Genomic DNA, 225,221 nt, shown 5'->3' with positions numbered 1-225,221 from the left:
TCCCGGACCGTCAACACCGTTTTGCAATTTTATGTCGTTTTTCTCCAACCGACCCCGCAAAGCCGCAGAAATCCGCCATTTTCTAGCGTGCAAAATCCCGACAATGATGACCGATTGATGACCCTGCAGCCCGAATCACCGGCGAATCATGGGTCGAATCGTCACTGAATAGGGATTCGAGGGGCGAATTCAGCACGATCGATCCGCCGCTGGCCGATAATCGTGCACTGGCGGCGCCTCCGAGTCAGCGCAGCGCCGGTGCCTGCCGCTCGGGATGCGTCACACCGCCTGTATATAAGCGCGCATCGCCTCGGCCTCGGACTCGATCCGGTCGATCCGGTATTTGACGAGATCGCCGATCGAGACGAAGCCGATACAGGCCTCGCCATCGATCACCGGCAAGTGGCGGATGCGCCGCCGCGTCATCAGCGCGAGCGCGCCGAGCACGGTCTCTTCTGGGGTGACGGTGATCGCCGGCGCCGTCATCACCGCAGAAACCGGCTTGTCGAGCGCGGCGGCACCTTCGCGGGCGGCGCAATAGATGACGTCGCGTTCCGAAAAAATGCCCGCGACCTGGCCTCGATCGAGCACCGGGGCGGCGCCGATGCGCCGTTCGGCAAGCAATGCGATCGCTTGCGCGACGCTCTTGTCGGCGGCGATCGACACGACGTCGTGCCCCTTGCCCTGCAGGATTGCGGCGATGGTCATCGCGTCCTCTCCTTGGCTATTGTGCTTTTAGACGTTGTTTGTCCCATGATTCGCCCCCAATTGCAAAGCATGGCGCAACGACCCGGCCTCGACGATCCCGCTTATGCCGCCTTTGCCTGGCGGCGCTTTCGGCGGGTGCTAGCCTGGATGGCAGTGGTGGCGGTGCTTGCCGCGCTTGCCGCTGAGTATTGGCTCTATGCGACGATGGGCGAACTCCACATCGTCACCGCGATCGCCACGTTTCTGGGCGTGTTCCTGACGATCATGATGGCCGCGGCGCTGATGGGGCTGATGTTCCTCAGCTCGGGGAGCGGCCATGACGACGAGGTGGAAGACCCGCTGAAGGGCGAGGTCGAGATCGACTGAGGCTCAGCGATCGGTCGAGAGCGTCAGGTCGAGCGTCGCCGTGCCGTTGGCGGGGACGGTGACGGTCCAGGTCGGCAGGCCCTTGCGCTCGGGCAGTTTCGCGCTGGCCTTGGCGACGCGATAGCGGATCGGCAGTTCGAATCGAACCGGGCGGTCATGGGCGTTGCGGACCTCGATCCGGAACGCCGTGCGGCGGCGCGATCCCGGCAGCGCGGTGACGGTGTAGTGGACGTCGCTGGCGGTGCTGGGGAAGAACTCGACCTCCTCGCCGATCGCGCGATCGGCCAGGTTGCTCTCGCCGAGCAGCAGCGACTGGCCGCCCCGCGGCGCGAACAGCGCGACCTTGCCGGCCGGAAGCGGCAGGCCGAGGCCCTGCGCCGCCTTGTTCTCGGCGCGCAGCACGATCGCGGCGGCGCGCGGCATATCGTTCGCGAAGGGGGTGAAATCGCCGCGATAGAGATGCGCGACCTTCACCCGCTCGCGATGGAGCATCGCCACCTGCTTGGTGGAAAGCGCGGCGACCGTCACCGGTTCGGGGACGCGATAGAGCTTGAGGTCGCCCAGATCCTCCTGCTCGGCCATCATCACCGGTTCCGCCTTTCGAGCCCGTGCGCCGGTGACGACGATCTCCATCGCGGGCGCGGGCGGCGGGGCGGGCATCGACATCGCGGGGAGCGCGTCGACGACATATTGGGGCATGTCGCTCGTCGTGCCCATCGGCCAGCATTGCAGCGACAGATCAGGCACCACGCCCTGCGGCAGGCGCGCCGCGCGTTCCTTGTTCGGCGCACCGGCGACCGCGGCGGTGCGGGCATCGGCAAAGCCCTGCGACCCGGCATTGCGCACCGTGAGCCAGGCGAACAGATCGAGCGTCGCGCCGTCGGGCGCGAGTTCGGCGACATAGCTGGCCTGCCAGTCGAAGCCCTGCGCCAGATAGGAAAGCTGCACCGTCACCGTCTGCGCGACGGCGCTGACAGTCGTCACCGACAAGGTGGGCTTGGCGGCGAGGTCGGCGGGGACGCCGGAATAGCGGATCGCCTCGGGCAGGCCCGAACAGCCGAGCGCCTCCACCCCGGCCGCTGTCGTCAGCACCACGCCGTTCGCCGGGCCGGACTGGATCACGCCCTCGCCCTCGGTCACCCGGCCGGTGGCGGGGTCGGTGCGGCGCACCGTCACGCGGCGCTTGAGATAGGCATCGACCAGCGAAGCCGGCGACAGCAGCCGCGCATCGCGATTCTTCTCGCCCGCCCCCTGCGGCAGGCCGGAGACGATCGCGGTTTCGGGCATCATCCCTTCGGACACGCCGACGAAGCGGATCACCGACGAACCGGCGGGGAGCGTGATCGTCCGCGTCTCGGTAACCAGCGCATAGCCGCCGGGCCAGTAGCGCGACATCGGCCCGTCGCCGCGATTCGGATCGCGATAGAGCGTCACCGCCACGCTGTCGGGCGTTTCCGAGACGACCAGCGCCTGCGCGACCGCCGGCGCAGCGGCGAGCAGCGCGATAAGGGCAAGAGCGATGCGCGCGAGCATCGGATCAGTAGCGCGTATCGAACACCACGGTGACCGACGCCTTGCCATTGGCGGGCACCGGCACCTTCCACTCCATGCGATCGGCGGAGACGCGCTCGCCCGTCAGGCTCTGTTCGACGAGGCGGACATCGCCCCACAGCCCGTCCTGCGCCAGATCGACCGTCACCGCTTCGGGCCTGGCATTGGTGAAATCATAGCGCATCGTCGTGCGCCAGCGCCGGCTCGATTCGCGCTTGCGCTCGACCACCGTCGCGCTGCCCTTCACGTCGAAGGCATCGCCGGTGCGGATCGACATCGCCGACCCCATCGGCGCGGCATCGACGCGGCTTTCGCCGATGAACTGCGGATCACCGCGCTTGTCGCGCATATAGACGCGGATCGTGCCCGAGGGCAGCTGATCGCCGAGCCCGCCCTGCCGCGAGGTGGAGAATTTGAGCACGCTCGATGCGCTGCGCGGATCGCCATTGGTCATCAGCCAGCCATTGACCCATTCATAGGCCTTGCGCGCCGGCGCGCCCTTCACGTCGAGGAAACTGACCTGCTTCTGCTGGGCGTTGGCGATCGTGGTGCGATGCCCGAGCGGATAGAGATAATAGTCGCCCAGCCGTTCGCGGTCGCCACTTTCCGTGCCGGCCTCGTCGATCGTCGAATCGCCGCGCTGGCCGAATTGCACCACCTCGCGCCGGCCGCCATTGTTGGGCTTGCCCGCCACCAGCAGCACATCGGCGTTACGATAGCTGGTCCCGGTTTCGTTGGTGAGCGTGATCCAGCCCTGCATGTCGATCGCGCCGCGCCCCTCGTCGAACAGCATCACATAGTCGCTGGTCCAGCCGAGGCCGGGCGTGAGATAGCTGAGGGATGTCGGCACGCGGCCGCCCTTCGCCACTTGGAGCGTCACCGACAGCGTCGGGCGGGCGCGGAGATTTTCGGGCACCTTGTCGAAGATCACGCGCACCGGCAGGCCATCGTCACGCAGCACCTCGATCCGGTTGCCGATCTGGAGCACCACGCCGCCATTGGCCGCGAGCACCCGTGCCTGTTCGCGCGTTTCGGCGCCGGTCGCCGGATTGACCCGGATGATGGTGACGACCGAGCCGACCGCCTTTTCCATCAGCTTGGAGGGCGTGAGAAGATCATAGTCGAAATTCTGTTCGACGATGCCGATGCCAGGGCCGGCGAGCGTGACCGTTTCCGGCCGGATCTGGGCCGAGACATCGGGAAATTCCTGTCGCGTGCGGCCGGCCGCCAGATCGAGCGTCCGCACATCCTGCACCAGCGACTGGCCGTTCTGATAGATGGTGATCGAAAGATCGCCCTGCGCGGTCTGGTCCGGGGCGGGAATCTGCTGTGCCTGCGCAGCCAGCGGCCATGCCGCCAGCAAGCCGATCATCCGACGCATCCCGATCTCCCCCCCGCTTGTTGCGGCGATGCTAGCAGCCGGGCGTGCGAACGCCAGCGCGAAATCCCTGCCGGCGATGGCGAAGCGGCGCATGCAACGAAAAAAGGGCCCGCCTCCCGATGGAAGCGAGCCCCTTTTCAGACGATGGCGTCTGCCTCAGGCGGCGGAAACCTCGGCCTCGTCGCTCTTCGTGGTGCGACGGCGGCGCGGCTTTTTCGGTGCCTCTTCCTCGGCACCCGACTCTGCGCCGATCGCCGGGGGAAGGATCGCGGCGTCGATGCCCTGCGCGGTATCCGCCTCCGCAGCCGGTTCGCGGCGCGGACGGCCGCGACGGCGGGGCGCGGCTTCGGCCGCGTCGGCGGCCGGCTCGGCAGCCGGAGGCGCGGACGAGGCAACCGCCTCGCGCGCCGGCTCACGACCATGATCCTCGGTCACCGGCGCGGCGGCACCATTGCTACGGCCGTTGCGGCGATCCTCACGAGCCTCGCGGCCTTCGCGACCGTCACGCGGCTCACGGCCCTCGCGCTCGAAGCGGGGCTCGCGCTCGCGACGCTGCTGGCGCGGCGCTTCCTGCTCGTCCTCGCGACCGGGCTCGCCCTCGAGCTCGAACTCGTCCTCGTCGCTCTCGTCGCGCTGGCGGCGCTGCTGGTTCTGCTCCTCGAAGCGCGAACGGCTCTCGTTCAGAACGCGGAAGTAATGATCCGCGAACTGCAGATAATATTCCGCGTTGACGCGATCGCCCTGCATCTGCGCGTCACGCGCCAGATTCTTGTATTTTTCGAGCAGCTGGGCGGCATTACCGCGGGCACGGTTGTCAATACGATTGCCGTTGCCCTGATTGCCGGGGCCTCCGCCCTGGCGTTGTTGCTGCCCGCCCCGACCGCGACGGCGGCCGGCCTGACGATTGTTCATCAAGGTCTGTGTATCCTGTCTTTACAAAGCCGTCCGTCGATCCATCGAGGTTCCGGATGCAGGGTTACCTTCGCAGGGAGCGCCGGATCGCCGGTGCCTCCCGCCTGCCACGGCCGCCGGGCTGCGGCGGCGCACATGACCGTGGAGTCGGGCCTCAGCCCTTATATTCAACAACTTGGTTGAAGGTGCCTCGCCCCGACGTCCTTCTAGCCGCTGGCACACCAATCTCCAAGCACAAATATGTGACGTTTTCTTGCGAATTCAAGTCAGCCGAACCGCTCGTGGACGCCCACCCAGATCATTATAGACGCGCGGCGCCAATCCGTGTTCCCGTGCGATTGCGGAGACGGGATCGGCCTGCGTCCAGCCGATCTCGACCAGCGCGGCGCCGCCGGGCGCGAGCAGGCGCGGGAGTTCGGGAAGGATCCGTCGATAATCGTCGAGCCCGTCGGCACCGGCGAACAGCGCCGCCGCCGGCTCATGGTCGCGCACCTGGCGCGGCAGCGGCTCCCCTGTCCCGATATAGGGCGGATTGGCGAGGATGAGATCGAATTGGGCATCGATGCCCATCGCCCAGTCGCCGAGGCGGAAGTCGGCGCGCGCGGCCATGCCGAGCGCTTCGGCGTTGCGGCGGGCATAGCCGAGCGCGGCCTCCGACGCATCGACGCCCAGCCCCTGCGCCGTCGGCCATTCGGCGAGCGCGGCGAGCAGCAGCGTGCCCGGGCCGGTGCCGAGATCGAGGATGCGCGCCGGCGCACGGCCGGCGAACCATTGGACCGCCGCCTCGATCAGCGTTTCGCTGTCGGGCCGGGGGATCAGCACGCCGGGGCCGACCGCGAGGTCGATCGTCCAGAAGGCGCGGGTGCCGGTGATATAGGCGACCGGCTCATGGGTGAGGCGGCGGGCGACGAGCGCGGCGAAGGCTTCGGGCGCGGGATCGTTCAGGCGGGCGAGCAGCAGTGCATCACGGTTGATGCCCAGCGCGTGCGCCATCAGCAGCTCGGCATCGAGCCGGGGGGTGTCCGATACGGCTTCGAGCCGGCGGGTGGCGTCGGCGAGCGCGATGCGGATGGTCATCGCCATTCCTCCCCGGCGCGGAGAGGGGGACCAAGGCGCGCAGCGGCTTGGTGGAGGGGGGCTTCCACAAGGGCATCCCTCGCTGCGATCCCCCTCCACCATGTGCTGGCGCACATGGTCCCCCTCCCCATTCCGGGGAGGATCTTAGGTGTCGAGCTGGGCAAGCCGGTCGGCCTCGTCCTGCGAGACGAGCGCGCCGATCAGCTCGTCCATCTCGCCCTCCAGGATCTCGGGCAGGCGGTGCAGCGTCAGATTGATGCGGTGATCGGTCACGCGGCCCTGCGGGAAGTTGTACGTGCGGATCCGCTCCGAACGGTCGCCCGAACCCACCATCGAACGGCGCGCGCCGACGCGCTCGGCCGCCAGCCGTTCACGCTCGGCCTCGTACAGGCGGGTGCGGAGCACCTTCATCGCCTTGGCCTTGTTCTTGTGCTGCGAGCGCTCGTCCTGTTGGATGACGACGATGCCGGTGGGCAAGTGCGTGATCCGCACCGCGCTGTCGGTGGTGTTGACGCCCTGGCCGCCGGGGCCGGAGGCGCGGTAGATGTCGATGCGCAGATCCTTGTCGTCGATCTGCACGTCGGCCTCTTCGGCCTCGGGCAGCACGGCGACGGTGGCGGCGGAGGTGTGGATGCGGCCGCCCGCCTCGGTGGCGGGGACGCGCTGGACGCGGTGGACGCCGCTCTCGAACTTGAGCTTGGCGAACACGCCGGTGCCGGTGATGCCGACCACGACTTCCTTGTAGCCGCCCGCTTCCGAGCTGCTGGCCGAGATCAGCTCGGTCCGCCAGCCGAGCCGATCGGCATAGCGCTGGTACATGCGCAGCAGGTCGCCCGCGAACAGCGCGGCCTCGTCGCCGCCCACGCCGGCGCGGATTTCGAGCAGCGCCGGGCGCTCGTCGGCCGAGTCCCTGGGGAGCAGCGCCAGCGCCAGCTTGCGTTCGGCCTCGGCGAGCGTGCCTTCATTGGCGCGGAGTTCCTCCACGGCCATGGCGCGCAGCTCGTCATCGGCCTCCTGCGTCATCTGCTGGAGCGATTCGCCCTCGGCACGCAGCCGCCGCACGTCGCCCGCCGCGACCGCGACCGGCTCGATCTCGGCATATTCCTTCGAGACCTGGACGAAGCGATCGCCGGCGAGTTCGCCCGACGCCATCAGCGCCTGCAACTCGTCGCGCCGCGCCTCGATCGCCGCGATGCGGTCCGGCGGGATGCGGGTCATGCTTCAGGCAAGTCCCACACCAACGGATCAATCAAATCCCGGATTCGTTGAACATCGAGATTATCGCCCCGAACAATCTGGTGGCCAACGCCATTCGTGCCACCTCGTTTGTCCATTGTGATTATGTACGCCGGATCCAAGCGACGCATTTTATCGAATCGCTTTTTTGGATTGCCGGTGACGAACAGCTCAGTCCGGAAACCGGCGCGTCGCAGAACTGCTCCAAATGATGCCGCCGAGTTATCAAGCGCACGATTTTCCGAAACTATAGCCACCAAGTCGTCAGCGACCTTCGGCTCCTCGATCAGCATCGCCAGCCGCTCGACGCCCGCCGCCCAGCCCACGCCCGCCGTCTCCGGGCCGCCGAGTGAGCCGATCAGCCCGTCATAGCGGCCGCCGGCCAGCACCGTGCCCTGCGCGCCGAGCCGGTCGGTGACGAACTCGAACGCGGTGTGGCGGTAGTAATCGAGACCACGCACCAGCCGCGCATTGCGCGTCCACGCGACACCGGCCGCGTCAAGCCCGTCGGTCACCGCCTTGAAGAAGGCGGCGGCCTCGTCGGTCAGATAGGCGTCGATGTCCGGCGCGCTGTCGGCGATCGGGCGATCGCGCGGGTCCTTCGAGTCGAGGATGCGCAGCGGGTTCTTTTCCAGGCGCGCCAGGCTGTCCTCGGAAAGCTCGGCCTTGTGCGCCTCGAAATGCGCGACCAGCGCGGTGCGCCAGGCGTCGCGCGTCGCCGCATCGCCCAGCGTGTTGAGCTGCAGCGTCACGCCCTCGGCGATGTCCAGCTCCTTGAGCAGTTGGTCGGCCAGCACCAGCAGCTCGACATCGGCGGCGGGCTCGGGCGCGCCGATGATCTCGGCGTCGATCTGGTGGAACTGGCGATAGCGGCCCTTTTGCGGGCGCTCGTAGCGAAACACCGGGCCGGAGGTCGCGACCTTGAGCGGAGCGAACTGCTGCCAGCCCTCGGTGATGTACGCGCGGGCGATGCCGGCGGTGAATTCGGGGCGCAGCGTGATCGAATCGCCGCCGCGATCCTCGAAGGTGTACATCTCTTTGGAGACGACGTCCGAGGTCTCGCCCATCGAGCGGGCGAACACGCCGGTCGCCTCGAAGATCGGGATCTCGAGCCGCTGGAAGCAATAGAGCTTGCGCACCCGATCGAACGTTTCGAGCACCGCAGCGAACCGCCGCTGGTCTTCGCCGAAAATGTCCTGGGTGCCCCGGATGCGCTGGGGGGTCTGGATACGTGCCATTTGGGCGCGGCTATTAGGCCGGTTTGAGGCGGGGAGCAATGTGCGCCAATTCCTCCCCGTGCCGGGGAGGAATTTGGGGTTACAGCGCCGCGATGAAGGCGCGGGCGTTGGCGCCGACTTGCGCCGCGCTCAGCCCCGCCTTGTACAGCGCCGAGCCGAGGCCGAAGCCCGGAGCGCCGGCCGCCTGCCACGGGGCCATGTTGTCGGACGCGATGCCGCCGACCGGCAGGACGCGCGTTTCTTTGGGCAGCACCGCACGCATTGCCTTGAGTACCGTGGGGCTCGCCGCCTCGGCGGGAAACAGCTTGAGCGCGGTGGCACCGGCCTCGAGCGCGGCGAAGGCTTCGCTTGGCGTCATGATGCCCGGGAGCGAGACAAGGCCCGCCGCCGCGCTCGCGCGGATCACGTCGAGATTGGCGTTGGGCGAGATGATCATCGTGCCGCCGGCATCGGCCACCTGCTGCACCTGCGCCACCTGCAGCACGGTGCCCGCGCCGATCACCGCGCGGCCGGCAAAGCGCTTGGCGAGGCGGGCAATGCTGTCGAGCGGATCGGGCGAGTTCATCGGCACTTCGATCAGGGTGAAGCCGGCGGCGACCAGTTCGTCGCCGATCGCCTCGACCTCGTCGGGCGTCACCCCGCGCAGGATCGCGATCAGCGGGCATTTGGCGAAGGCGGCGTCGAATTCGGCGATGTGGCTCATGCAATCTGCTCCGCAAGGGCGAGGATTCCGGCGACGAAGGCGTCATGGCTGCTGGCGATCACCGCCTGCCGCCCATGCGCGCCGATCGCCGCCGCATAGAGGCCGCCCAGCATCGGGTCGGCCAGGATGTGAACGGTGTCGTGGCCGCTCGTCGCCAGCCGCGCGGCGACGTCGCTGCCGATCAGCAGCCCGCTGGCATAGGCGGCGGCGTCGGCATCGTCGCGCAGGCCGAGCATCTTGGCGGCGCGGATGCCGAACAGCGAGGCGGCGAGGTCGCGCGTGCGCCCCTCCTCCACGCCGTCGAGAAAGGCCGGGCCGACCGTCACGTCACCGCCGAGCTGCGCCGCGAGCAGGCCGTGCTTGCGGAGCAGCGCGAACAGCTCGCCGGTCATCGCGGTGGTGAAATCGGCGACGCGGCCGTCCGCCATCTCGACCCATTTGCAATGCGTGCCCGGCTGGACGAGCAGCGCGTCGGCCGGGGCCAGCCCGGCGCGGACGGCGCCCAGCAGCTGCACTTCCTCGCCGCGCATCACGTCCGGCCGGCCGGTGACCATGGTCGAGACGCCCGGCACGATCGCGCTGCGCGCCTCGACCCAGAGCAGCCCGGCGGCCAGTTCGGCGACGCCGGCGGGCGCGGCGACATAGGGCGCCGGCGCCCAGCCGATATTGGCGCCGACCATGCCCGCCATCAGCAGCGGCAGGTCGCCGTGTCGCGCGCGGATGCCGGCGGCTTCGGCGGCAAAGTCGGTGACCGAGGTCACGCCCTTGTCGTCGCGCTCGGTATGCGTGACGCGGCCGTCCTCGATCAGGAAGACGCGGCGGTTGGTCGTGCCCCAGTCGACCGCCAGGAAGGCGCCGGAAAAGCTTACCACCATGTCGCGTACAGCCCGACCAGGATGACGATGATCACCGCAGCCGCGACATTGAAGCCGGTGGTGGTGCGGAAGGAAACGCCCTGCATCGTGATCAGGCTGCTGCGCGTCGGCGTGCCCGCCAGCGACACGATCACCGCCAGCGCCAGCGAGGCAAGGAACACCACGCCCATCCGGTTCATGAACGGGAAGGCGGGCAGCAGCCACCACATCAGGCAGGACAGCACCACCGATGCGATCGCGCCGACCAGCGCCCCCGCCTCGGTCGCGCGCGGCCAGAACAGGCCGAGCAGGAAGATGACGGTGATGCCCGGCGTCACGAAGCCCGAGAATTCCTGGATATACTGGAACGCCTGGTCGAGGCTGCCGAGCAGCGGTCGCGCGGTGAACATCGCGAGCACGATCGAAACGGCGGCGGCGATCCGGCCGACCAGCACCAGCTGGCGCTCATGCCCCGCCTTGTCGGCGCCCTCTTCTGCGCGACTCTGCACGCCCTTGAACTTGGCATAGATGTCGAGCGTGAAGATCGTCGCGATCGAATTGATCTTGGACGCGGTCGACGCGATGATCGCCGCGATCAGTGCCGCGAAGACGAGGCCGAGCAGCCCGGTCGGCAGCAGCGCCATCATCGTGGGGTACGCCTGGTCCGGCTTGGCGAGGTTGGGCGCCAGCACCACCGCGGCGATGCCGGGCAGCACGATGACGACGGGCATCAGCAGCTTGAGGAAACCTGCGAACACCACGCCGCGCTGCGCCTCGGCCAGGCTCTTCGCCGCAAGCGCGCGCTGGATGATATACTGGTTGAAGCCCCAATAGCTGAGATTGGCGATCCACATGCCGCCGACCAGCACGGCAATGCCGGGCAGATCCTTGTAGTGCGGATTGTCGGGCGAGAGGATCATGTCGAAATGATCGGGCGCGCGGCGGGTCAACTCGTGGAAGCCGGCGAGCACGCCGCCGTCGCCGCCGATCTTGCTGAGCGTCAGGTACGCAACGACGAGACCGCCCAGCACCAGCAGCGTCACCTGGACGATGTCGGTCAGCGCCACTGCCTTCAGGCCGCCGCGCAGCTGGTAGAGCAACGCGAAGGCGCCGAGCCCGATCAGCGCCACGTCCTGGTTGACGCCCGCCACCTGGGTGACCGCGATCGAGCCCAGCCAGATGATCGAGGTGAGGTTCACGAAGATGTAGAGGATCAGCCAGAATACCGCCATCACGGTGCGGATGGTCGGCCCGAAGCGCTGCTCGAGGAACTGCGGCATCGTGTAGATTTCGTTGCGCAGGAAGATCGGCAGGAAGAACTTGCCGACGATCAGCAGCGTCAGCGCCGCCATCCACTCATAGGAGGCGATCGCCAGGCCGATGGCATAGCCCGAACCCGACATGCCGACGATCTGTTCGGCCGAGATGTTCGCCGCGATCAGCGACGCGCCGATCGCCCACCAGGGCAGATTCTTGGACGCAAGGAAATAGTCGCTCGAATCCTTCGACTGACCCGCCTTGTCGCGGCTAACCCATTGCGCAAGGCCGAAAATGCCGATCGCATAGACGATCACCACGACCAGATCGATTGTCGAGAGACTCATGCCCACTCCTGTTGCCCGGCGTCGGCACCTGCCCGTCGCGTCTTGGCCAAGGCCGCAACGCTGCGGCCCGCCGTTCATTTATATTATATATCGGGGTTGTCCAGCGACGCGGCTGGAGTACGATGCGGCAAACATATCGGCTGTACGCCGCGGGCAATATCAGGAAAGTCATCGCAAGAATGTCCACCCTCTCCGCTGAGCATATCGAGACGGTCCGATCCGGATTGGGGCGCAACCTGACCTATGGGATGCTCGACGCGCTCGGCCGGGCGATCGTCACCGGGCGATATGAAACCGAACCCTTCCCCACGGAGGCCGAGCTGGCGAAACAGCATGGCGTCAGCCGTTCGGTGACGCGCGAAGCGGTGAAGATGCTCACCGCCAAGGGTCTGCTGAGCGCCCGCCCGCGCCAGGGCACGGTGATCCAGCCGGCATCGTCGTGGAACCTGTTCGACACCGATGTGCTACGCTGGCTGCTCGAACGGCAATTCTCGGTCGATCTGCTGCGCCAGTTCAGCCAGTTGCGTATCGCGATCGAGCCCGAGGCAGCGGCGCTGGCGGCGCAGTTCGCAAGCCCCGCCGACCTGCACGAGATTTCCGCCGGCCTCGCCCGGATGGAGGCCGCCGAGCGCGGGCTCGACGATACGCTGGACGCCGATATCGCCTTTCACGTCGCCGTGCTGCGCGCCGCGAACAACCCCTTTTACGCCCAGTTCCGCGACATGGTGGCCACCGCGCTGCGCACCTCGATCCGCTTCACCAACCGGATCAAGGGCCGCACCGCCAGCGTGAGCGATCATGCCGCGGTGCGCGACGCGATCGCCGCCCGCGATCCGGGCGCGGCGCGCGACGCGATGCGCAGGCTGATCGGCGATGTGGTGGACCTGATCGAGACAGTGGAGGGCGCTGCCGCCGCGTAAGCGGGCATCCGCACCGCGAGCGCCGCCGGTCCTTCATGTCGGCGTAATTTGCCTCACCCGGCGGCACTTGCCGGTTTGCGATGCCCCGCCTGTCGGGACAGATTTCCGCCGCGAGGCATCATTAACGAGCTGAAGAACATGCCTTGATCCGGGTCGTCCGGCTCAATAGCAGGCAGCGAAGATCGGATAAATGGAGGGTGCAAATGTCGGAGCGAATTCGTCTGGGCCTGGTCGGGATCGGCAAGATCGCGCGCGACCAGCATCTGCCGGCGCTGGCGGGCGACGATCGCTTCGAGTTGGTGGCGACGGCCAGCCGGCATGCGACGGTGGACGGCGTTCCCGCGCACAAGGACGTCGAATCGATGATCGCGGGCGGCCATGGGCTGACCGCCATCTCGCTCTGCACCCCGCCCGATGGCCGCTATGATCAGGCGCGGATCGCGATCGAGGCCGGGCTGAACGTCATGCTCGAAAAGCCGCCGGCGGCGACGCTGACCGAAATCTTCGACCTGGCCGAGCGAGCGCGGGCGAAGGGCGTGACGCTGTTCACCACCTGGCATTCGCGCGAGGCAGCGGGCGTCGCGCCGACGCGGGCGTGGCTGGCGGGCAAGACGATCCGCGCGGTGCGCATTGCCTGGCGCGAGGATATTCGCCGCTGGCATCCGGGGCAGGAATGGATCCTGGCGGCCGGCGGGTTCGGCGTGTTCGATCCCGGCATCAACGCGCTGTCGATCGTCACGGCGATCCTGCCCGACGGGCTGCTGCTCGATCGTGCCGCGATGGAAGTGCCCGAGGGCCGCGCCTCGCCGCTGCGCGCGACGATGCACATGCGCAGCGGCGGCGCGAGCGTGACGGCCGAATTCGATTTCCTGCAGACCGGGCCGCAGACCTGGGACATCGAGATCGACACCGATGCCGGGACGATGCGGCTCGGCATGGGCGGCAGCATCCTGCAACTGCCGGGCGAGGCCGAGCAGAAGGCGCCGGACCGCGAATATCCGCGGCTCTATGCGCGGTTCGCCGAGCTGCTGGAGGCCGGCGAAAGCGATGTCGACGTGCGCCCGCTCCAGCTCGTCGCCGACGCCTTTCTGGTCGGCGACCGGACGGTGGGCGCGCCATTCGCCTTCTGACGCGCGGCGCCGCCCTGCCCCAATGGACACATTTTGCGACAGTTCTTTTGTGGCAGTGCGGAACAACGGCCTTTAGGTGACATTTTCGCAAGCACCGCATCGTCGCCCCGGCGGCGGTGCCCCAGCCAGCGGGTTTCGTATTTTGAACGTACCGACCAGCCTTTGCCGATCGGGCGCGATGCTCTTTGCGTCTGCGCTCGCACTCGCCGCCTGCAGCAGCGGCGATAGCGCCGGCGACAAGCGGCGCGGCCAGGCGGGCCCGCCCCAGGTCGGCTTCGTGGTGGTGCAACCGACCAACGTGCCGGTGACCGCCGAACTCAACGGCCGCGTCACCGCGTACCAGACATCCGAAGTGCGCCCGCAGGTGGCCGGGATCGTCCAGAAGCGGCTGTTCAAGGAAGGCACCGTCGTCCGTCAGGGCGAGACGCTGTACCAGATCGACCCCAGCCTGTACCGCGCGGCCGTGTCGCAGGCCGAGGCGAACCTTGCCAATGCGCAGGCGACGGCGGAGGCCGCGAAGATCCGTGCCGAACGCTACAAGCCGCTGGCGGACATGGAGGCGGTGAGCCGCCAGGACTATACCGATGCGGCGGCAACCGCGCGACAGGCGGCAGCCAGCGTCGCCCAGACCCGCGCCGCGCTGGAAACCGCGCGGATCAACCTGCGTTTCACGCGCGTCCCCGCCCCGATCACCGGACGGATCGGCCGCAGCCTCGTCACCGAAGGCGCGCTCGTCACCGCCAACCAGGCCGATCCGATGGCGGTGATCCAGCGGCTCGACCCGATCTTCGTCGACATCCAGGAATCGAGCAGCGACCTGCTCGCGCTGCGCCGCGCGCTGGCCACCAACGGCGTGCAGCCGGCCAGCGCCACGGTGCGGCTGAAGCTGGAGGACGGCGTCGGTTATGGCCGCACCGGCGTGGTCGAATTTTCCGAGGTGATGGTCGACCAGAGCACCGGCACCGTCACGCTGCGCGCGCGCTTCCCCAATCCGGACGGCGTGCTGCTGCCCGGCATGTTCGTCCGCGCGGTGTTCGCACAGGCGATCGATACGCGCGCCTTCCTCGTGCCCCAGGCGGCGGTTTCGCGCGACCCGAAGGGCAATGCGACCGTCTATGTCGTCGGTGCCGGCAACAAGGCGGTGGCGCGCACGGTTGTCACCGATCGCACGCAGGGGGCATATTGGGTGGTGACGCAGGGGCTGGCCGCGGGCGACAAGGTGATCGTCGAGGGCACCGCCAATCTGCGCCCGGACATGGACATCCGCCCAGTGCCGGCGACGACGCCGCAGAAGATCGCGCCGCCATCGCCGGGCGCCAAGGGCGGCGCCGAGGCCAAGGGCGGCTGATCGCCCATGTCCCGGATTTTTATCGACCGCCCGATCTTTGCCTGGGTCATCGCGATCATCGTGATGCTGATGGGCGCAGGCGCGATCTACTCGCTGCCGATCGCGCAATATCCCGACATCGCCCCGCCCCAGGTGAACATCAGCGCCAGCTATCCCGGCGCGTCGGCCGAGACGGTGCAGAACAACGTCACCCAGGTGATCGAGCAGCAGCTGACCGGCATCGACGGGCTGCTCTATTTCAGCTCGACCTCCAGCTCGCGCGGGCAGGTGACGATCAGCGCGACCTTCGAAAAGGGCACCGATCCCGATATCGCGCAGGTGCAGGTGCAGAACCAGGTGCAGCAGGCGCTGTCCCGCCTGCCCCAGCAGGTGCAGCAACAGGGGCTGCGCGTCACCAAGTCGAACCCCGATTTCCTGCTGATCGTCGGCGTCTATGATTCGACCGACAAGGACGACAATCGCGACGTTTCGGACTGGCTGTCGTCGAACATCCAGGACCCGCTAGGCCGCGTCGAGGGGGTGGGCGACACCAATGTGTTCGGCGCGCCCTATGCGATGCGGATCTGGCTCAATCCGGCCAAGCTCGCCAGCTTCGGGCTGATGCCGAGCGACGTCATCACCGCGATCCAGAACCAGAATACCGAAGTCGCCGCTGGCGAGATCGGCGGCCAGCCCCAGCCCGACAAGCAGATGCTGAACGCGACCGTCACCGCCCAGTCGCGGCTGCAGACGCCGGCCGAATTCGCGCAGATCATCCTCAAGACGCAGACCAACGGTGCCACCGTGCTGCTGAAAGATGTCGCGCGGGTGGAGCTGGGCGCCGAGAACTATAATTCGGTGAGCCGCGTCAACGGCCATCCCGGCGCCGGCATCGCGATCTCGCTCGCGCCGGGCGCCGACGCGCTCAAGACCGCCGAGCTGGTGAAGGCCAAGGTCGCCGAGTTCGCCCGCAACTTCCCGCCCGGCTACAAATACGCCTATGCGTTCGACACGACGGCGTTCATCAGCCTGTCGATCGAGGAGGTCGTCAAGACGCTGTTCGAGGCGATCATCCTCGTCGTGATCGTGATGTTCGTGTTCCTCCAGAGCTGGCGCGCGACGCTGATCCCGGCGATCGCGGTGCCGGTGGTGCTGCTGGGCACCTTCGGCGTCTTCTATCTGCTCGGCTTCTCGATCAACACGCTCACGCTGTTCGGGCTGGTGCTCGCGATCGGCCTGCTCGTCGACGATGCGATCGTCGTGGTCGAGAATGTCGAGCGGCTGCTCGACGAAAATCCGGGCATGAGCGCGCGCGACGCGACGATCGAATCGATGCAACAGATCCAGGTTGCGCTCGTCGCGATCGCGCTGGTGCTATCGGCGGTGTTCCTGCCAATGGCGTTCTTCGGCGGATCGACCGGCGTGATCTATCGCCAGTTCTCGGTGACGATCGTGTCCGCGATGGTGCTGTCCGTGCTCGTCGCGCTAATCCTCAGCCCGGCGCTCACCGCCGCGCTGCTCAAGCCGCGGCGCGAGGCGGGCGATGTCCGCCGCAGCTGGCTGGCCCGCCGCGCGCCGCGCGCCGCCGATGCCGTGGCGCGCGCGCGCGACGGCTTCAACAATCGGTTCGATCGCATGATCGAGTCCTATTCGCGCTCGGTCTCCTTCGTCGTCGATCGCAAATGGCTGTTCCTGCTGATCTATGCGGGCACCGTCGCGCTGCTGATCGTGCTGTTCACCCGCCTGCCGACCGGCTTCCTGCCGACCGAGGACCAGGGATCGGCGCTGGTCCAGTTCCGCCTGCCCGCCGGCGCCACCCAGTCGCGCACCCAGGCCGTGCAGTTCGCGGTCGAAGATTATTTCCTCAATCAGGAAGGCAAGAACGTCTCGACGATGTTCTCGGTCGCCGGCGGCGGCCGCGGCGCGAGCGGCCAGAACACCGGCCAAGCCTATATCAGCCTGGCCGACTGGTCGAAGCGAACGGGCCAGGAAAACAATGCCGATGCGATCATCGAACGCGCATCGGCCGCGTTCCGGAATTTCCGCGATGCGCAGGTGTTCGCGCTGGTGCCGCCGGCGATCCGCGGGCTCGGCCAGTCGAACGGCTTCACGATGGAGCTGCAGAATTCGAGCGGCATGTCGCGCGAGGACTTCGTCGCGGCGCGCGACAAGCTGCTCGCCGCGGCCAATGCCGATCCGGTGCTCGCGCAGGTGCGCCTGAGCGACCTGCCCGAAGTCGCGCAGCTCAAGATCGACATCGACCAGCGCAAGGTGGCCGCGCTCGGCATCAGCCAGTCCGACGTCAACAGCACGCTGTCGACCGCCTGGGGCGGCCGCTATGTCAACGACTTCATCGATCGCGGCCGCGTCAAGCGCGTCTATGTGCAGGGTGATGCGCCCTATCGCGCCGCGCCCGGCGACCTGTACGATTGGTTCGTGCGCAGCGACAGCGGCCAGATGGCGCCCTTCTCGTCCTTCGCATCGATCGACTGGGCGACCGCGCCCACCTCGGTCTCGCGCTTCCAGGGCATTCCCGCGTTTGAGTTCCAGGGCCAGCCGGCGCCGGGCCATAGCACCGGCGAGGCGATGGACCGGATGGAGGCGCTCGCCGCGCAGATCCCTGGCACCAGCGTCGCCTGGGCGGGCCTTTCCTATCAGGAACGGCTGTCCTCGGGCCAGGCGCCGTTCCTCTATGCGGTGTCGCTGCTCGTCGTGTTCCTGTGCCTCGCCGCGCTCTATGAAAGCTGGTCGATCCCGGTGGCGGTGTTGCTGGTGATCCCGCTCGGGCTGGTCGGCGCGGTGTTCGCGGTGACGCTGCGCGGGCTCCAGAACGACGTCTATCTCCAGATCGGCCTCCTCACCACGATGGGCCTTGCCGCGAAGAACGCGATCCTGATGATCGAATTCGCCGAGCAGGCGGAAAAGCAGGGCAAGCGCGTGATCGACGCTGCGATCGAGGCGGCACGCATCCGCCTGCGCCCGATCCTGATGACCAGCCTGGCCTTCATCTTCGGCGTTCTGCCGCTGGCGCTTTCGACCGGCGCCGGCGCCAACAGCCGCGTCGCGATCGGCACGTCGGTGATCGGCGGCATGCTCACCGCGACGATCCTGGCAATCTTCTACATCCCGCTGTTCTTCGTGCTCGTGCGCCGCGGCGTGCGCGACGGGCTGAAGGCGGTACGCGAACGGCTTGGCCGCAACCGGGAGGCCGAGGCATGAAGCTGCTGGTTCCGATCCTCGCCACCGCCGCGCTCGCCGGCTGCTCGATGGCGCCGCGCGACGTTCGCCCTGAGGCGCCGGTGCCCGTCACCTGGCCGGCGGGCGACGCCTATCTCCGCCAGAGCGAGGCGGCGCTGCCCTCGGTCGACTGGCGCACCCAGTTCCGTGATGCGCGCCTCCAGAAACTGATCGAGTTGGCGCTCGCGAACAATCGCGACCTGCGCATCGCCGCCGCCAATATCGCGGCGGCGCGCGCGCAGTATCGCGTCCAGCGTGCCGCGCGCTTTCCGCAACTCGACGCCACGCTGGGCGCAACCGAGCTTCAGGGCCAGCGGACCGGCACGGCCGGCAACGGCCTGCGATCGTCTTTTTCGGCCCAGGCCGGCGTCACCGGGTTCGAGCTCGACCTGTTCGGCCGGGTCGCCTCGCTCACCCGCGCCGAGCAGAATCGCTATTTCGCGAGTGAGGCCGGGGCGCGCGCGACGCGGCTGACGCTGATCGGCGACATCGCCAATGCCTGGCTCGCCTATGCCGCCGATGCCAGCCTGCTGCGCATCGCCGAGGAGACGGTGGCCAGCGCTGAGCAGAGCGTGCGGCTGACCCGGGCCCGGCTGCAAGGCGGGGTCGCGCCGCGCAGCGACCTGCGCCAGGCGCAACAGATCCTTGCCAGCGCGCAGGCCGATGTCGCCAGCCAGACCACCGCGCTCGCGCAGGACGTCAACGCACTGCGCCTGCTGGTCGGCGCCGAGATCGATCCCGCAATGCTGCCCGCCTCGATCGACCAGGCCGCGCCGACGATCGCCGAAGTGCCCGCCGGGCTCGATTCGTCGATCCTGCTGCGCCGGCCGGACGTGGTGCAGGCGGAATATACGCTGCGTGCGGCCAATGCCCAGATCGGCGCCGCCCGCGCCGCGCTGTTCCCGCAGATTTCGCTGACCGGCCTGCTCGGCTTCGCCAGCGATGCGCTGTCCAGCCTGTTCGCCGGCGGCGCGTTCAACTGGCAGGCGGGCAGCACGGCAAGCTATCCGATCTTCCGCGCCGGCGCCGGCCGCGCCAATGTCGCGCTGAGCGAGGCGCAACAGCAGGCGGCGCTCGCCAGCTATGAGCAGGCGATCCAGACCGCGTTTCGCGACGTCGCCGACGCGCTCGCCCGACGCGGCACGATCGCCGAGGAAACGCGCGCGACCAGGGCGCAGCTGGACGCGACCGCCGACAATTACCGGCTCGCCCAGGCGCGCTATCGCGGCGGCATCGACACGTTCCTCACCAGCCTCGACGCGCAACGCTCGCTTTACACCGCGCAGCGCCAGTTCGTCGCGATCCAACTGACCGCCGCGACCAACCTGGTCGACCTCTATCGCGCGCTCGGCGGCGATTCACAGCTCGACGCCACCCCGCAAGGCCCACGCCCCGCAAATGGCGCGTCGGCAAGCGACGACGGCACAGGCAGTTGACCGCACGCCCCCGATTGTGGCAGGCGGACTTCGCTGCGGGCGGGTATAGCACAATGGTAGTGCAGCAGCCTTCCAAGCTGAATACACGGGTTCGATTCCCGTTACCCGCTCCATTCCTTCCCGACTGATCCCGACATGGCGGCGCGGAAGCGCGCCCGCATGGTGTCCGTCAGTTCATCGTATCGCGGTCGCCAATCAATCTGCTCCGGTGCGGATTCGTTACGCAGCATCGACCCGAATAGACCATATACCTTCACAATATAGCATCTTTTCACAACACGTTCTGTTCGCGTAACGAAACCTTATAGCTTCACCTATTTTGACGGTTACCTAACATCATCGACATGACAAGATCGTTGCAGATCATGATGTCTTGGGCCAATCTTTCTGGACAGGCCGAGGCGTGGCGGAATGATTCGAGAAACGTTCAACAACAGCGACGAACGACTGGCGGAGGTGCGGCGGCAGACCCGGGTGCTGACCAGCGGCGTGCTCGGCATGCGCGGCGATGCCGAGCTGTCCGAAATCGTGACCGAGGCCGCGACGGCGATGCGTTTTCCGTTCGCTGCCGTCTCGATCGTCGATCATTCGCAGCTGTGGCTGGCCGCCACCTATGGCTTTGACCCGCGCGAATTCGCCCGGCCGGACAGCTTCTGCGATGCCGCCATCCAGGTTCCGGGCTTCAAGCCGCTCTGTGTCGCCGATGCATGGGGTGAGCCGCGCTTCAAATTCGCGCCCGCCGTGGTGGAGATGAACGTCCGCGCCTATTATGCCGCCCCGCTGGTGACCAGTGACGGCTTTGCGCTCGGCACCTTGTGCCTGCTCGACCAGACGCCGCGAACGATGGATGCGGCGGGGCTACGGCGGCTGGTAGCGCTCGCCAGCAACGCCACTGCGGTGATCGACCGCGAACCCAATGCCGTCGCCTATGCGCAACTCGCGATCGCCGAGCTTTGCAGCCGGATCAGCTTCGCGATCGCCGACAAGGACGATGCCAAGGTCGCGCTGCTCGACGGCGAGCTCCGCCGGCTCGAAGCGAAGCTCAAGGGCGAGTGGCAATCGGGAGCGCCGGCCGGCGAGGCGCAGGCCTGACCCACCGTCGTTGACGGGTGGGCGGCGCGCCCGCCGGCTTGAATGCGCGTACCGGCTCGTCTACCGGCTGCGGCACCGCCCATGACCGCCGATTCCACCCCGCTCGCACTGTATGTGCATTGGCCGTTCTGCGTGTCCAAATGCCCTTATTGCGATTTCAACAGCCATGTCCGCGAGCGCGTCGACCAGGCCGCCTGGCGCAATGCGCTGCTCGCCGATCTCGCGCATGAGGCGACGCAATTGCCGGGGCGGCGGCTGGGTTCGATCTTCTTCGGCGGCGGCACGCCTTCGCTGATGCCGCCCGAAACGGTGGCGGCGGTGATCGCGGCGGCGGCGCGGCACTGGCCGTTCGCCGACGATATCGAAATCACGCTCGAGGCCAATCCCTCCTCGGTCGAGGCGGCGCGCTTTGCCGACCTCGCCCGCGCCGGGGTCAACCGTGCGTCGCTGGGGCTACAGGCGCTCGACGACGATGCGCTGCGCTTTCTGGGCCGCGCGCACGGCGTTGACGAGGGGCTGGCGGCGCTCGAGACCGCACAGCGCGCGTTCAGCCGGGTGAGCTTCGACCTGATCTATGCCCGGCCCGGCCAGTCGCTCGGCGAGTGGGAGGCCGAACTGGCGCGCGCGATCGGCTTCGGCACCGAGCATCTGTCGCTCTATCAACTGACGATCGAGGCCGGCACGCGCTTTGCGACGCTGGCGGCGCGCGGCGAGCTGACGATCCCCGATGGCGACAGCGCCGCCGACCTGTTCGAGGCGACGCGCGCGATCACCGCCGCCGCCGGGCTGCCCGCCTATGAAGTGTCGAACCATGCGCGGCCCGGCGCCGAGAGCCGCCACAATCTGACGTACTGGCGCTATGGGGACTATGCCGGGGTTGGGCCCGGGGCGCATGGCCGGCGTGGCGGGCTGGCGACGGTGCGCCACAAGAAGCCCGAGAATTTCATGAGCGCGGTCGCCCGCAACGGCCACGGCATGGCGAGCGAGGACGCGCTCATGCCGCACGACCGCGCGGTCGAGGCGCTGCTGATGGGCCTGAGGCTGGGCGAGGGCATCGATCTCGCCCGCATCGCCACGCTGGCGGGCGGCGAGCCGCCGCTCGATGGCCAGGCGCTCGACCGGATCGTCGCGCAGGGGCTGGCGGTGCGCGAGGGGCGCCGGCTCCGTGTCAGCGAAGCCGGCATGCCCGTGCTTGAGGCGATCCTGCGCACGATCGTGCGCTGAACGCCCGCTCAGTTGACCGAGGCCGGTGCCTCGGACACGGTGACGATCGCGCCGTCGCGCACCTCCTGCACCTCCAGCGCGCGCTGGGCGATGCCGTCGCGGCCGAAGCGGAACGCGCCGTCGACGCCGCCAAAATCGCGATTGACGAGCAGCGCGGCCGGGAAATCGAGCCCCTGGCGCCAGTCGCGCGCGATCCGCACGGTGAGCAGCACCGCATCATAGCCGAGCGCGGACAGGCGATAGGGCGCGGCGCCGAAGCGGGCGCGGTATTTCGTCGCATATTGGCGATAGACGCCGTCGGGCACGCTGGCGAACCAGGCGCCGTTGAGCGCCGGACGGCTGGCGACCGCGGTTTCGGCGTTCCACAATTCGGTGCCGAGCACGCGCGCGGCGCGGCCATTGGGCGCCCGGCGGATCACCGGCACCGCCGTCACCGCCGTGCCGGCGCTGCCCGCGATCAGCACCGCCTGATAGGGTGTGCCGCCGAGCTTCGCGATCGCCGCGTTCATCGAGCCGGGCCGGCCGTCATAGGTTTCCATCGCCAGCACCTTGCCCCCGGCATCCTCCACCGCGCGCAGGAACGCGGTCGACGCACGCTGGCCATAAAGGCCGGCGGGGATCAGCCCGGCGAAATCGGTGATGCCGTTCGACTTGGCATAGCCGACGACGCGCTCGATCGACTGGACCGGCGAATAGCCGAGCAGGAACACGCCGCCCCCCGCCGCGCTGACATCGTTCGAGAAGCTGAGCACGGGCACATGCGCCTTGCGCGCGGCCGGGGCGACCGCGCGTGCATCCTCGCCCAGCAGCGGGCCCAGGATCAGCTTGTTGCCATCGGCGATGGCCCGCTCGGCGGCGGCGGCGGCGCCGCCCGGCATCGTCGTGTCATAGCTGGTGATGCGGATCGCATCGGTGCCGGTGTCGAGGATCGCCAGCTGCGTCGCGTTCTGGAGCGAGCGGCCGAGGCCCGAATTGCTGCCGGTCAGCGGCACGAGCAGCGCGACGCGGTGCCGTGCCTCGTCCTGCGGCAGGCCGGGCTGGATCGGCGCGGGACGCTCGACCGGCTTTTCCACCGGCGCGGGCTTTTCCGGCGCCGGAATCACGCGCGGTCCGCCCGCGCAACCCGCGGCAAAGAGCGCCACCCCCATCACCGCCCAGCGGAACCGGGCGAAAAGCCCCGGTTGCGATCTGCTGTTGCCCTCTGCCATGACTCTCCCCGATGGAACCTGTACTCGCGCCCGGCCTCTATATCGTCGCCACCCCGATCGGCAATCTCGGTGACCTGTCGCCGCGCGCCAGTATGATACTCACGCAAGCCGATGTGGTTGCAGTGGAAGACAGCCGTGTGACAGCGGGGCTGCTCCGCCATATCGGCGTGAAGCGACCGATGCTGCCCTATCACGATCACAATGCCGATGCGGTGCGCCCGGGGCTGATCGCGCGGATGGCCAGCGAGGCAGTGGCGCTCGTCTCCGATGCGGGCACGCCGCTGATCTCCGATCCCGGCTACAAGCTGGTGCGCGACGCGCGCGCCGCCGGCCATGCGGTGGTGACGATCCCCGGCCCCTGCGCCGCGATCGCCGCGCTGACGCTGGCGGGGCTGCCGACCGACCGCTTCTTCTTTCTCGGCTTCCTGCCGGCCAAGGCGCATGCGCGGTCGGAGGCGATCGCCGAGGTGGCGGGGATCAAGGCGACACTGATCCTCTACGAATCGGGGCCGCGCCTTGCCGCGTGCCTCACCGCGCTGGCCGAGGGGCTGGGCGATCGCGAAGCGGGCGTCGCGCGCGAGATCACCAAGAAGTTCGAGGAATGCGTGACCGGCACGCTCTCCACCCTCGCCGCGCGCTATGCCGAGGCACCGCCCAAGGGCGAGATCGTCATCATCGTCGGCCCGCCCGGCGAGGCGCCGCCGGCCACGGCCGAGGATGCCGACGCCGCGCTCGCCGAAGCGCTGACCCGCCTGCCCGCCTCCAAGGCGGCGGGGGAGGTGGCGAAGCGACTGGGGCTCGACCGCAAGGCGCTCTACGCCCGGGCGATGGAGATGAAGGGGTGACGCCACGTCACGCCCACTCGGTCGTCATCCCCGCGCAGGCGGGGATCCATTGGGGGCGCCGGCTCGGTTCCTTCCCCCAGCGTCACGGCGAATGGATTCCCGCCTCCGCGGGAATGACGACTGGTTGTGCGGCGATGGACGAGACCAGGTGAAAAGCCCGAAGCGCCAGGCCGCCGAGGCACGCGGGCGCGACGGTGAGCGCCGCGCCGCCTGGTGGCTGTGGCTGCGCGGGTGGCGCATTCTTGACCAGCGGGTGCGCACCCCGGCCGGCGAAGTCGACATCGTGGCCAGGCGCGGCAATCTGGTCGCCTTTGTCGAGGTGAAGACGCGCAAGTCCCCCGCCGAACTGGACTTCGCGATCGACGAGCGCCGCCTCGCCCGCGTCGCCGCCGCGGCCGAGCTGCTGATGCCGGTCTATGCCGGGCCGGGCGACGATATCCGCGTCGACGTGATCCTCATTGCCCCACGCACCCTGCCTCGCCATATCGAGAATGCCTGGATGGGGTGACTTACTCGAATAAGTCACCTATAGCAGACCCCAATAGGAGGCCGAATGTCGCTCACTGTCGCCGTGCAGATGGACCCGCTCGATTCGATCAACATCGCCGGGGATTCGAGTTTCGCGCTGATGCTCTCGGCGCAGGCGCGCGGCCATCGGCTGTTCCACTATGCGCCCGAAGACCTCAGCTATCGCGAGGGGCGGGTGTGGACGCGGGCGCACCCGGTGACGGTGCAGCGCGTCGAGGGCAATCATTTCAGCTTCGGCGATCCGGTGAACCTCGATCTCGGCGAGGAGGCCGATGTCGTGCTGATGCGGCAGGATCCGCCGTTCGACCTGGGCTATATCACCGCGACGCACCTGCTCGAGCGGATCGCGCACCGCACGCTGGTGGTCAACGACCCCGCCAATGTCCGCAACGCGCCCGAAAAGATCTTCGTGCTCGATTATCCGCAGTTCATGCCGCCGACGCTGGTGACCCGATCGCTCGACGAGGCGCGCGCCTTCCTGGCCGAGCATGGCGAGATCGTCGTCAAGCCGCTGCACGGCAATGGCGGCAAGGCGATCTTCAAGATCGGCCAGGACGGCGCCAACCTGTCCTCGCTGATCGAGGTGTTCAACACCGCCTATCGCGAGCCGCACATGGTGCAGGCGTTCCTCCCCTCGATCGCGCAGGGCGACAAGCGCATCGTGCTGGTCGATGGCGAGGTGGCGGGCGCGATCAACCGGCTGCCCGGCGAAGGCGAGATCCGTTCAAACCTTGCGGTGGGCGGATCGGCGGCGAAGACCGAGCTGACCGACAAGGAGCGCGAAATCTGCGCCGTGCTGGGGCCGGAACTCAAGAAGCGCGGGCTCCTTTTCGTCGGTATCGACGTTATCGGAGGGCAATGGCTCACCGAAATCAACGTCACCTCGCCGACGGGCATCGTCGCGATCGACCGGTTCAACGGCACCGACACGGCGGCGCTGATCTGGGATGCGATCGAACGGCGCGTCGCCGCGATGCCCGGCTGAGCTGACGCGCGATGTGGATGCTCGCCTGGGGCTATTGGGGCATTTTCCTGCTGATGGTGCTGGAAAACGTCATCCCCCCCGTGCCGTCGGAGGCGGTGATGGGCGTGGCGGGCATCGGCGCGGCGCGCGGGCAGTTCAACCTCGTCGCACTGGTGCTGGTCGGCACCGCCGGCTGCATCGTCGGCAACCTCTTCTGGTGGGAGATCGGCCGCCGGATGGGCTATGAGCGGCTCAAGCCGTTCATCGCGCGCTGGGGCCGCTGGCTGACAGTCGAATGGGCCGATGTCGAGCGGCTCAAGGCCTATTTCGATCGCTGGGGCGGGCCGACCGTGTTCCTCTTTCGCTTCATGCCGTTCGGCCGCACGATCATCTCGCTGCCGGCCGGGCTGATGCACATGCCGTTCTGGCGCTTCGTCGCCTATACCGCCGCCGGCAGCGCGATCTGGAACGCGATCCTGATCGGGGTCGGTTATGCGCTCGGCACCACCTTCGACGAGATCGAACGATGGGCGACGCCGGCAATAATCGGCGTGCTGGTGCTGATGCTGATCGGCTATGTCTGGCGCGTCTTCACCTGGAAGCCGCGCGAACAGGCCTGAACCGGATCAGGCGCGCGGATGCGCCGCGCGATAGACGTCGAGCAGGTGCGCGGCATCCACCCCGGTATAGACCTGCGTCGAGCTGAGGCTGGCATGGCCGAGCAGTTCCTGGAGCGCGCGCAGATCGGCGCCGCGCCCGAGCAGATGCGTGGCGAAGCTGTGGCGCAGCGCATGCGGCGTCACGCGATCGGACATGCCAAGCTGTGCGCGCGCCGTACGAACCGCGTGACGGATCGCGCCGGGCGGCAGCGGCCCGCCCTTGGCACCGCGAAACAGCGGCCCGTCGCGAGCGATTCCCCAAGGACAGGCGACAACATAAGCCTCGATCGCCTGACGAACCTGCGGCAGCAGCGGCACGATCCGCGTCTTGGCGCGCTTGCCAACAACGCGCAGCGTATCGCCGAGCGGCAGCACCGCGCCGGTGAGCGCCACCGCCTCGCCGATGCGGAGGCCGGCGCCGTAAAGCAGCAGCAGCACCGCCCAGTCGCGCGCGGCGATCCACGGTTCGCGCGCCTGATCCGATGCCCAGTCGGCGAGCGCGACCGCCTCGGCCGGGGCGATCGGGCGCGGCAGCCCCTTCTTCACCTTCGGCCCGCTCAAGCGCGGCAGCGCCGCCTTCTCGCCGCCGGCGAATTTCAGAAAGGCGCGGATCGCCGAAAGCTCGCGCGCGGCCGAGGCGTTGGAAAGCCCGTCATTCCGACGATATGCAAGAAAGGCGCGCAGATCGGCATTGGTGGTGTGCGCCAGCGCCGCCCGGTCGACCGCCCCGCCCCAATGACCCTGAAGAAACGAAATCAGCCGCACCGCCGTCGCCTCATAGGCGCGCACGGTGTGCGCCGAGCGCCGCCGGTCGCGCGCCAGATGCTCGGCGAACAGACGGGGGAGCGGACGATCGATCATCACACCCCAGCCCTATACCCGACACGCTCTGCGCGCCATCGCCGATCGGCAATGGCGCGCGGCGTGCGCGATCAGGCGATCGTCTGGCCGGTCTTGGCCCAGTCGGCCATGAACGCCTCGATCCCCTTGTCGGTCAGCGGGTGCTTGACCAGCTGCTTGATGACGGCGGGCGGGGCGGTCATCACATCGGCGCCGATCTTTGCGGCCTGGAGCACGTGCACCGGGTGACGGACGCTGGCGACCAGGATCTCGGTGCCGAAATCATAATTGTCATAGATGGTGCGGATGTCCTCGATCAGGTCCATCCCGTCGAAGCCGATATCGTCATGCCGGCCGACGAACGGCGAGATGAAGGTCGCGCCCGCCTTGGCCGCGAGCAGCGCCTGGTTGGCCGAGAAGCACAGCGTGACGTTGACCATCGTGCCGTCGCTCGACAGCGCCTTGCACGCCTTCAGCCCCTCGAGCGTCAGCGGCAGCTTCACCGCGACATTGTCGGCGATCTTCCGAACGATCTCGGCCTCGCGCATCATGCCGTCATAATCGAGCGCGACGACCTCGGCCGACACCGGGCCGTCGACGATGCCGCAGATCTCGGCGACGACTTCGAGGAAGTTGCGGCCCGACTTGTGGATCAGCGACGGATTGGTGGTGACGCCGTCGAGCAGGCCGGCATCGGCCAGTTCGCGAATGTCGTCGATGATCGCGGTATCGGCAAAGAACTTCATGGGGATCGCCTTTCGGATTGCGTTTGCGCGGCCCCTAGCCCAGCCGGGCGGTACCCGCAAATGCTTGCGTGTCAGCGGCCGGCCAGGGCACCGATCGATTGCAGGAACTGATGGTGCGGCACCGCGAGTGCGCTCGCCCGCGCAATCGCCTCGCGCATCCGGCCGAACGCACCCGCCAGTTCGTCATCGGTGAAATGATCGGCGAGCGGATCGTAGCGATCGGGCATCAGATCGAACCCGGCATACATTGAAAGCCAGCTGGGATCGCGGAACGATTCCCACTCATAGCGGGCAAAGACACCACGGCTGCGGAACAGCCGCAGCTTGTGATCGAGCACCTCGGGCAGACTCGCTGCACGACACGCATCCCACATCGGCTCCCCCACCCGGCCGTTCGCCCAATAATGCAGCAGCAGGAAATCGCGGATTCGCGCATATTCGAGCGTGGTGATGCGATTGAATTCGCCGGCAAGTTCGGGCGCGAAGCCGCGATCGGGCAACAGATTGCCCAGCCGTTCTATGCCCGACTGGACGAGCGTGAGGCTGGTCGATTCGAGCGGTTCGAGGAATCCCGCGGCGAGGCCGAGTGCGACGCAGTTTTTTTCCCAGAAGCGTTCGCGGTGTCCGGTGACGAAGCGGATGAATCTCGGCTCGCCCAGCGCTTGTCCCTCCAGCCGCGCGCGCAGGACCGCCTGCGCCTCATCGTCGGAAAGGTGTGCGCTCGCATAGACATAGCCGTTGCCGACGCGGTGCTGGAGCGGAATGCGCCACTGCCAGCCGGCGGCAAGCGCGGTGCTGCGGGTATAAGGCGTCAGCCCCTCCCCGCCGATCGCGCACGGCATTGCCACCGCGCGGTCGCACGGCAGCTGATCGCGCCAGTCGACATAAGGCACGCCGAGCGCGTCGCCGAGCAGCAGGCTGCGAAATCCGGTGCAGTCGATGAACAGATCGGCCTCGATCGTGCGGCCGTCGGCCAGCGTCACTCCGGTCAGAAGCCCGCTGTCGCCGTCGCGCGAAACACGCGCCACCGTGCCCTCGACATGGCCGACGCCGCGCTGACGGGCGATGCGGGACAGCAGGCCGGCAAACAGGCCGGCATCGAAATGGACCGCCCAGTCGAACACGCCTAGATCGTTGAGCGGCGTCTCCGCAGGCGGCATCATCAGCCCGCGCATCGCCATTTCGGTCGCCAGGCAAAAGGCGTCGATCGGGGTGGGATCGCCGGCACGGCGCCGCTTGAGCCAGTAGTGGTGGAACCCGACCCCGCGCGATGCGATGCCGTACAGGCCGAAAGGGTGGAAGAAATCATGACCGGGCCGCGCCCAGTCGCGAAACTGGATGCCCAGCTTGGCGGTGCCCATCGCCTCGCGCAGCACCGTCGCCTCGTCGACGCCGATCGCGCGGAAATAGTCACGGATCGCCGGCACCGTGGCTTCGCCGACGCCAACCGTGCCGATCTCCGGACTTTCGAGAAGGGTGATCGTGACCGGCTGGCGTTCGAGCAGCCGCTCGAGCAACGCCGCCGCCATCCAGCCGGCGGTGCCGCCGCCGACGATCAGGATCGAACGGATCGCTCCCTGGGTATCGCGCATGGCACCCTCCTAAAACGAAGCGCCGCGCCGCGATAGCGCACTATGCGCTGGCGTGCCGGACAAAGAGACGCGCCCCAGCCGGGAAGGCCGGGGCGCGTAAGGGGACAGGGATCAGAACTTGGCGCGGACGCCCGCCATGAACCGGCGTTCGTAGATATTGTTGTACGCGCGCTGGTCCGGATAGACGATGTAGTAACGCTCATACTCACCGGTCAGGTTGGAGGCCTGGCCATAGATGGTGAAGTTGCGGGTCAGGTCATAGCTGATCGATGCATCGACATAGTTGGTCGGCGCCTGATAGAGTTCCGAACCTTCGAGCCCGCCGACGAAGTTCGACTGCACCGCGCGCTTCGAGCGATAGTTCCACGCGACGCGCGCCTGGAGGCCATGACCCTGATAATAGAGCGCGGCATTCGCCTGATACTTCGAGTTGTCCTGGAACGGAATGTCCTCGCCAGCCAGATCCTTGTCGCCGGTGGTCGACGGCGAATAGGTGAAGTTGGTGTCGATGCCGAAGTCGCTGAGGAACGTCGGCATGAAGCCGAGATCGCCGAACGACTGCTTCCACGACGCCTCGATTCCCTTCAGCGTGCCACCCGCGCCCTGGACGAGCGTGTTGATCGGCACGGTCCGGTTGCGCACCACGCCGTCATTGTCGGGCAGATCGGAACGGTAGATGATGCCGTTCTGGATGAAGCTCTGAACGTCGATATAGAACGCGGCCACGCTCACCATCGACGCGCGGCCGATATAGAATTCGAGCGAGGCATCGAGATTGTCGGCACGCCACGGATCGAGATCGGGATTGCCGGCCTGGCTGCCGCCGGTCACGCGGAACAGACCGGTGGAGGTATCGATCGCGTAGTTCGGCGTCAGACCACCACCCCATTGATCGAGGTTGAGCAGCGTCATCGTCCGCGAATAGGCGAGGCGCAGGCGCAGCTTCGGGTTGAAATCGAATGCGAGGTTGAACGCCGGCAAGATGTCCGTGAAGTCGCGGCGCGTGACCAGATCGCCCGCATCCTCATTCGACAGGCCATAGGGCAGCGGACCGCCGACGATGTTCTGGCGGATATCGAGCTTGGTGTTGATCACCCGCGCGCCGCCATTGCCGCGAACGGTGATGCCGCCGAGCTGCAACTCCTTGAAGTTCAGCTGGAAATAGCCCGACCACTGCTTGATGCCGACATTGTACGACGCGCCCGGATTAAGATGCTCGACCTCGCCCGGATAGAAGCTGTTCTGGAACGACAGCGCATCGTCCATCGCATGCGGATCGAGCACATAGATCGCCGGCAGGCCGGCGCCCGGCAGGCTATATTGCTTGACCTGGCCGTTGAAGGCCGCGTCGGTCGCCTTGCGGGTCAGGCCGGCGGTGTAGAAGCCATTTGCATCCCCCGCCGAACAGGTCGAGTCGTTGACCGAGACGTCGAACGCCTTCCACTTGACGAGGCAGCCCGCGGCGTTGCTGGCGCCCTGGCCGGCATAGACCGGCGCAACGCGCTCGAACTGGTAATTGTCGGCGGAACGCTCGGTGTAGCGTACGCCTGCCGCAATCGTGAACAGATCGCTGGCATCATATTCGGCGTCGAAGCGGCCGACCTTCAGGTCGGAACGGCGACGATAATTGTCTTCCGACGACATCGTCTTGAGTGCGTAGTTGCTCGGATCGGCGAGCAGGGCGGTGAGCTGCGTCGGCAGCGTGAACACCGGCTGGTCGCCGCTATAGTCGACGGTCGCCTGGAGCGAATTCAGGCCGGCGCGGGTGTTGACCAGATAGCCGTTCGGATTGAACGCGCGATCGCCGCCGAGCGAATCCGGATAATGGCCGATGCCGCCCGGCTGCCACTGGGTGCCGTCGGTCAGGCTGAACTGCAGGTAGCTCTGGTCCTGATACTGGTGGGCCTTGCCATAAAGGCCACGCAGCGTTGCGCGGAAGCGGCCGCCATTGTCGTAATGCAGCTCGACATTGTAGTTCTGCGACTGCGACTTCCAGCGATAGGTTTCCGAATAGGAATCGAAATTGCCGAGATCGTACTGATAGACCTGCGTCGTGTTGACGTTGTAGCCGCCCGAGGTCGCACCAGTGTCGCGCGACTGGGTGGGGATGAACTCCGCCGCCTGCCAGTTGACGTCCTGCATCTGGATGCCGGCGGTGCGGTTATACTGCGTCTGATGCGTGAAGAAGCCGTCCGCGGTCAGCGTCAGCGCCTCGCCCAGCTTCGCTTGGAACGAACCGTTGATGCCGAGCCGCTGGCGCTGGGTGATCCGCTCCCAGGCGGTGAAGCCCTGCGGCACGATGAACGTATCATTGGCATCGCCGTCACCGTTGACATCGATGCCGCCGTCTACCGCAGTACCGCGCGGACGCGTGGTGGTGGTGCAGCCCGGCGCCTGCGGTGAGAAACCGCCGCAGCTGGTGGCATCGGCGAGGCTTTCGTTATGGAGCGTGGCGCCATAGCCTTCCTGAATGCCGTTGTGCGAGTTCGACAGGTTGAGGTCCGAATAGGCCGCCGAGACGAGGAAGCCGACGCGATCGTTCTTCCAGCCGATCAGGCCGTTGACATTCGGATCCCAGCTCTTGGTCTTGTCACCATAGGAACCTTCCGCCGTGCCGGCGAGCGTGAGGCCGTTCGTCAGATCGAACGGCCGGCGCGTGCGCAGGTTGACCGTGCCGGTGATGCCGGCGTTGAGCAGATCAGCCGTGGTCGACTTGATGACGTCCGCGCCCGAGAAAAGCTGCGAAGGGATGTCGTTGAAGTTCGGCTGGACGCTGGTGATCGAATTGGCGCCCAGATACGCTTCGCCGTTGAGCAGCGTCGTGACCTGCGGCAGGCCGCGGATGTTGATCGCGGCGCCTTCGCCTGCATCGCGGCGGATCTGCACGCCGGTGATGCGCTGAAGCGAGTCCGAAATCGTCACGTCGGGCAGCTTGCCGATATCCTCGGCGGAGATCGCATCGACAACCGAAGCGGCATCGCGCTTCACCTCGATGGCGCGCGCCTGCGATGCCCGGATGCCGGTGACGACGATCTCATCACCCATCTGCGCCTCCTGGCCGGCAAGCGGATCAGCCGAGGTGGTGGCGTCCTGCGCCCAGGCGGCAGTGCCCTGGACGAGGCAGAGAACAGAGGCCGCGCACAGCAGGCGGCCGCGAATGCGGTGGAAAGGCTGCACCATGTGAATACTCCCAAGCAACATGGGAAAGGCGCAGCAGCGGACGCGAATTCGGGCGCCCCCCTATCCTCTCCCATCAGGAACTGCGGCTTTTCGCCGTCTGTCCTCGCCTTCTAACGGCAAAAGCCAGGGAACCGTCAACTTAAATATTTCAAATTTTCTATTTATTGATCGAGGTGTTGCATGCGTGCAAAACAGGCGGGGTTCAGGCGAGGTCCAGTTTGCGAAGAAGGGGCAGCAAAACGCTCTCCATCCTCAAATATCCTGGCTCGGTGGGATGCACGCCATCGGACGCGAGGCCCGGTTGCATCGCCCCCTGCGGCGTAGCGAGCACCGGATGATAGTCGACATAATGGGCGCCGGTTTGCGCGGCATAGTCGCGAATCCAGTCGTTGAGCGCGCGGATCGGCGTGACCGTATCGAGCCCCGGCCGCCATCCGAACGCGCCGGCGGGGGGCACCGATGCCAGCAGCACCTCAATCCCGTGCGCGCCGGCCAGCTCGCGCATCGCCGCGATCATGTCATGGCTCATGCGTGGCGACATCGGCCCCGTGTTGCCGGCGATATCGTTGGTGCCGCCCATGATATGCACCGCGCGCGGGCGCAGCGCGATCACATCGGCCATCATGCGAACCAGCATCTGCGGCGTCGTCTGCCCTCCAATCCCCCTGCCGAAGCGGCCGTCGACGAAGAAGCCCGGCCGCTTGTCGCGCCAACCCTGGGTGATCGAATCGCCCATGAACACGACGCGGACCGGCGCGCCCGAGGCGATCAACGCCGCGTTATCGCGCGCATAGCGGCCGAGATCGGGCCAGTCGAACAACTGCTGGCGGGTTCTTTCGTCCGGAACACAAGCTGCCGCGGCGCGGGTAGCAATCGGCGTTGCAAGCGCACCGGCGAGCAGCGAACGGCGGGGAAACGGCATCACAGGGTCTCCAGCAGCGAGCAGATCGGCTGGCGCAGATGAGAGCGGACATGCACGCCGCGCGCATTGATCGCGACGTAGCGCGCCGATGCCGCATCGAAATGCGGCCAGGCCGGCTGGCCGCGCGCGCCATTCGGATCGCCGGTGGCAGCGAAGTCGAGCCAGTAGCGCTGAAGCGAAATGCCGCCCGCGAACGACAACCCGTCGAACAGATAGGGCAGTTCCGACCCGTGGCTGCTCAGCCCGCCATCCTTCGCCAGATCGAACTCGTAGCGCCATACCGGCCAGCCCTGCTTCGCCAGCAACGTCGACAGCGTGCCGGTGGGACACCGGAAGATGAGGTCGGTCGAAAGTTCGAGCGCGGGGTGACCCAGTCGGGGATCGGCGGCGCGCGCAGGTTCGTCGAAACGGTATAGCGACCTGGCAGTCCCTGCCTTGTCGCCAAAGCCGAACGCGATTGCAGCGGCGAGATCGATCGAGCCCTTGGCCGGTCCGAACTCGGCGCGGCTGGAGCCGATGAGGACCGGCCGTGGCGGCGCCTTGGCAAGCAGCGCGCGCGGTGATTCGGGCAGCACCGCGCCGTCGATCTGGGTGCGCAACCACGTCATGGTGTTCCACACCGATGCAGGATCGGTGATCACCGGGTCGCGCAACTTGAGGTCTGCGGCGAGCAGGGCGGCAACCGGGGCCTGCCGCATGCGGGCGATCGATCCCCCGGCACCGAGCAACTGATCCGCCTGGTCGCCGAGGGCCAGCGCCTCGCGCAGCGGCCGGAACGGCATGCCGAAGCCGGGCGTCCCGCTCTGCATCGCCGCACGGGCGAAAAGGCCCCGGGCAGCGGGCGCCGCGAGCAGCAGCGACACATCCTCGGCGCCGGCGCTCTCGCCAAAGATCGTCACATTGGCCGGATCACCGCCGAAGCGGGCAATGTTGCGCTTCACCCACCGCAGCGCCGCGATCTGATCCATCAGGCCGTAATTGCCCGCATGGCCCTTCGCATCGGCAGCGCCCCGATGTGCCAGAAAGCCGAGAATCCCCAGCCGATACTGGATTGCGACCAGCACCACGCCACCGTCGGTGATGCGGGACTCGACCGTCCCGCGTGCCGACCCGGCAAGGTTCGAACCGCCGTGGATCCACAGCATCACGGGCCGCTTGCCGGTCATCGATGGTGTGCGGACGTCGAGCGTCAGGCAATCCTCGCTGGCATGCGCGGCATCACCCGCATTCCAGCCATAGTCGTTCTGCGGACAGGCCGGGGCAGCATGACGCGCGTCGCGCGTGCCCGACCAGCGGCGCACCGGTTGCGGTGGCGCCCAACGCAACCGCCCCAGCGGCGGTGCGGCATAGGGGATGCCGCGAAACACCAAGGCGTCCCCAGCCCGAACGCCTTCGACCCATCCTCCGGTCACAAACGCTCTTTGCGCGGCCGCAGTGACCGGCGCCGCCGTCGCCGGGGTGGCAGGAACTGGCAGCGATGCCCAGCCCAGCGCGACCGCGACAAGCGCGACGTGATTCACCGGCCGCCCGCCACGGCCTTGGCCGACGCGACGTTCCAGCCCCGCAGCGTGAGATGCGGCGGCGCGGTTTCGTCCGATGCGGGATAGCGCACGGTCACCGTCCGTCGCTCGCCGGGCAGCAGTGAGACGTAATTGTCGCTATAATAGGCTGGAAGGATGCGCTTGCCCTCGCCGTCAACCAGCGTGAGTTTGGCGTTGAGCGCGGGTACCGTGCTGCGGTTCACCAGCGTCACCGCGACCGCCCGATCCTCACCGTCGAGACGCGGCGCGCTCGCCGTCATCTCCAGCGGCACCGTCGCCAGCCCGTCGAGCGCGCGATAGGCGGCGGTGTCGCGCCCGCGCCAATAGAAGTTGCGCGAGATCACCGCACCCTTTGCGTCGCTCAGCGTCAGTTCGACCAGCAGCATCGGGCTGGCGATATACAGCTTGTCGAGCGGCACCGGATCGAGCGCGGTGACCCGGTTCGCCCGCGCATCGACCTTGTCGGTCCGTGCGAACAGCTGGAGATTGTCGAGGCTGACGACGCGCGTCTTGGCGATCAGCCCCTTGGCATCGTCGCGCGTGGTGTTGAGCACGACGAGCCTGTTGTCGGGCAGGTTGAGCTGGACATGCAGCGGCTCGGCCGCGGTCTTGGCGCCGTAGTAAGAGGCCTGGGTGTCGTAATCCCAGCTGTAGATCTGCCACATGTTCGACGGCCAGGCCGGGTGCGTCATCCACAGCAGGCGGCCGCTGTTCTTGGTCCACAAATGGCCGAGGAACCCCTCGAACATCGCCTTGTGCGTCTCGAGGTTCATCATCTGCGCCTTGCGCTCGAAATCCTCGAAGCTGGTGGCGGCGCCGAACATCGTGTCGAGCGTGGCCATGAACGTCTTGGTGTCGCCGTTCCCGCCGAAATGCCAGTCGTGATAGGCCATCGTGTCGGACAGCGGCCAGCGATCCTTGGCCGGCACCGCCGCCGCGACCGATTCGAGCGTCGACAGTGACGCCGTGCCCGTTTCGACCGAGAAGCCGGTCGCGAGATCGGTGAAATAGCCCACCGGCGGGCGATAATTGTACGGCCCCGAACCTTGCAGGTTCACCATGTTCGAGCTGCCGGTGTACCAGCGCGTGCCATCGAGTTCGCGGACGACACGCTCCAGCCCTTCGTTCAGCGTCGGATAGGGCACGCCTTCGTTGCGGCCGAACCAGACGATGATCGACGGATGGTTGCGGTATCGCGCCACGGTGTCACGGGCGTTGTCGAGGAACAGGGCGGCGTCGTCGGGCTCCACCTGGAAATTCTGCGTCGACTGCCAGAAATCGTTGAGCACCATCATGCCGTTCTCGTCGGCCAGCTCGAAGAATTCCTCTTCGTCGTTGTTGCCCATCCAGTTGCGGATGATGTTCATGTGCGCCTCGCGCTGGAGGCGGAAATAGGGCGCCAGCCGTTCGCGGCTGACCTGCTTCATCGCATCGTCCATGCCCCAATTGCCGCCGCGCGCGGCGATCTTCACACCGTTGACGCGGATCGCTAGATGCGGCTCGGGCAACGTCTCGTCGGGGATCGGCGTCACCGCCTTCGATGTTTCGCCCGCGGGGGTCAGCGATTCGGCCCAGCCGGTCGGGCTCTGCTTGATCGCTTCATGGCGGACGTCGATCAATTGCTGCCCTGCGAGCGCGCCGTCGGTCATCTGAACGTTCACGCGGCGCAGCTGCCCGGCATGATCGAACAGCGACAGATCGTAGCTCACCTCGCGGATGCCGAAGCGCAGCCGACGCGTGTCGCTGGACTGGCCATTAGCGGCAAGGTCGATCGACAGGTCGTGCAGCGCGGGGTCGCCATAGCCGTTGGGCCACCACAATTTGGGATCGCGCACGGTCAGCTGGCGGAATTCGGACGGCGCAAGCCGCACCTCGCTTTTGCCCGGTGCGGCGTTGACCGTCTTGACCACGCTGACATCGTCGAACGCCGCGCTGACCGTGACGGGCGTCGCCGCGGTGCCGTGATTGTCGATCGGCACGGTGATGTAGACATCGGCGCTGTCGGTGCGCGGCAGCGGCAGATCGGTCACGACGTGCGGATCGCCGATCGTCACCGGGCCGGTCGCCACCAGCTCCACCGGGCGCCAGATGCCGGTGTTGCGATCGCGGATGCCGGGGATCCAGTCCCAGCCCTCGGTCGCGATGAAGGTCGGGCCGTCGATCGCCAGCTGCCCGCCATTTTCGCCGACGCCGCCCTTGATCGACTGTTCATGCGGGATACCCGGATGCGGCGGCGGCGAGACCCGCACCGCGATCACATTCTCACCGGCGACCGGCGTGATCGCAAACTGGCCGCGGATGAACGCACCGCGCGTGCCGCCCACGCGCGCGCCGTTCACCCACACCTCGGACGCATAGTTGATGCCGCCGAACACCAGGGTCAGCCGCTTGCCCGCCGCCTCGGGCGGCAGGGTGAAGCTGGTGCGATACCAGTAATCCTGCCGCGCCAGGCTCTCCGGAATCTTGAGGTTGTTGAGCCCGTAATAGGGATCGGGATAGACGCCGCGATCGACCAGCGTGGTCAGCACCGTGCCCGGCACCGTGGCGGCATACCAGTCGCCCTTGGGGTTGCCGGGGCGGGACAGCGCCGCGCCATCGCCGTCGACGCCCGGCGCGGCGGCCAGCTGCCAGCCATGCACCTGCCAGCGCCCGGCGGCCTCCGGGGTGAGCGCGGGCACCACTGGCACTGGCTTGGCGACGGGCTTGCTATAGGCATCGTCGCTGTGCGGGAGCGTCCAGGGGTCCTGCTGACGGGTCAGGCCGATATTGGCGCTCTTCTGGAACTCCCAGCCGACACCGACCTTCCACATCTGCACCAGATCGAAATCGGGCGCCCGCGCCGCTTCGGCGGCAAGCGCATCGGCGCTCAGCGCGGAGTCGCGAACCTGCGCCTCGATCAGCGACCCGCCGAAATGCGGCTGATCCGCAACCGCCGGTGCAATCGCGATTTTCGGCGCGACCGATGCATTGCCGGCCGATCCCTCGGCCACCTGCCGGCCATTGGCATAAAGGCGCACGCGGCCATCGTCGATCACCACCGCGACATGGGTCCAGCGCCCCGCGGCGATCTTCACCGACGATCGCACCTGGGTGTCGCCCGCGCGATAGACCAGCGCGCCATCCTGCATCACCAGGCACCGGCAGGCGCCCGCCGGATCGCCCAGCGCGATCAGCGTCACGCGCCCGCGCGGCGTCGCATCGGGATTGACCCAGGCAGAGATCGTCGCACGGGCATCCGCCGCGACCAGCGCCTCGCCGCCGGTGAGTGGCCGCTCGATGCCGACGCCACCGGCGAGGAACGATGCATTGTACGGCCCGGCATTGTCCGGCGCTGCGGCCCGCGCGGTCACCGTGAACATCGCCGCCCCCGCCATCAGAGCCATGGTAACATGACGCATGCTTCTCTCCCCAAGTGCGGGCGGCGCAAGCAAGTCCGGCTGCCGGTCCGCGATTATCGATCGTCGTCAACCTGTTGGGCGAGCGGCGATACCGCTGTCCAGATTTTATTCATCAAATTTACGAATTCAACGCCGACAGCGTTGCCGCGCTCTTGTCTTGACCGCCGAATTCGCTGTTATTGCAATAGTCATGAGCAGCCGTCCCCCGATCCGCCTGTCCGGCACCAATCTCGAGCGAGCGGCCGATCACAATCAGCGCGTGACGCTCCACGCGATCCGCGTCAACGGTTCGCTTACGCGCGTAGACCTCGCCGCCATCACCGGGCTAACCCCGGCGGCGATCGCCAACATCACCAAACGGTTGCTCGCCGATGGGCTCATTCTCGAGGCGGGGCGGCGGTTCGGGAGTCGCGGACAGCCTCCGACGAACCTGGTCATCAATCCGGCCGCCTGCCATTCGCTCGGGCTGAATGTCGATCGCGACCATGTCACGCTGGTGCTGGTCGACTTCCTCGGACAGACGATCGCGCGTGCCAGCCGCGAGGTCGAGTTCGCACTGCCCGAGGCCGTTGCCGACTTTTACCGCGAGGCGGCGCCGACGATGATCGCCGATGCGGGCATTGATCCGGCCCGGATCGTCGGCCTGGGCGTTGCCAGCCCCGACGATCTCGGGCTGATCGATCTGCCGGGCAAGCCCGATGCCTATCGCCGCTGGGAGGCAGTCGATTTCGCCGATCTGCTGGCAACGCCGCTCGACATTCCGGTCTTCGTCGAGAACGATGCCGCTGCTGCCGCGATGGGCGAACTGCAGCTTGGCCTCGGACTTCGCCATTCGAGCTTTTTCTACATCCTGATCTCGTCGGCGCTTGGCGGCGGCCTCGTCATCGACAGCAACTATTTTCGCGGTGCCAACGGGCGCAGCGGCGAACTCGGCTTTCTGACCCACCGGGACCCGGATGGCGTTACCCGCCAGATCCAGAGTCATGTTTCACTTTCGGGTATGGCAGCACCGCTCGAAGACGCCGGCTTTTCGTTGAGCGACCTGCTCGCCGCCACGGGCGACGATCCTTCGCTGGAAGCCGTCATCGAGGCCTGGATCGAGGAAGCCGCCGAACTACTCACCGACCCGCTGATCGCGGTAAACTGCCTGATCAACCCGGAGGCGGTGCTGATCGGCGGACGGCTTCCCGGCCGCTATGTCGACCGGCTGGCCGAACGGATCGCCGCCCGGCTCGCGCGCGAGGGCGGCAATGCGCCGGCCATTTCGCCGATCATGCGGGCGAGCCTCGCCGAGGATGCGCCGGCAGTCGGCGCTGCGATCCTGCCGTTCAGCTATTTCCTGCTGCCCAAGAGCAACGTGCTGTGGAAAGCCGCCGAACCGCGTGCCGCCGATAGTCTGTCTGCCTGAACCCAAGCCTGTAAGGCACAACGCATGAACGATACCCGTGCCACCACGAAGAGCCGCATCGCCATCGCCGCCGCGCTCGCCGGTCTGCTGTTCGGATTCGACACCGCCGTCATCTCTGGGGTCACGGCGCCGATCACCACGGCCTTTGGCCTAAGTCCTGCGGGCACGGGCGTTGCGGTCTCGGCGGCGCTCATCGGCACGCTGATTGCCGCGCTTGGCGCCGGTATCCCCGGGGATCGGTTCGGCGCGCGTGCGGTACTACGCTGGGTGGGTGTGGGGTTCATTCTGTCCGCGCTTGGCTGCGCGCTTGCGTGGGATCTGGCGAGTTTCGTCGCATTCCGCTTCATCGGCGGCCTCGCGATCGGCGGCTCGTCAGTCCTCGCGCCGGTTTTCATCGCCGAAATCAGCCCCGCTCATCGCCGTGGTGCCCTTGTCGGGCTGTTCCAGGTTTCGATCGTGACCGGCATTCTGGCGGCCTATTGCAGCAACGCGGTGCTTGCCGCGCTGATCGCCGAGGACCAGGGGTGGCGTTGGAAGCTGGCGGCGATGGTGGTGCCCGGCATCGTCTTTCTCGCCGCCATGTTCACGATTCCGCAGAGCCCGCGCTGGCTCGCCGCACGTGGACGAGAGCGCGAGGCGCTCGAAGTAGCGGCGCGGATCGGCCTGAGCGATTGGACGCTCGCCCCGCCCGAGCGCGGTGGCGAGGCCAGGCTGGCCTGGGCGCGGCACCGGAAACCGATCCTGCTGGCGCTCGCCGTCGCCAGCTTCAACCAGCTGAGCGGGATCAACGCGATCCTCTATTACCTCAACGACATCTTCGCGACCGCAGGCTTCAGCCAGATCTCGGCCGACGTGCAGGCCGTGACGATCGGCGCCGCCAACCTCGCCGCCACGCTGTTCGCGATGACGGTGATCGATCGCATTGGGCGCCGCACCTTGCTGCTGGTGGGCGCGGCCGGCACCGCTGCCGCACTGTTCGGGGTCGCCGGCGTCTATTCGGTCAGCGGCTACGAGGCGCTTCTGCTGCCCCTGTTGATTGTCTTCATCGTGTTCTTCGCCGTCTCGCAAGGTGCGGTGATCTGGGTCTATCTGTCCGAAATCTTCCCGACCGCCGTTCGGGCGCGCGGCCAGGCGCTGGGCAGCGCGACGCATTGGATATGGGCGGCGGTGTTGAGCTTTGGCTTTCCGGTCATCGCCGAGATTTTCAGTCGCGCGCTGCCGTTCTGGCTGTTCGGCGCGGCAATGGTCGTCCAGTTCGTCGTCGTCCTGCGCTTTTTCCCGGAGACGAAGGGCATCGCGCTCGAGGCGATGGAGGAGGCACTCGACACGCCCGCCTGGCAGTCGCGCCACTGAGCCACTAGAGCGCCAGATCGATCGCGTGGATCGCCACGCCGACGAGGCCGCCGACCAGCGTGCCGTTGATGCGGATATATTGCAGGTCGCGCCCCACCGCATTTTCGAGCCGCACCGTCACCGTCTCCGCGTCCCAGCCGCGGATCGTGTCCGACACCAGCCGGACGATGCCATCGCCATAGTCCGATGCCGCGCCCACCGCCGCTCGGCGGACGAAGCGGTTGATCGTCCGCGCCAGCTTCGCGTCGGTCTGGAGCGTGGCGCCCAGCTGGCGCAGCGCCTCGCCCATGCGGCCGCCCAGCGCCCGTTCGGGATCGCGCGCGAGCCGCAGCATCGCCGCCCGGCTCTGCTCCCACAGCCCGTCGATCCAGCGCTGGAACGCCTGGTTCTCCAGCATCTCCGCCTTGAACGTCTCGACGCGTTCGCGCAGCTCGGGATCGTCCTGAAGCCGCTCGGCGAGCCGCTCGAGCCCCTCCTCGGCCTTGAGCCGCAGCGGGTGCGCGGGATCCTCGGCCATCTCGTCGAGCAGCTTCTGCAATCCTTCGATGATCTTGGTCGCCAGCGTTTCGTCGAGCCCGGTCCAGCGCATCACCGAACCGGCGCGGGCATGCACCATCTCGCGGATCAGATGGTCGTTCGCCTCGAGCATCCGCGCCGCCCAGCGGACCATCGAATCGAGCAGCGGCAGATGGCGCTGGTTCGCGATCGCCGCGGCCAGCGCCTGGCCGGCGAGCGGCGCCACGTCGATCCCACGCAGCCGCGTCGCGATCGCCGTCTTCACCATGCCGCCCAGCCGCTCCTGATCGAGCGATTCGAGCAGATAGGCCGCCAGCCGCGAGGCGCCCGCGCCGATCCGGCCGTTGCCATGCGCCGGCGCCGCCAGCCAGCGCCCGGCGGCGCCCGCCATGTCGAGCCGCTGCATCCGCCGCGCCACCACGCGCGGGATCAGGAAATTGTCGCGCAGGAACTGGCCCAGCGTATCAGCGATCCGATCCTTGTTGCGCGGCACGATCGCAGTGTGCGGGATCGGCAGGTGCAGCGGATGGCGGAACAGCGCAGTGACCGCGAACCAGTCGGCGAGCCCGCCGACCATCGCCGCTTCGGCAAAGGCGCGGACGAAGCCGATCGCGGGATGCACGCCGTCGAAGTGGCGCGCGGCGAGGAAGATCGCCGCCATGAACAGCAGCAGCCCCGTCGCGACGAGGCGCATGCGCCGGAGCCCCCGCGGTGCGGGCTCGCGTAGCGACGAACGGACAAGCATCATCGCCATTCAACGTCGCAATGGTGCCGTGCGCTCCGTTGCGGGATCGATTTGCGAAACGAACGGCGGTTTCGGGAGCCTCATCGCACGATCATGCGCCGCGTGCTTGCCCACGGCAAGAACCGGGAGGCGAAATGCCGCCCCCCGGCCCGGCTCATTCGGCCGGCTGGCTGGAATCGTCGCCGGGCTTGTGATCGATCGCGCCCGGAGCGTCGACCGGCCCGATTACCCGGCTGCCATCGTCGCCGGGGCGATAGGTGAGCAGCCGGCGCGACAGCTTCGGGCCGAGCCACTGTTCCAGCCCGACCGCGAGGCTGAACAGCGCGGGCACGATCACCAGCGTCAGCACCGTCGAGAGGATCAGGCCGCCGATCACCACCACACCCATCGGCGCGCGCCACGAGGAGTCGCCGTTGAGCGACAGCGCGGTCGGCACCATGCCCGCCACCATCGCGATCGTCGTCATGACGATCGGCTGGGCGCGCTTGTGCCCGGCATCGACGATCGCGGTCATTTTCGGCACGCCCTTGTACATCTCCTCCAGCGCGAAATCGATCAGCAGGATCGAGTTCTTGGCGACGATGCCGAACAGCATCAGGATGCCGATAAACACCGGCAGCGACAGCGGCATGTCGAGCAGCATCAGCATGATCAGCCCGCCCAGCGGGGCGTTGAGCAGCGAGCCCATGTTGACCAGCGGCGACATGAAGCGGCGATAGAGCAGCACCAGCACCGCGAAGACGAGGAACACGCCCGCCGCCAGCGCGATCATGAAGTTGCTGATCATCTCGCTCTGCCACTTGGCCTGGCCGACGGTCATCTCGTTCACGCCCAGCGGCAGCTTCTTCATCACCGGCAGTTCGTGGATCTGCTTCATCACGTCGCTCGACACGAACGGCTTGCCGGTCGCCGGATTGATCGCGAGGTCCGCGCCCACCACCAGACGGCGCTGCAGGTTCAGCCGCTCGATCTTGGTCGGGCCGGCACCGAAACGGATGTCCGCCACCACCGACAGCGGCACCGATTGGCCGCTCTGGGTCGGCACGCGCATGTCGCGCAGCGTCGACAACCGGGCGCGCGCGTCCTCGTTGATCGCCACGCGGATCGGAATCTGGCGATCGGACAGCGAGAATTTGGCGCTGTTCTGCTCGATATCGCCCAGCGTCGCGACGCGGATCGCGTTCGACAGCGCAGCGGTGGTCACGCCCAGATCGGCCGCGAGGTCGAGCCGCGGGGTAATCACGATCTCGGGCCGCTGCAGGTCGCCCGAAATGCGCGGCGCGACCACGCTGTTCAACCCCTCCATCTGCTTGACCAGCTTGAGCGCGGTTTCGTTGAGCAGCGCGGGATCCTCGCCGCCGAGCGTGATCGTGATGTCGCGACCCGACGATCCCCAGCCGAACTGCGAGCGGAAGTTCACCCGCGCATCGGGGATCGCCATCAGCTGCGGGGCGACGCGCTTCTCGAACTCGGTGCTCGTTTCGGGGCGATCTTCCTTCAGATGGGCGGTCACGCGGCCATTGCCGACAAAGGTGCGCGCATAGGTGTGCGTCACCAGCGGCTCGGCACGCAGGATCTGGGCGACGCGCTGCACGACGCGATCGGTCTGCTCGAGCGTGGTGCCCGGCACCATCTCGATCGTCGCGGTGACGCTTTCCTGGTCCTCTGCCGGCTGGAAGGTCTGCGGCATCGTGACGAACAGCGCGACGGTCGCGCCGAGCGACAGCGCATAGCCGGCGACCGCCGCCCAGCGGTGCATCAGCGTCCACTGGAGCAAGCGGACATAGAGGTCCATAACCCGGCCGCCGCCATGTTCGGCATGGCCGTGCGCCTTCAGGAAATAGGCCGCGATCATCGGCGTCAGCAGACGCGCGACCGCCAGCGACATCAGCACCGCGGCAACGACGGTGAGGCCGAAATTCTTGAAGAACTGGCCCGAAATGCCGGGCATCAGGCCCACCGGCAGGAACACCGCGACGATCGACATGGTGGTAGCGAGCACCGCGACGCCGATTTCGTCCGCCGCGTCGATCGCCGCCTGATAGGCGGATTTGCCCATCCGCATATGGCGCACGATATTCTCGATCTCGACGATCGCGTCGTCGACGAGCACGCCCGCTACCAGGCTGAGCGCCAGCAGCGTCATCTGGTTGAGCGTGAAGCCCAGCATGTCCATGAACCAGAAGCTGGGGATCGCCGAGAGCGGGATGGCGAGGGCCGAGATCAGCGTCGCGCGCCAGTCGCGCAGGAAGATGAACACGACGATGACGGCGAGCACCGCCCCCTCGATCATCGCCTCCATCGCCGTGTTATACTGTTCCTCGGCATATTTGCTGGCATTGTCGAGCAGCTCGAACTTGACCTTGGGATTGGTCTTTTCCAGCTCGCGCAACTTCGCCTCAGCGTCGTGGAAGATCGTCACGTCCGACGCGCCCTTGGCGCGCTGGATGTCGAACGAGATCACCGGATGCCCGTCATAGCGCGCTAGGCTGCGCTGTTCGGCATAGCCGTTCTTGACGTTGGCGATATCGGCCAGCCGCACCGTGCGGCCGCCACCGGTGGAGATCTGGGTCTGGCCCAGCGTATAGGCGTCCTTGGCGTTGCCGATCACGCGCACCGACTGTTCGAAGCCGGAGATTTCGGCGCGACCGCCCGCCGCGTTGAGATTGACCAGCCGCAGCTGCTGGTTGACGTCGTTCGCGGTCAGCCCGAAGCTGGCGAGCTTGGCGGGATCGAGCACCACGCTGATCTCGCGGTTGACGCCGCCGTTGCGGTTGACCGCGGACATGCCGGAAACCGACAGCAGCTCCTTCGACACGGTATTGTCGATATACCAGGACAGGTCCTCGACGGTCATGTCGGTCGCGACCGCGGTGAAGCTGGCAACCTCGTTGCCGCTGGCGGTGTCGACACGGCCGACCTGTGGCTCGAGAATGCCGTCGGGCAGGTTGCCGCGGATCTGCTGGATCGCGCTGCGCACATCTTCGACCGCACGGTCGATCGGCGTGCCGATGTCCAACTGCACGACGGTCTGGCTGTTGCCTTCGGAGACCGTCGAGTTGATCTCGTCGATCCCCTGGAGACTGCGGACGGCCGCCTCCACCTGCTGCGTCACCTGCGTTTCGAGCTCGCTCGGCGCGGCGCCGGGCTGGCTGATCGAGATCCAGACGATCGGGAAGTCGATATCCGGATCGTTGTTGACGTCCATGCGCGAGAAGCTGACCAGCCCCGCCACGGTCAGGAACAGGAACAGGACGATGGGCGGAACCGGGTTGCGGATCGCCCAGGCGGAAATGTTGCGGAAGCCCATCGCCCGGTCCCCTTACTTCTTCAGCCGCTGCGGAATGACCTTCTGGCCGGGGTTCAGGAACGCACCCGCCGTCATCACCACGCGTTCGTTCCCGGTGAGCCCCGATCGGATCGCAATGCCGTCCTCGGAGACCTCGCCCGTGGTGACGTTGCGCCGCACCGCTTCGTTCTTGTCGTTGAGGATATAGACGAAATTGCCCTCGGGGTCACTCTGCACCGCCGATTGCGGCAGCGTCACCGCCGACACCTGGCCGGCGACGATGCGCGCGGCAGCAAAACCGCCCGGGCGGAGCGCAGGATCATAGGGCAGCGCGATGCGGGCGATGCCCTGGCGCGTCGTCGGATCGATCACCGGGGAAATCTGCCACACCTCGCCCTTGAACGTATCGCGCGTGCCCACCGGCGTCACCTCGGCCGGCGCGCCGACATGAAGCTTCTGGATGTCGCCCTCGGCCAGCTGGGTGCGCAGCTCCATCTGGCCGTTCATCGCCATGCGGAACAGCACACCCGATCCGCCGCTGACGATCTGACCCGGTTCCACCTGACGCGCGAGCACCAGCCCGGCCTCGGGCGCGCGGATGTCGAGCCGGCGGTTGCGCGCCTGCGTCTCGGCCAGCTGCGCCTTGGCGACGCGAACGCGCGCGAGCGCCTGGTCGCGGGTCGCCGTGCGCTGATCGATATCGGCCTGCGAGATGAAGCCGTTCGAGACCAACTTCTGCGCGCGTTCGAGATTGGCCTGGGCGAGCTTGGCATCGGCCTCTGCCACGCGGATCTGGGCCGCCAGCGATTCGGCGGTTTCCGCCTGTACCGAACGGTCGACGGTCGCGAGCACTTCGCCCTTCTTCACCCAGCTGCCCGCATCGACGAGCACGCGCGTCACCACGCCGCCTTCGCCGACGACGCCAACCGGCATCTCGCGCCGGGCGGCAAGGCTGCCGGTGCCGGTGACGATCGTCGCCGCGCTCACCTTGCCAGGCACGTCGAAGGTGACCGTCGGCAACTGGCTGTTGCGTTCGCCCGCCCCCTTGGCGGCCGCCGCCTGCTTCTCGCCACCCGAGCCCATCATCACGGCAGCGGCGATCAGCAGCAGGACCAGTACGGCCGCGGCGATCCACAGCACGCGCCGCTTGCGCCGCACGGGCTCGCCCTCGTAACCGAGCCGCTCCTGCCGTCCCAACATCCGTCCCTCGTAATTCATGTGCCCACCCCGCCGCGGACGCACCGGCGTCCATAGGTCACACTGTATTATATGAATATATCACCGCCGGCAAGGGCCGTGTTTCGCGACTGCGCGTCAATGCCCGTTCGTCGCCTGCCACGCAAGTCAAACGCGCCGGGAATGCGGCGATTGCAAGTTCATGCAAATCATGGTTCACGGGCGATCAAGTCGCCGGAACGGCCGTGGCAGACGCCGTTGCCGCGAATCCCCCGCCCGTTCAGCCTGCGTTCGTCCGCGATCGGCGATGGCGGCATGCGATAACAATGGGAGCAACCACCTATGATCCGTATTCTCTCGCTCGCCGCGCTGGCGTCGCTGGCCGCTGCTCCCGGCGCGGTCGCGCAGGTCGCGCCGCCACCGGCGATGGTGCCCGAAGGAACGATCCTCGACGTCGTGGCCGAGGGCGCGAGCGTGCAGACGCCCGACCTCGCCACGATCCAGGCGGGGGTCGTCACCAACGCGCCGACCGCCGCCGATGCGATGCGCCAGAACGCGGCGAAGATGGCCGACATCCTGGCCGCGCTGCGCAAGGCCGGCGTCGCCGAGCGCGACCTGCAAACCGCCTCGATCAACCTCAACCCGCAATATCGATACAAGGAGAACGAGCCGCCGGCGGTGACCGGCTACCAGGCGTCGAACCAGGTGACGGTGCGTTTCCGCGATATCGCGAAAAGCGGGGCGATCCTCGATGCGCTGGTGGCGCAGGGGGCGAACAGCATTTCAGGGCCGAGCCTTTCGGTCGACAAGTCCGATGCCGCGCTCGATGCGGCTCGCCGCGACGCGATTGCCCGCGCGCGTGCACGGGCCGATCTCTATGCGAGCGCGGCGGGGATGCGTGTCGATCGCATCCTGATGATTTCGGAAGGCGATGCACCGGCGGCGCCGCGCCCCGGGCCGATCGCGATGGAAATGACCCGGTCGGTCGCCCCGCAGACCGAGGTGGTGCCGGGCGAACAGCGTATCACGGCGACGCTGTCGGTACGGTTCCTGCTCAAGTAAGCGGGCATTGAAAAAGGGGCCGCCTCGCGAGAGGCAGCCCCTTTTTTCCATTGTACCTGCCAGCGTTAGCGAACGGCACCGCGACGAACGAGGTTGACGATCGCGAGCAGGATCACCGCACCGAGCAGCGACACCAGGAACGTGGTCGGCGTGATCACGCCGCTGTTGATGTTGCCGCCGAACAGCAGACCGCCGATAAAGGCGCCGACAATACCGACGATGATGTTCAGGAAGATGCCCTGCTGTGCATCGGTCCGCATGATAATGCTCGCAAGCCAACCGACGACGCCGCCGATGACGAGCCAAATGATGAAACCTACCATCTGTCCCTCCTTTACTTGCCCAGCGTGCCGGGCGACGAAAGGAAAAATCCACGAGCATTCGCTTTGTTCCGGCAGCGGCGCCCCGCCGTAGCAACAATGCCCCGAAACGGGCACGGCCCGCGTGCCGATAAGGCGCGCGGGCCGTTGTTCGGGCCGGATGGGTAACCTCAGGCTCAGTATTTCTGCTGGCGCTCGTACAGCGATCGATAATGCTGGATCCGCGTCACGCGCAGCCCGGGCATGCCCGACCGGTCGATCGCCCGCTGCCAACCGGCGAATTCCTCGACGGTGAGGCCATAGCGTTCGCAGACTTCGTCCACAGTCAGAAGCCCGCCATTGACGGCGGCGACAACCTCGGCCTTGCGGCGCACGACCCAGCGGGTCGTATCGGGCGGAGGCAGCGTCTCGAGCGTCAGCGGTTCACCAAGCGGGCCGATGACCTTTGCGGGACGGATCTTCTGATTCTCAATCATTTATCGACCTCGATCGGGGCGAACCCCTGTTACTCAACGCTGAAGCGATCGATACCCAAACGCCTTGAACAACGATTAAAATGGCAAGGTAAACGCACGCTTCACACTGGCTGCCACCGGCTGAGCGCCGCCGCCGCCATCCGATGGAACGCGCCATCGGCGGGAGCGAGCAGCGAGGCCGCAGTGGCCGGCATCGAAAGACGGGTCTGGGCACGCGCCGTCGGGCTGGCCGCCTGCCGGCTGGCGATCCCGACCAGCAAAATCGCCAGCCCGATCGGCATCGCGGTCACCGCGACGTTGCGATCCTGCCGGGCAAAACTTAAGTCCACGAACGCGATTCCTGTTCCGTCTCTCTATAATGCCGTTTACGCCAAGAGTGCTGAAGGCCGCGTAAAGGCGATGAAAACCCTCGCTTAACCTCGGTTCCCGATTGCTTTCACCGCCGCCCGGGTGGCGCACGGAGGCAGATCGCCCTATCTGCGCGACGATGACGACAGGTGACTTCCAGCTGGCCGAGCCGCTTTCCGCACGACGAATCGTCGTGGCGATGTCCGGCGGCGTCGATTCGTCGGTGGTGGCCGCGCTCGCCGCACGCACCGGCGCGGAGACGATCGGCGTCACGCTCCAGCTCTACGATCATGGCGAGGCGGTGGGCCGAGCCGGCAGCTGCTGCGCCGGCCGCGACATTCGCGACGCCCGCGCGGTGTGCGACAAGCTGGGCATCGCACATTATGTGTTCGATCATGCGAGCAGCTTCCGCGAGCAGGTGATCGATGATTTCGCCGACGAATATCTCGCCGGCCGCACGCCGATCCCGTGCGTGAAATGCAACATGGGGCCGAAATTCACCGATCTGTTCGCGCTCGCCCGCGATCTCGGCGCCGATTGCCTCGCCACCGGCCATTATGTCCGCCGCGTCCCCGGCGCGGGCGGCGCCGAGCTGCACCGCGCGATCGATCCCGCGCGTGACCAGAGCTACTTCCTGTTCGCCACCACCCAGGCCCAGCTCGACTATCTGCGCTTTCCGCTCGGCGGCCTGCCCAAGGCACGCGTGCGCGATCTCGCCGCCGAGCTCGGGCTCGGCGTCGCCGCCAAGCCCGACAGCCAGGACATCTGCTTCGTCCCCGATCGCGACTATGCCTCGCTCGTTCGCAAGCTGCGGCCCGAGGCCGAAGCGGTGGGCGACATCGTCGATGAATCGGGCCGCAAGCTGGGCGAGCATCGCGGGCTGATCCACTTCACCGTCGGCCAGCGGCGCGGGCTGGAGATCGGCGGGGCGCCCGAACCCTATTATGTCCTCCGGCTCAATGCGGCGACGCAGCAGGTGGTGGTCGGTCCGCGCCGCGCACTCGGCGTCGCTGCCGCGCGGATCGAACGCACCAACTGGATCGGCGGCGATCATGCCGGTCCGCTCACCGCGAAGGTCCGCAGCCTCGCCAAGCCGGTTCCGGCCCGGCTCGACGGCGACCGGGTGGTGTTCGACGCGCCTGAATATGGCGTCGCCCCGGGCCAGGCGGCGGTGCTCTATGCGGGCGAGCGGGTGCTCGGCGGCGGCTGGATCGCCGAAACCGAACGCGCGGAACAGTTCGCCGCCTGATTCACCAGTTGAAAACTTGGTCGGACGCCCGGGGGCAGAAGCGAAGCTGCCGCCGAAAGCATCCGGTCGCGTTTCCGGCAGGTCGTGTCGCCCGCAATATAATGAACTGTTGCGCTCGGCCGGCGTTGGCGGCACTGGGCCTCTCAGTTTGAGTGAGAGTTTTGAATGGCTTCACTGTTGGCGTCCCCGCTCTGGATCGCGCAGCTCGCCACCGGCGCGAAGTCGTTTCGTGACAATCCGCTGATCGGATCGCGACGGCTCAACGAATGGGGGCTGCACACCACGCGCACGCGGATCGCGCATGATCTCGCCTGGCGACGGCGCGCGCGACTGGCGGGCGCGCTCGATCCTGCGCATCGTGCGGCATTCGATTCCGACGGCTTCGTCATCATTCCCGACTTCCTGCCGCAGTCGACCTTCGCTGCGCTTCGCGACGGCGTGCTCGCCGGCCGCTTTCCCACGCGCGAGATGCGCCAGGGCGACACGATCACCCGGCGCGTCGCGATCGGCCCGGCGTTTCTGCGCGACGTGCCGGCAATGGCCGCGCTGCTGCGCGAGCCGCGCTTTCGTGCGCTGTCGCACTATGTCGCGAGCTTTCGCAGCGAGCCGCTCCACTACATCCAGACGATCCTCACCCACTGCGACCCGCGCGACCCCGATCCGCAGACGCGGCTGCACGCCGACACTTTCCACCCGACGTTGAAGGCATGGTTCTTCCTGAACGACGTCGAGCCGGAGGACGGGCCCTTCTGCTATGTTCCCGGTTCGCACCGACTTACGCCCACGCGGCTTACCTGGGAGCGCGAGCGCAGCCTGGAAGTGGCAGCGGGCGCGGATTTCCTATCGGCGCGCGGTTCGTTCCGCGTAGAGGACGATGCGCTGGCGGCGATGGGGCTGCCGGCCGCACAGCGCTTCCCGGTGCCGGCCAACACGCTGGTGATTGCCGATACCTGCGGGTTCCACGCGCGCGTGGCGGCGACACGACCCAGCCGCCGGCTTGAATTCTGGTCCTATTCGCGGCGCAATCCGTTTCTGCCCTGGTCGGGGCTCGATCCGCTCAGCGTGCGAGGTATTGCCGAGCGCCGGATCGATGCCATGTGGAAACTGCGCGACACATTTCAGAAACAACTAGGCCAGCCTTGGCAGCCCGCCGGTATCAAGCATGTACTCGACGACTAACGTGGAGACTATTGACTTGCACCTGCGCGATGTCGATGCGACACGAATGAGATGATGTCGGCGGTTTGACTTGGGCGCAGCCCGGTCAAAGGGGTGCTGGTCGGCGAGTAACGAAGTCAGGGGCCTGTCATGTCGCGCGTGAACCTTGGGGGCGATGGTCGAAGGCGTTCGGCCGCGGCGGCTGTGCAAGCCATCGCTGCGCCGCTGCCGTTCCTGCGCGTACCGCCCTTCCCGCGCGCCGATCCGGTCGCGCTGGCCTGGCCGGGCGAAGCAGCGGCGACGGACGATGCGGCGGCGGTGGCCGATGCATTGCGCGCTGCGCGGGTGGGCGGCCAGTTCTGGGGTGCGCAGCCGGCGCTGCCGTCGGTCAGTGGCGGCCTGGTGGTCCTGGCTCCCGGATCGGCCGCACAGGCGCGGGCGATGCTTTCGGCTCTCACCGAAACCGGTGACGATGCGGTGGCGGCCGGCCAGGCAGTGCTGGCCGGACGGGCGCAGCATGGTTTGCCGCCGATGCCGAACGTCGACGGTGCCGATCCCTGGTGGCTGGTCGCGCAGGCAAGGCTGGTGCTGGCCGATGCCGATGCAGAGATCGCGCTGGCTGCCGCGCTGGCCGGCTGTTCGGTGCGGACGTTCGGAACCGGGCGCTTTGCGGACGTCGGCGACGGCGGCTCGGCGCTTGCCGCCGCGATCGATCGCGAGCTTCTTTCGGGCGTCAGCTACCGCAATCCCTTCACCGGTGATGCAACCACCGCCATCGCGACGATCGTCCAGCTGACCGAATGGCGCACGATGATCGATTCGAACCGGATCATCGCACAGGTGCTCGGCGTGGCCGGCTGGAAACTTGCCACTGTCGAGGCGCTGGTCTGGGACGGCGCGAGCGGGCGACGGCACAAGCGGCCAGCCGCCGATGGGACCGCGCTGCTGTGGCGGTCGCACGTGCCCCCGCGCGTTCAGCAGCAGGTCGAGGCGTCGGCTGCGTCGATCGCCGAAATCGAGGACGGGTTCATCCGTTCGGTCGGGCTGGGCGCCAACTGCGTTCCGCCGCTATCGATCGTCATCGACCATCGTGGCGTCCATTTCGACCCTTCGCGACCCAGCGATCTCGAGCAGCTTCTGGAGGGCCATCGCTTCGACGCTGCGCTGGTCGATCGCGCCGCTGCGCTGGCGTGTCGCATCGTCGAATCCGGCGTGAGCAAATATGGCCGCGGAAACGAGCAACTCGCGCGACCGGGGGGCGCGCGTCGCCACGTCCTCGTCGCCGGGCAGGTGGAAGATGACCGGTCGGTAACGCTGGGCGGCGGTGGCAAGCGCAACCTCGACCTGCTGCAGGCCGCGCGCGACGCGGAACCCGATGCCTATCTCATCTACAAACCCCATCCGGACGTGGAAGCCGGCCATCGCAAGGGTGCAATCGATGACACCGTGGCGCTGCGGCTTGCCGACGCCATCGAGCGGGAAGCGACCATCTCCGCATTGCTCGACATGGTCGATGCAGTTCACGTGCTGACGTCGCTCGCCGGCTTCGAGGCTTTGTTGCGTGGGAAGCAAGTGTTCACCCACGGCACCCCTTTCTATGCGGGCTGGGGCCTCACCACGGATCTGGGCGCGATACCGACCCGGCGAACCGCGCGGCGGACGCTCGAAGAACTCGTTGCCGCAACGCTGATCCTCTACCCTCGCTATCTGGATCCGGTCACGCGGCTGCCCTGCCCGGTGGAAGTCCTGCTCGATCGCATGATTGCGGGGACCGCCGCGACGCCTGCGCCACTCGCGCGATTGCGTACAGTGCAAGGCAGCGTTAGACGCGCGTTTATGCGTATTGGATCGGCGCTATGAAGTATGTTCGCCCAATCAAGCGGTCGTTCCTGTTCCTCCAGGGGCCACCGGGGCCCTTTTTCTGGGAGTTAAGCGCGCGCATCGCCGAACGCGGCTATGGCGTTTATCGTATCAATCTTAATGGTGGCGATTGTCGCGACTGGCCCGAAGGGGGCGTCGACTATCGCGGCCGTGCCAGCGAATGGCCGATCTTCTTCGATCGCTTCATTCGCGAACACCAGATCACCGATCTGATCCTCTATGGCGATTGCCGGCCGATGCACCTGGCCGCACATCGGCTCGCCAAGCTTCGCGGGGTGGCAATCCACGTCTTCGAGGAAGGCTATATCCGTCCCGACTGGATGACCCTCGAACCCGATGGGGTGAACGGCCATTCGACGCTGACCCGCGACCCGGAAGCGATCCGCGCGCGCGCGAAGTCGCTGCCGCCGCTACCCGAATTGCCGCCGATCACCGCGAGCTTCGGCCGCCGGGCGCGCGACTCATACTGGTACTATCACCGCGTCGTCACAGGCCGCTTCCGATTCCCCTTCTACCGCTCCCATCGCAAGGGTGTGATCATCGTCGAAGGGCTCGGCTGGGCACGCAAGTTCGTCATGGCGAAGCATCGCGCCAAACTCGCCGTAGAAATACTCGCTACGATAGCGGACAAGCGCTTCTTCCTGTTCCCGCTGCAGCTGACGGGCGATTATCAGATCCGCGAACATTCGCCGTTCGGCACGATGCGGACCGCCGCCGACTATGTACTCGATAGCTTCGCAAACAATGCGCCAGCCGATGCACATCTCGTCGTCAAGGAACACCCGCTTTACTGCGGTTTCCACAACTGGCGGACGTTCATCCGGCGCCGTGCCGCGGCGCTCGGCATCGCCGACCGGGTCCATCATCTCGATGGCGGCGACCTCACCACGCTGGCCCAACGCTCGCAAGGCATGGTCTGCGTCAACAGCACGTCAGGTACGCTTGCGCTCGCTGCCGGCAAGCCGGTGATCGTGCTGGGCGATGCGATCTACGACGTGCCCGGCATCACCCATCAGGGCCATCTCGATCGTTTCTGGGATGCTCCGATGGCCCCCGACATGACGCTCTACGATGCCTTTCGCCGCGTCCTGCACGACCACTGCCTCGTGCGTGGCGGGCTGGCCAGCCAGTCGGCGACGGAAACGCTGATCGAGAACAGCCTGGCGCGGCTGATCGGTCAGGGCATGGTCGATGTCGATATTTTCGCCGAGCCTCAGGCGGTCGGCTCAAGCCCAGCATCGTCGAAATAACCGCGGCGACGGGCGGCATCGAAGATCCGGTTGACCAGCGGGTTGGACCAGCCGCAATTCGTCGCAAAGTCGCGGCGGAGCGTATCGTGGTGGATCTGGTGGGCCGCCGGTTGCATCAGCAGCCCCGCCCGCCGCATCACGCGCACGATCCAGGGATTGTCCGCGCGGTGAAGCGACCCGTGAAAATATTGCGCGAACGCGCCGCCGACGATCAGCGCCGCGCCGCCCGCCGCGATCCAGCCTGGAAAGCCAAGCCACAGCACCGCAAGGTTTAGAACAAGCGAGAACGGCAACGCCGCAAGGATCACCGTGCTGCCGATCAGGCGCCAGAGGTCGCGACGGCCGAGCGCATCGGGGCGCGGATGATGATTTTTGAAATCATAGACGAGCCGATCGAGCGGGCTCACCCCCGACATGCGTTCGCGAAACAAGGCCCGGTAATGATCCGATTCGCGCGATCCGGGATAGAAATAGAGCTGATCGAGACCCTTGCCGGGCGGGCAGGGCCGATAATCCATGTACATATGGACCAGGCCCGAGGCGAGATCGGCGAGGTACCAGCCGACCAGAAGTGCCGGCAGCACCAGCCAGCTGGGATCCAGCAAGGCAGCCGCCAGATTTCCCGCCAGCGACAGGAGAAAAAGCGGCATCAGGATGTTACGCGCCATGCCGTTCCGTCAATCCATTCGCAGATTCCTGGAGTATGAAACGCGTCTAGTCGCCATGTCTGCGGGCCGCAACGGCTTGATTTGCGAGCCGTGGGCGCGCAAGTCGCGGCAAACGTCGTGAAACATCAGAGACCTTCATCCTTTGCGCCCATATCGCGCTTGAACCGCCGGTGCTGGGTCGCACGACCCCGCCATTGGCGACGGCGCTGATCGCCGTGAAACGCGACCTGCTTCTGGACGTCAGCCGCCTGATCTGGCGCACCTGGGCGGGCCGGCTGCCGACCGGGATCGACCGGGTTTGCCTGGCCTATCTCGAACGGTTCGCCGGCCGCTCGCAGGCGGTGGTGCAGCGCGGCAACCTTCGCCGGATCGCCACCCCCGCGCTTTCCGACGCGTTGTTCGGGCTGTTGCTGGAAGGGGGCGCGCGGTTTCGCTCACGCGTCACGCGACTGGCGATGCGCGCGCTCGTCGAATCGCGCACCGGCGAGGGGGGCGGAGATCGGCTGTATCTCAACGTCGGCCATACCGGGCTGAACGCCCCGGGCCTCGTCGACTGGACCTCGCGCGCCAAGGTTCGGCCGGTCTATCTGATCCACGATCTCATCCCGATCACCCATCCCGAATTCTGCCGGGCTGGCGAGGAGGCGCGCCATCGCCTGCGGATGGAAAACGCCCTTGCCAGCGCGCGCGGCATCATCGGCAATTCGCAGGCGACGCTAGCGGATCTGGCGGCATTCGGCGCCGCGATGGGCCTGCCGTCGCCGCCGGCGCTGGCGGCCTGGCTGGGCGCGCCGCCGCTCCATGCCGGCGCCGCCCCGATCCGGCGCGAGCGACCCTATTTCGTCGTCCTCGGCACGATCGAGGGGCGCAAGAACCACGCCCTGCTGCTGCAGCTGTGGCGGCGGATGATCGAACGGGATGCGAGCACCTGCCCCGATCTGGTCATCATCGGCCAGCGCGGCTGGGAAGCCCAGGCGGCACTGGCGATGCTCGATCGGCTGCCGCTGATCGCGAACCACGTCCAGGTGATCGAGGACTGCACCGATGGTACGCTCGCCGGCTATCTGCGCGGATGCCGCGCCTTGCTGATGCCGTCGTTCGCCGAAGGCTATGGCCTGCCGGTGATCGAGGCGCTGGGCCTGGGCGCCCCCGTCATTGCCAGCGACCTGCCGGTGTTCCGCGAACTCGCCGGCGAACGGATCCACTATTGCGACCCGCTCGATGGACCGGGCTGGCTCGACGCGATCGGCACGTTTTTATCGGAACCGGATGCGGCCGAGGCTGCCGCCCAGCCGTTCCACATGCCGAGCTGGGACGATCATTTCGCCCGCGTCGAACCCTGGATGGCCACGCTCTGATCGATCTGGAGATGGGAAGGTCCAGGGGGTTCTGTTGCCCGGCCCCCCTGGCGGCCGCTGGAGTCCACTTCTGTTGCCCGGTGTGGCCCAACCGCGCATTTTAGAATAACCTTGGGCCGTTAAGCCGTGAGGTTACGCCGCAATAGCGAGTGCTTCGTTATCGTTGGCACTTGTGTAATGGGCCGTTGCGGTGGTCCCATTCCGAGCGAAGACAGCGCTTTTCAATACACGTCGATCCTGGTTCGGCCCCGTCAGAAACGGTGTCCAGATACACCACCGGTTATGGTGGAGCCGCCGGGTACTGCCCCCGGGTCCGCTGCATCTATTGCACGCCATTGTTTATCGCCATAGCCGGGCGAACCCGGCAGGACTCCATATAGGGCATCTGCGCTTAATGAAAAGGTCAGGTTGAATCGGATAATGGCCTTCACACCGCCGCATTCGATTGGCATGGAGAATGCATCATGTTGACGCAGCGTTCCCGTTACGCCCTCCGCGCGATGCTCTTCCTGGCCGAACAGCCCCTGGCAGGCGCGCCGGTGCCGATGAACCGGATCGCCGCCGAGGCCAATGTGCCGCGCAAGTTTCTCGAACTCATTCTCGCCGATCTGCGCGAAGCCGGCTTCCTGTTTTCCACGCGCGGCAAGATGGGCGGTTATCGCCTGTCGCGCGCGTCGCACCTGATCTCGCTGGGCGAGATCATCCGCGTGATCGAAGGGCCGCTGGCGCTGGTGCCCTGCGTCAGCCGCACCGCCTACCGCCCGTGCAAGGACTGCAAGGACGAGGCGAGCTGCGCAATCCGCCAGGCGATGGCCCGCGTTCGCGACGAGACCGCCCGCATCCTCGATGGCACCAGCCTGGCCGATGCCATCGCCGAGGATCTCGCCGCCGCCTGAGCTCAGGCTGCGCCGTTCCGCTTCTTCAGTTCGTCGCGGATTTCGCGCAGCAGCACCACATCGGCCGGATCGGCGGCGGGCGGCGCCTCGCCCTTCACCTTTTCCTGCTCCACCGAGGCAAGCAGGCGGTTCACGCTGCGCACCAGCAGGAACACGATGAACGCCAGGATCACGAAGTTGATCACCACGGTGATGAACTCGCCATAGCCGAGCAGCGGCACCCCCGCCGCCTTGAGCGCCGCATAATTGGTCGCCGAACCGCTATAGCCTTCGGGAATCGCGCCCAGGCGGATGAAATAGCTCGAAAAATCGAACCCGCCGAAGATCCAGCCGACCACCGGCATGATGATGTCGTCGGTCAGCGATTTGGTGATCGTGCCGAACGCCGCGCCGATGATGACGCCGACGGCGAGATCGAGGACGTTGCCGCGCGCGATGAACGTCTTGAATTCCTTGAACATTCGCCGTGTCTCCCATTGTCTGGCGTGGCCATGATGGCGGAAGCTGCGACGGATCGCCAACCCCGATCGTCCGATTTCCCTTCCGCTGTCGGGTGTCGCTACCATATAAGACACTTCGTTCGATGGGATTTGGAGGAACCTTGCCCATGAAGTTTCGTGCCGCACTGGTGCCGGTGGCAGCGCTGACGCTCTCGGCCTGCGGGCTCAACAGCGTCCCCACCGCAGAGGAAAATGCCAAGGCCAAATGGGCGGACGTGCAGGCGCAGTATCAGCGCCGCGCCGATCTCGTGCCCAATCTGGTCGCGACGGTGAAGGGCGCCGCTGCGTCGGAAGGCAAGATCCTGACCGACGTGATGGACGCCCGCGCCAAGGCGACCGCGGTACAGGTCAATGCCACCGACCTGACCGATCCGGCTAAGGTCCAGCAGTTCCAGCAGGCACAGCAACAGCTGGGCGGCTCGCTCTCGCGCCTGCTGGCGACGGTGGAATCCTATCCCGACCTCAAGAGCCAGGCCAATTTCACCACGCTGATGAGCCAGCTCGAAGGCACCGAGAACCGCATCACCATCGCGATCCGCGATTATAACCAGGCGGTGCAGGACTATAACACCCGCATCCGCACCTTCCCCGACGCGGTGGGCGCCAAGGTGTTCTACGGCGCCAAGCCGATGACGCCGTTCCAGGCCAAGGCGGGCGCAGACGTCGCCCCGACGGTGAATTTCGGGAACAGCAACTGATCCACACCGTCCCCGGAGCGTCGATGATGCGCCTGTTGCGCTTGTTCCTGCTGCTCGTCGCCCTGCTTGCAGGCGCGACGAGCGCAGCGGCCGATCCGAGCTTCCCCAAGCTCACCGGCCGGGTGGTCGACGATGCCCATCTGCTCTCGCCCGAGCAGGTAGCGCAGCTCACCCAGCTGTCGGCCGAGGTCGAGCAGGCGTCCAGCCGCCAGTTCGTGGTCGCGACGATCCCGGACCTGCAGGGCTATGACATCGCCGATTACGGCTATCAGCTGCTTCGGGCCTGGGGCATTGGCCAGAAGGATGCCAATAACGGCATCATCCTGATCGTCGCCCCAAACGAGCGGAAGGTTCGGATCGAAGTCGGCTATGGCCTCGAACCGATCATGACCGATGCCTTGTCGAGCCAGATCATCAACCAGGTGATCCTGCCGAAGTTCAAGGCGGGCGACATGGCGGGCGGGATCGTCGCGGGCGCGCAGGCGATCGGCGAGCAGATGAAACAGCCGCTCGAAGCCGCAGAGCAAAAGGCCAAGGCAGCGCAGGACGCCGCCGCCGCTGGACCGCGCCGGAAAGCGGGCGGTGGCAGCGCGCTGCCGATCGGGCTGTTGTTCTGGTTCATCCTTCTCGTCGTGATCCTGGTCCCGATGCTTTCCCGGTTCGGCGGCAAGCGGCGGCCGGGACCGTGGGGCGCGCGTCGCTATCGCAGTCATGACGACGGCGCGCTGCCGATCATCCTGTGGACGATCGCAAGCGAGATCGGCCGTGCGGCGTCGCGTCGCGATGACGATGATTGGGGCGGTGGTGGCGGCTGGGGCGGCGGTGGCGGCGGCTGGGGCGGCGGCGGCGGTGGCTTTTCCGGCGGCGGTGGATCTGGCGGTGGCGGTGGCGCCTCGGGGAGCTGGTGAGAATGCGATTGACCGATCAGGACCGCGCGAAGGTAGCCGCGGCCGTCACCCAGGCGGAGGCGAACACCAGCGGCGAGATCGTTACCGTGCTCGCCCGCCGGTCGGACGATTACGCCGATGTCGCGCTCAACTGGGCCGTGCTGGCGATGCTGCTGGTACTGGCCCTGCTCGCCTGGCAGCCCTGGCCGATCGAATGGCTGCATACCCGGCTGATCGATCCCTGGGCGCAGAGCGTGCCGGCGCATTGGTATCTCACTGCCGCGCTGGTGGTGATCGCGATCACCTTCCTTGTCGTGCGGGTGGCGCTGGCGAAGGACGCGCTTCGGATCGCGCTCGCGCCCGGATCGATGAAGACGCGGCGGGTGCATGCGCGGGCGCTGTCGCTGTTCCGAACGGCGGCGGAAAAGCGCACGCAGGGATCGACCGGCGTGCTGCTCTATCTCAGCCTTGCCGAGCATCGCGCCGAGATCATCGCCGATTCGGCGATTCATTCGAAGGTGACGCCCGATGTGTGGGGCGCGGCGATGGCGGCGCTGCTGGCGGAGGTGAAGCAGGGGCGGCCCGCCGAGGGCATGGCCGCCGCCGTCGAGCAGATCGGCCTCGTCCTCGCGCCGCATTTCCCGCGCGCCGAGGATGACGTGAACGAGCTTCCCGATCGGCTGATCGAACTCTAAGGCCTCCCCATGACCGACGAACCGATCGAAACCGCCTGGGCGGGCAAGTGGCTTACCGTGCGGCGCCAGGGCAAATGGGAATATGTCGCGCGTGCGCGTGGCATCCGCGCGGTGGTGATCGTCGCGATTGACGATGACGGCCATGTGCTGCTGGTCGATCAGTATCGCGTACCAATGGGGCGGCGCTGCATCGAGCTGCCCGCCGGGCTCGTCGGCGACGAGGACGAAGGCGACACGATCGAGGCAGCGGCCCGGCGCGAACTGGCCGAGGAAACCGGCCATGCGTGCGATCGGGTGGAGGTGCTGGGCGACTTTTATTCGTCGCCGGGCATGGTCAGCGAGAGCTTCACGCTGGTCCGCACGCACGGCTTGGCGCGCATCGGCGAAGGCGGCGGCGTGGATGGCGAGGACATCATCGTCCGCCGCGTGCCGCTGGCCGACCTGCCCGCATTCGTCGCCGATTGCCGCGCACAGGGCATGGGCGTCGACGTGAAGATGCTGCTGCTGCTCAGCGGCGCGCTGCTCGGGCAGGGCTGAGACTCGCTTCTACGGACCAGCCCTATGCTCGTCATCCCCGCGGAGGCGGGGATCCATTTGCCAGGACGGTTGGCATAGAACCGCGACGATTCCACCAATGGATCCCCGCCTCCGCGGGGATGACGATTGGTTTGGCTCAACGCTCAGCGCGCCACACTTCGGGAGAAGCGCCCGCGATCAGCGGAAATTGTCGGCGTAGGCCTGAAGCTTGAGCTTGCGCGTCGGTGCGGGCACGACGTGATAGGCATAGCCTTCGCGCTCGGCATAGTCCTTCGCCGCTTCCAGCGTCGGGAAGGAAATGCGGACCTGGTTGGCGGTTTCGCCGCCGCCGGCCCAGCCGGTCAGCGGATCGGGCCGCTGCGGCGTGTGCGGCTCGAATTCCAGAACCCAGTTGTCGGTCCGGGCGCGGCCGGACTGCATCGCGTTCTTGACGCGCTGATAGATGCGAGCGGACTTCATGGGGGCGTTCCTTAGCGCGGACTCGCGCCCCTTGCATCAGCCTTTTTGGTACGCAGTGTCGCGGAGGCCGCGGCCGGATCGTCGGGCCAGGGATGCTTGGGATAACGGCCGCGCATTTCCTTGGCGACCGCGATCCAGCTGCCCTTCCAGAAACCGGGCAGGTCGCGCGTCGTCTGGATCGGCCGCCCGGCGGGCGAGGTGAGGCTGAGGACCAGCGGCACGCCCGCGCCGATCATCGGATGCTCGGCCAGTCCGAACAGCGCCTGCACCCGCACCTCCACCGTCGGCCCGGCCTCGGCCGCATAGTCGATCGCGTGGGACGAACCCGCCGGCGTCTCGAACCGCGCAGGCGCGAGCCGGTCGAGTGTCTTCTGCCCGTCCCAGCCGAGCAGGTTCTGCAGCGCCTGGGTGAGCGATTCGGAGCTCACGGCATCGAGCCGGCGTCGGCCCTCCAGCGCGGGCGGCAACCAGTCGTTCAGGCTGGCGAGCAGTGTTTCGTCGGTCAGCGCGTCGAGCCCGGCATAGGTGGCGCGGGTACGCAACGCCCGGGCGGTTTCCGACCAGGGCAGCAGGTGCAGGCCGTGGGCGCGCACACCTTCCAGCAACGCTGATTCGATCTCGGCGGGCGTGGCGCTCGAATCGCTGCCGGCGGACAGGCGCACCGCCCCGAGCCGGCGTTCGCGCAGTGCCTCGATCCGGCCGGTCGCGGGATCGAAGGTAACGGCGCGGCGCGCCTCGATCCGCTCTGCGAACAGCGATTCGACCGTGGCGGCATCGATCGGCGCGGCGGAGAGAATGCGTGCGCCCGCCGCCATGCCCTGCGTTTCCGCCACCGCCAGCCATTCGGCGCGGGCGAGCGGCGAGGTTGCATCGAGCCTGAACCCGCGCCCGCCCACCGACGCCCAGCTTTCGCCGGAGGCGTCCCGCCGCTTCGCCACCCGGTCCGGGAAGGCCAGGGCGACGCAGAGCGCAGCCGCCTCGTCGCCGCCGCGTTCTTCCATGCCGTGGCCGACGAGCTTGCTCCACCGCCCCGCCAGCCGCCGCGCATTTTCCGCACGCTGGCCGCGTTCGCCCTTCCACCTGCACAGGCGCAGTTCGAGGTCCGCATCATTGCCCCCCAGTCCGCGCTCGCCGAGCAGCACCGCCACCGCCGCTGCGGTGTGTGCCATGCCCCGCTCGGCCGCGCGCACCAGCATATGGCCCAGTCGCGGCGGGAGCGGCAGGCGGGCGATCGCCTTGCCATGCTCGGTCGGGCGGCCGTCGGCGTCGATCGCCTCGAGCGCCTCCAGCCGCGCCCGCGCCTCGGCGATCGCGGCCTCGGGCGGCGGGTCGAGCCAGGCGAGCTGGCGGGGATCGGTGACGCCCCACACGGCGCAGTCGAGCATCAGCGCCGACAGGTCGGCTTCCAGTATCTCCGGCGGGTCGAAGCGCGGCAGGCCGGGCGTCGCCGCCTCTTCCCACAGCCGATAGGCGGTCCCCGGCCCCTGCCGTGCCGCACGGCCCGCACGCTGCGTCACGGCCGCCTGGCTGGCCCGCTCGGTCACCAGCCGCGTCATCCCCGCCGCGCGATCGTAACGCGGGCGCCGTGCGAGCCCCGAATCGACCACCACGCGGATGCCGTCGAGCGTCAGCGAGGTCTCGGCGATCGAGGTTGCCAGCACGATCTTGCGTTGTCCCGCCGGATCGGGCGCGATCGCGGCGCGCTGCGCGGCGGGCTCCAGGCTGCCGTGCAGCCGGTGCAGCACCGCGCCGCCGATGTCGCCCAGCCGCTCGGCGGTCCGCTCGATCTCCGCCACGCCGGGCAGGAAGGCGAGGATGCCCCCCTGCTCCTCGCGCAGCGCCTGCCGCACCGCCGCCGCCACGCTGTCCTCGATCCGCGCCTCCGCCGCGCGACCGAGATGACGCAGCGCCAGCGGGAAACTCCGCCCTTCGCTCTCCACGACGGGTGCATCGCCCATCAGCCCGGAGAAGCGGCTGCCGTCGAGCGTCGCCGACATGGCTACCAGCCGCAGGTCGGGCCGCAGCGCGCCCTGCGCGTCGAGCGCGAGTGCCAGGCCGAAATCGCTGTCGAGGCTGCGCTCATGCACTTCGTCGAACAGCACCGCCGACACGCCCGCCAGCTCCGGGTCGGCCTGGATACGATTGACGAAGATCCCCTCGGTAACCACCGTCACCCGCGTCGCCGCCGAGCGCTTGCTGTCCATCCGCGTGGCATAGCCATAGGTCTTGCCGACGCTCTCGCCCGCCAGCGCCGCCATCCGCTCCGCCGCCGCCCGCGCAGCAAGCCGGCGGGGGGAGAGCAGCAGGATTTCGCCGGTGCACCACGCCTCGCCCAGCAGCGCCGGCGCCACCGCCGTCGTCTTGCCCGCGCCGGGCGGCGCGACCAGCACGGCGTTGCTGCGATCGCGCAGCGCGTCGAGCAGCATCGGCAACACGTCGTGGATGGGCAAGGAGGACGTCATCGAGGTGCAACCATTCGGGACAAGCGTGGTTAGGCGGACTCACCGGCAAAGGAGCGCGACATGGCACGGATTCTGTCTCAATTCACCATCACGCCCGACGGCAGCGGCGATTACACGCTGCATCTGGAGGACGAGGACGGCGAAACGATCGAAATGACCGCAAGCTACGAGCAGCTCGACCTGATCGTCGAAGCGATCGAGGACGTGCTCGACATGGACGAGGAGGATGCGCTCGAAGTCGACGAGGACGACGAGGAAAAAGCGACCGACGACTGACCCGTCAGCCGGTGGCGTGCGTCAATAGGCGCGCGCCACCGCAAACTCGACGGCCTCGACCATCGCGTCCTTCGCCTCGCAGGCGCGGAAGCCGCCCAGCGCGTCGATCGCGCGCTGGCCATAATGGCGGGCACGGGCGAGCGTATCGTCGACCGCCCGGCTCGCACGGACGAGGCGGATCGCCTCGGCGAAATCCTCGTCGGAGGTGCGCCGGCCGGAAACGGCTTCCTTCCAGAACGCACGTTCGGCATCGCCACCGCGCGCATAAGCGAGAATCACCGGCAGCGTCATCTTGCCTTCGCGGAAATCGTCGCCCGCATCCTTGCCCATCGTCGATGCGTCCGAGATGTAATCGATCGCGTCGTCGACCAGCTGGAAGGCGATGCCGAGATTGCGGCCATAGGCGTCGAGCGCCAGTTCCTCCGCTTCGGGCCGCTCGGCCACCACGCCCGCCACGCGACAGGCGGCAGCGAACAGCGCGGCGGTCTTGGCGCCGATGATGTCGAGATAGCGATCCTCGGACAGGTCGATCCGGCGCACGGCGGTGAGCTGGTTGACCTCGCCCTCGGCGATCACCGCGCTGGCGTTCGACAGGATGTGCAGCGCCTTGAGGCTCTCGGCCTCGACCATCAGCTCGAACGAGCGGCTGAACAGGAAGTCGCCAACGAGCACGCTTGCCGGATTGCCCCAGATGATGTTGGCGGTGCGGCGGCCGCGCCGCAGGTCCGAGCTGTCGACCACGTCGTCATGGAGCAGCGTCGCGGTGTGGATGAACTCCACGGCGGCGGCGAGCTTGTGGTGGCGCGTGCCGGCATAGCCGAGCAGCCGCGCACTTGCGAGCGTGAGCATCGGCCGCATCCGCTTGCCGCCGCCCGCGATCAGATGGCCGGCAAGCTCCGGGATCAGCGGAATTTCGGACTGCATGCGATCGAGGATCACCGTATTGACCAGGTTCATGTCCTGGGCGACCAGCGCCATGATCGGATCGAGCGAGGGCTGGGTTCGCGACCCGAGGCGGTGGACGGTAGCGCTCATATATCCGTGCCTCTGGCCTTTGTGCATCGCAAACGCAAGAGCGGCTTGCGCGGCCGCGCCGTAAAGGCAAAAGGGAATCCCATGACCGACGCGACGCTGATCCGCTATCGCCAGAGCATCGACAATATCGATGCGGCGCTCGTCTTCATGCTCGCCGAGCGGTTCAAGGTGACCCAGGCGGTCGGGCGCTACAAGGCCGAGGCCGGGCTGCCACCCGCCGATCCCGGCCGCGAGGAAGCGCAGATCGCCCGGCTGCGCGCGCTGGCACAGGACGCCGATCTCGACCCCGAATTTTCCGAGAAATTCCTGCGCTTCATCATCGACGAGGTGATCCGGCATCATCGCCAGGCCCAGGAAGCCGGAACCGCCGGAGCCTGACGCCGTTGCTGGCGTGGACCGAGGGGAAAACGCTTGAGCGACGATTATCTGATCTTCCGGCCCGACGATGTCGACCTCACCCGCTCGCCGCTGCGCGCGGGGGTGGACGAGGCGACCTATGTGCTCGGCGCGTTCAACCCCGGTTTCGCGCGGCTGCCGAACGGCAACCTGCTGCTGATGGTGCGCGTGGCGGAGGCGCTGCGCGATCCGGTGGTGGACGGGCATGCGCGGGCGATCCGCTGGACGCCCTCGGGCTGTGTGCTCGACGCGCATCCTGTGGCGGGGCTCGACATGGCCGATCCGCGCCAGTTCGCGCTCAAGGACCGCAAACCCCGGCTGCTCGGGCTCACCTCGCTGTCCTGGCTGCTGCCAGTGGAGCTCGATGCCGATGCCCGCACGGTGGTGGCGGTACACTACGACAAGGCGATCGCGCCCAGCGCCTCCTACATGGATTACGGCGTCGAGGATGCGCGGATCACGTTGATCGACGGCACTTATTGGATGACGGTGTGCGGCGTCTCCGCCGAGCGGCACTGCACCGCCATGTATCGATCGGCCGACGGGCTTGACTGGGAATTGCTGGGCGTGGTGCTCGATCACCAGAACAAGGACATGATCCTGTTCGAGGGGCGGATCGGCGGCTTCTTCCACGCGCTGACCCGGCCGCTCGGCGAGGTCTATTTCGCCTATCCGGACGATTCCCCCTGGCTGGGCGGCCCCTCGATCAACCTCGCCCGCTCGCCCGACGGGCTGCACTGGAAGCCGCTCGACCAGCCGGGCATCCGCGCGCGCAAGGGCTCGACGTCGAACCAGCGGATCGGCGGCGGCAGCCAGCCGCTGCTGACCGATGCGGGCTGGCTGCTGATCTACCACGGCGTCGAGAAGCGCGACGCGGTGGGCATCTATCGCAGCTTCTGGGCGCTGCTCGACCGCGATAATCCCAGCGTGATCCTGCGGCAGGAAGACACCGTTCCGCTGATCGAGGCCAATCCGGCGCTGACAGCTGACATCGCCCACCAGCTCTATTTGCCGACCCCGGTGGTATTCACCACCGGGCTGGTCGATGCCGGCGAGCGCTACATCGTGGCCAGCGGTGAGGCGGACCTGGCCTGCCGCATCACCCACATCCCAAAGGCGCGATTCCGGTGAAGTGCGCCCTAGATCCTCCCCGGCACGGGGAGGGGGACCATGCGCAGCATGGTGGAGGGGGGCCCTCGCACCGGACTCCCTCGCCGCCCTCCCCCTCCACCACGTGGCTGCGCCGCGCGGTCCCCCTCCCCGTTCCGGGGAGGATCGAAAGGCGCTTCCGATGACCGACCCGCTCTGGTGGCAGAAAGGCGTGATCTATCAGGTCTACCCCCGCTCCTTCGCCGACTCGAACGGCGATGGGGTGGGCGACCTTGCGGGCATTACCGCGCGGCTCGACTATCTGGTCGATCTCGGCGTCGATGCCGTGTGGCTGTCGCCGATCTTCCCCTCGCCCATGGCCGATTTCGGCTATGACGTGGCGGATTATTGCGGGATCGATCCGCGCTTCGGCACCCTCGCCGATTTCGACGCGCTGCGCGATGCCGCCCATGCCCGCGGCCTCAAGCTGCTGCTCGACTTCGTTCCGAACCACAGCTCCAGTGAACACCCGTGGTTCCTCGAAAGCCGCTCCTCGCACACCAGCCCCAAGCGCGAATGGTACATCTGGCGCGATCCCGCTCCCGATGGCGGCCCGCCCAACAATTGGCAGAGCTATTTCGGCGGCAGCGCCTGGGCATGGGATGAAGCCACCGGCCAATATTATCTCCACCAGTTCCTGAAGGAGCAGCCCGAGCTCAACTGGCGCAACCCGGACCTGCGCGCGGCAATGCTCGATGCGATGCGTTTCTGGTTCGATCGCGACGTCGACGGCTTCCGCATCGACGTGCTGTGGCTCGCGATCAAGCACCCGGACTTCCCCGACAACCCCGCCAATCCGGACTGGCGCGAAGGCATGCAGGACATCGAGCGGCTGCTGCCGGTCCACTCCGCCGACCAGCCCGAGATGATGGAGATCATCGCCGCGATGCGCACCGTGGCGGAAGCCTATCCCGAGCGCGTGCTGATCGGGGAGATCTACCTGCCGATCCCGCGCCTGGTCGCCTATTATGGCGAAGGCGGGAACGGCGTGCACCTGCCCTTCAACTTCCACTTGCTCGATGCGCGCTGGGATGCCGCGGCGCTGGCCCGGCTGATCACCGACTATGAGGGCGCGCTGCCGGCCGATGGCTGGCCCAACTGGGTTCTCGGCAATCACGACAAGCCGCGCGTCGCCTCGCGCGTCGGGCCGGAACAGGCGGCGGTGGCGATGATGCTGCTGCTCACGCTGCGCGGCACGCCGACGCTCTATCAGGGCGACGAGCTCGGCATCGCCAATGTACCGATCCCGCCCGATCGTGTGCGCGATCCGCAGGCGCTGCGCGAGCCCGACACCGCCTTCAACCGCGACGAGGTACGAACACCGATGCCGTGGGACGCGAGCGACCATGCCGGGTTCAGCACGGTCGAGCCCTGGCTGCCGCTCAATCCCGACTGGGCGACGCGCAACGTGATGGCGCAGCGCGACGACCCAGGCTCGATGCTGGCCTTCACCCGCGCGCTGCTCCAGCTGCGGCGGGCGCATCCGGCGCTATCGATAGGCAGCTGGCATGCCGTGTCGAGCGAGGGCGCGGTACTGGCGTACGAACGGCGGCATGGAAACGCGCGCGTGCTGGTGGCGCTGAACCTGTCGAATGCACCCCAAACGCTGGCGTTGCCGGAATGGGCCGCCGCGCTGGCGCCGGCACTCACTACACTCCCCACCCGTCGTCCCCGCGGAGGCGGGGATCCATTTGCCAGTGCCACCGGAGATGGCGCCGAGACGTTCCCACCAATGGATCCCCGCCTTCGCGGGGATGATGGCGGGATTGTGGCGGGCTCCACCCTCCCCCTCGCCCCCAACCAAGGCATCCTGCTCGCATGAAGATCGCGATGCTCGCGCCGATCGCCTGGCGCACCCCGCCGCGGCATTATGGCCCGTGGGAGCTGGTGACGAGCCTGCTCACCGAGGCGCTGGTCGCCAAGGGCGTCGACGTCACCCTGTTCGCCACGCAGGATTCGGTCACCACGGCGCGCCTCGCCGGGGTGGTGCCGCGCGGCTACGAGGAAGATCCCGCGATCGATGCGAAGGTGTGGGAATATGCCCACCAGTCGCACCTCTTCGCCCGCGCCGCCGAGTTCGACCTGATCCACAACCAGGCCGATTTCCCCGCCCACGCCTATGCGCCGCTGATCGAAACGCCGATGGTGACGACGATCCACGGCTTTTCGTCCGAACGCATCCTGCCGATGTACAAGCCGTTCGAGCATCGCGTGCACTATGTCGCGATCTCGGATGCGGACCGGCACCCGGCGTTACGCTATGCTGCGACGATCCACCACGGAATCCCGCTCGGCGCCTTCCCCTTCGACGCGGATGGGAGCGACGACCTGCTGTTCTTCGGGCGGATGCATCCCGACAAGGGCGCGGCCGAGGCGATCGCCGTCGCGCAGGCCACCGGCCGCCGCCTCAACCTGTACGGCATCGTGCAGGATCAGGGCTATTTCGAACGCGAGGTGCAGCCGCACCTGAGCGACCGCATCGTCTATCACGGCCCGGTGGGCGGCGATGCGCGGATCAGGGCACTCGGCAGCGCCCGCGCGCTCCTCCACCTGATCAATTTCGACGAGCCGTTCGGCCTTTCGGTAATCGAGGCAATGGCGTGCGGCACGCCCGTGATCGCGGTCCGGCGTGGATCGATGCCGGAACTGATCGACGATGGCCTCACCGGCCTGCTCGTCCGCTCGGCCGATGAGGCCGTGGCGGCGGTGGATCGCATCGACGAAATCGATCGCGCCGCCTGCCGCCGCGCGGTCGAAGCCCGCTTCTCGGTCGAGACGATGGCGGACCAGTATATCGCGCTCTACCGCCGGATCGCGGCGCAGCGCTGATCATCAGCCGGCGCGCCAGTCGAGCATGGTCCAGCCGCGCTCGGCCGCCATCCGCGCGAGCGGCCCGTGCGCGTTCACGGCAAAGCCCTGATCCGCCCAGCCGAGCAGCGGGGCATCCGAAACATGGTCCGAATAGGCGCGGATATGCAGATTGGCGCGGTTGAGCCGCTTCGCCAGGAGCCAATTTTCGATCATGCGGAGCTTTACGGGCCCGTAACAGTTCTCGCCTTCAAGATCGGAGAGAACATGGCCGAGCGCATCGCGTTTCGCATTGGTGGCGATCACGTCGTCGAAGCCCAGCCGCTTCGCGATCGCCGCTGCATAATAATGGTGCGAGGCGGTGGCCATCACCAGGCGATAGCCGGCCGCCCGATCCGCCTCGATCTGCCTGCGGGCACCCTGGAGCACGCCGGTCTGAAGCTCGACATCGGCAAAGGCCTCCGCCACCCGCGTCATTTGCTCGACAGGCAGCGAGCGGCCGAGGATCAGCCGCTGCGACAGCCGCTTCAGTCCGGCGCGATCGAGCCGCCCGAAAAGATAGGCGATCCCGGCAATGCCGACCGCCGGCATCAGCGCAAGCCGCCACGGGCTCAGCACCCGGGCGGCGTGCACCAGAAAGCGCGTCCAGGTGGGCCGCGCGGTGATCGTCTTGTCCATGTCGTAGATTGCGAGATGCTCCATTGCGGTATCTAGGCCCGGTATCGCTTGCCGTTCCAGCCGGAATCGCGGAAAGGGGGAGACAATGACGTCTTCCGCCACCTTCGAACGAATCGAAACCGATGGCGTGGCGACGCTGCGCTTTTCGGGCAACCTGACGCTCGCCTGTCTCGGCGACCTGCCCGATCGCATCCGTCAGGTCGATGGCGCGGTGGGCCGGCTGGAACTGCAGGACATCGGCCGTCTCGACACGGTGGGCGCATGGGTGCTGCATCGGTTCGCCACCGAACATGACGCGGCGATCGAAGGGCTGAGCGAGGATCAGCGCAACCTGCTCGATCAGGTGATCGCCGCCGAACATCCGATCCAGCTGCCGCCGCCGCCGCCCGGCAGCTTCACCCGCGCGCTCGACGAGATCGGCAAGGCGGTGATCAATTCGGGCCGCACGCTCTATGGCCTGCTCGACTTCATGGGTGCGACGGCGATCGCGTTCTGGAACGTCGCGATTCATCCGCGTCGCTTCCGCTTTCACGCAACCGTCCAGCGGTTCGAGGTCGTCGGCGTCGGCGCGCTCGGCATCATCGGCCTGATGAGTTTCCTGATCGGCATCGTCATCGCGCAGCAGGGTTCGGTCCAGCTGCGCCAGTTCGGCGCGGAAATCTACACGATCAACCTGCTGGGGCGGCTGACGCTGCGCGAACTCGGCATTCTGATGACGGCGATCATGATCGCCGGCCGCTCGGGATCGGCATTCGCCGCGCAGATCGGCACGATGAAGCTGACCGAAGAGATCGACGCGATGCGCACGATCGGCGTCTCGCCGATGGAGGCGCTGGTGCTGCCACGCACGCTGGCGGTGGTGCTGATGCTGCCGCTGCTCGGCTTCTACTCGTCGGTCATCTCGATCATCGGCGGCGGGCTGCTCTGCTGGGTCAGCCTCGATATTCCGCTGGTCACCTTCATCTCGCGGATTCGCGAAGTGGTGCCGATCACCGACCTTTGGATCGGGCTGATCAAGGCGCCGGTGTTCGGCGCAATCATCGCCATCGCCGGTTGCTTCCACGGCATGCAGGTGGAAGGCGACGCCGAACAGGTCGGCCAGCGCACGACCACGGCGGTGGTGCAGGCGATCTTCCTCGTGATCGTGCTCGACGCCTTCTTCGCGGTCTTCTTCAGCGGAATCGGCTGGACATGAGCGACGATCAGGACAACCGCGAAATCGTCATCCGCGTGCGCGGGCTGCGCAGCGGCTTCGGTGAGCAAATCGTTCATGACGATCTCGATCTCGACGTGCGTCGCGGCGAGATTCTGGGCGTGGTCGGCGGATCGGGCACAGGCAAGTCGGTGCTGATGCGCACGATCATCGGGCTGCAGCCGCCGCTCGACGGCGCGGTCGAAGTGTTCGGCGAAAACTCAATCGGCCGCGAGGAAACCGAGGCGGTCGAGATCCGCAAGCGCTGGGGCGTGCTGTTCCAGGGCGGTGCGCTGTTCTCGACGCTCACCGTCTCCGAAAACGTCCAGGTGCCGCTCAAGGAATTCTATCCCGGGCTCAGCCAGTCGCTGCTCGAAGAAATCGCCGCGTACAAGGTGGTGATGACCGGGCTGCCGCCCGATGCCTCGCCCAAATATCCGGCAGAGCTTTCCGGTGGCATGAAGAAGCGCGCCGGGCTGGCGCGGGCGCTGGCGCTCGATCCCGAACTGCTGTTCCTCGACGAGCCGACCGCCGGGCTCGATCCGATCGGCGCCGCCGCGTTCGACGAACTGACCGCGTCGCTGCAAAAGACGCTGGGCCTCACCGTGTTCCTGATCACGCACGATCTCGACACGCTCTACGCGATCTGCGACCGCGTCGCGGTGCTGGCCGACAAGCGCGTGATCGCGGTTGGCACCATCGATGAGCTGCTGGCGTTGGATCATCCGTGGATCCAGGAATATTTCAACGGACCGCGCGGTCGCGCCGCGGTCGCGGGGCCGAACCGGCGCGTGCATGAGGATAAGAGGGGCTGATGGAAACGCGTTCCAATCATGTGCTGGTCGGCGCCGTCGTGCTGATCCTGCTCGCGGTGCTGGCGCTGTTCATCGTCTGGCTGGCACGGCTCAGCGGCGGCGACGAACGCGATTACGACATCTTCTTCAAGCAGTCGGTCGACGGGCTCAGCCGCGGTTCGTCGGTCAGCTTCTCGGGTGTGCCGTCGGGCCAGGTCAAGGACATTCAGTTCTGGAAGCCGGACCCCAGCCTGGTGCGCGTGCGGATCAGCATCAAGCCCGAAGTGCCGATCCTCGAAGGCACCACTGCGACGATCCAGGGCAGCTTCACCGGGCCGAGCACGATCCAGCTCGACGGCGCCACCAAGGGTGCGCCGCCGATCCGCTGCCCCCGGGAAAACCCGCGCGCCGCCTGCCCGCTGGGCGTGCCGGTGATCCCCACCAAACAGGGTGGCCTGGGCGCGCTGCTGAGTTCGGCGCCAAAGCTGCTCGAGCGTCTGTCGACGTTGACCGAGCGCGTGTCCGAACTGCTCAGCGACAAGAACCAGGCGTCGATCAGCGGCATCCTCGCCAACACCAACCGGCTGAGCAAGTCGCTCGCCGATCGCGGACCGGAAATCGCGGCGACGCTGGCCGAAACGCGCGTCGCGATCGAGCAGGCGGGCAATGCCGCGCAGCAGATCGGCCAGCTGGCGGAGACGACCAACGGGCTGCTCGCCAGCGACGTGAAGCCGACCGTCGCCAATCTCAATGCCACGATCTCGGCGGCGCGGCACAGCGTCGAGACGCTCGATGCCGCGATCGGCGACGCCCGGCCGGGCCTCCAGACCTTCTCGAACAAGACGATACCGGAGGTGGGCCAGCTGGTCGAGGATCTGCGCGAAATGTCGCTCGCGCTCACCAGCGTTGCCCAGCGTCTCGATCAGGGCGGTGCGTCGAGCCTGATCTCGCCACCCGCGCTGCCCGATTACAAGCCAAAGAAGTGAGAATTCGGATGAAAAAGCCAGCGATCGCCGCCGTGCTGCTCGCCGCCGTGCCGCTGTCGGCGTGCATTTCCCTTGGCGCCAAGCCGCCACCCTCGTTGCTGACGATCGAATCGGCGGCAGTGCTGGCACCGGGAACGGCGCAGCATTCGAGCGAGACCAAGGCGGTCGCGATCGTCTCGCCGAACGCGCCGCAGGAACTCGCCACCACGCGCGTGCCGGTCCATTCCGGCCCGGACGGCACGACGATCGCCTATGTGAAGGATGCGCAGTGGGTTGAGGCGCCGGCCAATCTGTTCGAGCGGCTGCTCGCCGACACGATCGCGGCGCAGACCGGGCGGATCGTGCTCAGCCGGCGCCAGGCGCTCTCCACCCCGAGCGCGCGGCTCGGGGGCGATCTGCGCAACTTCGGCATCGACGCCACCACGATGGAAGCAGTCGTCACCTTCGACGCTTCACTCACCCGCGAAGGCGGCGACGCGATCGCGCGTCAGCGGTTTGAATCGCGCGTGCCGGTGACAAAGATCGACGCGGCGAACGTCGGGCCGGCCCTCAACAAGGCGGCCAACGAAACAGCAGCCCAGATCGCCGCCTGGATCGGCAAGTAACGATCAGGGGCGGCGGCGGATGGCCGGCGGCAGGTCGCACACGCTGAGGCCGGTCGCCACCGTCGGCGGCTCGGGCTGCTGGCGCTTGGCGATCATCGCGGCGTAGCGGGCGTTGTCGGTGGCGCGATACTGGAAATGCGGTCGCTCGTCGTCGGGCAGCTGGCTCGCGAGGCGCACGGAGAGGATCGGCGTGCGTTCGGCGGCGGTTGCATAGACCCCCATCGGCGCATCGCTGCGCGGCAGTGCCGAGAGATATTGCATCCCTTCGACGATCCGGCCGACCACGGTATAGTTGCGATCGAGCCGTCGCGCAGACTGGCCGATCGGGGTGAACAGCTCGGCGCCGGTGCCGGTATCGGGCAAGCGATCGCGCGCCACGCCGACCATGCCATAGCAATGGGTGAGCCAGGTCGCTTTGCCGTCGGTCGCGATCGGCCAGCCATCGGCCGTGACGCCCGATCCGCTCGAATAGGCATCGGGCCGCGCCAGCCGCTGCGCCGGCACGACCGCGCCGATCTCGAATTCGGCAGGCGGCCGCGCGATGATCTCGGGCGGCAGCGGCTTCTTCTCGCTGGCATCGCCCCATTGCGCCACCCAGTTTTCCTGAACGCGGTAGACACTCTCGCCATCCCACCAATGCGCGACGGCGAGGCGCCGGATGTTCGCGACATGGCCCGGCGCGAAGCGCGGCGCGAGGCGGATGAACACCTGTCGCCCGCCGCCCAGCGTCATCACGAGCACCTCGTCATCGGGCACGTCGTGCCAGTCGGCCTCCACGGGATCGGTCGGCAACGGCCCGCCGGCCGTCTGGGCCGTTAGCGGCATGGCGGCACCAAGGGCGAACAGCGCGATCAGGGTCTTGAGCATCTTTCGATCTTGGCACGCGATCCCCGGCTTGCCTAGCGCCGCCGCACCCGGTAGGGCACGCCCCTTCCAGGTATCCTGCGGAGCGGTGGCCGAGTGGTCGAAGGCGCTCGCCTGGAAAGTGAGTATACGGCAAAACCGTATCGAGGGTTCGAATCCCTCCCGCTCCGCCACCTGCGCCCTTTTTGAGGCTCGCAAAATCCCCCTCAAACTGCTAAAAATACAAGAGAAATCCGAGGTTTTTAATCTCATCGGATTTCGTTCAATTCCACCAGTTCCCACCACAAGTGGTGGGTAAAGTGGTGGGTATTTTGGAGCAGGGTTATGGGAAAACTCACTGCGCTCAAGATACGCTCGTTGGCGGAGCCCGGGCGGTACGCTGACGGCGACGGCCTATTTCTCGATGTCACAGGCAAAGGTACGGGCAGGTGGATTCTACGCATCCAGTCGAACGGCCGGCGAAGGGAGATTGGCCTCGGTTCTCTAAAGACCGTCTCCCTGTCCGACGCGCGCGATGCAGCTTTCGTGATGCGGAAGAAGATTGCGCAGGGCATCGACCCTGTCGCTGAACGCAAGCAGGAGCGCCAGGTCATTCCGACCTTCCGCAGGGCTGCCGAAATGGTTCACGAGGAACACGAAAAGGCGTGGAAGAACGGCAAGCATCAGAACCAGTGGATCGCGACGCTGAAGACCTACGCCTTCCCCAAGATGGGCGACAGGTTGGTCAGCGAGATCGAAGGGCCGCTGATCCGCGATGTGCTGGCGCCGATCTGGCTGGCGAAGCCGGAAACAGCGCGCCGCGTCCGGCAGCGCATCGGCACGGTTCTCGACTGGTCATACGCACGCGGGTTTCGCGCAACGGAAGCGCCAATGCGCTCGCTCTCCAAGGGACTGCCTCGCCAGCCCAAGAAGGACAACCATTTCGCGGCCCTGCCGTATGCTTCGGTACCGGATTTCATAGAGAAGTTGGCCGCGCGTGAATCGGTGGGCCGCGTAGCTTTGGAAGCGCTGATCCTGACAGCCGCGCGATCAGGCGAAATCCGGGGTGCGACCTGGTCAGAACTCGACCTGGAAGCAGCGTTGTGGACGATCCCGGCTGAACGGATGAAAATGGGGCGAGTGCACGTCGTGCCTCTCGCACCCCAAGCGGTGGCCGTGTTCGAGCGCGCCAAGAAGTTCAAGGCTGGCGCTAGCGACTTGGTGTTCCCCGGTCAGAACGTGAAGAAGCCGCTCTCGGACATGACACTCCTCAAGATCCTACGAGACATGGATCTCGCGGTGACCGTGCACGGGTTCCGCTCGGCATTCCGTGATTGGGTTGCGGAGCAGACCGACTATTCTGGTGAGATTGCAGAGGCGGCGCTTGCCCACACGGTCTCGAACAAGGTCGAGGCCGCCTATCGCCGGACAGACTTCCTCGACAAGCGAAGGCTGCTCATGCGCGACTGGGCTGCCTTTTGTGCGAAGCCTCCTGTTTGATTCTCTAGCAGAATCTCACGCGTCCTCGATCGACATTGCGATACGACGATTGTTGTTGCGCTTGGTCCGGGGCCGACGGCGATATGGCGCTAGACGAATGGTAACGGTTATGTTACCATTGTGAGGTGATAAGTGGTCGTAGAGGAATATGTTCAGGAGGACGGCGCCTGTCCCTTTCGTTCTTGGTTTGATGGGCTCGATGCGCAAGCGGCCACGAAAGTGGCGACCGCAATGTTGCGAATGGAGCTAGGCAACACGTCCAACATCAAGTGGATCGCTGGCGGCCTTGGCGAATATCGAATCGATTGGGGACCAGGCTATCGGCTCTATCTGACCCAAGACGGCAATGAACTGATCGTGCTGTTCGCCGGTGGAACGAAAAAGCGGCAGCAGGCAGATATTGATCGCGCCAGCGATTTGCTGGCTGAATATAAGGCGCGGAAGGCGGCGCAGAAAAAGGCAAAGAGGTAGGACAGTGGCTCTCACTCGGAATTTCAAAGAGACGGTGAAGGAGCGCGCGGGCCGAGATCCTGCCTTTGCGAAGGCGTTGCTCGACGAGGCTGCAACCCTGTTCCTCAACGGCGAGCCGCATACGGCCCGGTTGATCCTGCGTGATCTGGTCAACGCGTCGGTCGGTTTCGAGGCGTTGGCCGTCGAGACCAACAAGCCCAGCAAAAGCCTTCATCGGATGTTGTCCGAGAACGGCAACCCGAGCATGGACAATCTCGCGGCGATCTTCGGCGCCGTGCGCAAGCGCCTTGGCGTCGAGATCCAGGCACATGCAGTCGAGGCGGCATGAGCACACGACAATATCGTTCCAATTTTGTTCTCATGCGATATGGGCTGGCTACGCAGACGAAAATCGACGACGTCGCGTGGAAGGTGGGCTTCAGCGACGGCGCGAACCTGCGGCGCGCGATCCGGCGCTGGACCGGCAAGACCATCGCGGGCATCCGCACGAGCAAAGCGGAACCCGCCTGAATGCCGGAGCAAGCGCGACCCGTTCGGTCAGCAAGCAGCCGCTGCGGCAACATCCCGCGCATAGCCAGCCGCCTCCACTTCGCGCTCCGCCTGCAGGAACCCATAGCCGGGCACGCATTCGCCGTCGCGCTGCGTGATTTCATCCCAGTGCCGAACAACCGCCAAGCCGGCCGAATCGCCACCGCCGACCTGAATGCCCTGAGTGAGGGTGACATGCGCTGCGGCAAAATGGCCGGCGCCCGCGCAGAGGATCGCGCGGGTTGGCGCATCGTCGCTGACGATCGCTAGCAGGCCGGGGCTCACCAGCGCAGGATCGAGCAGCTGCAGACTTTCCTCGGATAGCACACCATGCGTCATCTGCGTTGCCGCAGTGGGCGCCAGCGCGTTGACCCGAATGCCGTATTTCTCTCCTTCTATCGCCAGCGTCTGCATCAGCCCGACCAGCGCCATCTTGGCGGCGCCGTAATTCGCCTGGCCGAAATTGCCGTACAGTCCCGAGGACGAGGTCGTCATAACGATCCGGCCGTGCCGCTGCGCCCGCATCGGCTCCCACACCGCCTTGGAGCAGATCGCGGCGCCCATCAGGTGCACGTCGACCACAAGCCGAAACTCGTCCATCGTCATCTTGGCGAAGCTCTTGTCACGGAGAATACCGGCATTGTTCACCAGAATGTCGACCCGGCCCCAGCGCCCCAGCGCGCTGTCCACCATCGCCGAGACGGCACCCTCGTCAGTAACCGAGGCGGCGACGGCCATTGCTTGGCCTCCCGCCGCCTCGATCTCAGCCGCGACCCGAGCGGCATTCGGTTCGGAAACGTCGTTGACGACGAGCTTGGCGCCTTCTCGCGCAAGGTAAAGCGCATGTTCGCGGCCTAGCCCTCCGCCGGCACCAGTGACGATCGCGACACGATCAGCAAGTTGCATGGATATCCCTCTCCTGTTTCCGCAAGGCTAGCGCATCAAATGTTCGCTAACAAGAGAGTGAATGATTAAATTCAGCCGCGGTTGCAGATCTCCAGGAAGCCGGCAGCCATGAACGATGCCATCCGTTCCTTCACCGCCACGAAATCGTCGGACTTGCATAGGCCGTGCGAGAGCTTGTCGATCCGCCCGGTCCGCGCCAGCGTGAGCATCAGCGCACCGGTGACGAAGTGATAGCCCCAGAAGATGTTTTCCTCGGCGCAGTCGGGCAAGGCCTGCTTGAGCAGGCCGATCAGACGCAGCACGACGGGATCGAAATGCTCGTCCATCAGCTCGGCACCCCATTCCGGGGTGTTGGCGACCTGGGCGCCCAGCGCGGCATAGTTCTTCCACGCCTCGCCGCCCTCAATGTACAGGTCGAGATCGGTATCGAGGAAGGCGCGCAGCGCCCCCTCCACGCTGGGCTTGCCCGCGCATTCGGCTTCGTAGCGGTCCAGCGCCTGCATCCGCCGCTCGCTGGTGACGGCGGCACGGCGCGCGAATACCGCGTGGAACAGCTTGGCTTTGTCCTCGAAATAATAGTTGAGCAGCGTGTGGTGGACGCCGACCCGCTTGGCGACGTCCTTCAGCGTGACTCCGTAAAGCCCGTGCTTGGAGAAGAGATATTCGGCCGCGTCGAGGATCTGCTCCATCGTTTCGGCGCGCTGTTCCGCTTTCTTGGAACGACGAGGGGCTTTGACATTCTCTTGCACGCGAATGTCTCTCCCGCGTGCGTGCGCGGGCGTCAAGCCATGCCGAACTCCGCGCGCAGCCGGATCTTGTCGATCTTGCCCGTCGGCGCGAGCGGCATGGCGGCGAGGCGGACCACCGAATCGGGGATCCACCACGAGGCGACCCTGCCCTTGAGCGGCGCCAGCAGCGCTTCGTCGCTCACCGCCTGCGCGCCGCGCATCTCTACCAGCAGGATCGGTCGCTCGCCCCATTTGGGATCCGGACGCCCGATCACCGCCGCCAGGGACACCTGCGGCAGGGCACCGACCACGGCTTCGATCTCGGCGGGATTGATCCATTCGCCGCCCGACTTGATCAGATCCTTGGCGCGCCCGGTTATTTGCAGATTGCCGCCCGCGTCGATCCGCGCGAGATCCCCCGTCGCGAACCAGCCATCGGCATCCAGCGCGGAGTCCGGCTCGCCAAAATAGCGCGCGATCACCGCAGCGCCGCGGACCCGCAGATGGCCTTCGCCGCCGCGCTGGTCCGGCAACGCATGACCCTGCGCATCGGTGAGCAGCAGGTCGACTCCGATGGCCGGCTTGCCCGAAAGCGCCGCAGCCCGGGCCGGGTCCCGTGGCACGGCAACGGTGCCGGAGGGGGAGAGCTCGGTCATGCCCCAGCTGGTCTGCACCTCCACCCCCAGCCCCGCCTCGATCCGCGCCATCAGCGCCGGCGCAAGCGGGGCCCCGCCGACGATGACCCGCTCGAGCGAGGGCAAGTTCCCGCCGGTCGCTTCCAGATGCTCTAGAAGACCGAGCCACACCGTGGGCACGCCGACGCCGACCGTCACCTGCTCGCCGGCGATCAGCCGGGCAAGGCTGGCGCCGTCGGTCCAGCGTCCTGGCAGCACCAGCTTGCCCCCCGCCGCCGGCACCGCGAACGGCAGGCCCCAGGCATTGGCATGGAACATCGGCACCACGGCCAGCACCGTATCTCTCCCCGAAATCGCCATCACGTCCACCTGCAACAGCCGCAGCGTGTGCAGAAAGCTCGATCGGTGCGTGTACGTCACGCCCTTCGGCGCGCCGGTGGTGCCCGAGGTGAAGCAAAGCCCGGAAGGCGCCGTCTCCGGGAAATCACCCCACGCGACATGGCGCTCGACGTGCGCGAGCATGGGTGCCAGCGGCATGACCGACGGCTCGTCCGCCGCAGCCACGCCGGCATCGCCGTCGATCACCCAGATCCGCTCGACCGGCGCCAGGGCGGCAACGCGCCGCGCCAGCGGCACCAGATCCGCACTGGCGACGAGCAGCCGCGCCTCCGATTGGACGAGCATCGCCGCAAGCTGCTCCGCAGTCAGTCGCGGGTTGAGCGTATGGCACACCGCGCCCATAGCCATCACCGCATACCAGGTTTCGACATGCGCTTGGCTGTTCCAGGCGAGCGTCGCCACCCGCGCGCCAAAGCCGATCCCGTGTTCGACGAGCAGCGCGGAGATCGCGCGCGCACGTTCGCGCAGCGCGGCGTAGCCGATACGGTCGACGCCGCCCGCCACCGCCGTCACCACTTCCGCGTGCGGGTGCCATTTGGCGGCATGATCCAGGAACTTGTCGAGCGTGAGCGCGAAGTCCTGCATGCTTCCGTCGATCATCGGCACCCTGCAACCTTGGCCAGGACCGGCGAGATGACCCCCGTGTTCCAGTTCCACGGCTGATTGCCGGCGGCGCGGCGGCGGCAGACGCTCGCCTCGTGCAGCGCGAACATGCCGGGAAAGAGCTTGGCGCGCGCCTGCGGCACCTGCGCAAACGCCATGTAGTTGGCCTCCTTGCCATAGGGCAGCCAGTCGGGTTGCCCGGCGGCGGCCGGCGTGCCGGTCTTCGCGAACGACGTCCAATATGCGAGCATCGCATCCGACATCCGTCGCTCGGCGAGCGTGTCGGGCACCTTCGGCCAGAGCGGCGGCGTACGCCCCGCGGTGCCGAACACATAGGGCAACTCGGACGCGTGGAAGGCGTGTAGTCCATTCTCGTCGGCCGCCGGATAGCCGTGATCGAAGAAATAGAGGTAGCCGGGCTGGCCGATCGCGGTCTGCCCGATCGCCAGCCGCGTCGAGGTCCAGCCATAGAGCGCGTCGCGGGTCGCTGCGAGCATGCTCTCACCGATCGTCTCCGCCGGGTAGAGGCGAAGGAACGGCTCGGCGAGATCGCCATAGCGGCTGCGGATCGCGGCTGAATAGGCGTCCGCATTCGCAGGCGCCGGCGGCAACAGCACGCGGAGCGAGCGGATCTCACCGGCGTTGAAGCCGGCGATCAGCGGCACCGGCGCCTGCTCGCCACGATCCCAGGTCTCGACAAGCTGGCGTGTCAGCAGCTTGCCGTCCACCGTTCCCCAGGGGCCATAGCCCTTGGCTGCCGCGAGCGCGGTGAGCTTCTCCGCATCCATCGCGCGCAGGGCCGCCAGATCCCGCGCGCCGAGTGCCTGCTGGATCTGGCTCCCGGCGGTTTCGGCCGCCGGCATCCCGAAGCGCGCGGTCTTCAGCTCGGGCGCGGAGATCATATAGGCACTTTGCGCGATCGCCTTGTGGAACAGGCCGCGCGCGGCGGGGCTTGCCATAAGGTACATCACGCTAAGCCCGCCCGCGGACTCGCCCGCGATGGTGACGTTGCCGGGATCGCCGCCGAACGCCGCGATGTTGCGCCGGACCCAGCGCAGCGCGGCGATCTGATCGAGCAGGCCGTAATTGCCGGAAATCCCCTCCCCCGACTCCGCACTCAGCGCCGGGTGCGCGAGATAGCCGAGAATGCCCAGCCGATAGTTAATCGAGACCAGGAGCACGCCACGCCTGGCCATGTGGGCGCCATCGTACATCGCCGCATGGCCATAGCCGGAGACCAGCGCCCCGCCATGGATCCACACCACCACCGGCAGCTTGGTGGCATTTCGGGGCGCCCAGATGTTGAGCGTCAGGCAATCCTCACCCATCCGTTCGGGCGGATCGGTGTAGATGCCGGCTGCCTGCGGGCGGGGCTGCACGCAGGCCGCACCGAACGTCGTGGCCTTGCGCACCCCTTGCCAGGCGGGAAGCTCGGCGGGCGGGCGCCAGCGCAGCTCGCCAACGGGCGGCTGGGCATAGGGCACCCCGCGAAACACCCGCAGATCGCCTTCCCGGCTTCCCTGCACGATGCCGGCAGGCGCCCGGACGGTTGGCTGCTGCGCCCAGGCGGCGGGCGCAGTGACGAGCGCGGCCGCGAGCGCGGTCCGGTACATGCGTCTCATGCTGGACTCCGGTCAGGATTGGAATGCGCGCTGCGCAGCAGCCTTGCGAGCCACAGGAACAGCGCGATCGCGATCAGATAAAAGGGCGTCAGCGTGAACAGCGCCGCCTGGAGATGGTCGGTCTGGCCGTGCAGCTTGAACCAGTCGCTGGCGAAGCCGACCCAGGTGGGCCCAAGCCCCAGCCCGATGAAGTTCATCACCAGCAGCAGCAGCGCGCCCGACAGCACCCGCTGGTTTGGCTGCACTTCCTCCTGCACCAGCGCCACCGAGGCGCTGAGGTAAAAGTAATTGAAGACCATCACCACGCCGAGCAGCAGCAGCGCCAGCGGCCAGCCCGGTGCCCAGAGAAAGGCGATGTAGAAGGGCATCGCGACGGCGAGCGACAGCGCCGGCGCCGTCGCATAGCCGGTGCGCGACCGGCGCGTCATCCGGTCCACCACCCAGCCCGAAAGCACCATGCCGCCGCCCATGCCGATTGCGAGCACCAGCGCGTACCAGATGGCGACCTCGCCGAGCGCCATGCCCTTTTCGCGCATCAGGAACAGGACCGAGAAGTTGCCCAGCCCATAGGTGACGAACTGAGTCGCACCGCTGCCCAGCGATGCCAGCAGCAGCACCGGGTTCGAGAAGAACATGCGCAGCGTCGGCCAGAAAGGCGCCTTGCCCGTCGGCGTGCCTGTGCGCACCGGGTCGGTGGCGCCGCGCTCGGGCTCGCGGAGCAGCAATCGCACCAGCAGCGCGGTGACGATTCCTATCCCGCCGATGACGATGAACGGCGTCCGCCAGTCGAATTGTGCCGCGACGGCCGCGCCGAACGCGACCCCGATCGCCGCGCCGATCGCCGGCCCGAGATTGTAGATCCCGAGCGCGCTGGCGCGCCGCCCCGGCGGGAAGGTGTCGGTGATGATTGCATAGGAGGGCGGCACCCCACCCGCTTCGCCAAAACCGACGAGCATGCGCGCCGCGACCAGCTGACCATAATTCGCCGCCAGGCCGCAGGCGAGCGTTGCCCCGCTCCACACTGCGCAGGCAAGCGACAGCACCGTGACCCGGTTGCTGCGGTCCGCCAGCCAGCCGACCGGAATCGCGATGAAGCAGTAGAACATCGCGAAATACAGTCCGCCGATCAGCCCCAGCTGCCCGTCGCTGACCTGCAGCCCATCCTGGATCGGCTTGGCGAGGATGCCGATCAGCTGCCGGTCGAGGAAGTTCAGCACATAGACGAAGGTCAGCGCCGCCAGCACCAAGCGCGGCCGCGGTGCGGCGGCGCGCTTGGTCTTCGATGGGAGGTCGAGCCTATCCGGAACCACCGCCATCTCAGATGCCGTAGCCGAGGCGGACGCCGACGGTCCGCGGCCGCAGCGTACCGAAGCGGCTGACCAGGAAGGCCTCCGGATGGATGTAGACGACCGAGTGGTCGTCGAACAGATTCTCCACATACAGCTGCGCCGACCAGCTGCGCCGCTTCACACCAAAGCTGATATTGGTGTTCACATATTCGTCGGTCTCGCCGAACGTCGACAGCCGCACATTGGGAAGGCCGGGCGTATTCGGGAACGAACTGTTGTACGAGCCGACATATTGGGCATTGACCGCGAAGGTGCCCTTCACGTCCTTGCCGAGATCCACGCCGTAGGAAAGGAACAGCGCGCCCTGGAGGCGCGGCGCCGAGAGCCGGTGGCCGAGCACGGCGCCGGAAATCGCCGCTTCGGCGGCGCTCAGCTTGGTGATCTTGGCATCGTTATAGGCCGCGTTCAGGCCGATAAAGACGTCCTTCGCGGGGACAACGCCCATCTCCAGCTCAACGCCCTTGCTGCGCGCGGCGCCGATATTGGTGGCGAACTGCACCGAGTCGGACACGCGATTGGCCTGGGCCTGGATGTTGCTCCAGTCGATCAGATAGGCGGCGGCGTTGATCGTTACGAGCCCGTTGAGGAACCGCGCCTTGGCGCCGAGCTCGTAGCTTTTCAGATCATCCGATGATGCGCCCGCTGGAATGACGATGTCGTTCGGATCGACCAGGCTGGGGCGTCCGGCGAACGCATTGACGATCGGCGCGCGGAAGCCGGTGGAGAAGGTCGCATAGGTCGTGAGCGCCTCGTCGGGCTTGTAGGAGACGCTTGCCTTCCAGGACGGCTTGGAGCCGCTCGCCTTCACGCCCGACACTGCCGCATAGGGCGTAAAGGTGTCGAAGTTCACCGGGATGCCGAGCAGCGCATAGGTATAGTAATTTTGCCCGAACGCCGTGGCGAGGTATCCGCCGGCCTCGGTGAACCCCTGGGCCGAGATGCGGCCATAGCGCATGCCGCCGGTCACCCAGAACTTGTTCGAGAAACGGTAGGTCAGTTCGCCGAACCCCGCCAGCTCCTCGTTGATCTGGTGCGTGTACTGCTTCTGGAAATATTGGTCCGGCAGCCCGGTAAGCCCCCGCGCGGCGAGAAAGGCCAGCGACGAGCGATAGAAATAGTCGACGTCGCGCCGGCGGTGCAGATAGAAGCCCCCGACGACGAACTGGAACGGGCCGTCCAGCGTGGACGCCAGCCGCGTTTCCTGGACGAACACCTTGTCATAGCCGTTCGCATCAAGCCCGAAGGCGATCGGCGCGCCGGGATAGATCGCCTGTTTCGGAAAGGTGCCGGCGAGATCGAGCCAGAAGCGCTGGTCGAATTTCGAATAGGTCGACGAACTGGTCAGCTTGGCGAAATCGAACGCATATTCCAGCGTCGCGTTGAGCACGGTCTGCTTGCCCGAAAAGCGATCGGGCTGGTCGGAGATCCGCTTCTCGCGACCGAGCGCGGGGCTGGTGAGCGACGAATCCTTGGGATCGCTGTCCTCATAGGAGCCAAGCAGCCGCACCGACAGGCGATCGCTCGGCTTCCACAGCGCGATCAGGCGCCCGCCCCAGTCGACCAGCGTGTTCGAATTGTGCACGCCGGTCCCGACATTGTCGAGATAACCTTCCTCGTGCCGGTAGAAGCCGACGCCACGCACCGCTAGCCGGTCGTGCACCACCGGCACGTTGAGCATCAGATTGTAGCGCTGGCGCAGCGAGTCCGGCCCGGTGAGCCCCAGATCGGCCAACGCGGAGGCATCGAAGCTGGTGAGGTTCGGGCTCTTGGTGAGGATGCGCATCGCGCCGGAGAGCGAGCCCGATCCGAACAGCGTGCCCTGCGGCCCGCGCAGGAATTCGACGCGCTCGACATCGAACAGGTTCGGATCGACCACCGTTGTGTTGCCGATCGTCGAGACCGGAAGCTCGTCGATATAGACGGCGACAGAGCTCTGGAGATTGGCGTTGTAGCCGTTGGTGGCGATGCCACGTGCGGTGAAGTTGTTGAAGTTCTGCGTTGGTCGATTGAGCACGACACCCGGCGTCTCGCGCGCGATCCCCTCGAAGCCGACGATCCCCTTCTGCGTCAGCTCTTCCTGCTGGAACGCTGTGATGCTCAGCGGAACATCCTGGATACGTTCCTCGCGCCGAGTCGCCGTGACGACGATGTCGTTACCATGATCCTGACCATCGGTCTGGTCGGACCGGGTCGTTTGCTCCGTTGTCTGCGCTGCGACGGGGGTCGCGCTCGCGATGGTTGCGACGGCACAAGCCGACACAAATGCTGTTGCCCGCATGCTCTCTCTCCCAGCGTACCGGTCGCGCATGGCGCCAGTATCGCTACAGAATGTGCAGCCAAAGCTGCGCGCTGTCAATGTTCACTATCTCGCGTGTGAATATCTTCGGGTGATGGCAAGAACCCCATGTGGAGCGGGCGTTCCACGCCATTGGAGCGGTCTTCGGCGCAGCTCGGTTTCTGCATCTCGCACCGTCGATGCGGCGTGCCACGCCCGTAGAAGTACGTCGCGTGAACCTCTGGACTCCATTCTCGTTGACGCATCTGATCGGAGGATCACATGGATGTACTTGAAGGCCGCGTCGCGCTGGTAACGGGTGGGGAGTCTGGCATCGGAGCGGCCTGCGCAGCAGCGCTGGCATCGGCAGGTGCCGATGTCGCGATCTTGTACCACCAGGATGCAGTGGCGGCGGAAGGCGTTTGCGAAAAGGTGCGAAGTACGGGTCGGCGCGCCATCGCCCTTCAGGCGGATGTGGGAAGCGAGGATCAGGTAGCAGGCGTGTTTGCCAGCGTCATGGAAAAGCTCGGCCTGGTTGATCTGCTGGTGAACTCCGCAGGCGTCAACATGCGCGGTGTCGCCGTGGCCGACATGGATCTGGAGCAGTGGCATCAGACCATCAGCACCGATCTGACTGGCGCCTTCCTCACCTCGCGGGCTTTGGTGCGGGGGTTGCGCGACGCCGGACGACCGGGCCACATCGTCAATATCAGCTCGATCCATGCCACAGCCGTGCGGGAGGGCGGTGCGGATTATTGCGCCGCCAAGGCGGGATTGGACAATCTAACCAGAACAATGGCGATTGAATGTGCGCCGCTCGGCATCGGCGTGAATGCGATCGCGCCCGGCATGATCCTGACGCCGATGAACGCGAAGGCCGAGCGCGATCCATCCTATCGGGCCGAGGCCGAGAAGCACATCCCCTGGGGGCGTGCCGGCCGTCCCGACGAGGTCGCCGATCTCGCTGTCTACCTGTGCTCCAGGCGGGCCGAGTATATCACGGGCACGATCGTCACCATCGACGGCGGACTGGTCCTCGAACAAGCATTGGGGGCCTGATATGGCGCAGCTCGACTTTAACGTGGAAAAGATCGAATCCGTGATCCTGCATGGACCCGATGCGGTGACGCAACGGGATCTTATGAGCCCCTATGTCTGGACGCTTCGCGGCCAGAACTCCTATGCGATGATGGTCCGCGCGGTGCCGAAAATGGGCGAGGAACGCGACACTGGGACGATCTGGTACGCCACCAGCAAGGATGGCCTGCGCTTCACCGCGACCGAGACACCCGCTATCGTCCCAGGCCCGTCGGCCGAGGATGCCGGTGGTTGCGAGGACCCCACGGTCGTCGAGCTGCCGGATGGTAGCTACGCGGTCTACTATACCGGCGTAGACGCGCCGCATGCACATGGCGAGCTGCTCTATGCCACCGGGCCGAGCATGGATCGGCTGGAGAAGCACGGTGTGGCCATGGCCTCCACTCCGTCGCAGGGGAATGTGAAGGAGGCGACCGTTGATCGTACCGAGCAAGGCGGATGGCGGCTGTTCTACGAATATGCTGCGCATAATGCCTCGCTGATCGGTCTCGCCACTGCGCCGGACGTCGCAGGCCCCTGGCACCATGATCGACAGCCGTTCGCACCCAGAAGCGATGCATGGGACAACTTCCATCTTTCCACCGGTCCGCTGCTCACCGACGACAAGGCTCAGCCGGTGATGTTCTACAATGGCGCAACCCAGGATGCGCGCTGGCGGATTGGATGGATCGCGTTCGACGCGGAATATACGCGGATCACGGACCGCTGCATCGAACCGCTGATCGCGCCGCCCCCTTCGCCCAACAGGATGGATACCGACATCGCCTTCGCCGCGTCGGTGGTTCTGCAGGACGGGCGTATCTGGCTCTATTTCTCACGCGCCGACCGCGCATTGTTCCGCGCTACCATCCGCCGCTTCTCGAGCTAAATCCCCCCGCTTGCCGCCCAGATGCCGCAGGAGATTTAGGTCGGGATTGTTGCATTCGTGTGCGTTTGCGGAACCGTCAGGCTCGCGGGCTGACGGCAGTCTCCTGTGCCTTGAGGCTGTCCAGCCATTCGGCGACGGCGGACTCGCGCCAGCCCATGCAGCGGGTGCTGATCCGGGTGTTCTTGGGGAAGGTGCCGGCCTCCATCTTCCGGTAGAGGGTCGAGCGGGTGAGGCCGGTCAGGGCGAGCACGGTCTTGATCCGGAGAATCCGGTCTGGGTGTTGGGGTTGCATTGCGATCTCCTTGCATCATTTGAGGGTGGTGGAGCGCTCCGGGGCAAGTTTGGTCCTGTGGGCCGGCCAGGGGAACAGCCTCAATGGGACCGGAAGGTCCCTGTTCGTCTCGGTTCACCACGGAGTTAGTTTCAGCGTGGATCGCTTGCTTTGGGCGGTCTGTGTCAGGGCGTCTCGCGCCTTTGGCGTGACTGCGCTCGCACGCCGCTGCACGGCGCCGAGTCGCTGCGCCGTCTCGGCCCTTCGGATTTGATTGCGGACGCTCGCCGATCTTGGAGATCGGCGGCCGGCAGGTGCCGGCAGCGGAACGCGGGTGCGGTGCGCGCGCTGGCGCACGCCTGCGGCGACACCAGGGCTTGCAGGTTGCTGGTGCCCGCGTGGGCACACTTGCCCGGTCGGGAGGCACGGGCGGCGGCTGGCGCACGTGCTGGCGCGCGCACGCCGCCCCGCGCGAGGCCCGCCCGGTTGCAAGGGTGCGGTTCTTGTCCGGGTGCCGGTGGCGCCCGGCAGCGCGGCAGCGCGGCAGCGCTGACAGGATGGTCGCCGCGCGGGTGCGCGGCGGCGTTGGTGCGCCGGCACGCGGACGGGCGGGGGGAGCGTCGCTCGCCTCTAGTCCTGCCGCGGCATGCCGCAAGCCGGGCGGTGCCCGGCTCCTCCTCTTCGTTCCGGCCCTCGCGGGTGCAGCCTGCCTCTGACGGCAGGACTGCCGGTTCGCTCCTGCCGCTCCCCCCGCCCTTCCGGCGCCGGTTGCGGTGTTTTGGAAAGGAGCAGGACCATGGGTGTTGGACACGAGAACCGGGCGAGCCTCTATGCCAAGGTGACGGGCCGGGTGATTGCCGAGCTGGAGCAGGGGCGGCTGCCCTGGGTGCAGCCTTGGGATGCCAGTGCTTGCGGGTGCGCGATGCCGGCCAATGCGGTGACCGGGCGGCGCTATTCGGGGATCAATGTGCTGATCCTCTGGGCGGCGGTGATCGAGGGGCGGTACGCCTCGCAGCGCTGGCTGACCTACGCCCAAGCGCAGGCGGCGGGCGGCAATGTACGGCGCGGGGAGCGGGGAACGACCGTCTGCTATGCCGATCGCTTCACCCCGAAGGACGAGGCCGAGCGGGCGCGCGACGAGGATCGCGAGGCGCGCCAGCTGGCGTTTCTGAAGCGGTTCACCGTGTTCAATGTCGACCAGTGCGAGGGATTGCCCGAGCGGCTGACGGTGGTGGCGCAGGGCGAGCCCGTGGCAGAAGCCGACCGCATTCCGGCTGCGCATGCGCTGATGGAAGCATGCGGGGCAGATATCCGGATCGGGGGTGGCGAAGCCTATTACAGCCCAGGCGGCGACTATGTCGCGGTACCGCCGCAGCTCGCCTTTTATGACCGCATCAACTGGTATCGCACCGTGCTGCACGAGCTTGGGCACTGGACTGGGCATGGCTCCCGGCTCGGCCGCGACCAATCCGGCGCATTTGGCAGCGCCGCCTATAGTAGGGAGGAGCTGGTTGCCGAGATGGCGAGCGCGTTCACCTGTGCGTCGCTTTCGATCCGGCCGACCGTTCGTCATGCCGACTATGTCGGCAGTTGGCTGGCAGTGCTGCGCGAGGACGAAAAGGCCATCTTCCGGGCGGCGAGTGCTGCCAGCAAGGCGGCTGACTATCTGCTTGGGTTCGTCTTGGATGAGGAGGCGGGGCAATGATGCGCTGGCTTCGTCTGCGGCGCATGCGCCGCGCGTTTCGCGCGCTCCCCGAGCGGGATCGGGCGATCTTCGGATCGGTGCGGTTCGATGATTGCGATTACATCGAGACGGCCCGGCGCCATGGCTGCACGGTGGCCGAGGTCGAGCAAACCATCGCCCGCGTGTTGATCGCGCTCGACCGTGCCGCGCGGGGCGAACAGCCATGACCCAGACGACACCTCGCCCGGTGAAACCGGGCGAGGTGTACGCCGCGGCATCAGCGCGTTAGGATCGATCCATGAGGACCAGCCTCGACCATCTGCCCCCAGCCAAGCAGCGCGAGCTGGAGCGTGTCGTCCAGATCCTGTTCGAGGAATTTGGCGACGCCATCGCGATCGCCACCTCGGACTGGAAGAAGCAGGCGCGTATTCTCAAGGTGATCCTCTACGGCAGCTATGCGCGCGGCGGCTGGGTCGACGAGCCGCACACCGCCAAGGGCTATCAGTCGGACTTCGACCTGCTGGTCATCGTCAACAATGAGAAGCTCACCGACCGCGTCGAATTCTGGGCGACCGCCGAGGACCGGCTGAACCGCGAACTGGCGATCACCAGGACGCTGCGCACGCCGGTCAACTTCATCGTCCATACGCTGCACGAGGTGAATGACGGCCTCGCGCATGGCCGCTATTTCTTCATGGACGTCGCCCGCGACGGCATCGCGCTCTACGAAAGCGAGCCAAGCGAACTGCACGAGCCGAAGCCGAAGACGCCGCCCCAGGCGCTGGCGATGGCGCAGGAGTACTTCGGCGAATGGTTTCCAGCTGCTGCAGGCATGTTGGAGACCGCCCAGTTCAGCCAATCTCAGGGCAGGCTAAAGGACGCCGCCTTCCTGATGCATCAGGCAGCAGAGCGCCTCTATCACTGCGTGTTGCTGGTATGCACTTTCTACACGCCGCACACCCACAATTTGGGGTTTCTGCGTACCCAGGCCGAACGCATTGACCCGCGCTTGATCGACGCCTGGCCACGCGATCAGCGCGTCGACCGTTCGCGGTTCGAGAAGCTGAAGGAAGCCTATGTGAAGGCGCGCTATTCGAAGCATTATCGGATCAGCGCCGAGGAACTGGCGTGGCTGGGCGAGCGCGTTGAAGTGCTGGGGCAGGCAGTGCAGGTGATCTGCGACGAACGTATCGCCGCGTTGGAGGGTGCCGCTGCCGCATGATTGCACCGGTCGCTGGACAGGGTGATGACCCCCACCTAGAGGACACGCGCCTTTTCACACGGAGAAAACGTCCATGAACAATGCCGATCTCGCCGAGCGCGTTTCCGAGGCGCATGGCCTTACCAAGGCCGATGCACGCAAGCTGGTCGATGGCATCTTCGCCGCCATCACCGAGGCAGCAGCGGCCGGCGAGGAAGTGGCGCTGAACGGCTTCGGCAAGTTCAAGGTCAAGGAAAGCGCCGCACGCGAGGGCCGCAATCCCGCGACCGGCGAGGCGATCCAGATTGCAGCGTCGAAGAAGCTCGCCTTCACGCCCGCCAAGGCCGTGAAAGACAAGCTCAACGGCTGATGGGGATCGACGCCGTCCGCGCCTTTCTGGCGGCGCGGGCACCCGGCATTCCGATCATCGAACAGGCTTCGAGCACCGCGACGGTGCTCGAAGCTGCCGCCACGCTTGGTGTGCTGCCGGGGCAGATCGCCAAGACTCTCTCGTTGCGCGTCGGCGATGCGGTGGTGCTGGTCGTAGCAGCCGGTGATTACCGGCTCGACAACCGCAAGGTGAAGGACGCGCTGGGCAGTCGTCCGCGCATGCTTGCCTCCGACGAAGTCGAGCAGCTGACCGGCCATCCCGTTGGCGGCGTCTGCCCGTTCGGATTGCCGACGCCGCTGCCGATCTATTGCGACCTGTCGCTGCGCCAGTTCGAGACCGTTTTTCCCGCTGCTGGATCGCGCACCGCGTCCGTGCGGATCACGCCCGAGTGGCTCGCGGAACTGGTCGGTGCGACCTGGGCCGACCTCTGCTCGCCGCCGTCATAGTTCTGCGGCGCTGTCGGCAAATGCACGCCGCCCGCGCCGTCGCCAAAGTGTCAGCGCCTGCTCGCGACGTTCGCCCTGCAAAGTTGCTGCGGCTTCGATCATCAGCCCGAACAACACGGCGCGATCATTGTCGGTGAGTTCGATCAGTCCGGCTTTCGCGACCAGACCTCCCAGCTCGATCAGCTGGTGCGTTCGTTCGCGGCGCTTCACCACCCATTCTCGCTTATCATTCCGGGCCCGCCGCGATTCCAATCGGTGCCGCGCCGCCGTCAGCTGCCGCAGCCGATGCCGCGCGCGGACGAGCGCCGCCGCGAGCTTTGCCCTGCCGCTGAAAAAAGGCCGCGCCACGCTGGCGCCAGTCCTCCCGTGCGATCATGTCGGACGCGCTGACCGCGACGAGCAACGCGCCCGCCAGTTGCTCGACGGGAAGTGCATCGGCGCCGGTCGCGATCACCAGCTCGCCGAGCTGCTGGAGCTTGGCTTGTTTGAGCTGTCGTGCCTTGTTGTCGAGCGCCTTCAGCTCCGAATCAAAGTCACGTAGCTTTCGCATTAGAACCTCCGCAGTTGATGTATGATGCTCAGTGATTTAGGAACTGCTTCGATTAGCGCAAATGTCGTGAAACTTCTTGGGATGATCACGTCGCGAAAAAGATGAAATCTTTTGAGGGCGCGCTTATACGTTGTGCCAACGTCGCTTCAATAGTGTAAGTGGATTGCCGCGATGGCAATTTACCACTTCTCGGCCAAAGTCATCTCGCGCGCTGCGGGCTCGTCGGCGCTGGCGTCGGCAGCCTATCGCTCGGCCTCGCGACTGCACGACCAGCGGCTCGACCGCCATCATGATTTCTCGAACAAGGCCGGTGTCGTCCACTCCGAAGTGATGCTGCCGGAAGGCGCGCCGGAGCACCTGTCGGACCGCGAGAAGCTGTGGAACGAGGTCGAGGCGGCCGAGAAGCGGATCGACGCCCAGCTGGCGCGCGAGATCGAGTTCGCGATTCCGAGGGAGATGACCAAGGAACAGGGGATTGAGCTCGCCCGCGACTTCGTGCGCGACGAGTTCGTCGACCGCGGGATGATCGCTGATCTCAATGTCCATTGGGATATCGGTTCCGACGGTCTGGCGAAGCCGCACGCGCACGTCATGCTGACGATGCGCGACGTCGGTGAGGACGGGTTCGGAAAGAAGAACCGCGACTGGAACCGAACCGACCTTTTGGAGAAATGGCGCGAGCGCTGGAGCGAACATGTCAACGAGCGGCTCGCCCAGCTCGATATCGATGCGCGGATCGATCACCGGTCGCTCGAAGCACAGGGGATCGACCTCGAGCCGCAGCACAAGATCGGACCCGCCGCATCGCGAATGGCCGCGCAGGGGCTGGAGTCCGAGCGCGTCGATGAGCATCGTGAGATCGCGCGGAGCAACGGCGAGAAGATCATCGCCAATCCGGGCCTCGCGCTCGACGCTATCACGCGCACGCAGGCGACGTTCACGACGCGCGAACTCGCCATGTTCGCCCACCGCCACAGCGATGGGAAAGACCAGTTCGACCAGGTAATGGCTGCGGTGCGGGGCTCGCCCGAGTTGGTCGCGCTTGGCAAGGATGGGCGCGGCGAGGACCGGTTCACCAGCCGGGACATGATTGACACCGAGCAGCGGCTCGAACGCGCCACGAGCGTCATGGCCAACCGCGATCGACACGCCGTCGCGGAGCGCCATCGCGATGTGGCGCTAGCCCGCGCAGCGGCGCGCGAGATGTACCTGTCGCCCGAGCAGCGCAGTGCGTTCGAACACGTCACCGATGCAAAAGGGCTTGGCGTCGTGATCGGCTATGCCGGCACCGGCAAGTCGGCGATGCTCGGTGTCGCGCGTGAGGCATGGGAGAGCGCGGGCTACTCGGTGCGCGGCATCGCGCTGTCCGGCATCGCCGCCGAGAATCTCGAAAGCGGGTCCGGCATCGCATCCCGCACGATCGCGAGCCTCGAACATCAATGGGCGCAGGATCGTGAGCTGCTGACCAGCCGCGATGTGCTGGTGATCGACGAAGCAGGGATGATCGGCACGCGTCAGATGGAGCGCGTCATCGCTGAGGCTGAGAAGCGCGGCGCCAAGGTGGTGCTGGTCGGCGATCCCGAACAGCTTCAGGCGATCGAAGCGGGCGCTGCGTTCCGCGCGACCGCCGAGCGACACGGCAGCGTCGAGATCACCCAAATCCGCCGCCAGCGAGAGGACTGGCAGCGCGATGCCACCCGGCAGCTGGCGACCGGGCGCACGGCCGAAGCGATCGATGCATACGACCAGCATGGCAACATCCATGTCGCCGAGACGCGCGATCAGGCACGGAGCGATGTGGTCGATCGCTGGGATCGCGATCGTGCCGTTTCGCCGCATGCGACGCGCGTCATCCTCACCCACACCAATGACGAGGTTCGCGCGCTCAACATTGCTGCCCGCGAGCGGCTCCGGGCGGGCGGGGAGCTTGGCCAGAATGTTGCGGTCCGCACCGAACGCGGGGCAAGAGAGTTCGCGACCGGCGACCGGGTGATGTTCCTCAAGAACGAGCGCGACCTCGGCGTGAAGAATGGGACGCTTGGGACCGTCGAGAGCGTCATGCGAAGCCGCATGGCGGTGATGCTCGACGATGGCCGATCGGTCGCATTCGATATGAAGGAATATGCCAACATCGATCACGGCTACGCCGCGACCGTGCACAAGGCGCAGGGCGTAACGGTCGATCGCGTGCATGTGCTGGCGACGCCGGGGCTCGATCGGCATGCCGCCTATGTCGCGCTGTCGCGGCATCGGGACAGCGTCGATCTGCATTACGGTCGCGATGACTTTGCTGATCGTGGGAAATTGGTGCGCGCGCTGTTGCGCGAACGCGGGAAGGACATGGCGTCCGACTATGTCCGTGCGCCCGAACAGGCACCTGCGAAGTCGGCGCCGCCGCGCAACCGGTTTGCCGGCCTGAAGCTCAAGCGGATTGCGATCGAACCGCAGGCCACGCCGCTTGAAAAGGCGGTCGAACGCTATGGACGCGCTGCCGCCGATATCGTGCGGATGCGTCGGATGAACCTCGGCGTGCTGGAGCATCAGAAGATCGCGTTCTCCGAGGCGGGACGGGCGCTCAATGCATTACGGCCCGACGGCGCAACGGACTTGCGAAGCGCGATGAACGCCAACCCCGAGCTGATCGAACAGGCGGCCAGCGGCAAGACCGCCGCCGCTATCCGCGCGATGACACTTGAGGCAGAGATGCGGATCGACGCCGCACAGCGCGCCGACCGGTTCGTCGCGGAATGGCAGCAGAAGAGCCGGCAGCTTCATGCCCTCAATCGCACTGGCGACTACGACGCGATCCATCGCGCGCAGGACAGCATGATCGGCATGGCGAAGAGCCTACATCGCGACCCGCAACTCGAGTCGCTGCTCCGAAATCGGGTCAAGGACCTCGGGATCGGAAGCCCCGGCGGAGAATCTTTGTCCCATGATCTCCAGAGAATTCCCGCCCTCTGGCGAGGCCGAGGACTGGGGAGATAGGCGTCGATCCATGACTGACAATTTCCCCGAGTCTGCTCCGGCAGACGACATCGCTGAAGCCTTTGAAGCGTTGCGCGGTGAGGTCAGCCTGACGCGCCGTGCGGTGGAAGGTCTGACCGCCGCCCGCGAGCGCGTGCCCGACTATAGCGCGACACTGGGGACGATGGCCGAGACGCTAAGGCAGACCGGCGAGGGCATCGATCGTATCGAGCGGAGCCCGGCGGTGCGGTTGTCACCGGCAGCGCTCGCCGACGAAATCCGAAAGGCCAGTGCTGACGTGCGAGCCGAGGATCACGCCTTGTTGCGTGAGACGCGCGACGCGTTGACCCGGTCCATCGGGCGCATTGATGGCATCGTTGAGCGCGGGCAGGCGGCAGACCGCCAAGTGCGCCGGCTCGTCTGGGCCGGCGCTGGGGGTGCACTGGCCGGCATGCTAATGATGGCGATCCTGCCAGGTGCAGTCGCCCGATCGCTTCCCGCCAGCTGGCATGTGCCCGAGTGGATGGCTGCTCGTACAATCGGGCTGGATCAGCGAGCGGCGGGGGAGCGAATGATCGCCACTTCTGCTGAAAAGCCAGAAACTGAGGGCAGCCAAGCGCCCTAATATCAGCCATCCAACCCCTCCTGCGTCGATCTCGGAATCGGCCGGCCATTCAGCACTGCCACGTCGAGAAGCAGAATGAGTTTGCCGACCACCTCAAGGATCTCGTCGCGGGTTCCCGAACCGGCCGCCACGCGGCGATCGCCGCGTGGGCTTAGGCCTGCGGCGTCAATGCGCAGGAGGTTGCCAAATGCCATACGCGAAGGAGGGTGAGCCATCGGGCCAGCCCGACATCTGCCAGATCCGGTCAAAGGCTTCGTGCAACGCAGGCGCAACGGGCGCCGTGAAATCCTCTACCTCCAATGCCGGCAAGCCGATAAAGGGCCGGCCGATCCGCCGCCCGCCCGGCCGCGCGCGCGTGAGCTCGACATCTTCGGTGCCCTCCAGCGCCAGCGCAATCAGCGCTGGTCCTGAAAATCCGGCTCCGGCAAGGATCGCCCCGAGTCGCTCGAACCCCTCGACGATCTGCGCCTCGAGCATGCGGCCATCAATCGGGATTTGCGCGTCATCGCCTTCCCGAAAGCCGATGGTTGCCGAATATTCGACCTGACCTGGGCGGACCAAGCGCGTCATCCAGCGCGTCTCCATCCGGGCAGGACCCCGGCGATCGGGTACCGCATGCACCCACCATTGGTCGGCATCGCCGCCTTCTTCGACCCGGTCGCCGGGATTGGGCGGGAACAGCGGGAATAAGGCGGTGATCGCCTTGGGATCGAGCCGGCGGCCATCCATCGCCTCGAACGGGACGATCTGCAGCGCGACGCGCGGGTGCCCGACCAGCATCGGCACATCGCCGCGACCGCGGCTATTGGTTAGGCTAGACAGCACCTCCATCGCAGCCGCTGCCCGTGGGTCAGGGCCTTCGGGCTCAGCCTCTACCGGCGCCACGCGGACCCGGTCGCGGCCGACCCGCTCAAACGTGTCGAGCGCCTCCGCCAAGGCAGTGGCCGCCAAGTTGATTGTCTCGATCGCGGCAAGCGTCCCGGGCTGGAGCCCATGCGCTATATCCTGATCGGTCCTGACCCAGGCCTGTTGGAGTTTATTGTCGATCGCGAAGGCGTGCTGGTTGAGCGGATTGCTGAATCCGTCGATGCGCTCGCGTAGTTCCGCGAACGCGTTCTGAAGCGCGGGATCGACAAACTCGAATTCGGCGCCGACCCAGTCCTCGCGCAGTTCCTCGAGTGGGTCTAGCAGTCGTCTTGGAAAGCGATCGCCGAAATTGTGGCGGCGCAGGAGGATGCGCAGCCGGGGCGGAAATTGCCGCCGCACCCGGTCGAGCAAGGCGACATCGTGCGGATGCGGGCCGATCGGTTCGCCGGCGAGAGGCGCATCATCGGTGAGGATGGCCTTGAGCGCGACGGTGAGATCGCGCGCGAGACCCTCGCGCGCCGCGGCACGAGCCTCGTCATTGGCATCCTCGGGGCAGTCATAGAGGATCGGACGCCGGAAATGCTGGAGGTCGAACGGCAGCGCCATTTTGTCCGGATGGCCGTAAGCGGTGTTCATCACACTGATCACGCGGCGCCAGGTCAGGGATTTGAGCGCCCAGCCATGCTCGAGCAGGACGTTGGGATTGGGCATGTGCCGCTCCCCGTCGGCGCGCACGCCGACAAAGGTTAGGTCGGAGATGAAGGCGGTGGCAGTGTCGACCTTGCCGAAGATTGTTTCTACCAGCGGCGGCGATCCGGGTACGTTCACAGTATCGCGGTCGACATGCACCTCGCGGTCGGCGGGATCGATATCGGCATCGACCTTCAGCGTGCGGATCGCGCGGTTGAGCGCAGCCTCGATCAGGTTGCGGCCCGTCCGGGTCGCCGTGTCCATCTGCCATGACAAAAAGAGTGTGTGCGGCATGGCTTTACCGATCATTCGTCGTCTGGACCGGCCGTTGCCGGATCGAGCAGGGCGCTGAGTTCCTGCCAGCGCGCGTCGTAGAATTCCTGCGTCATCACGCCGGGTTCATGGACGAAGAACTGCTCGCCCAGCGCCGCGACCCGCCGCGCTCGCTCGGGATGCTGTAGCAGCGCATCGACCACCGCATCGCCATCCGGCGGGAGCGGCAGGTCGCGCTCGGCAAGCTCCTGGATGATCGCCGGCAACTGATAGAGCACCGGATCCTCGACAAAGATCGAATAGCGCGTCTGCGCCGCCTCGAACCGCGAATGGATTTCGGACGTGCGCAGCGCTTGGAGCGGCGGGAACTGGCCGAGCGACCATTGCACGAACTGGGTGCGGACCAGATAGGGGTCAAGCCAATCCGGATCGCCGGCGGCGTCGTTGCGTTGCTCGCGCACCGCGTGCCGGATCAGTGCGAGCAACCGCAAATGGCGCAAGGCGAAGAAGATCGCGTCCCGCACTTCCTCGAGCTGGGTGATTTCGGCCTGTTGATCGGGATGCGGGCAGATTACCGCCATGGCGAGCGTGTCGCACAGACATTCCTCGACCAGCGCATCGTCGCGCCCGAACAGCTCCATCTGTCTGAGATACATCGGCGCAATCGTATCGATGTCGGGATGCCTGCTATCCTCGAGATGCCGGATTGCGCGCAGGTAATAGTTGGTGAGGAAGTCGCGACGTGCGTCTCCCAGCATCTGCGCGCGCCATTCAACCCGATGCTCGACGATCGTGTGAAAGGCCTCATGCGCGATGACATAGGCTTCCTGGAGCGCCCCGATCCGCATCCGCCGCACCAGATCACCATCCTTGCGATGCGTCAGCGCCGCCTCGCGATTGGCGACATGGGCGATCGCGAGGGATGCCGCGAGGCGCGGTTGGCCGTCGATCTGCGCGAACTCGGCCGCGACCTTATAGGCATAGACCCGCGCCTCGTCGGGCGAGACGGCGTTGGCGTGGAGCCGATTGAGCTGGTTGAAGGTCTGGCCGAGATACTGGTCATAGATGACGATCTGGTCGCCGCCGCTGCGGATCGTCTCGCAGGTCCGCTCCGAACTATAGGTGACGTCGAAGCGCGGCGTCGCGCCGAATGTGCGCAGCCGCGCCTGCAGATCCTCGAACAATTTGCCATAGTGATCGCGCAGGATGAATGCGGGCTGCTGTCGGCGCGTGGCGGCAAGATAGGCGGCCGCCGGACCCATGCCTATTTGCGCGCCTCGAGCGCCTGGGCAAGAATCTTCGATGCGCTGTCGGCATCGAGCCCGCGCAACTCGACACCGTCGACCTTGACCACAACATGCCGCTTCGCCCGGATCTGCTCGAGCACGATCTTGGTGATGAACGGCAAGGTCGCCGTCAATAAAGGCAGCACCACTGCGACGATCGCCACCCCCCCGTCGAACCGCTTTATCTCGACGAATTGAGCGTCGGGCGCGGCGGCTTCGGCCTCGGCGCGATACGCGTCCGCTTCCGCCTTCTCGATCTCAAGGGATAGGTTCGCCATTGCCACTCCTCGGCGCTTAATGTTGCAGCCCCGCGGCCATAGCGCAGCCCATCAAGCGCGTCACGGCATCAGCGTACGCCGACTGCGGGATCGCACCCTTCCGTTGGGATCGGGGAGCTACCGGCTACGTTTGTCTACGCGAACGGCAATTACGCTCAGATAATTCCCAGAACCTGCCAGTCGGCAAACGGCCCACTTGCCGTCATTCAGTTGGTGATCGCGGAGCGGCTGGCATTGGGCCGGAAGCCGTCAGACCGCTATCGACCTCAAACGCTGAAGGGCAGACCTTAAGCCGGTGGCTCCGCAGCTGAAATCTGGAGGCCGATTCTTTCCGCGAATGAAGGCGCGGAAGCCCTACGAAAAATTAGAAGGCTTCCACAAAAAGAAATTAGGATCGATCCGACTCGTTCAATGATAATAATCTTGGTCGCTCTCGGGCGTTCGCAGACCGCGTTCGATCGTTTGCAAACCTACCTTATTACCGGTCCGGAGGAAAAGCGATCGGTAGTCATCGATCGTCGCTTCGCTTGGCAGGGCAGGACTTACGCCCTCCTGCAATATGTATTGCCGAAATCGCTGTCGCATCGTGACATCTAAACGACGCTGATGGCGATCTGCGAGAAGGTCTGCGGCGGAGGCAGGAGCGGCCATTGCCAGCTCGATCGGCGCGAAAGCCGGCGTGCCACGCTCGGCCAGCCGCGCGATGAGGATCGTGCGGACACACCAGACCATGCGCCGCACGACCACATTGGAGTTGAGCGCGCCGGCGTGGCGATCGAGGAACCAACCGAGGTCACGGGCCTGCGCGATTTCGCGGGCATAGCTCGTCCGCAGCCTGAACTGAGATCGCAGTTGATCAAGCTGGCCCAGCGGGTCGAATACCGGCTTGGCTTCGCGCACGATGTGACAGACGAAGAGATCTCCGTCGCGCGCGTCTGCCATCAGCTTCTGCCAAGGGTAAAAGAACATCGAGAGGTGGCCAATCGACTTGTGCTTTGGCGTACCGGGCGGGCTGATAAGTAGGAGGTCGGTGTCCGAACCCCGGCTATTGTCCTCGCGTGCACGACTGCCGAAGAGCAGGATCGCGGAAACCCCTTGATCGCCGGGACCCATGTTCAACGAGAGGCTCGCTCGATCGCGTCGATCGATAGCTTGCGTGCCGTCGTCCGGGCATTGACGACCTCGTCGCGATTGAGGAGCACCAGCTGCTGCTTACCCGGCGGGAGTATGTCGGGCGCAACGTCGAAATTGTGCTCAGTCATGAGGTAGAAGGTCTGGCTCAGCCGCTTGGTAACGAAGAGCTTGCCCTCGACCATCTCGTACTCGGCTTCGAGCGCCGCTTGCTGGCTCTCAGATAGAGCCGGGTTAGGTGCCAGAATGAGGTCGATCTCGTGCATCCATTCGAAATCGAGCGTGGGATCGATCGCGGTCGCGATGATGTCGCCGGCCTGATCGATGCGAAAGAGGTTATAGTCGCGAAAATCCGAATGTTCGGTCGACCAAGCCCGGACATACCACCGGCCGATGGCATGAAAAAGCGCATGGGGCGCGATGACGCGGCGTGGCTCGGGCGACCCCGTGATCGATTTGTACTGAATCTCCAGCTGGCCGCGCTGGTTGATGGCGTCGAGGATGTGGAGCAGGATTCGCGCGTCCGTGCGCTTGCGCAGCAGCGAGACATTTTCGATCGGCGGCCGGTTGTCGAACCAGGTGTCCTCTTGGCGCATCCACTGATTCTCGATCGCGACGAGTTGAAGCAAATAGCGTTCGGCCGAGGCGTGCATCAGCTTCGGCTCATAGGTCGGTGCCCTCAGATAGGCCTTCAGGGTCTGGTCATAGACGAGATTGCCCGGCGCGAGGGCGGTGTATTGGGCGATGTCGGACGAGGCTTGCTGCGCTGAGATTCCGAAGGTCTCCGCCAGATCGCGGCGATTAAACCGCCCGTCCCAGAACAGCCGAAAATCGATGAATTCGAGACGTCGCTGCACGCCCCAGCGTACTGTTTCGCCCAACTCTTCCGTCACTAAACCCTCCAACAACTCGATTCAAAAAAAATATCCCGTCGTGTTTCTTGACGGGTTGCAATGCCATTCCCATATTCAATGGACGCGATGATCACAGGGATCAACGACGAAGGACAACGAACAGACGCAAAGGGTAGAAAAATGGCGAAAAATACGGGTGATGGGTTTCGGCGCGGCGCGGTGACGGGCCGCACCCAGTTCCAGCGGCCCGATGGACTCTGGCAGAAGCGCGATGAGCGCACCGGCCACCTAATGAGCGTCAAGGACGACGGCGAGCCGTTCAAGGGCGTCGCCCGCGAACCGGACGGCCGCGACTCGCCTAACGCATGAGTGCCAAGGCCGGGCGCCCTCGTGCTGCTGCGCGGCGCCCGGCTGACGCCGTTTAGCCAAAAGGGATTACGATGACTGCCTCGATCACATTTTTCCCCGTCGGCAACGGCGATATGACGCTCATCACGTTCGACAACGGCCAGAAGTTGCTCGCCGACCTGCATGTGCGCAAGGCTGCGGATGACGATGACGACGATACGCCGGATGTCATGGCCGATCTGCGCGGCCGGCTAACCCGCGACGAAAAGGGCCGTCTGTTCGTCGATGGTTTTCTGCTCAGCCATCCGGACAAGGACCATATCTGCGGCCTGGAAAGTCATTTTCACCTCGGCCCGCCCGACGAATGGAATGAGGATGACGACAAGATCCTGATCCGGGAAATGTGGTCGTCGCCGGTCGTCTTCCGCCGCGCCTCCAAGGATCACGTGCTGTGCGACGATGCCAAGGCATGGGCTAAGGAAGCCCGCCGCCGTGTCGCGCTGTATCGTGAAAAGGGTACCGCGACGGTCGAGGGTGATCGCATCCAGATCATGGGCGAGGACGAGGGCGGCAAGACCGATGATATCCTCGCGATCGTCGTCAAAGCCGACGGCGTTGTCACCAAGCTCAACCGGGTCGCGTCCGGCACCTTCGAGGGGCGGCTGCTCGCGCCAATCCCGCAGGACAACGACGGGGAGCTAGACGAACTGCTTGGCAAGAATCATTCCTCGGTCGTCTTGCGCTTCTCGATCCGGGGCGGCGGCGTCCTCGACAAATGCCGGTTCCTCACGGGCGGCGACGCCGAGGTCGCCATCTGGGAGCGCCTGTGGGGCAAGCACGGGACCTATCAGGCCGACTGGCTCAGCTACGACATTCTCCAGGCGCCGCATCACTGCTCGTGGCACAGCCTCAGCTATGACAGCTACTCGACCTATGGTGAGGATGCGAAGGTCTGCGACGATGCGCGCAGTGCGCTGGCCCAAATCCGCAAGGGCGCGATCGTGGTCGCCAGCTCGAAGGCGATCGATCCTGACGAGGCCGACCCGCCCAGCGATCGCGCCAAGCGTGAATATATCTCGATCGTCGAGGGCAAGAGCGATCGGTTCATCTGCGTCGCTGACGTCTGGGAGGACGAGGAGCGCGCGCTGCAATACGAGATCACGTCGAGCGGTATCACCAAGGTCGTGAAGAGCGCCGCCAAGGCGGCGGTTGCCGCGCTGGGGATCGGTGCCACCGCTGCCCAAGCGCGCGCGCACGGCTGAACCTGTGGCAACGGAGGCGGGAACCGATCCCGCAGAGCATCTTCTGCGCGTAGCGCTGACCCATCCCGAATGTGTCGGTGGTGCGGTGCTTGAGCCGGAAGGCGTCAGGCCACGCATTCGGCTGGACATGAATGTCGAAATGCCGCTCGACATGAAGGCGGATGGCATCAGCTCGAGCGGCGTCCGAACATGCGAGCCAGTCGTGCTCAAGCTTCCAGCAGCCTATCCGTGGCAATCGCCGAACTTCTACCTGCGCGAGGATTTCCCGCGCAACTTTCCCCATCTCATGCCCTTCGCTGCGACCCCGCGACCCTGTCTGGTTGAAGGAGATCAGGACGAATACTTTCTTCAGTTCGGCCTGGTCGAATATGGAATTTTCCATCTGGTTGAGCAGCTCGCGATCTGGCTTCGCAAGGCCGCTATCAGCGGCTTGATCGACCCCGTGCAGGGTTGGGAGCCCATGCTACGACGCGATTTTCGCGACGTCGTCGAGATAGATGCCGACACCGCACGCAATGTCGTCACCAAGAACGGCGGATGGATTGCATGGAAGGGTAGATTCTTCCGCCGAGGTGCGCCCGAGACATGTCTCAACGTCGCCGCCGAGACATGGGTCTCGAGTAAGGGCGAGACGACGCCGCTCACGCGGAAACCGGATAATTCGACGTTCACGTCGCGCCGGACCGATCCTGACACGAGCCTGGGCAACACGGTGGTCGGCGTGGTCTGGCCCGACAAAAATCCCGATGGGACGCCGCGTATCAGCGCCACCTACCTGCCTGAAAGCGTCGCGACCTTGAGCGACCTTCGCGCCCGCGCGGCCGAACTTGGATGCGAGAGAGGTCTGGAAACCTTCCTTGCCAATGTCGAGCGCAGCTTTGCCGGCATGTTTCTGCTCGCACCGATCCCGATCGGCATCGTTCTGTGCGTGCGCCGCCCGATTCTTCTAATCGACAGCAACTCAGACATCGAGTTGTTGCCCTATGTTGTCGAGATACGCGCCAACAAGAACCGAACCTCGTTGTTCGCAGGCGGCGACGATGAGCCAGTCGCGCCGGCGCTGCACTATCAGTCGCTCACCGCGGCGCTGCTGCAGACGTTGTCCGGCGTGCCGGAGCGCCCCGCGCTCGCCATGCTCGGCTGCGGCAGCGTGGGATCGAAGCTCGCCATGCACGCAGCCCGGGCCGGGCAAAATATTGCCGCAGTGAGCGACGAGTCATCGCTCAGGCCGCACAACATGGCCCGGCATGCACTTGGAGCCGAGCTTGTCGGCACGAACAAGGCGGAAGCGCTCGCGAAGGAACTTTCCGGATTCGACATGGCGCCGTTCGTGCACAGCGGCGACCTCAGCGTCGATCTCCGCGATCCTGAACGGAGCAAGCAGATCATACCAAAAGCAGCCGGGGCCGCCATCAATTCGACCGCTTCGCTATCGGTTCGCGAGGCGTTGGTTTCTGCCGCAACGTCTCGCCTCCGTGCACGGCTGTTCGAGGCAGCACTCTTCGGCCGCGGCCGTGGCGCGTTTCTGCTCGCCGATGGCAAAGGACACAATCCGAGCCATTGCGACCTGATCGCCGAACTTTACGCAACCCTTGACGACGAACGCGCCGCCAAACTGCTCTTCGATCCCGCCGGAGGTCTCGCCGAGATCCAGATTGGACAAGGGTGCGGTTCGTTGACAATGACGATGGACGATGCGCGCCTGTCGGCCATGACGGCGTCCCTGTCCCAGGAAATCTCCAAGGCACTCGATACGCCGACCCAGGAGGGGCTGATCGTCATCGGCACGGCAGATGACGACAGCCCGTCGACTCAGTGGACTCGGTATATCGTTCCCGCCTTTGAAACGGTCGCCATCGCTGGCAGCGACGGGTGGCAATTGCGGCTGTCCCGGCGGGTGGCAGACCGGATCAGGGCCGAAGCCAAAGCCTATCCGTCGGTTGAAACCGGCGGTGTGATGATCGGCTTGACCAGCGCCCGACTCAAGACCGTGACCGTCGTCGATCTGCTTGAAGCGCCTGCCGACAGCCGCCGAACCCCTGTGTTGTTCGTGCTGGGGACCGGCGGCCTGCAATCGGCCATTCGCAATCGACACGAGCAAAGCGGGCGAACCCTGTTCGACGTGGGAACCTGGCACAGCCACCTTCGGGATGAGGGTCCGTCTTCGACCGATTGGAAGACCGCGGCCGACCTTGCCGCCGAACGCGCACCACCGTCGATTCTGCTGATAGCGACGCCTGCGCGCTTTCATGCGCTGATTTCACCGCGAAAGGACGGCGATGGCTGACGGCAAATCGCTCAAGGAGCAGAATGCCGGGCTGATCCGGGCCGCGATGATCGGACATATCGTGGCCTTCGCCTGGATCGCGGCCGAGCCGCTGCGCCTTCTTTCGATGAACGGCCGCGTGCTCGCGGCGCGACTTGAGGCGGCGGCGGCGCCAGGCACTGCGGCATTCGGGCTCATCGTGGTCGCGTCACTCTTGCTGCTCGGCTTGATCAATCCAGGCTGGCGCGATCGGATCATGCATTGGCGCTGGCACGATCCGCTTCCCGGCTGCCGCGCCTTCACCCGCGTCGGGCCGCTTAGCAGCCACGTCAACATGGCGGTGCTTGAAGCTCAATACGGACCGCTACCTTTAGCGGGCAAGGAACAAAACCAGCTTTTCTATCGGATCTATCGCGAGTTCAGAGAGGACGTCGGCGTGCTGGACGCCCACGGACGCTATCTCGCCGCACGTGACATTGGGACGATTACGGCCTTGGTTATGATACCCTTGCCATGGCTTGCCTGGTGGGCCTCGGGCAATGGCGAACGCGCCTTGGTCTATGGCGTGGTGCTGTTTCTGGTCTACGCACTCTGCGTCGTTGCGGCGAAGAACTATAGCTGGCGCATGGTCCAGCATGTTCTGGCGCTGGCATCATCCAAGACAAGTGGCGGCGGAGGATAGCTCGACCCACAACGATGGCTATCGTTGATGAGCAGTTGTTCAGTGATCACGCCATCAACGCGACCGCTTTTAGGCTCGCCCCCATGCGCACTGAACGGCCGACAATGGGGCGCATAGCGGTCGCAAGCCGCGCCATGCCGGGCCAGAAAATCGCACACACAATGGTAGGAAAAGTGGTAGGCCGGTGTTGCTGGTCCCGTAATTATTCTCTTTATATCAGTGTATTATGAGAAAATCTCAACTTCCTCCCGCTCCGCCACTTACCCGTCTCCAATGAACATCGCAGACTCGCAAGTTGCCGCTTGACGCACGTCGCATCCGCGTGCGTCAAGCTGCTGGAATTGATACGACACATAACTGTTATTGACTCAAACTAACAACAATGAGAGCCTTCCTCCAATATCGGGACAATCGATAGATCCCGGATCTGGGGAGGTTTGCATGGCTCGATTTGGGGCTCGCATGCGTGCGCGCTTGGTTTGCAGCGCGGCTGCGCTGATCGCTTCCGGCGACTTGGTCCCTTCTCTGGCGCTGGCGCAGACATCGGACACCACGCCGACGGCGTCGCCCGAATTGACCGACGCCCAGACCGCCGAGATCATCGTTACCGCGCGCCGGCGGCAGGAGAGCCTCCAGGATACGCCGGTCGCGATCACCGCGCTCAGCGCCGAGATGCTCGCCGACCGGCAGATCCAGCAGACCCAGGATCTGGAACGCGTCACCCCCAGCCTGCAGTTCAAGCCCGCGGGTCAGCTTTCGGGCAACAGCGCGTCCTCGGTGGTGTTCATCCGCGGCGTCGGCCAGGTCGATCCGACGGCCGCCGTCGATCCGGGCGTCGGCATCTATCTCGACGAGGTCTATCTCGGCCGCGCGGTCGGCGGATCGATCGACTTTGGCGACATCGCCGGCGTCGAGGTGCTGCGCGGCCCGCAAGGCACGCTGTTCGGGCGCAACACGATCGGCGGTGCGATCCTGGTGCGGACGCAGCAGCCCGAACCCGGCGTCTGGAACGGCCGGGCGCGGTTCCGGGTGGGCGAGTATAATCTCCGTGAGGGCTTTGCCGCGCTCAACATCCCGATTGCCCCGACGCTGGCGGCGCGGGTCTCCGGCGGGTTCCGCAAGCGCGACGGCTATGTCATCCGCGATTATGACGGCCGCGATCTGGGCAACGACAATGGCTATTCGTTCAACGGCGCACTGCGCTGGCAGCCCTCGGCCGATTTCGACCTGTCGATCCGCGGCGACTATTCGAAGCGCGACGAGAACGGCGCGCCATTCGTGTTCGCCGGCATCAACGAACAGGCACCGGTTGCCGCGATCGCCAGCGTCGCGGCGGGATGCCCGGGCGCGACGATCCCGTTCGCGCCGCTGACCCCCGGTAATCCGCGCTTCGGCGCGCCCAACGTGCCGATGATCAACGATGCCCGGTGCGCCAACGACCTTCAGGCGAAGGGCCCGTTCGTCAACGGCGGCACCGCCGAGGTGAAGAGCTCGTCCGAGGTGTGGGGCGTCGGCGCCACCGCCACTGTCCGGCTGACCGACGTCGCCGCGGTCAAGCTCATCACCGCCTATCGCAGCACCGAATCGCGCGGCATCCGCGACGCCGACAACACGCCGCTGCTGCTGATCACCACCGATGTCGGCGCCAAATCGGCCCAGTTCAGCCAGGAGGTCCAGCTCCAGCTCGACTGGGGCTCGGTCAACGCGATCGCCGGCGGCTATTATTTCAACGAAGTCACCGACGAACGCGCGACGGTCTATCTCGCCTTCCCGCCCTCGCCGCCGGTGATCGGCTCGCTGCTCGGCGGCGGGCCGGGATCGCGCGACCTTCAGGTCTCGCGGCTCAAGACCGACTCGCTGGCCGGCTTCGGGGAGATCAGCGTCAAGCCGATCGACGGCCTCGAACTGACCGGCGGGCTTCGCTACACCACCGATCGGAAGACCTTCCTCGGCACCGTGTTCAACCTGTTCCCGGCATCGCTGCCCGACCCCGACCCGCTGCCCACCAAGGCGATTCCCGAGGGCGGGCCGCTGTTCCTCTATCACCGCCCCTTTGCCCGCAGCTTTTCGGCGCTCACCGGATCGGCCAGCATCCAGTATCGCTGGTCGCCGGCGATCAGCACCTATGCCTCCTATGCGCGCAGCTTCAAATCGGGCGGGTTCAACACGCGCTACAATGCGGCGCCGGCCGGCAACGTGCCGCTGCCGTTCGACGAGGAAAGCGTCACCAGCTACGAAATCGGCGCCAAGACCAATATCGGTCGGGTGCGGTTCAACCTGTCGGCATTCCAGGCCAATTATGACGATATCCAGCTGATCTTCCGCCAAGGCGTCGTCCCGCTGCTGTTCAACGCCGGCAAGGCGCAGATTCGCGGCATCGAGGCCGAACTCAGCTACCGCGCACCCTGGGGCCTGATCCTCGATGCGGGCGCGAGCGTGCTCGACGACAAGATCAAGAGCATCACGCCGGTGCCGGGCGCCACCGCCACCGTCGCGCCGGGCGACGACCTGCCGCTGACGCCCGCGCTCCAGGCCAATTTCGGCCTCGGCTATGAGCTCCACCTCGGTGGTTCGACGACGCTGATCCCGCGCGTCGACGGCAGCTACACCGCCAAGGAAACCTTCATCACCGGCAGCATCCCGCTGATCGAGGAGGACGGCTATTTCGTCGGCAACGCATCGCTGACGCTGAAGCTGATGGACCGGTACGAGATCAGCGCGGGCGTCAACAACCTGCTCGATTCGCGCTATCTGATGCAAGGGAACGCCTCGCTCGGCACGCTGGGCTATGCCGAGCGGATGTATGCGCGGCCGCGCAACTGGTTCGTCCAGCTGTCCGGCAGCTTCTGACGGTGGCGGTGCGAGCGGCAGCGCCTGCCGTCCCGCGCCGCGCCCGCGTCTCGCCTCGCACGACCGGCTTGCAACCGCGTCAAACAGGTTATAAGCTATAACAATAGGAGAGGCGCTTATGGCAACCATCGCACCGCCAAAGGGCGGCAAGGCCAGTTTTACCCGACTCAACCCGATTACCGGTGACGTCGCGACGACGGCCCCCGCATTCGACAACGATGCAGCAAATGCCGCAGTGGAAGCGGCGGCGACGGCGTTCATCGCCTGGTCGGCGCTGGGGCCGAATGCCCGCCGCGCCATGCTCAACAAGGCAGCGACGGCGCTGGAGGCCAAGGCCGACGCCTTTGTCGACGCGATGATGAACGAGATCGGCGCCACCGAAGGCTGGGCGCGGTTCAACCTGATGCTCGCTGCATCGATGGTGCGCGAGGCCGCATCGCTGACCACCCAGATCGGCGGCGAGGTGATCCCGTCGGACAAGCCGGGCTGCATCGCGATGGCGGTGCGCGAACCGGTGGGGGTGATGCTCGGCATCGCGCCATGGAACGCACCGATCATCCTGGGCGTCCGCGCGGTGGCGGTGCCGCTCGCCTGCGGCAACACGGTGGTCCTCAAGGCCAGCGAACAATGCCCGCGCACGCACAGCTTGATCGCCGAGGCCTTCGCCGAAGCCGGCCTGCCCGAAGGCGCGGTCAGCATCGTCACCAACGCGCCCGAGGATGCCCCCCGCATCGTCGCCGCGCTGATCGATCATCCCAAGGTCCGCCGCATCAACTTCACCGGATCGACCGCCGTCGGCCGGATCATCGCCAAGCGCGCGGCCGAGCATCTGAAGCCGGTTCTGCTCGAATTGGGCGGCAAGGCGCCGCTGATCGTGCTGGAGGACGCCGATCTGGACGAGGCGGTGAAGGCCGCCGCGTTCGGCGCGTTCATGAACCAGGGCCAGATCTGCATGTCGACCGAACGGATCATTGTCGTCGAGGCGGTGGCCGATGCCTTTGCCGAGAAATTCGCGGCCAAGGTCGCGTCGATGCCGGTCGGCGATCCGCGCGAGGGGAAGACGCCGCTGGGCGCGGTGGTCGATCAGAAGACGGTCGATCATGTGAAGTCGCTGATCGACGATGCGACCGCGAACGGCGCGCGCCAGCTGACCGGCGGCGCGGCCAACGGCGTGCTGATGCCCGCGCATGTGATCGATCACGTCACGCCATCGATGCGCCTGTTCCGCGACGAGAGCTTCGGCCCGGTGGTCGGCATCACCCGCGCGCGTGACGAGGCGCATGCGATCGAACTGGCCAACGATACCGAATATGGTCTCTCTGCGGCCGTCTTCACGCGCGACACCGCGCGCGGCCTGCGCGTCGCGCGGCGGATCAAGTCGGGCATCTGCCACGTCAACGGCCCGACCGTGCATGACGAAGCCCAGATGCCGTTCGGTGGCGTCAAGGCATCCGGCCATGGCCGTTTCGGCGGCAAGGCGGGGATCGATTCGTTCACCGAGCTGCGCTGGATCACGATCGAGACCGAACCGGGCCATTACCCCATCTGAGCGCCGGCCCGGCGCGCTTACCCCCCAGGGGGCGCACCGGCGGGGCGGACAGGATCTGCCCGCCCCGCCCATAATTTGCCCGGGCAACGTCCCGGCCGACCGAACGAAGGAACTCCGCATGACCGAACTGAGCAGCAACGGCGTCGTTGCCTATGATGTCGAAGACGGCATCGCCTGGGTACGATTCAACCGGCCCGAAAAGCGCAACGCGATGAGCCCGACGCTCAACCGCGATATGATGGCGGTGCTGGACGCGCTGGAATTCCGTGACGATGTCGGCGTGCTGGTGCTGTCGGGCGAGGGCGCGGCCTGGACCGCCGGCATGGACCTGAAGGAATATTTCCGCGAGACCGAAGCCGAAGGGCTGAAGGGCACGCGAAAGGCGCAACGCGAAAGCTATGGCTGGTGGCGCCGGCTGCGCTGGTATCAGAAGCCGACGATCGCGATGGTCAATGGCTGGTGCTTCGGCGGCGGCTATGGCCCGCTGTTCGCTTGCGACCTGGCCTTCGCCGCCGAGGAAGCCAAGTTCGGCCTCAGCGAGATCAATTGGGGCATCCTGCCCGGCGGCGGCGCCACCAAGGTCGCCGAAGCGCTGATGCCGTTCCGCAAGGCGATGTACCATGCGATGATGGGCGAGAATATCGACGGCCGCACCGCCGCCGAATGGGGCCTGGTGAACGAGGCGCATCCGCTGGCGACACTGAAGGACCGCGTCGCCGAGGTCGCCCATGTGCTGCTCCAGAAGAACCCGGTGGCGCTCAAGGCGACCAAGGACGCGATGCGCCGCGTCGTCGGCATGGGATATGACGATGCCGAGGATTATCTGGTCCGCGCGCAGGAAGCCGCCAACTCGTTCGACAATGAGGGCCGCAAGGAAGGCATCCGGCAGTTCATCGACGAGAAGAGCTACAAGCCGGGCCTCGGCGCCTATGACAAGGACCGGGTGAAGGGCTGAACCCCCACCCGCGCCACGGCGCCCCACTGCATTCCAGACCCGATCATCGAGGATTCATGGCCGACCTTTCCCGCCTGCTCGCCCCGCGCTCGGTCGCGATCATCGGCGCATCGCCGACGCCCGGCGCCTTGGGCAACAGCGTGATGCGCAACCTCGAACGTCACGGCTATGCCGGGGCGATCCACCTGATCAATCCGAAGCGCGACACGATCGACGGGCGGCCGTGCCTCAAGTCGATCGCCGAGCTTCCCGAAGGGGTGGACGCCGCCGCGCTCGCCATCCCGGGGCCGGCGGTGCTCGATGCGGTGCGGGCGCTGGCGGCGCGGAAATGCGGGGCCGCGATCATCTTTTCGGCCGGGTTCGCCGAAGGTGGCGATGAAGGGATCGCCGCGCAGGCGGAGGTGGCCCGCATCGCCGCCGAACATGGCATGGTGATCGAAGGGCCGAACTGCCTGGGCATGGTGAACCATGCCGCCGGCGTGCCGCTCACCTTTGTCGAGGTGCCGGTGCTGGACCTGGCGGGCAAGCCCGGCGTCGGGATCGTCAGCCAGTCGGGCGCGATGGCGGTGGTGCTCGGCACGACGCTGATGGCGAAGGGGCTGGGCATCACCCTCTCGGTATCGACCGGCAACGAAGCCGCGTCGGGCGTGGAAGACTATGTCGAGCATCTGATCGACGATCCGGCGACGCCGGTGATCGGCATGATCGTCGAGCAATTCCGCCAGCCCGCCCGGTTCCTGGCACTGGCAACACGCGCGCGGCTGGCCGGCAAGACGATCGTGCTGCTGCACCCCGGCACCTCCGCCGCCGCCCGCGAATCCGCCGCCACCCATACCGGCGCGATGGCCGGCGACTGGCCGCTGATGCGTGCCAAGGTGGAGCGCGCGGGCGTGGTGCTGGTCGACAGCCTGGAGGCGCTGGGCGACGTGATGGACATCGTCGCGCGGGCACGGCCGGTGGGTCGCGGCGGCGCGGCGGTGCTGACCGAATCGGGCGCGTTCAAGGCGCTGACGCTCGACCTTGCCGATCGCATCGGGCTCGCGCTGCCGGCACCGGCGGACGAAACCGCCGCCGCGATGCGCGCCACCATCCCCGATTTCATCCCGGTATCGAACCCGATGGACCTGACCGCGCAGGCGCTGGTCGATCCCGATCTGTATCGCCGCACGATGGCGCCGCTGCTCGCCGACGATCGCTTCGCCGCGCTGGTACTGGGGATCATCCAGACCGACGCCGCGACCAGCGAGCGCAAGTTTCCGCCGATCATCGACGCGGTGCGCGCGCTGGCGCCCGAAAAGCCCGTGCTGTTCGCCGGGCTGGACGACGGCGCGCCGGTGCCGGCCGACTATATCGAAGGACTGCGGGCGATCGGCGTCCCCTATTTCCCGACCGCCGACCGTGCCTTTCGCGCGCTGCGCCACCTCGCCGAACGCGCCGAGCGCGATTTCGCCGCCGTCGCCGCCGATCCGATCGCGATCGATGCGCCGCGCGGCGTGGTGCCCGAATATCGCGCGAAGCAGCTGCTGGCGCCCGCCGGCATCCCCTTCCCGCGCGGCGGCTTTGCGGCGACGCTCGACGAGGCGCAGGCGGTTGCCGCATCGATCGGCTACCCGGTCGTGCTCAAGGCGCAGTCGGCGGCGCTGAGCCACAAGAGCGATGCGGGCGGCGTGATCCTGGGCATCGCCGATGCCGACGCGCTGGCCGCCGCCTGGACGCGGCTTTACGACAATGTCGCCGCCTATGACGGCTCGATCGCGCTCGAGGGCGCGTTGGTCGAGGCGATGGGCGAGCGCGGCACCGAACTGATCGTCGGCGCGCGCAACGATCCCGAATGGGGGCCGATCCTGCTGGTCGGCTTTGGCGGCGTGACGGCCGAGCTGCTGCACGACGTGCGGTTGCTCGCGCCCGACCTTACCCATGCGGCGATCGTCGCCGAGCTGCGCGCGCTGCGGCAGGGCCAGCTGCTCGACGGCTATCGCGGCTCGCCCGCGCTCGACGTGGATGCGGCGGCGGCGGCGATCGGCGCGCTGGGCCGGGTGATCGCGGGGACGCCGTCGATCCGCGAGGTCGATCTCAATCCGCTGCTGGTCTATCCGCGCGGCAAGGGCGTGATTGCGCTGGACGCACTGATCGTCGCCGACTGACCCGCCCGCGGCGCGGCCTCAGGCCTCGTCGGGCTCGACGCTGCCGTTGCTGCTGCGCTCGATCCGGCCGAGCAGATCGAGCAGGGTGGCCCGCTCTGCGTCGCTCATGTCGGCTAGCATCTTGCGCTCATGCGCCTCGATCCGGCCGACCGCATCGGCGAGTGCCGCCGCGCCCGCTATGGTGAGCGTCAGCGAAAAGGCCCGGCGATCGTTCGCGTCCACCGCCCGGTCGATCAGGCCCATCTCGACCAGCTCGGTGATCAGCGCCACCATGTTCGCGCGCTTGATGCCGAGAATGCGGCCGACCGAGCCCTGGTTGATCCGCGGATTGGCCGAGACGACCGACAGCACCGCGAACGGCACCTGGCGAAGCCCGGTCCCCTCCATCGCCGCCGTGAAATCCGCGGCAAAGGCGCTCGAGGCGCGGCGGAGGTGATAGCCCACCAGCGGCGTCAGGGCGCCGATGCTCTCTTGCTCTTTCGACATGCAATCGTTGCAAGCCATGTTTCGCCCCCCGCGTCAATTGTGGGCCATGCGCCAGTGCTCAGGCCGCAAAGCCCTGCAGCAGCTTGGGCACATCGCCGCTTTCGCCACGCGCCTCGCCCATGAACCAGCGCTTGAGCGGCGGCAGGCGATCGACCGCCGACAGGCCGAAGCGGCGCACGGCGTTGGGCAGCGCGCCCGGCACGCCGAACAACCGGGTCAGCCCGTCGGTCGCGAGCGACACCATGACGGTATCGAGCCCGCGCCAGCGCTGATAGCGGGCGAGCAGCTGCGGATCGCCGAGATCGAGGCCAAGCCGCTTGCCGTCGACCAGCACCTCGACCAGCGTGGCGACGTCGCGGAAGCCGACATTGACGCCCTGTCCCGCGATCGGATGGATGCCGTGCGCGGCATCGCCGACCAGCGCCAGCCGGTCGGCGGTGATCCAGGCGGCATGGTGGAAACCGAGCGGATAGGAGGACCGCGATGACAGCGGCCCGAGCTTGCCCAGAAAGCCGCCCATCTTCTTCTCCGCCTCGGCCAGATAGGCGCGGTCGGAAATCTTGTGCATCGCGACGGCATCGCGCGCGTTGACCGTCCAAACCACCGCCGAGCGGTGGCCGTTCGCATCGTCGAGCAGCGGCAGAATCGCAAACGGCCCCTGCGGATAGAAAATCTCGAAGGCGATGTTCTCGTGGCTGCGTTGATGCCCCATCGTCGCGATCATCGCGGCATGGTCATAGGTCCAGCGCGCGACCTTGAGCCCGGCCGACTCGCGCGTCGGCGAATTTCGCCCCTCGGCGACGACGAGCAGCTGCGCCCGCACCGTCGCCCCAGAGCTGAGCATCGCGACCACCCCGGCGGGGCCGCGCTCGATCGAGACGGCGCGCGTCTGCATGCGGACATCGGCGCGCGGCGCGGCCTGGGCCGCCTCGAACAGCGCCTGGCGCAGCACGCGGTTTTCGAACATGTGGCCGAGCGCACCCTCCTCGCCATCGGGCGCGAAGTCGAGCTTGCCCGGCGCCAGCCCGTCGGACACGCGAATGCCCTCGATCGGGCAGCCCTTGCCGGCCAGCCGATGATCGACGCCGATCGCCTCGAACATCCGCATCGGCGCACTGGCGATCGCCGAGGCGCGGCCGTCGAAATCCGCCGCCAGGATCGTCGCCGGATCGGCCGGATCGACGACGATCGAGCTGAGGCCGTGCGCATCAAGCGCAGTCGCGAGCGCGCTGCCGACCAGCCCGCCGCCAAGGATGAGAATGTCCGCCTGGTCCATGAAGACAGCCCTAGCAGGTTCGGCCGCGCGTGCCAGCCGTCTCGCGGAACAGGTGCCCCCCGCCCGACCCGCCTTGACGCGCGAGTCCGCAGGCGCGATGATTTCGCGGCTTTTTTCCTGACAGACCGGAGGCTGGACGATGGCGTCCCGCGCACAGACGCCGCATTGGCGCGACACGATGAAGGCCGGAGTCCGGCGCAGCGGGCTGGTGATCGCGGGCGTGACGCTATTCGCCGTCACCGCGGCGCTGCTGCTCGCGCTCGTCAGCTATCGCTCGGCGGACCCGTCGCTCAACACCGCCGCGGCAGGGCCCGCGCGCAACTGGATGGGCGGCGTGGGCGCCTGGGCGGCGGACCTGTTCTATTCGACGCTCGGGCTGCCCGTGCTGATGCTGGTGCCGGTCGGGCTGATCCTGGCCCGGCGGCTGATCACGGACGAGCCGACCACCGGGTGGCGGCGGATGCTGGCCGGTGCCGCGATCGCCACCCTGCTCGCCGCGATCGGCCTTTCACTGCTGCATATCGACTGGTCGCTGCCGCTCGACTGGCGACTGCCCGGCGGGATGGGCGGCGTGATCGGTCTCGCTGTCGCCGGCGGCGCCGACTGGCTGATCGGCCTGGCCGGCAATCCCACGATCAGCTTCTGGGTCGGGCGCGGGCTGGGGCTCGTCGCGCTTTGCGCAGCGATCTGGCTTTGGTGGCGGCGGCTGCAGTTGCGCCTTCCCGCCGGCGTGCTGCGCATGCCGCAGCGCGCCGATCGCAGCGCCGTGGCGCGCCAGTCTGATATCGATGGCGAGCCCGCTGTGCGCGTGCGCGACCCCGCACCGCTGGTTGCCGACGTGCCGCGCACGGCAGCCGAACCGCGCAGGCAGGTGGTGCCGGACAATCGCCCCGGCCCGACGATCGCCGATCGCAGCGTGGCCCTTTCCCCGGCGCGCACCAAGCCGCCGGTGCAGACCTCGCTCGACTTCAAGGACAGCTATCAGCTGCCCCCGCTCGACCTGCTTGCCCCGCCGCCGGCAAACGCCAATGCGACGATCGACAAGGCCGCGCTGGAGCGCAACGCCCGGCTGCTCGAAAGCGTGCTCGAGGACTTCCATGTGAAGGGCGAGATCGTCGAGGTGCGCCCCGGCCCCGTCGTCACCATGTACGAGCTGGAGCCGGCGAGCGGCATCAAGGCCAGCCGCGTGATCCAGCTGGCCGACGACATCGCCCGCAACATGAGCGCGATCTCCGCGCGCGTCGCGACCATCCCCGGTCGCACCGTGATCGGCATCGAACTGCCCAACGCCACCCGCGAGGGCGTCAATCTGCACGAACTGATCGGCAGCCAGCAGTTCGAGGAACAGGGCGCCACGCTGCCGCTGGTGCTCGGCAAGAACATCGCCGGCGAACCGGTGATCGCCGATCTCGCGCCGATGCCGCATCTGCTCGTCGCCGGCACCACCGGCTCGGGCAAGTCGGTGGGCCTCAACTGCATGATCCTGTCGCTGCTCTATCGGATGACGCCCGAGCAGTGCCGGCTGATCATGATCGATCCGAAGATGCTGGAACTCAGCATGTACAAGGACATCCCGCATCTGCTCGCCGACGTGGTGACCGATCCGCCCAAGGCGGTGCGCGCGCTGAAATGGGCGGTCGAGCAGATGGAGGATCGCTACCGGATGATGGCATCGGTCAACGTCCGCAGCCTGGCCAGCTTCAACGACAAGGTTCGCGCCGCCAAGGCCAAGGGCCAGACGCTCGGCCGCAAGGTGCAGGTCGGCTATGATCCCGATACCGGCAAGCCGATCTATGAGGAGGAAACGCTCGACCTTCAGGTGCTGCCGCTGATCGTCGTGATCGTCGACGAGCTTGCCGACCTGATGATGACCGCCGGCAAGGAAGTCGAATTCCTGATCCAGCGGCTCGCACAAAAAGCGCGCGCGGCGGGCATCCACCTGATCATGGCGACGCAGCGCCCTTCGGTCGACGTCATCACCGGCGTGATCAAGGCGAACCTGCCGACCCGGATCAGTTTCCACGTCACCTCGAAGATCGATTCGCGCACCATCCTGGGCGAGCAGGGCGCGGAGCAGCTGCTGGGCAAGGGCGACATGCTCTATATGTCCGGCGGAAAAGGCATCACCCGCGTCCACGGCCCCTTCGTCAGCGACGAGGATGTCCAGGCGGTCACCGATTTCTGGCGCGCACAGGGCGCGCCCGACTATATCTCGGCCGTCACCGAAGAGCCCGAGGATGGCGGCTTCAAGCTCGACGGCGAGCCGGAGGGCGAGGACAGCCCCGAGCAGCAGGCCTATCGCCGCGCGGTTCAGCTGGTCGCCGAAAGCCAGAAGGCGTCAACATCCTGGCTCCAGCGCCAGCTTCGCGTCGGCTACAACTCGGCCGCGCGCCTGATCGAGCGGATGGAGCAAGAGGGGCTGGTATCGCGCCCCGATCATGTCGGCCGCCGCGAAGTGCTGATGGATACCGAAGGGCGGCAGCTCTAAAGCGGATCGAATCGGGGTGGCAACGGGTTCACAGCCCGTTCAAGCCCCGCCCGCTATCCGGGCCACCAGCAATTCGGAGAACGACACCCGTGTTTTCGCGCCCTCTGGCCCTGTCGATGCTGGCCGCGCCGATGATCGTCGCCGCCGCACCGGCGCCGGCACCCGAGCTTGCCCAGGTGCAGCAGCACCTGAAGGCGATTTCCACCATGACCGCCAATTTCTCGCAGGAAGATCGCAACGGCCGCATCGTCACCGGATCGATGACGCTGAAGCAGCCGGGCAAGATCCGCTTTCAGTATGAAAAGGGCGTGCCGCAGCTGATCGTCGCCGACGGCAAGAGCCTGTATTTCATCGATTATCAGGTGCGCCAGCTGCAACGCTGGCCGATCGGAAACTCGCCGCTGCGCGTGCTGCTCGATCCCAGCCGTATGGAAAGCTATGCGTCGGTGAAGCCGACCGGCGATTCGCGCATTCTCTCGGTCGAGGTGCATGACCCCAAGCACCCCGAATATGGCCGCATCACGATGGTGTTCCAGCGCGACGCCGCCGGCCCCGCCGGGCTCAAGCTGCAGGGCTGGGTGGCGCTCGATGCGCAGAACAATCGCACGACGATCCGGCTGAGCGACCAGAAATTCAACGCGCCGGTGAGCGACGCGACCTTCCGCTGGAAGGATCCGCGGCCGCAGGGGCCGCGCAGCCATTGATCGCAAAATAGCGAACCGTTCATCGCCGCGACAGGTTCGCCCCGCTAGGGGGGAAATGCGGAAGGGGTTTTCTACCCGGGATTTTTCCCCCTGTTGCCCGGGATTCTACCCCATCCCGCCTGCGTGACGAACGCTAGGTCGGCCCTCGCTCCATTGCCCCCGGAGCGGGGGCCTTTCCTTTTCGGCAACCCCGCCATGATATACTGGCACTTCGCGGCGGAGTTGCTACATCGGCGACCGTGAAGATCGCCTCCTGGAACATCAACTCCGTCCGCTTCCGCATCGCCATCGTCGAGCAGTTTCTGCGCGAGGAAGCCCCCGACATCCTGTGTCTCCAGGAGACCAAGGTGATCGACGGCGATTTCCCCGAGGCGCCGTTCCGCGAGCTGGGCTATACCCATATCATCAAGCACGGCCAGCGGATGCACCACGGCGTCGCCATCGTCAGCAAGGTGCCGCTGGCGGAGGATGACCGGCTCGACTGGCAGGCCAATCAGGAAGCGCGGCACGTGGGCGTGCGGCTGCCGAACGGGGTGCGGCTCGAAAATGTCTATGTCCCCGCTGGCGGCGACGTGCCCGATCGCGAGGTGAACCCGAAATTCGGCCAGAAGCTCGATTTCGTCGCGCGGATGACCGAATGGTCGGCCACGCTCGACGTGCCGACGATCCTCACCGGCGACTTCAACATCGCCCCGCTCGAATCGGACGTGTGGAGCCACAAGCAGCTGCTCGACGTCGTCAGCCACACGCCAATCGAAGTCGAGGCGCTGGGGCGGTTGCAGGCGGCGCATGGCTGGATCGATCTCGGCCGCAAGTTCATCCCCGCCCCGGCGCGCTGCTATACCTGGTGGAGCTATCGCGCGAAGGACTGGGCGGCATCGGATCGCGGCCGCCGCCTCGATCACATGTGGGCAAGCCCCGCAATCGGCGACAAGGCGACCGCCCACCGCGTTTGCGAGCCGTGCCGATCCTGGCTCAAGCCGTCGGACCATGTGCCGATCGTGACGGAGTTCGACTTTTGAGCGATCCGCGCGCCGCCGCTCACGCTGTCGACGCGCTGCGCCGCGGGTGGCCGATCGCCATTCGCGGCGCAGGCGGCACGCTCAGGCTGCTCGCGATCGAGACCGGAGATGGCGAGCGGTTGGCGGCATTCGATCCCGCCGGCACCGCGCCGGTGTTGCTCTCGGCCGGCCGCGCGGCGACGCTGAAGCTCGCCAACCAGCGCGACGCGGCAACGCCCGATGCGCCGGTGCTGGTCGATCGGGTGGCGTGGCTCGATTTCGATGCGGCGACCGCGCTCGCCGATCCGCAGTTCGACCTCGCCACACCGCTGAAGGGCCCGTTTCGCGCAATACCGGTGGTACAGGCCGACGCCGCGACGGCCGCGCTGCGGCTGGCGCGGATCGCCGGTCTGCTGCCGGCCTTCTTCGTGCTCGAAGGCGATGCCGGGGATGCCGAGGATCCGATCACCCTCGCCGATATCGACGCGCATGAGGATGCCGATCGCCTGCGCATTGTCGGCCGCGCGCGGCTGCCGGTGGAGGCGGCCGAGGACGCCGAGATCGTCGCCTTCCGCACCGACGAGATGCCGGGCGAGCATATCGCGCTGCTGATCGGCCAGCCGAACGGCGAAGCCCCGCTGGTGCGGCTCCACAGCGAATGCCTGACCGGCGACATGCTCGGCAGTCTGAAATGCGATTGCGGGCCGCAGCTCAAGGCCGCGATTGCCGAGATCTCGAAGAGCGGCTGGGGCATCCTGCTCTATCTGCGCCAGGAAGGGCGCGGCATCGGCCTGATCAACAAGCTGCGCGCCTATGCGCTGCAGGACCAGGGCTTCGACACGGTCGACGCGAACACCCGGCTGGGCTTCGCGATCGATGCGCGCAATTTCCGCGTGGCGGCGCGGATGCTGACCCTGCTCGGTCAGCCACGCATCCGGCTGCTCACCAACAACCCGCAAAAGGTGGAGACGCTGCGCGCGGCGGGCATCGATGTGGCCGAGCGCGTGCCGCACGTGCTGCCCGCCAATCCGCACAATGCGCGCTATCTGGCGACCAAGCGCGACCGGACGGGCCACGAGTTCTAGTCAACTCCGTCGCGCCGCCACCGGGTTCCGGCCCCATAGCTGGTCGTAGCGCCAGCCCGACAGGTCCTCGACCGTCATCCGCGTTTCAGGCGAAAGCGGCTGGCGCTCGCCGCGCTTGAACCGGTCGATTTCCGCCATCAGCACGTCGTGCGTCGCGGCATTGAGGCGGAAGCGCAGCGAGACAAGGATGCCCGCCGCGAGCACGACCGTGGTGCCGATGCCGAGCACCAGCGCGATCGTCTGGACGGCCTGCGCGCTCTGCACCGCCGCGCCCTTTTCATAGCCGCCAGCGCTCATGATCGCGCCGACGCCCGCCACTGCTGCGGCCTGGGTGAGCTTGCGGACAAAGGTCATCACGCCGGCGAACGCGCCCTCGCGGCGGCGGCCGGTGACGATCTCGTCGACATCGGCCATGTAATTGTACGTCGCCCAGGGGATGTAGTTGAGCGCGCCGCGGCCGAGCCCCGCCAGCGCGATCGGTAGCCACAGCCACGCGCTGCCCACGCGCACGCCCGCCCCCCATTGGACGAGCAGCGTCACCACCCCACCCGCGAAGCTCAGCGCCGCCAGCTGATAGGCGCGGGCGGGCGAACTGCGCAGCGCAAGGTTGATCGCGAGCAGCACCGCGACGAACTGAACGACATACATCGTGCCGAGCAGCGTCGATACCGCGCCGATCGAGCCGGCCAGCGCGAACACGACGAAGAAGGTGAAGGCGGCGTTGAACACGTCCTGGCTGATATAGCCGCCCAGATACATGCCGAGGTGCAGGCGAAAGGCGCGGATGCGGAAGGTGGCGAACAGGTTGGAATAAAGCTCGCCGATCGCGGCACCGACGGTCGGTCGCGGCGCGCGGGCGGGCCGAAGCGCTGCGACTTCGGCGGCCGGCCGCTCCCAGCTGAAGCGATAGAGCAGCCCCGCCGTCAGCATGAACAATGCCGAAAACAGGATACCCATATAGAGGAAGGTCTCGGCGCTGTTCTCGCCCAGCGCCTTGATCAGCATGCCGGGCAGGAACCCGGCCAGGATCGCGCTCGCCTGGGCGAACAGGATGCGAAAGCCCGCGAACTTGGCCTTGGTGCGATAATCGCGCGCCATTTCGGCGGCGAGCGTCTCGTACGGGATGATCTCCATCGCATAGACAAGCTCGAACAGGACATAGGTGACGAGATAATACCAGAAGCCCTGCCCCGCGACCCACATGATAGCGAACGAAGGGAGCAGCGGAATCGCCGCGAGGATGAAGAAGCGCCGCCGGCCGAAGCGCCGCCCGAGCGCGGTTTCGCCCATATTGTCCGAAAGATGCCCGATCACCGGCGACGCGATCGCATCGAGCACGCGCGCGACCGTGAAGATCAGCGCCGCCTCCCACGCCTCCAGCCCGCAAAACTGGGTGTAGAAGATCAGCACCCAGCCCGAAATGACCGCCATCGAACCCGCGCCGAGCACGTCGTTCGACCCGTAAGCGAGATAGTTGTACCACCGGACGGGGCGGGGGGCGCTGGCCATGCTCTCTCCTGGACTCCGGCTTTCGCGGGCGCGTGCCGGCTGCTTTACTCCATATTATGAACTGCTATCATACTATGTGAAACAACATCAAGCGGCTTGGGAGAGCGTTCATGGCACAAGGCGGGCACCGGGCGTGCGGGGCGGTGGCGGCGCTGCTTCTCTGGCTGTGGGGGGTGCCGGCATGCGCCGACCCCGCCGCCGAATGGGTCGATCCGACCACCGGCCACCGGGTCCTGCGGATCAGCCGCGAGCCGGGCACGGTCAGCCTCTATTTCACCCAGAACAGCTTCCTGCCGCAGGGCGATGCGCTCGCCGTCACCACGCCCGCGGGCATCGCGCTGGTCGATCTCGCCCACTGGACAATGCGGCCGCTGGTATCTCGGCCGGGCGCCGTGATGCTGTTCGCCGGCCGCCGCACGCGCACCATCTATTTCGCCGATCGTGCGCGCGACGATGCCGGCGGCCCGTTCGGCATCTATGCCGTCAATGCCGATAGCGGCGCGGTGCGGCGGGTGGCGACGGTGCCGGGCGGATGGATCGGATCGATCAACGCGGATGAGACGCTGTTGCTCGGCCAGGTCGCCCGCCCGGTCGTGCCGCTGCGGCCCGACGGCACGCTCGCGCGGGCGGAGGGCGAAGTGAACACGCCGGGCGTCCACGATTATCGCGCCACCGGACCGGACGGAAAGCCGCTGACCTATGCCGAGGCCAAGGAGGTTCATCTGAACCGCAGGCTCGACGCGAAGGTGCCGATGGAAATCTTCACGATCGATCTGCGCAGCGGCCGGCGCCGCGTGGTGACGGCATCGACCGACTGGCTCAATCATGTCCAGTTCTCGCCCACCGATTCGCAGCAGATTCTTTATTGCCACGAAGGGCCGTGGCACCGCGTCGACCGGCTATGGGCGATCCGCGCGGACGGCACCGGCAAGCGGCTGCTGCATCGCCGCACCATGAACATGGAAATTGCGGGGCATGAATTCTTCTCGCCCGACGGCAAATGGGTCTGGTACGATCTTCAGACACCGCGCGGCGAGGTGTTCTGGCTTGCCGGGGTCGAACTCGCGACGGGCAAGCGGCGCTGGTATCCGGTCGCGCGCAACCAATGGTCGGTGCATTACAACCAGTCGCCGGATGGCAGCCGCTTCTCGGGCGACGGTGGCGATGCCGAGATGGTCGCCCACGCACCCGATGGCAAATATCTCTATCTGTTCGCCCCGCACGCGATCCCCGACGGCGCCGGCATCCATGCCGACAACGCCGCCGATCTGATCGAACCGGGCTCGCTCTCGGCCGAAAAGCTGGTCGACATGCGGCGCCAGGACTATCGGCTGGAGCCGAACATGATCTTCACCCCCAACGGCAAATGGATCCTGTTCCGCGGAAATTTCGAAGGCGCGTCGCATCTTTACGCCGTCGAGGTGGCGAAGGCGCGATAGGCGCCGTGCGGACGCACTTTACCCCGCCGCCACGGCTGCTACCGCCTGGGGCGGAGGAGAGGCGAGGATGACCGAGGACAAGGCTGCGCCCCGCGCGGGCACCCAGACGCTCGAACGCGGGCTCGATCTGCTCGACCTGCTGGCGGAGCAGCCGCACAACATCCGCGATCTCGCCGCGCGATCGGGCCTGACGCTGTCCACCGCGCGGCGGCTGGCGCTGGCGCTGCTCGATCGCGGGTTCGTTGCCGAAGGGCGCGACGGCCTGGCGCTGGGGCCGAAGCTGATGCAGCTCGGCGTCCACGCGCAGGAGCGGATGAACATCGTCGAGATCAGCCGCGAGCCGCTGCGCGCGCTGGCCCATGCCACCGGCATGCCCGCCTTTCTGGGCGAGCGCGACGGCGATCATTCGGTTCATCTTCACCGCGTCGGCGGGGCGCAGCGGGTGGTGGTCAACACGCCGGTCGGCACCCGGCGTCCGCTCGCGGAAACCAGCCTGGGCAAGGCGTTGCTGCTCGACGAAGCGGCCGACGCCCTCGATAGGCTGCTGGCCCGCCGCCCGACGCCGCAACCCCGCGACGCGCTGCTGGCCGATCTTGATGCCGCACGCACCCGCGGCGTGGTGGTGCACCGCAGTCCGCCGCCGGACGATCTGCGGGCGGTGGCGGCGCCGGTCCGCGATGCCGCCGGCCGCATCGTCGCGGCGATCAGCATCGTCAGCCCCGCCCAATATGTCGAGGATGGCGCGCTGGAGGAGCTTGTCGGCCGGGTGCGCGACACGGCCTCGACGATCAGCGCAGCGCTCGGCCACCCCGCCACGGCGGAATGACCGGACGCCGCACCGATCCTTACCCGCCGAAGCGGACGCGCACGCCGCCCATCACGCGGCGGCCGCCATAGATTTTGCGGAACACGCGCGGCGTCCCGTCGGCGAAGGGCACGTAATCGCCGCTCGAGAAGGTCTGCGATTCACGCGTGACGTTCCGCCCTTCCATATAGACCTGGAAGTTGCGGTTGATGTTGTACGAGATCTTCGCGTCGAAGAAGGTCGTGGCGTCGGAGAAGCGCGGCACACCGGGGTTATAGCCGGGGCCGACCAGCCGGACGTTGGTCCATTGTTCGCCCGGATAGTTGATGTCGATATTGTTGCCGCCGCACGGCGTGATGCAGTTGAAGCTCTCGCTGCGCTTCTGCATCGCCAGCCGCATGTTGAGCTTGCCGTCGTCGTACCAGATCGAGGCATTGGTGTTGTAGCGCGATTCGTTCGGCGGCAGCATGATGTCGCCGGTCAGCGGATCCTGCTGGCCCGAGGTGGCGGCCGAGGCGAGGATCGAGAAGTTCACGTCCGCGCCGGTATATTTGAGGAACCAGGGCAGGAAGGTGAAGGCCGTCTTCGCCTGGAATTCCCAGATGTCGCGCTTGTAGCCGGGGCCGTTGTCCCAGGTGGGTACGTTGAACTGCAGGTCCGCCAGCGGCAGGCCGGTCGCGGGATCAGTGACGTCGCTGCCGGCGAACGGATATTCGACTCGGGTTACGGCAATCGGGTTTCCGACCTTTACATCCTGCTTGCCATAGGTGACCGCGAGCAGCGTATCGCGATTCGCATACCATTCGAGGCTCGCATTGTAGTTCCATGAAATGAACGGCTTGAGCCCAGGGTTGCCAACACGGCCGCTCGAGCAGTTGTTGACGTCCTCGCCCTCCAGCGCCAGTCGCTCGTCGATCGTGCACGTGCCGCCGGGAACCAGATAGTTCATGTTCGGGCGGGCGAGGTTCTTGCCGCCATAGAGACGCAGCACCAGCGAGTCGTTGAAGCCCCAGAAATTGAGGTTGAAGGTCGGCAGCCAGTCCGTGGTGTCGCTGTCGAGCGTCACGTTGCGGCTGAACGACTGCGACGTCGTGCCGCCGGCCGCATTGGGATTGTTGGGATCATAGCTGCTCGTCACCCGCACCGAGGTGATCGTCTGCAGACCCGAGCCCTTCACGCGGATGAACACGCCGCGCACGCCGACATTGCCGGTGATGCGAATGCCCCAGGGGATCGGCTGTTCGAAATCGAACATGCCATAGATGTTCTTGATCGTCTCGTCGGCGCGGGTGACGGGCTGGTCATAGACATTGCCGTCGCTGCCGACACAGGTCTTGAGGCAGTCGAAATTCATGAACTCCGACGCGCCGAGCGCCTTGAACAACTCGTCGGTGCGGATGCCCTGCCATGCCGGCGGCAGGTTGCCGCGATTGGGCAGATCGCCGAAATAGGCCGAATCCGGTGCCTCCAGCGTGCGCGCGAACAGTTCCTGCAGCTGCTGCGGCGTCAGCGTGTCGACGCCAGACCGCGCCGTGCGCGGATCGGTGCTGGGCGTGTAGCCATAGTTGCAGGGCACGGTCGACGTCGCGGTCGGCTCGCAGGCGCGCAGCGTGCCGCGGACGATCGCGGTGGGAACATAGACGCCGGGGACGAAGCCGGGCTGGCCGAACGTGCCCACCGACGTGCTGACGGTGTAGCCGCCATTGTTCCAGCGGGCGATTTCGTTGTTGCGGTACATCGCGCCCACCTTGATGCGCGTGATGAACGGCAACAGATCGTCCGTGTCATAGGTCAGGTCGAGCTTGGCGATCTTCTCGGTCGCCTCGCCCAATGCCGGGGTGTATTGCACGCCGAACGACGGCGTCGTCAGCGGCAGTTGGCCGACGGTATAGGCCGGGCTTGCCGGCACGAATTCGGTGGCGGTGACGGCATTCTGGCCGATGCAGTTCGGCGGCGTGCCCGCACCGATGCAGCGCGGCGCGCTCAACTGGACGAAGTTGGCCGGATCGGTCTCGTCATAATCGGCGGGCAGTTCGATGTCCCACAGCCCGTTCGACTGAAGCGCCAGCTTTGCGTCGCCATAGGTATAGGATCGCGAGGTGCGCATGTCGCCACGGCTCGTGGTGGCCTTGGTCATGCCTGCCATGCCCTCGATCAGCACGCGCTCGCCCTGCCATTCGAAACCGGCCTGATAATATTTGGTCTCGGTATCGATGCGGTTCTCGATCTGGTCGATATTGACCGCATTGTTGGTCAGCGTCATCGCGGTGACGTTGTGGGCGTCGTCCACCACGATGCTGTCGGGCACCACGTTCAGCACATTGCCGATCGTCGCGTTGTTGGCGACGCTGTTCAGCCCGTCATACAGATGATAGCCGGCCGGGCCGTCGGGGTTGACCGTGCGGACGCGCGGATAGCCCCCGCTCGCGGGCGAATCGAGGTAGGTGCCCGCCACATTCTGTCCGAACAGCGTCACCGGGCTGCGGCTGCGGAACTGGTCATGCACCTTGCGATTGGCGATCGTGGTCTTGGCGAACACGGTCAGCCTGTCGGTCACGCGGAAATCGAGCCGGCCGTCGAACGAATAGCGTTCGTCGGTCTGCGTGCTCATGAAGTTGCGGATCAGCGACGGGGTATAGTCGTTCCACTGGTTGAGGCAGGTCTGCTGTTCCAGCGTGCGCTGGTTGCGCTGCGCGCTGCTGCCGGTGGGATTATAGGGAAACAGCGCGAAACAGTCCGCCTTGCTCTGTGCCGAGGCCGATTTAGTGATCAGGCTGCGCGGCGTTTCGGTGCTGTTCGCGAAAACGACGTCGGCGGCATCGGTGCCGATCGTATCGACATTATATTCGAACGTCTTTTCAGGCGACTGGTCGAAATCGAACAGGCGCGCATAGCCGCGATTGCCGCTCGTCGTCGTCTCATACATGTGGCCGTTGTTCTGCAGCTTGCTGTACGTGCCGCTGACGATCACGCCCAGCCGGTCGTTGAAGAACTTGTCGGCGAACACCCCGTTGAAGTCGGGGGTCCAGTCCTTGCCCAGCGAATTCTGGCTGGCGCCGCCGCGGATCGAGAAATAGGGTTTCTTGAAATCGAGGCCGGTGCGCGTCTTGATCTGGACCGAACCGCCCAGCGAGCCCTCGGTCATGTCGGCGGTGGAGCCCTTCACCACGTCGACCGACTTGACGATTTCCGCCGGCAGTTCGCGCAGATCGGCGCCGCGGCCGCTGGCGCCGCCGATGGCCAGGCCGTTGGTGCTCTGCACGCCGATGCCGTCGAGTTCGACGCGGGTCAGGTCCGGCCCGTTGCCGCGGATCGCGATGCCGTCGCCTTCGCCGAATTCGTTGCGGCTGAGCGCGACGCCCGGAATGCGCGAGATCGCTTCGTTGACGTTACGATCGGGGAAGGAGCCGATATCGTCGGCGACGATCGAATCGGTCGCGGTGCGGGCGTTCTTCTTGCGCTCATTGGCCGATTGCTGGCTCGCGCGCGAACCGACGACGATGATCTCTTCTTCCTGCGCGCTGCTCAGTTGGTTCGCGCCGCCGTCCCGCTGCGTCGTCTGCGCCTGCGCGGTACCGGCAACCGTCAGCATCAGCCCCAGCACCGCCCAGGATGCCGTTGCGGCGATCTGCCGGCGCGAATCGAATCCCCTGCTCATGTCGTTCCCTCTCCTATCTGGGCGACGGCTGCCCGATCCGCGCCTTTCCGCGCGGTTCCCGCCGCTCTACTCCCCGGGAGCGCGACCCTTCGTCCGCTACTCCCACATTGTGAACAGCTTATTCACTTGTTAGAACAGTATCACGTTTTGATGGGTGCGCAAGGCAGGGCTGACAAAAACGCTGACAAATGATGAACGGCGTGTCGCGCGCCGCCCGCGCCGAACAATTCGCCTAGAGCTGAAGGCCCAGGCGATAGAAGCGGTTGGCGTTGCCGGCGAACAAGGCCCGGCGCTCATCGTCGCTGAACCCGGCGGTGATCGCGTCATAGGCATCGAGATGCGCCGAAAAGCTGCCGAACAGCTTGTCGGTCGGAAAATCGCTGGCGAACATCGCGCGATCGGCGCCGAACAGCTCGATCGCCTCGAGCAGATAGGGCGCGACCTGCTCGCGCCGCCACGGCCGATGGGTAAAGCCCATGCCGGACAGCTTGACCGCCACGTTCGGCAGCGCCGCCAGCGCCTGCATCCCCGCCCGCCACGCCGGCCATTCGCCCGGCACCGCCATGCCGGCATGGTTGACGATCACCTGCACCTCGGGATGCCGCGCGATCAGCTGGGCCAGTCCCGCGAACTGCCCGGGATAGGCCTGAAGATCGAAGCTCAGGCCATACTTGCCGAGCAGGGCAAAGCCGCGCGCCCAGGTCTCGCCCTGCGTCACGTCACGCGCGGTATAGCTGCGCCGCGGATCGGGGTGCCAGTTGACGATATGGCGGATGCCGCGCACCGCCGGATGGGCCGCATGGGCAGCAAGCAGTTGCGCCACCCCCGGATCGTCGAGTGCGGCGAAGGCGATGATCGCGTTCGGCATACCGCGCGCGTCCGCCATCGCCTGTAGCCATTCGGTCTCCGCCAGCGCCGCCTCGGGCGCGGCGCCGGCATCGACATGGACGATGCCGCGCACGTCCCAGCCCGCCGCATCCGCCAGATAATCGTCGAGCAGATAGGTTCGCGCGATCGGCTCGACGCTGCCGTTCGGGCCGTCGTCGGAAAAAGGCGGTGTCAGCCACGGATAGGCGATCCGCTCCAGATCCCACAGATGCACATGCGCATCGACGAACGGCAGATCGCGGGCCATCGCCTATCCCCCTCCCATCGCTCCGGTCAGTAGGTCGTCCGCCCGCCCGACGTGTCGAAGGTCGATGCGGTGGTGAAGCTGCATTCATCGCTCGCCATGAACAGGATCATCGCGGCGCTCTCCTCGGCCTCGCCAAGCCGCCCCATCGGGATGCGCGAGCGCATATAGTCGACCTGGCTCGGCGGCAGCTGTTCGAGGATCGGGCTTTCGAACGTCGCCGGGGTGAGCGCATTGGCGATCACGCCCTTGCCGGCCAGTTCCTTGCCAAGCGACTTGGTGAAGCCGATCACGCCGGCCTTGGATGCCGAATAGGCGGAAGCGTTGGGATTGCCTTCCTTGCCCGCCACCGAGGCAACGTTGACGATGCGGCCATAGCCGTTCGCCAGCATGTGCGGCACCACTGCGCGACAGCAATAGAACAGGCCGTTCAGATTGATGTCGATCACCCGGCGCCAGCTGTCGAGCGGGAACTCATGGACCGGCACCGTCGCGCCGGTAATCCCCGCCGAACAGACCAGGATGTCGATCTTCCCCAGCGCCGCCGCGGTCGCCGATGCCGCCTGCGCGACCGCATCGGGGTCCGACACGTCCAGCCGCTCGGTATGTGCCCCCAGTTCGCTCGCGGCAGAGGCAAGCTGATCGGCATTGACGTCCCAGAGCGCGACCCTGCCGCCCTCCGCCACCAGCCGCCGTGCGACGGCCAGCCCCAGGCCGGAGGCGCCGCCCGTAATCACCGCCGCGCGCCCGGCAAACCGTCCTTGATAGATGTTCATGGCTTTGTCTCAGTGCGTATAGGGTCGATGCATCGCCAGCTCGCGATTGAGCTCGACGCCGAAACCGGGCTTGTCGAGCGCACTCGCGCGGAGTCTGCCATTCTCCGGCACCGGCTCGCCCAGCAATTGCGGATGGAACATCGGCACCACCTCGGTCGGCCCCGGATGCATCATCAGGAACTCGGCAAAGGGCGAGTTGTGACGGGTGATGACGAAATGATAGCTGTAGACCGACGAGCCGTGCGGCACGACCAGCTTGCCGCGCGCATCGGCCAGCGCCGAGATCTTGAGCAGTTCGGTCACGCCGCCGCACCAGCCCACGTCCGGCTGGATGATGTCGCAGCACTCCATCTCCAGCAACATGCGGAAGCCCCAGCGGGTCGCCTCATGCTCGCCGGTGGTGACCAGCATGCCCTTGGGCACGTTGCGCTTCAGCTCGGCATAGCCCCAATAATCGTCGGGGCTGATCGCCTCCTCGATCCATTTGAGGCCATGTTCGTGCGCGGCGATGGCGAGGCGGGTCGCATAATCGACGTCGAGCGCCATCCAGCAATCCCACATCAGCCAGAAGTCGGGGCCGACGCGCGACCGCATTTCCGCCAGCTCGGCGATGTTCTTGTGTAGCCCCTCGATCCCTTCGGCGGGGCCGTGGTGGAGCGGCAGCTTGCCGCCGATGAAGCCCAGCTCCTTGGCGATGTCCGGCCGCGCGCCGGTCGCGTAGAATTGCAGCTCGTCGCGCACCGCGCCGCCGAGCATGTGATAGACCGGCTCGCCGCGCAGCTTGCCGAGCAGATCCCACAGCGCGAGGTCGACGCCGGAAATGGCGTTCACCACCAGACCCTTGCGGCCGTAATATTGGGTCGAGAAGTACATCTGGTCCCAGATCTTCTCATACTCGGTCGGGCTGCGGCCCTCGAGGAAGCGGGCGAGATGCTTCTCGACGATGTAGCAGGCGGGCTCGCCGCCGGTCGTCACCGCAAAGCCGATCGTGCCGTCCTCGGCCTCGATCTCGACGATCAGCGTGCCGAGCACGTTGATGCCGAAGCTCTGCCGCGACTGGCGATATTCGGGGTACCGCGCCATCGGCGTGGCGATGTGATCGTCGATCCAATGGCCTTCGCCCTGGTCGTGATAATCGGCGCCGCCACCGCGAACGGTATAGGCGCGCACCTGTTTGATCCTCGAGAGTCCGGCTGCCACGGCTCGACGCTTCCCCTTACAGACGCCCATCATCCCAGATGGCTGGACGGATTGTGACAATGTGAAATTCGGGCGCGCGTCGTGCCAATATATGGTACGCGGGCGACCAATATCGCGGGTGGAATGCAGCCTTGCTTGGGCTGACCGGCATCCTCCTGATGCTTTACTTTCTCACTTTATGGGATAGGATGTTAATTGATGGAACGATCGACGTCAAATGCAGAAAGCGATGGCGGTGCCGCCCCCGGTGCCGGCAACAGCAAGATCCAGGGCAGCCAGACGCTGGTCCGCGGGCTCGACATGCTCGATCAGGTGATCGATGGGCCGGTGAAGCTCGCCGAATTGTCGGCGCGGATGCGGCTGACGCGTTCGACCACGCACCGGCTGGCCAATGCGCTGATCGATCGCGGATTCCTCAGCTATCTGCCGCGTGACGGCTATCAGTTGGGGCCAAAGCTGATCCAGCTCGGCTTCCTGGCGCAGAGCCAGGCGGATATCGTCCAGATCGCCCGGCCGCGCATGGAGGCGCTGGCCGGTGAAACCGAGGATACGGTGCATCTCGGCCGGCTCGATGCCGATCTCGCGCTCTATCTCGACAAGATCCCCGGCCGCCGCCGCGTCGAAATCTCCAGCCGCATCGGCGATCGCCAGCCGCTCACCTCGACCGGGCTCGGCAAGGCGCTGCTGATCGACGCGCCCGAAAGCGAGTGGGAACGGCTCTACACGGCGGACAAGGCGCGCGGGCAGCAGCATACCGATCACGATCTGTGGCTCACCCGGATGCGCAGCTATGCGAGCGCCGGCCACGCTTATGATCTCGAAGAGAATGAAGACCTGATCCGCTGCGTGGCGGCGCCGGTGCGCGACGTGTCCGGCCGGATCGTCGCGGCGATCAGCGTGTCGAGTGCCGCGCAATATATGGACGACGATCGCATGGCGGCGCTCAGCGCGCAGGTGCGCGGCACGGCGCAGGCGATCAGCACCGATCTCGGCTGGAGCGCAGAGATGCGCCCGCCGCGCAAGCAACGACGATAAACGACGACAAGGAGAGCGTGTGTGAAATTGCTGGAGGGGAAGAGCGTGCTCGTCACCGGCGGATCGACCGGCATCGGCCGCGCCGCCGCGATCGGGGCAGCGCAAGCCGGCGCCGATGTGGCGATCAACTATCACAGCCGCGATGACGATGCCGCGGCCGTGGTCGCCGCGATCGAGGCGATGGGCCGGCGCGGCCTGGCGGTGAAGAGCGATGTCGCCGATCCCGCCACCGCCGGCGATTTCGTATCGCGCGCGGCCGATGCGTTCGGCAAGGTCGACGTGATGGTCTCGAACGCCGGCATCTGCCCGTTCCACGCCTTTCTCGACATGCCGGTGGAAACGGTGCAGCGGACGATGCAGGTCAATCTGCTCGGCGGCTATTTCATGTGCCAGGCGGCGGCGAAGCAGATGGTCGAACAGGGGCATGGCGGCGCCATCGTCGCGGTGTCGTCGATCTCGGCGCTGGTGGGCGGTGAGTATCAGACGCACTACACCCCCACCAAGGCGGGGCTGCATTCGCTGATGCAATCGGCCGCGATCGCGCTGGGGCGGCACGGCATCCGCTGCAACTCGGTGCTGCCGGGCACGATCCTTACCGAGATCAACAAGGACGATCTCGCCGACGAGGAAAAGCGCAAATACATGGAGGGCCGGGTGCCGCTCGGCCGGCTGGGCCAGCCCGAGGATCTTGCCGGGCCGATCGTGTTCCTCGCTTCCGACATGGCGGCCTATGTCACCGGCGCAGCGCTCCTGGTCGATGGCGGCGCGTTCGTGAACCTGCAATGAGGGGGGTATTGCTCGCCGCGGCGGCTTGCCTCGCCGCCTTCGCCGCGCCGGCCGCTGCACAGACCCGGCTGTTCATCGCCAGCGATTCGACCGCACAGCAATATAATGCCGATCGCTACCCCCAGACCGGCTGGGGCCAGATGCTCCATTGCGGCATGACGCCCGACACGGTGGTGGTGAACCGCGCAATCGGCGGCCGCAGCACCAAATCGTTCATCGCCGAAGGCCGCTGGGACGCGCTGATCGCCGAGGCGAAACCAGGCGACGTGGTGCTGATCCAGTTCGGCCATAACGATGCCAGCACCACCAAGCCCGAACGCTATGCGCCCGCCGCGACGCTCTATCGCGACAATCTGTTGCGGATGATCTGGGAAGCGCGCGGCCACGGCCTGGTGCCGGTGCTGGTCACCCCGCCCGTTCGGCGCAATTTCGTGGATGGCAAGGTGAAGGCCGATTTCGCCGCCTATAGCGCGGTGATGCGCGATCTGGTGTCGAGCACCGGCACGCCGCTGCTCGACCTGGAGGCACGCTCGGCCGGGCTGCTCGACCGGCTGGGGCCGGAAGAATCGCGCAAGCTCTATCTGCACTACACCCCGGCAGACAAGGCGCCCGGCTTTCCCAAGGGCATCGACGACGACACCCATTTCAGCGAACTGGGCGCGCGGGCGATGGCCGATCTGGTCGCCCAGGAACTGAAGACGCTCAAGCTGCCGATCGCCGAGCAGGTGCTTCCCGATCGCCCCGACCTGCGCCGCACCGAACCGCTTGGCAGCACCGCCTGCCACTGAGCGTTGGGGGCCCGTGACCCGGACCCTGAAGGCCCTGGCCCGCCGGCCGGGGCCTTTTCTTTGGTCGTGGCGAAGCACGAAAATTGCACTTGGCTACATCGTGGAACTGAGTCATATATATTGGGATTATCTGACAGTTGCTGTCCAGCGAAACGACGACAGCGCCAGAATGGAGGGGACGATGCGCAAGCCTCGCCAATCGACCAGCCGAGCGACCACGCTTTCGGCGCCCGCAGCGCGCACCCCGATCTGATCACCCTCCCCTCGGGCCGCCGCGTCACCCCGGCGGCCCATCTTTTTGCGTCTTCAGGAGCTGCCGACCATGCGTTTCGCCTTTCTCGTCGCCGCACTCGCCACGCTGCCCGGTGCGCCGGGCACCGATCTGCTGAACGACCGGCAGGTCGAGCGGCTGGACCGCGCACTGGTCGCCGTGCCCGCTGCGGGGGGCGGCGTGCATGTCGCGTGGCGGCTGCTCGGCACCGATCCGAACGGGACGCGCTTCACCCTCTACCGTGACGGCAAGCCGATCGCGCGGATCGCCGCCGATCAACCCACCAGCTTCGTCGACAAGGCGGGCACCGCGGCGTCGCGCTACGCCATCGCGGTCGGCGACGCGCGGCCCGGCGCGGCGGTGGCGCCCTGGACGAAAGGCTATCTGCCCGTCCCGCTCGACAAACCGGCCGACCGCACCACGCCCGAGGGCGAATCCTATAGCTACAGCGCCAACGACGTCTCGGTCGGCGATCTCAATGGCGACGGCCGCTACGAACTGATCGTCAAATGGGTCCCTAGCATCGCCAAGGACAATGCCTTTGCCGGTTTCACCGGGGAGACGCTGATCGACGCCTATACGCTGGAGGGCAAGCGGCTGTGGCGGATCGATCTCGGGCGCAACATCCGCTCGGGCGCGCATTATACCCAGTTCATGGTGTTCGATCTCGATGGCGACGGCCGCGCCGAAGTCGCGATGAAGACCGCCGACGGCACCATCGACGGCACCGGCAAGGCGATCGGCGACCCGCGCAAGGACTGGCGTCATGGCGACACAGCCGTCGAGGTGGGCGATCGCACGGGCTCCACCCTCACCAGCGACGGGCGCAAGCTGGCCAATCTCAAGGGCCGCATCCTCGACGGTCCCGAATATCTGGCCGTGTTCGACGGGCGCACCGGCCGGGCGCTGGCCACCGCCCCCTATGCCCCGCCGCGCGGCGGCCGCACCGAGGCGGAGCTGAAGGCGCTATGGGGCGATGGCTATGGCAACCGCTCCGAACGCTACCTGGCGGGCGTCGCCTATCTCGACGGGCATCGCCCCAGCCTGGTGTTCGGCCGCGGCTATTATGCCCGCTCGGCCATCGCCGCCTGGGACTGGCGCGACGGCAAGCTCAGCGAACGCTGGCTGTTCGACAGCGCAACGCCCGGCAACGAGCGTTATGGCGACAACGGCAATCACCAGCTCTCGGTCGCCGATGTCGATGGCGATGGCCGCGACGAGGTGATCTATGGATCGATGGCGGTCGACGATGACGGCAAGGGGCTCTGGTCCTCGGGCCTCGGCCACGGCGATGCCATGCATGTCGGCGATCTCGATCCCACCCGCCCCGGCCTCGAAAAGTTCGGCGTGCATGAGGAAATGCGCCGAAGCGGCAATCGCGGCGCGGCGATGCTCGATGCGCGCACCGGCGAAATGCTCTGGTCCACGCCGGCGGACAAGGACACCGGGCGCGGCATCGCCGCCGATATCGATCCGCGCCGTCCCGGCGCCGAGGCCTGGGCGAGCAACTCGCCCGAGCTGTACGATGCCCGTGGCAAGGTGATCCCCGGCGGCCATCCGCGTGCCGCCAACTTCCGCATCCATTGGGACGGCGATGCGCTGTCCGAACTGCTCGACGGCACCCGCATCACCAAATGGGACTGGACGCGCGGCACCGAGACGCTGCTGCTCGATCCGCCGGGCACCACGTCGAACAATGGCACCAAGCGCAACCCTGCGCTTTCCGCCGATATCCTCGGCGACTGGCGGGAGGAACTGGTGCTGCCGACCACCGACAGCCGCGAGCTGCGCATCTATGCCACGCCCTGGCCCACCGCGATCCGGCTGCCGACGCTGATGCACGATCCGGTCTATCGGCTGGGCATCGCCTGGCAGAACACCGCGTACAACCAGCCGCCGCACCTCTCGTTCGACCTCATGACCCGCAAATAGGCAAGGGTTGACGCGATGTGGATGCTGGCGATGCTCGCCGCCGTGACCGGCCCCCAGACCTTCGATCTCGCCCCCGGCGCGCCGCCCCAGCCGGGCAGCGTCACCGTGGCCGAAGGCACGCCCTATCGGCCCGGCGCCTATGGTTATGAACCCGGCGGGCAAGGTCGGGAGCGGCTGTTCTCGGTCGCCGTGCCCGAGGGCAATTACCGCGTGACGGTGCGGCTGGGAGACACCCATGCCGCCGCCACCACCACGGTAAAGGCCGAATCGCGCCGGCTGATGCTGCGCGCCGTCACCACCGCGCCGGGCCAGTTCATCACCGCCAGCTTCGTCGTCAACGTGCGAACCGCCGCACTGGCCGCGCCCCCCGTCAACGCGCCGGGCGGCACCGCCGTGCGGCTCAACCCGCGCGAGGCGGGCAGCTATAGCTGGGACGACAAGCTCACGCTCGAATTCCTCGGCGATCCGCGCGTGCAACGCATCACCATCGAGCCGGTAACGGTGCCCACCGCCTTCCTGGCCGGCGATTCGACCGTCACCGATCAGCCCGCCGAGCCCGCCGCCAGCTGGGGCCAGATGCTGCCGGCGCTGTTCCGGCCCGATATCGCGGTGGCCAACCATGCCGAATCGGGCGAGACGCTGAAGTCCTTCGTAACCGAACTGCGCTTCGACAAGCTGCTGTCGCAGGTCCGGCCGGGCGACTGGGTGCTGATCCAGTTTGGCCATAACGACCAGAAGGCGCAGTGGCCGCAGACCTATGCCGATCCGGCGATCAGCTATCCCGCTTGGCTGCGCACCTATATTGCCGAGGTGCGGCGGCGCGGCGGCAAGCCGGTGCTCGTCACTTCGCCCGAGCGTCGCAATTTCCAGGGCGGCCGCATCCGCCACACGCTTGCCGACTATGCCGAGGCGATGGGCAAGGTGGCGCGCGAGGAACGCGTGCCGCTGGTCGATCTCCAGGCCGCGACCATCGCGCTGTACGAGGCCTATGGCCCGGCCGAGGCGGCGAGGCTGTTCAACGATGACGGCCGCGACCGGACGCATCATGACAATCAAGGCGCCTGGCTGCTCGCCCGCGCGGTGGCGGCAGGACTGGCCGAGGCAGCGCCGGAGCTGGGCGCGCATCTCTTTGACGACGCCCGACGCTTCGATCCCGCGCACCCCCCGGCGATCGAAAGCCTCGGACTGACGCCCAGCCTGACCGCCAGCACCGAACGCCCGGCAGGCAACTGATGGCAACCCCCAATTTCTCGCCGGAACGGGGAGGGGGACCGCGCCGAAGGCTTCGTGGAGGGGGATCGCCACGCGCGAGACCTCTGTTGAGAGCCCCCTCCACCATGCTTCGCATGGTCCCCCTCCCCGTTCCGGGGAGGATCTGATCCGCACCGGTCTCGTCCTCGACGTCCGCGCGCATGGCGCGCTCGGCGACGGCGTTGCGCTGGACGGCCCGGCCGTCGCCGCCGCCCTGGCCGCCGCGCACAAGGCAGGCGGCGGCATCGTCCTGCTCCCGCCCGGCACGTACCGCAGCTTCTCGCTCCGCCTGCCCAGCCGCGTCACCCTCGCGATCGAGGCCGGCGCAACCCTGCTCGCCGCCACGCCCGGCCCCGACGGTGCCTATGACCTGCCCGAGGATCGCGGCCCGCAGCTTTATCAGGATTTCGGCCACAGCCATTGGCACAACAGCCTGATCTGGGCTGAGGATGCCGAGGACATCGCGATCCTCGGCAAGGGCCGGATCGACGGCGCCGGCCTCACCCGCAACGGCCCCGGCACCCCTTGGCGCGCCCAGCGCGGCGAGCGCCCGCTTTCGATGGCGGCGATGACCGCAGCGCAGGTCGCGACGCTCGAGCCCGATGCAGCCGCGATGCGCGGCCAGGGCAACAAGGCGATCGCGCTTGTCCGCTGCCGCCGCGTGGGAATCGCGGACCTGACGATCCTGCGCGCGGGCCATTTCGCGATCCTGGCGAGCGAGGTGGACGATCTCGCCTGCACCGGCCTGACGATCGACACCAATCGCGACGGCATCGATCTCGACGGGGTGCGCCGCGCCACCGTCTCGCATTGCCGGGTCAACACGCCCAATGACGACGGAATCGTGCTCAAGACCAGCCTCGCACTCGGCCGCACGAACTGCGAGGACGTGACGATCGAGCATTGCACCGTCTCCGGCTTCGATCCCGGCACGCTGCTCGACGGCAGCCATGGCCGCACCCAGCAACTGGCGCCGGATCTGGACCGCGTCACCGGCCGCATCAAGCTCGGCACCGAAAGCAATGGCGATTTCCGCCGCATCCGCATCCGCAACTGCCGCTTCGTGCGCAGCCGGGGGCTGGCGATCGAAAGCGTCGATGGCGGCACGATCGAGGATCTGCACGCCGACAATCTGGCAATGGAAGACGTGACCAGCGCACCGCTGTTCGTCCGGCTCGGCGCGCGGCTGCGCGGGCCGGCGGGCACCACGATCGGCGCGATACGCGGCGTTCGCCTGCAGGGCATCACCGCAACCGGCGTGGACCCGCGCTTCGCCGCGATCCTCGCCGGCCTGCCCGATCACCCGATCGAGGCCGTGCACCTCGCCGACATCGCGCTCCACTTCACCGGCGGGTTCGCGGGCGCCGCACCCGCGCCGCCGCCCGAACGGGCCGATGCCTATCCCGAGCCGAGCATGTTCGGCCCGACCCCCGCCTGGGGCCTGTGGGCGCGCCATGTCCGGGGGCTGTCCGCCGTGCGCCTATCGCTCACCCGCGACGGCGCCGATGCACGGCCGCCGCTGCTGCTCGACGACGCCGACGCCGCGCGGATCGCATTTGACGCAGCCGAGCCGCATTGCTACCATATCGTGCATAACAGTTCCACATAGTGGCGCGGAGGGGAAATGCAGGTACAGGCGTTCCGGATGCAGCTCAAGCCGGGCATGGCAGAGGAATATAAGGCACGCCACGACGCGATCTGGCCCGAACTCGCCGCGCTGCTGCACGACGCCGGCATCCGCGACTATTCGATCTTTCTCGACGAGGCGACCGGCGCGCTGTTCGCGGTGCTGAAGCTCACCGACGATGCCACCAACGATCAGCTGCCTGCCCATCCGGTGATGCGCCGCTGGTGGGACCAAATGGCGCCGTTGATGGAAGTGGAGCCCGACAACAAGCCCTGCGAATGGCCGCTCCGCCCGGTGTTCCACCTGCCATGATCCGCGCCGCCCTGCTCGCCTCGAGCCTGCTCGTCGCCCTGCCCGCCGCCGCGCAGGAAGCGCGGCCCACCGCCAATCTCGCCGCGCCGGTCAAGACCTTCGGCCGCGTCTCGTTCGACGCGCGCTCGCTGATGATCGACGGCAAGCGGCTGGTGATCTGGTCGAGCGAGATGCACGCCTTCCGCCTGCCCTCGCCCGATCTGTGGCGCGACGTGCTGCAGAAGATGAAGGCGAGCGGGTTCAACACCGTCGCGCTCTATCTCGACTGGGGGTTCCATAGCCCGAAACCGGGCGTGTACGACTTTTCCGGCATCCGCGACATCGATCGGCTGCTGACGATGGCGGGGGAGGAAGGGCTCTACGTCATCACCCGCGCCGGCCCCTATGTGAATGCGGAGCTGACGCGCGGCGGCTTTCCCGGCTGGCTGGTCAACCAGCGCGCGCGCGCACGCACCGATGATCCCGACTATATGGCCGCCGCCGACGAGTGGCTGACCCAGGTCAACGCGATCATCGCGCGGCACCAGATCAACGGCGACGGCAAGGGCCATCGCGGCACCGTGATCCTCCACCAGATCGAGAACGAACTGGCGCTGACCACGCCCGCCCAGCGCCGCTATATGGACCATCTCTACGCCAAGGCGCGCGCCGACGGCATCAACGTGCCGATCTTCCACAACGATCAGGGGCGCAACGGCTATTGGGTGCCGAACGGCGCCGATGTCGACAAGACGGTCGAAGGCCCCACCGACCTTTATGCGTTCGACGGCTATCCCGGCGGCACCTGCACCGTGGGCGGCAGGCCGACGCGCGGATCGGCGGCGCCCGATTGGGGCTTTTATGGCCCCGGCGGGGCGAAGGGCGGCGCGTCGGCCTCGCCCAATACGCCCGGCTTCCTCGCGGAATTCGGCGGTGGCTGGTTCGATTACTGGGGCTCGAACGGCGGCTATGACTGCAACGCGATCCAGCGGGGCAAGCGCTTCCAGCGGGTGTTCTACGGCACCAATCTGGCCAACGGCATTTCGATCCAGAGCTTCTATATGGGCTTTGGCGGCACCAGCTGGGGCTGGCTGCCAGCACCTGTGGTGTTCACCAGCTATGACTATGGCGCGGCGATCGACGAGACCCGCGCGCTGCGCCCCAAGGCCGAGGAGCTGAAACAGCTCGCCGGGCTGATCCAGAGCGTCCCCGATCTGGCGGGCATGGTGCCCGCCGGGCCGGTGCAGGTCTCCTCGGAGCACATCCAGGTCTATCACAACAAGAGCCCGGAGAGCGACGCGCGCTTCCTGCTCGTCACCCACAAGCCGTCGAACGGCCGCAGCGACGATCGCTTCGTCCTCGGCGCCGATCTGCCCGATGGCCGCTATGCCTGGGACATGCAGCTGAACGGCTTCGATGCCAAATGGCTGGTCGCGGGGGTGACGCTGGGCGGCCAGCGACTCGTCTATTCCAGCTCCGAACTCCAGGCGGCGCTGCGCCAGGACGGGCGCGACCTGCTGCTGCTCTATGGCCGCACCGGCGAGCCGGGCGAGACGGTGCTGCGCTATGCCTCGGCGCCCAAGGTGGAGGTGCTGGAGGGCACGGCGGAATCGCACTTCGATGCCACGCGCGGCGACCTGAAGCTGCGCTACACGCATGACGGCCTCACCCGGCTGCGCCTCACCGGCGGCGGCCGGCCCGATTCGACGCTGCTGATCGGCGACGAGGCCGAGGGCGCGCGCTTCTGGCGCATCGGCCACACGCTGGTGCGCGGCCCCGCGCTCGTGCGCCATGCGACACCGTCAGGCGCCACGCTGGCGCTGACCGGCGACACCGACGCGCCCAGCCCGCTCGAAGTCTGGGCGCCCGCTACGATCCGCTCCCTCCGCTGGAACGGCACGGCCGTCGCCGCGACGCGCACCGCCTCCGGCAGCCTGCGTGCCACCGCGCCGCTCCCCGGCCCGGCGCCGATCACGCTGCCCACGCTCGCCTGGGTCTCCGCCCCCGGCACGCCCGAGGCCGCCCCCGATTTCGACGACAGCGGCTGGCAGGCGATCGATCGTCGCGCCTATGCCAGCATCACCGCGCGGCCCGATGGCGAACCCAACATGCTGATGGACGCCTATGGCTTCCACGAAGGCGATGTCTGGTATCGCGGCCGGTTCGACGGCAGCCCCGCCGCCGAGCGCATCCGCATCCATTATGGCGCGGGCGGATCGGGCATGCTCCAGCTGTTCCTCGACGGGCGCCTGATCGGCCAGCACGAACTGCCCGGCGGCCTCCCTCGCCCGATCACCACCGGCGTCGCCGAATTCGCGCTGCCAGAGGCTGCGCGCGCACCGGGCGCCCATGCCCTGTCGGTGATGGTCCGCAACAACGGCCATAGCTGGGATCTCGACGCCGACGATTTCCACAAGGAAGCGCGTGGGCTGGTCTTCGCCTCGGTCGAGCCTGCCGCCGGCCCCAGCTTCGCCGTGCCGGTCACCTGGAAGATCCAGGGCCGCAAGGGCGGCGAGGACCTGCCCGATCCGGTGCGCGGCGTCGCCAACAATGGCGGCCAATATGGCGAGCGGATGGGCTGGCACCTGCCCGGCTTCGACGATCGCGGCTGGCAGTCGGCGGCGCCGGCAGCCCCCGGCACGACCTGGTACCGCAGCCGTTTCACGCTCGATGTACCGAAGGGGCAGGACGCGACGATCGGCGTCGCGTTCGGCGACACGACCAAGCCGCGATCACCGGATGCGCGATACCGCTTGCTGATCTTCATCAATGGATGGAACATGGGGCAGTTCATCGCCCATGTCGGCCCGCAGCGCATCTTCCCGGTGCCCGAGGGCATTCTCAACCATCGCGGCACGAACAGCATCGCGCTCGCCGTCACTTCGGACGGTGCGCCCGGCAACACGCTGGAGCCGGTGCGGCTGGTTACGCTACGCAATGTCCGCGGCGGCCTGCCGGTGGCGATGGTGCCCGCGCCGCAACGCCCGGAGGAGCTGCAATGATCACCCGCCGCAGCCTGCTCGCCGCCTCTGCCGCAGCAACCGCCGCCGCTGCGCTGCCCGCCCGCGCCGCGCCGATCGAGCGGCTGCCGCTCTGGCCCGGCCCACCGCCCGGCGGCGAGGGCGTCACCGTCACGGACCAATGGGTCAAGCGCTCGCCCACCGGCGGCGAGGACGATATCGCCTGGCCGCATGTCGCCACGCCGATGCTCAACGTCGTGCCGGCCGCCCGACCCGATGGCTCGGCGCTGCTGATGATCCCCGGCGGCGGCTATGCCCGCGTCGCGCTGGGGCGGCAGGGATCGGATATCGCCCGCCACTTCGCCGCGCGCGGCACCACGGTGTTCGAGCTGCTCTACCGCCTGCCGCATGACGGCTGGGCGGCGGGGCCAGACGCCCCGCTCCAGGACGCACAGCGCGCGATGCGACTGATCCGCGCCGGGGCGGCACGCTGGAACATCGATCCGGCCCGCGTCGGCGCGATGGGCTTTTCCGCCGGCGGCCACCTCACCGCCCGGCTCGGCAGCCGCGCCGGCCTCGCCACCTATACGCCCGTCGACGCAGCCGACCGGCTCTCCGCCCGGCCGGTCGCGCTCGGCCTGTTCTTCCCGGTCATCACCCTGCGCCTGCCCGAGGCGCATGGCGGGTCGCGCAAGGAACTGCTCGGTCCCAGCCCCAGCGAGGCGCAGGTCCGCCGCTTCTCCGCCGAAAGCGATCTGCCGGCCGACATGCCCTCCACGCTCGTGGCGCATGCCGCGAACGACCCGGCGGTGCCGCCGGCCAACAGCCTCATCATGTTCACAGCGCTTCAGGCGGCGAAGATCCCGTCCGAGCTGATGATCTTCGAAAAGGGCGGCCACGGCCTGCCCCTGATCGAGCCCGACGGCTCGCCCCATCCCTGGCCCGGCCTGTTCGATCGCTTCGCGCGCCGCCACGGCCTCTAACCCCCTTCACCCACGGAGAATATCCCTTGGCCGCCTCGCACGACATTCCCCACAGCCTGGTCACGCAGAAGATCGCGCTGCTGATGGACAATCTCGTCCACATCAAGGACGAGACCGGCGAGTTCCTGCTCCACCTCGAAGACGGTCGCATCATCGACACCAAGGGCTGGGCCGGCTGGGAATGGACCCACGGCGTCGGCCTGTTCGGCATGTGGCGCTATTTCGAGCAGACGAACGACCAGAAGGCGCTGGGCATCATCAAGCATTGGTTCGCCGATCGCTTCGCCGAGGGCACGCCGACCAAGAACATCAACACGGTCGCCCCCTTCCTCACGCTCGCCTGGCTGTACGAGCACGCGCCCGATCCCAGCTACCTGCCCTATCTCGACACCTGGGCCGAATGGCTGATGGCACCCGACGGGCTGCCCAAGACCGAGGAGGGCGGCTTCCAGCACATCGTCTATAATGACGAGAATCCCGGCGAGCTGTGGGACGACACGCTGATGATGAGCGTGCTGCCGCTCGCCAAGATCGGGCTGCTGCTGGGACGCCCGCATTATGTGGAGGAGGCCAAGCGCCAGTTCCTCGTCCACATCAAATATCTGTTCGACAAGAAGACGGGTCTGTGGTTCCACGGCTGGGATTTTGGCGGCCGGCACAATTTCGCCGAGGCGCTATGGGCGCGCGGCAATTGCTGGGTGACGATCGCGATCCCCGAGATCATCGAGATCCTCGATCTTCCCGAGGGCGACGCCTTCCGCACCTTCCTGATCGACACGCTTGCCGCACAGGTGAAGACGCTTGGCCAGACGCAGGACGAAAGCGGCCTGTGGCACACGCTGGTGATGGACCCGACCAGCTATCTCGAAGCCTCGGCCACGGCCGGCTTCGCCTATGGCATCCTCAAGGCGGTGCGAAAGGGCTATCTGCCGCGCACCTATGAGGCGGTGGGCCTGAAGGCGGTGCGCGGCGTGCTCGCGAACATCGACGAGAAGGGCGAGCTGCAACAGGTGAGCTTCGGCACTGCGATGGGCGACACGCTGCAATTCTACAAGGACATCCGCCTCACCTCGATGCCCTATGGCCAGAGCCTGGCGATCTGCGCGCTGGGCGAATTGCTGCGGACCTATATCTGATCGGTGACGCCAAGGCGTAGCAAGACGATGGAAGCGTTACGCCCGCCGTCCCTTGATTCCGTCATGTAGCAACGCCGCGACGCGCACCGGATTGGCGCCCCGCGACACCAGTCCGGCTGCGATCTTCCACTTGTCGTGATACACGCTCTTCCGGTCGTCGAGGCTTCGGTACATCCTGAAGAAGCTGGCCGGGTCCACCTCGCGGGGAAGATTGAACGCGCCGTGAAATCCGAATGTCTCGTTCGGAACACGCTCACGTTCATAGGAGAAGCGTCGCGCCACGGCTTCGGGCGCAAAGCGGAAGGCCTTGCCGTTCTCGAGCAGCGCGCGATTCGCTTGGCATATGCTCAAATCTTCCGGGTGCGACGGCTTGAAGTCCGGCGCTGCGCAGGCCTCTAAAAGGGCACGGCTGCGCAACGAGAAGCCGCCATTGCCCATGTTCCAGGGGTGATCGTGGTGCGGCCATATGGCCCCGATATAGTCATAATCCAGGAACTGAGGCTCCCACCGATGCGGATTGATGACAAAGCCGTCCCATTGAACCAGCAACGCGTGACCCGTCGAGATATAGTTGACGAGTTCTTTCAGGATGAACAGCGAATAAGCCTTCGCGCTGTCGATCTTGGGAATCTTGACGACATCGATGCCATCACCGCAGCCGATCTCGGCATCGGTGATCAACAGCACTCGCGCAAACGTCGCGCCGCGCATCGATACGCGAAGGGCGGCAACCGTCGCCGCAATGTTGGTAGAGGTGACCGCACATAGTGTCACGCTGGACAGATCGACTGGCTTCGTCATGGCTTGAGGACGAACTGCTCGCTGTACTGGCTCAGGAACGCGTGATGGTAAGGGTCGACGGCGCCCTCAGTTTGCCACTTCGTCTTCAGTGCAGCGAGTTCAGACGCAAATCGATCCCGGTTCTTGCGCGAGCTGTCCTTGCCACGCGATTTGGACTCGTGATGGATGAGCGTCGCTCGCGGTTCATAGAGCGATTGCCAGCCTTTCGCATTGAGCTTCAGGCACAAATCGACGTCATTGAATGCAACCGGGAATGCCCGTTCGTCAAAGCCTCCCACCGCAAGGAAGCGCTCCCGGTCGACGACCATGCACGCCGCGGTGACGGCGGACACGAACTGGGGGATGGCGTGGCGGCGGAAATAGCCGGTTTCGTTCGGACGAAGTCCGCGATGGGCATGCGCCGCGCCGCCGCCGACGCCGATCACCACGCCAGCATGTTGCAGCGAGCCGTCGGGGTAAAGCAGTTGAGCCCCCACCGCGCCGACGTCCGCGCGCTTCGCCTGCTCGGCAAGTATCGCGAGCCACGCCGGGTCGACGATCTCAATGTCGTTGTTGAGAAAACAAATCAGCCCGCTGTTCGCGTGCGCCGCCGCGGCGTTGTTGAGCCTCGAATAGTTGAACGGTCCCGTATCTCGCATCACCGCATGGCACGAACTAGCATTCTCCCATTGTTCGAGAAAGCGCAGCGTCCGCGCCTCGACCGAGCCATTGTCGATCACGATCACGGACATGTTTGAGTAGGCCGTCGCGTTCACGCCGGACAGGCATTTCTCAAGATAGTCGAGCTTGTCGCGCGTCGGCACGATGATCGTGACCGCTGGCTGATCGTCCGACAGAGTAAATGGTGGCACGACTGGCTCGGGCCGATCACGCCGGTGGTGCATCACCCCCGTCAGGTGATGCGGCGCTGGCACAGCCACGCCAGCAAGCGCATGGACGATGTACTGCCACCAGCCTGGCCCTTGGGCAGCGGCAAGCGCCAGATGCGAACCGTCGACGCGGGCGGCGCAACTATAGGTCAGAAAGTCGTGATGCTTGAAAAGCTCTGCGTTGAAGCGAGGCTTGAAATGCGGCGAATATCGTCGTCCGCGTGCATCGATTGCATCGTCATCGGCATAGACGATCGCCGATGCTGTTTCCGCAGTCGCACCGGCATAGGCTTGCAGAAACGTCGGAGCAACCAGATCGCCCGAACGCAGAACCGCGAGCCAGAACCTGCCGCCGTCGGGATTCAGATCGGCGTGATCGCAGCGTTCGATCCAGTCGATGTCGGCGATGCCGGCATACAAGGGATCGGACGCCTCGCTGCGCACGAAAATTCGTTGCTTCCATCCCGCCGAACGCAGCGAACGGACGGTCTGGTCGAGCGCGCGCCCAGGCTGATGCTCGACCACGATCTGGAAGTGCCGACCATCAGGCAAGGTTTTCAGATCACCGGGCGCCGCCCGCGGCTCGGATCGTCGGCACCAGATGCGGTAGGCGAGCGGCGGCCGCCCCAGCAAAGGCTCCAGGATACCGCGTGCCCGCACCCGCTTCCCCCACAGGCGCCAATAGGCACCGGTCGCGTAGCGCCAGGGCTGCGACAGCAGGGCCTGCACATGGAGAACGATCACCTCGACCAAGGCCCGCATCCGCATTCAGTCACGGCCTGAGCGTCAAACAAGCAATGGCGGCGCTGCGCTCCGGAGCGATGCTGGTCAAGGCGGTCAATCGATTCCCAGCGTCACGAACTCGCGCTCGATAGCGGGAATATCGCTTCGGTTGTTCAATTCGATCGAGTTCCACGCAAGCGCATCGATCGTCAGGACGGACACGCGCAAGCCCATGTGCAGAAACCTGAGCTGCTCCAGGCCCTCGGCGAGCTCCAACGCCGAAGCCGGCAGGGCTGCATAATGGCGAAGCGCTTCCGGTCGATAGGCATACACGCCGAGATGAACGTGCACGTCCGGCCGCTCGCCGCTCGCACCTTGCGGCAGATAGGGCAGCACCCGTTTAGAGAAGTAAAGGGCGTCGCCTGCCGCATTGACGGTCACCGTCGTCCCGCCCACGCGGCCGGCATCGGCATCCGACAACAGATGCTCAACCATCAGATCGGATGCTCGCACCGCCGGGGTGGCCATGGCGATGCCGGAATCGGCCGCAAGCCGGGCGACCAGCTCGGGCACCAGCGCCGCCGGTGACAGCGGAGCATCACCCTGCAGGTTGACGATCACTTCGACCGCATCGCCGACCGATCTCAGCGCGTCCGCGCATCGCTCGGTACCGTTTGCGCAGTCGGGCGAGGTCATGATCACCTCGCCGCCAAATGCCGTAACAGCATCGGCAATGCGATCATCGTCCGTGGCGACCCAGACGCCGCTCGCCCCCGGCACGCGCATCGCGCATTCCCAGCTGCGCTGAATAAGCGACTTCTGTTGCCCGCTGGCGCCCGTGAGCATGGCGAGTGGCTTTCCGGGATAACGCGTGGATGCATATCGCGCCGGAATGATAATTGCGAAGCTCGGCAGCGACGACATCGTCATGCGAGACCCATCCGCAGAAAATCGTGCACGTGCACGATCCCGATCGGTCGAGGGTGTCCGTCGCATTCTTCGCAGACAAAGGCGCAAGTGATCTTTTGCTCGTGCAGGAAGCGCAACGCATCCTCGGCCAAGACATCCGCAGCGATGATCTTGGGCGCGCGCGACATGACGCCTTCTGCCCGGGCTTGCTGCAATCCGTCGAAATGACGCCGGATATCACCATCCGTGATCACGCCGAGCAGCGCACCGGACGGGTCGACGACACCTGCGATACCGAAGCCGCCCACCGTCATCACGCTGATGACTGCTTTCATTTCCTCTGCCGGCTTGACCAGCGGCAGCCGCGCGGGACCGTGCATCACCTCGCCGACCGAGGTCAGTCGCAGGCCGATCGCGCCACCGGGATGAAGCGCCTTCATTCCGTCGCGGGAGAAGCCCCGCGTATCCATCACCGCCATTGCAATGGCATCGCAAAGCGCGAGTTGCATCGTCGTCGATGTTGTCGGCGCGATGTTTGCTGCGCACGCCTCGCGCATCGCCGGCACGGCAAGCTTCACGTCGGCGAATTGCATGACCAGCGACTCAAGCCTGGAAGCAATGCCGATCACCGGCACTTCGATCGCGCGTGCATATTGCAGGAACGGCCTGAGTTCGGTGGTGTTGCCCGAATTGGAGATCACAACCAACACGTCTCCGGGCACAAGCATTCCCAGATCGCCATGCGCGGCTTCGGCGGGGTGTACATAGCTGGACGGGGTTCCGGTGGCCGAAAGCGTTGCGGCGAACTTCCGGCCGATATGGCCGGACTTGCCCATCCCGGTGATGACCACCCGGCCTCGGACTGCCAGGATCGTCTCGCAGGCGCTGGCGAACCGTTCGTCCAACGATTCGGCGAGCTTCGCGAGTGCCTCCTGCTCAATGTTCACAACGTCGATGCCGCGGCCGATCAAGCGCCGGGACTTTTCGTCCGAATTCAACAAGAACGCGGCTGCATCCATAACTTTTTCCCCACTGCGACCTCGACGAGTCGGCGTTCAGCCCATTTTTGACGCGGTGGAACCGCACGTCGCGACGGCGAACCAGCGCTTTATCAAAGGACTGGCGCACTACGCGTTGGAGGTGCCGCATTGCACGCACCCCCTGCATTCGTCAACGCTTGCACAAACTTGCGCATATCACGCGATCGAGTCGAAAAGACCGTCGCAAAACCCACGCTCAATAGGCAGCTGCGCCGGCTGAACACTTCTCCAAAAGCAAGGGCAAGCCCCTTTCGGGGAAACTTAATTGTTACGCCTCTTCCGAAGAAGCGCCAGCCATAAGCTTCTTGTATTCCTTCAATACATCGTTGAACGTCGGATACTCTTCAATCACGCCGTCATTTAGAAGGAGAAATCGATTACACACTTCCTCCAGATAACGGCGGCTATGCGACACGAGTAGCATTGCCTTGTCTTGGCGCTTCTCGAAAAGTTCGACGCGACACCGTTCCCGGAACCGTTCGTCACCGACGGCAATGACTTCGTCGATCAGGAAACAATCGAAATCGATCACCATCGATATGGCAAATGCCAATCGCGCCTTCATGCCCGAAGAATAAATGCGCACCGGCTCGTCAAGAAACTTGCCGAGTTCCGAAAAATCTTTGACGAACTCGAGCCTCTCCCGAAAGTCCACGCCGTAAATCCGGCAGATAAAGCGTAGATTATCTGCGCCGGTGAGGCGGCCGTGGAAGCCTCCGTTGAAGGCGAGCGGCCACGAGACGCTCATCGTGCGTTCTATGGTTCCCGTGCTTGGCTTCTCGGCGCCGCTGACGATCCGAGTCAGCGTCGATTTGCCGGCGCCATTGCGACCGAGCACACCGATGCGCTGGCCGGGACGGATATCGAAGTTGACGTTGTTCAACACCACCAGCTTGCCGCCGTTGATGTCGTAGCGCTTGGTAACGTCGATCAGTCGGATCATGCGTCGGGCTCACCGCCGCCAATGCGGCGTACCTGGCTCAGGCCGAACAGCGTCAGGCCCAGATTCCAGCTGATCAGATAGCCGACATCGTAATGGGGTGTGAAATAGGAGCCGAAAAAGCCGTCGCGGATCAGTTCGGTGCCGTGGAGCATCGGGATGTAGAGGACGATCTCGCGCGCCTTTTCCGGCAGGCTGTCCGCCAGGAAGGCAGCACCGGAAAAGGGAAACAAGATGTACGAGGTTGGCGACCAGAGCTTCTCGATCATCTCGAACCGCTCCGCCAGCCCGGCCATCGTCAGTGCCAGGCCAGCACCGAACCACGCGATGAGCGACCAGCCTGCAAGCACCTTCAGCGTGTCCTCGGGCGGCTCGAGCCAGCCATAGATCCAGAACAGGACGCCAAGAATGACGAAGCTGGACGTAACGGCGCCCTGCTCGAGTAGAATGCGTGAATAGAACACGTCAAGCACCGTGACTTGCCGATGATGCAGCAGGTGCACGTTCGACTGGATCGCGTGCATGCACCGGCCCGGCAATGTTCGCCAGAGCAACATCGCCGAATAGCCGGTCAGCGCGAACTCGGTGATCGGGATGCTGGAACCATGCACGCCCCGGGTCGCCGTCCAGATCAGCGTGATCGCGATCGTGAACATCATCGGCTCTAGGAAGAGCCAGAGGAATCCGATGTTGTTGCGGCCGTAGCGTGTCAGCAGTTCGCGCATCAGCAGCGCATAGACCACCCTGCATTGCACGCGCAGCGAACCGCGCAGGCCGCGTTCGAGCCCGACGGGCGTTTCCGGTTTAGCTGCCATGCTCGCGGATACCTGCGTACAACATTGAAGCGATGCCCCAGACGACCAGCCCGATCAGCAACGTCGCGAGAATGCCCCGGATCCGTCGCGGCTCCGTCGGGGCATCGGGAAGGCCGGGGTCGACGATCCGCTCGACATAGGCCTGCTTGCGCCGCGCGTCGTTGCGAGCCTCCTCCAGCGACGCCAGCGCCCCCGCGAGCTGCTTTTCGGCGAACTGGTTTTCGAGCTGGAGCCGCTCATACTGGACCGACGAAGCCGCGAGCGACCCGCGGCCGCCGGCGATCTGCGCCATCTGGTCATCCATCTCCCGCTGGAGGTCGCGGATATTCCGTTTGAGCACCGGGATCTGCGGGTTGGCCGGCGTGAATGCCTCGAGCTGGCGCAACTGCGTCCGTGCCAGGATAAGTTGGTCCTGCAGCTTGGATACCATCTGCAAGCCGGCGGTGGCCTGCACCTCGGGATCGACGAGACCGCTACTGTTGCGATAGGCGGCAAGCGCGAGCGACGCCTTGCTCGCCTTTTCCTTCGCATCCTTCACCTCGGTCGCGGCGTAGCTGATCAGGTCCTGGCGGGCCCTTTGGTTGATCTTGTTGACCGTCGCTTCGGCCATCTCGAGCAGTTGCTTGTTGATCCGATACGCATCGGCGGCGGTGAATGCCCGAACCGTCAGCGTGCTGATCGACGTTGCGGAGTCCTGCTGGATCATGATCTGCGACAGATAGTAGCGATAGAGATCCTCGAACGAGTCATTGATGCCGAAGGGCTTAAACCGATCGATCACCGATATCTCGGGCCGCGAATAGGCCTTCTCAAAATAGCCGCCGCGATTGACGGCGCGGAGCGCATCGCGCGATTCGACATAGGCCTTGGCCGCGAAAATCTCTTCGCTGGCGTTCGAGAAACCCGCGGTCTGCAGGATCATCCCAAGCCCCGTCGCCGCCGGCTTCTCAGGGCTGCGGACGACGAACTTGGATTCGGAAATGTAGACGTCGGACGCCAGGAACCCGAAATAGATGATCGCCACCACCACCGGGGCGACCACCGTCACAAGGAATATCGGGTTGGCGTGGCGAAACAGGCTTCGCGCTTTATTGAGCATGATGTCGGTTCTGATCTTCATCGAGGGCGGCGACCCCGGATCGCCCTGGCACCATCACTGGTGCGAAACAACCGCAGGCCGCCACTGTCAAATTCCCATTTACCCGCGCGGCATAGCGCCATGATCGTGGCAACGCCATGGCCAGCGGCGGCGTTCGTCAGATCCGGGCAGGCTCACGCCTCCTTGGTCGGGACACCGCGGGCGAACCGCGTCACGCGGACGGAAGCGACAGCCCCGCCGTGTTCGCCATCGTCAGGTCCGGCCACGCCGTTGCGTCGGCTCATTCCGCTGCAAGGTCCCTCGCGGCGTCGCTCGCCTCGTACAGCATCCGCTCCTTGATCCAGAGATCGCCATAGTCGACGTCCTGCCATTCATCGAACCACGGACCGCCATTGGTATAGTGGATGACCCGCGGCGTCGTCGGCATCTTCGGATATTCGCCGGCCAGGAAATTCCAGTCGAGGTCGAGCGCACCGATCGCGTCGTCATTCGCAATCCAGCCAAACCGATGCAGGTGCGCGGGCGCGGCTTCGTTCACCACGTCTGGCGTCAGCGCCCGGACATCGGGATGGCCGCAGTTGAACACCATGAACGACGACCAGTTCTTGCGCGGATAGACGGTCTGTTGCTGGTTATCCATCTTCACGGCGAACGCCGGGGTATAGTCGTGCTGAACGCAGTAGAGCGCCTTGGCGGGATCGAGCCCCGCCAGGACCTGGCCGACATCGGCGGTGAACAGGAAGTCGCAATCGCAAAACACCACCCAGCCCTCGTCCTGCGCCGCAAGAAACGGGGTGAGGAACCGGGTCAGCGAGAACTCGGTCGACGATGATCGATCGAACGGCCGCGTATAGAGGCCGAGCTCGCGAAGCACCGGCTGCCGCAGCGGGATACAGGCCACGTCCTGCGCGGCGTGGCGCACGATCGAGTGGCGGCAAACCTGCCAGGCAATGTCCTCGCGACTGTCATAGCCGACGAAGATCTTCAGGGGTTTTGCATGTACCAACGGCTCGATCCCATCTCAATTCATCAAACTGGACCGCCACAGGCTGTTGCCGGCGGCGGATACGTCTCACCCGCCGATGGTGGCGGGAAAGGATTTCACCAGGCGGTCGATCGCCTGCATCTGCTCAAGATAGCCGCGCAGCGCCGGCAGCGGAAGGGCGCAGGGGCCATCGCAAAGCGCACGGTCCGGATCCGGATGGGCTTCGAGAAACAGGCCCGCAATGCCCAGCGCCATGCCCGAACGCGCCAGCGCAAAGGCCTGATCGCGACGCCCGTCGGCGCTGTCGCTGCGGCCGCCCGGCTTCTGAAGCGCGTGCGTCGCATCGAACACCACCGGCGCCATCGGCTTCATCAGGTCCATGCCGAGCATGTCGACGACCAGATTATTGTAACCGAACGAAGAGCCGCGTTCGCAAAGGATCACCCGGTCGTTCCCGGCTTCCTCGCACTTGCGGATGATGTGCTTCATCTCGAGCGGCGCCAGGAACTGCGGCTTCTTGATGTTGATCGCCACCCCGGTCTTCGCCATCGCGACGACAAGATCGGTTTGACGCGCCAGAAACGCAGGCAACTGGATGATGTCGACGACTTCGGCCACAGGCGCCGCCTGAAAGGGTTCATGCACGTCGGTCAACACGGGAACGCCGAACCGTTCCTTGACCTCGGCCAAAACCTCGAGGCCCTTGTCCATCCCGGGGCCCCGAAAGGAATTGATCGAGGACCGGTTCGCCTTGTCGAAACTCGCCTTGAAGACATAGGGAATGCCGAGCGCGCCCGTCACCTCGACGAAATGGGCGGCGGTCTCCAGCACGATGTCCCGGTCCTCGATGACGTTCATGCCGCCGATCAGGACGAAGGGCGCGTCATTGGAAAAGACGACCGAATTGGAAACTTCAACTGCGCTAACCAACGCTAATCCCCTAAAAATAAGTACAATGTCGCGGATGCTGAAGCGCCATCAAACGCGCAACGCCTCTTCGTCGCAGATTACCGCCTGGCCCTCAGCCGCCTCTTTGCTCACCGTCTGGTCGGCGGATACCCCGCTATAGGTATAGTGCTTTAGAAACAAGCGCATGACGTGCCCCACGCCCTCCGCAGTCACCTCGCGCAGGTCTTCGGCATAATATTTGCCGCGATTGTAATTTCCCGTGATGATCTCGTAGGACGGAAAATAGTCAATCCATTCGCGGCCAGACGAGAGCGCCTCGGCAGCCGCACGAAGCACCGACTTGCTGTACGTTGTGGATAGCAGCACATGACGATTCTCATATGTCGCTTCCAATGGCACAGGTGATACCGTCAGGATAACTCTAGCCCGCGGGTTGACTGCGCGGAGCTTTCCTAGAAATTCCTCCATCTGCTGCACCGTCTCGTCGACGGTGTAGTTGTGGAATTCATACTTCGCCGGGTCCATCTCACCCGCGACAACCCCCGGCGCGAGCGGGAAGACCGCGCCATCGCCGATCGCCCGCCAGCTTTCCGTCAAACCGAGCGTGAAGACGAATACATCAAGCGAACGCCACATCCGGTTCACGCTCGCAAAATGTTCGGATCGATCGCGAATTACATCCTCAACCGTCGCGTAACCTTCGGGCTCGACCCGCGGTCGAAACGGATCAACGAAGCGACCATCGCTCCTCGTCCAGGCTACATCGTCAGGTTGAAAGGTACCGGTAGCCCGGTCGAAAAGCTGATTGAGCTGCGCAGCCGTATAGATATTGCCGTACCGGGCTGAAAAGACGCCGAACTGGCGCGCTTCGCGCTGCGCCGCATCCGATGGACCGGGTTCAGCGACGAAATAGTTGTAGCCCGATTTCGCGAGCGCCTTTGCGATGTGCTGCGCGAAGCAGCTTCCTGCAGTGGCGATCTGCATGCTTTCGCCGATCCGCTGCGAGGGCGGCCGCACCGGATCGAATGCGTCGGCGGCTACGGCCGTCACGCCCTTCCGCCAAAACTGATAGTCCGGCAGCCCCCGATAGGGATGCGAGCGCACCGTCACCGACGAACGTCGGCTCTTGAATGACTCAATCAGCGCGGCATACCGGCCATCCTCAAGCCTCGAGCACTCAAGCGTCGCCGGGTCGTGATTATCATACACTTCATAGCTGCCTGCCACGAATTCCTCGAGAGAATAGACGGCTAGGCCCGCCCCGTACGCGCGTTTGCCGCTGGGTGGCTTGAATATATACTCACCATCGCACCCGAATGCCTTGGCAAGCTCGGGATAGATCGGCCAGATCATGTGGGTCGTCAGCTGATCGGGGATCAGCCCCTCGGGATAGCGAACCGCCGGCCGCTCACCCATCTTTTCGAGAATCGCGCGCGCAAGGCCCGCAAGTACGACCGGTTTCGGATGATTTGGCGTGTGCATGAAAGGCCGCACACGCGTCCAAGACGCCATTTCATCGGCAATATCCAGCCCGCGCCGGCGCGCATCGGTAACGAGTTCAGCCGAAGCGGCGTCAAGATAATCGAAATACCCGAGCAGACGATAGGCGCTCTCGTTGAAAAGCTTGACCGCATCTTCCACGGTCAGCCCCGCCTTCCACGCTGCGATCGCAATCGCCGAATTGCTGTTGTGGAGCGGCGTTGCGATCAGCCCCTTTGGGCCGCGCACGAACACGCAATCGGGATGAAAGCCCGTGAAATAGATGGTCGGACAAGAAATGATCGGGCGCTCCGACCCGGCTTCCTTCAGCGCCTGGCGCACACGCTTTTCCATGACGCTCTGAACGATCAGGCAATCCGCCTTGATGAGCTCGTCCATCGATACCAGGCCAGTGTTGATCTCCCGCGAAAAGCCGGGAACGAACTGGGCGTTCGGCACCATCGCGGCAAGATAATCACTGAGGGGTCTGGCCTGGCAATTGCCAATCACCGCAAACGATTTTTCGACCATCTTTTTGAACGCCCTCAACGCTAAATTTGAGTCAGCCAGACCCGATCGGGACACGGTGCGCCGCAATAGTAGAGATTCGGCTCCACGCAAACGGCGGTAAAGTGCTTTCAATTCACCGTTCCGGTCGCTTGACTGACAACACTCGCCCCTAAAGCTACCCGTCGCCTTGTTGACTTCCGCGGACCCGATAAGCAAGAGACCGCTGCGATGGAACAGGCGAAAAGCGCGGTGGCCCCCGAAAATCAACATTCCTCCTCCGCAGCGCAGTCTGTCGGCCCGATCACGCGGACGTGCATCCTCGTGCTGGGAATGCATCGCAGCGGAACCTCGGCGCTGACGCGCACGCTGTCGCTGCTCGGCGCAGAACTTCCGACGCACCTTCTGGGTCACGATGGCAGCGGGGCAGCCAGCAACCGACTGGGGCATTGGGAGCCCGAAAAGGTCGTCGAGCTCAACGATGCGGCGCTGCTGGCCGCCGGAATCGACTGGCGCAATGCGGCGGGCGTGCCCGAAGAATGGTTTGCCTCCGCCGAAGCGTCCGGGTTTCGCGCGCGCGCCGTCGATCTGCTTGCCCGGGAATATGGCACGGCGCCGCTGTTCGTGATGAAGGATCCGCGCACGTGCCTGCTCGGGCCGATGTGGCTGGGTGCGCTGCGCGACGCCGGTATCACACCGGCACCCGTTCTGGTCTATCGCAGCGCGGCCGAGGTGGCGGCATCGCTGCACAAGCGCAACGAGATGGATCCGGTGCTCGGCGAGCTTTTGTGGCTTCGCTACGTGCTCGAGGCCGAGCGCGCGACGCGCGGCATGCGGCGGGTGCACCTTTCCTATCAGGCGCTGCTCGACGACTGGCAGGCGACGGTCGCGCGCGTCGGCGACGCGCTGGGGCTGGACTGGCCGATCGCTCCCGACGCGGCAGCCGGCGAAATCGATGCCTATGTGTCGCCGTCGGAGCGCCATCATGTGATTGCGCACGCCGCACCCTCGCTGCCCTGGGTTCGCGAGGTCGAGGCGCTGGTGACCGGGTGGTCGGCGGCGGACGAGGCGACTGGCGACACTGCCACGCTCGACGACGTCTATCGCATGTTCGATGGTGCCACAAAGGGGCTTTCGGCACCGTTGCGGGTGGCGTTCACCCAGTCGGCGATCGCCGCGAAGCTGCGCAAGGCGCGCAACAAGTCCGAGGCCGAGGCCGGACAGCTCAGATCGGAGCGCGTCGCGCTGGAAGCGCAGGCGGAAGCGCTGGAGACGCGGCTCGCCGAATCCGCCGATCGCACGCAGCAGCAGGCGGTGGCGCTGGCAGAGGCACGCACCGTTGCCGAACTCGGCCAGCGCGAATGGGCGGCGCGGATCGAAGGGCTCGAAAGCCTGGTCGAGGTTCATGCGCGAAACGCCGGCGATGCGGCAGCGCGCGCTGAGTCGTTCGAACGATCCTATCGCGAGCAGCAACGCGTCGTTGCAGAGGCCGTCGAGCAGTCGGCCCGGCTCGCCGCGCAGGCGGAGGGCGGCCAGATGTTGCTGGCGGAACGCGGGCGCCGGCTCGATGAACTCGAACGCTCGATCGCCACCGAGCGGGAACTGCGTGCGAGGGCGGAGGCGCTGGCCGACGAACAGCGCGAGCAGCTTCAGGCCATGGCGCGCGCCGAGGCGCGGCTGATGATGCTCGAAGCGGAGCTCGAGCGGTTCCAGCAGGAACGCGTCGAGGTACGCCAGCAGCTCGAGGCCGGTTTTCAGGCCAGGCGAAAGCTGGAAATCCAGCTCGCCGACGCCGAAACGACGACGCGGGGCGAAGTCAAGGCGCTGGAGTCGCAACTGGCGAAGGCACTGGCCCTCGCAAAGCAGCGCCAGGCGGCGATCGAGCACCTCCGCAGCGATCGTGCCGCAGCGCTTGCGAAGCGCGACAAGCGCATCGAGGAATTGCTTGCTGCGCTTCAGGCGGTCGAGACGACCCGGCCGGCGCCTCGCGCGTCGGGGAAGTCGCGGCCGCTCCTGCATCGCCTCGCACGTCTTCGCGACAAGCTCCTCGGCGGAAATCGCGCCCGGGACGCTGCCCAGCGCGAGCTGGTCGCGACGAGCGGGCTGTTCGATGCGGCCTATTATCTGCGCCGCTATCCCGACGTCGCTGCGGAGGGAATCGATCCGCTCGACCACTATATGCGCCACGGGGCCCGGGAGGGCCGCGCGCCGAGCGAGCGATTCAACGGTGCCCACTATCTCGAGGCAAATCCAGACGTAGGCGAGGCCGGCGTCAACCCGCTCGTCCATTATATCGAACATGGCCGTGCCGAGGGCCGTTCTCCCCTGCCTGAGCGAATCGTCTCGACGCTGCCCCGGCCCTTCTCGTCCCCGGTTGCGGGCATCGCCGCGCCTTTGTCCGCGCCGAAGCCGGTGTCCGGCGGCGCCAAGCCTTCGCATCGCGGAGACAAGCCGGCGTCCGCTTCCGTCGCCGCGCCGGTCAGCTATTCGCCCTGGCGCGGGCGGCCGGTCCGGTTCGCCGAGGTGGCGGATGCCATCGCCCCCTGGCGCGCCACGGCAGACCTGCCGACAGCGCATGGGATCGTCGCCGGGAACGCCGTGATCGCGGTCGAGCCCGATGAGGATCGGCCGGCCGGCCGGGCGTCGCTGGAGTGGCTGGCCTATCTCAACGGCGCCGGGCAACGGCCTCCCGGCGATGCCGCCGATGCCGTTCGCACGTCGCTCTGCAACGATGCCGTGATCCTCGACGACGCGTGGTTCGTGGCCGACCATGCCCTCCAGCTCCGGTTCCGCTGCACGGCAAAGCCGGCGGGCGACCGTCATTTTGGCGTCCGCCTGTTCCAGGCCGGTGGCGACGACGGTCTCGTCATCGTCGGTGAGGCAGTGTTTGCGACCACCGGCCTGCGGCTGGTCGGCGCGACGCTGGCCAACCCGTTCTGCCCGATCCTCGTTGTCGTCACCGACGATACCGGCGTCTATCATGATTGTCTGCTGATCGCCTTTCCCTCGCTCTGCCGGAACGGCGCGCATTTTGCCGAACTCGGCTTTGGCGGCGCCGATACGACGCCCGTCCGGGCACTGCGCCAGTATTCGGCCGACTTGTTGAACCGCATCGATCGCGAAGCGGGCTTCGCGGTATCGGACATCGCCATCCATCTCGGCGGTGCGACCGGCAGCGAGCCGATCTTTGGTATGGCGATGGGCGCGTGGCTCGCCGGGCTCGGCGTGGCGATTGCCGCCGAGGGCGCACCGTCGGACATGCCGGCCGCGGCGCGCGACGCGCTGGCGACGCAACTGGAAGAGGCGCGTGACGTCGGCAACCCGTCGCTGCCGCTGCGGCCGAAAGCGTCGACGCTCGTGCTTCCGCCCGATGCCGTCCCGGCCTTGACGGCGCTTTTCGGACCTGCTGGCGTCGGCGCGGCCGATCAGGCGGTGACGATGCTGGCAGTGGGCGCATTGTCGGCCGAGCCGCTTCATGCCCTTTCCGTTCCCGCAAGCTATGCGCCCGTCCCGGACGATGCGGCCCGGCTGGCACTCGGCTATCTCAGGTCCGCCGACACGGCGGTCGCGGGCATCGGCGCTGCGCCGCTCGCCCTGTGTCCCGCCGTTCCGCTTGCGGCCAAGGATCCGCGCCGTCTTTTCCCGGTGCCGATGGACATGGCGCACCCGCTGGTCAAAGCCGAAGCCGCCACGGCGCCGGTTTCGGTTGCGATCGACTGCGATGGCGCGGAAGCGGGAAGCATCGATGGCTGCGTCCAGGCGCTGATCGCGCAAACGGGAATCGGCGATCTCGAAATCATCCTGCTCGGCGGCGATGCAGGCACGATCGCGTCCGATGTCGCGGCGGCAGGCGTTCGCGTGGTCGCGATGGCGGGGACCAGTGGGAACCCGATCGCCGCGCGCCTCGATGCCGCGCGCGCGGCGACCGCCAATCTGCTTGTGTTCCTTCATCACGCCGTTGTCCTGAACGATCGACGGACGCTCGCCGGGCTGGCATCGATCGCCGACCTGCCCGACGCATTCTCGGCCGGCTGCGTGCTGGCTAGCGACCTGGTGGGTCCGCGGGGCGCGCAAATCCATCGCCGTGTTGCCGGCCATGTGACGCTCGCCCGCGAGCCGAACCGCGTCGGGGAAGTCGATATCAGCACGGCTTCGCTGCCGTTGCTCTTTCCGGTCGTTGCCCACTCCTTGCGGTGCTGTCTGGTTCGCAGGGACCGCTGGATCGAATGCGCGAGCGAAATCGAAGGGACGGTCGTTGATCTGACCGCGCTCGAGCTTGCGATCGGCCTCGGCGCGATCGCGGCCGGTCATCGAAATCTGTCGACCGCATCGCTGGTGGCGTTTGATGCGGCCGCCGATCCGGCGATTGCGACGGCGGCGGCAATGCCTCCGCCCGGTGTGACCGCCGTCCGAGAGTTTCGTCGATGAAGCTGACGATCGTCGTACCGTCTCAGCAATATCTCGAGCAGGCGGGAGTCAGGATTCGATACAGACGCATCACTGCGGCACTTGCCCGGCAAGGCACGCAACTCGATCTGGTTCCGATCGATGCGATGGCGAAGAGCGGCGCCCGTTCGACCGATGTGCTGCTGGTCAGCAAGTGCCAGGACGCGCGCGCCGTCGCGGTCGCTCGCGCCGCTCGGGCAGAGGGAATCGATGTCGGAATCGATCTGTTCGACGATTATTTCAGCCAGCAGACCGACAGCCGCTTCGCCAAACAGCGCGATTGGCTGCGGGCAATCGGAACCCACGCGTCGTTCTATCTCTGCTCGACGCCCGCGATGCGCGGCGTGGCCGAACGCTACCTTCCGGGTCTGCCCGGCCACATCCTGAACGACCCCGCGGTGACACCCGACCCGGCGGCACTTTCGGCGGCAATTGCGGCCAAGGCCGAGGACGCTCGCGCAAGTCGTCGAATCCCGGTGCTGTGGTTCGGGATGGGGGACAATCCAAACTTCCCGGTCGGCCTCCACGATCTGGCGGCTTATGGTGACGCGCTCGCAGCGTTCGGCGCGAACGGCTATGCCGTCGACCTGACGATCCTCACCAACGCCCGCGCGCTGGTGCCGGGTGCGCTGGCAGTGCTGCGGCACCTGCCCGTGCGATTCCAGATCGACATCTGGAGCGAGCAACGCGAACAGGCGGCACTGGCAGCCAATCTGATCAGCTTCCTGCCGGTCAATGCGCAGAATTTCAGCATCGTGAAATCGCCGAACCGGGCGCTGTCGGCGCTTACTGGCGGTACGCAGATCCTCGCCCGCGGATATCCGCTTTACCGCGCGTTCGACAGGTTCGCCTATCGCAGCGCCGGCGAGTTCGTGGATGATCTGCAGAAGGGCACATTGCGCCACGGCGCAGCGACAATGGCCGCGTTCATGGAGATGGTCGCCCGGACAGCATCGCCCGAGCGTGAAGCAACGGCGTTGCACGAGTTTCTCGCGTCGCTTCGTCGGCCCGCACCGGACGATCATGACAGGCGGCCCGCCGCCATCCTGCACGGGCTTCAAAGCGGCGCTGGCATCCACCGGTTCGCGCAGGCGCACGGGATGCTCTCCTTCGGCTCGCCCTTCACGCCCGGCGGTGCCGAGTACGACGCGCACTGGGGCTTTTTCGGGGAAGCCAAAACGCCCGCGCTTCGCCTTTCAGAGACAATGCTTGCCCGACTGCCGGCCGCATCGGCCCGCCAGGCGATCCGCGCAGACCGCGCGCTTGGAAAGGGGCCATCGATGATGCTGCCTGCTCCGGCGCTGGCCAGCGGCCTGCCGCTTGAAGCACTGAAGCCCTGCTTCGAGCGCGATGCGCCCGGCCGTGCGATGCTCTATTCCGCGGTGATGACGCAGACGCGCCAGCTATTCGAATCGATGTTCGGTCCACTCCACATCATCGAGTCCGAGCTCGATGCCACGATGCATGCCGCGCGTGCTCCCGACGACTTCATGCAAAGGGCCCCCTCCCGTGTCGCCTGATCAACCCACCGTCGCGTTGATGTTCGACCTGCTGCAGGACGTGAACATCCTCTGGCCGCTCGCCAAATTCGTCGACGCCGAAACGAACTTCAACCTCGTGCTGATGGTGTCCGAACGGTTCGTCGCGAGGGACAAGGAAGGAACCTGGCAGAAGGAGGTCGCCGATCTTGCCGATGCGACCCGCGCATCGACGATCAGATTCTCGTCGACGCTTGAGGCCTATTCGTTTCTCGCGGGCGGTCGCGGCCTGATCGTCGCGGGAAGCGAATCGAACTTGGGCGCGCATGCAACCAGCCACGACCTGTTCGTCGCTGCGCCGCCGGGCTATACGCGTGTGACGCTCCAGCACGGCTATGAATGCATCGGTTTCCTGCAGAACCGCGAGCAGTCGCTCGTGTTCGGGACCAACGTGCAGTTCGCCGCCGATATCGTGTGTAGCTGGATGCCGCTCGACCGGCTTCGCGAGATGACGCCCAGCGAACGGTCGAAGCTGCTGGTCACCGGGCCGACCAGCCTGCTGCGCGAAGCGCCATCTGGCAGATCGACTTCCGATGCGAAACCAGGACTGGTTTGCGAAAACCTTCATTCGGTGCGGCTGAATGCAGCGGGCGATTTCAAGGCCAGCTACATGGACACGTTCAACGCGTTCAGCAGCGAGATGCGGGCAGCAGGCAAGTCGATCGCGCTCCGGCCGCATCCCGGCGGCCAATATGTGGTGCGAAACGCTGTGCCGCTGCCCGCGAACGTCACCCTGGCAAACGAGCCGATGTACAAGACCGATCTGTCGCAATTTGCGTACGGCATTTCTGCGCCATCGTCGGTTTTGATCGACATGGTGATGGCGGGTATCCCGACCGCCGTATGGCAGGATCCCGACGGAACAATCGATACCAGCGCCTATGAAGGTCTGACCAGGATAACGTCGGTTGACGAGTGGGTCGCCTTTGCCCAGGCCGCAACCGCGGATCCGGCGCCTTTCATCGAAAGGCAAGAGGCCTTTCTCGCGCAGTCGGGCATCCTGACAGATCGGGCACAGGTTCGACGCAACTTTCTGGAACTGATTTCGGGCAGCTGCGCGGGCGCGACGACACCGGCGTTGCGGGTGCTGCTCGTCGCGCTCAACGATATCGCCACGCTGCAGATCAGCTTCATCAAGCCGCTGCGGGCACTGGTCGAGGCGGGTGTGGCGGAGATCCTGTTCGTCACCGAAATGCAGCTCAGGACGGAAGAGAAGCGGAAAAAGCCGGGCGCACAGCAATGGTTCAAGGACAAGATCGATGCGTTCCGTCCCGATGTCGCGGTCTATTGCCGCTATAGCGGGCGGCTCGCAGAATGGTCCCTCGGCTATCTGAAAGAGCACGGGGTCCCCACCGTGTTCCACATCGATGACGATCTCCTCAACGTCCCGATCTCGATCGGGGAATTGAAGTATATCGAGCACAACAGGCCCGAGCGTATCGGCGCCCTTCGATTCCTGCTGAACGAGTCCGATCTCGTTTACTGTTCGACGTCGAGACTGCAGCAGAGACTGGTCGACCTAGGCTTCGATCGCAGGTACCGCCAGGGCAAGATCTATTGCTCCACGACGGTCGTGGTCGAGGCCGAGCACCGGCCGGTCAGAAAGCTCGGCTATATGGGCTTCAGTCACGCCGATGATTTTCAACTCGTCGTGCCCGCCCTTGTCCAATTCATGCGCGAGCGGCCGGAAATCACGTTCGAACTGTTCGGTACCATGCCGCGGCCGCCCGAGCTGGACGAGTTCGGCGATCGCGTGACGTTGGCCCCGCCGGTTCGCGATTACAACGCCTTCCTTGAACACTTCGCGTCGCTCCAATGGGATGTCGGCATCTGCCCGCTCGACCGCACGATCTTCAATTCGGTCAAGGCCAACACGAAATGGGTCGAATACAGCGCAGTGGGCACGGCATCGATCGCCACGTCCAACATGGCGTATGACGAATGTTGCAGCGACGAATGCGGCATTCTGGTCGAAAATGCTGCCGATGCGTGGCTGGCGGCATTTCGCCGACTGGCCGATGATCCGGATTATCGCTATCGGCTCGTGCGAAACGCCCAGGCGCGGCTTCGGCGCGACTATACGATCGACCGGCTTCGGCGGCAGGTCCTCGACGTTTTCGACGAAGCCAGGACCATCCATCAGGAAACGATCGGAAACCAACCATGACGTCATCGACGATGCAGCCACTCGACGGCACCCGGGTCCTGATCACTGGCGGTGCCGGTTTCATCGGCTCGCGTCTGGCGCGCGCGCTCTCTGAATCAGGGGCGAACGTCACGCTCTATGACAGTCTTCTCGAACAGGTGCATGGCCCCAATCCGTCGCTGGACCTGGCCGGCGAACTGATCGTCGGCGATATCCGCGATCGCGAAAAGCTCGATCAGGTGCTGCGGGCGAGCGCCCCCGAGATCGTCGTTCATCTTGCCGCGGACACCGGCACCGGCCAGTCCGCCGACGAACCCGTACGATATGCGTCGGTCAACGTCGTCGGTACGGCGAACCTGATCGAGGGGATGAAGGCGCTGCCGACCCCGCCCCGCCGCGTCGTTCTCGCCGCGACGCGCGCGGTCTATGGGGAAGGCGCCTATCGCGATGCCGCGGACGCAATTTCGATTCCCGCGCCGCGCGATCCCGCCCGGATGGCCGCCGGCGACTTCGAGGTTCGAAGCGCGGCAGGCGACGTGCTGACGCCCGTGCCGACCCCAGCGACGCTGCCGCCCGCCCCTGGTTCGGTATACGGGTCGACCAAGCTGATGCAGGAATATCTGCTCCAGCAGACGCCGGCGCCGTGGCAGAATGTGATCCTGCGCCTTCAGAACGTCTACGGCCCCGGCCAGTCGCTCCGCAACCCTTACACCGGCGTGCTGTCGATCTTCACGAGCCAGGCGATGCGGGGCGAATCGATCGGAGTCTACGAGGATGGCGAGATCTACCGCGACTTCGTCTTCGTCGACGACGTCGTCTCCGCGTTTGTTGTCGCGTGTCGACAGGCCGATATCGGCGGCCGCACCTTCAACATCGGAACGGGCCAGCCGATGTCGATCCTTTGCGCAGCGCGCTGGATTCTGGAAGAGCTCGACTTGCCGGCGACGCGTTGCAGCATCAATGGCCGGTTTCGGGCGGGCGACATTCGATACGCCGTGGCGGACATTGCCGAAACGCTTGCTGACCTGGAATGGCGGCCGCTGGTCGCGCCCCGCGAGGGTGTTCGCCGTCTCGTCGAGTGGGCACAGGCCCAGACCCGCGTTCCGGCGTGACGCGCACAAGCCGGACGCTCGGGGTTTCGCCTCACGATGACCATGCGCGCCTCCACGCGGGCAGGTTTGCCGAGGTTGCGTTGAGCTATCGTCAAAACATGCCTAAAGCGGCCGCGAATGCGGTTGGAGTATCAGGGTAAATGAGCGTTCCGAACTTGCGACGTAAACCGGCCGCCGTTTCACTGGTCTTGCTGGCGTTGCTGCCGTCGCTTGTCGGCGGGTGCAGTACGCTGGGCGCGAGCGGCCCCAGTTCCCGTGCGGTGATGAGCGCCGGCGACAAGCATGATTCCGTCATCAAGGTCGTCGACGTCACCAACGACGTGGCACAACGCGTTCTTCATGACGATCAGCGCGCAGGCTTCGTGGAGACTTTTGGCGAAGGCAATCCGGTTGCGACCCGGATCGGCAAGGGTGACGCACTGGACATCGCGATCTGGGAGGCTCCGCCCGCTGCCCTGTTCGGGACCATGACGGTGGATGCCCAGCTCCCCGGCATCGCGCCGACGGCACGCAACGCCAATCTGCCGCAGCAGATTGTGGACGATGCCGGAACGATCACGCTGCCGTTCGTCGGGAGGCTTACCGCCGCAGGTCGCACCCCGAACGAACTCGCAAATCAGATCACGGCGCGACTGGCCGGCAAGGCGCATGAACCGCAGGTCGTCGTTCGGATCGTAATGAACCGGACATCGAACGTCACCATTGTCGGTGATGTGGCCACCAGTTCGGTCATCCCGCTCACACCCAAGGGCGAACGGCTGCTGGATGCCGTCGCCGAGTCAGGCGGCGTAAAGCAGCCGGTGGGCAAGACGACGATCCAGATCGCGCGTGAGGGCCGCGTCGTGACGATGCCGCTGGAAACCATCATCCGCGATCCGCGCCAGAACATTTATCTCGCGCCCAGCGACGTCATAACCGTTCTCTACCAGCCCTACAGCTTCACGGCCTTAGGCGCCGTGACCAACAATGCCGAAATCAGTTTCGAGGGCACGGGAATCACGCTGGCCCAGGCACTTGGGCGAATCGGCGGCCTGCAGGATTCGCGCGCGAATGTCCGCGGTGTCTTCATCTTCCGCCTCGAACGGCCCTCGGCGCTGGATCCGGCGGTCGCTGCGCATGCGCGCACGACACCCGACGGTCGGGTTCCGGTGATCTATCGCATCGATCTGAAGAACCCTGCCTCCTTCTTCATCGCGCAGGGTTTTCCCATCCACAATCAGGATGTTCTGTACGTCTCGAACGCCCCGGGGGTCGACTTGCAGAAGTTCGTGTCGATCGTGTCGCAGATGGCATTCTCGGTGATCGGGATCAGCAACGCCGTCAACTAATCGCCGGCGCAACGTCGGTGCGGCAATCTGTATCATTGCCCACCGGCCTGCCGCCGCTTAGACAGGGCCTCAATGACCCGGCTGCGCCGCCTGTTCCGCGCAAGTCCCTGGCTCGCCGCGCTGTTGGTCGCGGCGGCGCTGCTGGTGCGTGTTGCGGTGCCTGCCGGGTTCATGCCGGTGGCAGATACGAATGGATCACTGCGGCTGGCCTATTGCAGCGGCTATGGGCCCGCCCCGTCGGTCGCCGCCACCATGCAAGGCATGTCGCATGAGCCGGGCGAGATGCAGATGAAATCGCCCTGCGCCTTTGCCGATCTCACGCTTGCCCTGATCGGTGGCGCCGATCCGGTGCAGCTCGCCGCGCTGTTGCTGTTCGTGCTGGCGGCGGGCCTCACCCTCGCGCTTCCCCGTCCGCCGCGCGCGCCCGCGCGGCTGCGCCCGCCGCTGCGTGCCCCGCCGCTGATCGGCTGAGCCGCTCGCGCCGTCGCGCCGGTTTCCATTTTGGAACCGGCGGCACGGCGCCGTGCGATCTACCCAATCAACGCAAACATGCAGGCGCGGGGTACCCGCGCCGCCAAAGGGGCTGTTCCAATGAAGACCATCGTTTTCGGCGCCGTCCTGGCGTCGAGCGCCGCCATGCCGGCCATCGCGCAGACTGCCGCCGGCAATCCCGATCCGGAAATCATCGTCACCGCACAGGCCAACCCGGACGACCCCGCCGTCATCGCACACGCGCGCGAACGGCTGGCGCGGACGCCGGGATCGGTGTCGGTCGTCGCCGCCGAAGCGGTGCAGGACCGCGTGCTCGTCGGCATGCCCGATCTCCTGCGCGACGTGCCCGGCGTGCTCTCGAACAAGCGCTATGGCGAGGAATCGCGCCTATCGATCCGCGGCTCGGGGCTCGATCAGAGCTATCATCAGCGCGGCGTTCTGCTCGCGCAGGACGGCGTGCCGTTCGCCGATGCCGACGGCTTTTCGGACCTGCAGAAGATCGATCCGCTCGGTGCGCGCTATATCGAGGTGTACAAGGGCGGCAACGCGCTGCGCTTCGGCGGCGCCCAGCTCGGCGGCGCGGTCAACCTGATCACCCCCAACGGCAAGACTGCTGCCACCCCCTTTTCGATGCGGCTCGAAGGCGGCGCGTTCGAAACCTGGCGTGCTCAGGCGGCGGGCGGCGCGACGGCGGGGGCGTTCGACTATTATGTCTCGCTCAACAACTATCATTCGGACGGCTATCGCCAGCAGGAGAAACAGGACCAGACGCGCGGCACGATCAATCTCGGCTACAGTTTCGGTGAGGACAGCGAGGTCCGGCTGATCGGCTATGCCGCCGATATCGATCAGGGCGTACCGGGATCGCTGAGCCTTGCCGATGCGCTCGGTAATCCGCGCATCGCCGGCGCCGGCGCGGTCGCTCGCCGCCAGGCGCGCGACCAGACGGTGAAGCGCGTCACCCTGCAGACCCGCCTGCGGCTCTCGACGGGGCTGGTGTTCGAAGGCGGCGTCTATGCGACGCAGACCGATCTGCACCACCCGATCTCGATCGTGATCGATCAGGATACCAACACACAGGGCGGCTTCGGCCGGTTCGATCTCACCGGCACGATCGCCGGCCATCGCGCCGATCTGTTCTTCGGCGCCTATTATCGCCGGGGCGGCACGCACCAGGATCTGTTCACCAACAACCTCGGCGCAAACGGCGTGCGTATCGGCAATTCGCAGCAGGATGCGAGCGGGCTCGACCTGTTCGCGGAGGGTCGCTTCTTCGTCGTGCCCGATCTCGCGCTGGTCGCCGGCGCCTCCTGGGGCCGCGCTACCCGCGATTACGACAACCGCCTGTCCGCCCGAAGCGACGAGGCCAGCTATGACTGGTTCGCCCCGCGCGCCGGCCTGCTCTACGAAAAGGGCGGTGTGCAGGTCTATGCCAATGTCACCCGCTCGGTCGAACCGCCGCATTTCGGCGCGCTGACCCAGACCAACACCAGCGGCCAGCTGTTCGTGCCGCTCGACAGCCAGCGCGCCTGGACTGCCGAAATCGGCACGCGCGGCCGCGCCGGCCCCTTCACCTGGGATCTGACCGGCTACCGTGCGACCGTCGAGGGCGAGTTGCTCAGCTATCTGCCCGACGCAAACCTGGCCGCGACGGTGTTCAACGCCGGACGAACGCGCCATGCCGGGATCGAGGCCAGCCTCGACTGGACGCTCTATCGCAGCCGCACCAGCCATGTCCGCCTGCGCCAGACCTATGCCTGGAGCGATTTCCACTTCGTCGACGATCGCGCCTATGGAAACAATCGCCTGCCGGTAGCGCCCGAGCATCAGTATCGCGCCTCGCTACGCTATGACGGCCCGCACGGCCTGTTCCTTGAACCGTCCATCGACTGGCGGCCCAAGGCGGTCTGGGTCGATTATGCCAATACGCTGAAGGCGCCGGGCTATGCGCTGCTCGGCCTCGGCGCCGGCGTCGCGGTCGGCCCCGCCACGCTGTTCGTCGATGCCCGCAACCTGACCGACAAGCGCTACACCGCCGAATTCGGCGCGGTCACCGATGCGCGTGTCGCCAGCACTGCCGTGTTCTTTCCCGGCGAAGGGCGGTCGCTGTTCGGCGGCGTCCGTCTCGCCTTCTGATCAAGGAGAATTTCCATGCGAATCCTGTCATCGCTCGCCGCCGCATCGCTGCTGGTCGTGCCCGGCGCCGCGCTGGCCCATATCGTCTTCGCCGAGCCCCAGGCCGCACCCGGCAGCTATTATGCCGGCTTCCTGCGCGTCGGGCATGGCTGTGACGGCCAGGACACCGTCTCGATCCGCGTCGAGATCCCCGAAGGCGTGGTCTCCGCGCGGCCCCAGCCCAAACCGGGCTGGACGCTCGCGATCGAGCACGCGCCGCTCGCCACGCCGGTAAAGGGCGAAGGCGGCGCCACCATCACCACGCGCGTCTCGGCGATCACTTGGACCGGCCGGCTGCCCGCCGATCAGTTCGATCAGTTCGGCCTGATGATGAAGCTGCCCGATACCGCCGGGCCGCTTTACTTCCCCACCGTGCAGCGCTGCACCGGCGACGAAAACGCCTGGATCAACCTGCCCGCCAGTCCGGCGGCATGGCACGCGACCAAGATGCCCGCGCCGATGCTGATGCTGGCCTCGCCCGAAGGCGCCGGTCACGCCGCCCACTGAACGCCTGCGCCGCGCGCCACCACCGGCGCGCGGCCGGTTCAGCCGAACGCGGTGTCGAGGAACATCATCGCCGCCAACCCCAGCATCAGCCCCGCCGACGCCCGGCCGCCGCCCGCCACGCGGCGATGCGCATCGGGAATGATGTCCGACGCCACGACATAGATCATCGCCCCGGCCGCCAGCCCCAGTCCCCAGGGCAGCAATGCCTGCGCAAAGGCGACGATGCTGACGCCGATCAGCCCGGCGACCGGCTCGACCAGCCCCGATCCGAGCGCCACCAGGCACGCCGCCACGCGGCCATAGCCGGCGCTCGCCAGCGCCACCGCGACCGCCAGCCCTTCGGGGATGTTCTGGATGCCGATGCCCAGCGCCGTCGCGCGGCCGGCGGCAAGATCGCCCCCGCCGAAGCTGACGCCCACCGCCATTCCCTCCGGCAGATTGTGGAGCGTGATCGCCAGCACGAACAGCCAGATGCGCCGCGCCGGTGCGCCGGTCGCCAGCCTCGCGGCTGCCTGCGCCTCGTCACCGGGCAACAGCGCGTTGATCCGGGCGATGGCGAACGCGCCGAGCAGCACCGCGGCGCACACCAGCAGTGACGCCATGACGCTGCTCATCCCGCGCGCCTCGGCATGGTCGATCGCCGGGAGGATCAGTGAGAAAAACGACGCCGCGAGCATCACGCCCGCGGCAAAGCCGAGCAGCAGATTCTGCCGCTCGGCGGTCGGCCTGCGCATGAACAGCACCGGCAACCCGCCGATGCCCGTCGCCATTCCGGCACAAAGGCTGCCAAGCGCCCCCGAAGCGATGATCGAGCCTGTGTCCATGCCGCTCCGGGAAACGCGCCGTCCGGCCGGGTGATCCCGGCCGGACGGCGATGCTTCGGTCAGGCCGGTTCGGAGACCGGCTTGGTGCGGCCGGCGCCGGGGCCGGCGCCCAGATCGCTGCCCGTGGTCGGATTGATCGAGGGATCGGATTTGGTGCGATCAGCCAGCTGCGTCAGCGCACTCGTGTCGTCGGCATCGAGATCGACGGTCGGCATGCCGTCGCCGCCATCGGCGGGCAGGGTTTTGCTCAGATCGTCGATCCGGTCCCATTCCTCGCCGCTGTTCCACGGGCCGGTCATGTCGCCCTCGCCCTGCGACGTGTTGACATAGGTGCTGGCATATTTCTGGATGCCCGGCAGCTTGCCCGGCGGGAAATTGTCGTCGATCGAATAGAGCGCCTTCTCGAACGATTTCTGATGCGCGATCTCGCGCGTCATCAGAAAGCCGAGCGCATCCTTGATGCCGGGATCGTCGGTGATGTTGATCAGCCGCTCATAGACGATCTTCGCCCGGCTCTCGGCGGCGATGTTCGATCGCAGGTCACAGGTCGGATCGCCGCGGCTGTCGACATAGGCTGCCGTCCACGGCACGCCCGACGAATTGGTGAGCGACGGGCCGCCGCCATAGAGCAGCGCCTGGGTATGGCTGTTGCCGCCCTTGTTGAGCGCCATGTAGAGCTCGGCCTCTTCCATGTCGCCTTCGGAGATGTGGGCCTTCACGCCCTTGTTGAGCATCGCGACGATCGATCCGATCACCTCGAGATGGCTCAGCTCCTCCGTCGCGATGTCGAGCAGCATGTCCTTGCGGCCGGGATCGTCCTCCGCCAGCCCTTGCGTGAAATAGCGCATGGCGGCGGCCAGCTCGCCGTCGGGGCCGCCAAATTGTTCGAGCATCAGCGAACCGAGCGCAGGGTTCGGCTCGGCCACCCGCACCGTATATTGCAACCGCTTGTTGTGCATGAACATCGCTTCATCTCCTGATCGATTGTGCTCTGGTCAACAGCGGATGAACGATCGCGATGTTTCCACGCCCGGCGGCGTCATCGAATATTTCGATCTATACATGGATCAGTCCGGCGATGACATTGCCCGAGCGGCGCGCTTCGTTTCGGCTTCTTCAACAATGCTTGCGATTTCGGCTGAACGAACGAACCGATCGTGCCCGTCGTCAGGAACGGTGCCGTGCGGCGCTTCGTTGTCGTCCTGTTCGATCCGCGAATCCAGGAGCAAGCCGATGACCGACAAGCAACCGATTCAGGCAAATGGCGATGACGGAAAGAAAGGGGCGCGCGACGGCGTGTCGGAGGCCGGCACGCACGGCCGCTCGGCCGGGGAAAGCCAGGGCGGCGCCTATCCCAACCCCTATCCCGACAAGGCCCGCCGCCACGCGCCGGGCGATTTCATGGGGCATGGCGGCCAGACGCACATCAATTATGAGGGCGGCGACAATCCCAACGCCACCACCGAAGACGAAGACTGACGCGAGCGGCGCCGCCTTCTCCCGGCGAGAAGGCGGCGTTTGCGGGCCGGGCGATCAGCCGATGGCGGGGGCCTGCGCCCGCGCGACCCCGGCCGGCTCGATCGAGGTCGGCCCGGCCTCGCCTGCGCTGTCGCTGACGCTCGTCCCGCGCCTGTCCTCGGCGGACTCGTCGTCCTGCCGCACGGGCAGCGTCTTGCCGGTCGTCCGATCGAGCCCGAGCGCCGTCACCACGTCGATAGCGGTTGCTGCCGCGACGAATGCGATCGCGCCCCACACCGCCTTGTTGTCGGGCGCGCGTCGGGCGGCGAGGCCCAGCGCAGCAATGTCCATCGCGTCGCCGGCCACCCGGTTCCATACCCGCACGCTGTGCGCCGGGTTGGCGAGCAATGCTGCACCGGCGAGCATCTCGCGCGCGCCGAAGGCGCGAACCAGGCCGTCCTGCTCGTCCGCCGCCAGGCCGCGCGCGATGCGCTTCGATGCCACCAGCTCTGCAATGCCGAGCCCGATTGAAAACAGGCCGAGGCCAAATCCGATCTTGCGATAATCCATCATGCCGGTTCCTTGCGCTTCGAGGATCGATGCGCCCGGCATGGCGACGCCGGACCGCGACCAACCAACCGCCGGGCACGCATCGTCGTTCCGGCTATTCCACGAGCGAAATCAATCACCTGCTATCGGCGATCCAGTCGGCGGGCGGCCGCGCGTCGATGGCCGCGACGTCCGCGCCCATGCTCTGCGCGATGATCTCCAGCGCCCAGCGGCCGCGATCCTCGTCCTTCGTGGCGACGGCGTCCTCGGGAACCCAGAGCGAATAGTCGCGCATATGTGCATCGCCTGCGGTGAACAGCACACAGATGTCGGTCGCCACGCCGGTCAGCACCAGCCGGCGCGCGCCCAGCTTGGGCAGCAGCACCGGCAGGTTGGTGGCATAGAAGCCGGAAAATTGCGGCTTCAGCACGAAATAGTCGCACTCGCGCGGCTTGAGCCGGGCCAGCGGGCCGGCGGCATCCGTCAGCGCCTGATCGACCAGCCGTGACTTTTCCGAATGCCATTCGCCGAAATTGTCGTTCACATAGATGGTCGGCAGTCCGGCGGCGTCGAACGCGTCGCGCAGCTTCAGGATCGGCCCGGCGATCCTTGTGGCCTTCGCCCGCACCTGTTCGCCGCCGTCGAAATCGAACCGGTTGATCATGTCGATGATCAGCAGCGCCGCCGACGCGCCGGGTGCATCGCGGCTGGGCGTGGTGGCGCCGCTTTCCGCTTCGGTCACATCCCGCCTCCGCCGCCGGCCTCAGCCTTCATCCTGGCCGCGGTCGAGCGTGTCGCTGGGATGGCGGGCGTCGCCTTGCGGCTGATGCTCGGTCGACCGGTTCGCGCCGGGCTGCGTCTCGGTCCCGCCCGTCTCGCGCTTGTGCCCCGGCTCGGTCGACGGGTTGGGGCACGGCTGGGTGTGCGTTTCGGAGTCGGGCATCGTGTTTCTCCTGCTGCCCCGAAAACGAAGCGCGGGCGTCGCCGTTCCTTCGCCCGCTCGCCGCTAGCGCTGGCCGCGGCGCCAAAGCTGCAGCGCCGCCGCCGCGATGGAGGCGCCGCCGCCCAGCAGCGTCACCCCCGTCCAGCCCGCCGCTTCCCAGGCGAGCGTCGCCGCCGCCGATCCGCTCGCGCCGCCCAGGAACATCGATCCCATCAGCACGGTGTTGATCCGCGCGCGCGCCTCGGGCCGCAGCGCGTAGACGATGTGCTGATTGGAGACGAGCGCCGACTGCACCGCGAAGTCGAGCAGGATCACGCCGAGCACCAGCCCCGCGATGCTCGGCCACAGCCCGAAGATCGCCCAGCTCGCCACCGCCAGCACCGCGCCGAGCAGCACCACCAGATGCGGGCCGCGTCGATCGGCGACGCGCCCCGCGATCGGCGCCGCCAGGATACCCGCCGCGCCCACCACGCCGAACAGCCCGGCGACATCGGCGCCAAGCCCGAAGCGCGGCGATTGCAGGTAGAGCGCCAGGATCGTCCAGAAGGCGGTAAAGCCGCCGAACAGCAGCGCCTGCGTGATCGATGCCAGCCGCAGCGGCGCGAATTCGCTCCAAAGCGCGCCCAGCGAGCGCAGCAGCGCGCCATAGCTGATTCCGGCATCCGGGTGGCTGCGCGGCAATCGCCACGCCATCAGCGCCGCGGTGCCGAGCGCCAGCGGCACGCCCAGCCAGAACATCGCCCGCCACCCCGCATGCGTGCCGACAAAGCCGGAGAGCGTCCGGCTGAGCAGAATGCCGCAAAGCAGCCCCGCCATCACCGTGCCCACGGTCGCGCCGCGCCGGGCGGGGTCGGCCAGGTGCGCCGCGAGCGGCACGATCTGCTGCGCCACCGTCGCCGCCGCGCCGACGAGCAGCGACGCGCCGATCAGCAGCCAGGCATTGGGCGCCGTCGCAGCGATCGCCAGTGCCCCCGCGAGCACCAGGAATTGCAACACGATCAGCCGCTTGCGCTCGTGCAGATCGCCGAGCGGCACCAGCAGGAACAGCCCGGCGGCATAGCCGAGCTGCGTCGCGGTGGGCACCAGCCCGGCCGGCTGGCCCGCCAGATCGCGCTCGATGATGCCCAATAGCGGCTGGTTGTAATAGATGTTGGCGACCGCCAGCCCTGCCGCGACGGCCATCGCGAGCGTCAGGCTGCGCGGCAACGCGGACGGAGCGGCAGAACTGGCGGTGGCATTCACGCGGCAATCTCCTCGGCGGTCAGCGCCCACAGATAGGGGGCGCTGACCGCCACCGTTACTGTCCGATGGTTTGGGCTGAAAAAGCGGTCAGAGCGCGAAGCTGCCCTCGATCACGGTGACGCACGCGCCGCCCAGGATCACCCGGTCGCCGTCGAGCCGGCAATCGACATGGCCGCCGCGCCGCGACGCCTGATAGGCGGTGAAGTGCGAACGGCCGAGCCGATCGGCCCAATAGGGTGTCAGCACCGCATGTGCCGATCCGGTGACAGGATCCTCGTCGATGCCCGCCGCCGGCGCGAACACGCGGCTGATGACGTCGGTGTCGCGGCCCGGCGCGGTGACGATGTTCAGCGTATCCCCCAGCGCGGCGAGCGCGCGGAAATCGGGTGCGAGCGCCAGCACCGCCTCGGCATCGGGCAGCACGACAAGGTCATAGCCGCTCGGATGGTGCAGCGTCTCCGCCTCGGCGACGCCCAGCGCGGCGAGCAGGCCCGGGATCGGCTTCGGTGCCACCGGATAGGCTGGAAGTGCCAGCGCATAACGGTCGCCGTCGCGGCGCACCTCGAGCACGCCGGCCTTGCGGGTGAGGAAGGTCGCGCGCGCGCCGTCGGGCTGGTCTTGCAACAGGAAATGCCCGCTGGCGAGCGTCGCATGGCCGCACAGCGCGACTTCCACCGTCGGCGTGAACCAGCGCAGCTCGTAATCGGCCGCGCCGCTCCGATCGGGCACCAGGAACGCGGTTTCGGCCAGGTTGTTCTCGGCCGCGATCGCCTGCAGCACCGCATCGTCGAGCCACTGGTCGAGCGGCATCACCGCCGCCGGATTGCCGCCGAAGGGGCGCTTCGAAAAGGCATCGATCTGGGCAAAACGCAGCTTCATGTCTCGACATCCTTGAGCAAGTTGGTTTCCGCCATCGCATTGTCGGGTTCGTCGACATGACCGTCGGGATCGACATGGATCAGGATTTCGGTGTCGGGAAAGGATTCGCCCAGCGCCGTCTCCAGCCGCTCGACCACGTCATGTGCCTCGGCGATCGTCATGCTCGGGCGCATGCTGACATGGAATTGCACGAAGTCGCGATTGCCGCTGGTGCGCGTACGCAGGTCGTGCAGGCTGTTCAGCTCGGGATGCTCAGCAGCGATCTCGACGAAGCGGCGGCGCTTCTCCTCCGGCCATTCGCGGTCCATCAGCTGATCGATCGCCGCCACCGATGCCCGCCACGCGCCCCAGAGCAGCCAGAAGGCGATGGCGATGCCGAACACCGGATCGGCACCGGTCAGGCCCAGATAGCTTTCGCAGACCAGCGCCGCGATCACGGCGGCGTTCAGATAAAGGTCCGAACTGTAATGGATGCTGTCGGTGGTGATCGCGATCGATCCGGTCTGGCGGATCACCCGGCGCTGATACTGGGTGAGCGCCAGCGTCACCAGGATCGCCACCACCGATACCGCGATGCCGTCCGCCGGATGCGCGCTCGTCTGGCTCTGCACCAGCCGCTGCACCGCGCGCAGCAGGATCGCGAAGCCCGAAATGGCGATAATCACCACCTGGAACAAAGCCGCCAGCGCCTCGGCCTTGCCGTGGCCGAAGCGATGCTCGTCGTCCGCCGGCTGCGATGCCCAATGCACCCCGCCCAGCGTCACCAGCGAAGCAATGAGGTCGAGCCCCGAATCGGCGAGGCTGGCCAGCACCGCCACCGATCCGGTCTTCACCGCTGCATAGGATTTGAGAGCGCCGAGGAAGAGCGCGCTGCACACGCTTGCGATCGCGGCGCGACGGGCAAGGTTGGTCACGGGTAGAGCATGCCTTCCGACCAACCCTCGCCCGCGCGCACGAACACCCGGCGCTCGTGCAGCCGGTGTTCGCGGTCGAGCCAGAATTCGATCCGCTCAGGGCTCACGCGATAGCCGCCCCAATGCGGCGGGCGCGGTACCGGCTGACCCTCGAAGCGCGCCTGCACCTCGGCGAATCGCGCCTCGAAGGTGGCGCGGCTGTCCAGCGGCCGCGACTGGTCCGACGCCCAGGCGCCGAGCTGCGAATCGCGGCTGCGGCTGGCGAAATAAGCGTCCGACTCTTCGTCGCTCACGAACGCGACCGGCCCCTCAATGCGGATCTGCCGGCGCAGCGACTTCCAGTGAAACAGCAACGCGACATGGCCGTTCGCGGCCAGCTCGCCGGCCTTGCGGCTCTCGCGGTTGGTGTAGAACACGAAGCCGCGCTCGTCATAACCCTTGAGCAGCACCATCCGCACCGATGGCCGCCCTGCGGCATCCGCCGTGGCCAGCGCCACCGCGTTGGAATCGTTTAGTTCGGTGGTACGCGCCTCGGTGTACCAGTCGTGGAAAAGCGCGAAGGGATCGGTGCTCATGGGGTCTGCCTCTACAGCCTAAACGCCGCCGTTGCGATGGGCGGAACATGACGTCCTTTGGGGAATTGAATCGGGCCTGCAACGAGGAGACTTCCGCATGGCCGCGCGCGCCTATTGGCAGGGACAGATCCGGCTGGCCCTCGTTTCGATTCCGGTCGAGATCTACACCGCCACCAAATCCGGCGCGAAGATTGCGTTCCACCAGATCCACGAACCGAGCGGCCAGCGCATCAAATATGAAAAGGTCGCCCCCGGCGTCGGCGCGGTCGAGGCGGACGAGATCGTCAAGGGCTATGAGGTCGAGAAGGGCGAATATGTCCTGCTCGATCAGGACGAGATCGACGCGGTGAAGCTCGAATCGAAAAAGACGCTCGAACTCACCCAGTTCGTCGATGCCGACGAGATCGACGTGCTCTATTACGAACGCCCCTATTTCGTCGTACCCGCCGACGACCTTGCCGAGGAAGCCTTTATCGTGCTGCGCGAGGCGCTGCGCCGCGCGCGCAAGGTGGGCCTCGGCCAGCTGGCGATGCGCGGCCGCGAATATATCGTCAGCCTGAAGCCGTGCGGGCGCGGCATGATCCTCGAAACGTTGCGCTATGCCGACGAAGTGCAGAAGGCGCAGGGCTATTTCCGCGAGATCCCGGACAGCGAGCCCGATGCCGAACTGCTCGATCTCGCGCAGACGCTGATCGAGAAAAAGGCCGGCAAGTTCGATCCCAAGGGCTTCCACAACCGCTATGAAGACGCGCTGCGCGACCTGATCGAGAAGAAGAAAAAGGCCAAGGGCGCCAAGGTGATCGAGGATGCGGACAAGCCCGAAAGCCGCGGCTCGAACGTCGTCGATCTGATGGCGGCGCTCAAGAAGTCGCTCGGCCCGGGCGACGCCAAGCCCCCCGCCAAAAAGGCACCGGCGCGCAAACCGACGGCGAAGAAACGTGCCTGAGCCGGACAGCCTCGCCCGCTACAATGCCAAGCGGGACTTCGCCAAAACGGCCGAGCCTGCCGGCACGGTGGCGGCGGGCGCCGGCAACCGCTTCATCGTCCAGAAGCACGACGCCACCCGGCTCCACTGGGATTTCCGGCTCGAGGTGGACGGCGTGCTCAAAAGCTGGGCGGTGACGCGTGGCCCCAGCCTCGACCCCAACGAAAAGCGGCTCGCGGTCCGAACCGAGGATCATCCGCTCTCCTATGCCGATTTCGAAGGCACGATCCCCAAGGGCCAATATGGCGGCGGCACGGTGATGCTGTGGGACGATGGCCGCTGGGAACCCGTGCCCGGCAAGAGCGCGAAGGATCTGGAAAAGGGCCATCTCCATTTCGTGCTGCACGGGACAAGGATGCAGGGCGAATGGCTGCTGATCCGGCTGAAGCCGAGGGCTAGGGAAAAGGCCGAGAACTGGCTGCTCCGCAAGATCGACGACGCCTATGCGGGCGCAACCGACGAGCTGGTCGAAACCGCGCTCACCAGCGTCACCACCGGCCGCACGATGCAGGAGATTGCCGAAGGCAAAATCCTCCCCGAAACGGGGAGGGGGACCAAGCCGCACCGCGGCTTGGTGGAGGGGGCGCCCGGCAAGGGAAGTCGTTCCAGAAAGGGCACTGCCCAGCCAAAGCCCCCCTCCCCGTCCCGGGGAGGAACCAAGCCCCCCGCCTTCCAATCCCCCCAGCTCGCCACGCTGGTCGACACCGTTCCCACCGGCAACCAATGGCTCCACGAGATCAAGTACGACGGTTATCGCGCGCTGATCGCCACCGGCAGCGGCGGCCCCCGGATTCACACCCGCTCGGGCCTCGACTGGACCGGGAAATTCCCCGGCATCGCCGAAGCCGCCGCCGGCCTGCCGCCCGGTTCACTGATCGACGGCGAGATCGTCGCAATGAAGGACGAGCGGCCCGATTTCTCGACGCTTCAGGAGGCAATCTCCGCCGGCGGCGAGGGGCTGCGCTGCTTCGCCTTCGATCTGCTGATCGATGCGGGCGAGGACATCACCGCCCTGCCCCAGCGCGAGCGCAAGGAACGGCTCCGCGCGCTGCTGGACGGCGCCGACGATCGCATCCGCTTCTCCGAACATGTCGTCGGCAGCGGCGAGCAGCTGTTCGAGGCGATGTGCCGCGACGGCTTCGAAGGGATCGTCTCGAAGCGCGCCGACGCGCCCTATCGCGGCACGCGCAGCAAGGCGTGGCTCAAGATCAAATGCACCCACCGCCAGGAATTCGTGATCCTCGGCTGGACGCCCTCCAGCGCCCGCGGCCGGCCGTTCAAGTCGCTGCTGCTCGGGCTCAACGGCCCCGACGGCCTCGTCTATGCCGGCAAGGTCGGCACCGGCTTCAACACCGATACGCTCCTGTCGCTGCGCGAACGCCTCGACAGCCTCGCCACGGGCAAGCCGGCCGCAACGGTTCCCCGCGCCGAGGCGCGCGGTGCACGCTGGGTGAAGCCCGAACTCGTCGCCGAGATCGCCTTTGCCGAATTCACCGCCGAAAACGTCGTCCGCCACGCCAGCTTCCTCGGCCTCCGCGAAGACAAGGCTGCCGATGCGGTGGTGGCGGAAGCGCCGGCTGCGCTTCCCGAGGCCGCGCCGTCCGCGATCAAGATCAGCAGCCGCGACCGCGTGATCTTCCCCGAATCGAAACTCACCAAGGGCGATCTCGCCGATTATTATGCGGCCGTCGCCCCGATCGCGCTGCCCTGGCTCGCCGATCGCCCGATCAGCCTGGTCCGCTGCCCGCAAGGCCGCGCCAAGCAGTGCTTTTTCCAGAAGCACGACGCCGGCAGCTTCGGCGATCAGGTCCATCATGTCGACATTCGCGAGAAGGATGGATCGACCGAGCCCTATCTCTATGTCGCCGACGCCGACGGCATGCTCGCCTGCGTGCAGATGGGCACGATCGAATTTCACGGCTGGGGATCGCGCGTCGCCGATGTCGAAAAACCCGATCGGCTGGTGTTCGATCTCGATCCCGACGAGGGCCTCGATTTCGGCGTGGTGAAGAAGGCCGCCGAGCATCTGAAGGAGCAGCTCGCGGAGATCGGGCTGACCAGCTGGCCGATGCTCTCCGGCGGCAAGGGCGTGCATGTCGTGGTGCCGCTGGTGCCGAACGCCGAATGGCCGGCAGCGAAAAGCTTTTGCGAGCGCTTCGCCCGCGCGCTGGCACAGGCCGAGCCCGATCGTTTCACCGCGAACCTCAAGAAAGCGAGCCGCAAGGGCCGCATCTTCATCGATTATCTGCGCAACCAGCGCGGCGCGACGGCGGTGCTGCCCTATGTCGCCCGCGCCCGCGAAAACGCGCCCGTCGCCGCGCCCGTAACCTGGAGCGAGCTGCGCGACATCGACAGCGCGCGCATCTTCACGATCCGCGACGCCGCCACGCTGATCGAGCGCGCCGCCGGCCGCGCGCTTCGCGGCTGGGGGACCGCGGATCAGGCGCTGCCAGACCTTTGATCGTCCCGCTCCCACGCTAATCTTCCCCGCCGGTGCAACGCACCGCGCCGCCGACGGTTGTGAAAGGGAACGATGCGTTCGCTACACCCGCACATCTCCCGGTGTTGCATGGCACAATGGTTTCGCCCATCACCACCGCAGAGAAAGGGACGCAGCTGTGGCCAGCCTTGCCGAGGCGGGATTGTTCGATGCGGGCATGATCGCGGATCGTTGGATCGCCGACTATTGCGGCCATGCGCCCGAGGGCGACGTGCTGCGCGCGCGGCAGGCGGATGCCTGGAACACGCTGTTCGAGGAGCTGGCCGGCCTCTCGGGCGACGGGCTGACAATCGCCCGCGAACGGGCGCATCGCCATGCCGAGGACATCGGCACCGGCTATCGCATCGGCGACGAAGGCGATGAACGCCCCTGGCCGCTCTCGCCCGTGCCGCTGCTGATCGATCAGGCCGAATGGCGCGGCATCGAAGCCGGCGTCGCCCAGCGTGCCGAGCTGATGGAGCGGCTGCTGCGCGATCTTTACGGCCCGGCGCAGCTGGTGGCGGACGGGCATCTGCCCGCCGCGCTGCTCACCGGCAGCCCCTTCTTCCTGCGCCCGCTCACCCATCTCACGCCGCCGGGCGGGCATCATCTCCAGTTCGCCGCATTCGATCTGTGCCGCAGCCCCGACGGCCATTGGCGCGTGCTGGCGGACCATCTCCGCGCGCCCGCCGGCGCCGGCTATGCGCTGGAAAACCGGCTGGCGATCGCGCGCACGCTCGGCGGACTGCAGGGCCGGCTCAACATCGAGCGCCACGCGCCCTTCTTCGCCGCCTTTCGCGACGGTATCGCCGCCGCCTGCCAGCGCGCCGAACCGCGCATGGCGCTGCTCACCCCCGGCCGCTTCACCGCCAGCTATGCCGAACAGGCGCATCTCGCCCGTTATCTCGGCTTTCTGCTCGTCGAGGGCGCCGATCTCGCGGTGCTCGACGATCGCGTCTATGTCCGCACCATCGCCGGGCTGAAGCGCATCGATGCGCTGTGGCACCGCTTCGATCCGCGCTACCTCGATCCGCTCGCGCTCGATTCGCACTCGACGATCGGCGTCGCCGGCCTGATCGACGCGACGGTCGCCGGCAATGTCGTGATCGCCAATGCGCCCGGCGCCGGCCTGCTCGAGGCACCCGCCTTCGCCGCCTTCCTGCCTGGCCTCGCCCAGGTCCTGCTCGGCGAGCCCTTGCGCCTGCCCAACATCGCCACCTGGTGGTGCGGCCAGCCGGTCGAGGCGAGCCAGGTCCTCGCCAATCTCGATTCCATGCTGGTCGCGCCGGCCTTTGGCGTCGCGCCGCTCGGGCTGCCCGGCGGCAAGGCGGTGCTCGGCGCGCAGCTCGATCCGGCGGCGCGCGCGGCGCTCGGCGACGATATGACGCGCCGGCCGCAGGATTATGTCGGGCAGGAAATCGTCCACCTCTCGACGATGCCGTTCGTCGCCGAGGATCGGCTCGTCCCCCGCCCCTTCACGCTGCGCGTCTTCGCCGCGCGCGATGCCGATGGACGCTGGACCGTGCTCCCCGGCGGCTTTGCCCGGATCGGCGAACATGCCGATGCCCGCGCCGCGGTGATGGGCGAGGGCAGCTGGTCGGCCGATGTCTGCATCCACGGGCCCGATCCGGTCGCGCCGGTCTCGCTCCTGCCCTCGGGCGATTCGACCCAGCTGCGCCGCAATCCCGGCACGCTGCCCAGCCGCGTGGCGGACAATATGTTCTGGCTCGGCCGCTATCTGGAGCGCGGCGAGGCGCTGCTTTCGGTGCTGCGCGTGCTGCTCGGCCATTCGATCAGCGCGGATACCGGCGCGGCGCTCGCCGCCGACACGGTGGACCGGCTCGCCCGGCTGGTCGTCGCCGCCGGCGCCGCGCCCGCCCCGCGCGGGCTCAAGCGGCAGGATCTGACCCAGCTCGCCCGCACCGCGCTCGAATCGACCGAGGGTTTCACCAGCGTCCGCGCGATCAACCGCCAGGCGCGCTCGATCGGCGACGTATCGCGCGATCGGCTGTCGGCGGACATGATCCGGCTGCTCGATGCGCCCTTCCCCGAACGCGGCGTGCTGCTCGATCGCGCCGGCTCGCTCCAGCGGCGCTATTCGGCGCTCGCCGGCCAGGCGGCCGAGCATATGGGCCGCACCGATGCGTGGCGCTTCCACGATCTCGGCCGTCGGATCGAGCGCGCGCTGGCGACGATCGGCTTCCTGCGCGCGCTGGGTGGGCCGGCGGCCACCGCCGACGACCTCTCGACGCTGCTCGACCTTGCCGACAGCCAGATCAGCTATCGCCAGCGCTATCTCACCGGCATGGCGCGCGTCCCGGTGCTCGATCTGCTCGCGCTCGATCCCGGCAATCCGCGCGGGCTCGCCTTTCAGGCGGCGGCGATCTCGGCGCATCTCAACGCGTTGCCGGTGCTCTCCGACGACGGGCTGGCCGAGCCACAGCAGGAACAGGCGCGCGCAATCGCCGCCACGCTGGTGACGGCGCGCGCCACCGCGATCGACGATGCCTGGCTCGCCGATCTCCAGTCGCGGCTGTGGCGCCTCTCCGACGCGGTCGCCCGCCGCTATTTCCTCCACGGCGCCGAGCCGCTGCGCGCCGCCGGGCTCGTCCTCGCATGATGCTCTACCGCATCCGCCATGTGACGCGGTTCGACTATGCCCAGCCCGTCGCCTTCGCGCGCTGCAACCTGCGGCTGAAGCCGATCCTCTGGTCGGGCCAGATGATCGAGGATTATGCGCTGAGCATCCAGCCCGGCGGCCGCACCTATCCGGCGCGGGCCGAGGCCGGGCTCGCCAATGTCGTGCGGCTGGTGGTGGAGGATGACGCCAACAGCCTGACGATCGAAAGCAGCGCGCGCATCCGGGTCGACCGGCCGATCCCGATCCCCGCGCCGGGCGATCCGACAATCGCCGAAATCGCCGCGCTCGCCCGCGACAGCCGCGATCCGACGCCCGCCGGCCCCGCCGCCTATCTCTTCCCCTCGCCGCTGATCCCGCTCGATCGCGACATCGCTGCCTGGTGTGTCGAGGAGCTCGCGCCCGATCGCGGCATCCTCGACGCCGGCATCGCCCTCGCCCGCCGCATCCAGCGCGACTTCGCCTTCGATCCCACCGCGACCCTGGTCGATACGCCCCCGCACGAAGCCTTCGCCAAGCGGGGGGGCGTCTGCCAGGATTTCGCGCAGATCATGCTCTCCGGCCTGCGCGCCGCGGGGCTGCCCGCCGCCTATGTCTCGGGCTATCTGCGCACGCTGCCGCCGCCGGGCCAGCCGCGGCTGGTCGGCGCCGATGCGACGCACGCCTGGGTGCTCCTGTGGTGCGGCCCCGATCTCGGCTGGGTCGGCGTCGATCCCACCAACGGCATCTGGATGGCCGAGGACCATATCGTCATGGCGATCGGCCGCGACTATGCCGATATCGCCCCGATCGACGGCATCGTCCTCGGCTCGGGCGCGCAGAATATGCACGTTTCCGTCGACGTCGCCCCGCTCGAACCCGCCTAAAGCTCCACCGGCCCCTTGGCGCCGAAGTTCAGCCGGCGCGTGACGTTATAATCGAGCACCGCCATCACGAAATAGGCGGCGAACTGCTTCACCCGCACCCACCATCCGGTGCGCTCGCGGTAAAGCGCCGGCGTGATCCGCTCGGATTGCGCGACCTCGCCATCGACGTAGCGGCGGACATAGGCCGCGAACGCCGGATCGGCCACGCGCAGCATCAGCTCCAGGTTCAGGAACATGCTGCGGATGTCGAAATTGGCCGAGCCGATATGGACGACATCGTCGATCACATAGAGCTTGGTGTGCAGCTTTGTCGGCTGATATTCGTGGATTTCCACGCCCTTGCGCAGCAGCCCCGCATAGGTGAAGCGCGCCGCCCAGATCGCAGCCGTATGGTCGAGCTTCGCCGGCAGCACCAGCCGCGCCCGCCCGCGCCGCCCCACCCTGTCGAGCCGCCGCAGCATCGCCGGGCTCGGCGCGAAATAGGCGGCGATCAGGTCGAGCCGCCCGGCCCGGTCCATGTCGTGCTTCACCACCCGCGCCCAGGGCGACAGCCGCTGCATCGGCCCGCCGAGCAGCCAGCGCGCCTTGCCGTCCGGCTCGCTCCATTTCTTCAGCGTCCGGCCCAGCGCCCGCAGCGACGCGCGCGGTCGCTTCGCCCAGGCGGCGAGCGCATCGAAATAGCCGGTCAGCCGCTCGGCGGCCGGCCCCTCGACCAGCAGCCCCAGGTCGCGCCACGCATGATCGGCGGTGGTGCCGAAATAGCTGTCCTCGATGTTGAAGCCGCCGATGATGACGCGCGCCTCGTCGGCCAGCGCCAGCTTCTGGTGATTGCGCAGCAGATAGCGCCGGCCCCAGCGCGGCACGAACCGGCACACTTCGACCCCAGCCGTCTCCAGCGGCTCGAAGAAATGCCGGCTCTGGGCATGTTCGCTGCCCAGCCCGTCGACGATCAGGTGGACGCGCACGCCGCGCGCTGCCGCCTCGATCAGCGCCTGGCGGACCGCGGCACCGGCATCGTCATCGACATAGATGTAATAGAGCATGCGCAACGTCCGCGTCGCGCCGCCGATCAGCGCCAGCAGCGCATCGAGCCGCTCCGGCCCTTCGGTGATCAGCGTCAGCCGGTTTCCGTCGACCATGAATCCGGGCTGGGACAGCGTCGCCATCGCGCCGTGATGGCCGGGTTGGGGCGTTGCTGCAAGCGGCGCGGCATGGCGGTGGGGCGACATCGGCGTTCGGGGCTCCTGGGCGTTCGCCTGTGCAACGGTCGACGCGCGCTTCGGGTTCGTCGGGCACCGGCCCCGCGGATTTCTTGACAATCGCCGCCGCCCCGCCTAAGTCCGCCGTTCTTTCCCGGACACCATTAATCCAAGGAAGCGTAGATGGCGCGCGTCACAGTCGAGGATTGCGTCGACAAGATCCCCAACCGGTTCGATCTGGTCCTGTTCGCGGCTCAGCGCGCGCGGCAGATTTCGGGCGGTGCCGACCTGACGCTCGATCGCGATCGCGACAAGAACCCGGTCGTCGCGCTGCGCGAGATCGCCGAAGAGACGATCCGCCCCGATCATCTCGAGGAAGCGGTCGTCTCCAGCCTGCAGCGCGTCCGCATCGACGATGAGGATGCGCCGGACGAGGTCGGCTCGATCGCGGCCCAGGCCGAAGCCCTGCGCCTCACCGCCGCCGCGCCGCCGCGTAACCAGAATATGGGCGGCGATTACGAAGGCTGATCGGCCTTCGACCCGACGACCCAAAAGGGGCTGGCGGAAACGCCGGCCCTTTTTGTTTAGCCGCCGATCAACGCGCGCAGCACGGCATCGTCGAGCGGCTCGAGGTCGAGCAAGGCGGCATAGGGATCGCCGGTCAGTCCCAGCACCTGCGCAAAGGCGGGTTCGGTCTTGGCGCCCGCCCGCCGGCGCGCCATCACCGCCGCGCGAAATTCCTCGCCGCCCAGCGCGAGCAGGCGCTGCTCGATGCAGAAATGCCGCCAGCCGATCTGCGCCGCCACCGGCCGCGCCTGGCCGAACAGTTCGAACACCCAGCCGGCGAAGCGAAAGCGCGCGACGACGGGCCGGTCGCTGCCCTGCCATTGCCACATCGCGAAGCCCGGCCGATCGCGACAGGCGCGCCACACCGAATCGGCAAAGGCGAGCGGGTTGGGCGCATGGCACAGGATGTCGATGTCGCTCCCGGGCAGGTCGAGGCCCAGGGGCGGCGTCCCCGCAACGTGGGGATCATGGGCTGCCAGCCGTTCGATCACGCCGCTGCGGGCAAGCGCCTCTCGATAAGGCGGGCGATTGCGGCGGGCGGTCATCGGCTTGCCATGCCCGCTTTCCGGCCGGCCGGGGCGGGATGCCTCAATCGGCGTCGGGCGCGCTGCGCCCCTTGAAGCCCTGCGCCACCACATACCATTCGACCGATCCCTTGCGGCTGGCCGGCGGCTTGGCGTGCTTCACCGTCGCGAAATTGCGCTTCATCTCGGCCACCAGTGCCGAATCGGCGCCGCCGGCGAACACCTTGGCGACAAAATCGCCGCCCGGCTCGAGCGTCTGGATCGCGAAATCGAGCGCGGTTTCCACCAGCCCCATCGTGCGCAGCGCATCGGTCTGCGGGTGGCCGACGGTGTTCGCCGCCATGTCGGACAGGATCAGGTCCGGCGCGCCGCCCAGCGCCTCGATCAGGCGATCGGGCGCGGCATCGTCCATGAAATCCATCTGGAGCAGCGTCGCGCCCTCGATCGGATCGACCGGCAACAGGTCGATGCCGACGACCGCCGCCTTGGGCAGCACGCGGCGCACCACCTGCGTCCAGCCGCCCGGGGCCACGCCCAGATCGACCACACGCTTCGCACCCTTCAGAAACCCGAATTTCTCGTCGAGCTCGGTCAGCTTGTACGCCGCGCGGCTGCGATAGCCCTCGGCCCGCGCGCGCTTGACATAGGGATCGTTCAGCTGCCGCTCGAGCCAGCGCGTCGATTGCGCCGTCCGTCCCCGCGCCGTGCGCACGCGAACATGGCCGCGCCCTCCACCCCTGCTCATGCCCAGATCCTCATAACGCGGCGCCGCCGATCAGCCGCCGCAAAATGCCTTCACGAATGCCCCGGTCGGCGATGCCCAGCCGCTCGGCCGGCCAGATGTCCAGGATCGATTCGAGAATCGCGCAGCCGGCGGTGACCAGATCGGCGCGTTCATTGCCGATGCACGGCACTTCGCTGCGCTCCTTCATGCTCATCGTCGCGATCCGGCGGCTCACCTCGCGCATCGCCGCGCTGGGCACGATCAGCCCGTCGACCGCCGAGCGATCATAGGACGTCAGGCCCAGATGCACGCTCGCCAGCGTCGTCACCGTGCCGCTGGTGCCGAGCAGGCGCGGGGTGCCGCGCGGCGGGCGCAGCCGGGCGACGAACGGCGCGAAGCTTTCGCGCACCCGCGCGCGCATGTCGGCATAGATCGCCGCGCGCGCCGCATCGCGCGCCGCCCCGGTGCCGGCCGCGGTCGCCTCGGTGAGCGAGACGACGCCCCAGGGCGCGCTGTGCCAGTCGAGGATGTGCGGCACCGGCGCGTGCGAATCGACCAGCACCAGCTCGGTCGATCCGCCGCCGATGTCGAACACCAGCGCCGGCCCGTCGCCGGGCTCGAGCAATGCATGGCAGCCGAGCACCGCAAGCCGCGCCTCTTCCTCGGCGGTGATGATGTCGAGCGCGATTCCGGTTTCCCGATAGACGCGGTCAATGAACTCGGCGCCATTCGCGGCCTGGCGGCACGCCTGCGTCGCCACCGATCGGGCGAGCGCGACATGGCGCCGCTTCAGCTTCTCGGCGCAGATCCGCAGCGCCGCCAGCGTTCGTTCGATCGCCGCGTCGGACAGCCGGCCGGTGGTCGCCAGCCCTTCGCCCAGCCGCACGATTCGCGAAAAGGCATCGATCACGGCAAAACCGCCGCCCTGCGGCCGCGCGATCAGCAGCCGGCAATTGTTGGTCCCCAGATCCAGCGCGGCATAGTGGCGCGGATCGGACCAGCGGCTTCCGGCGCTCTTCCCCGCCGGAATCGGCGGCACGGGGCGGGCGGCGACGCTACGCTGCCCGCGGGGTATTCTGGCGGAGCCATCCCCCATCGCTTCAAACTCTCTTATGTTCTTCCGTCATCGGGCCAAAACGGCTCGACCGGTGCTTGAGTGCCAAGCTAGCCCAGCCCGCCGTCAAGAGCAAGGCGACCGCCGATTGCGGCGTTGACACGGCGCCCGCACCGCCCTATTCGGCGCGACCTGACCGGTGCCCCGTCGTCTAAAGGTAAGACTACGGACTCTGACTCCGTCAATTGAGGTTCGAATCCTCACGGGGCATCCAGCTTTCCTCCTTGCCGGCACCAGCGCTCAGGCGCGACTGCAACGCATTGTCAGACGTTTCGCGGGCTTATCGTAGAGGATCGAGGCGCAGCGCGAGAGTAAGTCGGCACCGATCGACAAGGCCAGCCGCCGCTTCCCCTTGCCCTTTCCGGTGACGACGATTTCGTCGGGGTCCTGATCGCCGTCGGGGATGCTCGCGGCCGAGCCGAAATCGCCGGTGCGCACCATCATGCCGCCCAGTTGCAGCGGGCCGATCGCCAGCGGACGCGCGAGCGCCAGGTGGCGCACCGGGCGTTCGATATCGAGCTTGATCATCATGTGGTGCGGCGCGCCATCGAAGCCCCCGCCACGGGCCGCAGCGAGCGCGGCGCCCGCCCCTGCCGTCGCCAGCGTCTCCGCGCGAAAGGGCGCGAAGGCGATTCGCATCGTCTCACCCCCGACCGGCAATTCGATCCCGAGGCCGCTATAGCCCCAATCAGCCAATGGGAAGCTGGCGGCGACATCGTCGGAGCGATCGGGGCGCAGGCGAAACAGGATGCGCGGATCGGGCAGCCCGCCGGGGCCGATCGCGCCGTCCGCATCGTGCTCGAACGGCGCGGCGAACCAGGTGACGCGCCGCTTGAATTCACCCCGTCCAAGGTCGAGCCGCACCACCGCCGACTTGCCCGGCACCTTGACCGGGCCGATCCCGGCGCGGGTGCCGAAGGGGCCGGATTCGAACCCTGCGCGCGCAGCGAAATCGGGGTTGAACACCGGGATGCTCGGCGCCGCCGGGTCGATGCGCAAATGCGCTGTCACGCCGTGGATCGTGGCCGGCACCGGCGACCGGCCGAACTCGATCACCGGCGCATCCGCCGCCAGTCCGCCGACCGCCATCGCCGCCATGATCCGCCACATGCCGCGCCCTCTCCCTCAACGCACCAACTGTCGAACGGCAATGCGGCGAAACGCAGGCACTTGGCCACAGGACTTGCCGCGCCGCTGCTGCCTCCGCAAAAGGCGCGGCATGCCCCATTCTCTCCCCACCGACGCCAATCCGCTGCAACCGCAAAACCGCCGCTGGCTGTGGCCGGCGCTCGCCCTGCTCGGCGTCTCGCTCGGTGCGATCGCGCTGTATCTGCTGCTCGGGCTCGCCTCGGGCTTCGCGCTCGACGGCCGCATCCTCCTCGCCCTGCGCCAGCCCGGCGCGCTGGCGACGCCGATCGGCCCGCGCTGGCTCCTGCAATCGGCGACGGACATCAGCGCGCTCGGCGGCTTCACCGTGCTCTGGCTGTTCGGCAGCGGCGCCATCGCCTTCCTGTTCGCGTTCGGCAAGCGCGCCGAAGCGCTGCTGCTCGCCGGCTCGCTGCTCGGCGCATCGGCGTTGAACGCGCTGCTCAAGCTCGCCGTCCACCGCCCGCGCCCCGATCTGGTGCCGCACCTCGCCGAAGTGTCGAACGCCAGCTTCCCCAGCGGCCATGCGATGGTTTCCGCCGCCGCCTATCTGGTGCTCGGCGTGATGGTGGCGCAGACCCAGCCCAACCGCTGGGCGCGCGCGACCTTGCTTGCGCTCGCGGTGCTGCTCGTGCTGCTGATCGGGTGCAGCCGCGTCTATCTCGGCGTCCACTGGCCGTCGGACGTGCTCGCCGGCTGGTGCTTCGGCTCGGTCTGGGCGTTGTGCATGTTCGCGCTCAACGCCCGGCTGCACCGCGGCTAGGCTCAGCCGTCCGAGGCCTGCGTCGTCCAGCCGAGCCGGGGAATCGTGATCGATCGCTTGCCCGACAGGTCGACGCGCGTGACGAACAGCCCCTTGCTCTCGATATATTGCATCAGCCGCCGCACGCGCCCGAGCGAGCTGGTGCCATAGCTGGTCGCGATCTCGGTCTCGCTCGGGCAGGGCAGCCCCTCGCGCGCCGCCCTGGCGACGAGCAGGAACGGGCCGAGCATATCGTCGGGCAGCGCCCGCGCCGCTTCCAGCGCCTGCGCCCAGTCGTCGTCGGGATCGCCGTGAATGCCCGCGCGCGCCGCAGACAGCCGCCGGACGAAGCCGGAAAGGTCGAGCGGCGGGCGGGTCAGCCCCACCATCCGGCAGCGCACCTGGAAATCCTGATACAGCACCGATGGCGATCGCAGGGTCGACTGTTCGTCCTCGACGATCGCGCGCAGCACATCGGCGACCAGCCCGGCGACTTCCTCGGGATCGCGATCGGGCTCGACCTCCATCGGCGCCGGGGCCGAACGCGCAAGCTGCTCGAGCACGGTCTCCGGCTGGGCATAGGCCGGCGCGGGCGGCGGGGCCGGCGGCACCCATTCGGGCTCGGCAGGGGCCAGCAACAGATCCTTGATCGCCTCGCTCGGTGCCTGCGGCAGCGGGGTCAGCTTGGGGCTGGAGCTGCGCGCGCTGGTCTCGACCGATCCGATGCGGATCGCCACCGGCCGCCGCGTGATTGCGGGGCCGAGGCCCAGGAAATGCCCGCGCGCCAGATCGCGGATGCTCTCCGCCTGGCGCCGTTCCATGCCGAGCAGGTCGGCGGCGCGCTGCATGTCGATGTCGAGAAAGGTGCGCCCCATCAGGAAGTTCGACGCCTCGGCCGCGACATTCTTGGCGAGCTTGGCCAGCCGCTGCGTCGCGATCACGCCCGCGAGCCCGCGCTTGCGGCCGCGGCACATCAGGTTGGTCATCGCGGAAAGCGAGGCGCGGCGCACCTCTTCCGCCACTTCGCCGCCGCCCGAGGGCGCGAACAGCTGGGCCTCGTCGACCACCACCAGCGCCGGATACCAATGGTCGCGCGGCGCATCGAACAGGCCGTTGAGGAAGGTGGCGGCGCAGCGCATCTGCCCCTCGGCCTCCAGCCCTTCGAGGCTCAGCACCACCGAGGCGCGATGCTCGCGGATGCGCGCCGCAAAGCGCGCGACGTCGCGCTCGCTATGCGCCACCGCCTCGATCGCGAGATGGCCGTAGCGATCCGAAAGCGTCACGAAATCGCCCTCGGGATCGATCACCACCTGCTGCACATGGCCGGCCGACTGTTCGAGCAGGCGGCGCAGCAGGTGCGACTTGCCCGATCCCGAATTGCCCTGGACGAGCAGCCGGGTGGCGAGCAACTCTTCCAGATCGACCGGCACGGGGCTGCCCGTGCCGTCGACGCCCATGTCCACGCTGACGGTCATCGCGGCCGCTTTGCCGGATCATGGGGGGCAGCGGCAAGGGTGTATCCTGTGAAAACTGTGGGTGTTCGTTTCGCGTCAGGCTGCGTCGGCGGCGTTGAGCCTCTGGCGGCGGCGCTCCAGCGCCTCCATCGTCTTCTCGGCGAGTTGCGCCAGCCGGGCCTTGTCCTCGTCGGTCATGCGCCCGCGCGCCAGCCGGTCGATCACGCAAAGCGTCCCGATCCGCCGTCCCGTCGGCGTGCGCAGCGGCGCGCCGGCGTAGAAGCGGATATTGGGATCGCCGGTCACCAGCGGGTTTTCGGCGAATCGCGGGTCAGCGCTGGCATCGTTCACCACGAACACATCGCCGCCGTGGATCGCATGCGTGCAGAACGAGATCGATCGCGGCGTCTCCTGCGGCTCCAGCCCCACGCGCGCCTTGAACCATTGCCGGTTCTCGTCGATCAGCGAAATCAGCGCGATCGGCACGCCCAGCGCCGCCGCCGCCTCGCGCACGATCGCGTCGAATTCGGCCTCGTTGGGCGTATCGAGCACGCCATAGCCCTTCAGCTCGGCGACACGGCGGGCTTCGTCGGGGGTTTCGAACGACATTGCTGGCTTCCCTTTACGCGACACGCCCCCCGGCGAGATGCCCCCTCTATCCGTGCAATCGTTAACAGTTGCTCGACAGGCGCCCCGTCCGGCGGCTAGGTGCGGCGAATGCCGGGCAATCCGATCGAACAGCTCCGCCGGGTCTTCGGCTTCGATGCCTTCCGGGGCGTCCAGGCGTCGGTGGTCGATCGCGTGCTGGCGGGCGCACGCACGCTCGCGGTGATGCCCACCGGCGCGGGCAAGTCGCTCACCTATCAGCTGCCGGCGGTGATGCTGGAGGGCACCTGCGTCGTCGTCAGCCCGCTGATCGCGCTGATGCACGATCAGCTCCGCGCCGCCGAGGCGGTGGGCATCCGCGCCGCCACGCTCACCAGCGTCGACGAAAACCGCGCCGAGACGATCGAGCGGTTCCGCGCCGGCGACCTCGACCTGCTCTATGTCGCCCCCGAACGCGCCTCGAACGAGGGGTTCCGCAACCTGCTCACCCAGGCACCGCTCAGCCTGTTCGCGATCGACGAGGCACATTGCGTCTCCGAATGGGGGCATGATTTCCGCCCCGATTACCGGCTGCTCAGGCCCCTGCTCGATCGCTTCCCCGATGTGCCGCGCCTCGCGCTCACCGCGACGGCGGACGCGCACACCCGCGCCGACATCCTCGAACAGCTCGGCATTCCCGAGGACGGGCTGATCGTCGCCGGCTTCGATCGGCCGAACATCCGCTATTCGATCGCCCCGCGTGAAAACACGACGCGCCAGATCATCGATGTGGTGCGCGACAATCCCGGCCCCGGCATCGTCTATGCCCAGACGCGGATGGGGGTGGAAAAGCTCGCCGAGAAGCTGGCGGGCGAAACCGGGCGGCCGGTGCTCCCCTATCATGCCGGGCTCGATCCCGCCGTCCGCCGCCGCAACCAGGCGGCGTTCGTCGCCAGCGAGGACATGGTGGTCGTCGCCACCGTCGCGTTCGGCATGGGGATCGACAAGCCCGATGTGCGCTTCGTCGCCCATGCCGGGCTGCCCAAGTCGATCGAGGCCTATTATCAGGAAACCGGCCGCGCCGGGCGCGACGGCGATCCGGCGGTCGCGCATCTGTTCTGGGGTGCCGATGATTTCGCTCGCGCCCGCCAGCGGATCGGCGAGGTCGAGCCTGCGCGCCAGGCGGGCGAGCGCACCCGGCTGGGCGCGCTCGGTGCGCTTGTCGAGACCGCCGGGTGCCGCCGCCGCATCCTGCTCAAGCATTTCGGCGAGGCCCCGCCCGAGGCTTGCGGCAATTGCGACAATTGCCTCTCGCCACCCGCCGCGATCGACGCGACCGTCACCGCGCAGAAATTCCTCTCGGCGGTGTTCCGCACCGGCATGTTGTTCGGCACCGGCTATATCGAGAGCATCCTCACCGGCCAGTCGAGCGACCGCAGCCGGTCGAACGGGCATGAGGCGCTGTCGGTATTCGGCATCGTCGAGGGCGAGGAAGCGGCGCTGCTCAAGCCGGTCTCGCGCGCGCTGCTGCTGCGCGACGCGCTGCGCGCCAACGAACATGGCGGCCTCGAATTCGGCCCCGAGGCGCGCCGCATCCTGAAGGGCGAGGCAACGCTCGCGCTCGTCCTCCCGCCAAAGCGCGCGCGGCGCCGGCGCGGGGCGGGCGGCGAGGCTAATCCGGTCGGCGATCCGCTGTTCGAGGCATTGCGCGCCAAACGCCGCGAGATCGCGCAGGAAACCGGGCTGCCGCCCTATGTGATCTTCCACGATTCGGTCCTGCGCGACATGGCGCTCGCACGACCGGCGACGCTCGCCGATCTTGGCCGCCTCTCGGGCGTCGGCGCGCGCAAGCTCGATGCTTATGGCGACGAGTTTCTCGCGGTGATCCGCCAACATTAAAGTCCTGCAATCGAACAAACGTCACCAAGTTGCGGTATCGCGTTGACGATCCGCAATATTGTCATCATCCTTCGCGTGAGTGAAAACTCGACTCAGGCACATGTACCGGTCGACTTTGCTCTATTTGAGGGGACAATGATGCGTAGCATGATTTTCGCGCTTGCCGCCATCCTGATGGCTGCGCCGGCCACGGCACAAACGTTCACCGGCACCACCAGCCTGTCTGACCCCACCTTCAACCGGACACTGTCCGGCTCGCCGCCAGACGCCCTCTCACTCGTGGGCACCGCGGTTCATTATCAGGCGCTCGCGTTCGAGGTTACCGCCGATGGCGATTACGACTTTCTGCTGGAAGGCACCGATCCCTTCCACTGGGACACGTTTCTCGGCCTCTACACGGGTGCGTTCGATCCGGCGAACGGGCTGCAGAACATCCTGGTCGCAAACGATGATTTCCCCAACATTGGATTCTCCGGGCTTACGGCAAACCTGATGGCTGGCACCTCCTATTTCGCGATCGTCACCGGGTTCGGCAACGAGGATGTCGGCGCGTGGACGCTGGACATTTCAGGCCCCGGCCTGGCCGTTCCCGCCGGTGGTGCGGTGCCGGAACCGGCGGCATGGGCGATGCTGATCGGCGGCTTGGGCTTCGCCGGCGCTGCGATGCGCACGCGCCGCCGCCGACTCGCGCTCGCCTGACGGCAGCAGCCCGGGTGCCGCTAAGCCAGGGCGCCCGGGCTGGCATTTCTTTGGCGGCATCGCGATCTTGCGCTAGGAAACCCGTTCCAGCGAGGAGGAGGATGCCGTGCCCAAGATGATCGACGACCGGATTTCGGTTTCGCCCCAGATCCTGCCGGACGATGTCGCGGCGCTCGCGGCGGCCGGCTTCACCTATATCATCAACAACCGCCCCGAGGGCGAGGAGTCGGGCCAGCCCTCGGGCGACGCGATCGCTGCCGCCGCCGCTGCCGCGGGGCTCGGCTATGCGGCGATTCCGGTGACGCCCGGCGGCTTTTCGATGGCGCAGGTCGAGGCGATGGACGCCGCACTCGCCGAAGCCGATGGCCCTGTGCTGGCCTATTGCCGCTCGGGCACGCGCTCGTGCAACCTCTGGGCGCTGGCATCGGCGCGTCGCGGCGACGATCCCGATACGCTGATCGCCAAGGCGGCAGCGGCCGGCTATGACCTGTCGGCGATCCGGCCTGCGCTTGAGCAGCTTTCCGCCGTGAAATGAACGCGCTCGCGCTGTTCGTCGGGTCGCTGGCCGCGGTGCTGGCGCTCGCATGGACGGCGCGGCGGCTCGGCCTTGGCGGCGGCACGATCGCCAGCGCGGTCGCGGCTTGCGAAGCTGCGGAGGCGCACTTTGCGGACTTCGCCGCCACCCGCGCCTGGCTCTCGGCGGACCATGGCTCGGCGGTGATCACCGGCGCGGACGACAGCGTCGTGCTGCTCCGCGTCCACGGCGCGGGCATCGTCGCGCGGCGGGCATCGCCGCCGCTCGCCCCGCGATCCGACGGCCGCACCATCGTGCTCGCGCCCGATGAGCCCTTCGCCCCGGCGTTCGCGATCACGCTTGAAACGGGGGCCGAAGCGGCGTTACTGACAAGCCTGTTAGCGAAGCAGGCGCCGCATGTCTGAGCTGCCCGATCCGGTCAATTATGCGATCCCGGCCTTTGTGCTGCTGATCCTCGTCGAGATGTTCGTCGCGCGCCGGCGCGATCCGCGCCGCTATTGTCCGCGCGATACGCTCATTTCGCTGCTGCTCGGCCTCGGCAGCACCGTCACCGGCCTCGTCACCACCGGCGCGGTGTTCGCGATCGCGATGGCGGTGTGGCAGTTCCGCCTGCTCGACATCGGCTATGCCTGGTATTGGTGGATCATCGCCTTCGTGCTCGATGACTTCGCTTATTATGTCTATCACCGCGCCGGACACCGGGTGCGCTGGTTCTGGGCCAGCCATGTCGTCCATCATTCGAGCCAGCATTATAACCTGTCGACCGCGCTGCGGCAGACCTGGACGCATTTCATCAGCGTCAGCTTCGTCTTCCGGCTGCCGCTGTTCCTGATCGGCTTTCCGCCGGCGATGATCTTCTTCGTCGCCGCGCTCAACCTGATCTACCAGTTCTGGATCCACACCGAAGCGATCGGGCGGATGCCCGCCTGGTTCGAAGCGGTGATGAACACGCCGTCGCATCACCGCGTCCATCATGCCACCAATCCGCGCTATCTCGATCGCAACTATGCCGGGGTGTTCATCGTCTGGGATCGGCTGCTCGGCACGTTCGAGCCCGAGCGCGACGACGATCGCCCGCGCTATGGCCTTGTCCACGATCTCGGCAGCTTCAACCTGCTCTGGGCGGTCGTCCACGAATGGGTCGGCATCGCCCGCGATCTGTGGCGCGCACCGGACTGGCGGACACGCTGGCGCATCGTCGCCGCGCCGCCCGGCTGGCGCCATGACGGCAAGCATGAGACGGCGGAGGCGATCCGCGCGCGCTGGCTCGCCCGGGCGCCGCGACACGGCACCGCGCACGCCATGCCGCCCGCATCGCCGCCCGCCTCCAGCCCGTCGTCCGACGCGCACTCGCAACCCGTCTGAAGCGCGAAGCCGGCGCCCCCCACTCGAGCGCCAGACGCAAAAAGAAGGGCCGGTGGTTGCCCACCGGCCCAGTTGTCCGCAGGAGGAACCTCGGTGGGGCACCGCGCGAACCGGTCGCGCGGTGCCCGATCTCGTCAGTAATTATAGGCGCGCTCGCCATGGTCAGCGAGGTCGAGCCCTTCGCGCTCGCTCTCTTCGCTGGCCCGCAGCCCGGTGACCGCCTTGGCGACATAGACCGCGATCAGCGTGCCGATCGCCGCCCACACCACGGTCGCCGCGACCGCCTCGATCTGCACGATCAGCTGCTCGCCCAGTGCCTTGCCGCCGTTGCCGGGGCCGCCGAACGCCGCGTCGTTGACGATCGCCGTGCCGATCGCGCCGACGATGCCGCCCACGCCGTGGATGCCGAACGTGTCGAGCGCGTCGTCATAGCCGAGCGCCGGCTTGAGCTTCGACACCGCGAGGAAGCAGATCACCGAAGCGACCGCGCCGAGCAGCACCGAACCGAAGGGCGATGCGTTGCCCGCCGCCGGCGTCACCGCGACGAGGCCGGCGATGATGCCCGAGCAGAAGCCCAGCGCCGAACCCTTGTGGCCCAGCAGCCGCTCGGCCAGCATCCAGAACAGCCCGCCCGCCGCCGTCGCGACGAAGGTGTTGATCATCGCCAGGCCCGCCGAGCCATTGGCCTCGAGCGCCGAGCCGGCGTTGAAGCCGAACCAGCCGACCCACAGCAGGCCGGTACCGATGCCGGTCATGGTCAGCGAGTGCGGCGTCATCCGCTCGGTCGGATAGCCCAGGCGCTTGCCCAGGATCACGCAGGCGACCAGCGCCGAGATGCCCGAGTTGATGTGCACCACGGTGCCGCCGGCGAAATCGAGCGCGCCCGCCTTGAAGAACACGCCGGTCGCTGCCCACACCATGTGCGCGATCGGGAAATAGACGATCGTCAGCCAGACGACCGCGAACACCATCACGGCGGAGAACTTGATCCGCTCGACCACCGAACCCAGCACCAGCGCGATCGTGATCGCGGCGAAGGTCATCTGGAAACAGATGAACACATATTCGGGGATCTCGACGCCCGCGGTGAACGTCGCGGCATTGCTCGCCGCCGTCACGCCCTTCAGGAACGCCTTGTCGAACGTGCCGATGAAGTTGGCGATGAACCCGCTGTTATCGGGGCCGAACGCCATGGTGTAGCCGTACATGATCCACAGGATCATCGCGAGCGCAGCCGCCGCGCCGACCTGCGTCATCACCGACAGCATGTTCTTGGTGCGGACCAAGCCGCCATAGAACAGCGCCAGGCCCGGCACGATCATCATCAGCACGAGCAGCGTCGACGTCATCATCCAGGCGGTATCGCCCTTGTCGACGGTCGCCGCGGCGGCTTCCTGCGCCCAGGCCGGCGCGGCCACGAACGCCGAAAGACCGGCGACGGCAGCCAATTTCGATGCAGTCTTCATCTGGACCCCCTTCATCACAGCGCCGTCTCGTCGGTCTCGCCCGTGCGGATCCGCACGGCCTGACCCATGTCGAGGACGAAAATCTTGCCATCACCGATCGCGCCGGTGCTCGCGGCCGTCTGGATCGCCTCGACCGCACGATCGGCGAGGTCCCCAGCCACCGCCGCTTCGATCTTGATCTTGGGAACCATGTTGGTGCTGTATTCGGCACCGCGATAGATTTCGGTCTGCCCCTTCTGGCGGCCAAAGCCCTTCACTTCGGTCACGGTCATGCCGGTCACGCCGACGGCGGTGAGCGCCTCGCGCACCTCGTCCAGCTTGAACGGTTTTATGATGGCGATGATGAGCTTCATGTCGCCCCCTCTTGGCGTTTTGTCCCGATGGAGTGTTCAGCAAGGGGCGTGCCAAGTCAGAAAGCGCGCGTTTCCGCCCGCTTCCGCGCAAGGAAATATTACCGAAAGGTGAATTTTTTGTGCAGCCGCGAAGAACTGCGCATTTTTTAGGCAGCAGCGCGCGCCGCCGCCCGCGCGTCGCCTATTGCAGCGTCGCCCGGTCCTCGCCGTGCCGGCCGAAGAAGCGCATCAGCTGGATGATCAGTTCCGATCGCATCGACAGCGTCTCCGCCTCGAGCAGCGCCTGTTTCGACGCCGCATCGAACGGCGCCACCTGGGCGATGCCGTTGACCAGCGATTCGTCGTCGAGCCGCGTCACCGCTTCCCAGTCGACCGCATAGCCGAGACCGTCGGCAAAGCGCCGCGCCTCGATCTCCAGCGCCGCCCGCTCGGCCAGCGCCAGCTGCTCGATCCGGTCGGCGGGCTCGACCTCAGCCTCGACCTGGCGGAACGGCGTCGTGACGTTCAGCTCGCTCAGGATCGTGAACCGCGCCACGCCCTCCAGCACCAGATTGTAGCGTCCATCCTCCAGCGCCTCGACGTCGATGATCCGCCCCACGCAGCCGGTCGAAAACAGCGCAGGCGGGTCGCCGGCGTCGCGCGGCTGGACCATGCCGATCCGCCGGTCGCGCGCCAGCGCGTCGGACACCATCGCCCGGTAGCGCGGCTCGAAAATGTGCAGCGGCAGGTGCATCCGCGGAAACAGCAGCGCGCCGCCGAGCGGAAAGACCGAAAGCCGCCGCGCGCTCATCCGAACAGGATCGCCGAAAGCTTGCGCCGCTGCGCCGAGACCCACGGGTCTTCCAGCCCGACCACCTCGAACAGCTTGAGCAGCCGCTGCCGCGCCGCGCCCTCGTTCCAGGCGCGATCGTCGCGCACCATCGCGAGCAGCGTCTCGGCCGCACCGTCGCGGTCGCCCGCCGCCATCTGGCCGCCGGCGAGCTCATAGCGTGCGTCCATGTCCTCGGGATTCGCCGCCGCCCGCGCCGCCAGCGCCGACAGGTCGTCGACCGGCTGCGCCTCGCGCGCCAGGCTCAGCGCCGCGCGCGCGCGCTCCACCTCGGGCGCCTTGGCGGCGTCGCCCTCGAGCGCGTCGAGCACCGCCTGCGCCTCGTCAGGGCAGCCGAGCATCGTCAGCGCCCGCGCCCGGCCCGCCGCGATCGCGGCATGGCCCGGGGCCATTTCGGCGAGCTGATCGAAGATCGACAGCGCCCGCGACGCATCGCCCTCGCCCAGCACCTGCTCGGCCATCTCGATCATCGGCTCCAGCTCGGCCTCGGCCGCGGCTTCCTCGCCCTGCACCGGCAACTGGCGCAGAATCTGGTCGAGCATCGTGCGCAGCTGCGATTCGGTGCGCGCGCTGGTCAGGTCGGCGACCAGCTGGCCCTGGAACATCGCATAGACGGTCGGGATCGACCGCACCTGGAATTGCGCGGCGATGAACTGGTTCTTGTCGACGTCCACCTTGGCGAGCGCGACGCCCTTGCCCGCATAATCGGCGGCGACCTTGTCGAGCACGGGCGCCAGCGCCTTGCACGGCCCGCACCATTCGGCCCAGAAATCGATGATCACCAGCTTGCTCATCGACGGCTCGACGATGTCGCGGCGAAACGCGTCGACGGCTTGCTTCTCGGCGGGGCTCATTCCAAGCGTGGCCAAAACCTGCTCCTTGCGATTGCATCAGCCCGGGTGCCGGCGGCACCGCGGATTCATTGCGGCCTATTTGGGCGCTCCGGGCAAAAGCGCCAACCCTTTTCGGAAAAGAGCATAAGGGGGCTTGCGCACCCCCCGACCCGCTGCTAGTGGGCGCGCCTCACCCGGCGGTACCGCTTCATTGCAACCGCCCATGACGCCAGAGCGGGCGTAGCTCAGGGGTAGAGCACAACCTTGCCAAGGTTGGGGTCGAGGGTTCGAATCCCTTCGCCCGCTCCAGTCTTTCCAAAGACTGATCGACGCCGTCCTTTTCCCCACGAATCGACGTTAGTCACCCGGATCATCGGCGAGAGTGTTGCTCGCGCGCATTGCTTGCCCGTGCTCGCCCCGCTGATATAGACGCACCGCGCAGGCGCGGGAGTCGACGACCTTGGAAAGTTCCTATTTCGATCTGGACCGGAACCGGGATGGCGTAAGCAAAGGATTGCATCGCCAACTGATCGGCGATCAGTGGGACGCGATCGGCAGGCTTCAATTCGAGTTCCTGGTTTCCGAAGGCCTGAAGCCGGAACACAAGCTGGTCGATATCGGGTGCGGCTCGCTTCGAGGCGGCGTGCATTTCGTGAACTATCTCGAGCCGGGAAATTATCACGGCTCCGATATGAATCAGGCGTTCCTTGATGCCGGTTATGACATCGAGCTGGCGGAAGCCGGAATCCAGGACAGGATGCCGCGCGAAAACCTGGTCTGCACCGACGCCTTCGAATTGCCCTGGCCTGACGGTACCTTCGATTTCGCGATCGCCCAATCGGTGTTCACCCACCTCACGCTCAATCGCATCCGGCAATGTCTGGTCCGGACTGCCCCGAAGATGAAGCCGGGCGGCACCTTCTATGCCACCTTTTTCGAGCTTCCCGACGGCGCGCCGTCCGATAGGCCGCTTCGCCATGAGCCGGGTGGCAAGATCACCTATGACGTTCAGGATCCCTATCACTATTCGGTTCGGGATCTGTCCTACGCCATTCGAGGCCTGCCCTGGCATTTGCGCTATATCGGTGACTGGAACCACCCCAGGGCGCAGCGGATCTGTGCCTTCGTGCGAGCGGAAGATGCGCCTGCTCCGGAAGGTGAGGACCAACGGTCCCTTACCATCGATGAGGCCGGCGCGCTCGACGCCGGACGCAATCATTACCGTGCCTATGTTGGCCCGCCCAACCGGTTCGACTTCATGAGCGCAACGCAGTTCGGTCTGCTCTTCCAGAACGGGCTGCGCGACCATCACCATGTGCTCGATTTCGGTGCCGGATCGCTGCGTCTGGGCAGGCTGCTGATTCCGTACCTGCGACCCGGTCGCTATCATGCGATTGAGCCGAACACATGGCTGATCGACGATGCGGTCCGCAACGAGCTCGGGCAGGATGCCGTCGATCTGAAACAGCCTGTATTCTCGGCCGATGCATCCTTCAATTGCGCGGTTCTCGGTCGGAAGTTCGACTTCATCATGGCGCAATCGATCGTCACGCATTGCGGTCCCGCGCTCTTCCAAAAGCTGATGAACAGCTTTGCCGACGTTTTGGAAGAGGACGGGCTCGCGCTGTTTTCCTACTGGAACACGCCTGAACCGCACGAGCATGCCGCGTCGGAGGGCTGGGTCTATCCAGGCTCCGTTCGCTACACCGAAGCGGAAGTGCATGCATTTCTTTCGGCCGCGGGTCTCTCGGGCAAAGCGATCCCATGGTATCATCCGGGCGCCAGCTGGTTCCTGGCATCGCGGAATCCCGGCCGGCTGCCGAACGATGACGAATTGCGGTTCTTGAGCGGAGCGGTTCTGCACGATCCGCAATTCGCTGCAAGCAGACGGCCCTAAACGCGCGCTTCGAGTTGATCGTTTTCGCACGGCGGCCGGCGTAACTCGGCGACCACCGATCAAGGCGGCGCTCGTCTGCGGTCCGGCGCAAAACAACGGCGCTGGCAACGCCCGCTCACGGCATCAGCCGCTTGCGCCCTTCGCTCAGGTGCCAGCGCATCGCCAGCGCCGCGCCGTCGGCGTCCTGCGCGCGGATCGCCTCGACGATCATCTCATGCTCGCGCACCATCGCCGCGATCGGCTCGGGCTCGCGCATCCGGGCGATGTCGACGCCGGCGCGCATGATCCGCATCGTTTCCTCGTGCAGATGGTCGAACGCCTTTTCGAACGCGGGATTGGCGGTCGCGTGGATGATCGCGCGGTGCAGCCGCCAATCCTCGTCATGCGCCGGGTCGCTCGAAAGCAGCGCGCTGCGCAGCGCCTCCATCGCCGCCTCGATCTCGGCCAGCTGGTCGGCCGATCGCCGGATCGCCGCCAGCCGCGCCGCCTCCGCCTCGACGACGAAGCGCACCTCATAGGTGCCGAGCGTCGCCGATAGCTCGCCCATCGGCATATGCGCTCCCAGCCGCAGCGAGGGGCGGCGCATGATGTACGATCCCGCCCCGCGCCGCGATTCGGTGATGCCGTCGGCGGCAAGCCGCACCAGCGCCTCGCGCACCACCGTCCGCGACATGCCGAACATCGCCGCCAGCCGCGATTCGGACGGCAGCCGGTCGCCGATGCCGAGGTCGCCGCCCAGGATGATCTCGACGATGCGCGAATAGGCGCGGTCGGCGAGCCGTTCGTCACTGGCGGGCACATGGTTTCGCAGCATGACGCCGCACGATAAGGCGGTATCGCCAAATGGCGAGTCGCGAACGGCCCTCCGCCGTCCCGCACCGAGAAGGAACGAGGATGACGGACGCTCAGGGCAGGATTCGGGTCGGCATCGGCGGCTGGACGTTCGCGCCGTGGCGCGGCACCTTCTATCCAGACAAGCTGCCACAGAAGCGCGAGCTGGACTATGCCGCGAACGCGCTCACCGCGATCGAGATCAACGGCACCTATTATTCGAGCTTCAAGCCCGCCAGCTTCGCCGGCTGGGCGGCCGCCGCGCCCGAGGGCTTCGTCTTCACGGTCAAAGGGTCGCGCTTCGTCACCAATCGCAAGGTCCTGGCGGAGGCCGGCGAATCGGTCGCCCGCTTCTGCGGCCAGGGGCTCGTCGAGCTTGGCGACAAGCTCGGCCCGATCCTGTGGCAGTTCATGGCGACCAAGAAGTTCGACGCGGCCGATTTCGGCGCCTTCCTCGCGCTGCTCCCGCGTGAGCAGGACGGCGTGTCGCTGCGCCACGCGGTGCAGGTGCGGCACGACAGTTTCCACAATCCCGAATTCGTCGCGCTCTGCCGTGCCGCCGGGGCGGGAATCGTCTTTGCCGATTCGCCGCAATATCCCGCCATCGCCGATGTCAGCGGCGACTTCGTCTATGCCCGGCTCGAGGCGGGCGAGGACGACAATCCGCTCTGCTACCCCGAGGGCGACTTCCCGCGCTGGACCGAGGCGGCCCGCCTCTGGGCGCGCGGCGGCCAGCCGGAGGGGCTGCCCTGTTTCGGCGCCGAGCCCGCGCCGGTGCGGCCACGCGACACCTTCGTCTTCTTCATCCATGGCGGCAAGGTCCGCGCCCCCGCCGGCGCGCAGGAACTGATCCGCCGGCTCGGCTGACCGCGAACCTTTGCCGCCCGGCTTCGTTGGGAAGGGGCAAGCAAGGAGCCCCGCGATGATCCACGACCCCGAACAGCAAAAGCCGCAAGCCGACGAAGCCGAAGCGATGGAAGAGGCACAGGAAGAAGCCGCTGAGGAACGCGAGGAAGAAGGCGGGTATCAGTAAGGTGCTGTCACGCGCGTCCTTTCATCGGGAAGCGCCGTGGCAGGGCCTTGGAGCATGGAATTGTGCCGTCGTCCCCTCACCCTTCCGCGCCTTCGGCGCTCCCTCCCTCTCCAACAAGGGGAGAGGGATTTGGACGCCATTCCTCCCTCTCCCCTTGTGGGAGAGGGAAGGGGCCCGCCGCCGCAGGCGGTGGGAAGGGTGAGGGGGACGCCAAGACGATTGCGATTACCCTGACCGCCTGCGGCAGGAGCGAGCGAGATTAGCCCTACCCCCGCCCCGGACTCCCCCGTTCCGCCACCATCCGCTCGCCGTCGATCACGATCGGGCTGGCCAGCCCCGGCAGGCCGTTGCGCACGATCGCCATCCCGCGTGCCCTCACTTGCGGATCGGCAAACACTTCGTCGACGCGGTTGATCGGCCCCGCCGGCACGCCCGCCGCCTCCAGCGCCTCGTACAGATCGGCCTTGGCCCAATCGAGCATCGCCCGCGCCAGCACCGGGATCAGCGCGTCGCGGTGCGTCACCCGCCCCGGATTGGTCGCGAAACGGGGATCGCCCGCCAGATCGAGCCCCAGTATCGCGCACAGTTTCGCGAACTGCCCGTCATTCCCCACCGCGACGATCAGCTCGCCGTCGCGGCAGGCAAAGGCCTGATAGGGCACCAGATTGGCATGGCCGTTGCCCATCCGGTGCGGCACCGTGCCGCTCGCCATCCAGTTGAGCGCCTGATTTGCGAGCACCGCCACCTGCGTGTCGAGCAGCGCCATGTCGATATGCGCGCCCATGCCCTCGACATCGCGCCGCCGCAGCGCCGCCAGGATCGCGACCGCCGAATAGATGCCGGTGAAGATATCGGCATAGGCGACGCCCGATTTCTGCGGCGCACCGTCGGGCTCGCCGGTCAGGCTCATCGCCCCGCCCATCCCCTGGATGATGAAGTCATACCCCGCCCGCGCCGCATAGGGCCCCGTCTGGCCGAATCCGGTGATCGAGCACACCACCAGCCGCGGGTTCGCCGCACGCAGGCTGGCGGGGTCGAGCCCGTATTTCACGAGCCCGCCGACCTTGTAATTCTCGATCACCACATCGGCATCGGCGATCAGCGCCTTCGCCGCCGCCTGGCCTTGCGCCGTGGCGATGTCGATCGCGACGCTGGTCTTGCCGCGATTGCAGGCGTGGAAATAGGCCGCGTCGCGGTTCACTCCTTCGGCATCGTGCAGGAAGGGCGGCCCCCAATGCCGGGTATCGTCGCCCGCCCCCGGCCGCTCGACCTTCACCACCTCGGCCCCCAGGTCGGCGAGCAGCTGCCCGCACCACGGCCCGGCGAGGATGCGGGCAAGCTCGACGACCTTGATGCCCGCGAGCGGCTTCACCCCTCGCCCCGCCGGATCGCATAGACGACGTGATCGGGAAACAGCTTGCCGCCGCCGCGATGATGGCGGCCCTCGATCAGCTTGCCGCCGATCTTCGCCATCGCGCCGCGCGAGCGCACATTGTCCTTACCGACGAGAAACACGACCGTCCCCACCGTGCGGTGGATATGGTCGAGCATCAGCCGTTTCACCTCGCGATTATAGGTCCCGCCCCAATAGGCACGGGCGAGAAAGGTCCAGCCGATCTCGATCTCGTCTTCCTCGGGGACGTAGCAATCGTAGCGGCTCGATCCGATCACTGCGCCCGTCGCCTTGTCCTCGATCGCCAGCGCGCCGCCGCACGCCAGCGCCTCGGCAAAGAACTGGCGGAACACCGGCTCCTGCCAGCGATCCTTCACCGGGTGAACTTCCCAGATCAGCGGATCGGCGCCGACCGCATAAAGCGCGTCCCAGTCCGCCGCCACCAAAGGGCGGATGCGGACCAGTTCGCCCTCCAGCACCGGTTGCCGATCGGGTTCCATCAGAACGCGGCGATGCCGGTGATCGCCCGGCCGAGGATCAGGCCATGCACGTCGTGCGTGCCCTCATAGGTGTTGACCGTCTCGAGGTTGATCGCGTGGCGCAGCACATGGAATTCGGCCGAAATGCCGTTGCCGCCGTGCATGTCGCGCGCGGTGCGGGCGATCTCGAGCGCCTTGCCGCAATTGTTGCGCTTGATGATGCTGATCGCCTCGGGGCTGAGCGTTCCCGCCTCGAACATCCGTCCGCAGCGCAGCGCCGCCGCCAGCCCCAGCGCGATCTCGGTCTCCATATTGGCGAGCTTCAGCTGCACCAGCTGGTTGGCGGCGAGCGGCCGGCCGAACTGGTGGCGGTCGAGCGTATATTGCCGCGCCGCGTGGAAGCAGGCCTCGGCCGCGCCCATCGTGCCCCAGGCGATGCCGTAGCGCGCGCGGTTGAGGCAGCCGAACGGCCCTTTCAGTCCCTGGACGTTGGGCAGCAGCGCATCTTCGCTCACTTCCACCCCGTCCATCACGATCTCGCCGGTGATCGAGGCCCGAAGGCTCAGCTTGCCCTCGATCTTGGGGCTGGAGAGCCCCCTCATCCCCCGCTCCAGCACGAAACCGCGGATCGCCCCGTCATGCGCATCGCTCTTCGCCCAGACGACGAACACATCGGCGATCGGCGAATTGGTGATCCACATCTTCGCGCCGGTGATCCGGTAGCCGCCGTCGATCTTCTCGGCGCGGGTGCGCATGCCGGCGGGGTCGGAGCCCGCGTCGGGCTCGGTCAGGCCGAAACAGCCGACCCATTCGCCGCTCGCCAGCTTGGGCAGGTACTTCCGACGCTGTTCCTCGCTGCCATAGGCGTGGATCGGGTGCATCACCAGGCTCGACTGCACGCTCATCGCCGAGCGATAGCCCGAATCGACCCGCTCCACCTCGCGCGCAACCAGGCCGTAGGCAACATAGCCGAGCCCTGCTCCGCCATAGCTTTCGGGAATCGTCGGGCCGAGCAGGCCCAGCGCGCCCATTTCCGACATGATCTCGCGGTCGAATCGTTCCTCAAGGTATGCGGAGGTCACGCGCGGGAGCAGCTCGCCCTGCGCGTAATCGCGCGCGGCGTCCCGCACCATCCGCTCCTCGTCGGTCAGCTCGCCATCGAGCCCGAACGGATCCTGCCAGTCGAACCGGCCCATTTCTGCCATTTCAGTCGTTCCTCAATTCGCCGCCTCGGCCTCGCTGTCGGGCGCGGCGCGCGGCGGGGGTGCTGGCGGCGCTGTGGCGGCCGCTCGTTCGATTTCGTCGAGCGCGCTGCGTGCCTTCACATAGCGCGACGCGGCGCTGGTCCAGCCCTCGGCATAGCTCGCGCCGGGCAGATGGACGATCTCCGCGATCGCCGCCTCGACATTGTTCTTGGCCAGCGCGGCGCGGGCGCGGCGCAGCCTGTCGGCGGCGCGCGGGCTCGGCGCATCCGCCGGCCGCACCACCACCAGATCGCCCAGATAGCTGCGGAACTGCGTCCACCAGCCGGCGTCCGGCGCAGCCGAGAGTTTGGGTGCGATCCCCTCCAGCGCGACGCGCAAATCCTCGAGCGTCACCGGCTCGGCGGCGGCGGCGACGATCGCGGCGACGGCCTCGGGATGCCGGGTGCCGAAGCGCGCGCGAAGCGGCCGTTCAAGCCCGCCCAGCGGCTGCCCCCGCTCGATCGCGCGGCGCACGGCGGCGGCGATCAGCAGCCGCTCGGCCTGGGTGGCATAGCTCGATGCGTTGCGCGCGCTTTCGCCCGCCGCCTGCAATTGCAGTTCGAGCGCGTCGAGCCGCGCCGCCAGCGCCGCCTCGCGCGCATCGAGCGTCGCGATGTCGGTGGCGGGCGGCAGGCTCGGCCGCGCCGGTGCGCTGCCCTGGCCGGGCGCGGCGGAATCGGGCGGCGATGCGGCAGGCGCGACGCTCCCGACCGCCGCGGGCGCCGCATCGGGCGCGCTGCGAAGATGGGGTCCGGCCAGTTCGATCGCACCCGCCGTCAGCACGACCCCCGCCAGGAAGCCGATGCCGCTCGCCATTTTTCGGCTGCGCAGCGGGGAAGAATCGCGGACCGGCTCGGGCGCCAGGGGCTCGTCGCTCATGCCGCCCTTTTCGCTGCGCGATGCCGCCGGGTCAATCGGCGAGCGCAATCGCGATGTCGATCAGCGCGTCGGTGTCGGGCGTCGGCGCCGCGATGCTCCGCGCCCAGCCCGGCCCCGCCGCCGCCCGGGCCGCCTCGCTGATCGCCACAACCGCGATCGTCTCGTGCTGCGGCGCGATCTCGGCCAGCCGCGCACCGGCCCGCGACGATTGGACCAGCGCAACGCAGCCGTTCAGCATCGCCGCCGCCGCCGCGTCCACCGCCACCGCCTCATTGGCATAGACCGCGATCACAGACGCGACCGCGCCGCCCGCCTCGATCGTACGGTCGCGCCCCGCCAGGTGGAGCGCGCGGCGCACCCCGCCCGCCTCGGCACGCGCGACAAGATCGGCCGCGCCCGCCTCGCCCACCGCCACCACCGAAAAGCCTGCGCGCCGCGCCGCCGCCGCCGTCGCCGCGCCCACCGCATGCACCGGCAGCGGCAGCAGCGTCGCCAGCCCCGCGCCCGCCATCCGCACCGCATTGGCGCTCGTCAGGATCAGCGCGTCGAACCCCGCCGGATCGGGCACGCGCCAGTCGAGCGCCCGTATCTCGAACAGCGGCAGCCGGATCGCCCGACGCCCCCGCGCCTCGATCGCGGCTGCGGTGGCGCGGTTGCCCGGCTCGGGCCGCAGCACCGCGATGGCGCGGCTCATCCCGCGAACAGCGCACGCACCGGCTCGGGCGCGCGGTCGAGCAGGTCGCGTGCCAGCGCCAGCGGCAGCCCGGCCTCCTCCGGCGCACCCTCGATCATGCCGTGGACATGCGCGCTGCCATCCTCCGAAAACAGTTCGGCCTCGATCGTCATGATCGCGCCCTCGATCGTCGCCAGCGCCGCCACCGGCGAATGGCAATCGGCCTTGAGCGCGGCGAGCAGCGCGCGTTCGGCCGCGACGCAGGCATGCGTCGCCGGATGGTCGATCGCCGCGACCAGTTCGCGCGCCCGCGCATCGCCGGCGCGCACCTCGATCCCTACCGCGCCCTGCGCCGGCGCGGGCAGCATCACATTGGTCGGCACGACATGGCCGACGTCATGGCGTCCCAGCCGTTCGAGCCCGGCCGAGGCGAGCAACGTCGCATCCGCCTCCCCCGCCGCCAGCTTGGCGAGACGCGTGTCGACATTGCCGCGGAACAGCACGGTCGAGATGTCGGGCCGGTGCCGCTTCACCTGCGCGGCGCGGCGCGGCGATGCGGTGCCCAGCACCCCGCCTTGCGGCAGCGCGTCGATCGAGTCGGCGCCCACCAGCCGGTCGCGCACATCGGCGCGCGGCAGCATCGCCACGATCGCCAGCGCCTCGGGGCGGAACGTCTCGACATCCTTCATCGAATGGACCGAGCAGTCGATCTCGCTGGCGAGCAGCGCGCGATCGAGCTCCTTGGTCCACAGCGCCTTGCCGCCGATCTCGGCCAGCGGGCGATCCTGAACCTTGTCGCCGGTCGTCTTCACGACGACGATCTCGCCCTCGATGCCGTGCGCCGCCATCAGCGCATCGCGAACCAGGTTCGCCTGAACGAGAGCCAGCGGCGAACCGCGCGTGCCGATGCGGAATCCAGTCATGGCGACAGTGCTAGGGTCGATGGCCGCAAACGGCAATGGGGCCGTTCGGCGCGCACGCGCACCCCGCCGCGCCCGCCAAAAACCACCCGCCCTCTGGACCCCGGCGCCAACCGCCTTAGATGGGAAGCGATGGCACTCATCCTCGGCCTTGAATCGAGCTGCGACGAAACCGCAGCCGCCCTTGTCGAAAGCGACGGCACGATCCGCGCGCACAAGCTGGCGCGGCAGGACGACGCGCATCGCCCCTATGGCGGCGTCGTCCCCGAAATCGCCGCGCGCGCGCATGTCGAAATGCTCGGGCCCTTGGTCGAGGCGGCACTGCAAGAAGCCGGCGTCACCCTCGACCAGGTCGATGCGATCGCCGCCACCGCCGGCCCCGGCCTGATCGGCGGCGTCATGGTCGGCCTCGTCACCGGCAAGGCGCTCGCGCTCGCCGCGAACAAGCCGCTCGTCGCGGTCAACCATCTCGAAGGCCATGCGCTGTCCCCCCGCCTCGGCGATCCGAGCCTCGCCTTCCCCTATCTGCTCCTCCTCGTCTCGGGCGGCCATTGCCAGCTGCTGCTGGTCGAAGGCGTCGGCCGCTATCGCCGGCTCGCCACCACGATCGACGATGCCGCGGGCGAGGCGTTCGACAAGACCGCCAAGCTGCTCGGCCTCGGCTTTCCCGGCGGCCCGGCGGTGGAAAAGGCCGCCGCGCGCGGCAACCCCAAAGCCGTCCCGCTCCCCCGCCCGCTGGTCGGCTCGGGCGAGCCGCATTTCTCCTTCGCCGGCCTCAAGAGCGCCGTCGCCCGCGCGGTGAACGACTACAGCGCCGAGGATCTCGCCGCCTCGTTCCAGCAGGCGGTGGTCGATTGCCTGGTCGATCGCACCCGACTCGCGCTTGCGATCACCCGGCCCAGCGCGCTCGTCGTCGCCGGCGGTGTCGCCGCGAACACCGCCGTCCGCACCGCGCTTCAGACGCTCGCCGCCGAGCATGACCTGCCGTTCGTCGCGCCGCCGCTCTGGCTCTGCACCGACAATGCCGCGATGATCGCCTGGGCGGGTGCCGAGCGCTTCGCCCAGGGCCTCACCGATCCGCTCGACGTGCCCGCCCGCCCGCGCTGGCCGCTCGATCCCGATGCCGAAAAGGTGCGCGGCGCAGGAGTGAAGGCATGAAGATCGGCGTGATCGGTGGCGGCGCATGGGGCACCGCGCTGGCGCAGGTCGCGGCGCGCGATGCCCGGCCCGTGCTGCTCTGGGCACGCGAGCCCGAGGTGGTGGCGAGCATCAACACCGCCCATGAAAACCGCAGCTTCCTCGCCGGCGTCCCCCTTTCCCTCGCGATCCGCGCGACCGGCAGCCTGGGCGATCTCGCCGGCTGCGACGCGCTGCTCGTCGTCGCCCCCGCCCAGCATGTCCGCGCGGTGCTGGCCGAAGCGCCCATCGGCGCCACCCCGCTGGTGCTCTGCGCCAAGGGGATCGAGGCGGGCACCCGCCTGCTGGTCGGCGAAGTCGCGCGCAGCGTCGCCCCGCAGGCGCCCATCGCCGTCCTGTCCGGCCCCACCTTCGCGCATGAGGTCGCCGCCGGAAAGCCCACCGCCGTCACGCTCGCCTGCGAAGACGAAGCGCTGCGCACCCGCCTGGTCGAGCGCCTCGGCGCGCCCGCCTTCCGCCCCTATGCCTCGGCCGACGTCACCGGCGCGGAGATTGGCGGCGCGGTGAAGAACGTCCTCGCCATCGCCTGCGGCGTGGTCGAAGGCGCCGGCCTGGGCCTCAACGCCCGCGCCGCGCTGATCGCGCGCGGCTTTGCCGAAATGACCCGCTTCGGTCTCGCCCGCGGCGCGCAGGCGGAGACGCTGACCGGCCTGTCGGGCCTCGGCGACCTCGTCCTCACCTGTTCCTCCACCAATTCGCGCAACTTCTCGCTCGGCGTCGGCCTCGGCCAGGGCCGCAGCGCCGCCCAACTCCTGTCCGACCGCAAGACCGTCGCCGAAGGCGCCTTCACCGCCCCGGTGCTGCGCGAAGCGGCGGCGGAAGCGGGGGTGGACATGCCGGTGGTCGCGGCCGTCAACGCCCTGCTGGAGGGCGCGCCGGTAGCCGAGGTGATCGAAGCCCTGCTCAGCCGCCCGCTCAAGCCGGAGGCATAAGGGGCTGTCCTACAGGGCATGATCCTGTTATGTTCCGCGCTGCTCTTTGACAGGGTGGATAGGACCGTTTGAGGAGAGGGCCTGCCCTCCTCAACGACAGAACAGGCGGCCCCCATTCCTCCCCCGGAGGAAAGGGCAATCGCCTATAAGGACGATGGTCTGCGGCTTCAGAAAAATCATCGTCATTCCCGCGAAGGCGGGAATCCATTGCCCTGAGCGCTGGGGGAAAGAACCTCGGCATCGGCGCCAATGGATCCCCGCCTTCGCGGGGATGACGACGTATTTTTGGATATGTGCGATTGCCCTACCCCGGAAGGTGGGATCGGCGAAGCCGGTGGAGGCGTAATCGCCGCGGGCGACAGCAACGATGCGGCGGGCTGCGGCTTCCAGATCGGACAGGGACGATCCGCGCGGATATTCGGAGGATCAGAACGTCCGGGTGCAAAGTCAGCGATCGCTGACCCTGTCATGTTCCGCGCAATTCTTTGACAGCGGGCATTTGGAGCAAGACTGCGAGTGGCTTCTTGCCGTGATTGAAAATGTTCAGCGCACCGCCATGATTGGAACCGCTCCACTCATTGATCGACGCTGGTTCACATCGGTCATCACTAGGACAAGCCCGGGCACATCAAAGCTTACGCGATAACCATCTCTGTTTTCAAAGGCTGGCAGGGGATGAAACTGGGGTGATGGCGAGCCATCGAAGCGATAGAGTCCATCTATGCCAAGCCCCCAGACCCCACCGCCAACACGTGTCAGACCAAAAAAGGCGATCGTGTTTGCGGGTTCTCCATCTTGGGGCTTGCCGTAAGGAGACTGAGGGTCATCCGGCTTGAAATATAAGCGTCGTATCGTTTTATCGCACACCTCGACGATGCGGCCGTGGGACGCCATGTGCACAAGACCTACTGCTGCGATCACACAGGAAGGCCGCCACGGGGAGGCGACGATCCCGTTCACCGGGTCGCAATTTGCATTCAGCGGACCGCCACAAAGCTCTCCAGACTGGTTCTTTTCGATGGCTTCGACTTTTCCTTCTCCGCGCTTGATCCTTCGAAGCCCGCCACCCCATTCCCCAGCGTTCAAACCAACCCAAATTGTGTCGGGGGTCATTAGCGCCGTCCCAATGCCGAAGGACGGCTGCAATTCACTAGAGAGTTTTACGGTGCGTACCGCCGCGCCATCAATTTCGATCAAACGTCGATTTGTAACGATAGCGATTGCTGTCGCTTCCTCCGTGCAAGCAAGCGCTACCAGATTTTCGCTTTCGATGGGGACTACAGCCCCTTTTACCCACCCCGCAGACGAGCGTGTACTTGCTGACCAATGTTCATTATCGTTCTGAATAATAACAGTAAGGTTGCCATTTGATTTACATATTTCGACGGCTTTACCATCAATTTTAGCGCTTTGGGGACTTCGGTCATTAGGCCCAATGGACAAAAGCGAACCATCATCGCTCATCATCCAAAGACGTTCATCTGCGAAAACGGCGCGGGTTATAGCACGCATCGGGTATTGATCGGTCTCGGCTGGAGCATCCGCCCTCCTGAACACCACCGCCAAAGCGACACCGGATAGGGTGGCGGCAACAAGCATCGCGAAAAGCCATGGACGAGATGCTAGTCTTTTCATCCTGGAATGATGCCTGAAAGTCGGTGTGGGTCAACGCCCGCGTTCGACGCATTCTCAGCCGATACCTCAACGCCTGGGGATGCTAACTTCGTGTACTGTCGGACTGCGCAGTTAGCCAAAACCGGCCCGGCACAGATCGGCGCAAGCGTTCGTTGGCACAGAATTACGCCACCCCATGCGGAGACCTACCCGTTGCGCTTTCTTCCCGCCGCCCTCCTCGCCCTCGCCTTGTGCGGGTGCAGCGTCACCGTCCGGCAATCGTCGCTGCTGCCGGCGATGCAGGAGGAAGCGCGGCCGGCGGTGGCGCCGCTGCCGGGCTATGACCGGCAGGATCGCCTCCTCGCGCTTCCCGATCTCGGCGACGTCCATGTCGTGCGGCTGGCGCGGCCGGGGAACCGGGCGACGATCCTCTACAGCGGCGGCAACCGCTATCTGATCGCCTATACCGGGCGGCGCCTCAACGAACTCGCGGCGATCACCGGCGCCGATATCGTCACCTTCGATTATCCGGGTCGCGGCGGGACGACGGTGCCGAAAACGGCGGAGGCGCTGATCGCGTTCGGCCCGGCGCTGGTCGCGGCGTTGCGCCAGCAAGGCTGGATCGGCCCCGGCCCGCTCTATGCCCATGGCTTTTCGCTGGGCGGCGCGACGGCCGCGAACATGGCGCGCACCGGCGGCTTTGCCGGGTTGATCCTGGAGGCGACCACGGCGGACATCGCGGCGGTGGCGCGCACGCGGATACCGCCGCTGCTCAGGCCCTTTCTCCATGTGAAGATCGCCCCGGCGCTCCGCCGCTTCGACTATGCGGGCTATGCCGTCGCCGCGCGCACGCCGATCCTGGTGATCGCCGGCACTGAGGACAAGACGGTCAGCCCCCGAACCGCGCGCCGCTTCGCCGACCAGCTGCGTGACGCAGGCGCGGGCGTGAGCGTCGTCGAGGTGCCGGGCGGTCACGGCAAGGCGCTGGCCTCACCGCAGGGCCGGCAGGCGGTGCAAGCCTTTCTCCGGCGCACCGAAAATTGACCTGGCCGGGGGCGCACCTGCCATTGCCAACCACATGGTTGTGCTTTTCCCTGCCGCCGCACGTCCGACGCGATGGCAATCGCGACGCAACCCGCTGGTTTCGCCGTATTTTTCGCGCGACCGCCGTCTGCATGCCGCGCGCGTCAAAAATCGCAGGCGCGTGAACTTCGTGAACTTGGGAGCCCTGCGCCGGCGCTCAGAAATCGATGGCAATGCCCTTCAATTCCCAATCGCCATAGCGCACCGGATCCTTGTCGAGCGGGTCCTTGTCCGGCCGCTGCATCGGTTCGGGCTCGGGCACCGGCGGGCTTTCGGAAAGATATGCCGGCGGCTTCACATGCTCGGGTCGCTTGCCCATCGGGATTGCCTTCCTTGGTTGCCCGGCCCATGTCGGCGGCCGAAGGAGCATGGTCAAGTGAACGGTTGGGAAGCACAGGCGCGGGCAGAGACTGAAATGGGTGCGCGCTGACGATGGCCCGGCCGAACATCCGCCGCCCCGCCGCTGCTGCCGCTGCCGAAGCCGACGCGCCCGGCGTCCCCGCCCGCCGCGCCGCGTTGAAGCTGCTCGATGCGGTGCTGCGCCGCGGGCTGGCGCTCGAACAGGCGCTCGATTCCGCGGCCCGGGGGCTGGCGCCGAACGACCGGGGCCTTGCCCATGCCATCGCCGCCGAGGCGCTGCGCCGGCTGCCCGATCTCGATGCGCTGATCGATTCGGCCACCCGCCAGCGCCTGCCCGACGATGCCAAGGCGCGCTTTGCGCTGCGGATTGCGCTGGTTCAGGCGATTGCGCTCGGCACCCCCGGCCATGCCGCGATCGCCACCGTGCTGCCGCTGGTCGATGGCGGGCCGCGCAAGCTCGTCCACGGCGTGTTCGGCACGCTGATGCGCGGCAATGCCACCCTGCCCGATCTGCCGATGCTGCCCGATGCCGTCGCGCTGCGCTGGCAGGCGCAATGGGGCGACGATATGGTGCAGGCCGCCTGCCAGGCCATTGCCGCCCCGCCGCCGCTCGATCTCAGCCTGCGCGAAGCGGGGGTGGACGTGCCCGGTTCGGTCAGCCTCGCCCCGCTGCACGCCAGGCTCGATCCGGGCACCAGCGTGACCGACCTTCCCGGGTTCGCCGAGGGTGCGTGGTGGGTGCAGGATCTCGCGGCCTCGATTCCAGCCCGGCTGATCGGCGCGGGGAGCGGCACCGCGCTCGACCTGTGCGCCGCGCCCGGCGGCAAGACGCTCCAGCTCGCCGCCGCCGGCTGGCAGGTGACGGCGGTCGATGCGTCCGAAAGTCGTCTGGCGCGACTTCACGAGAATCTGGCGCGGACCGGCCTGTCGGCGCAGGTGATCGCCGCCGATCTGCTCGAATGGTCGCCGCCCGCGCCCGCCGATGCCGTGCTGCTCGACGCGCCGTGCAGCGCCACCGGCATCTTCCGCCGCCACCCGGACGTGCTCCACCGCGTCCGCCCCTCGCTGATCGCCGAGATGGCCGAATTGCAGGCCCGGCTGCTGGATCGCGCCGCCGCCTGGGTGAAGCCCGGCGGCACGCTGGTCTTCGCCACCTGCTCGCTCGAACCGGCGGAGGGCGAGGCGCAGGTCGCGCCGTTCCTCGCCGCGCATCTGGATTTCGCGCTGGCCCCGGCGACGGCCGACGAATTACCGGCCGGCGTGATGCCCCGCGACGACGGCTCGGTCCGCATCCTGCCCGGCATGCTGGCGGAGCAGGGCGGGCTCGACGGCTTCTTCATCGCCCGCGTCCGCCGCCGGAGTTGAGCGGCTGTGGAAAAAGCTGTGGAGAAACGGTGAAGAAATGCGCTGGCACGCCGGGTTCGGTTGCGCCCGACTCGTGCGATGCGTAGAGCGGAGGGCATGCCGATCCGCATTGCCCCTTCGATCCTCTCCGCCGATTTCGCCCGTCTGGGCGAAGAAATCCGGGCGATCGACGCCGCCGGCGCCGACTGGATCCATGTCGACGTGATGGACGGGCATTTCGTGCCGAACATCACCATCGGCCCGGGCGTCATCAAGGCGCTGCGCCCGCACACCGCCAAGCCGTTCGACGTCCATCTGATGATCGCCCCCGTCGATCCGCTGCTTGCCGCCTTCGCCGATGCCGGGGCCGACACGATCTCGGTGCATCCAGAGGCCGGCCCGCACCTCCATCGCACGCTCCAGACGATCAGGGCGCTGGGCAAGCGCGCCGGCGTGGTGCTCAATCCGGCGACGCCGGTCGATGTGGTCGATCACGTCATGGACATGGTCGACCTGATCCTGGTGATGAGCGTGAACCCGGGCTTCGGCGGGCAGAAATTCATCGAAAGCCAGCTGCCCAAGATCAGCGAACTGCGCCGCCGCATCACCGCCAGCGGCCGGGCGATCGATCTGGAAGTCGATGGCGGTGTCGACCGGGAAACGGCGCCGAGGGTGATTGCCGCCGGCGCTGACGCCCTGGTCGCCGGCACCGCCACCTTCACCGGCGGGCCGGAACGCTATGCCGAGAACATCGCGGCGCTGAGAGGCGGTTGAACGCCCTGACCCCGGACCCCGGCGCCGACGGGGTCGAAGAAGGAAAGCGGCTGGTTCGGGTGGGCGGCGACCGCGGCCTGTCGCTCGCCGACCGCGTCGCCGATCGTTTCCAGCGGCTGGCTTGGCGCACGCCGCTCCACGCGATGCGGCTCAAGGGCCGGCACCCGCTCAAGCTCATCGCCGTCGCCGACGATCCGTTCTTCGGCGATCCGGTGCGCGGCAATGCCCTGCTCGACGGCAGCATCCGCATCCGCGGCGAGACCCGGCCGATCGCCACGCTCGACCTTGCCAAGCCGGACTGGTCGCCGGCGTTCGGCGCCTATCTCCACGGCTTCGCCTGGCTGCGCGACCTGTCGAGCGTCGCCACCCGTGCGGTCGGGGTGCCGATCGCCGAGGAGATCACCCGGCGCTGGCTCGCGATCCACGGCGAAAAGGTCGCCGATCCGGCCTGGCGGCCCGATCTGACCGGGCAGCGCATCCTGTTCTGGACTGCGCATGCGCCGCTGGTGCTCTCCTCGACCGATCAGGTCTATCGCTCGCAGCTGATGCACGCGCTCGCCCGCGGTGCCCGCCATCTCGATCGCACCGCCGACAAGGCGCCGGCTGGCGTTCCCCGCCTCGCCGCCTGGGCGGGGGTGCTGGTCGCCGGGCTGGTGCTGCCGGGCGGCGATCCCCGCCGGGCCTTTGGCGAAGCCGGGCTCGACCGGGCGATCGGCGCATCGGTGTTCGAGGATGGCGGCACCGTCGGGCGCTCGCCGGCCGGCCAGGTCGAAGCGATCCAGATCCTGACGCTGGTCTGCGAATCCTATGCCGCGCGGCGGATCGAGCCGCCGGCATTCCTGATCGGCGCGATCACCCGGATGGTCGCGGCGCTGCTCGGCACCTGCCACGGCGACCGCGGGCTGGCGAGCTGGCAGGGCAGCGGCCCGACCCGCGGCGATGTCGTCCAGCAGGTGATCGAGGCGACCGGCGTGCGCACCCGTCCGCTCAAGCAGGCCCGCGAATGGGGCTATCAGCGGCTTTCGGCCGGCAGCACGGTGCTGATCGTCGATGCCGCACCGCCGCCGATCGCCCGGGTCGCCGCCGAAGGCTGCGCCTCGACGCTGGCGTTCGAGCTCTCCGACGGTCCCAGCCGGATCGTCGTCAATTGCGGCGGCGCCGCGATCGCCGACGCGCAGCTTCCCGCCGAGCTCGTCCACGGATTGCGCACCACCGCCGCGCATTCGACGCTGGTGATCGGCGACAGCAATTCGACCGCGATCCATGCCGACGGCACGCTCGGCCGCGGCGTCAGCGAGGTCGAACTCGCCCGGCAGGAAACCGACAGCGCCAGCCGGATCGAGGCGGCGCATGACGGCTATGCCCGCCGCTTCGGCTTCCTCCATCGCCGCGCGCTCACCCTGTCGCATGACGGCCGCGACCTGCGGGGCGAGGACATGCTGCTGCCCGCCGGCCGTCGGCGCAGCCGCGACGCGACGCCGTTCACGCTGCGCTTCCATCTGGCGCCGCATATCGAGGTCTCCCCCACCGCCGACGGCATGGCCGCGATCCTGCGCACCCCCACCGGCATCCTGTGGCAGTTCCGCTGCAAGGGCGGCACGCTTTCGAGCGAGGAGAGCCTGTGGATCGATTCGCGCGGCCGGCCGCAGGCGACCCAGCAGCTGGTGGTCCGGAGCGAGACACCGGCGGGCGGCACCAGTGTCAGCTGGGTGTTTCACCGTTCGAAATAGCCGGGCCAAATAGGGCTTGCCCAGCGCGCCCCGATCCGGGAGAGGGGCGGGCCATGGACATCAAGATCACCCGCGCGCTCCTCTCGGTCTCCGACAAGACCGGGATCGTCGAACTCGGCCAGGCTCTGGCTGCCCAGGGCATCGAGCTCGTCTCGACCGGCGGCACCGCCACCGCCCTCCGCAACGCAGGTCTGGAGGTCCGCGACATCTCGGACCTTACCGGTTTCCCGGAGATGATGGACGGGCGGGTGAAGACGCTGCACCCCAAGGTGCATGGCGGCCTGCTCTCGGTGCGCAACAATCCCGAGCATCAGGCCTCGATGGCCGAGCACGAAATCGCGCCGATCGACCTCGTGGTCGTCAACCTCTACCCCTTTGCCCAGACCGTCGCCAAGGGCGCCGACCGCGATGAGATCATCGAGAATATCGACATTGGCGGCCCGTCGATGGTGCGCTCGGCGGCGAAGAACCATGAATCAGTGGCGATCGTCACCGATCCGGCCGATTATGCGCTGGTGATGGGCGGCACGACCACGCTCGACCAGCGCCGCAAGTTCGCCGCCAAGGCCTATGCCGCCACCGCCGCCTATGACGCGATGATCTCCAGCTGGTTCGCCTTTGCCGACCAGGGCGAGGCCTTTCCCGAAACGCTCAATATCTCGCTCAGCCGCGGCCAGGCGCTGCGCTATGGCGAGAACCCGCACCAGCAGGCGGCCTTCTATGCCGCGACCGGCCCGGCGGCGCGCGGCATCGGCCAGGCGCGTCAGGTACAGGGCAAGGAGCTGAGCTACAACAATTACAACGACGCCGATGCGGCGCTCGAGCTGGTCAGCGAATTCCGCGACGGCCCGCCGACCGCAGTGATCGTCAAGCACGCCAATCCGTGCGGCGTGGCGAGCGGCGCGACCCTCGCCGAGGCCTATGCGGCGGCGTTCGCCTGCGACACCGTCTCGGCGTTCGGCGGCATCATCGCGGTCAATCGTCCGCTCGACCGCGCAACCGCCGAGCAGATCACCGGCATCTTCACCGAAGTGGTGGTGGCGCCCGACGCCGACGAGGAAGCGCTGGCGCTGTTCGCGGCGAAGAAGAATCTCCGCCTGCTGCTCACCGGCGAACTGCCCGATCCGGCGCGGGCTGGCCTGTTCGCCAAGTCGATCGCCGGCGGATGGCTGGTCCAGGGCCGCGACAACGGCATCGTCACGCGCGACCAGCTCAAGGTCGTCACCAAGCGCCAGCCGACCGAGCAGGAGCTTGCCGACTGCCTGTTCGCCTGGACGGTGGCCAAGCACGTCAAGTCGAACGCGATCGTCTATGCCAAGGACGGCAGCACGGCGGGCGTCGGCGCCGGCCAGATGAATCGCCTGGAAAGCGCCCGCATCGCCGCGTGGAAGGCCAAGGATGCAGCCGACAAGGCCGGCTGGGCGACCCCGCGCACGATCGGCTCGGCCGTGGCGTCGGACGCCTTCTTCCCCTTCGCCGACGGCCTGCTGGCAGCGGTGGAAGCGGGTGCGACTGCGGTGATCCAGCCGGGCGGCTCGATCCGCGACGACGAGGTCATCGCGGCGGCCGACGAGGCCGGGCTGGCGATGGTGTTCACGGGGATGCGCCACTTCCGGCATTGAGACGCGCGCGTCGCGCCTCCGATGGGGGCGCGTCGCGACCCGTAAGTTGCCAAAGTTCACACTCGTGCGCGTTTTGTCGCGTACGTTCAGCGGCGACCGGCGGCGCCGCGCGGCACAGCGATCGTCGTCGGGAATGAACTGAAAAGTTCAAAGAGCAACAGGAACATATAGCGAACATATGCGCCGGCGTCAAGATTGGCGCCGGCGCGGCGGCGGGGTTTCCGTTGCGGGAACGACGATGGGTTTGGGGAAGCCGCCCGCCTAACCGGGTCTAGCGGTGTGAAGAACGGGTCACGCCGCCTCGCCGGCGATCACCTCCGCGCGGGGCATCTTGCGGAACAGCGAGCGATCCTCGGGACCGAAGCCGAAGCGGATGATGACATAGAGAAACGTCCCCAGCATCGCCGGCATGCCGAAGGTCATCTCCGCCCATTCATAACGGTGCGGCAGCGACATGAAGGCGGCGCCGACGAGCGCGGCAACGGCAATCGCCGCGAAGAAGCTGGGCCGGATGCTCACCACCGGCGCGCCGAGCTTGGCCTGGAGCAGCAGGCCCTTCGCTGCCGAGCCGATCGTCAGCGAAATCGCCAGCGCCACCGCCGGCGCGGCCGACTGGATCGGCACCGACCATCCCTGGCCGCGCGCGACGAAGATCAGCGCGAAGCTGAGGCTGATCTGGAGCATCAGCACGCAGACCGAGATCATCAGATTGGTGTGGCGGGCGATATAGACCAGCGCAGTTTCGCACACCGCCCCGGGCGAGGCGAACACCTCGGCGAACAGCAGGATGCACAGCGCGCCGGCGCCGATCACGAATTCGCGGCCGAGCAGGCCCATCACGCCTTCCGCCGGGACCGAGAACACGACGGCAAGGCCCGCCTGCGCGCACAGGATCCAGAAGCCGACCTGCCGCACCTGGCGGGCGACTGCCGGCCGATCGCCGGCGGCGAGGCTCTGCGTCACGACCGGCCCGAGGATCGGATCGAAGCTGGACTTGAGCCGCTGCGGCACCGAGGCGACCTGCTGCGCCATGTAATAGATGCCGACCACCGAAGGCGCGAACAGCAGGCCGAGGATGAATCGATCGACGTTGCGCGTCGCCCATTCGATCGCGTCCGCCCCGGCCAGCGGCGCATTGCGTTGTGCCAGCGCCCAGATTTCGGCGAGCCGCGGCCGCCAGCCATGCGGCAGGCCATATTCGCGAACGAACGGCACCAGCGACGCGACCAGCGCGGCGATCATCGACAGAACATAGGCGAACAACAGGCCGTCGCGCGTCGAGACGTAGGAAAAGGCCCAGGCGGCGATGCTGATCGTCCAGGGTTCGACGATCGCGCGCGCCGTGACCGAGGCGCCGATATTGTGGCGATAGGCGAGCGCGGAAAGCGACACGTCCGACAGCGCGGTGGCGATGACGACGAACGGCAGGAAGCGTTCGAGGCCCATCACCGGGCTGTTGGGAAACAGCGCCTGCGGGAACAGGATCAGCACGCCACCAGCGATCAGCGCCGCCACGAACGCCACGACCATCGCATCCCACACAACATGGGTGTGCGGACGATCAGTGCTCGACAGCGCCTGCGCCAGCCCGCGCTTGAGACCGAGCGTGGCGATCAGCGCGACGAATTCGATCACCAGCACCGCGATCGCGTAGCGCCCGACGACCTCCGGCCCATAGGCGCGGCCGGCGATGAACAGGAACGGGAGCCGCGCAATCAGCCGGATAATGAAGCCGAGCATGTTGGTGCGACCGCCCTTGGCGAGCGCGTTGATGTCTTGCGACGCCTGCCCCTGGCTCAATGCGCGGCGCCCCAGCTGGGGCCGACGCCGATCTCCACGCCCAGCGGCACGGTGAGCTTGACCGCAGGTTCGGCGGCCGTCGCCATCACCCGTTCGATGATCGGCTTGGCCGCCTCGACATCGCCTTCGGGCAATTCGAACACCAGTTCGTCGTGCACCTGGAGCAGCATGCGGACCTGATCCAGCCCCGCCTCGCGCAGCGCCGGGACCATTCGCGCCATCGCGCGCTTGATGATGTCGGCGCTGGTGCCCTGGATCGGCGCGTTGATCGCCGCGCGCTCGCTGCCCGCCCGCTCATTGGGGCTGGAGGCCTTGAGGCGCGGGAAGTGCGTCTTCCGGCCGAACAGCGTGGTCGTATAGCCCCGCTCCTTCGCCTCGCCCAGCGTATCGGCGATGTAGCGGTTGATGCCGGGGAAACGCTCGAAATAGCGGTTGATCATCGCCTGCGCCTCATCCGGCGTGACGTCGAGCCGGCCGGCCAGGCCCCAGCGCGAGATGCCGTAGAGGATCGCGAAGTTGATCGTCTTGGCGCGGCCGCGCGTGTCGCGATTGACTTCGCCGAACAGCTCCATCGCAGTCATGCTGTGAATGTCGTCGCCATTCTCGAACGCGGTGCGCAGCGCCGGCACGTCGGCGATATGCGCGGCGAGGCGCAGCTCGATCTGCGAATAATCGGCCGAGAGGATGACGTTGCCCGGCTCCGCCACAAAGGCGTCGCGGATCTGGCGGCCGATCTCGGTGCGGATCGGGATGTTCTGCAGGTTCGGGTCGGTCGAGGACAGCCGCCCGGTCTGTGCGCCGGTGAGGCTGTAGCTGGTGTGCACCCGGCCGGTATGCGGGTTGATCTGCGCCTGCAACGCATCCGTATAGGTCGACTTGAGCTTGGAGAGCTGGCGCCAGTCGAGCACCTTGAGCACCATCTCGCGGCCGGGCGAATCCTTGTCGGCGGCGATGCGCTCGAGCTCGTTGACGTCGGTGGAATAGACGCCGGACTTGCCCTTGCGGCCGCCCTTGATTCCCATCTTGTCGAACAGCACGTCGCCCAATTGCTTGGGGCTGCCGATGGTGAACTTGAACCCGGCGATCGCGTGGATCTCTTCCTCCAGCGACGCGATCTGCTGTGCGAAATCGGCGGAAAGCCTGGACAGCACGCCGGCATCGACCTTGATGCCGGTGCTTTCCATTTCGGCCAGCACCGCCAGCAGCGGGCGATCGACATTTTCGTAGACGCGCGTCACGCTTTCATAGGCAAGGCGCGGCTTGAGGCGGCGCCACAGCCGCAGCGTGACATCGGCATCCTCGGCGGCGTAGCGCGTCGCGGCCTTGAGATCGACCTGGGCGAAATTGAGCTGGCTCTTGCCCGTGCCGACCACGTCCTTGTACGCGATGCAGCTGTGCGACAGGTGTGTGGCGGCAAGCTCGTCCATCCCATGGCCGTGCAGGCCGGCATCGAGATCGAAGCTCATCACGATCGTGTCGTCATAGGGCACGACGCGGATGCCGGCGCGGCCAAGCACGATCATGTCGTATTTCAGGTTATGGCCGATCTTGAGGACGGCCGGGTCTTCGAGCAGCGGCTTCAATCGGGCGAGCGCTTCGTCACGATCGAGCTGCACCGGCTTCTCGGCGAACATGTCCGTCCCGCCATGGCCGAGCGGGATATAGCAGGCGAGGTTGGGCGCCAGCGCCATGCTGACCCCGACCAGATCGGCCTGGGTCGCATCGAGCCCGGTGGTTTCGGTGTCGATCGCCACCCAGCCCTGGTGGCGGGACACGGTGATCCAGCGATCGAGCGCATCGAGATCGGTGACGGTTTCATAGCCGTCGTGATTGCAGGGCGGGTCCTGCTCGACGCCGGGTGCTTCGTGCGCCTCCACCGGCGCATCGGCGACCGAGGAGAGGCGCGACAACAGCGTCTTGAAACCGTGATGTTCGAGGAAGGCGCGGAGCGGCGCTTCGGGGATGCCCTGAAGCTCGAGCGCCTCGAGCGGCTCGGGCAGCGGCACATCACAGGCGAGCGTGACGAGCTGATGGCTGAGCCGCGCCATTTCGGCATGCTCGATCAGATTGTCGCGCAGCTTGCCCTTCTTCATGCCGGGCGCGGCGGCGAGCACCGATTCGAGGTCGCCATGCTCGAGGATCAGCTTGGCCGCGGTCTTGGGTCCGATGCCGGGCACGCCGGGCACGTTGTCGACGCTGTCGCCCATCAGCGCGAGCACTTCGCCGAGCTTCTCGGGGCCGACCCCGAACTTCTCGCGGGTATCGTCCGGCCCCATCCGCTTGTTGTTCATCGTATCGAGCATGTCGACCGACGGATCGGTCATCAGCTGCATCAGATCCTTGTCGGAGCTGACGATCGTCACCTGCCAGCCCTGCGCCAGCGCCGCCTTGGTATAACTGGCGATCAGGTCGTCGGCCTCCCAGCCCAGCTCCTCGATACACGGCAGGCTGAAGGCGCGGGTGGCGTCGCGGATCATCGGGAACTGGGGGACGAGGTCCTCGGGCGCGGGCGGACGATGCGCCTTGTACTGATCGTACAGATCGTTGCGGAAGGTGTGCTCGGACTTGTCGAGAATTACCGCCATGTGCGTCGGGCCATCGGCCTTGTGCAGCGTATCGGCCAGCTTCCACAACATGGTGGTGTAGCCATAGACCGCCCCCACCGGCTCGCCATGCTGGTTCGTCAGCGGCGGCAACCGATGATAGGCGCGGAAGATGTAGCTGGAGCCGTCGACGAGATAGAGGTGGGGCATGCGCGTGGGAGATAGCAGCGCGCGAGGCGCCCGTCATCCCGCCGCGAACAGGCGGGCGATCAGACGCCCGCGGCGTGCTGCGCCACGATCGCGCGGACCACGGCGTGCATCAGCAGCTGGCGCTCGTTGATCGGGCGCGGCGTATCGCCGATCATCACCGCCAGCGCATAGGACCGGCCATCGGGCGCGGTGAGGATGCCGACGTCATTATAGCCGGCGGTGCGGCCGAACAGATCCTGGCCGGTGCCGGTCTTGTGCCCGAACGTCCAGCCCGGCGGCACCGCGCCGCGCAGCCGGTATTTGCCGGTGTGCGAGCTTTGCATCGTCGCGATCAGCCACGCGGTCGACGCCGGCGAGAGCAGCTCGCCGCGCTTGAGCCGGGCGAGCGCGCCGGCGATGGCGAGCGGCGCCGCGCCATCGGGCGGATCGGCGACATAGGAATCGAACGCGGCGACGCGGGTGGCGCGCGGCAGCTTCGCACGGGCGACGGCGAAGCTGTTGCCCATCGAATATTCGGGCTTCCACGCGGGCAGCCCGGCCGTGCCCATCTGCAACAGCTTTTCGCCCGGGCCGAATCGGATCGAGCCGAGCGCGTTGCGGGCAATGAACGAGCGGACCGCCGGCGGACCGCCGACAAGGCGCAGCAGCTTGTCGTTGCAGGTATTGTCGCTCATCGTCAGCGCGCGGCGCATGATTTCGCCGACGGTGCTCTGATAGCCCTGATCGCCCTTGACCAGCGCGGCGACCGGCTGGTGGAACAACGTGAAATCGGCGCGGGTGATCGTCAGCGGATCGTCGAGCCGGATGCGGCCCTGATCGACCTGATCGAGCACGGTCATCGCCACCCACATCTTGCTGACGCTCTGTTGCGGTAGCTTACGCGCGCCATTGGCGGCGGCGGTCCAGCCGCGATCGATGCTGGTCACCGCCACCCCGGCGACGCCATCGAAATTGCGGGTGAGCTGCGCGAGCGTCAACACCAGCTCGGCGGGCGCGGGCACTTCGGGACGGGGCGCCGCCTGGGCGGGCGGAATCGCCATCAGCGCCGAACCGGCGGGCACGGGCAGGAAGCTGGCAAAGCTCATCCGCTCATGAACGGCGCAACCGAGCAGCAGCGCAGGGCCCAGCCCCGCAACCGTCAATGCCCGTTCGACCCTGGAAAAGCGAAATCTGCGCACGAAACCAAGCCCTTTGCCCCTTTCACCATCATGCGGCGGGCGCGGCCGGAGACAAAGCGCGGGATTCTCCCGATGCGACGAGCCGACTCAGCGCAGCGATGAAAGGTGCGCGAGGGCGGAACCGGCGCCAAACCGTTACGGCACCAGGATCGTGTCTTCGGCGGTTTCCAGCGTGTCGGGATAGTCGAGCGTATAGTGAAGACCACGGCTTTCCTTGCGATGGAGCGCCGAACGGACGATCAGATCGGCGCTTTCGAGCAGATTGCGCAATTCGATCAGATCGGGCGTGACGCGGAAATGGCCGTAATAGTCGGCGACTTCCTCGCGCAGCAGCTTGATGCGGTGCGCGGCGCGCTCCAGCCGCTTGGTGGTGCGGACGATGCCGACATAGTTCCACATGAACCGGCGAATCTCGGTCCAGTTCTGCTTGATGACGACTTCTTCGTCCGAATCGGTGACGCGGCTTTCGTCCCAGGCGCGGATCGCCGGCGGCGGGGCGAGATCGCCCCAGTTGGCGGCGATGTGATTCGCCGCCG

196 protein-coding genes, 4 tRNA genes and 1 other RNA gene (1 of these 201 cut by a window edge) are annotated in these 225,221 nt (G+C 66.8%); 104 read left to right on the top strand and 97 right to left on the bottom strand.

The genetic code is table 11. The annotated features are described in order from the left end of the window. Positions 1-279: 279 nt before the first annotated feature. The gene (locus tag ACX40Y_RS04760) at positions 280-708 is read right to left on the bottom strand and encodes a CBS domain-containing protein (protein ID WP_459118368.1); all 429 of its coding nucleotides are present in this window, start codon (positions 706-708) and stop codon (positions 280-282) included. A gap of 69 nt (positions 709-777) precedes the next feature. Here ACX40Y_RS04760 and ACX40Y_RS04755 point away from each other — a divergent pair, with 69 nt between their 5' ends. After that, on the top strand, positions 778-1,074 hold the full coding sequence (locus ACX40Y_RS04755; RefSeq protein ID WP_459118367.1) for a hypothetical protein: 297 nt from the start codon (positions 778-780) through the stop codon (positions 1,072-1,074). 3 nt (positions 1,075-1,077) lie between these two features. Here the strand turns inward: ACX40Y_RS04755 and ACX40Y_RS04750 are convergent, their stop codons facing one another. The 9 genes from ACX40Y_RS04750 to ACX40Y_RS04710 form a co-directional block, all read right to left on the bottom strand. Further along, positions 1,078-2,607: a DUF4139 domain-containing protein gene (locus ACX40Y_RS04750; protein ID WP_459118366.1), complete on the bottom strand. Its 1,530-nt coding sequence runs from the start codon at positions 2,605-2,607 to the stop codon at positions 1,078-1,080. Between the two features lie 4 nt (positions 2,608-2,611). Beyond that, positions 2,612-4,006 (bottom strand): DUF4139 domain-containing protein, encoded by a 1,395-nt coding sequence (locus tag ACX40Y_RS04745; protein WP_459118408.1) that lies wholly within the window; start codon positions 4,004-4,006, stop codon positions 2,612-2,614. A gap of 156 nt (positions 4,007-4,162) precedes the next feature. Further along, entirely contained in the window at positions 4,163-4,918 is a 756-nt protein-coding gene (locus ACX40Y_RS04740; protein ID WP_459118365.1) for a DUF4167 domain-containing protein, read from the bottom strand. Positions 4,919-5,179: 261 nt separating this feature from the next. Beyond that, the gene (prmC, locus tag ACX40Y_RS04735; protein WP_459118364.1) at positions 5,180-6,001 is read right to left on the bottom strand and encodes a peptide chain release factor N(5)-glutamine methyltransferase; all 822 of its coding nucleotides are present in this window, start codon (positions 5,999-6,001) and stop codon (positions 5,180-5,182) included. A gap of 138 nt (positions 6,002-6,139) precedes the next feature. Next, positions 6,140-7,213 (bottom strand): peptide chain release factor 1, encoded by a 1,074-nt coding sequence (gene prfA, locus ACX40Y_RS04730; RefSeq protein WP_459118363.1) that lies wholly within the window; start codon positions 7,211-7,213, stop codon positions 6,140-6,142. Then, positions 7,210-8,469, bottom strand: coding sequence for a histidine--tRNA ligase (gene hisS, locus ACX40Y_RS04725; protein WP_459118362.1), 1,260 nt, complete (start codon positions 8,467-8,469; stop codon positions 7,210-7,212). The genes prfA and hisS overlap by 4 nt, the downstream gene beginning before the upstream one ends. A 79-nt stretch (positions 8,470-8,548) precedes the next feature. Next, entirely contained in the window at positions 8,549-9,172 is a 624-nt protein-coding gene (locus tag ACX40Y_RS04720; RefSeq protein WP_459118361.1) for a 2-dehydro-3-deoxy-6-phosphogalactonate aldolase, read from the bottom strand. Next, positions 9,169-10,047 (bottom strand): 2-dehydro-3-deoxygalactonokinase, encoded by an 879-nt coding sequence (locus tag ACX40Y_RS04715; protein WP_459118360.1) that lies wholly within the window; start codon positions 10,045-10,047, stop codon positions 9,169-9,171. Before ACX40Y_RS04715 ends, ACX40Y_RS04720 begins: the two co-directional genes overlap by 4 nt. Next, positions 10,038-11,630 carry a sodium/sugar symporter gene (locus tag ACX40Y_RS04710; protein ID WP_459118359.1) on the bottom strand — a complete coding sequence of 531 codons (1,593 nt, stop codon included), beginning with the start codon at positions 11,628-11,630 and terminating at the stop codon, positions 10,038-10,040. The genes ACX40Y_RS04715 and ACX40Y_RS04710 overlap by 10 nt, the downstream gene beginning before the upstream one ends. 179 nt (positions 11,631-11,809) lie before the next feature. On the opposite strand from ACX40Y_RS04710, the gene ACX40Y_RS04705 reads away from it, so the two are divergent. From ACX40Y_RS04705 to hemW, 8 genes are all read left to right on the top strand, one after another. Beyond that, complete coding sequence (locus ACX40Y_RS04705) at positions 11,810-12,550, top strand: FadR/GntR family transcriptional regulator (protein ID WP_459118358.1); 741 nt, start codon at positions 11,810-11,812, stop codon at positions 12,548-12,550. Between the two features lie 203 nt (positions 12,551-12,753). Continuing rightward, positions 12,754-13,680, top strand: coding sequence for a Gfo/Idh/MocA family protein (locus ACX40Y_RS04700; RefSeq protein ID WP_459118357.1), 927 nt, complete (start codon positions 12,754-12,756; stop codon positions 13,678-13,680). Positions 13,681-13,858: 178 nt separating this feature from the next. Further along, positions 13,859-15,028 (top strand): efflux RND transporter periplasmic adaptor subunit, encoded by a 1,170-nt coding sequence (locus ACX40Y_RS04695; RefSeq protein ID WP_459118356.1) that lies wholly within the window; start codon positions 13,859-13,861, stop codon positions 15,026-15,028. 6 nt (positions 15,029-15,034) lie between these two features. Then, positions 15,035-18,226 carry an efflux RND transporter permease subunit gene (locus ACX40Y_RS04690; RefSeq protein ID WP_459118355.1) on the top strand — a complete coding sequence of 1,064 codons (3,192 nt, stop codon included), beginning with the start codon at positions 15,035-15,037 and terminating at the stop codon, positions 18,224-18,226. Then, entirely contained in the window at positions 18,223-19,680 is a 1,458-nt protein-coding gene (locus tag ACX40Y_RS04685; RefSeq protein ID WP_459118354.1) for an efflux transporter outer membrane subunit, read from the top strand. Before ACX40Y_RS04690 ends, ACX40Y_RS04685 begins: the two co-directional genes overlap by 4 nt. 39 nt (positions 19,681-19,719) lie before the next feature. After that, positions 19,720-19,793 (top strand) — tRNA-Gly (locus ACX40Y_RS04680). Positions 19,794-20,091: 298 nt separating this feature from the next. After that, positions 20,092-20,772: a GAF domain-containing protein gene (locus ACX40Y_RS04675; protein ID WP_459118353.1), complete on the top strand. Its 681-nt coding sequence runs from the start codon at positions 20,092-20,094 to the stop codon at positions 20,770-20,772. An 81-nt stretch (positions 20,773-20,853) separates the two neighbouring features. Beyond that, on the top strand, positions 20,854-21,996 hold the full coding sequence (gene hemW, locus ACX40Y_RS04670) for a radical SAM family heme chaperone HemW (RefSeq protein WP_459118352.1): 1,143 nt from the start codon (positions 20,854-20,856) through the stop codon (positions 21,994-21,996). A gap of 8 nt (positions 21,997-22,004) precedes the next feature. Here hemW and ACX40Y_RS04665 read toward each other — a convergent pair whose 3' ends face one another. Then, the gene (locus tag ACX40Y_RS04665) at positions 22,005-23,204 is read right to left on the bottom strand and encodes a penicillin-binding protein activator (RefSeq protein ID WP_459118351.1); all 1,200 of its coding nucleotides are present in this window, start codon (positions 23,202-23,204) and stop codon (positions 22,005-22,007) included. An 11-nt stretch (positions 23,205-23,215) separates the two neighbouring features. Here ACX40Y_RS04665 and rsmI point away from each other — a divergent pair, with 11 nt between their 5' ends. The 4 genes from rsmI to ACX40Y_RS04645 all read left to right on the top strand — a co-directional run bounded on the left by rsmI (position 23,216) and on the right by ACX40Y_RS04645 (position 26,161). Beyond that, on the top strand, positions 23,216-24,049 hold the full coding sequence (rsmI, locus tag ACX40Y_RS04660) for a 16S rRNA (cytidine(1402)-2'-O)-methyltransferase (protein WP_459118350.1): 834 nt from the start codon (positions 23,216-23,218) through the stop codon (positions 24,047-24,049). A gap of 148 nt (positions 24,050-24,197) precedes the next feature. Continuing rightward, entirely contained in the window at positions 24,198-24,557 is a 360-nt protein-coding gene (locus tag ACX40Y_RS04655) for a YraN family protein (protein ID WP_459118349.1), read from the top strand. 45 nt (positions 24,558-24,602) lie between these two features. Next, positions 24,603-25,562, top strand: coding sequence for a glutathione synthase (gshB, locus tag ACX40Y_RS04650; RefSeq protein WP_459118348.1), 960 nt, complete (start codon positions 24,603-24,605; stop codon positions 25,560-25,562). 17 nt (positions 25,563-25,579) lie between these two features. Further along, entirely contained in the window at positions 25,580-26,161 is a 582-nt protein-coding gene (locus ACX40Y_RS04645; protein WP_459118407.1) for a DedA family protein, read from the top strand. A 6-nt stretch (positions 26,162-26,167) separates the two neighbouring features. Here the strand turns inward: ACX40Y_RS04645 and ACX40Y_RS04640 are convergent, their stop codons facing one another. The 7 genes from ACX40Y_RS04640 to ACX40Y_RS04610 all read right to left on the bottom strand — a co-directional run bounded on the left by ACX40Y_RS04640 (position 26,168) and on the right by ACX40Y_RS04610 (position 38,419). After that, positions 26,168-27,061: a tyrosine recombinase XerC gene (locus ACX40Y_RS04640; protein WP_459118347.1), complete on the bottom strand. Its 894-nt coding sequence runs from the start codon at positions 27,059-27,061 to the stop codon at positions 26,168-26,170. Positions 27,062-27,132: 71 nt separating this feature from the next. After that, entirely contained in the window at positions 27,133-27,786 is a 654-nt protein-coding gene (gene fsa, locus ACX40Y_RS04635) for a fructose-6-phosphate aldolase (RefSeq protein WP_459118346.1), read from the bottom strand. A gap of 71 nt (positions 27,787-27,857) precedes the next feature. Beyond that, a complete protein-coding gene (locus ACX40Y_RS04630) occupies positions 27,858-29,378 on the bottom strand; it encodes a tryptophan halogenase family protein (protein WP_459118345.1) in 1,521 nt (506 codons plus the stop codon). Between the two features lie 111 nt (positions 29,379-29,489). Then, positions 29,490-32,558 (bottom strand): TonB-dependent receptor, encoded by a 3,069-nt coding sequence (locus tag ACX40Y_RS04625; protein WP_459118344.1) that lies wholly within the window; start codon positions 32,556-32,558, stop codon positions 29,490-29,492. 202 nt (positions 32,559-32,760) lie between these two features. Then, positions 32,761-33,480, bottom strand: a complete 720-nt coding sequence (locus ACX40Y_RS04620; protein ID WP_459118343.1) for a GDSL-type esterase/lipase family protein — start codon at positions 33,478-33,480, stop codon at positions 32,761-32,763. Then, positions 33,480-35,000, bottom strand: coding sequence for a carboxylesterase/lipase family protein (locus ACX40Y_RS04615; protein ID WP_459118342.1), 1,521 nt, complete (start codon positions 34,998-35,000; stop codon positions 33,480-33,482). Before ACX40Y_RS04615 ends, ACX40Y_RS04620 begins: the two co-directional genes overlap by 1 nt. After that, a complete protein-coding gene (locus ACX40Y_RS04610) occupies positions 34,997-38,419 on the bottom strand; it encodes a glycosyl hydrolase 2 galactose-binding domain-containing protein (RefSeq protein WP_459118341.1) in 3,423 nt (1,140 codons plus the stop codon). The genes ACX40Y_RS04615 and ACX40Y_RS04610 overlap by 4 nt, the downstream gene beginning before the upstream one ends. A 190-nt stretch (positions 38,420-38,609) precedes the next feature. Here ACX40Y_RS04610 and ACX40Y_RS04605 point away from each other — a divergent pair, with 190 nt between their 5' ends. Then, on the top strand, positions 38,610-39,827 hold the full coding sequence (locus ACX40Y_RS04605) for an ROK family transcriptional regulator (RefSeq protein ID WP_459118340.1): 1,218 nt from the start codon (positions 38,610-38,612) through the stop codon (positions 39,825-39,827). Positions 39,828-39,851: 24 nt separating this feature from the next. Continuing rightward, complete coding sequence (locus ACX40Y_RS04600; protein WP_459118339.1) at positions 39,852-41,180, top strand: sugar porter family MFS transporter; 1,329 nt, start codon at positions 39,852-39,854, stop codon at positions 41,178-41,180. A gap of 4 nt (positions 41,181-41,184) precedes the next feature. On the opposite strand, the gene ACX40Y_RS04595 is transcribed toward ACX40Y_RS04600, so the two are convergent. From ACX40Y_RS04595 to ACX40Y_RS04585, 3 genes are all read right to left on the bottom strand, one after another. Further along, the gene (locus ACX40Y_RS04595) at positions 41,185-42,450 is read right to left on the bottom strand and encodes a DUF445 domain-containing protein (protein ID WP_459118338.1); all 1,266 of its coding nucleotides are present in this window, start codon (positions 42,448-42,450) and stop codon (positions 41,185-41,187) included. A 145-nt stretch (positions 42,451-42,595) separates the two neighbouring features. Then, on the bottom strand, positions 42,596-45,751 hold the full coding sequence (locus ACX40Y_RS04590; protein ID WP_459118337.1) for an efflux RND transporter permease subunit: 3,156 nt from the start codon (positions 45,749-45,751) through the stop codon (positions 42,596-42,598). 12 nt (positions 45,752-45,763) lie between these two features. Beyond that, on the bottom strand, positions 45,764-46,948 hold the full coding sequence (locus ACX40Y_RS04585; RefSeq protein WP_459118336.1) for an efflux RND transporter periplasmic adaptor subunit: 1,185 nt from the start codon (positions 46,946-46,948) through the stop codon (positions 45,764-45,766). Between the two features lie 300 nt (positions 46,949-47,248). On the opposite strand from ACX40Y_RS04585, the gene ACX40Y_RS04580 reads away from it, so the two are divergent. Next, positions 47,249-47,968: an SIMPL domain-containing protein gene (locus tag ACX40Y_RS04580; RefSeq protein ID WP_459118335.1), complete on the top strand. Its 720-nt coding sequence runs from the start codon at positions 47,249-47,251 to the stop codon at positions 47,966-47,968. Positions 47,969-48,033: 65 nt separating this feature from the next. Here ACX40Y_RS04580 and ACX40Y_RS04575 read toward each other — a convergent pair whose 3' ends face one another. The 3 genes from ACX40Y_RS04575 to ACX40Y_RS04565 form a co-directional block, all read right to left on the bottom strand. After that, positions 48,034-48,291 carry a GlsB/YeaQ/YmgE family stress response membrane protein gene (locus ACX40Y_RS04575; protein ID WP_459118334.1) on the bottom strand — a complete coding sequence of 86 codons (258 nt, stop codon included), beginning with the start codon at positions 48,289-48,291 and terminating at the stop codon, positions 48,034-48,036. A 173-nt stretch (positions 48,292-48,464) separates the two neighbouring features. Next, the gene (gene sciP / locus ACX40Y_RS04570; protein ID WP_459118333.1) at positions 48,465-48,764 is read right to left on the bottom strand and encodes a CtrA inhibitor SciP; all 300 of its coding nucleotides are present in this window, start codon (positions 48,762-48,764) and stop codon (positions 48,465-48,467) included. A 101-nt stretch (positions 48,765-48,865) separates the two neighbouring features. Next, complete coding sequence (locus tag ACX40Y_RS04565) at positions 48,866-49,093, bottom strand: hypothetical protein (RefSeq protein ID WP_459118332.1); 228 nt, start codon at positions 49,091-49,093, stop codon at positions 48,866-48,868. A gap of 158 nt (positions 49,094-49,251) precedes the next feature. Here ACX40Y_RS04565 and mnmA point away from each other — a divergent pair, with 158 nt between their 5' ends. The 4 genes from mnmA to ACX40Y_RS04545 all read left to right on the top strand — a co-directional run bounded on the left by mnmA (position 49,252) and on the right by ACX40Y_RS04545 (position 54,650). After that, the gene (gene mnmA / locus ACX40Y_RS04560) at positions 49,252-50,361 is read left to right on the top strand and encodes a tRNA 2-thiouridine(34) synthase MnmA (protein WP_459118331.1); all 1,110 of its coding nucleotides are present in this window, start codon (positions 49,252-49,254) and stop codon (positions 50,359-50,361) included. A gap of 165 nt (positions 50,362-50,526) precedes the next feature. Continuing rightward, complete coding sequence (locus tag ACX40Y_RS04555; RefSeq protein ID WP_459118330.1) at positions 50,527-51,540, top strand: phytanoyl-CoA dioxygenase family protein; 1,014 nt, start codon at positions 50,527-50,529, stop codon at positions 51,538-51,540. 183 nt (positions 51,541-51,723) lie between these two features. Continuing rightward, positions 51,724-53,379, top strand: a complete 1,656-nt coding sequence (locus ACX40Y_RS04550) for a capsular polysaccharide export protein, LipB/KpsS family (RefSeq protein WP_459118329.1) — start codon at positions 51,724-51,726, stop codon at positions 53,377-53,379. After that, positions 53,376-54,650 (top strand): capsule biosynthesis protein, encoded by a 1,275-nt coding sequence (locus tag ACX40Y_RS04545; RefSeq protein ID WP_459118328.1) that lies wholly within the window; start codon positions 53,376-53,378, stop codon positions 54,648-54,650. Before ACX40Y_RS04550 ends, ACX40Y_RS04545 begins: the two co-directional genes overlap by 4 nt. Here the strand turns inward: ACX40Y_RS04545 and ACX40Y_RS04540 are convergent. Beyond that, a complete protein-coding gene (locus ACX40Y_RS04540) occupies positions 54,614-55,300 on the bottom strand; it encodes a fatty acid desaturase CarF family protein (RefSeq protein WP_459118327.1) in 687 nt (228 codons plus the stop codon). The genes ACX40Y_RS04545 and ACX40Y_RS04540 overlap by 37 nt on opposite strands. Positions 55,301-55,488: 188 nt before the next feature. Here ACX40Y_RS04540 and ACX40Y_RS04535 point away from each other — a divergent pair, with 188 nt between their 5' ends. Continuing rightward, positions 55,489-56,676, top strand: a complete 1,188-nt coding sequence (locus tag ACX40Y_RS04535; RefSeq protein WP_459118326.1) for a glycosyltransferase family 4 protein — start codon at positions 55,489-55,491, stop codon at positions 56,674-56,676. A gap of 59 nt (positions 56,677-56,735) precedes the next feature. Here the strand turns inward: ACX40Y_RS04535 and ssrA are convergent. Then, positions 56,736-57,081, bottom strand: a transfer-messenger RNA (tmRNA) gene (gene ssrA / locus ACX40Y_RS04530). Positions 57,082-57,140: 59 nt separating this feature from the next. Here ssrA and ACX40Y_RS04525 point away from each other — a divergent pair. Beyond that, a complete protein-coding gene (locus tag ACX40Y_RS04525) occupies positions 57,141-57,572 on the top strand; it encodes an RrF2 family transcriptional regulator (protein WP_459118325.1) in 432 nt (143 codons plus the stop codon). A 2-nt stretch (positions 57,573-57,574) separates the two neighbouring features. On the opposite strand, the gene mscL is transcribed toward ACX40Y_RS04525, so the two are convergent. Continuing rightward, the gene (gene mscL / locus ACX40Y_RS04520; RefSeq protein ID WP_459118324.1) at positions 57,575-58,033 is read right to left on the bottom strand and encodes a large conductance mechanosensitive channel protein MscL; all 459 of its coding nucleotides are present in this window, start codon (positions 58,031-58,033) and stop codon (positions 57,575-57,577) included. A gap of 146 nt (positions 58,034-58,179) precedes the next feature. Between mscL and ACX40Y_RS04515 the strand changes: the two genes are divergently transcribed. The 4 genes from ACX40Y_RS04515 to ACX40Y_RS04500 are packed head-to-tail and all read left to right on the top strand — an operon-like array spanning position 58,180 to position 60,889. Then, positions 58,180-58,770, top strand: a complete 591-nt coding sequence (locus tag ACX40Y_RS04515; RefSeq protein ID WP_459118323.1) for a LemA family protein — start codon at positions 58,180-58,182, stop codon at positions 58,768-58,770. A gap of 23 nt (positions 58,771-58,793) precedes the next feature. Continuing rightward, positions 58,794-59,678: a TPM domain-containing protein gene (locus tag ACX40Y_RS04510; protein ID WP_459118322.1), complete on the top strand. Its 885-nt coding sequence runs from the start codon at positions 58,794-58,796 to the stop codon at positions 59,676-59,678. 2 nt (positions 59,679-59,680) lie between these two features. Then, positions 59,681-60,352, top strand: coding sequence for a TPM domain-containing protein (locus ACX40Y_RS04505; protein ID WP_459118321.1), 672 nt, complete (start codon positions 59,681-59,683; stop codon positions 60,350-60,352). A 9-nt stretch (positions 60,353-60,361) separates the two neighbouring features. Next, a complete protein-coding gene (locus ACX40Y_RS04500) occupies positions 60,362-60,889 on the top strand; it encodes an NUDIX hydrolase (RefSeq protein ID WP_459118320.1) in 528 nt (175 codons plus the stop codon). Between the two features lie 177 nt (positions 60,890-61,066). On the opposite strand, the gene ACX40Y_RS04495 is transcribed toward ACX40Y_RS04500, so the two are convergent. Together ACX40Y_RS04495 and hrpB are read right to left on the bottom strand one after the other, a co-directional pair. Continuing rightward, positions 61,067-61,348 (bottom strand): ETC complex I subunit, encoded by a 282-nt coding sequence (locus tag ACX40Y_RS04495; RefSeq protein WP_459118319.1) that lies wholly within the window; start codon positions 61,346-61,348, stop codon positions 61,067-61,069. Between the two features lie 11 nt (positions 61,349-61,359). Then, positions 61,360-63,810 (bottom strand): ATP-dependent helicase HrpB, encoded by a 2,451-nt coding sequence (gene hrpB, locus ACX40Y_RS04490; RefSeq protein ID WP_459118318.1) that lies wholly within the window; start codon positions 63,808-63,810, stop codon positions 61,360-61,362. A gap of 60 nt (positions 63,811-63,870) precedes the next feature. Between hrpB and ACX40Y_RS04485 the strand changes: the two genes are divergently transcribed. Continuing rightward, on the top strand, positions 63,871-64,086 hold the full coding sequence (locus ACX40Y_RS04485; protein ID WP_459118317.1) for a hypothetical protein: 216 nt from the start codon (positions 63,871-63,873) through the stop codon (positions 64,084-64,086). Between the two features lie 21 nt (positions 64,087-64,107). Here the strand turns inward: ACX40Y_RS04485 and ACX40Y_RS04480 are convergent, their stop codons facing one another. Next, positions 64,108-65,121, bottom strand: a complete 1,014-nt coding sequence (locus ACX40Y_RS04480) for a polyprenyl synthetase family protein (RefSeq protein ID WP_459118316.1) — start codon at positions 65,119-65,121, stop codon at positions 64,108-64,110. Positions 65,122-65,202: 81 nt separating this feature from the next. Between ACX40Y_RS04480 and ACX40Y_RS04475 the strand changes: the two genes are divergently transcribed. The 4 genes from ACX40Y_RS04475 (at position 65,203) to ACX40Y_RS04460 (ending at position 69,495) form a co-directional block, all read left to right on the top strand. Continuing rightward, entirely contained in the window at positions 65,203-65,499 is a 297-nt protein-coding gene (locus ACX40Y_RS04475; protein WP_459118315.1) for a chorismate mutase, read from the top strand. 33 nt (positions 65,500-65,532) lie between these two features. After that, positions 65,533-66,648 carry a glycoside hydrolase family 130 protein gene (locus ACX40Y_RS04470; protein WP_459118314.1) on the top strand — a complete coding sequence of 372 codons (1,116 nt, stop codon included), beginning with the start codon at positions 65,533-65,535 and terminating at the stop codon, positions 66,646-66,648. A 160-nt stretch (positions 66,649-66,808) separates the two neighbouring features. Continuing rightward, positions 66,809-68,488, top strand: coding sequence for an alpha-amylase family glycosyl hydrolase (locus ACX40Y_RS04465; RefSeq protein WP_459118313.1), 1,680 nt, complete (start codon positions 66,809-66,811; stop codon positions 68,486-68,488). After that, positions 68,485-69,495: a glycosyltransferase family 4 protein gene (locus ACX40Y_RS04460; protein WP_459118312.1), complete on the top strand. Its 1,011-nt coding sequence runs from the start codon at positions 68,485-68,487 to the stop codon at positions 69,493-69,495. Before ACX40Y_RS04465 ends, ACX40Y_RS04460 begins: the two co-directional genes overlap by 4 nt. A gap of 3 nt (positions 69,496-69,498) precedes the next feature. On the opposite strand, the gene ACX40Y_RS04455 is transcribed toward ACX40Y_RS04460, so the two are convergent. Next, on the bottom strand, positions 69,499-70,176 hold the full coding sequence (locus ACX40Y_RS04455) for an HAD family hydrolase (protein WP_459118311.1): 678 nt from the start codon (positions 70,174-70,176) through the stop codon (positions 69,499-69,501). A gap of 61 nt (positions 70,177-70,237) precedes the next feature. Between ACX40Y_RS04455 and ACX40Y_RS04450 the strand changes: the two genes are divergently transcribed. Genes ACX40Y_RS04450 through ACX40Y_RS04435 form a run of 4 tightly spaced genes read left to right on the top strand, consistent with a single transcriptional unit; the run spans position 70,238 to position 73,729 of the window. Further along, positions 70,238-71,347 carry an MlaE family ABC transporter permease gene (locus ACX40Y_RS04450; RefSeq protein ID WP_459118310.1) on the top strand — a complete coding sequence of 370 codons (1,110 nt, stop codon included), beginning with the start codon at positions 70,238-70,240 and terminating at the stop codon, positions 71,345-71,347. After that, the gene (locus ACX40Y_RS04445) at positions 71,344-72,159 is read left to right on the top strand and encodes an ABC transporter ATP-binding protein (protein ID WP_459118309.1); all 816 of its coding nucleotides are present in this window, start codon (positions 71,344-71,346) and stop codon (positions 72,157-72,159) included. Before ACX40Y_RS04450 ends, ACX40Y_RS04445 begins: the two co-directional genes overlap by 4 nt. Then, complete coding sequence (locus ACX40Y_RS04440) at positions 72,159-73,124, top strand: MlaD family protein (RefSeq protein ID WP_459118308.1); 966 nt, start codon at positions 72,159-72,161, stop codon at positions 73,122-73,124. Before ACX40Y_RS04445 ends, ACX40Y_RS04440 begins: the two co-directional genes overlap by 1 nt. A gap of 8 nt (positions 73,125-73,132) precedes the next feature. Beyond that, a complete protein-coding gene (locus ACX40Y_RS04435; protein WP_459118307.1) occupies positions 73,133-73,729 on the top strand; it encodes an ABC-type transport auxiliary lipoprotein family protein in 597 nt (198 codons plus the stop codon). Positions 73,730-73,732: 3 nt separating this feature from the next. Here ACX40Y_RS04435 and ACX40Y_RS04430 read toward each other — a convergent pair whose 3' ends face one another. Continuing rightward, the gene (locus ACX40Y_RS04430; protein ID WP_459118306.1) at positions 73,733-74,596 is read right to left on the bottom strand and encodes a peptidylprolyl isomerase; all 864 of its coding nucleotides are present in this window, start codon (positions 74,594-74,596) and stop codon (positions 73,733-73,735) included. A gap of 79 nt (positions 74,597-74,675) precedes the next feature. Here ACX40Y_RS04430 and ACX40Y_RS04425 point away from each other — a divergent pair. The 5 genes from ACX40Y_RS04425 (at position 74,676) to ACX40Y_RS04405 (ending at position 77,053) form a co-directional block, all read left to right on the top strand. Continuing rightward, positions 74,676-74,766 (top strand) — tRNA-Ser (locus ACX40Y_RS04425). 151 nt (positions 74,767-74,917) lie between these two features. Then, a complete protein-coding gene (locus ACX40Y_RS04420) occupies positions 74,918-76,072 on the top strand; it encodes a tyrosine-type recombinase/integrase (RefSeq protein ID WP_459118305.1) in 1,155 nt (384 codons plus the stop codon). 132 nt (positions 76,073-76,204) lie between these two features. Further along, positions 76,205-76,543: a type II toxin-antitoxin system RelE/ParE family toxin gene (locus ACX40Y_RS04415; protein ID WP_459118304.1), complete on the top strand. Its 339-nt coding sequence runs from the start codon at positions 76,205-76,207 to the stop codon at positions 76,541-76,543. Between the two features lie 34 nt (positions 76,544-76,577). Further along, a complete protein-coding gene (locus ACX40Y_RS04410; RefSeq protein WP_254772263.1) occupies positions 76,578-76,871 on the top strand; it encodes a helix-turn-helix domain-containing transcriptional regulator in 294 nt (97 codons plus the stop codon). Beyond that, positions 76,868-77,053 (top strand): hypothetical protein, encoded by a 186-nt coding sequence (locus ACX40Y_RS04405; RefSeq protein ID WP_459118303.1) that lies wholly within the window; start codon positions 76,868-76,870, stop codon positions 77,051-77,053. The genes ACX40Y_RS04410 and ACX40Y_RS04405 overlap by 4 nt, the downstream gene beginning before the upstream one ends. A gap of 27 nt (positions 77,054-77,080) precedes the next feature. Here the strand turns inward: ACX40Y_RS04405 and ACX40Y_RS04400 are convergent, their stop codons facing one another. The 6 genes from ACX40Y_RS04400 to ACX40Y_RS04375 all read right to left on the bottom strand — a co-directional run bounded on the left by ACX40Y_RS04400 (position 77,081) and on the right by ACX40Y_RS04375 (position 85,591). Then, complete coding sequence (locus ACX40Y_RS04400) at positions 77,081-77,977, bottom strand: SDR family NAD(P)-dependent oxidoreductase (protein ID WP_459118302.1); 897 nt, start codon at positions 77,975-77,977, stop codon at positions 77,081-77,083. Positions 77,978-78,048: 71 nt separating this feature from the next. After that, entirely contained in the window at positions 78,049-78,666 is a 618-nt protein-coding gene (locus ACX40Y_RS04395; RefSeq protein ID WP_221626594.1) for a TetR/AcrR family transcriptional regulator, read from the bottom strand. Positions 78,667-78,758: 92 nt separating this feature from the next. After that, a complete protein-coding gene (locus tag ACX40Y_RS04390) occupies positions 78,759-80,339 on the bottom strand; it encodes an AMP-binding protein (RefSeq protein WP_459118301.1) in 1,581 nt (526 codons plus the stop codon). Then, positions 80,336-81,964, bottom strand: coding sequence for a carboxylesterase/lipase family protein (locus ACX40Y_RS04385; RefSeq protein WP_459118300.1), 1,629 nt, complete (start codon positions 81,962-81,964; stop codon positions 80,336-80,338). The genes ACX40Y_RS04390 and ACX40Y_RS04385 overlap by 4 nt, the downstream gene beginning before the upstream one ends. Continuing rightward, complete coding sequence (locus ACX40Y_RS04380; RefSeq protein WP_459118299.1) at positions 81,961-83,280, bottom strand: spinster family MFS transporter; 1,320 nt, start codon at positions 83,278-83,280, stop codon at positions 81,961-81,963. The genes ACX40Y_RS04385 and ACX40Y_RS04380 overlap by 4 nt, the downstream gene beginning before the upstream one ends. A gap of 1 nt (position 83,281) precedes the next feature. Continuing rightward, the gene (locus tag ACX40Y_RS04375) at positions 83,282-85,591 is read right to left on the bottom strand and encodes a TonB-dependent receptor (RefSeq protein ID WP_459118298.1); all 2,310 of its coding nucleotides are present in this window, start codon (positions 85,589-85,591) and stop codon (positions 83,282-83,284) included. Between the two features lie 279 nt (positions 85,592-85,870). Here ACX40Y_RS04375 and ACX40Y_RS04370 point away from each other — a divergent pair, with 279 nt between their 5' ends. Continuing rightward, on the top strand, positions 85,871-86,647 hold the full coding sequence (locus ACX40Y_RS04370) for an SDR family NAD(P)-dependent oxidoreductase (protein ID WP_459118297.1): 777 nt from the start codon (positions 85,871-85,873) through the stop codon (positions 86,645-86,647). A gap of 1 nt (position 86,648) precedes the next feature. Continuing rightward, positions 86,649-87,554, top strand: coding sequence for a glycoside hydrolase family 130 protein (locus tag ACX40Y_RS04365; protein ID WP_459118296.1), 906 nt, complete (start codon positions 86,649-86,651; stop codon positions 87,552-87,554). A gap of 76 nt (positions 87,555-87,630) precedes the next feature. Here the strand turns inward: ACX40Y_RS04365 and ACX40Y_RS04360 are convergent, their stop codons facing one another. Beyond that, complete coding sequence (locus ACX40Y_RS04360) at positions 87,631-87,846, bottom strand: helix-turn-helix transcriptional regulator (protein ID WP_459118295.1); 216 nt, start codon at positions 87,844-87,846, stop codon at positions 87,631-87,633. 775 nt (positions 87,847-88,621) lie between these two features. Between ACX40Y_RS04360 and ACX40Y_RS04355 the strand changes: the two genes are divergently transcribed. The 5 genes from ACX40Y_RS04355 (at position 88,622) to ACX40Y_RS04335 (ending at position 91,547) form a co-directional block, all read left to right on the top strand. Further along, positions 88,622-89,530 (top strand): ArdC family protein, encoded by a 909-nt coding sequence (locus tag ACX40Y_RS04355; RefSeq protein WP_459118294.1) that lies wholly within the window; start codon positions 88,622-88,624, stop codon positions 89,528-89,530. After that, positions 89,527-89,736: a sigma factor-like helix-turn-helix DNA-binding protein gene (locus ACX40Y_RS04350; RefSeq protein WP_459118293.1), complete on the top strand. Its 210-nt coding sequence runs from the start codon at positions 89,527-89,529 to the stop codon at positions 89,734-89,736. Before ACX40Y_RS04355 ends, ACX40Y_RS04350 begins: the two co-directional genes overlap by 4 nt. A 71-nt stretch (positions 89,737-89,807) precedes the next feature. Continuing rightward, a complete protein-coding gene (locus ACX40Y_RS04345; RefSeq protein ID WP_459118292.1) occupies positions 89,808-90,731 on the top strand; it encodes a HEPN domain-containing protein in 924 nt (307 codons plus the stop codon). 73 nt (positions 90,732-90,804) lie between these two features. Beyond that, the gene (locus tag ACX40Y_RS04340) at positions 90,805-91,080 is read left to right on the top strand and encodes an HU family DNA-binding protein (protein ID WP_459117507.1); all 276 of its coding nucleotides are present in this window, start codon (positions 90,805-90,807) and stop codon (positions 91,078-91,080) included. After that, positions 91,080-91,547 (top strand): YbaK/EbsC family protein, encoded by a 468-nt coding sequence (locus ACX40Y_RS04335; protein ID WP_459118291.1) that lies wholly within the window; start codon positions 91,080-91,082, stop codon positions 91,545-91,547. The genes ACX40Y_RS04340 and ACX40Y_RS04335 overlap by 1 nt, the downstream gene beginning before the upstream one ends. Here ACX40Y_RS04335 and ACX40Y_RS04330 read toward each other — a convergent pair. Then, complete coding sequence (locus tag ACX40Y_RS04330) at positions 91,542-91,757, bottom strand: conjugal transfer protein TraD (protein WP_459118290.1); 216 nt, start codon at positions 91,755-91,757, stop codon at positions 91,542-91,544. The genes ACX40Y_RS04335 and ACX40Y_RS04330 overlap by 6 nt on opposite strands. A 16-nt stretch (positions 91,758-91,773) precedes the next feature. Beyond that, complete coding sequence (locus ACX40Y_RS04325; RefSeq protein WP_459118289.1) at positions 91,774-92,097, bottom strand: conjugal transfer protein TraD; 324 nt, start codon at positions 92,095-92,097, stop codon at positions 91,774-91,776. Positions 92,098-92,268: 171 nt separating this feature from the next. On the opposite strand from ACX40Y_RS04325, the gene traA reads away from it, so the two are divergent. Continuing rightward, positions 92,269-95,085, top strand: coding sequence for a Ti-type conjugative transfer relaxase TraA (traA, locus tag ACX40Y_RS04320; RefSeq protein ID WP_459118288.1), 2,817 nt, complete (start codon positions 92,269-92,271; stop codon positions 95,083-95,085). A 10-nt stretch (positions 95,086-95,095) separates the two neighbouring features. Then, positions 95,096-95,689 carry a DUF6118 family protein gene (locus ACX40Y_RS04315; protein WP_459118287.1) on the top strand — a complete coding sequence of 198 codons (594 nt, stop codon included), beginning with the start codon at positions 95,096-95,098 and terminating at the stop codon, positions 95,687-95,689. A 2-nt stretch (positions 95,690-95,691) separates the two neighbouring features. Here ACX40Y_RS04315 and ACX40Y_RS04310 read toward each other — a convergent pair whose 3' ends face one another. The 6 genes from ACX40Y_RS04310 to ACX40Y_RS04285 form a co-directional block, all read right to left on the bottom strand. After that, a complete protein-coding gene (locus tag ACX40Y_RS04310) occupies positions 95,692-95,820 on the bottom strand; it encodes a hypothetical protein (protein WP_459118286.1) in 129 nt (42 codons plus the stop codon). 34 nt (positions 95,821-95,854) lie between these two features. Next, on the bottom strand, positions 95,855-97,510 hold the full coding sequence (locus tag ACX40Y_RS04305) for a hypothetical protein (protein ID WP_459118285.1): 1,656 nt from the start codon (positions 97,508-97,510) through the stop codon (positions 95,855-95,857). 41 nt (positions 97,511-97,551) lie between these two features. After that, positions 97,552-98,781, bottom strand: a complete 1,230-nt coding sequence (locus ACX40Y_RS04300; protein ID WP_459118284.1) for a hypothetical protein — start codon at positions 98,779-98,781, stop codon at positions 97,552-97,554. 2 nt (positions 98,782-98,783) lie between these two features. Beyond that, a complete protein-coding gene (locus tag ACX40Y_RS04295; RefSeq protein WP_459118283.1) occupies positions 98,784-99,089 on the bottom strand; it encodes a hypothetical protein in 306 nt (101 codons plus the stop codon). A 402-nt stretch (positions 99,090-99,491) separates the two neighbouring features. Further along, complete coding sequence (locus ACX40Y_RS04290; protein WP_459118406.1) at positions 99,492-100,196, bottom strand: nucleotidyltransferase domain-containing protein; 705 nt, start codon at positions 100,194-100,196, stop codon at positions 99,492-99,494. A gap of 2 nt (positions 100,197-100,198) precedes the next feature. Next, the gene (locus ACX40Y_RS04285; RefSeq protein ID WP_459118282.1) at positions 100,199-101,107 is read right to left on the bottom strand and encodes a WYL domain-containing protein; all 909 of its coding nucleotides are present in this window, start codon (positions 101,105-101,107) and stop codon (positions 100,199-100,201) included. A gap of 78 nt (positions 101,108-101,185) precedes the next feature. Here ACX40Y_RS04285 and ACX40Y_RS04280 point away from each other — a divergent pair, with 78 nt between their 5' ends. The 8 genes from ACX40Y_RS04280 to ACX40Y_RS04245 all read left to right on the top strand — a co-directional run bounded on the left by ACX40Y_RS04280 (position 101,186) and on the right by ACX40Y_RS04245 (position 113,124). After that, positions 101,186-101,437 (top strand): hypothetical protein, encoded by a 252-nt coding sequence (locus tag ACX40Y_RS04280; protein WP_459118281.1) that lies wholly within the window; start codon positions 101,186-101,188, stop codon positions 101,435-101,437. 71 nt (positions 101,438-101,508) lie between these two features. Next, a complete protein-coding gene (locus ACX40Y_RS04275; protein WP_459118280.1) occupies positions 101,509-102,678 on the top strand; it encodes a ComEC/Rec2 family competence protein in 1,170 nt (389 codons plus the stop codon). Positions 102,679-102,682: 4 nt separating this feature from the next. Next, positions 102,683-104,965 carry a Mov34/MPN/PAD-1 family protein gene (locus ACX40Y_RS04270; protein ID WP_459118279.1) on the top strand — a complete coding sequence of 761 codons (2,283 nt, stop codon included), beginning with the start codon at positions 102,683-102,685 and terminating at the stop codon, positions 104,963-104,965. Further along, the gene (locus ACX40Y_RS04265; RefSeq protein WP_459118278.1) at positions 104,958-105,626 is read left to right on the top strand and encodes a hypothetical protein; all 669 of its coding nucleotides are present in this window, start codon (positions 104,958-104,960) and stop codon (positions 105,624-105,626) included. Before ACX40Y_RS04270 ends, ACX40Y_RS04265 begins: the two co-directional genes overlap by 8 nt. A gap of 513 nt (positions 105,627-106,139) precedes the next feature. After that, on the top strand, positions 106,140-108,476 hold the full coding sequence (locus tag ACX40Y_RS04260) for a TonB-dependent receptor (RefSeq protein WP_459118277.1): 2,337 nt from the start codon (positions 106,140-106,142) through the stop codon (positions 108,474-108,476). Positions 108,477-108,594: 118 nt separating this feature from the next. Beyond that, positions 108,595-110,025 carry an aldehyde dehydrogenase gene (locus ACX40Y_RS04255; RefSeq protein WP_459118276.1) on the top strand — a complete coding sequence of 477 codons (1,431 nt, stop codon included), beginning with the start codon at positions 108,595-108,597 and terminating at the stop codon, positions 110,023-110,025. A 118-nt stretch (positions 110,026-110,143) separates the two neighbouring features. Further along, complete coding sequence (locus ACX40Y_RS04250) at positions 110,144-110,980, top strand: p-hydroxycinnamoyl CoA hydratase/lyase (RefSeq protein ID WP_459118275.1); 837 nt, start codon at positions 110,144-110,146, stop codon at positions 110,978-110,980. Positions 110,981-111,036: 56 nt separating this feature from the next. Further along, positions 111,037-113,124, top strand: a complete 2,088-nt coding sequence (locus tag ACX40Y_RS04245; RefSeq protein WP_459118274.1) for an acetate--CoA ligase family protein — start codon at positions 111,037-111,039, stop codon at positions 113,122-113,124. A gap of 18 nt (positions 113,125-113,142) precedes the next feature. Here the strand turns inward: ACX40Y_RS04245 and ACX40Y_RS04240 are convergent, their stop codons facing one another. Beyond that, on the bottom strand, positions 113,143-113,610 hold the full coding sequence (locus ACX40Y_RS04240; RefSeq protein ID WP_459118273.1) for a MarR family winged helix-turn-helix transcriptional regulator: 468 nt from the start codon (positions 113,608-113,610) through the stop codon (positions 113,143-113,145). 58 nt (positions 113,611-113,668) lie between these two features. Continuing rightward, positions 113,669-114,886, bottom strand: a complete 1,218-nt coding sequence (locus ACX40Y_RS04235; protein ID WP_459118272.1) for a UbiH/UbiF/VisC/COQ6 family ubiquinone biosynthesis hydroxylase — start codon at positions 114,884-114,886, stop codon at positions 113,669-113,671. A 139-nt stretch (positions 114,887-115,025) separates the two neighbouring features. Here ACX40Y_RS04235 and ACX40Y_RS04230 point away from each other — a divergent pair, with 139 nt between their 5' ends. The 4 genes from ACX40Y_RS04230 to ribA all read left to right on the top strand — a co-directional run bounded on the left by ACX40Y_RS04230 (position 115,026) and on the right by ribA (position 120,164). After that, on the top strand, positions 115,026-117,374 hold the full coding sequence (locus ACX40Y_RS04230; RefSeq protein ID WP_459118271.1) for an FtsK/SpoIIIE family DNA translocase: 2,349 nt from the start codon (positions 115,026-115,028) through the stop codon (positions 117,372-117,374). Between the two features lie 116 nt (positions 117,375-117,490). Then, on the top strand, positions 117,491-118,078 hold the full coding sequence (locus tag ACX40Y_RS04225; protein ID WP_459118405.1) for a LolA family protein: 588 nt from the start codon (positions 117,491-117,493) through the stop codon (positions 118,076-118,078). 239 nt (positions 118,079-118,317) lie between these two features. Then, positions 118,318-119,100 (top strand): exodeoxyribonuclease III, encoded by a 783-nt coding sequence (locus ACX40Y_RS04220; RefSeq protein WP_459118270.1) that lies wholly within the window; start codon positions 118,318-118,320, stop codon positions 119,098-119,100. Beyond that, complete coding sequence (gene ribA / locus ACX40Y_RS04215) at positions 119,097-120,164, top strand: GTP cyclohydrolase II (protein WP_459118269.1); 1,068 nt, start codon at positions 119,097-119,099, stop codon at positions 120,162-120,164. Before ACX40Y_RS04220 ends, ribA begins: the two co-directional genes overlap by 4 nt. On the opposite strand, the gene ACX40Y_RS04210 is transcribed toward ribA, so the two are convergent. After that, complete coding sequence (locus ACX40Y_RS04210; protein WP_459118268.1) at positions 120,165-121,673, bottom strand: MFS transporter; 1,509 nt, start codon at positions 121,671-121,673, stop codon at positions 120,165-120,167. Between the two features lie 110 nt (positions 121,674-121,783). On the opposite strand from ACX40Y_RS04210, the gene ACX40Y_RS04205 reads away from it, so the two are divergent. Together ACX40Y_RS04205 and ACX40Y_RS04200 are read left to right on the top strand one after the other, a co-directional pair. After that, positions 121,784-123,112 carry an oligogalacturonate lyase family protein gene (locus tag ACX40Y_RS04205; protein ID WP_459118267.1) on the top strand — a complete coding sequence of 443 codons (1,329 nt, stop codon included), beginning with the start codon at positions 121,784-121,786 and terminating at the stop codon, positions 123,110-123,112. Between the two features lie 67 nt (positions 123,113-123,179). Further along, a complete protein-coding gene (locus tag ACX40Y_RS04200; protein ID WP_459118266.1) occupies positions 123,180-123,938 on the top strand; it encodes an IclR family transcriptional regulator in 759 nt (252 codons plus the stop codon). Positions 123,939-123,957: 19 nt separating this feature from the next. Here the strand turns inward: ACX40Y_RS04200 and ACX40Y_RS04195 are convergent, their stop codons facing one another. The 4 genes from ACX40Y_RS04195 to rhmD form a co-directional block, all read right to left on the bottom strand. Continuing rightward, positions 123,958-127,575, bottom strand: coding sequence for a TonB-dependent receptor (locus ACX40Y_RS04195; RefSeq protein ID WP_459118265.1), 3,618 nt, complete (start codon positions 127,573-127,575; stop codon positions 123,958-123,960). 232 nt (positions 127,576-127,807) lie between these two features. Next, the gene (locus tag ACX40Y_RS04190; protein ID WP_459118264.1) at positions 127,808-128,710 is read right to left on the bottom strand and encodes an amidohydrolase family protein; all 903 of its coding nucleotides are present in this window, start codon (positions 128,708-128,710) and stop codon (positions 127,808-127,810) included. 26 nt (positions 128,711-128,736) lie between these two features. After that, positions 128,737-129,483 carry an SDR family NAD(P)-dependent oxidoreductase gene (locus tag ACX40Y_RS04185; RefSeq protein ID WP_459118263.1) on the bottom strand — a complete coding sequence of 249 codons (747 nt, stop codon included), beginning with the start codon at positions 129,481-129,483 and terminating at the stop codon, positions 128,737-128,739. Positions 129,484-129,492: 9 nt separating this feature from the next. Then, positions 129,493-130,713 carry an L-rhamnonate dehydratase gene (gene rhmD, locus ACX40Y_RS04180; RefSeq protein WP_459118262.1) on the bottom strand — a complete coding sequence of 407 codons (1,221 nt, stop codon included), beginning with the start codon at positions 130,711-130,713 and terminating at the stop codon, positions 129,493-129,495. Positions 130,714-130,881: 168 nt separating this feature from the next. Here rhmD and ACX40Y_RS04175 point away from each other — a divergent pair, with 168 nt between their 5' ends. The 10 genes from ACX40Y_RS04175 (at position 130,882) to bglB (ending at position 143,743) form a co-directional block, all read left to right on the top strand. Next, entirely contained in the window at positions 130,882-131,718 is an 837-nt protein-coding gene (locus tag ACX40Y_RS04175) for an IclR family transcriptional regulator (RefSeq protein ID WP_459118261.1), read from the top strand. 21 nt (positions 131,719-131,739) lie between these two features. Continuing rightward, entirely contained in the window at positions 131,740-132,504 is a 765-nt protein-coding gene (locus ACX40Y_RS04170) for an SDR family NAD(P)-dependent oxidoreductase (RefSeq protein ID WP_459118260.1), read from the top strand. After that, entirely contained in the window at positions 132,501-133,292 is a 792-nt protein-coding gene (locus ACX40Y_RS04165; RefSeq protein ID WP_459118259.1) for a rhamnogalacturonan acetylesterase, read from the top strand. Before ACX40Y_RS04170 ends, ACX40Y_RS04165 begins: the two co-directional genes overlap by 4 nt. 322 nt (positions 133,293-133,614) lie before the next feature. Continuing rightward, positions 133,615-135,495: a rhamnogalacturonan lyase gene (locus ACX40Y_RS04160; RefSeq protein ID WP_459118258.1), complete on the top strand. Its 1,881-nt coding sequence runs from the start codon at positions 133,615-133,617 to the stop codon at positions 135,493-135,495. Between the two features lie 15 nt (positions 135,496-135,510). Continuing rightward, positions 135,511-136,728, top strand: coding sequence for a rhamnogalacturonan acetylesterase (locus ACX40Y_RS04155; RefSeq protein WP_459118257.1), 1,218 nt, complete (start codon positions 135,511-135,513; stop codon positions 136,726-136,728). Between the two features lie 64 nt (positions 136,729-136,792). Next, positions 136,793-138,355 carry a rhamnogalacturonidase gene (locus ACX40Y_RS04150; RefSeq protein ID WP_459118404.1) on the top strand — a complete coding sequence of 521 codons (1,563 nt, stop codon included), beginning with the start codon at positions 136,793-136,795 and terminating at the stop codon, positions 138,353-138,355. A gap of 15 nt (positions 138,356-138,370) precedes the next feature. Next, positions 138,371-138,685, top strand: coding sequence for an L-rhamnose mutarotase (locus tag ACX40Y_RS04145; protein WP_459118256.1), 315 nt, complete (start codon positions 138,371-138,373; stop codon positions 138,683-138,685). Then, positions 138,682-141,666 (top strand): glycoside hydrolase family 35 protein, encoded by a 2,985-nt coding sequence (locus ACX40Y_RS04140; protein WP_459118255.1) that lies wholly within the window; start codon positions 138,682-138,684, stop codon positions 141,664-141,666. The genes ACX40Y_RS04145 and ACX40Y_RS04140 overlap by 4 nt, the downstream gene beginning before the upstream one ends. Then, positions 141,663-142,607: an alpha/beta hydrolase gene (locus tag ACX40Y_RS04135; RefSeq protein WP_459118254.1), complete on the top strand. Its 945-nt coding sequence runs from the start codon at positions 141,663-141,665 to the stop codon at positions 142,605-142,607. Before ACX40Y_RS04140 ends, ACX40Y_RS04135 begins: the two co-directional genes overlap by 4 nt. A gap of 83 nt (positions 142,608-142,690) precedes the next feature. After that, complete coding sequence (gene bglB, locus ACX40Y_RS04130; protein WP_459118403.1) at positions 142,691-143,743, top strand: beta-galactosidase BglB; 1,053 nt, start codon at positions 142,691-142,693, stop codon at positions 143,741-143,743. A 36-nt stretch (positions 143,744-143,779) separates the two neighbouring features. Here bglB and ACX40Y_RS04125 read toward each other — a convergent pair whose 3' ends face one another. From ACX40Y_RS04125 to ACX40Y_RS04080, 10 genes are all read right to left on the bottom strand, one after another. Continuing rightward, complete coding sequence (locus tag ACX40Y_RS04125; protein ID WP_459118253.1) at positions 143,780-144,544, bottom strand: DUF5672 family protein; 765 nt, start codon at positions 144,542-144,544, stop codon at positions 143,780-143,782. After that, complete coding sequence (locus tag ACX40Y_RS04120) at positions 144,541-146,157, bottom strand: glycosyltransferase (protein WP_459118402.1); 1,617 nt, start codon at positions 146,155-146,157, stop codon at positions 144,541-144,543. Before ACX40Y_RS04120 ends, ACX40Y_RS04125 begins: the two co-directional genes overlap by 4 nt. A 93-nt stretch (positions 146,158-146,250) precedes the next feature. After that, on the bottom strand, positions 146,251-147,066 hold the full coding sequence (locus tag ACX40Y_RS04115; protein ID WP_459118252.1) for a 3-deoxy-manno-octulosonate cytidylyltransferase: 816 nt from the start codon (positions 147,064-147,066) through the stop codon (positions 146,251-146,253). Next, a complete protein-coding gene (locus tag ACX40Y_RS04110; protein WP_459118251.1) occupies positions 147,063-148,064 on the bottom strand; it encodes a KpsF/GutQ family sugar-phosphate isomerase in 1,002 nt (333 codons plus the stop codon). Before ACX40Y_RS04110 ends, ACX40Y_RS04115 begins: the two co-directional genes overlap by 4 nt. Before the next feature lie 289 nt (positions 148,065-148,353). Next, complete coding sequence (locus ACX40Y_RS04105; protein ID WP_459118250.1) at positions 148,354-149,028, bottom strand: ABC transporter ATP-binding protein; 675 nt, start codon at positions 149,026-149,028, stop codon at positions 148,354-148,356. Then, on the bottom strand, positions 149,025-149,840 hold the full coding sequence (locus tag ACX40Y_RS04100) for an ABC transporter permease (RefSeq protein ID WP_459118249.1): 816 nt from the start codon (positions 149,838-149,840) through the stop codon (positions 149,025-149,027). The genes ACX40Y_RS04105 and ACX40Y_RS04100 overlap by 4 nt, the downstream gene beginning before the upstream one ends. Beyond that, entirely contained in the window at positions 149,830-150,960 is a 1,131-nt protein-coding gene (locus ACX40Y_RS04095; protein ID WP_459118248.1) for a hypothetical protein, read from the bottom strand. The genes ACX40Y_RS04100 and ACX40Y_RS04095 overlap by 11 nt, the downstream gene beginning before the upstream one ends. 259 nt (positions 150,961-151,219) lie before the next feature. Next, positions 151,220-151,945 (bottom strand): hypothetical protein, encoded by a 726-nt coding sequence (locus ACX40Y_RS04090; RefSeq protein ID WP_459118247.1) that lies wholly within the window; start codon positions 151,943-151,945, stop codon positions 151,220-151,222. Between the two features lie 66 nt (positions 151,946-152,011). Beyond that, the gene (gene kdsA, locus ACX40Y_RS04085; RefSeq protein WP_459118246.1) at positions 152,012-152,854 is read right to left on the bottom strand and encodes a 3-deoxy-8-phosphooctulonate synthase; all 843 of its coding nucleotides are present in this window, start codon (positions 152,852-152,854) and stop codon (positions 152,012-152,014) included. A 48-nt stretch (positions 152,855-152,902) separates the two neighbouring features. After that, positions 152,903-154,843 carry a GSCFA domain-containing protein gene (locus tag ACX40Y_RS04080; protein WP_459118245.1) on the bottom strand — a complete coding sequence of 647 codons (1,941 nt, stop codon included), beginning with the start codon at positions 154,841-154,843 and terminating at the stop codon, positions 152,903-152,905. Positions 154,844-155,152: 309 nt separating this feature from the next. Here ACX40Y_RS04080 and ACX40Y_RS04075 point away from each other — a divergent pair, with 309 nt between their 5' ends. From ACX40Y_RS04075 to ACX40Y_RS04040, 8 genes are all read left to right on the top strand, one after another. After that, entirely contained in the window at positions 155,153-159,247 is a 4,095-nt protein-coding gene (locus ACX40Y_RS04075) for a sulfotransferase family protein (RefSeq protein ID WP_459118244.1), read from the top strand. Continuing rightward, on the top strand, positions 159,244-160,785 hold the full coding sequence (locus ACX40Y_RS04070; RefSeq protein WP_459118243.1) for a hypothetical protein: 1,542 nt from the start codon (positions 159,244-159,246) through the stop codon (positions 160,783-160,785). The genes ACX40Y_RS04075 and ACX40Y_RS04070 overlap by 4 nt, the downstream gene beginning before the upstream one ends. Beyond that, positions 160,775-162,970 (top strand): glycosyltransferase family protein, encoded by a 2,196-nt coding sequence (locus tag ACX40Y_RS04065; protein ID WP_459118242.1) that lies wholly within the window; start codon positions 160,775-160,777, stop codon positions 162,968-162,970. Before ACX40Y_RS04070 ends, ACX40Y_RS04065 begins: the two co-directional genes overlap by 11 nt. Beyond that, positions 162,967-164,061 (top strand): NAD-dependent epimerase/dehydratase family protein, encoded by a 1,095-nt coding sequence (locus tag ACX40Y_RS04060; RefSeq protein WP_459118241.1) that lies wholly within the window; start codon positions 162,967-162,969, stop codon positions 164,059-164,061. Before ACX40Y_RS04065 ends, ACX40Y_RS04060 begins: the two co-directional genes overlap by 4 nt. Positions 164,062-164,201: 140 nt before the next feature. Continuing rightward, a complete protein-coding gene (locus ACX40Y_RS04055; RefSeq protein WP_459118240.1) occupies positions 164,202-165,389 on the top strand; it encodes a polysaccharide biosynthesis/export family protein in 1,188 nt (395 codons plus the stop codon). A 72-nt stretch (positions 165,390-165,461) separates the two neighbouring features. After that, complete coding sequence (locus ACX40Y_RS04050; protein ID WP_459118239.1) at positions 165,462-165,860, top strand: DUF2946 family protein; 399 nt, start codon at positions 165,462-165,464, stop codon at positions 165,858-165,860. 120 nt (positions 165,861-165,980) lie between these two features. Next, positions 165,981-168,017, top strand: coding sequence for a TonB-dependent receptor family protein (locus ACX40Y_RS04045; RefSeq protein WP_459118238.1), 2,037 nt, complete (start codon positions 165,981-165,983; stop codon positions 168,015-168,017). A 15-nt stretch (positions 168,018-168,032) separates the two neighbouring features. Beyond that, a complete protein-coding gene (locus tag ACX40Y_RS04040) occupies positions 168,033-168,563 on the top strand; it encodes a YcnI family protein (protein WP_459118237.1) in 531 nt (176 codons plus the stop codon). A gap of 38 nt (positions 168,564-168,601) precedes the next feature. Here ACX40Y_RS04040 and ACX40Y_RS04035 read toward each other — a convergent pair whose 3' ends face one another. Together ACX40Y_RS04035 and ACX40Y_RS04030 are read right to left on the bottom strand one after the other, a co-directional pair. Then, entirely contained in the window at positions 168,602-169,333 is a 732-nt protein-coding gene (locus tag ACX40Y_RS04035) for a ZIP family metal transporter (protein ID WP_459118236.1), read from the bottom strand. A 113-nt stretch (positions 169,334-169,446) separates the two neighbouring features. Next, on the bottom strand, positions 169,447-170,352 hold the full coding sequence (locus ACX40Y_RS04030; protein ID WP_459118235.1) for a manganese catalase family protein: 906 nt from the start codon (positions 170,350-170,352) through the stop codon (positions 169,447-169,449). Here ACX40Y_RS04030 and ACX40Y_RS04025 point away from each other — a divergent pair. Next, complete coding sequence (locus ACX40Y_RS04025) at positions 170,345-170,866, top strand: hypothetical protein (RefSeq protein WP_459118234.1); 522 nt, start codon at positions 170,345-170,347, stop codon at positions 170,864-170,866. The two genes, ACX40Y_RS04030 and ACX40Y_RS04025, sit on opposite strands and share 8 nt — an antisense overlap. A 54-nt stretch (positions 170,867-170,920) precedes the next feature. On the opposite strand, the gene ACX40Y_RS04020 is transcribed toward ACX40Y_RS04025, so the two are convergent. The 7 genes from ACX40Y_RS04020 to pdxH form a co-directional block, all read right to left on the bottom strand. Next, the gene (locus ACX40Y_RS04020; RefSeq protein WP_459118233.1) at positions 170,921-171,415 is read right to left on the bottom strand and encodes a hypothetical protein; all 495 of its coding nucleotides are present in this window, start codon (positions 171,413-171,415) and stop codon (positions 170,921-170,923) included. A 115-nt stretch (positions 171,416-171,530) separates the two neighbouring features. Continuing rightward, positions 171,531-172,136 carry a cysteine hydrolase family protein gene (locus ACX40Y_RS04015; RefSeq protein WP_459118232.1) on the bottom strand — a complete coding sequence of 202 codons (606 nt, stop codon included), beginning with the start codon at positions 172,134-172,136 and terminating at the stop codon, positions 171,531-171,533. 21 nt (positions 172,137-172,157) lie between these two features. Beyond that, the gene (locus ACX40Y_RS04010; RefSeq protein WP_459118231.1) at positions 172,158-172,337 is read right to left on the bottom strand and encodes a hypothetical protein; all 180 of its coding nucleotides are present in this window, start codon (positions 172,335-172,337) and stop codon (positions 172,158-172,160) included. A 63-nt stretch (positions 172,338-172,400) separates the two neighbouring features. Further along, positions 172,401-173,519 carry an MFS transporter gene (locus tag ACX40Y_RS04005; protein WP_459118401.1) on the bottom strand — a complete coding sequence of 373 codons (1,119 nt, stop codon included), beginning with the start codon at positions 173,517-173,519 and terminating at the stop codon, positions 172,401-172,403. A gap of 147 nt (positions 173,520-173,666) precedes the next feature. Then, entirely contained in the window at positions 173,667-174,458 is a 792-nt protein-coding gene (locus ACX40Y_RS04000; protein ID WP_459118230.1) for a PhzF family phenazine biosynthesis protein, read from the bottom strand. After that, entirely contained in the window at positions 174,455-175,372 is a 918-nt protein-coding gene (locus tag ACX40Y_RS03995) for a cation diffusion facilitator family transporter (protein WP_459118229.1), read from the bottom strand. Before ACX40Y_RS03995 ends, ACX40Y_RS04000 begins: the two co-directional genes overlap by 4 nt. Then, entirely contained in the window at positions 175,369-175,947 is a 579-nt protein-coding gene (gene pdxH, locus ACX40Y_RS03990) for a pyridoxamine 5'-phosphate oxidase (RefSeq protein WP_459118228.1), read from the bottom strand. Before pdxH ends, ACX40Y_RS03995 begins: the two co-directional genes overlap by 4 nt. Before the next feature lie 97 nt (positions 175,948-176,044). On the opposite strand from pdxH, the gene ku reads away from it, so the two are divergent. The 4 genes from ku to ACX40Y_RS03970 all read left to right on the top strand — a co-directional run bounded on the left by ku (position 176,045) and on the right by ACX40Y_RS03970 (position 182,915). After that, the gene (gene ku / locus ACX40Y_RS03985; RefSeq protein ID WP_459118227.1) at positions 176,045-176,893 is read left to right on the top strand and encodes a non-homologous end joining protein Ku; all 849 of its coding nucleotides are present in this window, start codon (positions 176,045-176,047) and stop codon (positions 176,891-176,893) included. After that, entirely contained in the window at positions 176,886-179,393 is a 2,508-nt protein-coding gene (gene ligD, locus ACX40Y_RS03980) for a DNA ligase D (protein ID WP_459118226.1), read from the top strand. Before ku ends, ligD begins: the two co-directional genes overlap by 8 nt. Before the next feature lie 157 nt (positions 179,394-179,550). Beyond that, on the top strand, positions 179,551-182,031 hold the full coding sequence (locus tag ACX40Y_RS03975) for a circularly permuted type 2 ATP-grasp protein (protein ID WP_459118225.1): 2,481 nt from the start codon (positions 179,551-179,553) through the stop codon (positions 182,029-182,031). Beyond that, on the top strand, positions 182,031-182,915 hold the full coding sequence (locus tag ACX40Y_RS03970; RefSeq protein ID WP_459118400.1) for a transglutaminase family protein: 885 nt from the start codon (positions 182,031-182,033) through the stop codon (positions 182,913-182,915). The genes ACX40Y_RS03975 and ACX40Y_RS03970 overlap by 1 nt, the downstream gene beginning before the upstream one ends. On the opposite strand, the gene ACX40Y_RS03965 is transcribed toward ACX40Y_RS03970, so the two are convergent. Further along, positions 182,912-184,081, bottom strand: coding sequence for a phospholipase D-like domain-containing protein (locus ACX40Y_RS03965; protein WP_459118399.1), 1,170 nt, complete (start codon positions 184,079-184,081; stop codon positions 182,912-182,914). The genes ACX40Y_RS03970 and ACX40Y_RS03965 overlap by 4 nt on opposite strands. Before the next feature lie 216 nt (positions 184,082-184,297). Between ACX40Y_RS03965 and rpoZ the strand changes: the two genes are divergently transcribed. Continuing rightward, a complete protein-coding gene (rpoZ, locus tag ACX40Y_RS03960) occupies positions 184,298-184,642 on the top strand; it encodes a DNA-directed RNA polymerase subunit omega (protein WP_459118224.1) in 345 nt (114 codons plus the stop codon). A gap of 56 nt (positions 184,643-184,698) precedes the next feature. Here rpoZ and ACX40Y_RS03955 read toward each other — a convergent pair whose 3' ends face one another. From ACX40Y_RS03955 to ACX40Y_RS03945, 3 genes are read right to left on the bottom strand one after another with little or no spacing between them, the layout of a single operon-like run. Continuing rightward, entirely contained in the window at positions 184,699-185,226 is a 528-nt protein-coding gene (locus ACX40Y_RS03955) for a DUF4269 domain-containing protein (RefSeq protein WP_459118223.1), read from the bottom strand. A 43-nt stretch (positions 185,227-185,269) separates the two neighbouring features. Next, the gene (locus ACX40Y_RS03950; RefSeq protein ID WP_459118222.1) at positions 185,270-185,950 is read right to left on the bottom strand and encodes an RlmE family RNA methyltransferase; all 681 of its coding nucleotides are present in this window, start codon (positions 185,948-185,950) and stop codon (positions 185,270-185,272) included. Between the two features lie 10 nt (positions 185,951-185,960). Beyond that, entirely contained in the window at positions 185,961-187,025 is a 1,065-nt protein-coding gene (locus tag ACX40Y_RS03945) for a Ppx/GppA phosphatase family protein (RefSeq protein ID WP_459118221.1), read from the bottom strand. 158 nt (positions 187,026-187,183) lie between these two features. Between ACX40Y_RS03945 and ACX40Y_RS03940 the strand changes: the two genes are divergently transcribed. Continuing rightward, a tRNA-Gln gene (locus tag ACX40Y_RS03940) sits at positions 187,184-187,257 on the top strand. Positions 187,258-187,283: 26 nt separating this feature from the next. Here ACX40Y_RS03940 and ACX40Y_RS03935 read toward each other — a convergent pair. Continuing rightward, on the bottom strand, positions 187,284-188,153 hold the full coding sequence (locus ACX40Y_RS03935) for a hypothetical protein (protein ID WP_459118220.1): 870 nt from the start codon (positions 188,151-188,153) through the stop codon (positions 187,284-187,286). Between the two features lie 109 nt (positions 188,154-188,262). Here ACX40Y_RS03935 and ACX40Y_RS03930 point away from each other — a divergent pair, with 109 nt between their 5' ends. Beyond that, the gene (locus ACX40Y_RS03930) at positions 188,263-188,952 is read left to right on the top strand and encodes a phosphatase PAP2 family protein (RefSeq protein WP_459118219.1); all 690 of its coding nucleotides are present in this window, start codon (positions 188,263-188,265) and stop codon (positions 188,950-188,952) included. A gap of 2 nt (positions 188,953-188,954) precedes the next feature. On the opposite strand, the gene ACX40Y_RS03925 is transcribed toward ACX40Y_RS03930, so the two are convergent. Both ACX40Y_RS03925 and ACX40Y_RS03920 read right to left on the bottom strand, forming a co-directional pair. Further along, the gene (locus ACX40Y_RS03925; protein ID WP_459118218.1) at positions 188,955-190,406 is read right to left on the bottom strand and encodes a helicase HerA domain-containing protein; all 1,452 of its coding nucleotides are present in this window, start codon (positions 190,404-190,406) and stop codon (positions 188,955-188,957) included. A gap of 75 nt (positions 190,407-190,481) precedes the next feature. After that, positions 190,482-190,994 carry a GAF domain-containing protein gene (locus ACX40Y_RS03920; RefSeq protein ID WP_459118217.1) on the bottom strand — a complete coding sequence of 171 codons (513 nt, stop codon included), beginning with the start codon at positions 190,992-190,994 and terminating at the stop codon, positions 190,482-190,484. A gap of 108 nt (positions 190,995-191,102) precedes the next feature. On the opposite strand from ACX40Y_RS03920, the gene recQ reads away from it, so the two are divergent. The 5 genes from recQ to ACX40Y_RS03895 all read left to right on the top strand — a co-directional run bounded on the left by recQ (position 191,103) and on the right by ACX40Y_RS03895 (position 195,468). After that, positions 191,103-192,869, top strand: a complete 1,767-nt coding sequence (gene recQ, locus ACX40Y_RS03915) for a DNA helicase RecQ (protein WP_459118216.1) — start codon at positions 191,103-191,105, stop codon at positions 192,867-192,869. Between the two features lie 42 nt (positions 192,870-192,911). Beyond that, complete coding sequence (locus ACX40Y_RS03910) at positions 192,912-193,568, top strand: PEPxxWA-CTERM sorting domain-containing protein (RefSeq protein WP_459118215.1); 657 nt, start codon at positions 192,912-192,914, stop codon at positions 193,566-193,568. Between the two features lie 115 nt (positions 193,569-193,683). Beyond that, on the top strand, positions 193,684-194,103 hold the full coding sequence (locus tag ACX40Y_RS03905; RefSeq protein ID WP_459118398.1) for a protein tyrosine phosphatase family protein: 420 nt from the start codon (positions 193,684-193,686) through the stop codon (positions 194,101-194,103). Next, complete coding sequence (locus ACX40Y_RS03900; RefSeq protein WP_459118214.1) at positions 194,100-194,507, top strand: hypothetical protein; 408 nt, start codon at positions 194,100-194,102, stop codon at positions 194,505-194,507. Before ACX40Y_RS03905 ends, ACX40Y_RS03900 begins: the two co-directional genes overlap by 4 nt. After that, entirely contained in the window at positions 194,500-195,468 is a 969-nt protein-coding gene (locus ACX40Y_RS03895; protein WP_459118213.1) for a sterol desaturase family protein, read from the top strand. The genes ACX40Y_RS03900 and ACX40Y_RS03895 overlap by 8 nt, the downstream gene beginning before the upstream one ends. Positions 195,469-195,602: 134 nt before the next feature. Here the strand turns inward: ACX40Y_RS03895 and ACX40Y_RS03890 are convergent, their stop codons facing one another. The 4 genes from ACX40Y_RS03890 to ACX40Y_RS03875 all read right to left on the bottom strand — a co-directional run bounded on the left by ACX40Y_RS03890 (position 195,603) and on the right by ACX40Y_RS03875 (position 198,970). Then, positions 195,603-196,934 (bottom strand): ammonium transporter, encoded by a 1,332-nt coding sequence (locus ACX40Y_RS03890; protein WP_459118212.1) that lies wholly within the window; start codon positions 196,932-196,934, stop codon positions 195,603-195,605. 14 nt (positions 196,935-196,948) lie between these two features. After that, the gene (locus tag ACX40Y_RS03885) at positions 196,949-197,287 is read right to left on the bottom strand and encodes a P-II family nitrogen regulator (protein WP_459118211.1); all 339 of its coding nucleotides are present in this window, start codon (positions 197,285-197,287) and stop codon (positions 196,949-196,951) included. Between the two features lie 181 nt (positions 197,288-197,468). Further along, complete coding sequence (locus ACX40Y_RS03880) at positions 197,469-198,077, bottom strand: LON peptidase substrate-binding domain-containing protein (protein ID WP_459118210.1); 609 nt, start codon at positions 198,075-198,077, stop codon at positions 197,469-197,471. Beyond that, entirely contained in the window at positions 198,074-198,970 is an 897-nt protein-coding gene (locus ACX40Y_RS03875) for a tetratricopeptide repeat protein (protein ID WP_459118397.1), read from the bottom strand. Before ACX40Y_RS03875 ends, ACX40Y_RS03880 begins: the two co-directional genes overlap by 4 nt. 213 nt (positions 198,971-199,183) lie before the next feature. On the opposite strand from ACX40Y_RS03875, the gene ACX40Y_RS03870 reads away from it, so the two are divergent. Both ACX40Y_RS03870 and ACX40Y_RS03865 read left to right on the top strand, forming a co-directional pair. Then, a tRNA-Gly gene (locus ACX40Y_RS03870) sits at positions 199,184-199,258 on the top strand. Positions 199,259-199,409: 151 nt separating this feature from the next. Continuing rightward, positions 199,410-200,846 carry a methyltransferase gene (locus tag ACX40Y_RS03865; protein WP_459118209.1) on the top strand — a complete coding sequence of 479 codons (1,437 nt, stop codon included), beginning with the start codon at positions 199,410-199,412 and terminating at the stop codon, positions 200,844-200,846. 115 nt (positions 200,847-200,961) lie between these two features. Here ACX40Y_RS03865 and ACX40Y_RS03860 read toward each other — a convergent pair whose 3' ends face one another. Beyond that, the gene (locus ACX40Y_RS03860; RefSeq protein WP_459118208.1) at positions 200,962-201,660 is read right to left on the bottom strand and encodes a FadR/GntR family transcriptional regulator; all 699 of its coding nucleotides are present in this window, start codon (positions 201,658-201,660) and stop codon (positions 200,962-200,964) included. An 80-nt stretch (positions 201,661-201,740) separates the two neighbouring features. Between ACX40Y_RS03860 and ACX40Y_RS03855 the strand changes: the two genes are divergently transcribed. Then, positions 201,741-202,544 carry a DUF72 domain-containing protein gene (locus tag ACX40Y_RS03855; RefSeq protein ID WP_459118207.1) on the top strand — a complete coding sequence of 268 codons (804 nt, stop codon included), beginning with the start codon at positions 201,741-201,743 and terminating at the stop codon, positions 202,542-202,544. A gap of 431 nt (positions 202,545-202,975) precedes the next feature. On the opposite strand, the gene ACX40Y_RS03850 is transcribed toward ACX40Y_RS03855, so the two are convergent. The 6 genes from ACX40Y_RS03850 to hemC are packed head-to-tail and all read right to left on the bottom strand — an operon-like array spanning position 202,976 to position 208,301. Then, entirely contained in the window at positions 202,976-204,082 is a 1,107-nt protein-coding gene (locus tag ACX40Y_RS03850; protein WP_459118206.1) for a CaiB/BaiF CoA transferase family protein, read from the bottom strand. Further along, positions 204,079-204,603 (bottom strand): GNAT family N-acetyltransferase, encoded by a 525-nt coding sequence (locus ACX40Y_RS03845; protein ID WP_459118205.1) that lies wholly within the window; start codon positions 204,601-204,603, stop codon positions 204,079-204,081. The genes ACX40Y_RS03850 and ACX40Y_RS03845 overlap by 4 nt, the downstream gene beginning before the upstream one ends. Then, complete coding sequence (locus ACX40Y_RS03840; protein ID WP_459118204.1) at positions 204,603-205,787, bottom strand: acyl-CoA dehydrogenase; 1,185 nt, start codon at positions 205,785-205,787, stop codon at positions 204,603-204,605. The genes ACX40Y_RS03845 and ACX40Y_RS03840 overlap by 1 nt, the downstream gene beginning before the upstream one ends. Before the next feature lie 12 nt (positions 205,788-205,799). Next, positions 205,800-206,705 carry a hypothetical protein gene (locus ACX40Y_RS03835; RefSeq protein ID WP_459118203.1) on the bottom strand — a complete coding sequence of 302 codons (906 nt, stop codon included), beginning with the start codon at positions 206,703-206,705 and terminating at the stop codon, positions 205,800-205,802. A gap of 31 nt (positions 206,706-206,736) precedes the next feature. Then, positions 206,737-207,399 (bottom strand): uroporphyrinogen-III synthase, encoded by a 663-nt coding sequence (locus ACX40Y_RS03830; protein ID WP_459118202.1) that lies wholly within the window; start codon positions 207,397-207,399, stop codon positions 206,737-206,739. Continuing rightward, on the bottom strand, positions 207,396-208,301 hold the full coding sequence (hemC, locus tag ACX40Y_RS03825; RefSeq protein WP_459118201.1) for a hydroxymethylbilane synthase: 906 nt from the start codon (positions 208,299-208,301) through the stop codon (positions 207,396-207,398). The genes ACX40Y_RS03830 and hemC overlap by 4 nt, the downstream gene beginning before the upstream one ends. A gap of 129 nt (positions 208,302-208,430) precedes the next feature. Here hemC and tsaD point away from each other — a divergent pair, with 129 nt between their 5' ends. Then, a complete protein-coding gene (gene tsaD / locus ACX40Y_RS03820; protein WP_459118200.1) occupies positions 208,431-209,456 on the top strand; it encodes a tRNA (adenosine(37)-N6)-threonylcarbamoyltransferase complex transferase subunit TsaD in 1,026 nt (341 codons plus the stop codon). Continuing rightward, positions 209,453-210,427, top strand: coding sequence for an NAD(P)H-dependent glycerol-3-phosphate dehydrogenase (locus ACX40Y_RS03815; protein WP_459118199.1), 975 nt, complete (start codon positions 209,453-209,455; stop codon positions 210,425-210,427). Before tsaD ends, ACX40Y_RS03815 begins: the two co-directional genes overlap by 4 nt. A 543-nt stretch (positions 210,428-210,970) precedes the next feature. Here the strand turns inward: ACX40Y_RS03815 and ACX40Y_RS03810 are convergent. Continuing rightward, positions 210,971-212,026: a hypothetical protein gene (locus tag ACX40Y_RS03810; protein WP_459118198.1), complete on the bottom strand. Its 1,056-nt coding sequence runs from the start codon at positions 212,024-212,026 to the stop codon at positions 210,971-210,973. A gap of 228 nt (positions 212,027-212,254) precedes the next feature. On the opposite strand from ACX40Y_RS03810, the gene ACX40Y_RS03805 reads away from it, so the two are divergent. Next, complete coding sequence (locus ACX40Y_RS03805; RefSeq protein WP_459118197.1) at positions 212,255-213,085, top strand: alpha/beta hydrolase family protein; 831 nt, start codon at positions 212,255-212,257, stop codon at positions 213,083-213,085. A gap of 196 nt (positions 213,086-213,281) precedes the next feature. Here ACX40Y_RS03805 and ACX40Y_RS03800 read toward each other — a convergent pair whose 3' ends face one another. Beyond that, positions 213,282-213,443 carry a DUF1674 domain-containing protein gene (locus ACX40Y_RS03800; protein ID WP_459118196.1) on the bottom strand — a complete coding sequence of 54 codons (162 nt, stop codon included), beginning with the start codon at positions 213,441-213,443 and terminating at the stop codon, positions 213,282-213,284. Between the two features lie 113 nt (positions 213,444-213,556). Between ACX40Y_RS03800 and ACX40Y_RS03795 the strand changes: the two genes are divergently transcribed. The 4 genes from ACX40Y_RS03795 (at position 213,557) to purH (ending at position 218,954) form a co-directional block, all read left to right on the top strand. After that, complete coding sequence (locus tag ACX40Y_RS03795) at positions 213,557-214,849, top strand: RsmB/NOP family class I SAM-dependent RNA methyltransferase (protein ID WP_459118195.1); 1,293 nt, start codon at positions 213,557-213,559, stop codon at positions 214,847-214,849. Positions 214,850-214,945: 96 nt separating this feature from the next. Beyond that, the gene (gene rpe / locus ACX40Y_RS03790; protein ID WP_459118194.1) at positions 214,946-215,602 is read left to right on the top strand and encodes a ribulose-phosphate 3-epimerase; all 657 of its coding nucleotides are present in this window, start codon (positions 214,946-214,948) and stop codon (positions 215,600-215,602) included. After that, complete coding sequence (locus ACX40Y_RS03785) at positions 215,599-217,332, top strand: heparinase II/III family protein (protein WP_459118193.1); 1,734 nt, start codon at positions 215,599-215,601, stop codon at positions 217,330-217,332. The genes rpe and ACX40Y_RS03785 overlap by 4 nt, the downstream gene beginning before the upstream one ends. 53 nt (positions 217,333-217,385) lie before the next feature. Beyond that, the gene (gene purH, locus ACX40Y_RS03780; protein ID WP_459118192.1) at positions 217,386-218,954 is read left to right on the top strand and encodes a bifunctional phosphoribosylaminoimidazolecarboxamide formyltransferase/IMP cyclohydrolase; all 1,569 of its coding nucleotides are present in this window, start codon (positions 217,386-217,388) and stop codon (positions 218,952-218,954) included. Positions 218,955-219,245: 291 nt separating this feature from the next. Here purH and ACX40Y_RS03775 read toward each other — a convergent pair whose 3' ends face one another. The 4 genes from ACX40Y_RS03775 to nadB all read right to left on the bottom strand — a co-directional run. Continuing rightward, positions 219,246-220,754: a lipopolysaccharide biosynthesis protein gene (locus tag ACX40Y_RS03775; RefSeq protein ID WP_459118191.1), complete on the bottom strand. Its 1,509-nt coding sequence runs from the start codon at positions 220,752-220,754 to the stop codon at positions 219,246-219,248. Then, positions 220,751-223,507 (bottom strand): DNA polymerase I, encoded by a 2,757-nt coding sequence (gene polA, locus ACX40Y_RS03770; RefSeq protein ID WP_459118190.1) that lies wholly within the window; start codon positions 223,505-223,507, stop codon positions 220,751-220,753. The genes ACX40Y_RS03775 and polA overlap by 4 nt, the downstream gene beginning before the upstream one ends. A 59-nt stretch (positions 223,508-223,566) precedes the next feature. Further along, positions 223,567-224,685 (bottom strand): serine hydrolase, encoded by a 1,119-nt coding sequence (locus ACX40Y_RS03765; protein WP_459118189.1) that lies wholly within the window; start codon positions 224,683-224,685, stop codon positions 223,567-223,569. 135 nt (positions 224,686-224,820) lie between these two features. Next, a protein-coding gene (gene nadB, locus ACX40Y_RS03760; RefSeq protein ID WP_459118188.1) for an L-aspartate oxidase crosses the window boundary here: on the bottom strand, positions 224,821-225,221 show its final stretch. The gene runs 1,204 nt beyond the window's last position; only the last 401 of its 1,605 coding nucleotides appear in the window; its start codon lies beyond the right edge, outside the window; it ends in the stop codon at positions 224,821-224,823.

This window comes from Sphingomonas sp. RS6 (assembly GCF_054489705.1).
This window is presented reverse-complemented; position numbering and strand designations above follow the sequence as displayed.

What these genes read in the sequence shown, in the direction of transcription:
- rpe (WP_459118194.1), top strand. Translation starts at nt 214,946, where the DNA reads ATGCCGATCCGCATTGCCCCTTCGATCCTCTCCGCCGATTTCGCCCGT.
- ACX40Y_RS04585 (WP_459118336.1), bottom strand. Translation starts at nt 46,948, where the DNA reads ATGAATTACGAGGGACGGATGTTGGGACGGCAGGAGCGGCTCGGTTAC.
- ku (WP_459118227.1), top strand. Translation starts at nt 176,045, where the DNA reads ATGGCCGCGCGCGCCTATTGGCAGGGACAGATCCGGCTGGCCCTCGTT.
- ACX40Y_RS04405 (WP_459118303.1), top strand. Translation starts at nt 76,868, where the DNA reads ATGAGCACACGACAATATCGTTCCAATTTTGTTCTCATGCGATATGGG.
- ACX40Y_RS04580 (WP_459118335.1), top strand. Translation starts at nt 47,249, where the DNA reads ATGATCCGTATTCTCTCGCTCGCCGCGCTGGCGTCGCTGGCCGCTGCT.
- ACX40Y_RS03925 (WP_459118218.1), bottom strand. Translation starts at nt 190,406, where the DNA reads ATGACCGTCAGCGTGGACATGGGCGTCGACGGCACGGGCAGCCCCGTG.
- ACX40Y_RS04355 (WP_459118294.1), top strand. Translation starts at nt 88,622, where the DNA reads ATGGGTGTTGGACACGAGAACCGGGCGAGCCTCTATGCCAAGGTGACG.
- ACX40Y_RS04695 (WP_459118356.1), top strand. Translation starts at nt 13,859, where the DNA reads ATGCTCTTTGCGTCTGCGCTCGCACTCGCCGCCTGCAGCAGCGGCGAT.
- ACX40Y_RS03955 (WP_459118223.1), bottom strand. Translation starts at nt 185,226, where the DNA reads ATGACCGCCCGCCGCAATCGCCCGCCTTATCGAGAGGCGCTTGCCCGC.
- prfA (WP_459118363.1), bottom strand. Translation starts at nt 7,213, where the DNA reads ATGACCCGCATCCCGCCGGACCGCATCGCGGCGATCGAGGCGCGGCGC.
- ACX40Y_RS04235 (WP_459118272.1), bottom strand. Translation starts at nt 114,886, where the DNA reads ATGGACCAGGCGGACATTCTCATCCTTGGCGGCGGGCTGGTCGGCAGC.
- ACX40Y_RS04685 (WP_459118354.1), top strand. Translation starts at nt 18,223, where the DNA reads ATGAAGCTGCTGGTTCCGATCCTCGCCACCGCCGCGCTCGCCGGCTGC.
- ACX40Y_RS04200 (WP_459118266.1), top strand. Translation starts at nt 123,180, where the DNA reads ATGACCGAGGACAAGGCTGCGCCCCGCGCGGGCACCCAGACGCTCGAA.
- ACX40Y_RS04175 (WP_459118261.1), top strand. Translation starts at nt 130,882, where the DNA reads ATGGAACGATCGACGTCAAATGCAGAAAGCGATGGCGGTGCCGCCCCC.
- ACX40Y_RS04430 (WP_459118306.1), bottom strand. Translation starts at nt 74,596, where the DNA reads ATGCTCAAGACCCTGATCGCGCTGTTCGCCCTTGGTGCCGCCATGCCG.
- ACX40Y_RS04345 (WP_459118292.1), top strand. Translation starts at nt 89,808, where the DNA reads ATGAGGACCAGCCTCGACCATCTGCCCCCAGCCAAGCAGCGCGAGCTG.
- rhmD (WP_459118262.1), bottom strand. Translation starts at nt 130,713, where the DNA reads ATGGGCGTCTGTAAGGGGAAGCGTCGAGCCGTGGCAGCCGGACTCTCG.
- ACX40Y_RS04365 (WP_459118296.1), top strand. Translation starts at nt 86,649, where the DNA reads ATGGCGCAGCTCGACTTTAACGTGGAAAAGATCGAATCCGTGATCCTG.
- ACX40Y_RS03880 (WP_459118210.1), bottom strand. Translation starts at nt 198,077, where the DNA reads ATGAGCGCGCGGCGGCTTTCGGTCTTTCCGCTCGGCGGCGCGCTGCTG.
- ACX40Y_RS04035 (WP_459118236.1), bottom strand. Translation starts at nt 169,333, where the DNA reads ATGGCGACGGGCATCGGCGGGTTGCCGGTGCTGTTCATGCGCAGGCCG.
- ACX40Y_RS04240 (WP_459118273.1), bottom strand. Translation starts at nt 113,610, where the DNA reads ATGTCGAAAGAGCAAGAGAGCATCGGCGCCCTGACGCCGCTGGTGGGC.
- ACX40Y_RS04070 (WP_459118243.1), top strand. Translation starts at nt 159,244, where the DNA reads ATGAAGCTGACGATCGTCGTACCGTCTCAGCAATATCTCGAGCAGGCG.
- ACX40Y_RS04740 (WP_459118365.1), bottom strand. Translation starts at nt 4,918, where the DNA reads ATGAACAATCGTCAGGCCGGCCGCCGTCGCGGTCGGGGCGGGCAGCAA.
- ACX40Y_RS04290 (WP_459118406.1), bottom strand. Translation starts at nt 100,196, where the DNA reads ATGGGTCCCGGCGATCAAGGGGTTTCCGCGATCCTGCTCTTCGGCAGT.
- ACX40Y_RS04055 (WP_459118240.1), top strand. Translation starts at nt 164,202, where the DNA reads ATGAGCGTTCCGAACTTGCGACGTAAACCGGCCGCCGTTTCACTGGTC.
- ACX40Y_RS04510 (WP_459118322.1), top strand. Translation starts at nt 58,794, where the DNA reads ATGATGCGCCTGTTGCGCTTGTTCCTGCTGCTCGTCGCCCTGCTTGCA.
- ACX40Y_RS04005 (WP_459118401.1), bottom strand. Translation starts at nt 173,519, where the DNA reads ATGGCCGTCGCGGCAGGGCTGGCGGTCGCCAACATCTATTACAACCAG.
- ACX40Y_RS04375 (WP_459118298.1), bottom strand. Translation starts at nt 85,591, where the DNA reads ATGCGGGCAACAGCATTTGTGTCGGCTTGTGCCGTCGCAACCATCGCG.
- prmC (WP_459118364.1), bottom strand. Translation starts at nt 6,001, where the DNA reads ATGGCGATGACCATCCGCATCGCGCTCGCCGACGCCACCCGCCGGCTC.
- ACX40Y_RS04080 (WP_459118245.1), bottom strand. Translation starts at nt 154,843, where the DNA reads ATGGTCGAAAAATCGTTTGCGGTGATTGGCAATTGCCAGGCCAGACCC.
- ACX40Y_RS04145 (WP_459118256.1), top strand. Translation starts at nt 138,371, where the DNA reads ATGCAGGTACAGGCGTTCCGGATGCAGCTCAAGCCGGGCATGGCAGAG.
- hrpB (WP_459118318.1), bottom strand. Translation starts at nt 63,810, where the DNA reads ATGACGTCCTCCTTGCCCATCCACGACGTGTTGCCGATGCTGCTCGAC.
- ACX40Y_RS03855 (WP_459118207.1), top strand. Translation starts at nt 201,741, where the DNA reads ATGACGGACGCTCAGGGCAGGATTCGGGTCGGCATCGGCGGCTGGACG.
- ACX40Y_RS04155 (WP_459118257.1), top strand. Translation starts at nt 135,511, where the DNA reads ATGTGGATGCTGGCGATGCTCGCCGCCGTGACCGGCCCCCAGACCTTC.
- ACX40Y_RS04525 (WP_459118325.1), top strand. Translation starts at nt 57,141, where the DNA reads ATGTTGACGCAGCGTTCCCGTTACGCCCTCCGCGCGATGCTCTTCCTG.
- ACX40Y_RS04060 (WP_459118241.1), top strand. Translation starts at nt 162,967, where the DNA reads ATGACGTCATCGACGATGCAGCCACTCGACGGCACCCGGGTCCTGATC.
- ACX40Y_RS04105 (WP_459118250.1), bottom strand. Translation starts at nt 149,028, where the DNA reads ATGATCCGACTGATCGACGTTACCAAGCGCTACGACATCAACGGCGGC.
- ACX40Y_RS04445 (WP_459118309.1), top strand. Translation starts at nt 71,344, where the DNA reads ATGAGCGACGATCAGGACAACCGCGAAATCGTCATCCGCGTGCGCGGG.
- mnmA (WP_459118331.1), top strand. Translation starts at nt 49,252, where the DNA reads ATGACGACAGGTGACTTCCAGCTGGCCGAGCCGCTTTCCGCACGACGA.
- ACX40Y_RS04460 (WP_459118312.1), top strand. Translation starts at nt 68,485, where the DNA reads ATGAAGATCGCGATGCTCGCGCCGATCGCCTGGCGCACCCCGCCGCGG.
- ACX40Y_RS04225 (WP_459118405.1), top strand. Translation starts at nt 117,491, where the DNA reads ATGCTGGCCGCGCCGATGATCGTCGCCGCCGCACCGGCGCCGGCACCC.
- ACX40Y_RS03900 (WP_459118214.1), top strand. Translation starts at nt 194,100, where the DNA reads ATGAACGCGCTCGCGCTGTTCGTCGGGTCGCTGGCCGCGGTGCTGGCG.
- ACX40Y_RS03895 (WP_459118213.1), top strand. Translation starts at nt 194,500, where the DNA reads ATGTCTGAGCTGCCCGATCCGGTCAATTATGCGATCCCGGCCTTTGTG.
- ACX40Y_RS03905 (WP_459118398.1), top strand. Translation starts at nt 193,684, where the DNA reads ATGATCGACGACCGGATTTCGGTTTCGCCCCAGATCCTGCCGGACGAT.
- ACX40Y_RS04100 (WP_459118249.1), bottom strand. Translation starts at nt 149,840, where the DNA reads ATGGCAGCTAAACCGGAAACGCCCGTCGGGCTCGAACGCGGCCTGCGC.
- ACX40Y_RS03890 (WP_459118212.1), bottom strand. Translation starts at nt 196,934, where the DNA reads ATGAAGACTGCATCGAAATTGGCTGCCGTCGCCGGTCTTTCGGCGTTC.
- ACX40Y_RS03840 (WP_459118204.1), bottom strand. Translation starts at nt 205,787, where the DNA reads ATGGCAGAAATGGGCCGGTTCGACTGGCAGGATCCGTTCGGGCTCGAT.
- ACX40Y_RS03970 (WP_459118400.1), top strand. Translation starts at nt 182,031, where the DNA reads ATGCTCTACCGCATCCGCCATGTGACGCGGTTCGACTATGCCCAGCCC.
- ACX40Y_RS04340 (WP_459117507.1), top strand. Translation starts at nt 90,805, where the DNA reads ATGAACAATGCCGATCTCGCCGAGCGCGTTTCCGAGGCGCATGGCCTT.
- ACX40Y_RS04755 (WP_459118367.1), top strand. Translation starts at nt 778, where the DNA reads ATGGCGCAACGACCCGGCCTCGACGATCCCGCTTATGCCGCCTTTGCC.
- ACX40Y_RS03830 (WP_459118202.1), bottom strand. Translation starts at nt 207,399, where the DNA reads ATGAGCCGCGCCATCGCGGTGCTGCGGCCCGAGCCGGGCAACCGCGCC.
- ACX40Y_RS03945 (WP_459118221.1), bottom strand. Translation starts at nt 187,025, where the DNA reads ATGGGGGATGGCTCCGCCAGAATACCCCGCGGGCAGCGTAGCGTCGCC.
- ACX40Y_RS04265 (WP_459118278.1), top strand. Translation starts at nt 104,958, where the DNA reads ATGGCTGACGGCAAATCGCTCAAGGAGCAGAATGCCGGGCTGATCCGG.
- hemC (WP_459118201.1), bottom strand. Translation starts at nt 208,301, where the DNA reads ATGACTGGATTCCGCATCGGCACGCGCGGTTCGCCGCTGGCTCTCGTT.
- ACX40Y_RS04045 (WP_459118238.1), top strand. Translation starts at nt 165,981, where the DNA reads ATGAAGACCATCGTTTTCGGCGCCGTCCTGGCGTCGAGCGCCGCCATG.
- ACX40Y_RS04400 (WP_459118302.1), bottom strand. Translation starts at nt 77,977, where the DNA reads ATGCAACTTGCTGATCGTGTCGCGATCGTCACTGGTGCCGGCGGAGGG.
- ACX40Y_RS04385 (WP_459118300.1), bottom strand. Translation starts at nt 81,964, where the DNA reads ATGAGACGCATGTACCGGACCGCGCTCGCGGCCGCGCTCGTCACTGCG.
- ACX40Y_RS04395 (WP_221626594.1), bottom strand. Translation starts at nt 78,666, where the DNA reads ATGGAGCAGATCCTCGACGCGGCCGAATATCTCTTCTCCAAGCACGGG.
- ACX40Y_RS04115 (WP_459118252.1), bottom strand. Translation starts at nt 147,066, where the DNA reads ATGACGATGTCGTCGCTGCCGAGCTTCGCAATTATCATTCCGGCGCGA.
- ACX40Y_RS03845 (WP_459118205.1), bottom strand. Translation starts at nt 204,603, where the DNA reads ATGGAACCCGATCGGCAACCGGTGCTGGAGGGCGAACTGGTCCGCATC.
- ACX40Y_RS04540 (WP_459118327.1), bottom strand. Translation starts at nt 55,300, where the DNA reads ATGCCGCTTTTTCTCCTGTCGCTGGCGGGAAATCTGGCGGCTGCCTTG.
- gshB (WP_459118348.1), top strand. Translation starts at nt 24,603, where the DNA reads ATGTCGCTCACTGTCGCCGTGCAGATGGACCCGCTCGATTCGATCAAC.
- ACX40Y_RS04450 (WP_459118310.1), top strand. Translation starts at nt 70,238, where the DNA reads ATGACGTCTTCCGCCACCTTCGAACGAATCGAAACCGATGGCGTGGCG.
- ACX40Y_RS03795 (WP_459118195.1), top strand. Translation starts at nt 213,557, where the DNA reads ATGGCCCGGCCGAACATCCGCCGCCCCGCCGCTGCTGCCGCTGCCGAA.
- ACX40Y_RS04475 (WP_459118315.1), top strand. Translation starts at nt 65,203, where the DNA reads ATGACCGACGCGACGCTGATCCGCTATCGCCAGAGCATCGACAATATC.
- ACX40Y_RS04665 (WP_459118351.1), bottom strand. Translation starts at nt 23,204, where the DNA reads ATGGCAGAGGGCAACAGCAGATCGCAACCGGGGCTTTTCGCCCGGTTC.
- ACX40Y_RS04750 (WP_459118366.1), bottom strand. Translation starts at nt 2,607, where the DNA reads ATGCTCGCGCGCATCGCTCTTGCCCTTATCGCGCTGCTCGCCGCTGCG.
- ACX40Y_RS04545 (WP_459118328.1), top strand. Translation starts at nt 53,376, where the DNA reads ATGAAGTATGTTCGCCCAATCAAGCGGTCGTTCCTGTTCCTCCAGGGG.
- ACX40Y_RS04040 (WP_459118237.1), top strand. Translation starts at nt 168,033, where the DNA reads ATGCGAATCCTGTCATCGCTCGCCGCCGCATCGCTGCTGGTCGTGCCC.
- ACX40Y_RS04760 (WP_459118368.1), bottom strand. Translation starts at nt 708, where the DNA reads ATGACCATCGCCGCAATCCTGCAGGGCAAGGGGCACGACGTCGTGTCG.
- tsaD (WP_459118200.1), top strand. Translation starts at nt 208,431, where the DNA reads ATGGCACTCATCCTCGGCCTTGAATCGAGCTGCGACGAAACCGCAGCC.
- ACX40Y_RS04125 (WP_459118253.1), bottom strand. Translation starts at nt 144,544, where the DNA reads ATGACGAAGCCAGTCGATCTGTCCAGCGTGACACTATGTGCGGTCACC.
- ACX40Y_RS04110 (WP_459118251.1), bottom strand. Translation starts at nt 148,064, where the DNA reads ATGGATGCAGCCGCGTTCTTGTTGAATTCGGACGAAAAGTCCCGGCGC.
- ACX40Y_RS03860 (WP_459118208.1), bottom strand. Translation starts at nt 201,660, where the DNA reads ATGCTGCGAAACCATGTGCCCGCCAGTGACGAACGGCTCGCCGACCGC.
- ACX40Y_RS04440 (WP_459118308.1), top strand. Translation starts at nt 72,159, where the DNA reads ATGGAAACGCGTTCCAATCATGTGCTGGTCGGCGCCGTCGTGCTGATC.
- ACX40Y_RS04050 (WP_459118239.1), top strand. Translation starts at nt 165,462, where the DNA reads ATGACCCGGCTGCGCCGCCTGTTCCGCGCAAGTCCCTGGCTCGCCGCG.
- ACX40Y_RS03965 (WP_459118399.1), bottom strand. Translation starts at nt 184,081, where the DNA reads ATGGCGACGCTGTCCCAGCCCGGATTCATGGTCGACGGAAACCGGCTG.
- ACX40Y_RS04630 (WP_459118345.1), bottom strand. Translation starts at nt 29,378, where the DNA reads ATGCGCGATACCCAGGGAGCGATCCGTTCGATCCTGATCGTCGGCGGC.
- ACX40Y_RS04250 (WP_459118275.1), top strand. Translation starts at nt 110,144, where the DNA reads ATGACCGAACTGAGCAGCAACGGCGTCGTTGCCTATGATGTCGAAGAC.
- ACX40Y_RS04480 (WP_459118316.1), bottom strand. Translation starts at nt 65,121, where the DNA reads ATGAGCGCTACCGTCCACCGCCTCGGGTCGCGAACCCAGCCCTCGCTC.
- bglB (WP_459118403.1), top strand. Translation starts at nt 142,691, where the DNA reads ATGGACAATCTCGTCCACATCAAGGACGAGACCGGCGAGTTCCTGCTC.
- rsmI (WP_459118350.1), top strand. Translation starts at nt 23,216, where the DNA reads ATGGAACCTGTACTCGCGCCCGGCCTCTATATCGTCGCCACCCCGATC.
- ACX40Y_RS04575 (WP_459118334.1), bottom strand. Translation starts at nt 48,291, where the DNA reads ATGGTAGGTTTCATCATTTGGCTCGTCATCGGCGGCGTCGTCGGTTGG.
- ACX40Y_RS04705 (WP_459118358.1), top strand. Translation starts at nt 11,810, where the DNA reads ATGTCCACCCTCTCCGCTGAGCATATCGAGACGGTCCGATCCGGATTG.
- ACX40Y_RS04210 (WP_459118268.1), bottom strand. Translation starts at nt 121,673, where the DNA reads ATGGCCAGCGCCCCCCGCCCCGTCCGGTGGTACAACTATCTCGCTTAC.
- ACX40Y_RS03815 (WP_459118199.1), top strand. Translation starts at nt 209,453, where the DNA reads ATGAAGATCGGCGTGATCGGTGGCGGCGCATGGGGCACCGCGCTGGCG.
- ACX40Y_RS03930 (WP_459118219.1), top strand. Translation starts at nt 188,263, where the DNA reads ATGCCCCATTCTCTCCCCACCGACGCCAATCCGCTGCAACCGCAAAAC.
- ACX40Y_RS04515 (WP_459118323.1), top strand. Translation starts at nt 58,180, where the DNA reads ATGAAGTTTCGTGCCGCACTGGTGCCGGTGGCAGCGCTGACGCTCTCG.
- ACX40Y_RS04745 (WP_459118408.1), bottom strand. Translation starts at nt 4,006, where the DNA reads ATGCGTCGGATGATCGGCTTGCTGGCGGCATGGCCGCTGGCTGCGCAG.
- ACX40Y_RS04025 (WP_459118234.1), top strand. Translation starts at nt 170,345, where the DNA reads ATGAACATCGCTTCATCTCCTGATCGATTGTGCTCTGGTCAACAGCGG.
- ACX40Y_RS04185 (WP_459118263.1), bottom strand. Translation starts at nt 129,483, where the DNA reads ATGAACATCTATCAAGGACGGTTTGCCGGGCGCGCGGCGGTGATTACG.
- ACX40Y_RS04165 (WP_459118259.1), top strand. Translation starts at nt 132,501, where the DNA reads ATGAGGGGGGTATTGCTCGCCGCGGCGGCTTGCCTCGCCGCCTTCGCC.
- ACX40Y_RS04485 (WP_459118317.1), top strand. Translation starts at nt 63,871, where the DNA reads ATGGCACGGATTCTGTCTCAATTCACCATCACGCCCGACGGCAGCGGC.
- ACX40Y_RS04360 (WP_459118295.1), bottom strand. Translation starts at nt 87,846, where the DNA reads ATGCAACCCCAACACCCAGACCGGATTCTCCGGATCAAGACCGTGCTC.
- rpoZ (WP_459118224.1), top strand. Translation starts at nt 184,298, where the DNA reads ATGGCGCGCGTCACAGTCGAGGATTGCGTCGACAAGATCCCCAACCGG.
- ACX40Y_RS04455 (WP_459118311.1), bottom strand. Translation starts at nt 70,176, where the DNA reads ATGGAGCATCTCGCAATCTACGACATGGACAAGACGATCACCGCGCGG.
- ACX40Y_RS04640 (WP_459118347.1), bottom strand. Translation starts at nt 27,061, where the DNA reads ATGATCGATCGTCCGCTCCCCCGTCTGTTCGCCGAGCATCTGGCGCGC.
- ACX40Y_RS04030 (WP_459118235.1), bottom strand. Translation starts at nt 170,352, where the DNA reads ATGTTCATGCACAACAAGCGGTTGCAATATACGGTGCGGGTGGCCGAG.
- ACX40Y_RS04135 (WP_459118254.1), top strand. Translation starts at nt 141,663, where the DNA reads ATGATCACCCGCCGCAGCCTGCTCGCCGCCTCTGCCGCAGCAACCGCC.
- ACX40Y_RS04190 (WP_459118264.1), bottom strand. Translation starts at nt 128,710, where the DNA reads ATGGCCCGCGATCTGCCGTTCGTCGATGCGCATGTGCATCTGTGGGAT.
- ACX40Y_RS03810 (WP_459118198.1), bottom strand. Translation starts at nt 212,026, where the DNA reads ATGCTTGTTGCCGCCACCCTATCCGGTGTCGCTTTGGCGGTGGTGTTC.
- ACX40Y_RS04140 (WP_459118255.1), top strand. Translation starts at nt 138,682, where the DNA reads ATGATCCGCGCCGCCCTGCTCGCCTCGAGCCTGCTCGTCGCCCTGCCC.
- ACX40Y_RS04255 (WP_459118276.1), top strand. Translation starts at nt 108,595, where the DNA reads ATGGCAACCATCGCACCGCCAAAGGGCGGCAAGGCCAGTTTTACCCGA.
- ACX40Y_RS03885 (WP_459118211.1), bottom strand. Translation starts at nt 197,287, where the DNA reads ATGAAGCTCATCATCGCCATCATAAAACCGTTCAAGCTGGACGAGGTG.
- ACX40Y_RS04600 (WP_459118339.1), top strand. Translation starts at nt 39,852, where the DNA reads ATGAACGATACCCGTGCCACCACGAAGAGCCGCATCGCCATCGCCGCC.
- traA (WP_459118288.1), top strand. Translation starts at nt 92,269, where the DNA reads ATGGCAATTTACCACTTCTCGGCCAAAGTCATCTCGCGCGCTGCGGGC.
- ACX40Y_RS04465 (WP_459118313.1), top strand. Translation starts at nt 66,809, where the DNA reads ATGACCGACCCGCTCTGGTGGCAGAAAGGCGTGATCTATCAGGTCTAC.
- ACX40Y_RS04010 (WP_459118231.1), bottom strand. Translation starts at nt 172,337, where the DNA reads ATGCCCGACTCCGAAACGCACACCCAGCCGTGCCCCAACCCGTCGACC.
- ACX40Y_RS03835 (WP_459118203.1), bottom strand. Translation starts at nt 206,705, where the DNA reads ATGAGCGACGAGCCCCTGGCGCCCGAGCCGGTCCGCGATTCTTCCCCG.
- ACX40Y_RS03920 (WP_459118217.1), bottom strand. Translation starts at nt 190,994, where the DNA reads ATGTCGTTCGAAACCCCCGACGAAGCCCGCCGTGTCGCCGAGCTGAAG.
- hisS (WP_459118362.1), bottom strand. Translation starts at nt 8,469, where the DNA reads ATGGCACGTATCCAGACCCCCCAGCGCATCCGGGGCACCCAGGACATT.
- ACX40Y_RS04390 (WP_459118301.1), bottom strand. Translation starts at nt 80,339, where the DNA reads ATGATCGACGGAAGCATGCAGGACTTCGCGCTCACGCTCGACAAGTTC.
- ACX40Y_RS04335 (WP_459118291.1), top strand. Translation starts at nt 91,080, where the DNA reads ATGGGGATCGACGCCGTCCGCGCCTTTCTGGCGGCGCGGGCACCCGGC.
- ACX40Y_RS04590 (WP_459118337.1), bottom strand. Translation starts at nt 45,751, where the DNA reads ATGGGCTTCCGCAACATTTCCGCCTGGGCGATCCGCAACCCGGTTCCG.
- ACX40Y_RS04350 (WP_459118293.1), top strand. Translation starts at nt 89,527, where the DNA reads ATGATGCGCTGGCTTCGTCTGCGGCGCATGCGCCGCGCGTTTCGCGCG.
- ACX40Y_RS03875 (WP_459118397.1), bottom strand. Translation starts at nt 198,970, where the DNA reads ATGAGCCCCGCCGAGAAGCAAGCCGTCGACGCGTTTCGCCGCGACATC.
- ACX40Y_RS04280 (WP_459118281.1), top strand. Translation starts at nt 101,186, where the DNA reads ATGGACGCGATGATCACAGGGATCAACGACGAAGGACAACGAACAGAC.
- ACX40Y_RS04500 (WP_459118320.1), top strand. Translation starts at nt 60,362, where the DNA reads ATGACCGACGAACCGATCGAAACCGCCTGGGCGGGCAAGTGGCTTACC.
- ACX40Y_RS04300 (WP_459118284.1), bottom strand. Translation starts at nt 98,781, where the DNA reads ATGGGTCCGGCGGCCGCCTATCTTGCCGCCACGCGCCGACAGCAGCCC.
- polA (WP_459118190.1), bottom strand. Translation starts at nt 223,507, where the DNA reads ATGCCCCACCTCTATCTCGTCGACGGCTCCAGCTACATCTTCCGCGCC.
- ACX40Y_RS04620 (WP_459118343.1), bottom strand. Translation starts at nt 33,480, where the DNA reads ATGCCGTTTCCCCGCCGTTCGCTGCTCGCCGGTGCGCTTGCAACGCCG.
- ACX40Y_RS04595 (WP_459118338.1), bottom strand. Translation starts at nt 42,450, where the DNA reads ATGGCGATGATGCTTGTCCGTTCGTCGCTACGCGAGCCCGCACCGCGG.
- ACX40Y_RS04605 (WP_459118340.1), top strand. Translation starts at nt 38,610, where the DNA reads ATGAGCAGCCGTCCCCCGATCCGCCTGTCCGGCACCAATCTCGAGCGA.
- ACX40Y_RS04715 (WP_459118360.1), bottom strand. Translation starts at nt 10,047, where the DNA reads ATGGTGGTAAGCTTTTCCGGCGCCTTCCTGGCGGTCGACTGGGGCACG.
- ACX40Y_RS04095 (WP_459118248.1), bottom strand. Translation starts at nt 150,960, where the DNA reads ATGAAGATCAGAACCGACATCATGCTCAATAAAGCGCGAAGCCTGTTT.
- ACX40Y_RS04020 (WP_459118233.1), bottom strand. Translation starts at nt 171,415, where the DNA reads ATGGATTATCGCAAGATCGGATTTGGCCTCGGCCTGTTTTCAATCGGG.
- ACX40Y_RS03950 (WP_459118222.1), bottom strand. Translation starts at nt 185,950, where the DNA reads ATGAGCAGGGGTGGAGGGCGCGGCCATGTTCGCGTGCGCACGGCGCGG.
- sciP (WP_459118333.1), bottom strand. Translation starts at nt 48,764, where the DNA reads ATGATTGAGAATCAGAAGATCCGTCCCGCAAAGGTCATCGGCCCGCTT.
- recQ (WP_459118216.1), top strand. Translation starts at nt 191,103, where the DNA reads ATGCCGGGCAATCCGATCGAACAGCTCCGCCGGGTCTTCGGCTTCGAT.
- mscL (WP_459118324.1), bottom strand. Translation starts at nt 58,033, where the DNA reads ATGTTCAAGGAATTCAAGACGTTCATCGCGCGCGGCAACGTCCTCGAT.
- ACX40Y_RS04000 (WP_459118230.1), bottom strand. Translation starts at nt 174,458, where the DNA reads ATGAAGCTGCGTTTTGCCCAGATCGATGCCTTTTCGAAGCGCCCCTTC.
- ACX40Y_RS04315 (WP_459118287.1), top strand. Translation starts at nt 95,096, where the DNA reads ATGACTGACAATTTCCCCGAGTCTGCTCCGGCAGACGACATCGCTGAA.
- ACX40Y_RS03800 (WP_459118196.1), bottom strand. Translation starts at nt 213,443, where the DNA reads ATGGGCAAGCGACCCGAGCATGTGAAGCCGCCGGCATATCTTTCCGAA.
- purH (WP_459118192.1), top strand. Translation starts at nt 217,386, where the DNA reads ATGGACATCAAGATCACCCGCGCGCTCCTCTCGGTCTCCGACAAGACC.
- ACX40Y_RS04505 (WP_459118321.1), top strand. Translation starts at nt 59,681, where the DNA reads ATGCGATTGACCGATCAGGACCGCGCGAAGGTAGCCGCGGCCGTCACC.
- ACX40Y_RS04245 (WP_459118274.1), top strand. Translation starts at nt 111,037, where the DNA reads ATGGCCGACCTTTCCCGCCTGCTCGCCCCGCGCTCGGTCGCGATCATC.
- ACX40Y_RS04370 (WP_459118297.1), top strand. Translation starts at nt 85,871, where the DNA reads ATGGATGTACTTGAAGGCCGCGTCGCGCTGGTAACGGGTGGGGAGTCT.
- ACX40Y_RS04675 (WP_459118353.1), top strand. Translation starts at nt 20,092, where the DNA reads ATGATTCGAGAAACGTTCAACAACAGCGACGAACGACTGGCGGAGGTG.
- ACX40Y_RS04610 (WP_459118341.1), bottom strand. Translation starts at nt 38,419, where the DNA reads ATGCGTCATGTTACCATGGCTCTGATGGCGGGGGCGGCGATGTTCACG.
- ACX40Y_RS04625 (WP_459118344.1), bottom strand. Translation starts at nt 32,558, where the DNA reads ATGGTGCAGCCTTTCCACCGCATTCGCGGCCGCCTGCTGTGCGCGGCC.
- ACX40Y_RS04555 (WP_459118330.1), top strand. Translation starts at nt 50,527, where the DNA reads ATGGCTTCACTGTTGGCGTCCCCGCTCTGGATCGCGCAGCTCGCCACC.
- ACX40Y_RS04230 (WP_459118271.1), top strand. Translation starts at nt 115,026, where the DNA reads ATGGCGTCCCGCGCACAGACGCCGCATTGGCGCGACACGATGAAGGCC.
- ACX40Y_RS04495 (WP_459118319.1), bottom strand. Translation starts at nt 61,348, where the DNA reads ATGAAGTCCGCTCGCATCTATCAGCGCGTCAAGAACGCGATGCAGTCC.
- hemW (WP_459118352.1), top strand. Translation starts at nt 20,854, where the DNA reads ATGACCGCCGATTCCACCCCGCTCGCACTGTATGTGCATTGGCCGTTC.
- pdxH (WP_459118228.1), bottom strand. Translation starts at nt 175,947, where the DNA reads ATGAGCACCGATCCCTTCGCGCTTTTCCACGACTGGTACACCGAGGCG.
- ACX40Y_RS04710 (WP_459118359.1), bottom strand. Translation starts at nt 11,630, where the DNA reads ATGAGTCTCTCGACAATCGATCTGGTCGTGGTGATCGTCTATGCGATC.
- ACX40Y_RS04325 (WP_459118289.1), bottom strand. Translation starts at nt 92,097, where the DNA reads ATGCGAAAGCTACGTGACTTTGATTCGGAGCTGAAGGCGCTCGACAAC.
- ACX40Y_RS04690 (WP_459118355.1), top strand. Translation starts at nt 15,035, where the DNA reads ATGTCCCGGATTTTTATCGACCGCCCGATCTTTGCCTGGGTCATCGCG.
- ACX40Y_RS03935 (WP_459118220.1), bottom strand. Translation starts at nt 188,153, where the DNA reads ATGTGGCGGATCATGGCGGCGATGGCGGTCGGCGGACTGGCGGCGGAT.
- ACX40Y_RS04305 (WP_459118285.1), bottom strand. Translation starts at nt 97,510, where the DNA reads ATGGACACGGCGACCCGGACGGGCCGCAACCTGATCGAGGCTGCGCTC.
- ACX40Y_RS04435 (WP_459118307.1), top strand. Translation starts at nt 73,133, where the DNA reads ATGAAAAAGCCAGCGATCGCCGCCGTGCTGCTCGCCGCCGTGCCGCTG.
- ACX40Y_RS04160 (WP_459118258.1), top strand. Translation starts at nt 133,615, where the DNA reads ATGCGTTTCGCCTTTCTCGTCGCCGCACTCGCCACGCTGCCCGGTGCG.
- ACX40Y_RS04275 (WP_459118280.1), top strand. Translation starts at nt 101,509, where the DNA reads ATGACTGCCTCGATCACATTTTTCCCCGTCGGCAACGGCGATATGACG.
- ACX40Y_RS04720 (WP_459118361.1), bottom strand. Translation starts at nt 9,172, where the DNA reads ATGAGCCACATCGCCGAATTCGACGCCGCCTTCGCCAAATGCCCGCTG.
- ACX40Y_RS04205 (WP_459118267.1), top strand. Translation starts at nt 121,784, where the DNA reads ATGGCACAAGGCGGGCACCGGGCGTGCGGGGCGGTGGCGGCGCTGCTT.
- ACX40Y_RS04420 (WP_459118305.1), top strand. Translation starts at nt 74,918, where the DNA reads ATGGGAAAACTCACTGCGCTCAAGATACGCTCGTTGGCGGAGCCCGGG.
- ACX40Y_RS04700 (WP_459118357.1), top strand. Translation starts at nt 12,754, where the DNA reads ATGTCGGAGCGAATTCGTCTGGGCCTGGTCGGGATCGGCAAGATCGCG.
- fsa (WP_459118346.1), bottom strand. Translation starts at nt 27,786, where the DNA reads ATGAAGTTCTTTGCCGATACCGCGATCATCGACGACATTCGCGAACTG.
- ACX40Y_RS04075 (WP_459118244.1), top strand. Translation starts at nt 155,153, where the DNA reads ATGCATCGCAGCGGAACCTCGGCGCTGACGCGCACGCTGTCGCTGCTC.
- ACX40Y_RS04645 (WP_459118407.1), top strand. Translation starts at nt 25,580, where the DNA reads ATGCTCGCCTGGGGCTATTGGGGCATTTTCCTGCTGATGGTGCTGGAA.
- ACX40Y_RS04195 (WP_459118265.1), bottom strand. Translation starts at nt 127,575, where the DNA reads ATGAGCAGGGGATTCGATTCGCGCCGGCAGATCGCCGCAACGGCATCC.
- ACX40Y_RS04380 (WP_459118299.1), bottom strand. Translation starts at nt 83,280, where the DNA reads ATGGCGGTGGTTCCGGATAGGCTCGACCTCCCATCGAAGACCAAGCGC.